Genomic DNA, 227,300 nt, shown 5'->3' with positions numbered 1-227,300 from the left:
GCCCGCACACGCTGACCGAGCCGCACGACTCCGCGCGGAGGCCTCCGTGCTGCTCCGCTTCCTCGACGATCCCGGCCCCGCATAGGAAACGGCGTCACATCGCGCCCGAAGGGACGCGGGAGAGGCTGAAAAGCCAGGGGCTGCCGAAGATCCAGGTCGGTCTCAGCCCCGCCCAGCCCGCAGCCCGCCGATCCCTCGGCTCGCCGCAGCCCCGATCAGGCCTGGCCTGCCAGGAAGCCGCTCAGCCCGCAGCCCGACCGGCCCCTCGGCTCGCCGCAGCCCGACCAGTCTTCAGCCGGCTGCAGCCCCGATCAGGCCTGGCCTGGCCGGAACGGGACCAGTCCTCACCCCGCAAGCCCAGGGTCTCAGTCCGCCGAGTCCCGATCAGGCCCGGCCTGCCCAGAGCAGGACTAGCCTCAGCTTGCCGCAGTCCGACCAGACTCCAGCCCGCACGGCACGCCCCATCAGCCCGCCCCGCCTGGACTCTGCCCCAGCCCCCCAGCCCCCACCGCGCCGCAGCCCCGGCCAGCCCGCCCCGCAGCCCCCTCAAGCCCCCCACCCCGCCTGCTGTCCCCCGACCCGTTCCTTGGTGATCCTCTCGGCCCAGCCGGAGCGGCGGTAGGCGACTACCGGGTCGGGGTCCAGGCCCAGTTCCTCGCGGACCTCGGCCAGCAGCGGCCGTACGTCCGTGTTGTACGCGTCCATCAGCACCGCGTTCGCGCCGAGCACGTCGCCCTCGTGCTGGGCGGCTGCCAGCGCCTCGCGGTCGACGAGGAGTGCCTTGGCCGTGGCCTCCTGGACGTTCATGACCGAGCGGATGATCGCCGGGATCTTCGCCTCGATGTTGTGGCACTGGTCGAGCATGAAGGCGACCTCGGAGGTGAGCCCGCCGCCCCGGACGACCTCGTACATGATGCGGAAGAGCTGGAAGGGGTCGGCGGCGCCGACCATGAGGTCGTCGTCGGCGTAGAAGCGGGAGTTGAAGTCGAACCCGCCGAGCTTTCCCTCCCGCAGCAGGGTGGCGACGATGAACTCGATGTTGGTGCCGGGCGCGTGGTGCCCGGTGTCCACGACCACCTGGGCCTTGTCGCCCAGCTTGAGACAGTGCGCGTAGGCCGTACCCCAGTCCGGGACGTCGGTGGCGTAGAAGGCGGGCTCGAAGAACTTGTACTCCAGCAGCATCCGCTGCCCGTCCCCGAGCCGCTCGTACACCTCCGCCAGCGCCTCGGCGAGCCGGTCCTGCCGCTCCCGGATGTCGTCCTGGCCCGGATAGTTCGTGCCGTCGGCGAACCACAGCTTCAGATCCCTGGAGCCCGTGGCGTCCATGATGTCGACGCACTCCAGCAGATGGTCGACGGCCTTGCGCCGGACCGCCGGATCCGCGTGGCAGACGCTGCCGAGCCGGTAGTCGTCGTCCTGGAAGGTGTTGGAGTTGATCGCGCCCAGCCTGAGCCCGTGCTCCTCGGCGTACTCGGCCAGGGCGGCGTAGTCGTCGACCTTGTCCCACGGGATGTGCAGGGCGACGGTCGGGGCCACGCCGGTGAACTCGTGGACCTTCGCCGCGTCCTGCAGTTTCTCCCACGGATCGCGCGGTACGCCGGGCTGGGCGAACACCTTGAACCGGGTGCCCGAGTTCCCGTACGCCCACGACGGCGTCTCGACGGCCTGGGTCTTGAGCGCGGCCTTCACCGCGACGAGGTCGGTCACTGCGGGGCTCCTGGTGAGGTCGGTCGGACGGGTACGGCCGCATGAAACGATTCAGAACCGCAAGCTATGAGTCCCCCGGTGGGGTGTCAAGCGCTCCGAACGACCCTGCTGCCCGTGACTCCGTAGCGACCTTGGGCTGCTACCGAAAGTCTTTCGATTCGGACCCATTGACGTGACATGGCTGGGGTGCCTACGGTCCCGGGCAATCCAGTTGAAACCTTTCACGACCGTAGCGGAGGCCCCAGCGCCCCTTTCGCGGTGTCGTCGAGGAGCCTGACATGACCCACCCGCCTGACCCGGGGCCGGCGCCGGTGCTGGCGCTGAAGGGCGTCTCCAAGTCCTTCGGCGCCGTGCGCGCCCTCAGGGACGTCTCCCTGGAACTGCTGCCCGGCGAGGTGCACGCCCTTGCCGGCGAGAACGGCGCGGGCAAGTCGACCCTCATCAAGACCCTCGCCGGGGTGCACCGGCCGGACGCCGGCCAGGTGCTGCTCGACGGCGAGCCCGTCGTCTTCCACGGACCCGGCGACGCCCGCGTCAACACCCTGACCCGCAGCAGGTGAACGCGATGGCCGTCTCCGCTCAGGACCCCGGCGCCCTGTGCACCGCGCTGAAGCAGGCGATGAGCAACGGCGCCAAGGTCGTCACCTACGACTCCGACACCAACCCCGACTGCCGCAACGCCTTCGTCTCGCAGGCGTCCGCCGAGGACCTCGGCCGTACCGAGGTGCAGCTGCCGGCCAAGCAGATCGGCTACAAGGGCGAGATCGCCGTCCTGTCGGCGGCGCAGACCGCCACGAACCAGAACACCTGGATCGGGCACATGAAGGACGAGCTGAAGGACCCCCAGTACAAGAACGTCAAGCTGGTCAAGATCGCGTACGGCGACGACGACGCCCAGCAGTCCTTCCAGCAGACCCAGGGCCTGCTCCAGCAGTACCCGGACCTGAAGGGGATCATCTCCCCGACCGCCGTCGGCATCAAGGCCGCCGCCCAGTACCTGTCGGGCTCCAAGTACAAGGGCAAGGTCAGCCTGACCGGCCTCGGCACCCCCAACGACATGCGCAGGTACGTCAAGAACGGCACGGTCGAGGCCTTCGAGCTGTGGGACCCGGCGAAGCTCGGCGACCTCGCCGCCCGCACCGCGGTCGCGCTGGCGTCCGGGCAGATCAGCGGCAAGGAGGGCGAGACCTTCAAGGCCGGCGGGACGACGTACACCATCGGCAGGGACGGCGTGATCAACCTGGGCAAGCCGACCGTGTTCGACGCGAAGAACATCGACCAGTTCGACTTCTAGGCGGACAGGGGTACCGATGCGGCGCGTGTCTTCCTGCTGAAGGTCAGGGCCGTCCCCCCTCTACGTGGCCGGCTTCGCGCTGCTGTCATGACGGTAATGTGAAGGTCGTCCCGCCGCCCCTCGTCCCCTGGAGGTCTTCGCCCGATGGCCCAGTCGGTGGGTATCAAGGATGTCGCCCGTGCCGCCGGAGTGTCGGTGGGCACGGTGTCGAACGTCATCAACCGCCCGGACACCGTCGCCAGCGAGACCCGGGCGCGGGTGCTGTCGGCGATCGACCGGCTGGGCTACGTCCGCAGCGAGTCCGCACGGCAGTTGCGCGCGGGCCGCAGCCGGATCATGGGCCTGCTCGTGCTCGACATGGGCAACCCGTTCTTCGTGGACGTGGCGCGCGGTGCGGAGCGGACGGCCCGCGACGCGGGGCTCGGCGTGATGGTGTGCAACAGCGCCCAGAACGCGGGCGAGGAGGCCGAGTACCTGTCCCTGTTCGCCGAGCAGCGGGTGCGCGGGGTGCTGCTGACCCCGGCCGACGCCACCGGCCGGAACATCAGGGCGTTCCGCCGGCACGGCATCCCGTTCGTGCTGGTCGACCGGGTCGCCGAGGGCGCGACCGAGTGCTCGGTGTCCGTGGACGACGTGGCCGGCGGCGCACTCGCGGTCCGTCATCTGGTGGACGCCGGGCACCGGTCCATCGCGTACGTCAGCGGACCGCCCGGCCTCAACCAGGTCCGCGATCGGCGCACCGGCGCGCTGAACGCCCTCGCCGAGGCCGGGCTCGGCCCCGAGGCGCTGCGCGAGCTGCCCACCGAACGCCTCGACGTGGCCGCCGGCCGCGACGCGGGCGCCCGGCTGCTCGGCCTCGCCGACCGCCCCACCGCCGTGTTCTGCGCCAACGACCTCCTCGCCCTCGGCGTCCTGCAGGCCATGTACGCGGCGGGCGTCGCCGTCCCCGACGACCTCGCGATCGTCGGCTACGACGACATCGAGTTCGCGGCGGCGGCCGCCGTACCGCTGACCTCGGTGCGGCAGCCCGCCGTCACCATGGGCGCCCTCGCCGCCGAGCTGCTGCTGGAGGAGACCGAACAGGGCGAGGGCGCGGGCCCGCACGAGCACCGCCGGGTGGTGCTCCAGCCGGAGCTGGTGGTGCGCCGCTCCAGCCTCGCCGCCCGCTGACCCCGGCGTGCCGCCGGAAACCGGAGGTCCGGGTCTCCGCCCGCGCCCGGTGATGTGCTGAACTGGCTCCCGTCCGTTCCGTGCCGTCCGTTTCGGGAGCCCCGTTGAGCCTCAGCTACCGCCAGCCCGGCGTCGTTCTCACCGACCGCCGTTTCACCGTGCCGCTGGACCACGCCCGGCCGGACGGCGAGACGATCGAGCTGTACGCCCGGGAAGTGGTCGCCGGCGACAAGGCCGGACAGGAACTGCCCTGGCTGCTCTACCTGCAGGGCGGGCCGGGCTTCGGGGCGAATCGTTTCGTCGGACGTCAGTCCTGGCTCGACCGGGCCCTGAAGGACTACCGGGTGCTGCTGCTCGACCAGCGCGGCACCGGCAGTTCCACGCCCGCCACCCGGCAGACGCTGCCGCTGCGCGGCGGCCCCGCCGAGCAGGCCGACTACCTCACCCGCTTCCGCGCCGACTCCATCGTCCGGGACTGCGAGGCCATCCGCCGCCAGGTCACCGGAGGCGCCCCCTGGACCGTGCTAGGCCAGAGCTTCGGCGGTTTCTGCGCGGTGTCGTACCTCTCCCTGGCCCCCGAGGGCCTGGACACCGTCGTCATCACCGGAGGTCTGCCCTCCCTGCACGCCCACGCCGACGACGTCTACCGCGCGGCCTATCCGCGCATCGAGCGCAAGGTCACCGCGCACTACGCCCGCTACCCCCAGGACGTGGAGCGGGCCCGCCGGATCGCCGACCACCTCCTCACCCACGAGGTGACCCTCCCGAACGGCTACCGGTTCACCGTCGAGGCGTTCCAGTCCCTCGGCCTGATGCTCGGTATGGGCGACGGCAGCCACCGGCTGCACCACCTGCTCGAGGACGCCTTCGTGCGCACACCGGCCGGCCCGGAGCTGTCCGACGCCTTCCAGGAGCAGGCCCAGTCCCTGCTGTCGTACGCCGCCCACCCCCTGTACGCCCTGGTCCACGAGGCGACCTACGGCCAGGACGCCCGCCCCACCGCCTGGTCCGCGGAGCGGGTCCGCGCCGAGTTCCCGCAGTTCGACGCGGCCAAGGCGCTCGCCGGCGACGCACCGGTGCTGTTCACCGGCGAGACCGTCCACCCCTGGATGTTCGACGCCGATCCGGCCCTGCGGCCGCTGCGCGAGACCGCCGACCTGCTCGCCGCCCGCACCGACTGGGCTCCCCTGTACGACCCGGCCCGCCTCGCCGCCAACGAGGTCCCGGCCGTGGCCGCCGTCTACCACGACGACATGTACGTCGACACCGCCCACTCTCTGGAGACCGCCCGCGCCATCCGCGGCCTGCGCACCTGGGTCACGAACGAGTACGAACACGACGGCCTGCGCACCGGCGCACCTCGGGTACTGGACCGCCTGCTGGCGATGGCCCGCGACGAGGTGTGAGACAGGTTCGGGGTGCTCGGCCGCAGAGTCAGTCCTACCGGCCCGGCTTGCACACCTCGGTGACGGCCTGCCTCTCGCCCTGCGGTGTGTACGTGATGCTCTTGCCGTCCGTGTTGAAGCGCAGCCGCACCGAGCCGTCGTCGTAGGCCCCGCCGGGCGCCAGGATCTGCTGCACGAAATGACCGGTGCCCGAGACGACGACGGCGCGTCCCTCGGAGATCAGCACGTAGGTGTTGTCGACGCCGGTGGAGCAGGACGGGAGGCTGCCACTTGACGGCGGCACGGCTTCGCCGACCTGGAAGGACGGCGACGGCGACGGGCTCGCGGCGGCCGTGGACGGGACGGCGCCGGCCAGGATCTGGACGGCGAGCGCGGCACCGCTCAGCACGGCGGCAAGGGCGAGCTGGGGCGTGCTGGGCATGAGCGACTCCTTTGCCGGTCGGTTCGAGCATCGCTCCTCACACACGAGGGAAGGCCTTCCGGCACCGGTCGGCGAACGCGCGTGGGCCGGACGGGTGAACCCGGGCACGTCCGGCGGCCCTGGACCGTGCACCGGTGGCGGTCACGCGGCCGGTGGCCGACCATGTGCCGCGCACCGGCCCCCGCAGCGGCAGGAGCGGCCCGGACCGTACGGCCCAGTAGGCTGCCCGCATGCCAGATCCGATAGCCGGCCTTCCGGAGCTGCGCGGTGACTGCGCGCGCTGCTTCGGGCTGTGCTGTGTCGCCCTGCCCTTCGCCGCCTCCGCGGACTTCGCGCTGAACAAGCCCGCCGGGAAGCCCTGTCCCAGTCTCCGGGACGACCACCGCTGCGGCATCCACGCCGACCTGCGGACGAAGGGGTTCACCGGCTGCACGGTCTACGACTGCTTCGGCGCCGGGCAGAAGGTCTCGCAGGTCACCTTCGGCGGCCAGGACTGGCGTACGGGCGGCAAGGAGCACGCCCGGCGGATGTTCGACGCGTTCCCGGTCGTACGGCAGCTGCACGAACTGCTGTGGTACCTCACCGAGGCGCTCGCCCTGCCCGCCGCCCGCCCGGTCCACCCCGAGCTGCGGCGGGCGCTGGAGGAGACCGAGCGGCTGACCCGGCAGACCCCCGAGGCGCTTGCGGCGATGGACGTGGCCGCGCACCGGCAGCGGGTCAACGTGCTGCTGCTGCGGACCAGCGAGCTGGCCCGGGCCGGCGCCGGCGGCGGAAAGGGCGGCAGGAAGGACAAGGCCAAGGGGAAGGACCGCCGGGGCGCCGATCTCGTCGGGGCCCGGCTGCGCGGCGCCGATCTGCGCGGGGCGAGCCTGCGCGGCGCCTACCTGATCGCCGCCGACCTCACCGGCGCCGACCTGCGCGACGCGGACATGATCGGCGCGGACCTGCGGGACGCCGACCTGAGCGACGCGGACCTGACCGGCGCGTTCTTCCTCACCCAGCCGCAGGTCAACGCGGCACGCGGGAACGCCGGAACCCGGCTGCCCGCGTCAGTCGCCCGGCCGGTGCACTGGGCAGCCGCCGGCTGACGCCGACTGCTCGGCCGCGACGGCCACCGCGGACGAGGGACACGAGAGGGCGTCGTCCGCGGGCTCTCCCGCACCCGCACCCGCGTCCCCGGCCCCGTCTCGCGCCGCCTCCGGGCGCTTGCGCCGCTCCAGTGCCAGCCGCAGCCCCTCCGGCATCACCGTCAGCCGCTCGGTGACGCGCAGCCGGTACCCGGGGTCGGCGATCAGGTCGTAGCGGCGCAGCAGCAGGCCGAGGACCAGGGTCGCCTCGTGCAGGGCGAACTGGCGGCCGATGCAGGCGCGCGCGCCGGTGCCGAACGGCTTGAAGGTGTGCGGGGGCCTGGCCCGTACCGCCTTCGCGTCGAAGCGGTCCGGGTCGAAGCGCTCGGCGTCCTCGCCCCAGACCTCCGGGTCGCGGTGCAGCATGGGCGTCAGCACCAGGGCCCACGCGCCCCGCCGCATCGGATGATCGCCGGCCAGTACGGTGTCCCGCACGGCCTCGCGGGCGAAGGCCGGGGCGGTCGGCCACAGGCGCAGCGACTCGTCCAGCACCCGGCGGACGTACCGCAGCTTGGCCACCTGCTCGTAGCCGGGCTGCGCCGCATCGCCCCAGACGCGGTCCACCTCGGCCCGGGCCCGGGCGGCGATCTCGGGGTGCCGGGCGAGGTAGTACAGGGCGAAGGACAGGGCGCCCGAGGTGGTCTCGTGGCCCGCGACCAGGAACGTGATCACCTGCTTGCGGACGTTCTCCGCCGACAGCTTCTCGCCGGTGTCCGGGTGGGCCGTCTCCAGCATGCGGTCCAGCAGGTCGCCGTCCCCGCGGCCGGTGCGCCGCCGCTCCGCGACCAGTTCGTCGACCGTCCTGTTCAAGTGGGCCATGTCGGCCGCGTTGCGGCGGGCGGCGGTGCGCAGCAGCAGCGGGGCCAGCGGCGCGGGCACGCTGTTCAGGCGCTGGGCGTAGGTGAGGGTGCCGACCATCGCGGTGACGAAGGGGTGCGGCCGGTCCCGCTCGAAGGAGCCGAAGTCGTGCCCGAACCCGGTCCGCGCAATCGTCTCCAGGGTCAGCTTGGTCATGTCCCCGGGCACGTCCACCGTGCGCCCGGCCGCCGCCTCGCGGTCCCAGTGGCCGGTCAGCCGGCCGGCGACCGCGAGCATCATGCCGTGGTAGCCCTCCATGGCCTCTCTGCTGAAACCCGGCGCCAGGACGTCGTGGGCCAGCTGCCAGTTGGGCTCGTGGTTGTAGGCGGTGAACAGTCCGTCCCCGGCGACCGGCCGCAGGTTGGCCACGCCCAGACCGACGTGCTTGGCGAACCGGGACTCGTCGGCCAGGTCGGCGACCAGCCGCGCGCCCCACACGAACACGAACTCCTTGCCGAAGGCCCGCCGCCGGAAGATCGGCCCGAGCTCGCGCGCGAACCGCATGGAGTCCTGCAGCGGCGTGCGCCGGTCGACGCCGAGGACGTCGCCGAGCAGCGGCAGCCGGCGCGGCGGGTGCGGGATGCGGTGCAGCTCGGGCCAGCCCTGCTCGGCGCTCCGGAAGCCCTTCGGCAGTCCGGTGTCCGTCGTCTCCGCCATGACGCCGATCTCCCTTGATCCAACCGTGGTCCAACGGACGTGTTGTACGTGGGTTCAATAGCCGGTCCCAGTGTCGTCCGCTTGTTGAACCCGCGTCAAGTAAAGTGGCGCCATGCCCGCGAACCAGGGGGAACGCGTCCGGCGCCGACTCAGCACCGAGGAGCGCCGTGAGCAGCTGCTGTCGGTCGGCGCGAGGCTGTTCTCGGAGAGTCCGTACGACGACGTCTGGATCGAGCAGGTCGCGGAGATCGCCGGGGTCTCCCGCGGGCTGCTGTACCACTACTTCCCGACCAAGCGGGACTTCTTCGCGGCGGTCGTCGAGCGCGAGAGCGAGCGGATGCTGCGCATGACGGCGGCGGTGCCCGGCGTGCCGGTGCGCGAGCAGCTCACCGCCGGCCTGGACACCTACCTCGGCTACGTCCAGGCGCACGCCCACGGCTTCCGCGCCTTCCACCGCGCCGACGCGGCCGGCGACCAGGCCGTGCGCCGGGTCTACCAGCGGGCGCTGGCCGCCCAGGAGCAGCAGATACTCGCCGCGCTGGCCGCCGACCCCGAGTTCGGGCCCGCGTTCGAGAACGCTCCCCACGTCCGCCTGGCCGTGCGCGGCTGGCTCGCCTTCACCACCGCCGTGTGCCTGGAGTGGCTGCGCGACGGCGAGCTGACCCGCGAGCAGGTGCGCGACCTGTGCGCGCGGGCGCTGCTGGGCGTCATCGCCTGACCGCCTGTCCGGCCCCCTGCCCGGGGGCGTGGTTGGCGCGCGCCCCGGTCTCCGATAGGTTAGGCAAGCCTTACCTAAGGAGGTCTCGGATGGGTGACACCCAGGACTGGACCGCCGCACCCGGCGCGGCGGAACGGGCACGGTCGGTGCTGGCCACCGCCTGGTCGTGCGCGGTGACCGCGGACGGCGCCCGGGAGGAGTACGTCGGCGCCCACACCGTGGCCGACGACGGCGCCGTACGGCTGGCGGTGCCCGACGACGGCGCCCTGACGGCCGCCGCCCTGTGCGCCCCGCGCCAGGAACCCCCCGCCGTGCTGGAGTTCGCCGACGTGGCGCCCGTACCGGTGCGGGAGCGGATCCGCGCCCGGCTGTATCTGTCCGGCCGGATCACCCCGGACCGCGGCGGCTTCCTGTTCCGGCCCGCGCGGGTGGTGCTCAGGCGGTCCGGCGGGGCCGTGGTCGTCGGCCTCGACGAGTACGCCGCCGCCCGGCCCGACCCTCTCGCCGGGGCCGAGGCCCGGCTCCTCACCCACCTCGCCGACGCCCACCCGGACGCCGTGGAACGGCTGACCCGCCTGATCCGCCCGGAGAGCCTGCACGCCGTGACCCGCGTGCGGCCCCTCGCCGTCGACCGGCACGGACTCACCCTGCGCATCGAACGCACCCGCGCCCACGGCGACGTACGGCTGCCCTTCCACACGCCCGCCGACGACGTCGCCCAGCTCACCGAGCGCGTGCACGCCCTGCTCGCCCAGGCGAGCGCCGCCGCCTGCCCCCGCGCGCTACAGCGGCAGCGCGCAGACGGCGACGGGTGACGCGAACGGCTCGCCGGCCGGGCGGAGTTCACCGCTCGCCCGGTCCACGTGGAAGACGGTGACCGTGCCCGAGCGCTGGTTCGCCGCGAACAGCAGCCCGCCGTCCGGCGAAAGAGCGATCTGCCGCGGGAAGTCCCCGCCCGCCGGCACCGTGCCGAGCAGCCGCAGCCGGGCGCCGCCGGCCTCGACGGCGTACCGCGCCAGGCTGTTGTCCCCGCGGTTCGCCAGGAACGCGTACCCGCCGTCGGCCGTCACCACGAACTGCGCCGGGTAGTTGGCGCCGCCACCGGAGCCGGTGGGCTGCGGCTCGCCGATCGTCAGCCGCCCGCTGCCCGGCTCGTAGGCGCACACGGCCACCGTGTCGTCCACCTCGTTGGCCAGGTAGGCGTACCGGCCGCCCGGATGGAAGGTGAGATGGCGCGGTCCCGCGCCGGGCCGGGTGTGCGCCCGCGCCACCTCCGTCAGCGTGCCCCGCGCCGGGTCCAGGCGGTAGCTGTAGACCGTGTCGGTGCCGAGGTCGACCGCGAGGACATGGCCGCCGTCCGGGCTGGTGACGAACTGGTGCGCGTGCGGTCCCTGCTGCCCCGGACCGGGCGGTGGGCTGCTGTGCGTGACGAGGTCGGTGCGGTCCCCGGGGGCGCCCGAGGCGTCGAGGGGATGCACGGCGACACTGCCCGAGCCGTAGTGGGCGCTCAGCAGCCAGCGCCCGGAGGGATGCACCGACAGATGGCAGGGGCCGGCGCCGCCCGTGCTCCGGGTGCCGAGGATCCGCCGGTCGGCCAGGCGTACGGCCGTCACCGCGCCGTCCGCACGCTCGTCCACCGCGTACAGCGTGCGGCCGTCCGGATGCACGGCCAGGTACGACGGGTCGGGGACGCCGGTGAGCGTGCCGGAGCCGGTGATCCGGCCGGTCGCCGGGTCGTAGGAGGCCAGCCCGATGCCGGCGCCGCCGCCGGCGGCCGAGGTGTAGGTGCCCACGTACAGCGGACGCGGACCCGGCGGCCCGCCGCGCGGCCGAGCGGGCCCGGGCTCGTCCGCCGCGGCCGGGGCGCCGGACGGCGCCGCCGCAGGGGAGGGCACCGCCACGACAGCCGCCGCGCCCGCCAGGACCCCGGCGAACCGGCGCCGGCTCCAGCGCCCCCGCGCCGGCTCGTCGTCCGTCTCCATGCAGCACCTCAGGTCGTCGGTCGCCCCCCGCGTGACAGCCACCTTGACCGCTGCGAGCCCCCGCGGGCAAGTACGGCAGCCGGCGCCGCCCTCCCTACCACTCGCCGTCCTGCACCGGCTTGCCCGGCGCGTCCTTCAGCGGGGTCACCTGGCCGGGGGACGGCGCCTGCCACGGGTCCAGGTCGTCGCCGAGCCACTCGCCGACCGGCTTGACCGCCCCCAGGGTGTCCGCGGGGGCCAGATCCTCCCCGTCGGCGTCGTAGTAGTCGTACCAGGGCAGTCCCGCCCGGGTGTACGCCGCCCGGTCCACCGGCGACGGCGGCGGCGCCTCGCCGGTGATGCGCCGCCACTGCGGCGGCGTGACCAGATGCACGAACACGCGCCCGGCGGGCTCCTCGGACCAGTCCGTCAGCGGCCGGTCGTCCCGGTACACCTCCTGGCGCATCGCACCGCCGACGCCCAGCCCCATGGCGGCAGCGGCCCGGGGCGCCCCGCCCGGGGCCGGGGGAGGCGGCATCGCTCCGGGCGCGGCCGCCGCCATCGGCACCGGCGCGCCGTACCCGCCCGCCGGACCCGACGCCAGGGCCCGGCGCCGCGCCTCCTCCCGCTCCCGCTCGCGGCGCCGCCACTCGGTCAGCAGCGGCTCCCGCAGCGGGAACGCCTGGAGCTGCACCCCGCCCCACACCTCCTCGCCGGTGACCTGCCCCTCGACCGTCGCGCCGAGGCCCAGCGGGACGGCGACGAACTGGCGGACCGTGCCCTTGCCCGAGTTGATGCCGTCCAGCCACGGCTGGCGGGGGAGCACCAGGTAGTTCTGCGGATCCCGGGCCAGACGGCCGCTCCAGGGCCGGCCGGACACCGCGCACACCTTGCCCACGCCGACCTGGAGCGCCGCCGGCTCGCGTGTGCCGGAGAAGCTCAGCCACATCGCCTCGCGCAGATACACCGGCAGCATCACCCCGCCGCGCGCCCGCCACTCGGCCGGCACCGTGTCGGCATAATCCTGGACCCGGCGGACGGGGAACTCGCCCAGCCCGGGCGGCAGCGGATGCGTGCCCGTCTCCGGCAGCCGCAGCGTGCGGACGAACCGCACCGCCACCCCGCCCGGCAACCGCAGCGTGTTCCCGTCGATCCGCACCCCGGAACCGGTCATCCGGCCCTCCCCCTCGTGTTCGCGCCGGGCCCGCCCGGCGTCCTTGCCGCCCACTGTCACCATGAACGCTCGCCGAACCCGACGCGGTTCCGCCACAACTCGTCCTGCACGCCGATCCGCTCGCGCAGCCGGGTCATCCGCGGCAGCTTCGCCCGGTGCTCCCGCGAGACCCGGTCCAGCTCCTCCAGCAGCCGGCGGGTGCGGTGCTCGGTGTTCAGCTCGTCGATGATCCGGGTCGTCTCGGTCAGCACGGCCCCGTACAGCTGCCAGTGCGCCGGATCCTTGCCGATCTCCTCCCGGAGCAGCTCGGCCAGCCGGTCCCGGGTGCCGGCCGCCGTGTGCAGCTCGGCGGACAGCCGGGCCTCCGCCGACTCGGCGTTCTCGCTCAGATGGGTCGTGACCAGCACCGCGAAGCTGACCACCGCGTCGGCGATCTCCGACAGCAGCTGCTCCACGGTGGCCCCCACCCGGGGCGGGAACAGCTCGTCGGCGCCGCGGGCCTTCGCGAGGTCCGTGAAGGTGCGGGCCAGCACCCGCAGGACCACCGTGCAGATCTCCAGCGTGTCCAGGCCGGTGCGCAGCACCACCCGGTGCAGCAGCCCCTCCTTGACCCGTGGATTGAGCCGCAGACTGTCCTCGGCCTGCCGCAGCGACGCGTCCACCTGGGTGATGTGGTGGTCCAGCCGGCGTGCCTCGTGCAACCGCTCGGCCGCCCGCTCCCAGGAGATCCGGCCGGCCGCTTCCTCACCCATCCGCAGCATCAGCTGCCGCACCCGGCGCGCCTGGTCCTCGATCGACTCGCCGGCCTTGTCCACCCACACCGGGGGCGGCAGCAGCAGGTTGCAGGCCGTCCCCACGACCGCACCGATCAGCGTCTCCACGATGCGCGCCCAGGCGGTGAACCCGACGGTGGTGACTCCGAGCACCAGCATGGCGCTGATCGCCACCTCGGCGACGTACTCGTCGACCCGGACCAGGTGCCCCACGGCCAGCGCGGCCACGATCAGCAGCGCGAGGCTCCACCAGGTCAGCCCCACCAGCACGCTGAAGGCGATCGCGACCAGCACGCCCGCCACCACCGAGTTCACCCGGCGGATGCCGTTGGTGAGCGTGGCGTAGAAGGTCACCTGGACCACCAGCAGCGCGGTCAGCGGCGCGGTGAGCGGAGCCGGCTCGGGACTGAGCCGCAGCGCGACGACATAGGCGATCGTCGCCGCCGTCGCCGAGCGCAGCGTCTGGACGACCACCGGCTCCCGGCGGCGCTGCAGCAGGCCCAGCAGCTCCGTGGTCCACTTCCGTACGTCGTGCATCCCTTGGCCTGTTCCCCTTCCTCGTACGAGTCGAACGTGCGCCTATTTCGGACAGGAACTGTCCGCAAGCCTTCCTGCAGTGATCTCGGTGAGGGGCGGACCGCCACGTCACAACGCCGCGGAGGAACCGGTATGGGGAACATCGACGGTGTCGAGGTGCTCCTGAAGGCGCACGCCCATCTGCCCGGCCGACGCCCTGTACGGCGACCCGGTGACTAGGCTCGGCTGCCCGGCCACGCCGAGTCCGTGCCGGCGCCCCGCGGCCCGCTGCCCCTGCCGCTCGCCGCCGGCACGGCCGCGCCGGACGCCGCCGCGCACGGCCGGGACATCGCCGTCGCCACCGTTCGGATTCGGCCACCCGCACCGGCCACCGACCACTTGGTGCCCGCGCCTGGGCGCGTACGGCGTGTTCGCCCCCGCCCGCACGCCCGCCGACCCCCGGGACGAGAGGCCGCCCTGCTCGCCCTGGGCCCCGCCGGTGTCATGAGTGTGCACTCGCCGGTGGGCGCAGGAGGTCAGGCGTACAGCTTGTCGATGAACGCGGACAGGTTGCCCGTCGTGCGGGCGATCTGCTCCGCCGTCGTCAGGCTCTCCTCGAACCGGGTGCCGGACTCCGGCACCTTCTTGCCCCGCACGTACAGCGAGCAGGCCAGATCGGTGCACATGTACACGCCGACCGAGTTGCCCTCACGGCCCGCCGGCCCCGCCTTCCGCGCGGTCATCAGCGTCACGCCGCCACCGGGATGCGTGGTCAGGCACAGCGAGCACATGCTGCGGTGCAGAAATCCGCGCTGCGAGGTCTGGAAACGCAGGGCGACGCCGACGAGCCGGCCGTCCCGTTCGGTGACCAGATAGCTGCGGTCGGGCGCCCCGGGATCCCGCCAGCCGAGGAAGTCCAGGTCGTCCCACGGGCGTTCGCCGAGGTCCCGGGGCACGGTCAGCCGCTTGGCCTCCCCCTTGGAGCAGTTGACAAAGCAGTTGCGGATGTCCTGCTCGGTGAGCGATCTCATGTGGGGAGTCCTTTCGGATTCGACGCCGCGAACCTTGGCCCATGGGATCCATGGTCCCAAACCTAATAATCCTAGGTTGGCGGCTAGCGTAGGCAGCAAAGGGGAGGGTCGGCCAATGGATTTCCGGCAGGGACTGCCGCGGCGTGCCCGGCGCGCGCTGAACCACGTCGCCGCGGGGCTGTGCGGCCCGCCACTCGACCCCGCCCTGCGCATCACCCTGAACTTCCACCCCGACCGGGTGTCCGGCGGACTGCCCGTCATCGAGGCGCTGGCCCGGGACGGCGCGTACCACTCGCAGTACGTCACCGGCACCAGCAACGGCGGCCTCACCGCGCACCCCGGCGGCGACCGGACCCGCTGGGAGAGCCGGATCTTCGGCGGCGTCTACGACGACGCGCCGCCGGCCGAGCGCCCGCTGTACGGCGCGCTGGACTTCCGCCGCCAGGTCGTCGGCGCGGCCCCGCGCTTCGGCTCCTCGCACCTCAGACTCACCGGAGCGGTCATGGACCGGGTCACGTTCTGTTACCCGGACAGCGCGGCCGAGCCCGCCGACTTCGGCGTGGCCTCCGCGATGCCGCTGATCGCGCTCGCGGAGGCCGACCAGCAGGACCCGCTCAACGACTACATCGAGAGCCATGTGCACGGCGGCGTCCTGCTCGCCCGGGACGCGGAGGCGCTGGTCCTCGACGCGAGCTACCGGGGCACCCCGGTGGAGGCGGCGGCCCGGCAACTGCCCGTCCCGCTGGAGTGGCACCCCGGATACCGGCTCACCGTCACGGCACTGCGCCGCCACGCCGACTACCGGGGCCCCGAGTACACCGACCTCGGCGCGCTGATCGCCGACCGAGGCCTGCTGACCCCGCGCGTCATCGGCGACGCCGCCCGCACCGGCCGCCACGACCTCCAGGACCTGAAGATGGTCTGGCACATCCTGGCCCGCTTCGGCGCCCCCGAGGGCGCGGGGACGGCACACCGGGCCACGGAGGGCACGGGCGAGGAGTTCCGGGCGGCCGGGGAGGGGGGCGGGTGCGGCGTGAGGGGTGGCCGGGGAGGCCAACGGCGAGGTTCCGGGTGGCCGGGGAGGGGCGGCTGCGGTGTTAACGGGAGGGCGGCGGGCGTGAGCTCTCTCAGCCCTGCTCCGCCGTCCTCGCCTCCGGGGGCCACACCCCCGGGCTCAGGACGCCCAACGCGTAGGCACGGGCGATCAGTTCGGTGCGGGTGGCGGTGTTCCAGCGGGCGGACAGGCGCCGCAGGTGGTAGGTGACGCCGTCCTTGCTCAGGCCCAGTTCGCGGGCTGCGCCGGCCGTGGTGGCGCCGCCCGCCAGGAGGGCCAGCACCCGGCCCTCGACCGGCGTGACCCGGGCCGGCTCCGGGGCGGGCGGCGCGCACTCGCCGTGGGTCCGCAGCATCACCAGCAGGGCCGGTGTCGCGTCCACGTTGTCGCTGACCGGGTCCGCCGTCAGCTCGCCGTACCGCTCGGCGCCGCCGGACACCTGCCAGCGCACCGACACCTGGTAGCGCGAGCGGTGCCGCAGGCGCAGCGCCTCGGCGATCCGCTCCACCTGCCCGGCCTCCTGCGGGCGGAACAGCTCCAGGACGTCCTGGCCGCGTAGCCGCCCCGGTGTCGTACCGCACTCCGCCGCCATCGCGGGATTGGCCAGCAGCACCCGGCCGTGCACATCGCACACCGCCACCGGCACCGACACCCGGTCGAAGAGCATCAGGGCTCGGTTGCGCCACACGACCCCGTCGGTCCGCCCCAGGTCCATGACCACCTCCCGAAGGGCCGCACCACTCCCTCATCCAAGACGAACCTCCAGGTCAGCGGCAAATCGGCCGGGCCCCGGCGCGTTCGCCCGAGTCCGTTCGCCGCGCTCCGCGCAAGTCCCGCGGCCGAGTTTCGACTGCGCGATCGTGTAGTGCCGCGGCGTGGGCGACCGCCGTCGGCCGCGCACCCTGGAACGCAGTAATCCGTTACCGCGAAAGGCAGTTGTCGCGTCATGCCCCCCACCGCGCTGCACCCCGGTCCGGCCGGCACCCTGCCCGGCGTCCCCGTCGTCGACATCAGCGCCACCGGCCCCGGGCGCACGCCGATCCAGCAGGCCATGGAGCTGATGCGCGCCCACGGCCCGGTGCTCGTGCGCCGACTGCACGGCCGGGACGTGCTGTTCGTCGCCGACGCCGGCCTGGTCGCGGACCTCGCCGACGAGCGGCGGTTCGCCAAGCACATCGGGCCCGCGCTGGAGAACGTGCGCTCCTTCGCCGCCGACGGCCTGTTCACCGCCTACAACGACGAGCCCAACTGGGCCAAGGCGCACGACATCCTGATGCCCGCCTTCGCGCTCGGCTCGATGCGCACCTACCACCCGGTGATGCTCGGGGTGGCCCGCCGGCTCATCGAGTCCTGGGACCGCGCGGCCCGGGACGGACGGCCCGTGAACGTGCCGGACGACATGACCCGGATGACCCTCGACACCATCGGCCTGGCCGGGTTCGGCTACGACTTCGGCTCGTTCGAGCGCGACGAGCCGCACCCCTTCGTCGAGTCGATGGTGCGCTGCCTGGAGTGGAGCATGACCCGGCTCGCCCGCACCCCGGGCGAAGACCACTCCGCCGCCGACGCGGCCTTCCGGGCCGACGCCGACCACCTCGCCGCGGTCGTGGACGAGGTCATCGCCTCCCGTGCGGGCACCGACCAGAGCGGCGCCGAGGACCTGCTCGGTCTGATGCTCAGCGCCCCGCACCCCGCGGACGGCACCACCCTGGACGCCGCCAACATCCGCAACCAGGTCATCACCTTCCTGATCGCCGGCCACGAGACGACCTCCGGCGCGATGTCCTTCGCCCTGTACTACCTCGCCAAGCACCCGGCCGTGCTGCGGCTGGTGCAGCGCGAGGCCGACGCGCTGTGGGGCGGGACCGCCGACCCGGAGCCGTCGTACGACGACATCGGCCGGCTCACCTACACCCGCCAGGTCCTCAACGAGGCGCTCAGGCTGTGGCCGACGGCCGCCGCCTTCAGCCGGCACGCCCGCGAGGACACCCTGCTCGGCGGCCGGATCCCGCTCGCGGCCGGCCAGGCCGTCACCGTGCTCACCCCGATGCTGCACCGGCAGCCCGTCTGGGGCGACAACCCGGAGCTGTTCGACCCCGAGCGGTTCACCGCCGCAGCCGAGGCGGCCCGTCCGGTGCACGCCTTCAAGCCCTTCGGCACCGGCGAACGCGCCTGCATCGGACGGCAGTTCGCACTGCACGAGGCGACCATGCTGCTCGCCATGCTGGTGCACCGCTACCGGCTGCACGACCACGCCGGCTACCGGCTCACCGTGAAGGAGACCCTCACCCTCAAGCCCGAGGGCTTCACCCTCACGCTCACCCCGCGCACCCCCGCCGACCGCGTGCACGCCCCGCTGCCCGGCGGCATCCCCGCACAGGCCGGCCAGGGCACGGACCCCGACCCCCTCCCCGCCCGGGTCCGCCCCGGCACCGGCGTCCTCGTCCTGCACGGCAGCAACTACGGCACCTGCCGGGCCTTCGCCGCCCAGCTCGCCGACGAGGCCGCCGCCGTCGGCTGCGCCACCGAGGTCGCCGCCCTGGACGCGTACGCGGACGCACTGCCCACCGACCGGGCCGTCGTCATCACCGCCGCCTCCTACAACGGCCGGCCCACCGACGACGCCCGCGCCTTCACCGCCTGGCTCGACGGCACCCCCGACCTGACCGGCGTGACCTACGCCGTCCTCGGCGTCGGCGACCGCAACTGGGCCGCCACCTACCAGCACGTCCCCACCCGCATCGACGCCCGCCTCGCCGAACTGGGCGCCACCCGCCTGACCGACCGGGCCGCCGCCGACGCCTCCGGCGATCTCAGCGGTACCGTAAGGGAGTTCACGGTCCGGCTGCGCACCGCCCTGCTGAGGGAGTACGGCGACCCCGACGCCACCGCCCCCGCCGAGGAGCCCACGACCGCGTACGAGGTGCGCACCCTGACCGGCGGCCCGCTGGACGCCCTGGCCGCCCGTCACGATCTGGTCCCGATGACCGTGACCGAGGCCTACGACCTCACCGCGCCCGGACACCCGCGCACCAAGCGGTTCCTGCGCATCGCCCTGCCCGAGGGCGTCACCTACCGCACCGCCGACCACCTGACCGTGCTGCCCGCCAACGCCCCGGACCTGGTGGACCGCGCCGTCGCCGCGTTCGGCCTCGACCCGGACACGGTCCTCGACATCCGGGCCCCCCGCCCGCGCCGATGGGGGTCCCCCCGCGCGAGCGGAGCCGCACGTGGGGGAGGGCTCGCCGTCGACCGCCCGCTGACCGTACGGCAGCTCCTCACCCATCACGTCGAGTTGCAGGAACGGCCGAACGCCCGGCAGCGCGCCCTGCTCGCCGAGGCCGACCCCTGCCCGCCCGAACGCGCCGCTCTTGCCGCCCTGACCGGCGACGACCCGCGCACCCTGGTCGAACTCGCCGAGGACCACCCCGCCCTGCGCGGCGCCCTCGACTGGCCGCTCCTGCTGGAACTGCTGACCCCGATCAGGCCCCGCCACTACTCGGTGTCGTCCTCGCCGGCCGTCGACGCGGGACACGTCGACCTCATGGTCTCCGTCCTCGACGCCCCCGCGCGCTCCGGAAGGGGCCGCTACCGAGGCACGGGCTCCGGCCACCTCGCGAGCCTCACGCCCGGCGACACCGTGTACGCCCGCGTCCAGCCCTGCCGCGAGGCCTTCCGGATCGACGGCTCGGCACCGGCCGTGATGATCGCCGCCGGCACGGGACTCGCCCCCTTCCGCGGCGCCGTCGCCGACCGCGTGATGGCCCGCGCCGCGGGCGCCGAACTCCCGCCCGCGCTGCTGTACTTCGGCTGTGACGCCCCCGACGCCGACTTCCTGCACGCCGGCGAACTGCGGGCCGCCGAGGCGGCCGGCGCGGTCTCGCTGCGCCCGGCCTTCAGCGCCGCGCCCGAGCACGGCGCGATCTTCGTCCAGCACCGCATCGCCGCCGAGGCCGACGAGGTCTGGGAGCTGCTGGGCGCCGGGGCGCGGGTGTACGTCTGCGGCGACGGTGCGAGGATGGCACCCGGCGTGCGGGAGGCGTTCCGCGCGCTGTACCGGGAGCGGACGCCGTGCGCCGACGCGGCGGCGGCCGAACGGTGGCTGGGCACGCTGGTGGCCGACGGGCGCTATGTGGAGGACGTGTACGCGGCAGGATGAGCGGCCCGCGGACCCCGCCGCGCCCCAGCCTTGCGGCATCCCCCCGCCCCCTCCTTAGCTCATATCGTGAACTAAGGGTTGGGAGAAACTCGCCTTTCGCTCGGCCGAAGGAGTATGTTGCAGGTCGGGAAGGGTTCGTGAAGGGAGCCGTATGGCGGGGCGTAACGGTCGTACAGTGCGCGACCTCAGGCGGGGCAACCGTACGGCCGTGCTGCAGAAGCTGTACTTCGACGGCCCCCTCAGCCGCTTCGAGCTGGGCCCGGCCACCGGCCTGAGCTCCGGCTCGGTCAGCAACGTCGTCGCCGACCTCGTCGCGGACGGCCTGGTCGAGGAGGCCGGCAGCGTCGACTCCGACGGCGGCCGGCCCCGCACCCTGCTGCGCGTGGCGCCCGACAGCGGACAGCTGATCGGCGTCGACGTCGGCGAGACCCGCGTCCGCGTCGAGCTGTTCGACCTGGCCCTGACCGAACTCGCCCGTACCGAACACCCGTTGACCCCGCAGGGGTACGACGTCGAGGTGATCGCCGGGCACATCCGCGACGGTATCGCCGAGGTGCTCGGCGCCGAACAGGCCGTACCGGACCGGCTGCTCGGCGTCGGGGTCGGCGTGCCCGGCATCGTCGAGCACACCCCGGACCGGGGCGCCGTCGTCCACGGGCAGACCATCGGCTGGGACGCGGTCCCGCTGGAGCGGCTGCTCCGCTCGGCCTCCCGGCTCCCCGACGAGATCCCGTACTTCATCGACAACGGCGCCAAGACCCTGGGCCAGGCGGAGATGTGGTTCGGCGCGGGGCGCGGCGCCCGCAACGCCGTCGTCGTGCTCTTCGGCTCCGGCGTCGGCGCGTGCGTGGTCACTCCCGAGGTGGAGCACGGACGGGCCGTCGAGTGGGGGCATCTGACGGTGCGGGTGCGCGGCCGCCGCTGCCGGTGCGGCGCCTCCGGCTGCCTGGAGGCCTACGCGGGCGCCGAGTCGCTGCTCGCCCGCTGGCGCGAGGAGGGCGGACGGCCGCCCGAGGACACCGACGAGGAGACCGCGCTCACCGCGATGCTCGCCGCCGCGTATCCGGCCGACGGCGCCGCGGCCGACCCCGTCGCGCTGGCCGTCCTGGAGGAGACGGCCGAGTACCTCGGCGCCGGGCTCTCCGACCTGATCAACCTCTTCCAGCCCGAGCGGATCCTCATCGGCGGCTGGGCGGGGCTCCAACTGGGCGCCCGGTTCCTGCCCGCCGTACGCCGGCACGCCACGGCGTACGCGCTGCGGCACCCGGCGGACAAGGTGACCATCGACCTCGGCCGGCTGGGCCCGGACGCGGTCACCGTCGGCGCCGCGATCCTGCCGCTGGCCGACTTCTTCGCCAGCGGCGGCCGCCGCCCGGAACCGGTGACGGAGGACCGCCTGCCGGCATGGCGTGCGGCCCTGCGGCAGCGGACGCCGCGCTGACCGGACCGGTGCCGTCTCCCCGGGAGGGGTGTCCCCGCCGTGTACGGGTGCGGGCCCGACCGCCCACGCGTCGAGCGTCCTCCCGGGCGACAGCCAGTCTTCCGCGGCCCGGCGCACCCCCGCCCCCGGGGCCGGTGGCCCCTGCGGGAACGAGCGCCGGGACCGCACCGTCCCCGAGCGCGGCGCGGCCTTCGCTCCGGCCGGCGGCTCGTCCGGTGGTGTGGCGTCCGCTCGGTCGGCGGTTCGTCCGGTGACGGGTGGCGGCACGGGGCGTGCCCGAGCTCGGCGCCGCCCTCCGCTCACGCCGTGATTCGTCCGGTGAAGGGTGCTGGCACGGGTCGTCCCCGAGGGCGGCGCCGCTCCCCGCTCACGCCGGTGATTCGTCCGGTGACGGGTGCTCCGGGTGGACCGTCCCCGAGTGCGGTGAGCCGCGTCGCCCCGTGCCGGCCTCGTCCGTGTCGGGGACGTCGGTGTCCGGCAGGGAGGCGTCCTCGTCGGAGTCCTCCGCGCCCGGGGCGTCCTCGTCGCGTCGGCCCGGGCGGACCTCCCACGGATCCTCGCCCGCGCCCGCCTGCTGGTCGGGCATGTCCCTCGGGACCGGCCCCGTGCCGCGCTCCGGCTCGCCCTCGCGTTCTGCGGTCATGACGTAACTCCCCTCGCCCGCTCAGCCGACCTTCCGCCCGCGCATCGGCTCGGTGTCCATTCCCGCGCCCTTCTGCAGGCCGTCCAGGAACTCCTGCAGCACTTCGGTCGCCGTGTGCCGCGGCTGCCAGCCCAGCTCGGTGTGCGCCCGGCCGCAGTCCATCAGCGGCAGGCGCAGCACGGCGTCGAACAGATGCGGCGAGGCCGGCAGCAGATGCAGTCTCCAGGCCGCGGCGATCGCCGAGCGGGCCGCCGTGCGCGGCAGCCGTACGGGGCGGCTGCCCAGCATCTCGGCCAGCACGGCCGCGTCGAGCGGCGGATCCGCGGCGAGGTTGAACGCGCCGCGCGCGCCGTCCGTGTGCACCGCCAGCCGGTAGGCCTCGGCGGCGTCGTCCGTGTGCAGCGCCTGCACCCGGAGCCCCGGGATGTCCGGCAGGAAGGGCAGCAGTTCGGGGCGGGCCAGCGGACCCGGCAGGAACCGCCCGCCGAAGATGCGGCGCTGCTCGCTCGCGGACTGCCACTTGAACAGGAACGCCGGGCGCATCCGTACCACCCGCACCTCGGGGTGGTCCCGCTCGAACACGTCCAGCGCGCGCTCCAGATACGCCTTCTCCCGGCAGTACGCGGCGTCCGGCCAGCCGTGCGTCGGCCAGGACTCGTCCACCGCGCGGTCCTTCGGGCCCGGCGAGTACGCGCCCACGGAGGAGGCGTGCACCAGCACCGGCACGCGCGCGGCGGCGACGGTCTCGAACACCCGGATGCTGCCGAGGACATTGGTCCGCCAGGTGGTCGCCGGATCGTGCGTCGGCTGGAACGCCCAGGCCAGATGGACCACCGCGTCCGCACCCTCGAAGCGCTCGGCGAGGTTGTCCTCGTCGGTGGCGAGGTCGACGGCGGACCACTCGGTCTTCGGCGGCGACCACCCGGGCGTACGCCGGGCCAGTCCGCGCACCGACTTGACCTGTGGGTCCTCAGAGAGCAGCCGCACCACGCTCGTGCCGACATTGCCGGTGGCGCCGGTGACGACGACCCTGCTGCCCGCTGCGCTGCTCACCTTCGGCTCCTCTCGGCCAGGGTTTCGCGGACGGCCGGGTACCCGGGTCCGGACGCGGACACACCCGGCCATGACGTGGGGGGTAATCGACCGGCGTGCCCGGTTTGGGGAGTATCGGGACCGTCAGCGCGCCGAGAGGCGCCGCACCAGGTCCCACCGCCGAGGAGGCACTCATGCCGTACTTCGACAGCCCCGTCGACGGCACCCGTCTGCACTACGTCGACCACGGCCCCGCCACCGGCGCCGTCGTCGTCTTCGCCGCCAGCGCCTACCTGGGGCACGAGATGTGGGAGTACCAGACGCTGCCGCTCGCGGAGGCCGGACTCCGCTGCGTGGCCCTGGACCGGCGCGGCCACGGCCGCTCCGACGACACCTGGAACGGCTACGACCTCGACACCCTCGCCGACGATCTGCACGGCCTGCTCGACCACCTCGACCTGCGCGGGGTCACCCTCGTGGGGCACTCCGTGGGCACCGCCGAGGTGATCCGCTGCGTGACCCGGCACGGCACCGCACGCGTGGACCGGGTCGCTCTGGTGGCCGGGGTCAGCCCCGGGATCGTCCGCTGCGCGAACCTCCCGGAGGGCATCGGCCCCGCGGACGTCCGCGCCGACGAGGAGCTGTTCCGGCGCGACCGGGCCGCCTACTTCACGCTGCTCGCGCACGACTTCTTCGCCGTCCGGCTCGGCAACGACGTCTCCCCGGCCTACGTCCGCCATCTGATCGACCGCTGCATGGTCGCCGGGCCCCGCGCCGCCACCGGCGTCCGCGCCGTCGTCGCCGGGCTGGACCTCACCGACGAGCTGCCCGCGCTGGACCTGCCGGTGCTGGTGGTGCACGGCACCCACGACGCCTCCGCGCCGCTTGCCCTCACCGGTGAGCGCGCGGCCGGGCTGGTGCCGGACGGCACCCTGAAGGTGTACGAGAACGCCGGGCACGGCCTGTTCGCCACGCACGCGGCACGGCTCACGGCCGACCTGCGGGAGTTCGTCGGGGCGGGCGTCCACGCGAGCGGGCCGGTCGGCGCCGGAGCGGCCGGCCGGTGACCGGGGAAGCCGGCCGGTGACCGGAGCGGCCGGCCGGTGACCGGGGTGGAAGCGGCAGCCGGTCCCGGGCACGGAAGGCGGCGTCCTGCCCGGGCGGGGAAGGCGGCGTCCTGCCCCGGGCAGGGAAAGGCGGCAGCCGTCCTCGCGCAGGGAAGGCGGCGTCCTGCCCCGGGTATGAGAAAGCCCCGGCCGTGACGGGGGATTCACGGCCGGGGCGGTCAGGCGGCGGGCACGGATGGCGGTCGCCTCTCGGCGAAAGGCTCCACAGGGCTTCAGCCGAACGATCGTCCCTGTGGGCAATGGGTGAGGCCCGGGGACACTGTCCCATCCGTACCCACGAGTGGTTCAACGGGCAACCACCCCTGGGTGTTCCGGTCGCCCCTGTGACCTGCGTCACCCTCGGTGAGGCTCAGGCCAGCGGGCTCCCGTCGAGCCGTTCCAGCAGGTCGGCGGGATCGGCGTACACGGCCTCCGCACCGGCCTCCTCCAGGTCGGCCCGGGGGATCCCGCCGCACAGCACCCCCACGCAGCGCACCCCGGCCTTGCTGCCCGCCTGCATGTCCCACACGGTGTCCCCGACGAGCACCGCCCGCGAGGCCGGCACCCCGGCCAGCTCCAGCGCGTGCTCCACGGGCTCCGGGGCCGGCTTGCCCTCCCGCACGTCCTCAGAACTCGCGGTGTCCGTGATCGCGTCGTCGGCGTCGATCGCCCGGCGCAGCGCGCCCAGTTCGGCGCCGCTCGCCGAGGTGGCGAGGACGACCGTCCAGCCGTCCCGGTGCAGCCGGCGCAGCAGCTCCCCGGCCTTCGGCAGGGCGGGGAGCCGGTCGAAGTACTGGCCGTACAGCGTCTTGTGCGCGGCGCTGAGCCGGGCGTCCTGATCCTTGTCGCGGCCGTCGCCGAGCAGGTGGGCGATCAGGTCCGCGGAGCCGAGGCCCACGGCCCGGTGCACGGCGTGCATGGGCACGTCGTGCCCGGCCTGGCGGAAGGCCTCCCACCAGGTGACGACGTGCAGGTGATTGGTGTCGACGAGGGTCCCGTCGACATCGAAGACGGCGGCGCGCTCCATCAGGGTTCCTCTCCTGGCTCCGGGTGCGGGCCGGGTACCACGCCGGGCAGGTCAGGAACCCGCGGCGCGGGCCGGAACCCGGCCGTCCCGGGTCCAGGCCAGCAGCTCGTCGGCGGACCAGGTGGTCACCACCCGCTCGGCGGGCACCCCGCACTCCTCGGCACGGGCGCAGCCCAGGATCTGCCAGTCCAGCTGGCCCGGCGCGTGCGCGTCGGTGTCGACGGAGAACAGCACTCCCGCGTCCACGGCCCGCCGCAGCAGCCGGCGGGGCGGGTCCAGCCGCTCGGGGCGGCTGTTGATCTCCACGGCCGTACCGGACTCGGCGCAGGCGGCGAACACCGCGTCCGCGTCGAACTCCGACTCCGGCCGGCCCCGGCCCGTCACCAGCCGGCCCGTGCAGTGCCCGAGCACGTCGGCGTGCGGATTGCGGACGGCGGCCACCATCCGGCGGGTCATCGAGCGGGCGTCCATCCGCAGTTTGGAGTGCACCGACACCACGACCACGTCGAGCCGCTGCAGCAGCTCCGGTTCCTGGTCCAGCGAGCCGTCCTCGAGGATGTCGCACTCGATGCCGGTGAGCAGCCGGAACGGCGCCCACCGCTCGTTCAGGCCCGCCACCGCATCCAGCTGCTCGCGCAGCCGCTCCGGCGACAGTCCGCGGGCCACGGTGAGCCGGGGGGAGTGGTCGGTGAGCGCCGTCCACTCGTGGCCCAGCTCGGCCGCCGCCCGCCCCATCTCCTCGATCGGGCTGCCCCCGTCGGACCAGTCCGAATGCGTGTGGCAGTCGCCCCGGATCAGCGCCCGCAACTCCGCCCCGGCGCCCTCCGCGCCGACAGACGCCCCGGCCTCCTCCTCCAGCTTGCGCAGATACCCGGGCACCTCTCCGGCCAGCGCCTCCCGCACCACCTGCGCGGTCTTCGGCCCGACCCCCTTGAGCGCCTCCAGCGTCCCGGCCGCGGCCCGCTCCGCCACCTCCTCGGCGGGCAGCGCGGCCAGCGTCCGCGAGGCGGTACGGAAGGCCTTGACCCGGTAGGTGGGCGCCAGCGCCCGCTCCAGCAGGAACGCGATCCGGTCGAGGGCAGCCACGGGCTCCATGCACCCCAGGGTGCCCGAGACGCCCCGACGGGGCGCGGGGAACAGCGCGGGCGCCCCCCGTCGCTCCCGCGCCCGCGATGGCGCCCGGCGGGGCGGAGGCGGCCGTTTGCCGCCTCCGCCCCCGGGTACTGCGGACACGCCCGAACCACCACCATGAGGAGGCTCGCCATGTCCACACCGGCCGCACGGCGCACGGCGTTGGTCACGGGCGCGGACTCCGGCATCGGCCGCGCCACCGCCGTACGCCTGGCCGAGGCCGGACTGGACGTCGGCATCACCTGGCACACCGACGAGAAGGGCGCCGAACAGACTGCCGAGGAGGTCCGCGGCACGGGCCGCCGCGCCGCCGTCGCCCGGCTGGACCTCACCCGGCTGCCCGAGGCCGCCGACACCGTGGACGAACTCTGCGCCGAACTGGGCCGTCTCGACGTCCTGGTCAACAACGCCGGCACGGGCACCATGACGCCCTTCCTCGACCTGACCCTGCCGGACGTGCGGCGCGTCCTGGACGTCGACCTCGTCGGCCCCTTCCTGTGCGGGCAGCGCGCGGCCCGGCACATGATCCGGCAGGGCGACGGCGGCCGGATCGTCAACGTCACCTCCGTCCACGAGCACCAGCCCCGGGTCGGCGCGGCCCCGTACTGCGCGGCCAAGGGCGGGCTCGGGCTGCTCACCCAGGTCATGGCGCTGGAACTCGCGGAGTACGGCATCACGGTGAACGCGGTGGCGCCGGGCGAGATCGCCACGCCGATGACCGGCCAGGAGGACACCGACGTGCACACCGAGCGCCGGCCGGGTGTGCCCCTCGGGCGGCCCGGTGACGCCCGCGAGGTCGCCGCGGTCATCGCGTTCCTGGCCGGCCCGGACGCCTCGTACGTCACCGGCGCCTCCTGGAGCGTCGACGGCGGCATGCTCCGGATGGGCCCGCAGGCCGGTTCCCATCTGACGAGCGACGACTGGCGGCGTCCCTGAGCGGGCGGCCCGGTGACGCTCCGGGAGCCGCCGGTCCGCCGGCCGGCTTTCCCGAGGACTCGTCGGCACGCGATGCGTTCTAGGCTCTATTGCATGACCGAACAAGCAGCTCCCCACATCTCCCGTCCGCGGATCATGGTGCTCGGAGTGTGCCCGGGCAGGCCCGGCGAACCGCCCTTCCGGATCATGGAGATCGACGGTCAGGTGGTCGGTCAGGCCAGGAACGTCACGGACGTCCTCGAGGCGGCCGCCTCGTACGGCATCACCATCCACGACCTGGACGACCCCGACGTGGTGCGCTGGGTCGGCGGCGACAAGTTCACCTGGACGGTGCACTGAGCGGTGCGCGGCCCGGCCGCCCACTGCCGGGCCGCGGCGCCGGCCGGTGCGGTGTGCGGGCGTGTCCGCACCGCCAACGGGTTGTCGTTGACGCTCAGTCAGCCGGCTCCGGCGTGCGCACGCGCCGGTGCACCGCCCGTCCGAGCCGCCGCCCCAGCAGCAGCCAGCCGAGCAGCGCCCCGGACGTGTTCAGCAGGACGTCGTCGATGTCGAAGGCCCGCCCGGTGATCAGCGCGCCCTGGACCAGCTCCACCATCAGCATCACCAGCGCCGTGAGCGCCACCACCTGGAGCACGCCGCGCGCCCGCGGGGCCAGCACCGGCACCAGCACCCCGAACGGAACGCCGAGGAGCAGGTTCCCGCCGATCTGCCGCACCGCGTCCACCGTCCGCGCCCGCTCCAGGTAGGCGCGCAGGGAGTGCCCGGGATGCACGTTGCTGTGCGTCATATGCACCGAGGCGGGCGACGGCTCCAGGGTGATCCGGGCCAGCACGACGGCGAACGCCACCATGAACGCGAACGCGGCCAGCATCGCCGCCAGTCGCACGGGCAGCGGGAGCGCGTGCCGTGCGGCCGGCCGGCGGGCCTTCGTGGCCGGCGCCCGCCTCCAGGGGGCGCTCAGCACGTCGGGCAGCCGCGGGACGGCACGGGTCATGGCACACCTCCGACGGTCAACTTCCGTGTCCGTCAAGCCGGTTACCCGGCAACCGGCCCGCAATGCCGGCCGCCGGGCGGTTCCGTGCGCACCGCGGCGTTTCCGTTCACGCTCCCGGGGCACTCCGGATGCGGACCCGCGTGCCGCCGCCCCTCCATGGGACCGGCGGTGCTTGGATGCCCCGAGCGGCACACCGGACACTGAGCCGCGTATGCGTACAGAGCGGACCGAGGAGGTGGCGGATGACCCGGCGTACGGCGCCGCGCACGCTCCTCCTCGCCGTCGGTGAACTCCTGGCCTGGTGGGCGGCGCTGACGCTGCTGTGGCTGGTGCTCATCACCCCGGTCTACCCCCTGGAGTGGGCCGTCGGCGGAGGTTCCGCGGCCGTCGGGGCGCTGCTGGCACGGGCCGGCCGGCAGGCGGTGACCTGGCGGTGAACGGCTGGGTCCTCGCGGCGGCCGTCGAGATCGGCGGGGCGGGGTCGGCCGCCCTGTGGGGTGTGACCACCGGGGCGCCGGGCCGCCGGGTCGTCGCCCAGAACATGACCACCTCGGCCCTGTGCCCGGCCCTGCTGCTGCTCTCCCAGGGCTACGGCCGCCCGGCGTACGTGGACCTGGCCCTCCTGCTGGCCCTGCTCGGGCCGATCGGCACGCTCGTCTTCGCCCGGCTGCTCTCCGACGAACTGGAACGCGAGCGGCCGAGCGCCTGGGGACTGACCTGGACCGCCGCAGCCCTGAGCGCGGTGGTCGTGGCCGCCGTCTGCGTGCCCGTCGGGCCCGGCCGCGCCATGGTGAAGCTGCTGGTCATCGGCGCCCTCCTGATCAGCGGGAACGTCATCGCCTCCCGCGCCCTGTCGGGCGGCTTCCGGGGGGTGCGCGGTGGCTGACGTGCGCGGTGTCCGGTGTGCCGGCGGATCGGCGGGGGCGGAGCGCCGGCGGCATCCCGAGGTGCGCGGTGGCGAGCGGCGGCCCGTACGGGGCCTGACGGCCCGTCGGAGGAGGGGGAGCGGGGCGTGAGTGATGCCGTGATCGTCGTCGCGCTGCTGCTGATGGCCGCCTCGGCCACCGCGGCCGTCGTCCAGCGCGACCCCGCCCGGCAGGCGCTGGTGCTGTCCGTGCTCGGCACCGTGCTGGCCGTGCTGTTCACCGTGCTCCAGGCGCCGGACGTGGGCCTGTCCCAGCTGGCCGTCGGCTCCGCGCTCACCCCCCTGCTCATCATGCTGAGCGTGCGCAAGGTCAGACGGCGCCGCCGGCCGCAGGACGGTGCCGAGTGAACCGGCTGCGGCTCGCCCTGCTGGCCGTCGGCGGCGCCGGCCTGGCCGCCCTGCTCGTCGCCGCCTGCCTCGATCTGCCGGGCTTCGGCGGGCGGAGCCACCCCTACGGCACCCGCGCCGTGCACGCTTCCCTCACCCGGCACACCGCCAACACCATCGCCTCCGTCAACTTCGACCAGCGCGCCTACGACACCCTCGGCGAGATGAGCATCATGTTCGCCGCCGTCCTCGGCTGCGTGGTGCTGCTGCGCCAGGCCCGCGACGAGCACCGGGAACAGCCGCAGCCCGCCGAGGTGGCCCGCCCGGTCCGCCGGTACGCGCTGATCGTGCTGCCCGTCGCCCTGGTCACCGGCCTCTACGTCATCGCCCACGGCCAGCTGAGCCCCGGCGGCGGCTTCCAGGGCGGCGTCGTCGCCGCGACCGCCCTGCACCTGCTGTACCTCGGCGCCGACTACCGGGCGCTGGAACGCGTCCGGCCGCTCACCGTCTTCGAGACCTCCGACGCGCTCGCGGTCTCCGCGTACCTCATGCTGGGCCTCGCCGGAGTCCTGGGCGGCACCGCGTTCCTGGCCAACACGCTGCTGCCGTACGGCACCTTCAACACCCTGTCCTCCGGCGGCGCCGTCCCCCTGCTGAACGCGGCCATCGGCATCGAGGTGGCGAGCGCGGTCGTCGTGCTGCTCGCGAACTTCCTCGACCAGGCCGTCGAGATCGAGGAGGAGCACGGGAGTTGAGATCCGTGATGCACGTCCTTCCCTATCTGGTCGCCGCCTACGTCTTCCTGACCGGCTGCTACGGCCTGGCCACCAGCCGCAACCTGATCCACGCCGTCGGCTGTCTCGCGGTCTGCCAGTCCTCCACCTATGTGCTGCTGCTCGCGGTCGGCTACCGCGACGGCGGCACCGCGCCGGTCTTCTCCGACATCAAGCCCGGCTCCCGGCCCGTGGTCGACCCCGTCGTCCAGGCCCTGACCCTCACCGACATCGTCGTCGGCGCCACGGTCACCGCCCTGCTGCTCGCCCTCGTCCTGCAGATCGCCAAGCGGCACGGCACGGTCGACCCCGACGAACTGCGGGAGCTGCGCGGCTGATGCACCATCTGCTCCCGCTGCTCGTGGCGGTCCCCCTGCTCGGCGCCGCTCTGCTGGTGGCCACCGGCCGCCATCTGCCCCGGATCGCCGCCGAGATCACCGGCTTCGCGGTCTCCGGCGGTACGGCCGCCCTCGCGCTGGTGCTGCTGCTGAACTCCTCGCCCCCGATGGTCGAGTGGGTCGGCGCCTGGCTGCCCGTCGGCGGCGAGAGCGTCGGCATCGTCGTCTACGGCGACGGACCCGCGCTCGGCATGGCCGCGCTGGTGTCCCTGCTGACGCTGGCCGCCCTCGCCTACTCCTGGCGCTACTTCGACGAACCCCCGCGCAGTCACAGAGGCGCCTTCACCGCGCTGATGCTGGTCTTCCAGGGCGCCATGTGCGGGTTCGCCATCGCTGGCGACCTGTTCAACGCGTTCGTGTTCTTCGAGCTGATGAGCGTCACCGCCTACGCGCTCACCGGCTACCGCATCGACGAGGCGAAGGCCGTCCAGGGCGCGCTGACCTTCGGCGTCGTCAACTCCCTCGGCGCCTACGGCATGCTGATGGGCATCGGGCTGCTGTACGCCCGTACCGGCGAACTCGCCATGGCGAAGATCGGCCGCGGGCTCGACAGCGCGGCGGGGCACGGGGGAGGGGACGCGCTGGTGCTCGCCGCATTCGTCCTCGTGGTGACCGGGCTGCTGGTGAAGGCCGCCGCCGTACCGTTCCACTTCTGGCTCCCGGACGCGCACGCCGTCGCCCCCACCCCGGTGTGCATGCTGCTGTCGGGGGTGATGGTCGAACTCGGCGCCTACGGCGTCTGGCGGGTGTACGGCACCGTCTTCTCCGGACCCGGCGGCATCCCCGCCGCCGACCTGACCCGGGCCCTGGTCACCCTGGGCGCGCTCACCGCCGCGACCGGCGCCGTCATGTGCTGGTACCAGCGGCACATCAAAAGGCTCCTGGCCTACTCGACCGTCTCCCACACCGGCCTGTTCCTGATGGCCCTCGGCGTCCTCACCCCCGAGGGCGACGACGGCGCCGCCCTGTACGTCCTCGGGCACGCCGGCGTGAAGGCCGCGCTGTTCGCCTGCGCGGGCGTGCTGCTGGACCGGTACGGCTGCCTCGACGAGCACACCCTGCACGGCCGGGCACGCGAACTGCGCGCGACCGGGGTGATGTTCGCCGTCGGCGCGGTCGGTCTCGCGGGCCTGCCCCCGTTCGGCACGGGCCTCGGCAAGGCGGTCAGCGAGGAGGCGGTCGGCGGTCCGCTCACCGTCGTGTACGTCGCCGCCTCCGCCGTCACCGCCGGCGCCGTGCTGCGGGTCGCCGCGCGCGTGTTCCTCGGTCTCGGACCGCAGCCGGAGGAGGCCGGCTCCGAGCTGGAGACCAGCGGATCCGAGGAGGAACCCGAGACGCGCGGTCGGCTCAGCCGGATCCCCGACACCATGAGGACGGTCCCGGCCGTGCTCCTCGCCGCCGCTCTCGCCGTCGGCGCCGTCCCCGGTTTCGGCGACCTGGTCGCCCGTGCCGTCAACGAGGCCGGCTCCGGCGGTGCCCACGCCTCCGCCGGGTGGACGGCGCACGGCGTCCTGCTGGGCCTGGCCTCCACCGCGCTCGCCGTCGCCCTCGCCGGCCTCGCCGTCACCCGCCCGGACTGGACTGCCGCCCCCGACTGGGCCGCCCCCCTGCGCCGGCTGCAGTCCGGCCACGTCGGCGACTACGTGGCCTGGCTCCTGATGGGCGCCGCCGTGCTGGGCGCGCTGGCCCTGCCCGGGGTGCTCGGCGGCTGACCGGACGCCTGGGGGCCGTACCCACCCGGCAGAGGGGAAGGCGTTCAGGAGCCGTAGGTGATGTGCACCTCCCGGAAGCCGAGGGAACGCAGCAGGCCCTGGAGCATGCCGGTGGTGTTGGTCTCGGCGCGTGCGGTCAGGCCGCTGTCCTTCGCCGCGTCGGCGATGTGCCGCACGGCTAGCTTCTGCACGGCCTGCTCGCTGTCCGGGTTGTCCGAGAACAGATCGCCGAGCCGGTCCAGCAGGCCGCGTTGCTTGGACACGGCGTAGGAGTGGTCCGGGTCGAGGGCCGGCCTGCCGAGCCGGGCGTGCGGCAGCCGGAGCGTGGCGGACGTGCGGTCGCCGTCGACCCGTACGTCCTTCTGACCGACCTGGCCGAGGTCGACGTACGCGTCCACGGTGCCCGCGCCGACGTACAGGGTGCGGGTGCCGCGGATCGCCGAGGGCAGGTACTTCGCGTTCTTCTCCAGATCGACGACCACCTGGAAGTCGCCCGAGGCGGCGTCGTAGCGGCTCATGTCCTGGATCGATTTCAGCAGTGCGGGACCGGAACGGTCGTGCGTCTCGGTGCCGAACAGGTCCTTGATGCCCGGCAGCACGGCCAGCCGGACGCCGGCGAGCAGCACGGCCGCCACGAGGACCAGCACGGCGACGGCCTTGGCCCAGCCGGGCAGGCGCCTGACGGAAGTCGTCATGGTGACGTTCCTCCTTCCCCCACTGCGGTTGCCCCGTCAGCTGCCCGGTCAGACCGGCTCGTCGAGGCACGCCGTCGGCGGCGGTCCCCGAGACGGCGGCTGCGCGCGTGCTGTCGGAATTCTGTGTACGGCGGAATCCAGCAGCAGGTAAGGAACACGCGTTTTCCCGTGCATATTTGATGTCACGTCATTAAAGAAACTTCCTGGACGCGGTGAGAATTTCCTTGAAGGGTGCCGCTGCGGCGCCCGGCGGGCGCCCGGTGGCCAAGACTGCTGACCATGGCCACGAACGTCCTCGACGCAACCGCGCCCACCGGCGCCGGCCGCCGGCCCCGGCGGTCGCCCTGGCGGTCACCGGTGGGCGAGCCCGCGTACGCACGACCTGCGCTGCTGCTGCTCACCGCGCTCGCCGCCGTCCTCTACGGCTGGGGCATCGACCACAGCCAGTACCACACGTTCTACGCGAGCGCCGTCCGCAGCATGACGGAGAGCTGGAAGGCCTTCTTCTACGGCTCTTTCGACCCGGGGAATTCCATCACGCTCGACAAACTGCCGGGATTCCTGTGGCCGCAGGCGCTCTCCGCACGGCTTTTCGGATTCCATCCGTGGAGCCTGGTCCTGCCCCAGGTCCTGGAAGGAATGGCCTGTCTGCTGGTCCTGCACCGCCTGGTGCGCCGCTGGGCGGGTGTGAACGCGGCGCTCATCGCCTGTACGGCCTTCCTGGTGACCCCCGTGGCGGTCGGGTTGTTCCGCACCGCCGTCGAGGACCCCGCGTTCACGCTCTGCCTGCTGCTCGCGGCCGAGGCCACCCAGCGTGCCGCCCGTGGCGGCCGGCTGCGCCCGCTGCTGCTGGCCGGTGTGTGGGTCGGCGTCGGCTTCCAGGCCAAGATGCTGGAAGCGTGGGCCGTCCTGCCCGCACTCGCCCTGGTCTACCTGCTGTCGGCGCCGCTCACGCTGCGCCGGCGTCTGCTGCACCTCGGCGTCTCCGCCCTGGTGATGACCGCCGTGTCGGCGTCGTGGATGCTGGCCGTCGCTCTCACCCCGGCCAAGGACCGGCCCTATGTGGACGGCACCACCAACAACTCCGCGTTCAGCATGGTGGTCGGCTACAACTTCCTCAGCCGCTTCTCCTCGCTCGGCGTCAGCGCGGCCTCGACCGGCAGTGTGAGCGCGACCCAGGGCGGCGGAGGCGGCCACGGCGGCGCCGGACGGGTGGTCCCCGGCACCGGGGACGCCGGCCGACGCGGTACCGGCGCGTTCGGCGCGGGCGGGGCACGCGCTGCCCGGGACTTCGGCTTGCTCCGGAACGCCCGTGGCGCGGCGGCCGGCGGCGCCTTCGGCCGGGACCAGAACGGCTGGTCGAAGATGTTCGGGACGTCGCTCGCCTCCCAGACCGGCTGGCTCTACCCGATCGCCGCCGTGGCCGCTGTCTGCGGACTGCTGTGGTGCCGGGGACGCCCGCGCACCGACCGGCTGCGCGCCGGATACGTCCTGTGGTCCGGCTGGCTCGCCCTGTACTTCCTGGTCTTCAGCGCGGGCAGCGTCGCCGGCCACACCTACTACATGGGCGTGATCGCGGTGCCGCTCGCCGCGCTCACCGGAGGCGGGACCGTGCTGATGTGGCGCGCCCACCGGGCCGGCGGACCGCGCGCCTGGGCGCTTCCCGCAGCGGTCGCGGCGACCGCCGCCTGGGGTGCGTACCTCGCCGGGCAGTTCCCGGCGTTCCTGCCCTGGCTCGCGCCCGCGGTGGCCGTGCTCGGCGTCGCCGCCGCCGGGCTGCTGATCCTCGCCCGCCCGGGCCGGCCGCGTGCCACGGGCCGCCTCGCCCTGGCCGGCCTGGCCGCTTCCCTGGCCGCCCTGCTGCTCGCGCCGAGCGCCTGGGCCGTCCAGGTCTTCAACCCCGCCTACCGTTCGTCCATGATGGGCGCGGTGGGCCCCACCGGCACCGGCCGCGGCGGCGGGACGGTGCGCAACGGGCCCGGCAGGTTCGGCCGGGCGGCCTGGACCGGCGGCGCCCTGTCCGGGCAGACGGCGCGCGACGCCGCGCGCGAGGCGGGCCGCGGCGGCTTCGGCGGCGCCCAGGGCGACGGCTCACTGACCGCGGACCAGCGCCGCCTGCTCGACTACGCCCGTGCCCACCGGGGTTCGGCCGCCTACACGTTCGCCACCGGCAGCTGGAGCACCGCGGCCCCCTACATCCTGGCGGCCGGCGCCCACGTCCTGCCGCTCGGCGGGTTCAGCGGCCGGGTGCCGTTCCCCACCGAGACGCGGTTCCGGCAGCTGGTCGACGCGGGCAAGGTGCGGTTCGTGCTGCTGGGCGGCGGCCGCGGCGGTGGTTTTGCGGCCACCGGCCCGAAGTACCCCGCCGGCACGGCGAGTCCGGCCGCCGCCACGGGGCTGACGGACGCCGCGCGGATCACCCGCTGGGTGCAGTCCGCGTGCGCCGTGGTGCCCGCCTCCGAGTACGGCGGCACGGCCGTGCCGGGAGGCGGACCGATGGCCACCGCCCAGACTCTCTACGAGTGCGGCCCCGGCCGGTAGCGCGTCCCCGTGACCGGGCACGTCACAGCGAGCCGGACGCGGCCTCGGACCGGGCCACGGCCGCGTCCAGCGTCGGGTGCGGGGGCAGCAGCCGGGACAGACCGGTGACCCGGAAGACCCGCAGGGTCAGCGGATGCGTGCACACCAGGTGCAGCTGCCCGCCCGCGCCCAGCACCCGGGCGCGGGCCCGGTACAGCAGCCGCAGCCCCGAGCAGTCGAAGAACTCCACCGACCGCAGGTCGATGACGACCCGCGCACCGGACCGGCCGGTGACCCGGTCCAGATACGGGCCGATCTCCGTCGCCGAGACCAGGTCGATCTCGCCGCGCAGCTCCAGCACCGTGTGCGCCCGGTGTTCGTACACGCGGAGGTGACGGGTGAGTGGCGCAGGCTCGTCTCGCACGACGGCATCACCTCCCACCCGTGCCCGGACGTCGGTCTCCCGATCGTCAAGTTACCCTCGATGGAAGGAATTTGAGCATGTTCGGTTGACATATGTCTTCGGGTTTGAAGCGTGTCGCCCGGTAACTGCGCTCCACTGACCGGAGTTGACGGTCAGTCGACCAGAAGGACCAGCTTCCCGGCCGTCCGTCCGGTGTCGCCCACTTCGTGCGCCTTCGCCGCGTCGGACAGCGGGAACGTCCCGGCGATCGTCGCCTTCAGCTTCCCGGCCTCCACCAGCTCCGCGATCTTCTCCATCCCGGCCCGGTCGGCGTCCACCAGCATGCGCACGGCCCGGACGCCGCGCCGCTCGGCCTCGTCGTAGAACTCCCGCGATCCGACCGGCAGGATCGACACCGCGACACCGCCCGGCCGCAGCACCTTCAGCGACTCCACGGAGGTGTCCCCGCCGATCGTGTCCAGCACCACGTCGACGTCCCGGACCGCCTCGGTGACGTCGGTCGTCCGGTAGTCGACCGGCTCGTCCACGCCGATCTCCCGCAGGAAGTCGTGCTTGCCCGCGCTGGCCGTGCCGATCACGTGGGCGCCGCGCGCCTTGGCGATCTGCACCGCCACGTGCCCGACGCCGCCCGCCGCCGCGTGGATCAGCACCCGCTGCCCGGGCCGTACGTCCGCGTGTTCGGTCAGCGCCTGCCAGGCGGTCAGGGACACCAGCGGCAGCGCGCCCGCCTGGGTGTGGTCGATCGAGGCCGGCTTGCGGGTCAGGGCGCGGACCGGGGCGATCACGTACTCGGCGTGCGAGCCGTGGCCGAAGGGGTAGGGCAGCATGCCGAAGACCTCGTCGCCGGGCTCGAAGGCGGCCACGCCGATCCCGGTCTCCACCACCTCGCCGGAGACGTCCCAGCCCAGGACGAACGGCGGCTCGCCGAGGAAGCCGCCGGTGGCGCGGTGCTTCCAGTCGGTGGGGTTGACTCCGGCGGCCCGTACCCGGACCAGCACCTCGTTGGGGCGCGGCTTCGGCCGTTCCAGCCGTACTTCCTTCAGCACCTCGGGACCGCCGAGGACGTCCTGGCTGATGGCTCGCATCGTGTTCACATCGCTCATGGTCACCCAGCCTGCCGGGCGCCGCCCGCCGGGGAAATGGCATGATTGCCAAGCTCCGATAGGATCGTGCCATGACCGATCTGCAGTTCCGCACCCGGCGCCCCGAGCGGGTCGTCGTCCTCGCCCTGGACGGCGTCTACCCCTTCGAGCTGGGCATCCCCAGCCGCATCCTCGGCGCCGCCGACGGCCACTACGAGGTGCTGACCTGCACGGTCGACGGCCGCCCGGTGCGCACCAGCGCCGACTTCACCATCGGCGTCGCCCACGGCCCGGAGATCCTCCGTACGGCGGACACCGTGGTGGTCACCTCCATGCCGCCGGCGTACATCCCCGCGGAACTGCCCGACGAGGTCGCCGCGGCTCTCGCGCTGATCCGCCCGGACGCACGCATCGTCTCCATCTGCACGGCCGCCTTCGTGCTCGCCGAGGCCGGCCTGCTGGACGGCCGCCGGGCCACCACGCACTGGCAGGTGGCCGATCTGTTCCGCCGCCGGTACCCCAAGGTCGACCTGGACCCTGACGTCCTCTTCGTCGACGACGGCCGCATCCTCACCTCCGCGGGGGCCGCCTCGGGCGTCGACGTGTGCCTGCACATCGTCCGCACCGACCACGGCAGCGCGCTGGCCAACTCCGTCGCCCGCCGCTGTGTCGTCCCGCCGTTCCGGGACGGCGGCCAGGCCCAGTACATCGAGCAGCCGGTCCCCGTCAGCGGCGCGGCGAGCACGGCCGCGACCCGCGCCTGGGCCCTGGAGCGCCTGGGCGAGCCGCTCACCCTGTCCGACCTGGCCGGACACGCGCGGATGAGCCTGCGCACCTTCGCCCGCCGCTTCCACGACGAGGTCGGCCTCAGCCCCGGCCGCTGGCTGATCCAGCAGCGCGTGGCCCGCGCCCGGCACCTGCTGGAGTCCAGCGACCTTCCGGTGGACCGGATCGCCGCGGAGGTCGGCTTCGCCACCGGCGCCTCGCTGCGCCAGCACCTGCACGCCGCGATCGGGGTGTCCCCGCAGGCGTACCGGCGGACCTTCCAGCAGACCCGCTGAACGTTCCGGCCCGCCCGCGCGTCGCAGGACCGTACACGGCACACGGGAAACAGGGGTGGGACATGCGCGGAGGGCTGCCGGCGGTGGCGGTGCTGACGGTCGTGACGGTGGCGGGGTGCGGCGGCACGCCCCGGCCGGACCTGGTGGTGAAGGGCACTGCGCCGGCCTCCCCGTACGGCGGACCGCTGTACGTGCCCACCCGGCAGACCGACGCGAGCGGGCCGCGGGCCCTGCGCCTGGCCTCCGGGGCGGCGGGCCGGGCGCTGGAGTGCGACGGGGAGATCTTCGAGGGCTCGGGCCCCGACGGCTGGACCGAGCGGGAGGGCGGCAGGACCCCGCAGGACGGCCTGCGGCTCTTCTTCGACACGGTCCAGCCGGACCTGCCCGACCACGGCTGGCGCGCGGAACGCCGGGCGGGGGACCGGGTGTTGTACTCCTACGACGTCGGCGGCCGGACCAAGGCCGCCGTCGTGGTGGCCAAGGACCAGAAGGACAGGCCGGGTTGGGGGCCGGAGACGAACGCCTCCTGCGACCCGGCCGAGTTCCCCGCCGCGTTCGCGGCCTCCCAGGGCTGGGAGGTCTGGACGGACCGGCACGGCAGGCGGGTGCCGGTGAGCCGGCTGACCAGCTCCGCCGGCCCGGAGCACTGCGGCTGGCAGTCCGCCCACTTCCTCGACCTGGAGGGCACGACCTACGCCCGCGACCCCGACGGCGTGCTCGGCGACGAGCTGCTCACCGCGCCGTACCGCGGCCGCGTCCGGATGCCCGCCGACGCCCGCGACACCGGATACCGCCACCGCGACCGGAACCTCTGGCTCACCCCCGACCACGCCACGGCCTACGTACGCACCTCCGGCGGCGTGGAGGCCTGGCCCCGGCTGAAGCAGGGCGTCGGCTGCAAGTGAGCCTGGCGCCTCAGCCGGCCCGGTACACCGGCCGCCCGCCGACGCAGGTGAGCGCCACGCGGGTCCCCGCAAGGGCCTCCGGCGGCCCGGCGAACGGATCGCGGTCCAGCACCACGAGGTCGGCGAGCGCTCCGACGGCCACCCGGCCGGTGCCGTCCGGATGGTTCACGTACGCCGATCCGGCCGTGTACGCCGTGAGCGCGTCCTCGGCGCCCTGGACTCCGCCGGCACCGCCCTGCCGAGGGCCGCCCGCGAGGCCGAGGCGCAGGTCCGGCGCAGCACGTACGGGCGGCTGCCCGCCGACACGCACCCGCCCATCGCGGCGACCGCACCCCTCCTCGTCGCCGCCATGCGCTCCAGCTCCTACCCGGCCGCCCTGGACCTGCTCCTGACGGCGGCCCGGACACGCCTTGACCACATCCGTGCGGGCGGCGCCGGCTGACGGCCACACTGGACGTCCCCGGACCACAGGAGGCCGTACGCCATGACCCCACCGCCCGCCCGCACCCGCGCAGAGCGCAAGAAGGACACCCTGCACCGGCTGGAGAACGACGTCGACGTCTGGGTCGCCACCGCCGGACCCGACGGCGCCGCCCCCTACCTCGTGCCGCTGTCCTTCGTGTGGGACGGCGCCACCCTGCTGATCGCCACCCCGGCCGACAGCCCCACCGGCCGCAACCTCCTGGCCACCGGCCGGGCCCGGCTGGGCCTCGGCCCGACGCGCGACGTCGTGATGATCGAGGGCGCCGTCCAGTCGGTGACCCCGGAGGACCTCCCCGAGGAGGACGCCGAGGTCTTCGCCGGCAAGACCGGCTTCGACCCCCGCCGGCTCTCCGCCCGCTACCTGTACTTCAGGATCCTTCCGCAGCGCGTCCAGGCCTGGCGCGAGGAGAACGAGCTCGAGGGGCGGGAGTTGATGCGCGACGGACGGTGGCTGCCGGCCGAGTGAACCCGGCCGCCCGGGATATCCGCAGAAGGAGGACATTCCCGGGAGGACACATGACACTGGTGAACCGCGGCGTGGTCGTGCTGGACTGCGCCGAGCCGGAGAAACTCGCCGAGTTCTACCGGCAGTTGCTGGAGGGCGAGCAGTCGCACGCCTCCGCGAACCTGGTGGAGGTCCGGGGCGCCGACGGCATCCGGCTGGCCTTCCGCCGCGATGTGAACGCCACCCCGCCGAGCTGGCCCCGCCCGGAGAACTCCCTCCAGGTCCATCTCGACTTCCTGGTCGAGGACTTGGACGAGGCCGAGCGGCGGGTGGTGGAGCTGGGAGGCCGGCCGCTGGAGACGAAGTCCGCGCCGGGGCCGTACGAGGAACGCGGCTACGCCGACCCGGCGGGCCACTCGTTCACCCTGCGCCTGCTGCCGGCCATGGCGCCGAAGCAGGGCTGAGCGTCCCCCGCAAGGCGGCCCGCCGGAACCCGGCTGCGCCGCCAGGGGGTTCGCGGGTTCAGGCGACGCCGAGAGCGCGCGGACGCGGCCCGACGAGACGCCCCCGCCGCCAGGACGCCGCGCCGTCAGCAGGCCTGCGCCACGGGGACGCCGCCGCGCCGTCAGTACGCCCTCCGCCGCCAGCAGGGCTCGCCACCGGGACGCCGCCGCGCTGTCAGCACGCCCCCGCCGCCAGAACGCTCGCCGTCAGGAGGCACCGACCGCCCGCCGCAGGCCAGGCACGACGCACCCGCAGCCGGGCGCGATCCGTCACCACGCGCCAGCAGCCGGTGCGATCCCTCACCACGCACCAGCAGCCGGCGCGGCCCATCAGGCGCAGCCGCAGCCCGGCGCGGCCCGCGCCCTGGCGCCGCGCCGGCCCGTCTCCGGCCCGCTCGGCTCAGTCGCGGTCGTCCTTGCCGGCCACTGGCCACTGCCCGGTGGAGCGGGCGATCGCCTTCGCGCCCGTGCGGTTCACCGCGCTCTGCACCACGGCGAAGATCGCCCCCTGTACCGCCGCCGCCAGCAGGATCTCCCCCCACCCCCGGTCCGGGTCCAGCGCGTCCGGCGCCTCCTCCTCGTGCCGGAGCGTCATCCACGCCTTCCGGAAGGCCATACCGGCCAGCGCGCCGCTCGCCCAGCTGAGCACGAAACCGATCGGCTGGTAGACGAACGGAAGCTTCTTCTTCTTTGCCTTGCCCATATGTGACTCCTTCCTCGCCGGACGGCCCTCATGCGGCCCGTCCCTCGGGGGCCACCCGTTCGCCCGGGGGCACCGGTCCCGGCGGCGTACCGTCCCCGAACGGCCGTCCGCCCAGCTCCTCGCGGTGGTGCGGGCTCAGCCAGCCGGCCAGGTCGGGGCCCAGCGGCACGATGCCGGTGGGGTTGATGCCGCTGTGCACCTGGTAGTAGTGCCGCTTGATGTGGTCGAAGTCGACCGTGTCGCCGAACCCCGGGGTCTGGAACAGATCCCGGGCGTACGCCCACAGCACCGGGTGCTCCGCCAGCTTCCAGCGGTTGCACTTGAAGTGGCCGTGGTAAACGGCGTCGAACCGGACCAGCGTCGTGAACAGCCGGATGTCCGCTTCCGTGAGGGTGTCGCCGACCAGATACCGCTGTCCGGCCAGCCGGTCGCCGAGCAGTTCCAGCCGCCGGAAGACACCCGCGCACGCCTCCTCGTACTCCTTCTGGTGCGTGGCGAACCCGGCCCGGTACACCCCGTTGTTGACGTCCTCGTACACCTCGGCCATCACCTGGTCGATCTCGTCGCGCCGGTGGGCCGGATACAGGTCGGGCGCGCCGGGGCGGTGCAGGGCCGTCCACTCCGTGGCCAGGTCGAGCGTCAGCTGCTGGTAGTCGTTGGTGACCAGCCGTCCGCTGGGCACGTCCACCACCGCGGGCACGCTGACCCCGCCCGGGTAACCGGTCTCCCGCCGGTCGTACGCCTCGCTCAGGAACCGGATGCCGAGCACCGGGTCCCGGCCGTCCGGGTCCAGGGTGAACCGCCAGCTGCGGTCGTCCTGGATCGGGTCCGCGACGGCCATCGACAGCGCGTCCTCCAGGCCCAGCAGCCGGCGGGAGATCACCGCCCTGCTCGCCCACGGACAGGCGCGCGAGACCACCAGCCGGTAACGGCCCGCCTCCACCGGCCAGCCGTCCCGCCCGTCGGCGGTGATCCGGTCCGTGAAGTGACTCCTGGACCGGCTGAACGTCTTGTGCCCGTAGGACCGGTTTCCGTCGCCGCCCATGTCTCCTCCTCGCCGCCCGGCGCCCCTTCTGGCCAACACGTTCCCCGTTTTCCGCCGCCCGCACGGTGTGATCCGCCCGTCGGCGGGCAGTCGGCCTGGGGTGAGCGGGACATCCTCTGAACGGGAGCAGGCCACACCTACGGCCGCGGAAGCAGACCCGGCCGGAGCGCCCCACGCGGCGCAGCGCGGCGGACACGGCCGCGACAGGCCCGGTACGGGCTCCGGGGGCGACCGGCACACCCGGGTCACCGTCCTGGTGGCGCTCGCCGCCAACCTGGTGATCGCCGTGGCCAAGGCGGCCGGCGGCGTCCTCGCGGGCTCGCCGGCCCTGCTGTCGGAGGCCGCGCACTCCGTCGCCGACAGCCTCAACGAGGTGTTCCTGCTGGCCGCGCTGCGCCGCAGCCGCCGCCCCGCGGACCGGCGGCACCCCTTCGGCTACGGCAAGGAGCGCTTCTTCTGGTCCCTGCTCGCCGCCGTCGGCATCTTCGTCATGGGCGGCTGCTTCTCCTTCTTCCAGGGCGTCCAGGCGCTGAGCGAGGGCACGGAGGAGAAGTTCTCCGGCTATGTGGCGGGCCTGATCGTGCTGGGCGTGGCCCTCGTCGCCGAGAGCGTCTCGCTGCTGCGGGCCCTGCACCAGGTGCGCCGGCAGGGCGGCGGCCTCGGCGCGCTGAGCGACCCGGCGCTGCGCACGGTGGTCGCCGAGGACGGCACGGCGGTGCTGGGCGTCACGCTCGCGCTCGCCGGGATGGGGCTGCACATGGCGACGGGGCAGGTCGTCTGGGAGGCGTCCGCCTCCCTGGCGATCGGTGTCCTGCTGGTGTACGTCGCCTACCGGCTGGGCCGTGACGCCCGCGACCAGCTCATCGGGGAGGCGGTCGATCCGGAGCTGAGCGACCGCATCCGGGCGCGGCTCGAGGCGCAGCCGGAGATCGACAGCGTCGAGGCGCTGTTCACGATGAAGCTGGGCCTCGACTCCACCCTGGTGGCCGCCCGCGTCGACCTGGTGCCGGGGCTGGAGAGCGAGCGGCTGGAGCGGGTCGCCGTACGCATCAAGCGGTCCCTGGCCCGGACGTTCCCCGAGGCCGACCAGATCTTCCTGGACGTGACCGACCGGCCGGCCGGCGAGGCGCGCGAAAGCCCCGCCGCGACGGGGGAACGCGGCGGGGCCTGACGCTCGGGTGCCCGCCCCGGGGACGGTTCACACCTGTCCGGCGCGGATGTTTCCGAGTCCGGCCGGTTCCGGCGGGCGTCAGCTCTCGTCGAGGGGCTCCAGCACGAAGACCGGGATCTCCCGCGAGGTCTTCTTCTGGTAGTCGGCGTACGGCGGGTACGCGGCGACCGCCCGCTCCCACCACGCGGCCTTCTCCTCGCCGGTGACCTCACGGGCCCTCATGTCCCGCTTGACCGGCCCGTCCTGCAGTTCGACATGCGGATCGGACGTGATGTTGTAGTACCACACGGGGTGTTTGGGCGCGCCGCCCAGCGAGGCGACCACGGCGTACCTGCCCTCGTGCTCCACCCGCATCAGCGGCGTCTTGCGGATCTTCCCGCTCTTCGCGCCCCGGGACGTCAGCACGACGACCGGCAGCCCGGTGTCCATGAGCGTCGTGCCCTTCGTCCCGCCGGAGCTCTCGTACAGCTCGACCTGCTCGCGCACCCACTGGGTCGGGCTGGGCTCGTACTCGCCCTCAAGAGGCATGGATCCGTACCCTTCGTCGGTCCAACGGCTGTCTGCCATCCGCATTCAACATCGGCGGCCCGTCGGATCATCCGCGCCGCCCGGCCCCGCATCGCCCGTTTCGCCCTGCATGTCACTATCTGTGGGGGTATGGTCGTACGGCGGAGGGCGCAGGTCGCTCTGCCCGGGCGGGCGTGCGGCGCGCCCCGGCCGGAATCCGATCCTCTGGACGCTCGTCTTCGGCCAGATCGCCGGGGTCACCGAACTGGCCGAACTTGACGTCGACCCATAGGTGCCCGAGGCATCTAATGAAGATCGGCACGACTCCTTCGTCTGCGAGGTCTTCCATGACGGAACTGACGGACCCCACCGGCCCGGCGACCCCGGCCGCCGCCGTCGCCTTCCCGCAGGACCGCACCTGCCCCTACCACCCGCCCACCGGATACCGACTGCTGCGCGACGGGCGCCCGCTGTCCCGCGTCACCCTGTACGACGGCCGCGAGGTCTGGGCGGTCACCTCCTACGACACCGCCCGCGCCCTGCTCGCCGATCCCCGGCTGTCCGCCGACCGCCGCCACCCCGACTTCCCCATCCCCGCCGAGCGGTTCGCCGGCATCCGCGACCGCCGGGTGGCGCTGCTGGGGATGGACGACCCCGAGCACCACCGGCAGCGGCGGATGCTGGTCCCGTCGTTCACCGTCAAGCGCGCGGCCCGGCTGCGGCCGTGGATCCAGCGGACCGTGGACGAGCTGCTCGACGCGATGATCGCGCAGGGACCGCCCGCCGAGCTGGTCTCCGCCTTCGCGCTGCCCGTGCCGTCGACGGTGATCTGCGGCCTGCTCGGAGTGCCGTACGCCGACCACGAGTTCTTCGAGGAGCAGTCCCGCAGGCTGCTGCGCGGCCCCCGCGCGGCCGACTCCATGGCCGCCCGCGCCCGTCTGGAGGAGTACCTCGGCGGGCTGATCGACGACAAGGCGAAGCAGCCGGGACCCGGCGACGGCATCCTCGACGACCTCGTCCACCAGCAGCTCCGCGACGGCGAGCTGGACCGCGCCGAAGTCGTGTCGCTGGCCCTCATCCTGCTGGTCGCCGGCCACGAGACGACCGCCAACATGATCTCCCTCGGCACCTTCACCCTGCTCCGGCACCCCGACCGGCTGGCCGAGCTGCGCGCCGACCCGGACCTGCTGCCGGCCGCCGTCGAGGAGCTGATGCGGATGCTGTCCATCGCCGACGGGATGCAGCGGGTGGCGCTGGAGGACATCGAGATCGCCGGCACCACCATCCGGGCCGGCGAGGGCGTGCTCTTCTCCACCTCGGTGATCAACCGGGATCCGACGAGGTACGACGACCCCGACACCCTGGACTTCCACCGGCCCTCCCGCCAGCACGTGGCCTTCGGCTTCGGGATCCACCAGTGCCTGGGCCAGAACCTGGCCCGCGTGGAGCTGGAGATCGCGCTCGGCAGCCTGCTGACCCGGCTGCCGGGGCTGCGCCTGGCCGTCCCGGCCGAGGACATCCCCTTCAAACGCGGCGACACGATCCAGGGGATGCTGGAACTCCCCGTGACCTGGTAAGAGGCTGACGGTCATGCACATCGACATCGACAAGGACGTCTGCATCGGCGCGGGTCAGTGCGCCCTCGCGGCGCCGGGCGTCTTCACCCAGGACGACGACGGCTACAGCACCCTGCTGCCCGGACGGGAGGACGGCGCGGGCGACCCGATGGTCCGGGAGGCGGCCCGCGCCTGCCCGGTCGGCGCGATCAAGCTGTCGGAGACCGCCGGCTGACCTCCCGGCCGGCGGCCGCCACCAGCGTCCGTGCCGCCTCGCGAGCCTCGGCCGCAGGCCGGGTGCTCCCGGTGACGCCCGCGCTCACCATGGCTCCCTCGGCGAGCAGGAAGAGGGGGCCGGTCAGCGCCGCCGGCAGCCCGGCCTCCGCCACCAGCGCGGCGAGACTGTCCCGGAACGCCTCCTTGTGGGCCCGCACCCGGGCGGCGACCAGCGGCGAGACGGCGCCCAGCTCGCCGTACGCGTTGATCCAGGCGCAGCCGCGGAAGCCCTCCTCGCCGAACCACTCCTCCAGCCAGTCGAAGACGGCCGGGATCCGCTCCCGCGGGTCCCGCCGCCGGGCCACGTACGCGGCCAGACGCCCGCGCCAGCGTTCGTCCCGCCGCCCCAGCCAGGCCGCGACCAGCTGCTCCTTGGCCGGGAAGAGCTGGTAGAGGCGCTTGAGCGAGACGCCCGCCGCCGCGCGCAGCTCGTCCATGCCGACGCACTGCACGCCCCGGGCGTAGAACAGCTGCTCGGCGGCGTCGAGCACCCGGTCCCGGGCGGCCGCGCTGTCCATCGGCGACACCATCACTCCTCGCTCGGCTCATGGACGCGTCTCCTTGACCGAGAACGCACGTTCTCCTACGGTAGCGACCCTTCGGAGAACGCTCGTTCTCCGGTGCTGTCCGAGCCCGGGAGGGGATCATGGCCGACCGTCCGCCGCTGCCGCCGTTCACCCGCGAGACCGCCGCGCAGAAGGTCCAGGCCGCCGAGGACGCCTGGAACACCCGCGACCCGCACAAGGTGGCGCTCGCCTACTCCGAGGACTCCGTCTGGCGCAACCGCGGCACCTTCCTCACCGGCCGCGCCGAGATCGTCGCGTTCCTCACCGCCAAGTGGCAGCGCGAGCTGGACTACGCGCTGCGCAAGGACCTGTGGGCCTACGACGGCAACCGCATCGCCGTCCGCTTCCAGTACGAGTCCCGCGACGCCGACGGCCAGTGGTGGCGCTCCTACGGCAACGAACTGTGGGAGTTCGACGAGCACGGCCTGATGACCCGGCGGGAGGCCAGCATCAACGACGTACGCATCCAGGAGAGCGAACGCCGTATCCGCGGTCCGCGCCCCGAGACCGAACGCGGGCTGTCCTTCCCGCTTCAGTAGGGTTCCCGGATGACCGAACAGGCCCGCAAACCCTTCCTCTACGTCGTCGTCTGCGCCGCCGGGACCGCCGCGGGCGTCAGCAAGCTGATCACCGCCGCCCAGGAACGGGACTGGGAGGTCGGCGTCATCGCCACCCCTGTCGCCATGGGCGGCTTCTTCGACGGCGAGGCGGTGGCGGCGCAGACGGGCCGCCCGGTCCGCTCGGCCTGGCGCACCCCGGCCGACCCGCGCCCCTTCCCGCCGCCGGACGCGGTCGTGGTGGCGCCCGCCACCTTCAACACCGTCAACAAGTGGGCGGCCGGCATCGCCGACACCCTCGCGCTCGGCACCCTGTGCGAGGCCGTGGGCCTCGGCATACCGGTCGCGGTGCTGCCCTGCGTCGCCGACGCGCTGGCCGCCCATCCCGCCTACCGGGACAGCGTGGCGCGGCTGCGCGGGATGGGCGTCCGCTTCGGCGACCGGTACACCGGTGAGGCCGGCCCGGACGGGGTGCGGCCGGACCTCTGCTGGGAACGGGCGCTGGATCTGCTCTAGCGGCAGGTCAGCGTCGGCCCCGCCAGCATGTTGCCGGTGAACATGTCCTGGCCCTTGGGCACCCAGTAGCCGAGCTTCGAGACCACCGTGGAGCACGTGGACCCGACGGTGAAGCTGACCTTCAGCTTCTCCGGATGGCCGGGCTGCAACTCGGTCACCGTGCAGTCCAGGGAGTGGGCCAGCCGGGTCTTCGACGGGTACCGGCCCACCAGCGGGTTGACGCAGCGTTTGTCGGCGGTGCTGATCCGCAGGCCCGTGCCCTCCTGGCCGATCATCCCGAGCCGGGCGTTGCCGTCGCCGTCGTCGCTGTCCCGGTGGATCGTGTAGGTCACGGTGGTCGTGGCGTTGCGGCGCAGCACGCTCCTGTCCACGGTGACGGAGTGCGTCGGCTTCGCCTTGGGCGCGGTCAGCGACACGGTGCCGTGCACGGTGCCCTTCAGGTCCACACCCGCCGGGGCCGACCGTACGCGCACGGCGGCGCTGATCTCGTAGGTGCCCGGCCCCGGGTAGAGGCCCGAGCCGGGCAGCGTGCCGGCGCCCATGGCCCTGCCGGACCGGGTGGCCTTCCAGGTGCCCTCGGTGCGACAGGCGTAGCGCACCCGGACGCCGGCGAGCCGGCAGGTGGCCGGAGCCGTGATGCCGAATCGCGGAGCACCCGTGTCCGCACACAGGCTGACCTCCGCCTGCTCCCCATGGGTTCCGCGCAGTGTGCCGGCGGCCGAGCACACGGTCGCCGGGGCCTCGGGCGCCGCCGCGGCGGTCCGGGCGGTTCCGCCGGCGGACTGTGCGCAGGCGGGCGTGACGAGGGCCAGCGGCAGCAGCGCCGCTCCGGCCAGGGTTCTGACAGTGGTGGGACGCATCGGCACCGTGCTACCTCCGGGGCGGCCGGGACCGGCCGGATGCCGGTCGCCTGCCGCCGAGGATGAGCCGACAGTACGACGATCGCCCGGCTCCCACGCCGGACGGTCACCTGGGGGCAGCAACGGGTCCGCCGGAGCGCGTCCTCAGCCGGCCTCCCGCACGTATCCCCTGCTCCCCGGAGTGGACACCGCCCTGTCCCGCCGTACGACGCTCAGCCGGCCACCCCAGTGGGCGACCGCCGAGCGCAGACCGGACGCGGTGTACTCGACGTCCAGGACCCGGTCGTCGAACGCCTTCGCGTACACCTCGCACTCGTCGTACTGCCCGCACTCCTCCGTCACCGCGAAGTCCGGCCCGGCCCGGCGACGGGCACCGGCCAGCCCGGCGGTGTTCTTCTGCGCCACCGCCAGACGCCGGCCGTGCGCATGGCGGGACAGCAGGGTCATGAAGGCGGTGGCGTCGGCGGCGCTGAGCAGGTGGCGGGAGCGGGTGTAGCTGTCGTAGTTGTCCGGCTCGACGGCGTCGAAGCCCTTCTCGGCGCAGCCGTCGATCCACCGGTTCACCCGCTGGGCCGCGCGTTCCCGCTTGGCCGGGGTGCGCAGGTCGAGCAGGGCCTCGTTCCAGTCCCCGTCGATCACGACCCGGCCGCGTGCGTCGCGCAGGAGCAGGTCGGCCGGCCAGGAGGCGCGCTCTTCGGGCTGGGCCTGGAAGGCGTTGACGTAGCAGATGTTGTACAGGCCCGGCGCGGGGGAGTCGGAGCGGTCGCGGCTGACGATCCGCACGCCCGCGGGCGGGGGATAGGCGCCGCCGATCTGGTAGTCGAACCCCGCGTGCCGCGGAGGCAGCCGCACCGCGGCGGGCCGTGCGGACCGCGCCTCGGCGGCGGAACCGCCACCGGCTCCGGAGCCGCATCCGACGGCCGCCGGCACGGTGACGGTCAGGGCCATAGCCAGGGCGCCCGCGGACCACCGGGAGCCCGCGGCGCGCAGCACACCCGTGCGAAGCACGTCCGCTCCATCCTGCGCACGCCGGGCGGCGCGGCGCGTGGCAGGATCACATCGCCCGCGCGCCGGGATCGTCAAGTCGGCGCCAGGCCACGCCGTAGGCTCGGGAGTGACCACCCTCCCGAACGCAGGAGCGGCAACGATGCAGTACGTGAAGCTCGGTTCGACGGGCCTGGACGTCTCGCGGATCTGTCTGGGCTGCATGACCTACGGCCTGCCCGACCGCGGCGTCCACGAGTGGACGCTCGACGAGGACGCGTCCCGCCCGCTCATCCGGCAGGCGCTGGAGGCGGGCATCAACTTCTTCGACACCGCGAACGTCTACTCCGACGGCACCAGCGAGGAGATCGTCGGCAAGGCGCTGCGCGACTTCGCCGACCGCGACGAGATCGTGCTGGCCACCAAGGTGAACGGCCGGATGCGGCCGGGCCCCAACGGGGCCGGGCTGTCCCGCAAGGCGATCATGACCGAGATCGACCACAGCCTGCGCCGCCTCGGCACCGACTACGTCGACCTCTACCAGATCCACCGCTTCGACCACGCGACCCCCGTCGAGGAGACGATGGAGGCCCTGCACGACCTGGTCAAGGCCGGCAAGGTCCGCTACATCGGGGCGAGTTCCATGTACGCCTGGCAGTTCGCCAAGCTGCAGCACACCGCCGAGCGGCACGGCTGGACGAAGTTCGTGTCCATGCAGAACCACTACAACCTGCTCTACCGCGAGGAGGAGCGGGAGATGCTGCCGCTCTGCGCCGACCAGGGCGTCGGGGTGCTCCCGTGGAGCCCGCTCGCCTGGGGCCGGCTCACCCGCGACTGGGGCACGGTCACCGAACGCAGCGCCAACGACAACTTCGGCAGCCGCCTCTACCTGGACAGCGACCGCTCCATCGTCGAGGCCGTCACCCGGATCGCGAACGACCGGGGCGTGCCCCGCGCCCAGGTGGCCCTCGCCTGGCTGCTGCACCAGGACACGGTGGTGGCCCCGATCGTCGGCGCCGCCAAGCCCCACCACATCGAAGACGCGGTGGCGGCCGTGGAACTGGAGCTGACCGAGAAGGAGATCGAGGAGCTGCAGCAGCCCTACACCCCGCGCGCGATCAGCGGGCACTGAGGCGCCGCGGCGGCTCAGTGCGGCCCGTCGGGGCGGAACTCCGTGCCGCACGGACCCGCCCCCTCGCTCTCCGGCAGCGCCACCCGCTCCCCGGACATGGTCAGCGTCCGGTAGTACGCCCCGATCCGCTCGGCCGACCGGCCGACGTAGTGCCCGATGAAGGACCGCCGGAACCGGTCCGCCGTGCGGTTGGGCCCGGAGCCATGCACCAGGCTGCCGTTGAAGAACAGCACGTCACCCGGCGCCAGATCGACCGGCACCGGCGTCAGCCCGGCCGGGGGCGGCACGCACTCGCGGGCGAACGACAGCTGCTCGTCGGCGAGTTCGGGACAGAACAGGTCCATCCGGTGAGTGCCCGGCACCACCTCGAGGCCGCCGTTGTCCCGGTCGATCGGCTCGCACGCCAGCCACGCCGCCACACACGTCCCCGGCTCGACCCGCAGATAGAAGTTGTCCTGGTGCAGCGCCTGTCCCCGCGCGCCCGGCGGCTTGAAGTAGAACATGCTCTGCGCCGCCAGCACCTCCTCCCCGAACAGCGTCTCCAGCACCGCCCGCAGCCGGGCGTCCAGCAGGAACTCCCGGGCAACCGGGCTGAATTCGTGCGGCTGCATCACCCGCGGGTAGCGGCGCAGCGGATCGGGGTCCGCCGGGCGCGGCTCGAAGCGGCCCGGCACCGGGCCGGCCGCGTGCAGCGCGGCGAACGCGGCGCACAGCCGCTCGGTCTCGGGCCGGCCGAACAGCCCGCGTACGACGGTGAACCCGTCCTCCTCGAACTGCCGGCGGAGCGTCTCGGGCAGGATGGCGCCGAAGTCCGTGGCCGTCATGGATCCGCCTCCCCGGGGTCAGGTGGTCACTCGTCCGCCACGCTAGGCCCGCACGCCCGACGGGAGGATGCCCGTGCATGCTGACGACGTGCCCCAGGCTGCCGCGGCCGACCCGTCCCCGCCGCCGGGACTCGTGGTCACCGGGCGCTACGACCAGCGGCCCGGCTACGGCGTGAACCGGCCCCGCGGCTCGGCCAGTTGGCTGTTCACCTTCACCCTGGGCGGCGGCGGCCTGCTCCGGCAGGGCGCGGCCCGGACCCGTGCCGGCGCCGGGGACCTCGTGGTGCTCGCCCCGGGTACCGGCCACCGCTACGCCGTCGCGCCCGGCGCCGAGAGCTGGCGGTTCTGGTGGACGCACTGCCAGGCCCGCCCGGCCTGGACGCACTGGCTCGCCCCGTACGCCGTGTCCGACGGCCTGTACGCCGTCACCTCCGTGCCCGGCGCCCTGCACGGCCGGATCGAGGCGGCGTTCGCACGGATGCTCGCCGACGCCCGCGGGCCGGCCGAGGACCCCCCGCCCGAGCCGGACCCGGTGGCCGTGGCGCACGGCAGCCTGGCCCGGGAACTGGCCCTGTGCGCACTGGAGGAGGTCGTCCTGCTCGCCGCCGCCGGCGCCCGGACGCCGGCGCCCGCACCGGACGCCGACGCCCGGGTGCGCCGTGCCGAGGAGCTGATCGCCGCCGACCCGGGCGCGCCGCACACCGTCCGCTCGCTCGCCGAGGGCGTCGCGCTGTCCCCGTCCCGCTTCGCCCACCTGTTCACGCTGCGCACCGGGCGGTCCCCGATGCGGGCGCTGCGGGAGGCCCGGCTGCGGCACGCCGCGCGGCTGCTGGAGGTCACCGACCTGACGGTGGAACGCGTCGCGGCGGCCTGCGGATTCAGCAGTCCTTTCCACTTCAGCCGGGTTTTCCGGGAACGGTACGGAGTGCCGCCCGGCGCCTATCGGGCGGGCGCACGGCGGTAAAGGGGAGAAAAGGATTCTCCTGAATTCGCGTCAATAAGGAAGTCCGCCGGGCGCGAGGGGCCACAATCGAGAGATCTCTTGTTCCGGCCTGTGCGCCTGTGCAAAAGTGTGGGCCGCTCCCGTACACCCCCCACGCTTCACGAGAGCCGCCTCAGGTGGACGTTCGGGCAGCCCCACCGCCTTCTCGTACCGCTTGGTATGGACTAATTCCGTATCAGGTCTGGAGGAATGCAGCCGTGAATGAGGCAGGCCCGTCCGACGAACAACTGAGCGCCGAGCTGAAGAAGTTGACCAGAGGTGCGCCCGCGCTCCAGCCGATCGGTGAACTGCTCGACCGGCACTGGGAAGCGGCCTTCGCCTACGCGCGGTTGTGCACGGACGGGACGCGCGCCGCCGGCATGCTCACCACCGCCGCCTTCACCCGGCTCTTCGGCGCCTCGCTGCGGCAGTCCGGGCCCACGGCCGCCTGGCGGCCCCAGATCCTGGTGGCCGTGCGCCGGATCGCCGCCGAGTGGGAGTCCGACGGCCGTCAGGAACTCCTGCACCCGGCGCTGCGGTCCGGCGCCGGCGGTGGGCGCGCCGCCGCCATGCTGCTGCCGCCGCCCGGCCGCCGGCTGCTGTCCCGCGCGTTCCAGCGGGTGCCCCAGGCCTCGCGCACCGTGCTCTGGCACACCGAGGTCGAGGGCGAGCCGATCGCCGTGCCCGCGGCCCTGCTCGGCCTGGACCCCGAGGACGCCGGGATCGAGCTGCGCCGGGCCCGGGAACGGCTGCGCGAGGAGTGCCTCCAGGCCCACCGCGAACTCGCCCCCGACGACGAGTGCCGGCGCTATCAGCGCATGCTCGACGTGACGTTCCGGCGTGGCGGCGCCCACATCGACCCGGACCTGCGCGAGCACCTGGGCCGCTGCGGCCACTGCGGCCGGACCGCCGACCAACTCGCCGTGTTCACCTCGGGACTGGGCCTCGCCCTCGCCGAGGCGGTCCTCGGCTGGGGCGCCCAGGCCTACGTCGACGCCCGCACCCACCGCACCGGGGAACCGGCGCACACGGCCCCGGGCGCCGGCACCGTCGCACCTCCACCGGGCGAGGCCTTCACGGAGCCGCCGTACCCGGGCGGTTCCGCCGGGGCCAGGCACCGAGGCGCCGCCCCGACGGCCGGGGACGCCGAACGCGCACGCGGGCGTCGCGACGCAGGCCCGACGCGCCGGCGGCGCTCCGCTGAGCCGGCCCCCGTCACCGGTTCCGGGTCGCCGCGTGCGGGCGATTCCCCCGTCCCGACGGCAGAGGGCGCTCCCGCCGCGCCGGGGCGCCGGGGTGGGTCCGCCGGGCCCGCGCGTCTCGCCGGTTCCGGCGAGTTCGGGCGCCAGGGGGATGCCGAGGAGCTGTCGGGCGGGGGTGTTTCCGGTGGGCCCGGGCGATGGGGTGCGGCCGCCGGATTCATGCGCCGGGGCGACTCCACCGGTACCCCGCGCCGGGGTTCGTCCGCCGCGCCCACGCGGCGTGCCGCCGCTGCCGCAGTGCCGGGCCGTACCGGCACCGCCGAGGCCGCCGGCCGCCGCGGGGGCGGTGGGGCCGCGGCCGGGGATGCGGTGCCCTCCGGGCGGTCGGCGTTGCGGGCCGCGCGGGCACGGCGTGCTCGGCGGCGGAACGTGGCTCTGGCCGTCGTCACCGTGAGCGGGCTGGTCGCGCTGCCGTTGGTGCTGTGGTCGGTGCTCGGATCCGGTGACGGGGCGGGCCCGGCCGGCGGCGGGGCGGCCTCCCCGGCGCCGGGGAAGGGCGCCGGGAGTCCCTCCTGGGCCGGGTCGAAGCCGGCGGGACAGGGCGTTCTGCACGGCAGGCTGCGCAACCTCGGCTCCGGCCTGTGCGTCGGCATCGTCGGGAAGAAGGCCGTCAAGGGCGCCGAGACCGAACTCGCCGCGTGCTCCGCGGCCCCGGGCCAGCAGTGGACGTACGACACCGACGGGCTGCTGCGCAGCTCCGCCGCCCCGGAGCTCTGCCTCGACTCGCGCCTCGGCTACTCGGTCCGCCTCGCCCCCTGTTCGGCCACGGGCGACGCCGCAAGGAACATCCGGTACGACTTCACCCTCCAGGGCGCCCTCATACCCCGCTGGAACCAGAACCTCGCCCTCACCCCGGCCGCCACCGACGGCTCCGGCGCCCTAGTGGTCAAGGACCGCGCCCCCGGCGCCGCCCAGCGCTGGTCCGTCGACACCGCCAAGACCGACCTGCAGATGCAGAACGTCGACTGGGCCGGCGACAGCAGCCCGTCGCCGGCCGGCACCTCCCACCGGGCGACTCCCGCCCCCAGGGCTTCCCGCACCACTGCACCGCCGGACCCGAAGCCCTCGGCGACCGGGTCCGGCCCGTCCGCAACGCCGACGGCCACGTCCGACCCATGCTCCGCGTACCCGTACTTCTGCGGCGGGAGCGGCGGCGGATACGGAGACGGCGGAGGATACGGAGGCTACGGAGACGGCGGGGGCTACGGCGGCGGGCGCCACCGGCGCTGACTCAGGGGCGGTGCGGCGGTGGCGGCGGGATGGTGCCCAGCGCCGGAGCCGGCTCCGGCCACACCAGCAGCACCGGGCATGGCGCGTGGTCGACGGCGAACCGGGCCGCCGGGCCGAGGCTCTTCGGCCCGAGTCGGGACCGGTCGCCGTCCCGGGCCAGCACCAGCAGATCGGCCCCCTCCGCGGCGGCCACCACCTCCCGTTCGACCCGGCCGGAGCGCTCCTCGCGGGCACAGGGCCGGCCCAGCCGCCGGGCCGCCGCGTCCAGCAGTTCGGCCGCCGAGGCCCCGCCGAGCGCCTCGAGCAGGCCGCCCGGATCGCGCTCCGGATGGCCCCGGCCGAGCAGCCCGGCGTACGCGCCGTGCGCCACCCCCGGCACCTCGGGCGCGCTGACGTGCAGCAGCACCACCTCGGCGGTGTCCGGCGCATGGCGGCGCACCGCGTCCACACAGGCGGGCCACGTGCCCTCGACGAGCCAGGCGATCACACGCATTCCGGTCGGCCTCCCCAGACGTCGGACACCCGGTCAGAAAACCTGGAGCGACCCCCACAGTGCCACCACCGCGACGGCCAGACAGGACGGCACGGCGAGCAGACCGAGCCGGGTGAACTCCCCGAGGTCCACGTCGTGCTCGTGCTGGTGCACGATCCGCCGCCACAGCAGCGTGGCCAGCGACCCGGCGTAGGTCAGATTGGGGCCGATGTTCACGCCGAGCAGCACGGCCAGCACCGCGCCCGGCCCGGCCGGCGCGGCCGGCGGCAGCAGCACCAGCACCGCGGGCAGGTTGTTGATCAGGTTCGCCAGGACGGCGGCCAGCGCGGCGAGGCCCAGCAGGGCGGGCAGTCCCGTGCCGCCGGGCACCACATGCCCGAGCACGCCGGCGAGCCCGTTGTCGACGACCGCCCGCACCACCACGCCCAGCGCGAGCACGAACGCGAGGAACGACGGGGCGGCGGCCCGTACCACGGTCAGCGGGGTCGCCCTGCGCCGCACCAGCGCACGCCCCGCGAGCACCAGCGCGCCCGCCGCCGCGACCCAGGCCGGCTCCACGCCGAACGCGGACGCCACCACGAACCCCGCCAGCGTGCAGCCGACCGTCACCAGCGCGAACAGCGGCAGCCGCGGCGCGGCACCGGGCTCCCCGCCGGGCGGTGCCGCCGCCGCGAGGTCACGGGCGAAGAACCGCCGGAACACCGCGTACTCGGCGCCGATCGCCACCAGCCACGGCAGCGCCATCAGGACCGCGAACCGGGTGAAGCTCAGCCCGCTCGCCGCGAACGCCAGCAGGTTCGTCAGATTGGACACCGGCAGCAGCAGGGACGCCGTGTTCGACAGGTGCGTGCAGGCGTAGACATGCGGTTTGGGCCGTACGCCGGTCCGCGCGGCGGTGGCGAACACCACTGGGGTCAGCAGCACGATCGTGGCGTCCAGGCTGAGCACGGCGGTGATGGCGGAGGCCAGCGCGAACACAGCCGTCAGCAGCCGCACCGGACGGCCCCGCGCCCACCGCGCCATCCACGCCCCGCACGCCTGGAACAGCCCCTCCACGTCGCAGAAGTGGGCGAGCACCAGCACGGCCGCCAGAAACCCGACAACCGGACCCAGCCGTTCCGCCTCGGCCCTGGCGTGGTCGAGCGAGATCGCCCCGGTGGCCACCGCGACACCGGCGGCGGGCACGGCCATGGCCGCCTCCGGCCACCCGAAGGGCCGTACGACGGCCCAGGCGAGGACGGCGACGAGCAGGACGGCGGACAGGGCCTCGGCGAGCGGGGTGTTCAGAGCGGGTCCTTCCGGAACGGATCAACCGGTGCCCGCCCATGAAAACAGACCCCGCCCGTCACAGCAGACGACGCCGCACGGCGCTACGACGCCTTGCTGCCCGCCGTGCCCAGGAACTCCGCCCAGCCGCCCGCCGGGGCCTGCCCCGGCACCAGCGTGCGCAGCTTGCGCAGCACCGCCGGGTCCTGAGCCTCCAGCCAGTGCACGAGCTGCTTGAACGACACGAACCGCACGTCGTCGCCGTACGCGGCCATCTTCCCGATGGCCTCCTCGACGGCGTCCATGTAGATGCCGCCGTTCCAGCGCTCGAAGTGGTTGCCGATGAAGAAGGGGGCGCGGTTGGTCGTGTACGCCCGCTCGAAACCGGCGACATAGGCGTCGCGGGCCTGGGTGCGCCAGGCGTCGTACTGGGCGCGGTCGCCGTTCGGGTTGCCGCCCGACTGGTTGAACATCATGTTGTAGTCCATCGACAGCACCTGGAAGCTGTGCCCGGGGAACGGGATGGACTGCAGCGGGAAGTCCCAGATCTTCCCGCCCTGCACCTTGCCCGGCCAGATCTGCAGGCCGCCGGGGGAGCTGGCGTCGTACTTCCAGCCGAGCGCGGCGGCGGTGGGCAGCAGGCCGGCCTGGCCCTCCAGGCAGGGGGTGCGGCCGCCCGTCAGCTCCTTGCGGTAGTCGAAGGGGAGCGGCTCCAGGTCGGTGAAACCGGTGTTGGTCTTCCAGTGGGTGACGAAGTCGACGGCCTGGTCGATCTCGCTGCGCCACTCGGCCGGGGACCAGTTGCGCACGCCGGTCGCGCCGCAGAAGTGGCCGTTGAAGTGGGTGCCGATCTCGTGGCCCTCCAGCCAGGCCGCGCGGACCTGCTGGAGGGTGGCGTGGATGTGCCGGTCGGCGAGATAGCCGATGGCGGACGCGCCGACCGGGTGCTGCGGCGGGCGGTACAGGTGCTTCTTGGACTCGGGCAGCGTGTAGATGCCGCTGAGGAAGAACGTCATCTTCGCGCCGTGGTCGGCGGCGACCTTGCGGAACCGGGAGAACAGCTTGTTGCTCAGTTCGCCCGCGCCGTCCCAGGAGAACACGACGAACTGCGGGGGCTTCTGCCCCGGCTTCAGCCGGTCGGGCGTCGGCTGGTGCGGCTGGGGGCCGGTGTCGGCCGTGGAGCCGTCGCCGATCGGCTTCACCGGCCGCGCCTGGGCGGTGCCCTTGCCGTCCGCCGGGCCGCCCACCGAGAGGCCGGTGCCGGAGGAGCACGCGGCCAGCGTGCCCAGGGCGCCCGCCGCCGCACCCGCCGTCAGCACCCGCCTGCGCGATATCCCGCTCATCTTCTCCCCGAATTCCTTCATCACGGCCCCGCGGGGCCGCCTCGCCGGTGTGGTCGACGGGTTCGATGACGGGCGCCGGGGGAAAGATCGCGAGCTATGGCCCCTGTTGCGGTCCTGTGACAGTTGTGGCGCGAGCATGACGAACCCCGCTGCCCGGGGAGTGCGGCAGCGGGGTTCCCGGTGTGTGCGGGGAACGGGTCAGGGAGCAGTGCCGGGGCTGAACACCGACAGGAAGACCGACGAGGAGTTCCCGGAGACGGGCACCGCTCCGCCCGTCCACGCGACCTTCAGCGAGTCGCGCTCGTCCGGCGGGGTGACCAGCAGCGCGGCCGGGGTGGCCGTCCTGGCGCCGCTGACGCCGGGGTTGGAGAAGGTCAGCCCGGCCCAGGCGCTCTGCCCCGGCCTGAGCGTGATCGTCGCCGGAGAGCCCGGCTCACGCTTGGGGTCCGCGCCGAGCTGCGTGCCTGAGGCGCTGACGAACGCTGCGCCCGGGTAGCCGCGCACGGTGCAGGTCCGGCCGGACTTGTTGGTGAGGACGACCGGGAAGTTCTCCTGGCCTGCGCCCGGGTCGTTGCGGCCCACCGAGGCGCGCAGTTCGGAGGTGTGGCAGCGGGCGCTCGTCACCGCCGCGGTCGTACCGCCGCCGCCCGCCGAGGGGGTCGTCCTCTTCTGCGCGGAGGGCGAGACGGCGCCGCTGGGCGCGGCGGACGGGGCGGACGGGGTGGTCCCCGGGGTCTTCGTGGTGCCCGTCGCCGGCGCCGCCGTACCGGAGGCCGTGATCGGCGGGCTGGTGTGGACGTCCTTGCCGTTGCCGCAGGCGGTCAGGAGGCCCAGCACGGCGACCGTGCCCACGAGCAGGGCCCCGTGCCGCGCGGACCGGGGTGTGTTCACCATGTCGCTCAACACTCCTGGATGGTCACGGCACGCGACGGACCGCGTGCCTCATGGCGCCGAGTGCGCCGTCCACACACCTCCGATGCGCGCGACGCGGGAAAAGTTCGGCACACACAGGGATTCCCTTCCCCGCCGCGGCCCTCCGCAGCCGCCCGTCAGGACACGCTCAACGAACGGAGTATGCCCTCGGTCGCGTCGCCGTCGCCCCGCTGGCGCACCTGCACGTACACCTGCGGCCGCGCGGCGCCGTCCGCCGGGCCCAGCGCGGACTCGGTGACCGAGCCGCCGTCCGGGCAGCCGCTCCAGGCCCGCACCATGCCGTGCCATGCGGCGTCGGAGAAGGTACGGCTGCCGGAGTAGCGGCAGCCGGTGTGGGTGAGGGCCTTCACCCGCGCGGTGACGTCGCCGTGCTCACTCAGGCCGACGAACACGCCGTCCACCGCCGCGCCCAGATCGGGCCACCGGCTCAGGTCGTCGGCGACCACCAGGCCCGGTTCGTGGCCCTTGGCGAGCCCCAGCGCCCCCGGGTCCCAGCCCGAGTCGCGCACCTCGCGGCCGAAACCCGCCGGCACCTCGACCGCCACCCGCCCGGTCGAGTCCGTCACCCGCACCCGGACCGGGGCGCCGCCGGGGCGGATCAGGACGGTCACCACCGCCGCGGCCACCACCGCGGCGGTGACCGCGGCCAGCGACAGCGTCAGCGCGTTCAGCCGGCCGCGCACACCGTCCAGCCGCCGGGAGGGCCGGAGCGCCGGCGCCCCCGCGGCCAGCCGGTCCAGCTCGTCCGCGAACGCCTGCGCGCCCGGCCAGCGGCGCGCCCGGTCCGGCTCCAGCGCCCGCAGCAGCGCCCGCTCCACGGCCTCACCGAGGTCCGGCCGCAGCCGCCGCGGCGGTACGACCCTGCCGGGCGGTCCCGGCACGCTCCCGGTGACCAGCTCGTAGCCCACCGCGCCCAGGCTGTAGACGTCGGCCCGCTCGTCGATGCCCTCGCCCGGCTCGGCCTGCTCCGGCGGCTGATAGCCCGCCGAGCCCGCGGCCAGGGTGAGCACCGAGGCCTGCGCGAGGCTCTTGGCGAGCCCCAGGTCGGCGAGCAGCACGCGCCGGGTGCCGTCCGGGGCGGTGTGCAGCAGCACGTTGGTCGGCTTGATGTCCCGGTGCACGATCCCCGCCTCGTGCAGCGCGGCGGCGGCCCGCGCGGCCTCCGCCGTCAGCGCCAGCGCGTGCCCCACCGGCAGCGGGCCGCCGGCCAGCAGGTCGGCGAGGGTGCCGCCGGCCGCGTACTCCATCACGAAGTACGGCCTGCCGTCGGGAAGTTCACCGATGTCGTAGACCTGTACCACGCGGCTGGAGCCGGCCCGGCGCAGCAGCCGGGCCTCGGACAGGAAGCGGTCCCGGATGTCGAGCCGGTGCGCCCAGTTGTCGGCGAGGACCTTCACCGCGACCGGCGCCTGGAGCTCGTCGTCGTGGGCGAGCCACACCGTGGCGAAGGCGCCGGTGCCCAGCGGCCGTTCGAGGCGGTAGCGGCCGATCCGCCCTGGGGAGTGCATGGGACTATCATGCCTGGCCTGAGATCGACTCGAAGGGGGACCCGGGTGCTGGACCAGGCGCCGACGGAAGACCTCGCCCGGCGGGCCGCCGCCGGCGACAGCGCGGCCCTGGACCGGCTGCTCACCGACATCCGGCCCGAGGTGGTGCGCCGCTGCGGGCGCTTCCTGCCGTGCCGCGAGGACGCCGAGGAGGCCGCGCAGGACGTGCTGCTCCAGGTGGCCCGGCACATCGCCCGCTTCGAGGGACGCAGCCGCTTCAGCACCTGGCTGTACACGGTGGTCGCCAACTGCTGCCGGCAGAAGTACCGCGAGCTGAAGCGGCGGGCCGCCGAGCAGCCGGCCGCCATCGAGCCCTCGTACGCCGTCGACCCGCGCACCACCAGCGTCATCGCGGGCTCCCGGGTGGACCTGCTGGAGGCGCTGGACCGGCTGGAGCGCACCCATCCGCACCTGGTCGCGCCGCTGGTCTACCGGGACATCTGCCAGCTGGACTACGCCGAGGTCGCCGAACGCGTCGGCATCCCCCTCGGCACCCTGAAGTCCCGCCTGCACGAGGCCCGCAAGCAGGTACGCCCCTGGCTGACGGGCGGCTGAGCGGTCCGGGACCGCCGGGCCCGGCCCTCCTGGAGCCGCGCCGCCGCCCCTACCGTTCCGCCTCGAACAGCGGCAGCTCGGCCCAGATCGTCTTGCCCTCGGTGGTGTGCCGGCTGCCCCAGCGCTGGGTGAGCTGGGCGACCAGGAGCAGCCCGCGGCCGCCCTCGTCGAAGACCTTGGCGCGGCGCAGATGCGGGGCGGTGTGACTGGTGTCGGACACCTCGCAGATCAGCGTGGCCGCGTCGTGGATCAGCCGCAGCCGGATGGGGTGCGAGCCGTACCGGATGGCGTTGGTGACCAGTTCGCTGACCACCAGCTCCGCCGTGAACGCGGCCTCGCTCAGCCCCCAGCCGTCCAGCTGCTGCACGACCTGCTTGCGGATCGGCGCGACCAGCGCCGGGTCGGCCGGGATGTCCCAGGTGGCCACCTGCGCGGCGGGCACCCCCTGGGTGCGGGCGAGCAGCAGTGCCACGTCGTCCACGGAGCCGCCCGCCGGCAGCAGGGCGCCCAGGACGCGGTCGCAGGTCTGGTCCAGGGAGTCCGCCGCGGTGCCGAGCGCGTCGTACAGCATCTCCCGGCCGGTCTCCGGGTCCCGGTCCCGGGCCCACACCAGCCCGTCCGTGTACAGCGCGAGGACGGTGCCCTCGGGCAGCTCCACCTCGGTGGACTCGAAGGGCAGTCCGCCGAGGCCCAGCGGGGGACCGGCGGGCACGTCGAGCGCCTGGGGCGCGCCGCCCGGCCGCAGCACCACGGGCGGCGGATGCCCGGCGCGGGCCACGGTGCAGCGCCGTGACACCGGGTCGTAGACGGCGTACAGGCAGGTCGCGCCGACCTCGCCGGGGCCCGCGTCCATGCCCGACTCCTCCGAGAGGCGGACCACCAGGTCGTCCAGGTGCGTGAGCAGTTCGTCCGGGGCGAGGTCGATGTCGGCGAGGGTGCGGACGGCCGTCCGCAGCCGGCCCATCGTGGCCGACGCCTCGACGCCGTGCCCGACGACGTCCCCGACGACCATCGCGACCCGCATCCCGGACAGCGGGATCACGTCGAACCAGTCGCCGCCCACCCCGGCCCGCGCGGCCGGAAGATAGCGGGAGGAGGCCTCCAGGGCGACCGTGCGGGGGAGTGTGCGGGGCAGCAGGCTGCGCTGGAGGGCGAGCGCGGTCTCCCGTTCCCGGGAGTAGCGGCGGGCGTTGTCGATGCACACGGCGGCCCGGGTGGTGATCTCCTCGGCGAGCATCCGGTCGTCCACGGTGAAGGAGTCGGGACGGCGGTGGCGGGTGAGCACCGCGACTCCGAGGGTGAGCCCGCGGGCCAGGATGGGAACCGACATCGAGGAGTGGATGCCGAACCGGCGCACCTGCTCGGCCCGTACGTCGTTCCAGGTGAGCCAGGGCTCCATGTCGCCCGCGGCCACCGAGGCGAGGATCGGGTGCCCTGCGGTCAGCGCGTCGGCCTGGGGCGAGCCGGCCGGGTACTCCTCGGTCTGCCCGGGCTTCACCACCGCCTCCGGCACCCCGTCCAGGACCGAGTGGTGGGCGGCCCGGCGCAGGGTGACCGGCGCCCTGAGGCGGGCCGGGGGCTCGCCGCCGTGGTCCTGCGGGTCCAGCAGGTCGATGGTGACGAAGTCGGCGAGGGCGGGCACGCACACCTCCGCCAGCTCCTGCGCCGTACGGGTCACGTCCAGCGTGCTGCCGACGCGCACGCTCGCCTCGTTCACCAGCTGCAGCCGCTGCCGGGCCCGGAGGCTGTCGGTGACGTCGTGCGCGGCCACGGCCACCCCGCGCACCCGCCCCTGGGCGTCCCGGACCGGGGTCATCCGGGCGAGCCAGGCATGCGCGCGGTTGTCGCCGGCGGTGTGCATGCGGGTCTGGATGTCCAGCGGGCTGCCGGTGGCCAGCACCTGGAGCATGCCCTGCTCCAGTTCGTCGCTCTGCGGCTCGCCGCCGATCTCCGCGAGCCGCAGCCCGCGCAGGCGCTCCTCGGGCAGGCCGACCACCTCGGCCATCGCGTCGTTCATCCGGCGCAGCCGCAGCTCGGCGTCGTACACGGCGACCGCGCACGGCGACTGGATCAGGCCCGCCTCGGCGAGCGGATCGTCGTCCGCGGGCGGCCGCGCGCCGGTGAGCGGGGTGACCACGAGCCAGTTGCCGCCCTGTCCGTCGGGCGCCGGCCGGCGGTGGGCGAGCAGCCAGACCGGGACCGTACGGCCGTCGCGGTGGCGCAGTCCGACCGTGCCCTGCCAGCGCCGGCCGGTGGGCGGGGCCGGGGTGTCCTCACCGGCCAGGAGCCGGGCGGCGGGGCGGCCCAGCACGGTGTCCGCCGGGTGGCCGAGCAGGCGTGTGGCGCCTTCGTTCCACTCGACCAGCGTTCCGTCCTCGTCGATGACAGCCCGGGCCGTCGCCGCGTCGTCGAACGGATAGCCCCGGCTCATCGTCGCCGCTCCCAAGCGCACACTCACAGTGAACAGGTGGCACCTCTCGTGTTCCAGCGTAGTGCTTCGGGGACTGCTGCGAACCTCGTCCTGCGCCCGCCCGGCCCGCTTCCGGCGCTCCCGGGCGCCTCGGCCGGCGTGCGCCTGACCGGCCGGTCGAACACGGTCAAGGGGGAGATCCGGACGATGTGCCCGCCGGAGCGGTCACGGCGTTCCGGACCCTTGACGACCGCGTGTGGCAGCCCGTCAGAATCTGTTGGTTCACGATCAGTTACGAGCACTTCTGGGCCCTGGCGAGAGAGAGCCGCCATGACGGTCACGCGCCGATCGGTCTCGCCGCCGCCACCGCGCCCCCTGCGGCCGGAGCGCTGCCGAACATCACCGCCGCCCCGGCCGCCGACGCCGCCGAGGCGTCCGCGGACTCCGGCGCTGGAAGGCGCCCTTCGAGCCCGGGGAGCTGAAGGCGGTGGCCCGGCGGGACGGGAAGCCGTCGCCGCCGACGTCCTGCGTACGGCCGGCCCCGCGCACGCCGTACGCCTCACCGCCGACCGTACATCCCTCCCCGCCGACGGCCGTTCGCTCGTCTTCGTCACCGCCGAGATCGTCGACGCGCACGGCACCGTGGTGCCCGACGCCGAGCGTCCACCGGTGCGCGACGCCGCCCGCACCCCGGCCCGTGTTCCGGCCCGAGCATCCGGGGCCCGTGGACCACCCGCACGCGGACGCGCGGTACTCCGGACGCCCGGACACCCTGCCCGCCGCCATGCTCGTCGCCGGTCCCTGCCGTACCGCCGAGTCTCCTGCGTCGCGCGCCCGGCGACCGGCGGGAATCGGACCTGGCTCTCGGCGCCCGCAGGTACCGGTTGAAAGGGCATCTGACCTGGCGGTATTTACGGGTGAGTACCCGCGCGGTACCGTGAGGGGCATGCCAGCTCTCAACGTGGAGTTCAGCGACCGGGAACTCGAGGACCTGCGGCAGATCGCCAAGGAGCGCGGTACGTCGATGAAGGCCCTCGTGCGCGAGGCCGCGGCCGCGGACATAGCCCGGCACCGGGCCCTGCAGGAGGGCGCCGCGGCCTTCCGCCAGTTCTTCGCCGCCCACGCCGAGGAGTTCGCCGCGGCCTTCCCCGACGACGAGCCCCCCGCGAAGGACGAGGCCGCCTGACGCATGCCCTCCGTCATCCACATCGACGTCCCCTGGCTGCTCCAGCGCCACGAGGAGGTCCTGCCCGACCAGCCCGCGGTCGACGACTTCTCCGCGCTGGTCGCCGCCGTCGCCCGGCACCGCGTGGATCCACCGCGGCTGGGCGTGGACTCCGACCCCGCCTGGCGGGCCGCCGCCCTGCTGCACACCCTCGCCGTGCTCAAGCCGCTGCCCGCCGCCAACGCCCGCTTCGCCTGCGCGACCGCCGTGGCCTACATGTTCGTCAGCGGCGTCGGCATCGACCCGCCGTACGGCGCTCTGGTCGACCTCACCCGCGATCTGATGTCCGGCAAGACCGACGTGTACGGCGCCGCCGACCGGCTGCGCTCCTGGCAGATCTGAGCCGGCGCGCGCGGCGCCCGTCCCGCTCCGGCCGGCGGGGGAAGCCGCCGGAGCCGCCGGCCGGAGCAGGGCGGGGCGGGCCGCCGGCCGAGGGCGGGAGGAACAGGGCCGGCAGCCGCGTGCGCGCGGAGAGCCTGCCCCGGCTCTCGTTCCTCGCTCGAGCCGGGGACCTCCACCGCGCGCGGGGCCTTTCCGAGGAGGCCGGGCCCCAGTCCACTACCGGGCCGCACCACCCGGAAGCGTGCGTGTGCCCGCCGCCGCGGGCGCGCGCTTCACACGGGGCGCATGACAACGCCGAAAGCCCCTGCACAGCGGCGGGCGGCGGCCCGCTTTCTGACGTTCCTTCAAAACCGGCGAGGCCGACGTGCGCCTTGTTGCTCGTGTGGAAGTTGTGCAAGGGTTGAAAGGACCGTGCGGGGGGTAAAGTCCGGGATTCTTCCGGCAGTTGCGGAACGTCACCGGCAGGGGCGCCGGCCCATTTTCCTCCCCGCGCGTCGCAGAGATACGCATCAACGCACGTCGCACCAAAGGAATCCGCTCAGTGCCCACCCCCCACCCCCCTCGTCCTCCCTATCCGCCGCCCGGCGGCGACCCCGGGGAGTCCGACGAGTCCCTCGCCGGTCCGCTGCGGGCCGGTTCCGACGCGGAGGCCTCCCGGTCCACCGCCCTGCTGATGGCCCGGCACTGGCAGCCCGCGCACGACTACGCGGTCGTCTGCCTCGCCCTGACCGGGCCGCTCGCGCACATGGTCACCGCCACCGCCTTCCACCAGGTCCTCGGGCGGCTCGCGCTCGGCGAGGGAGCCGACGCGCTGCGGCCCCGGCTGCTCGTCGCGGTCCGGGACACGGTCGTCAACTGGTCCGGCACCGACCGGATCACCGCCGTACTGCCCGGACTCGGGAAACCCGCCGGGGGCCGCGGCATGCGCGCGGCGAAGACCCTGATACCGGAAAACCGCGTGCTCTCCGACCACTCGTTCCACGCCCTTCCCCGTCTGGAACAGGCGCTGCTGTGGCACATCGAGGTCGAGGCCGAGCCGATAACCGTTCCCGCCGCGCTCCTCGGCCTGGACGTCGAGAGCGCGGCGGCCGCCCTGGAACAGGCGCGGGAGAAATTCCGGGAGGGCCTGGTACGCGCTCACCGGGAACTCGCGCCGGGCAAGGAATGCCGCTACTTCAACCGCCTGCTGGACGTCCCGATCCGCCGCGGCGGCGCCCTGCTGCCCGACGTCCAGGAGCATCTCTCCGGCTGCGCCTACTGCCGGCACGCCGCCGAGCAACTCGGCCACGCCGACGCCGCGCCCGGTGTGCTGCTCGCCGAGGCCGTCCTCGGCTGGGGCGCCCGCCGCTACCTCGACTCACGCCCCGGCCGCCGGCCCGGCGCCGCCCGCAGCCGCGGCGGCTCCCGGCGGTCCGGCGGACGCCGGCGCGGTGGCGGCAAGCCCGGCCTGCTCGCCCGCGCCGCCGCCCTGCCCGGCACCCGCCGGCGCGCCGAACCCGGCCCGAGGGGCCCGTTGTCCCGCGGCCGGCGACACGGCGGCGACCCCGGACCGCCCGGTGCCGGCTGGTCGTCGAGGACGCTGCTCACCGGTGCCGGCTGGTCGTCCAGGACGCTGCTCACCGGCGTCGGCGTGGCCTCGGCCGGACTGCTGGCCACCGTCCTGGTGATCAGCGTGTGGCCGGACGGCGGCGACGGCACCGGTCCGGTCGCCTCCACCAGCGCCGCTCCCGGCACCGCGGCCGGGCAGTCCCCGCCCGCGACCGCCACCGCGCCCGGCACCGCGGCGCTGCCCGCCGCCGGCCGCCCCACCCGGCTGCGCAACGCCGGCGCCGACCTGTGCCTGGACATCAAGGGCACCCCGAAGGCCGGGGCGGAGGCGGTCCTCGCCGTCTGCTCGACCGCGTCCACCCAGCAGTGGACGTACGAGCCCGACGGGCGCCTGCGCAGCGCGGCGGACTCGGGGCTCTGCCTGGACTCGCACGCCGACGCCGGCGTGGTGATCGTCGGCACCTGCGCCGGCGCCGGCTCTCGGCGGGCCGGCGACGTGCGCTACGACCCCACGGCCCAGGGCGAGTTGCTGCCCCGCTGGGACAAGACCCTCGCGCTGGCCACGTCCGCCGACACCGCGGGCGCCGACCTCGTCGTCAAGGTGCGCGACGGCTCCGCCGACCAGCGCTGGCTGCCCGACGCACCGTCGGCGACCCCGGGCTCCCTGTCGATCGCCGGCACACAGGCGCCCCGCAAGAGCGCGAGGCCGTATCAGGCGTGGGCCCACCGCGGCGTGACAGCGACCGGCCACGAGGCCGCAGGAGACGCCTGACGGCCGCCGCGGCCCCCTGCGGAGCGGGCGGCACCCGGCGGAGCGCTCACCAGGCACTCGGCTGGAGCGCCCGCCCGCACCGCGCGGAGCCCTCGGCGGCAGTCGGTGGAGAGCCTCTCGGAGCGTCCGGGCGTGTCCGGTCGAGGGGCCGCGCACGACCGGTAGAGGGCCGGCCGTACTCGTGGGCTCGTCCGCCCGCGTCCTGCGGAGGGCTGTGGAGCGCCCGCCGGCACCGCGTGGAGCCTCCAGCGGCGCTCCGTGGGTGCCTGCCGAAGCGTCCGCCCGTCTTGCGCGGAGCTCTCGGCGGCAGTCGGTGGAAAGCCTCTCGGAGCGTCCGGGCGCGTCCGGTGGAGGGCCAGCCGTACTCGTGGGCCTATCCGCTCGCGTCCTGCGGAGGGCTGTGGAGCGCCCGCCGGCACCGCGTGGAGCCTCCAGCGGCGCTCCGTGGGCGCCTGCCGAAGCGTCCGCCCGTCTTGCGCGGAGCCCCCGGCCACACCCGGTGGGGAGCCTGCCGGAGCGCTCGGCCGCGCCCGGAGGAGCACTCGGTTGCCCTCGTGGGGCGGCCCGTCCGTGCCCCGTCGAGGGCCGTGGAGTGCTCACCGGCACCCCGCGCACCGGCCCCCACCGGGCCGAGCGCTCACCGGCACCCGGCGGAGCGGTCACCGGCCCCCGCGCACCCGCCCCCACCGGGCCGAGCGCTCACCGGCACCGCGTAGAGCGCTCACCCGCACCCAGTGGAGCGCTCACCGGCACCCTCGGAGCGCTCACCGGCACCCGCGGAGCGGTCAGCGGCACTCGGTCGGCCCATCGGCGGACCACCCGGCACTCGGCCAAGAGCCCGCCGGAACCGGTCAGTTCGGGTCCTCCGTCAAGTCCGCCCGGGACACTGTTCCCGGGCCCGTGTGGCCGGACAGAGCCAGTGTCAGGTCCAGCTCCGCCAGCACGCAGCGGACGACGTGCTCCACGCCGGCCTGGCCGTCCAGCCCGAGCCCGTAGACGTACGGGCGGCCGAGGAGCACCGCCTGTGCGCCGAGGGCCAGTGCCTTGAACGCGTCGTCGCCGGTGCGTACCCCGCTGTCGAACAGCACCGTCAGCCGGTCGCCGACCGCGTCGGCGACCCGGGGCAGCGCGTCGGCTGCGGCGATCGAGCCCGCCACCTGCCGGCCGCCGTGGTTGGAGACGACCACGCCGTCCACCCCGGCGTCGGCGGCGAGCCGGGCGTCGTCCGGGTGCAGGACGCCCTTGAGCACGATCGGGCCGTCCCAGTGCTCGCGCAGGAACGCCAGGTCCGGCCAGGTGTGTCCGGGGTCGCCGAAGAGGCCGAGGAAGTGCAGCACCGCCGCGTTCGGGTCCTCGTGCACGGGCTTGGCGAGCCCGGCCCGGAACGCCGGGTCGGTGAAGTAGTTGGCGGTGCCCACCCCGTGCAGGAACGGCAGATACGCCTGGTCCAGGTCGCGCGGCCGCCACGCCAGCAGCGGGGTGTCCAGGGTGACCACGAGCACCGAGAACCCGGCGGCCTTCGCCCGGCCCAGGAAACTCCGCGTCACCTCGCGGTCCTTGCCCCAGTACAGCTGGAACCACCGCTCGGCGTCGCCCATCGCCTCCGCCACCTGCTCCATCGGCGTGCTCGACGCCGACGACAGGATGAACGGCACGCCCTGCGCCGCGGCGGCCCGGGCGGCGGCGGACTCGGCGTCCGGATGCATGATCGACAGCACGCCGACAGGCGCCAGGGCCAGCGGCGCCGGCAGCGCCCTGCCGAGCACCTCGACCGACAGATCGCGCTCGGACACGTCACGCAGCATGCGCGGCACGATCCGGCGGCGGGCGAGCGCCGCCCGGTTGGCACGGGCGGTGCTGCCGTCGCCCGCGCTTCCCGCCACATAGCCCACCGGGCCCGGACCGAGCCGGTGTTCGGCCAGTTCCTCCAGCCGGGACGGATCGGTGGGCAGCCGCGGCACGGCACCCGTCATCCCGTTCAGATAGATCTCGTACTGGAAATCGGCCCAGTGCTTCGCCATCCGTACGTCCCGCCTCTCCTCGTCGGGCCTGCGCCGCGCCGACGATACCCGCCGGTAGGCGCGGCTCCGCCCCGCGCCTCGTGCCGCATCCCCGCGGAGCCGCCCCGGTCCCCCATGGAGTCCGGGTGGCGTCTTTGTGGACGTTCATGAACGCCAGGAGTCGTGGAGGCATCGTGAAAGGTTTCAGCGGAAGTGAACCCGGAATGTTTCAGGCCGATTAACGGGCCGGTGATTTTCGGCCATGTGACCGCTTTCCGCGATCAAGTCCCGCTCAGTTCCGGGGTCGACGCGCTCGATTTCCGTGACTTCACGCCACTGATTCAACACGCAATGTTACTGAAACCCATGGGTTCGATGTGAGTTTCGGCGGCGGACTCGGCAGAGTGGCGCTCGCCGCTCCGGCGCCCACCGGTTCGGAGCCGGCACTCATCGATCCGAGCGGAAGGATGCACACAATGCGGAACACCGCGCGCTGGGCAGCGGCCCTCGGCCTCACGGCCGCCGCCGTTTGCGGACCCCTGACCGGGGCCGCCGTCGCTGCACCGGGCGCCGCCCCGTCGTCGCTCTACGCCCCCTCGGCGCTGGTCCTCACCACCGGCCACGGCAGCGACGCGGCCACGGCCACCCCGGAGCGCGCCGTCACCCTGAGCTGCGCCCCCACGCCCTCCGGCACCCACCTGGCCGCGGCCCAGGCCTGCGCCGAACTGAACGGCGCCGGCGGCGACCTGAACGCCCTGAAGCCGGCCGGCGACGTGTGGTGCACCAAGCTGTACGACCCGGTCGTCGTCACCGTCCAGGGCGTCTGGCAGGGCAAACGCGTCTCGTACGAGCGCACCTTCGGCAACGCCTGCGTGCGCGACTCCGTGGGCGGCGGCGTCTTCAACTTCTAGGGAGTCGTCCAGGACCGGGATCGCACGGACCCCGCACACGCCGGAACAGGTCCGCAACCGGGGAGTGCGGCCCCTGGAGCGGGGAACCTGCGATCTCGCACCGGAGCCGACGGGCGGAGTGGGGCCGCCCGCCGGCCTCCGGGCACACAGCCGCTCCCCGGGCGGGCCCGTGGGGGGCCTTGTCCCGGGGAGCGGCGTGAAACAACCGGCTCGTGAAACGGGCTGGTGAACAACCGATTTCAAGCGCCGTTCCTGGTTCTGCGCCGGTGACTGGTGTCGCACCACGGATAGCGGCGACTGCGCCCACAGGTGCACAGCGCGACCCGGAAACGGTCCGAGGACACCGTGGTGCCGTCTTCCAGCTCGACCTCCACCGGCCCCTCGACCAGGAGCGGGCCCTGCCGCCGGAGACTGATCCGGCTGGCATGTTCAGTACGTTCGTTCGGCACGGACGACCACCAACTCCTCCGTTCGCGCGGCAGGTTCCAGCAGGCCGCGCCGGCGCAGCCAGTCCTCCCGCGAGCGCAGCACGGGACCGAAGGGGATCCACCGGCGCCGTTCCACCGCGGCCTTCAGGCCCGCGTCACGCAGCAGCTGCAGGGTGCGGTCGGGGTCGCTGAGCGCGGAGTGCACGATCAGCAGCACGCCTCCCGGGCGCAGCAGCGCGGGCGCGTCCCGGCAGATCCGGTCCAGCAGCAGCCGCCCGTCCCGGCCCGCGTCCCAGGCCCGGGACCGGCCGCGCGGCCCGTGCCGGGCGTCGGGTGCGGGCACGTACGGCGGGTTGGCGAGGATGAGGTCGAACGTGCGGCCCCGGACCGGCCCGAAGAGGTTTCCGCGCCGGATGCGCACCGGCAGCCGGGACAGCCAGGCGTTCGCCCGCACCGTCCACACCGCGCGCCGGGACACGTCCACCGCGGTCACCTCGGCGCCGTGCCGTGCGGCCTCCAGCGCCAGCGCGCCGCTGCCGGCGCCGACGTCCAGGACCTGGCTGCCGGGCGCCGGGGCCTCCGCGCGGAGGGCCTCGGTCAGCAGCTCGGTGTCCTCCTGGGGGGCGTACACGCCCGGAAGGATCAAAGCGATCACGCGGCGCGAGTACCCCGGCATTCAGGATGTATGGGAGGTTTCCCGCGTGAGCGGGGGGAGCGGGGTGCGCAGGGACGAGCGCCCGGCGCGCCAGTCGGCGAGCAGCCGCCGCGCCAGCCGGCCCTCCAGGAACTCGGTCGCGTCGATCCCGAACGCCACGTCCGCCGCCAGTTCCGGCTCCTCGGCGAGCAGCCCGCCGATCACCTCGTGGCGTACGACCTGCTCGTGGACCGCGTCCGCCTCGACATGCTCGTCGTAGAAGAACTCCGCGGCCGGCCCGGCGCCGGTGCGGCGCATCGCCTCGGCGAGCCGGCGGGAACCTGGCGAGGAGGTGATCTCCACCTCGGCGAAATGGCCCACCAGGGCGCCGCGCAGCTCGCGGTGCAGGCCGAGCAGGGACATGAGGTTGACGACGGCCAGCATCTCGGCGGGCGCCGCGTCCAGGTAGCGGCCGTAGGCGGTGTCCAGGCCCAGGTCCGCCATCAGCGCCGCGAACAGGCGCGCGTGCACGCGCTCGGCCCGGCCGCCGCCGAACTCGTCGTACTCCACCGCCGCCATCGCCGCCTTCGCCCGGCCCCACAGCCGGGGCAGCACCCAGGCGTGCGGGTCGGCCTCCTTCAGGTGGTACAGGGAGCGCTGCGCCGCGTACTCGCGCAGCTGCCACAGCTCGCCCTCGGCGGACAGGAAATGGGTGACCCCGCTGCCGTCGACCGGTTCGACCAGCAGCGCGCCGAGCGCGTCGTCGAGGCTGTCGTGCCCGGGTGTGTCGCTCCGCAGCGCGGACAGGAATCGGCGCTCCAGGGCGGCCCGGACCCGCAGCAGCTCAGGATCCCACTCCAGCGCCGGGTCGACCCCGGCGAAGCCGCGGTAGTGCAGCTCGTAGCAGAGGTACAGGGCGAGCTGAGGATCGTCGCCGTAGGGGTCCGCCGCCTCGGCCTCGGCGGGGCGGGGGAGGGGGCCGGTCCCGCGCAGATACGCGGTGACGGCGGCGGACAGGGGGCCTCGGGGCGTGGGCAGCCGGGGGCCGCGTGCGTGGCTGTTCATGGGGTCCGGGTACCCGCGCGGCCCCGTCGGGGCACAGGTGGGCGTCAGGGGCCTCGGGGGCGGCTCGGGGAGGGCTCGGCCGTCCCTGCGTGCGGCAGGCGCGGCTGACTCCCCGGCCGGACCCTCAGTCCTCGCTCGCCTGCTCCTGGGCGTCGGTGTTGGGTGTGATGGCGTCCCCGGCCTTGCCGCCGGTGTCGTCCTCGTCTCGCTGCTCGGCCTCCTCGACCTCCCGGAGGACTTCCTCCAGGGCCGTGTCGAACTGTTCCTTGCGGGCCTTCTCGTCGTTTTCCTCACCGGGCATGGCCTGTCCTCCCGCCGCCGGTCATCTGATCATCTGAGTTACCCGCCGGCCGGCGTCTCAACCGCCCTGCCAGGGAGTGCGCCGCGGCCGCCGGCCCGGCACCGTCCGCCGGCGGCGCCCGTAGGCCGCACCGTGCCGCCGCACCAGCCCCGCCTCCCCGGACCAGCGAACGAACGCCCAGGTCGGAGCCGTAGGCTCCGACGGCGTGGACGAACGGCAGCGGCCGGGCGGCAGCCGCCGGAGGCGGGGGCGCCGAGCGCTGCCGCCGTCCTGCGCACACCCCCACCATGACAGGCCGAGGGGCCGCCGTCTCCCCTGCCGACGGCGGCCCCCCGGGCCCGGTGGTGTCCGGTGGTCACCCGGCGCCCGTCACATGTGGACGACGGGTGCGGCTCCCGCGTCCTGCCGGGACACCCCGCGCCGGTAGAGCAGGAAGGCGAGCACCGCGCCGGCGGCGAAGAAGCCGGCCGACCACCAGAAGGCGGTCGTGTAGCTCTCGATGGTCGCCTGGGCCTGCACCAGCCTGCTGGTGGCGTCCCGGCCGGACAGGTAGTCCGTGGCGGCGCTCGCCGCGAGCGTGTTCAGCAGGGCCGTGCCGATCGAACCGCCCACCTGCTGCATGGCGTTGACGGTGGCCGAGGCCACGCCTGCGTCCTCGGCGGCCACTCCGCCGGTGGCCAGCTGCATGGCCGGCGGCATGACCAGGCCGAGGCCGACGCCGGTCACGATCAGCTGGGGCAGCACGGCGCTCGCGTAGTGCGAGCCCACGCCGATGCCGGTCAGCCAGGCCATGCCGGCCATCGCGACGGCGAAGCCGAGCGGGATGACCGTCTTCGGGCCGAGGCGCGGCAGCAGGACCGTGGTCCCGACCTGGGCGGTCACCATCAGCGCGCCCACCATCGGCAGGAAGGCCACACCGGTCTTCGTGGGGCTGAAGCCCAGGTTGAGCTGGAGGTAGTAGGTCAGGAAGAGGAACACGCCGAACATGCCGGCGCCGGTGATCAGCACCGCGAGGAAGGAGGCGGCGCGGTCGCGGTCGAGCAGGATGCGCAGCGGCAGCAGCGGGTGCGCGGCCCGGGTCTGCCACCAGGAGAAGGCCGCCAGCAGCACCCCGCCCGCGATCAGGAAGCCCCAGGTCAGCGGCGAGTCCCAGTCGTGCGTCTCGGCGTTGGAGAAGCCGTAGACCAGCGAGAACAGGCCGGCGGCGACGAGCACCGTGCCCGGCACGTCCAGCCTGGCGTGCTCCGCGTCCCGGTGGTTGCCCAGCAGGACCCAGCCGCCCGCGAAGGCGACGACCGCGATGGCCACGTTGACGTACAGCGTCCAGCGCCAGTCGAGCGCGTCGGTCAGCACACCGCCGAGGAGCAGCCCCACGGCGCCGCCGGCACCGGCGATCGCGCCGTACACGCTGAAGGCGCGGGCCCGCTCCCGGGCGTCGGTGAACGTGGTGTTCAGCAGCGACAGCGCGGCGGGCGCGAGCAGCGCTCCGAAGGCGCCCTGGAGGGCGCGGGCGACGACCAGCATGGCGAAGCCGTTCGCGGCGCCGCCGAGCGCGGAGGCCGCGGCGAAGCCGACGACGCCGGCGAGGAAGGCGGGCTTGCGCCCGAACAGGTCGGCGATCCGGCCGCCGAGCAGCAGCAGGGACGCGAAGGCGAGGGCGTACGCGGTCACGACCCACTGCCGGTTGCCGTCGGAGAACCCGAGGTCGTGCTGCGCGGACGGCAGCGCGATGTTCACGATCGTGGCGTCGAGGACGACCATCAGCTGGGCGACCGCGATGACCGCGAGGATCCACCACCGCTTCGGCGAGGCCGCCGCGGCTGCGTGATCTACGGCCGCGGCCCCCGCTCGGGAGCTGTCGGACAGGGTCTTCTGGGGCATGCGGAACCACTCCGGTGAAGTCGTTCGGGATGACGGGGCGAACAGCTCGTAAACGAAACTGTTTCGTACAGTTCGAGCCTACGCGAGCATCAGCGAAACGGCAACGTTTCTTTATTCCGGCGGTTGCGGTCCTCGACGCGTGAAGGTCCTCCGCGAGGCGGCTCGCGGTCCCCTTCGGGCACTTCGGCACGCGTTCGGCGGGGTTCCGCCGTGCGGGGTGTTTCAGTGTGTGGCGCCCTGGATACACCGCGAGGGTTCGGCCCCGGAGCTCGCGAGCCCGTGCAGACACGTCGCAGTGAGGTCGTCACCATGTCTCATGCCCCGCTTCCCACAGGACCGTCGAACCGCACCGGGCCGATCGCGACGTCCGTCCCCCGGACGGAATCCGCGCCCGGATCCGCGAGGACCCCGACGGGCCGGAGCGGCACCGCCCTGGTGACGGGCGCCTCCTCGGGCATCGGCGCCGTGATCGCCCGACGGCTGGCCGCCGAGGGAGGCTGGCGGCTGGTGCTGAACGGACGCGACGTCACCCGTCTGGAGCAGGTGGCCGCCCAGATCGACGCCCTCGCCGTGCCGGCGGACCTGACCCGGCCGGGCGCCGAGCGGCTGCTGACCGACGCGGTCCTCGACCACGCCGAACGCCTCGACCTGCTGGTGGCGAGCGCAGGTGTGGGCTGGGCCGGTGACTTCGCCGGCATGCCGCACGCCCGCATCGACGAGATCGTCGGCGTCGACCTGCTGGCCACCATCCACCTGGTGCGCGCCCTGCTGCCGCACATGGTCGCGGCCGGCACGGGCCGCATCGTGCTCATCGGATCCGTCGCCGGCAGCGTCGCCGTGCGCGGCGAGGCCGTGTACTCGGCCGCCAAGGCCGCCCTGGCCGCCTTCGCCGACGCCCTCAGGTACGAGGTGCGGCCCACCGGGGTGGGTGTCAGCCTCGTCATCCCCGGCGCGGTCGACACGCCCTTCTTCGCGCGCCGCGGCGCCCCCTACACCAGGAACTGGCCGCGGCCGGTGCCGCCCGAGCGGGTGGCGGACGCGGTCTGCGCCGCCGTCCGGCAGGGCAAGGACGAGGTGTACGTCCCCGGCTGGCTGCGCTACCCCGCCCTGGTGCGCGGGGCCGCGCCCGGGCTGTACCGGCGGCTCGCCGCCCGCTTCGGGTGAGCGGCCATGACCGGCGTCACGGTGCTGCTCGCGCTGCTCGCGGCCCTGTCCAACGCCGCCGCATCGGTGCTCCAGCGCCGGGCCGCCGTGCAGGAGGCCGAGGAGTGCGGCAGGGCGCGGGCCGCGCTGCGCCGGCTCGCCCGTCTGCTGCGGCGCCCGAACTGGCTGGCCGGCAGCGGGCTGCTGGCGCTCTCCAGCCTGCTGCAGGCGGCGGCACTGGCCACGGGCAGCCTGTCCCTCGTCCAGCCCCTGCTCGCCGCCGAGCTGCTGTTCACGCTGATCGTGGGCAGCGTCGCCTTCCGGCGCACGCCGGACCGGCGGACCTGGCTGGCGTTCGCCGCCCTCGCCGTCGGACTGGCCCTCTTCCTCCTGTCGGCGTCACCGTCCGCAGGCCGGCCCACGGCGACGCCCCAGGCCTGGCTGGCCGGCGGCACCGCGGCGATCGGCGCCGTGGTCCTGCTGGTGGCGGTGGCCCGTCCGGCCAGGCCCGCCGCCGCGCGGGCCGCGCTGCTCGGCCTCGCCTCGGCCGTGTCCTTCGCGACCACCGCCGCCCTGCTCAAGGAGGCCGTGGGGCGGCTCGGCCAGGGGCCGGAGGCGATGTTCGGCCACTGGTCGCTGTACGCCACCGGCGCCGTCGGGGCCGTCGCCTTCCTGCTGCTGCAGAGCGCGCTCGGCGCCGGCTCCTTGACGGCGTCCCAGCCGGCCCTCACCCTGGGCGACGCGATCACCAGCGTCATCCTCGGCTGGGTGCTGTTCGACGAGGTGATCCAGCTCGGGGCGCGGGTGGTCCCGGAGGTGATCGGCATCACACTGATCGGGACGGGCAGCCTGGGGCTCGCCCACGCCTCCGCCGAGGGCGGGGAGTGGGACGCACACGTGCGGGACCGCCCGCCACGCGACCCGCACCGGGTACATCGTTAGGGCACCACCGTGCGCAGACGCGACATCCCCGACCAGGAAGGCGGTTCAGCGATGGTTCCGAGGCCCGGCCGCATCTGGCGGAAGGCGGCCCTGCTGCTCCCGGCCGGTATCGCCGCCGCGCACATCGCACCGGCGGCGACCTGGCTGCCGGGCGTGCGGCTGCTGCTGTGCCCACGGCTCTCCGGCGCCGGCCGGAGCCGGCACATCGCGCTCACCTTCGACGACGGCCCCGACCCCGCGTCGACGCCCCGCTTCCTCGACGCGCTGGACACACTCGGCGTGCGGGCCACCTTCTTCGTGCTCGGCGAACACGTCGTACGCCATCCCGGCCTGGTCCGCGAGACCGTGCGGCGCGGACACGAACTCGCCGTCCACGGCTGGACCCACGACCGCCCCTGGCGGCCCGCCCCGGCCCGCGACGCCGAGGAGGTCGCCCGGACCGTCCGCGCGGTGCACGACATCTCCGGCCACCGGCCGCAGTGGTACCGCCCGCCGTACGGCATCCTCACCTCCGGACGCTGGCTCGCGGCCCGGCGGTCCGGGCTGCGGCCGGTGCTGTGGTCGGCGTGGGGCAAGGACTGGACGGCCGAGGCCACCCCGGCGTCCGTGCGGGCCCTGGTCGCCGCCGACCTGCGCGACGGCGGCACCGTGCTGCTGCACGACTCGGACCGCGTCGCGGCCCCGGGCTGCTGGCGCTCGACCCTCGGCGCCCTGCCGGCGCTGGTGGAGGGCTGCCGCGAGGCCGGCCTGACGGTGGGGCCACTGCGCGACCACGACCCGGCCGGGTCCGCCGCGGCGTCTGCTGCCGCGGGGGGCCGGTGAGGAGAGACGGGCGCGCGTGACGGGAGGCCCGGGCACCGGCCGGCCGGGCTCGCCGCGGCATCGGGCAGCGGTTGCCGGCCCCCGGAGACCGGCCGTCTGGGCGACCGGCCGGACCACGTCCGCCTGGCCGACGGCCGGGGCACGCCGCGCCGCCACGTCCGCACGGAGATCGCCCGCACGGTCGGCGGTCCAGCAGCTTCGGGCGGCGGGACGCCTCGCCTCACCCGGGCCCCTCGGACGGGCGCCGTGGGACGGTGTCACCGCCGTACCGCGCGGCGGCGCACGGAGCCCGAACCGGCGGCTGCGGAGCCTGCACGGGCGGGCCGCCGCGTCACGGACCCGTCGCGTACACCAGCGGGTCGGCCCGGAACAGGGCCCGCCCGCGGGCCACCCGCCGCGCCCGTTCCGGTCCGCCCTCCGTGAGCCGCGCGAGCGCGGCCAGCAGGGCGGCGCCGTCCGGGGCGAGTTCCGAGACACCGAGGCCGGACATCCGCCGGACCCCGTCGACACCGTGGCCGGGCAGCGGCCGGTACCCGACCACGGGCAGCCCGGCGGCCAGGGCCTGTACGGCGGTCTGGCCGGCCGCGTTGTCCACCAGCGCGTACGCGGCGGCCAGCAGCCCCGGCATGTCGTCCACCCAGTCCAGCGCGAGCACCCCGGGCGCCCGGGACACCCGCGCCCGCAGCCGCGCGTTGCGCCCGCAGAGCACCACCGGCAGATAACCGGCCTCCCACAGCAGCCTGGCCGTGCCCTCCGCACGGTGCGCCGCACCCCAGGCCCCCGCGGACAGCAGGACCGCCGGCCGGCCGGGCGCCCGCTCCTCGAAGCGCTCCCGCCACGCCGCCGCGCCGGGCGCCGGTGCGTGGAAGGCGGGCGCGACCGCCGGGCCGGTCGTCACCGCCGGCGTCCCCAGGGCCCGGCGCACCTCGGCCGCCGCCTCGTCCGTGAGGCACAGGTACCGGTCGTTGCCGGGATGCAGCCACTGCCGGTGCACCGCGAAGTCGACGAGGAACACGGTGCTCGGCACCCGCAGCCGGCCCCGGGCCCGCAGATGACCGGTGAGCTGCGCGGCCAGATGGAAGACCGGCACCACCGCATCGGCGTCCAGCCGCTCCACCAGGTCCGTCAGCGCGTCGGCGGCCAGCCGGGCCAGCGGCACCCCGCTGGGGCGCGGCCCCCGGCCGCCGCGCAGGAAGGCGCCGTAGACACCGGCGTACGCCCACGGGAAGTGCCGCACCGAGGCCTGGTAGGACCGGCGCAGCCCGCCGCCCAGGCCGTACGGCAGCAGGTGCAGGATGTCGGCCACGTGCGGCTTCAGTCCGCAGGCCGTGGCCCGGCGGGCCAGTTCGGCGGCCACGGTGTCATGGCCGGCGCCCATGCTCGCGCTGAGGATCAGCGGCCGCCGCCGGCTCGGCTTGGACGCGTCCGTGGCGGGCACCTCGGCAGGAGTACGCACGGGGTCCGATTGTCCGGTGGGCGGCGCCCGCAAACCGGTCACCCGGCCGCCGTGTCGCCCCGGCCCGATCACCGGACACGCCGGGTACGCGAGTTGCCCGGAGCGGGCCGGGGTGGATGAATCGGCACAGGAGAGCGTGTGGGCGGCGAGCACGGGAGGAGCCGTGAGGTGGTGGCGGCGCGGCCTGCACCGCGCTTGGGAGTGGCTCAGGGCGGGGGCCCTGTTCGAGCACGGCCGCGAGCTGGAGCTGATGCACCGCGCCATGGGGTTCGCGACCCTGGCCCTGGTGACGCTGGCGCCCATGCTCATCGTGGTCGCCGCCGCCGATCCCCTGGTGCGGGGCGGTTTCGCCTCCTGGCTCACCGACGGCATGGGCCTGTCCGGGCGGTCCGCCGACGTGGTCACCGGCGTCATCAGCCCGCCGCGCAAGGTCATCGGCACCACCAGCGTCTGGGGCGGTGTGCTGCTGGCCGTGTTCGGCGTGTCCTTCGGCGGCAGCGTGCAGAACGCCTACGAACGCATCTGGGGTCTGGCCTCCGGCCCCTGGCACCGGGTGTGGCGGCAGGCGACCTGGCTCATCGTGCTCACCGCCTACCTCTACCAGGAGGTCGCGAGCAAGAACACGCTGCGCGGGGGCCAGCGGATCGGGCTGTCCGCGGTGACCGGCGTGCTGTTCTTCTGGTGGGGGCAGCGCTTCCTGCTCGGCGGGCAGATCCGCTGGCGCTCCCTGCTGCCGGGCGCGCTCGCCACCGTCATCGGGCTGGCCGGTCTGCGGGTCTTCTCCTACCTGGTGTTCACCCCGCTCATCGTCACCAACGCGCTCAGCTACGGCGCCGTCGGCACCGTCCTCGTCGTGGAGTCCTGGCTCATCGGCGTCGGGTTCGTCATCTACGGCGGCGCCCTGTTCGGCCGCTGGTTCTGCGAGCACCACTGGCGGCCGGCCCACCACGAGCACCCCCGCGGCGAGAACGAGTGCGGCTAGGCCATCTGGCGGCGCACCAGCTCGTGCAGCCGGCCCGTGGTGTCGGCGAGCAGCTCGGCCGGGGGACCCTGCTGGACGACCTTGCCGTCCTCCATCACGATCACCCGGTCGGCGTCCAGGACCGTCGACAGGCGGTGCGCGATGACGATGCGGGTGGCGTTCAGCTTGCGGGTGCTGTCGATGACGATGCGCTGGGTGTCGTTGTCCAGGGCGCTGGTGGCCTCGTCGAAGAACAGGATCCGCGGACGCCGGATCAGCGCCTGGGCGATCATCAGGCGCTGCCGCTGCCCGCCGGAGATCGCGCCGTTGCCGGCCACGATCGTGTGCAGCCCCATCGGCATCCGCTTGATGTCCTCCGCGAGCCCCGCCATCTCGGCCGCCGCCATCGCCTCCTCCGGCGTGTACGGCTCGGTGCCGCAGATGACGTCCAGGATCGAGCCGGTGAAGGGCTGCGCGTGCTGCAGGACCACGCCGCACTGGCGGCGCACCGCCGACTGGTCCAGCGCCGCCAGGTCCTGGCCGTCGTACAGGACGCTGCCGGAGACCGGCTTGTCGAAGCCGATCAGCAGCCGCAGCAGGGTGGACTTGCCGCAGCCGCTCGGGCCGACGATCGCCACGAACTCGCCCGGCCGGACGGCGAAGGACACGTCGTCCAGGACGAGCGGGCCGTCGTCGGCGTACCGGAAGGACAGCCGGCGGGCCTCGATCGCGCCGGACAGCGGGCCCGGCCGGGTGCTGGACGTGCGCACCTCGGGCGTCGCCTCGAAGACCGGCTTGATCTCCTCGAACAGCGGCAGCGCGGCCACCGCCGACACGAAGGAGCCGGTCAGCTGGGTGACCGAGGTCAGCACCATCGTCACCGACGTGTTGAAGGTCAGGAAGCCGGACGCCGACATCGCGCCCTTCGCCGGGCCCGCCAGCAGCATGAACATCAGCAGCGTGCACACCGGCAGATAGATCCCGCCGAGGACGGTGGTGAGGTTCTTGATCCGGCCGACCTTCTGCTGCAGCTCCCGGCTGCGGGCGAACTGGCGCGCCCAGGCGGCGTAGGCGTAGTTCTCGGCTGCCGCGACCCGCAGCTTGGGCAGGCCCCGAAGGGTCTGGAAGGCCTGGTTGTTCAGCTTGTTGCCGAGCACCGTCAGCTTGCGCTGCCAGCGCACCTGCCACAGCCCGAGCCCCAGGAACACGGCCGCGATCACGACGAGCATGCCGAGCGCCGCCAGGGCCATCGACGGGCTGTACCAGAACAGCAGGCCCAGGTTCATCGCGCCGACCGTCACCGACTGCGCGACCACCGGGCCGACGCCCGCCAGCAGCCGGCGGATCGCGCTGATGCCCATCGCCGCACTGGCCAGCTCGCCGGTGGAGCGCTGGGTGAAGAACCGGGTCGGCAGCCGCAGCAGCCTGTCCCACACGGCGGGCTGGAGCGCGGCCTCGATCCGGCCCTCCAGCCGCAGGATGGACAGGTTCTCCAGCAGCGTGAACGCCGCCGCGACCACCCCGCTCACCATCACCGCGAGGCACACCTGCACGATGGGGCCGGTCTGCGCCCTCGGCACGAACTCGCCGAGCACCTTGCCCGTCGCGACCGGCACCAGCGCGCCGATCGCCACCGTCACCAGGCCCGCCAGCAGCAGGGCGAGCAGATCGCCGCGGGTGCCGCGCAGGCTGAACCGCAGCAGGCCGAGCGGGGTGAGCGCCCTGTCGGGCAGGGGCCGGTAGAACATCACCGCGCGCGGCTCGAACTCCTCCGCGTTCGCCTTCTCGATCGGGGTCTCGCGGCCCGTGCCGGGATGGACGGCGACATAGCCGCCGCGCCGCCACAGCAGCGCGACCGGCGCCCCGGACAGCGCCCGGTGCCCGACGAGCGGGCCCACGTTCTCCCGCCACCAGCGCCCCTGGAGCCGTACGGCGCGGGTGCGTACCCGGGAGGCGAGCGCCACCCGCTCGATCGGGTCGAGGCGTTCGCTCTCGGTACCGCTCTGCGCGGGCTCGGCGAGCGTGATCCCGGCCGCCTCGGCGACCAGCTTGCAGGCGGCGTACCCGGCGTCGGCGTCCGCGGCCGTGGTCCGGCGGGCCGAGCGTTTGCCGATGGACGCCAGCAGCGTCTGGTCGGCCTGGGCGCGCACCGCCTCACCGGCCTTGATGCCGGCGGCCGTACGGGTCTCGTGGCTGCGCTCCAGCTGCTCGATCCACCGGTCCAGCGCGGTCAGCAGCCGGTACTGCTGGTCCACCATGGACTGCCACAGCGCCGGGTCCATCAGCAGATCCGCGGCGGCCTCCGCCCCGTACAGCGAGCCGTACTGGACGCTGCCCGGCGGCACCTGCATCCAGAACACGTCGTCGTCGGTGGGTGTGGTGGCCCGTTCCTCCGCCATCGGCGCCTGGAACAGCACGGACAGGCCGCGGCCGACGCCGAGTGCCACCGCGTACTCCAGCGGGCTGGTGGCGGGCGGCACGTACTGCGGGTTGCCGTACTCGTCGTACGACCAGGTCTGGGTGTTCGCCGGCTGGTACAGCTCGCGCAGGTTGATCCGGTGCACCACGCAGTCCCGGACCGGGCGGGCCACCAGGGTGTGCTGGGGCCCGGCGACCGGCCCGAGCAGCAGCGTGCCCGCCTCCAGCCGGCCCAGGTGGTGCCAGTGGCCCTGCTGGACGGCGTCCACCGCGAACAGGTCCAGGGCGCCGGCCGCGACCAGCCACAGCACCTGGGGGCCTTCGAGATCGAGGCGGTTGAGGCCGGCGCAGTCGATGCGCGTGCCCAGCGAGCCGAGCGCGCCCAGGACCAGATCGCCTTCCTGTACGGACGTCATCTCATCGCTCCCTGACCAGCGCGGCGTACGCGCCGCCGCGCGCCACCAGCTCCTCGTGCCGCCCGCGCTCCACGACCGTGCCGTGCTGCAGTACGACGATCTCGTCGCTGTCGCGGACCGTGCTCAGCCGGTGCGCGATCACCACGCAGGCGCAGCCGCGCCGGCGCAGGTTGTCCATCACGACCAGCTCGGTCTCCGCGTCCAGCGCGCTGGTCACCTCGTCCAGGACGAGGATGCTCGGCCTGCGGACCAGGGCCCGGGCGATCTCGAGCCGCTGCCGCTGTCCGCCGGAGAAGTTGTGGCCGTCCTGCTCCACCTTGCTGTGGATGCCGCCGGGCCGGCGCATCACCACGTCGTACAGGGCCGCGTCCTTCAGCGCCTCCACCACGGCCTCGTCCGGGATCGACGGGTCCCACAGGGCCACGTTGTCGCGGACCGAGCCCTCGAAGAGGAACACGTCCTGGTCGACGAAGGAGACGGAGGCGGCGAGCGCGCCGCGCGGGATGTCCTCCAGCCGGCGGCCGTCGATGCGGATCACCCCGTCCCACGGCGTGTACAGGCCCGAGATCAGCCGGGACACCGTGGACTTTCCGCTGCCGGAGCCGCCGACCAGCGCCACCTGCTGCCCCGGTCCCACGGTCAGGTCGAAGCCGCTCAGCAGCGGCTTGTCCAGCGGGCTGTAGCCGAAGGTGATGTTCTCCAGCTCGACGTGTCCGTGCAGCCGCCGGGTGGAGTCGGCGCCGCCGGGGCGGGCGTAGAGCGGGTCGGCCTGGAAGTTCTCCACGTCCTTCAGCCGGGCCACGTCGGCCGCGAAGTCCTGGATGCGGCCCGCCACGCCGTTGAGCCTCGTCAAAGGTGCCGTGAAGCGGGTGACCAGCGCCTGGAAGGCGACCAGCAGGCCCACCGAGATGTGCCCCTCGACCGCGCGCAGGCCGCCGATCCACAGGATCAGCGCGCTGTTGAAGGTGGCGAGGGTGGGGGCGACCACGCCCAGCCAGGCGCTCGGCACCCCGAGCCGCTGCTGCTCCTCCAGCGTGGTGGCGTGCTGCCCGGCCCACTTGCGGAAGTAGCCGTCCTCGCCGCCGGTCGCCTTCATCGTCTCGATCAGCTGCAGACCGGTGTACGAGGTGTTCGTCAGCCGTGCCGTGTCCGCGCGCAGTTTCGCCGTGCGGGTCGCGCGCAGCCGGACCACCAGCCGCATGGCGACCACGTTGAGCAGGGCCACGCCGATGCCGACGAACGTCAGCTGCGGGTCGTAGGTGTACAGGAGGACGGCGTACAGGACGACGACGACGGCGTCGACGCCGGCCGCCGCGAGGTCGCGGGCCAGGGTCTCGGCGACCTGGTCGTTGGACTGCAGGCGCTGCACCAGGTCGGCGGGCGAGCGCTGGGCGAAGAAGGTGACCGGCAGCCGCAGCAGATGGCGCAGGAAGCGGGCGCTGGAGAGGGTGGAGGAGATGATCCGGCCGTGCAGCAGGTTGGCCTGCTGCAGCCAGGTCAGCACCAGGGTGAGCAGCACGCAGGTGGCCATGGAGGCGAACAGCACGCCGAGCAGGGAGGTCTGGCCGCCGATGAGGAACGTGTCGATGTAGGTGCGGCTGAGCGCGGGCACGGCGGCGCCGACCGCGACCAGCAGCAGGCTGGCCAGGACGGCGGCGGGCAGGGTGCCTGCGGTGCCGCGCAGCCGGGCCGGCATCGCGCCGAGCACGCCCGCCCTGCGGCCGCCCTTGGTGAAGCCGTCGCCCGGCTCCATCACCAGCACCACACCGGTGAAGCTGCCGTCGAACTCCTCCATGGGCACGAACCGGCGGCCCTTGGCGGGGTCGTTGATGTACACGCCGCGGCGGCCGAAGCGGCGGCCCATGCCGTCGTAGACGACGTAGTGGTTGAACTCCCAGAACAGTATGGCCGGCGCCGCGACCTCGGCGAGCGCGGCCAGGTCCATCTGCATGCCCTTGGCGGTCAGGCCGTAACTGCGCGCCGCCTTCAGCAGGTTGGAGGCGCGCGAGCCGTCGCGGGAGACACCGCAGGCGATGCGCAGCTCCTCCAGCGGGACGTGCCGGCCGTAGTGCGCGAGGACCATCGCGAGGGAGGCGGCGCCGCACTCGACGGCCTCCATCTGGAGCACGGTGGGGGTGCGGACCGTTCCGCCGCGGGGTCTGGGGACCGGCCGCTTGGCGGGGGCGGCGCGTCTGCGGCCGCGTTCCTGGGTGGCGGTCACGGGAGCAGCCAATCGACGGGGTGCTGGTCGGCCAGCTTGATGGAACCGGAGGCGAGCGTCATGGAGTCCAGCCGGAACGGCGGTCCGTCCGTGGTGGACCAGCGGTAACCGCTCTTCGTGGTGGCCGACCTGTCGAGGGCGACCAGGACGGCCACCGGGCGGCCCTTGCGGGTGAACTGCTCGCCGAGCTGGCTGTCGCCGAGGAAGGCGGAGATCGACTGGGCGGACTGCGCGGTGCGGTCCACCGACTTCACCTCGCCGCGCAGCACGCCGTACGTCTGCGCCGGCACCGAGGACACCGTGAGGTCGACGGAGGCGTGCGCCGGGATGCCGGCGGCGCTCTCGGCGGGGACGTACACGGTCGCGTACAGCGGGTCGGAGGCGTGGGCGACCTTCTCGACGGCGGCCACGTTCGTGCCGGTCTGGATGATCTGCCCGATGGTGGCGGCGAGCGTGGTGACACGGCCCGCGGCGACCGTGCGGACCACCGCATCGCCCTGCTGGGTACGGACCTTGAGGACCGGGGCGTTCGCGGGCAGCCGCTCGCCCTGCCGGGCCAGGACGGCCGTCACCTGTCCGGACACCGGGCTCTGCAGCACATAGCTGCCCTGCCCGTGGGTGAGGACGGCCGGGGCGCTCACCGTGGAGGCGACCGAACCGGTCACCGCCCACACGGAGGCCGCCGCCATCACGACGACGGTGACGCCGAGGGCCAGCCAGCCCTGGGGGCGGGCGAGCCGCACCGGGAGGTCCAGCTCTTCCGGTGACTGGAGCTTGGCGAGGGCCTGTTGGCGGAACTGCACGGAACTTCCCTCACCTGTGGGAGAGACGCGGGTGTTTCAGGGCATCCGAGAGCCCCGGAGCCGGCGAACGGCTCCGGGACTCCGGTGCGACGAGGTGCGATCAGAGACCGGCGACCAGGTCGGTGACCGGCTGCACGTTCAGACCGGTGACACCCTCGACGGTGCCGACGGCCGTGTTCACGGCGCCGGAGACCGGGGCGACGCCGTTCACGGCACCCGTGACGGTGTTCAGGGTGTTCACGGACAGACCGCCGGAGACGTTGTCCAGCTCGGCGTCCGAGATCTCGACGGTCTCGACCTGGGGGGTGGAGTTCATGATGGAACTTCCCTTCCTGATGGATACTTCACAAGGGGGAGCGGCCCCTCTGGGGACAGACGGACGGCCGCGACCGCGGGCGCCGGGCCCCCGTCTCCGGGAGCCCGCCGTGAACCCCCGCGGTGCGATGGATCAAAGCACGCACGCGGGGCGCGCTTCCAATCAACCAGGGCTCTCACCAGGGCACTTGACCGATGACGGGGTTCATCCGTGCAGGTCTGCGCACGACATGTCGGCGACTCCTTCACATGCCGCACGGCATCGTCGCGCCGGTGCCCTTGCCCGTCCGCCGGTGAATCCGGCACTCCGCGCCAAAGGCATGCGCGGGGGCGCGCGGATGTGCAGATCCGCCGTCGGCGGTGAGCCGCTCGGGTATTCGATGTGCAGATTCCCTGAAGGGAAGATTCCGGTACGCGCCAGGAACGGAACGTTACTGGTCGCTGACGGTCCGTGTCAGCCAAGGATCGCGTACACCGTGCTCGCCCGGGCGGCGAGCGCCCCCGAGCCGGCGTCGCTCAGGGCGATGTCCGCGAACGCCATCCGGCGGCCCAGTTTCGTCAGCACCGCTTCGATCCGGACATCCGCGCCGGACACCGCCCGCTGGAACGACGTCGACTGCTGAACGGTCGTCATCGGCACGAATCCGCCCCGCGCGGCCGACACCGCGATCACAGTCGCCGTGTCGGCCGCCGCCATCAGCGCCTGCCCCGACAGACCGCCGCCCTCCCGGGCCAGACGCTCCGACCAGGGCAGACGCAGCACGGCCCGGTCCTCGCCCACCGCCTCGACCGTCAGTCCGAGATCGAGCACCCAGGGAGCGAAGTTCGCGGCGAGGATCTTGTCGGCTTCGGCCGGACTCATCGTCATACGCGGGAGTGTTCCCGGCCGCACGCCGCCCCACGCGGGGCATGGCCGATTCACCCGCCCGGCACGGCCGCCGGGAAACGGAATTGAACGCACCGCACGGCCGGTGCGTACGTACGGCCATCCAGGCGCCCCGAGACGAACTGCCCGCGAGCGGCAGCCCCCGTACCCAGGAGGTCGAGAAGTTTGAGTCACAAGCGAATGCCCAAGCGCAAGGCCGCGATAGCGGTGGGCGGTGTCGCGGCGCTCGGAGCGGCGGCCCTCCTGCTCCCGCACGCCAACGCCTCGCAGGACAAGAGCGAGGCGGCGGGCGGCGCCGCGAAGACCCTGAAGGCCACTCAGGCCTCCGGCCTCGCCGCCCAGTTGCAGAAGGCACTCGGTGACGCCTTCGCCGGGTCGTACTACGACGGCGGCAGGCAGCAGCTCGTCGTCAACGTGGTCAGCGGCGACAACAACGTGATCCAGCAGGCGAAGAAGGCGGGCGCGGTGGTCCGCCAGGTGAAGAACAGCACCAGCGACCTCAAGGCCGCCGCCACGACGCTGAAGACCAAGGCGACCATCCCGGGCACCTCCTGGGCCGTGGACCCGCGCACCGACAAGATCCTCGTCACCGCCGACTCCACCGTCACCGGCGCCAAGTGGGACAGACTGCAGTCCACCGTGCAGAGTCTCGGCTCCGGCATGGCGACCCTGAAGAAGTCCGCCGGGACCTTCAAGACCTTCGTTTCCGGCGGCGACGCCATCTTCGCCCAGACCCAGCAGGGCGGCGTGCGCTGCTCCCTCGGCTTCAACGTCACCGCCTCCGACGGCAGCCCCGCCTTCCTGACGGCCGGTCACTGCGGGGTCGCCGCCAAGGACTGGTCCGACTCCCAGAACGGGCAGCCCGTCGCCACTGTCGACCAGGCCAAGTTCCCCGGCAACGACTTCTCGCTCGTCAAGTACAACGACGCGAGCACCCAGGCGCCCAGCGAGGTCAACGTCGGCAACGGCCAGACCGTGCAGATCAACCAGGCCGCCGACGCCACGGTCGGCGAGACCGTGTTCCGGATGGGCTCCACCACCGGACTGCACGACGGCCAGGTCACCGGCCTCGACGCCACGGTCAACTTCCAGAGCGAGACGAACCCCGGCGGCGTCGACACGGTCAACGGCCTCATCCAGACCAACGTCTGCGCCGAGCCCGGCGACAGCGGCGGCTCGCTGTTCACGCAGGACGGCAGCGCGGTCGGCCTCACCTCCGGCGGCAGCGGCGACTGCACCAGCGGCGGCGAGACCTTCTTCCAGCCGGTCACCGCCGCCCTGCAAGCCACCGGCGCCACCCTCGGCAACGGCGCCGGCGACCAGTCCGGGGCCGGCGACCAGTCCGGCTCCGCGGATCCGTCGGCCTCGGCGGGCGACCAGTCCGGTGGCGGCGACCAGTCGGGCGCGGGGGACCAGTCGGGCGCGGGCGACCAGTCCGGCTCCGCGGATCCGTCGGCGTCGGCGGGCGACCAGTCCGGCAGCGGCAGCGACCAGTCCGGCGCAGGGGCCGGGGACGACGGGTCGTCGCTGACCAGTACGCGCTAGCGTCCGGCATCCGAGAGGCGGCGCTACGGGCCGCCTCTCGGCCGCAGCGCCTTGTGCTCGGCGGGCCGTTCCCGCGCCTCTTCCGGTGCGCCGCCGGGCACCCCCGTCTCCCCGCCGGCCTCACCCGCGGTTCCCGTCGGCGGGGAACGGTCCGGCCCTCCGGCGGGAGGGCCGGACCGCCGTGCCCACCGGGCGGCCGCACTCCGTCAGGCGTCCTGGGACGCCCGCAGCAGCAGCACCGCCACGTCGTCCACCCGCTCCCGGGCCGCCGCGCTGTGCCGGACCACCTCGTCCGCCAGCAGCTCCAGCGGCTGGTCGCCGGCCTCCGACAGCAGGCCGCCGAGCCCCACCAGCGCGTCCTCGATGTCGGTTCCGGGCGTCTCGACCAGACCGTCGGTGTACAGGACGAGCACCGAGCCGGGAGCGAGCGACACCTCGGTCGTCGGGTACACCGCGGCCGGGTCGATCCCCAGCAGCGGGCCGCCGGCCAGGTCCAGCACCCGCACTCGCCCGTCCGGCCGCCTCAGCAGCGGCGGCGGATGTCCCGCCCGCGCCATCACGGCCGTCCCGCGCGCCGGGTCCAGCCGCAGATACAGACAGCTGGCGAACAGCTCGGCGCCGAGGTCGAACACCAGCCGGTTCGTGCTGCGCATCACCTCGTGCGGCGCCTGGCCCACCGTGGTGTACGCCCGCACCCCGGTGCGGATCTGCCCCATCAGGGCCGCCGCGGTCACGTTGTGCCCCTGCACGTCCCCGATCACCGCCGCCGTCAGCGGCAGCGAGGGCACCAGGTCGTAGAAGTCGCCGCCGATCTCCATGCCGTGGGCGGCCGGCAGATAGCGGGCGGCCGCCTCGATGCCGGGCGGCGGCGCCAGCGAGCGCGGCAGCAGGGCCTGCTGCAGCCCCTGCGCGAGCCGGTGCTTGGCGTCGTACAGCCGGGCCCGCTCCAGCGCCTGCGCGATCAGCCCGCCCAGGGACGTCAGCACGGCCCGCTCGTCCGCCGGGAACACATGCGGCTCGCCGTAGGCCAGCACACAGGTGCCCACCGGCCGCCCGGACGCGATCAGCGGCAGATACGCCCAGGCGGCGTAGCCGTCCGGGGGCGTCTGCCGGTCCGGATACAGCCGCTCCAGCTGGTCCCGGGACTCGAAGAACGCCGGCACCCCGCTGGTCAGCACATGGGTGCCCGGGGTGCGCCGGGCCAGCGACAGCCCGTGGAACCGCTCGACGGAGTGCGGGTCCCGGTACCCGCGATGCCCCAGTACGTGCAGCCGCCCGCCCTGCGAGCCGAGGATCACCAGCGCCTGGCTGCCGACCGCCGGCGCCACCTCGTCCCAGACCAGCTGCACCACGTCCTGCACGCCGACCGCCTCGGTCAGCGCGCCCGCGAAACTCAGCACCTGGGAGATCGACACCAGCCGCGACGGCGCGCTGTCCGCCCGCGGCGCCTCGGGCGCCATGTCCGCCACCGCCCTGGCCCGGCTGATCCGCACGCTCAGCCCCGTCCTGCTCGGATACATGCGGAACGACAGCCACTCGCCCGGCGGGCGCAGCGCCACGAACGACGTCGTCCGCTGGCTGAGCAGCGCACCCCGGTAACGGTCCTCGTACACCGGATCGTTCAGCCACGGCACCGAAACCCACGGCAGGGTGCCCAGCAGCTCGCCCGCCGGCCTGCCGAGCAGCTCGGCGGCGGCCGCGTTGACGAACCCGATCCGGCCGTCCAGGTCCAGGGACACGAGCCCGTACGGCAGCCGGGACACCATCCGCGCCGCCTCCACCGCGCCCAGCGTCTCGGCCGGGGCCCACGCCGGCTCGGCCAGCACATCGGTCTCCCCGGCGAACGTCCGGCCCTCCCCGGCGGCGCGCTCCAGGCGCAGCGCCAGCCGCTCGCAGGCCGCCCGCAGGTGGTCCCGCTCCGCGTCGGACAGGTCCGGCGGATGCGTGCCGGGCCAGGTCACGAACACCGCGCCGTACACCTGCCGCTCGGTCGCCACGGGCAGTGCGGCGAGCGCGAACGGGTACGGCAGCACCACCGCGATGCGCGGATAGCAGCGGGCCATCTCCTCCTCGCCGCCCACCCACACCAGCCGCCGCTCGCGCGCCGCGTCCGCGACCGGGATCGGCGCGGACAGCCCGACCCGCTCCCACGGCGCCGCGAACGCCCGCGGCATGCCCGCGTGCACCGCCATCCTCAGGACCTGCTCACCGGGCCCGAGCAGGTAGACCGCGCCGGAGTGCGCGTGCACCTCGTGCATCATCGACACCAGCGCGAGCGACAGCACGGGGTGGGCGCCCGGTGTCGTGTCGGCCGCCGGTGCCGGTTCCGGCCCGTCGGACACGCCGACCACCTCCTCGTACGGCCGCGCCGCCCATCCTGGGGACAACATTCCCCCGCGCGTGCGCACGGCGCACGGCGAGCCGCCCGGCCGCAGGCCCGTCGTCCCGTCCAGGGGATGCCATCGCATACCCCGTTCGCGTGCTCCCATGCCCGGACAGCGGAAGCGCGGGCGGCGTACGGGCGCCACGCATGCGCCCCCGCGCATCCTGATGGCCGGATCTCCGCGCCCGCGAACGGTAGCGGCACCGAAGAATGGGCACGCGCTGTGCGTGCGGGACCACGGCGCGCAGCGTGACGGCCGCGACGGCGTGGACGGCGACGCGGAACGCAGGCGACGGGCGCAGGACGACCGAACGAGGGGACGGGCAGTGATCCGGGTGCTTCTGGTGCAGGACGCGTGTCTGGTGCGATCGGTGCTGGCCGAGTGGCTGCGGCGGGAACCCGGTCTCGCCGTGCACGACACGCCGTGGCGGGAGGCCGTCGGACGGGTGCGTTCCTTACGGCCCGACGTGTGCGCGGCGGACCTCGACCGGGCCGACGGCCCCGGCATGCCGCCGCTGGCCGACCTGTGCCCGCCCGGCCCCGGAGGCACGCCGCCCGCCCTGGTGGTGCTGGCCCAGGCGAACCGGCCCGGCCTGCTGAAACGGGCCGCCGAGGCGGGCGCGCTCGGGTACGTCGACAAGGCGGGCGCACCGGAGCGGCTGGTGCGCGCCATCCGGTCCGCCGCAGCGAGGGAACGTTTCATCGATCCCTCGCTGGGCTTCGGTTTCCTCAAGGCGTCCCAGATGCCGCTGACCAGACGCGAACTGAGCGTGCTGTCCCTGGCCGCGGGAGGCGCCTCCGTCGCCGAGATCGCCGGGCGGCTCCACCTCTCGCACGGCACGGTCCGCAACTACATGGCGTCGATCACCCGCAAGACGGGAGCGCGGAACCGGATCGACGCCATTCGCATATCGCGCGGAGAGGGATGGGTGTGATCAGCGGGGCAGCGGGGCAGGGCTCGTCCAGCGGCCCGCCAGGTCCCGGTACAGGGCCGATGTGCGCAGCAGCTCCTCGTGAGTGCCGCAGGCGGTGCGCGCGCCGTCCATGACCAGGACGCGGCCGGCGCGGCGGGCGGAGCTGATCCGGTGCGCGACGACGATCAGGGTGCCGCCCGGGCGCGCCGCGAAGGCCCGCTCGGCCCGCGCCTCGGCCTCCGGGTCGAGATGGCAGGTCGCCTCGTCCAGCAGGGCCAGCGGGGCGGGGGAGAGGTAGGCGCGGGTCAGCGCGACGAGCTGGCGCTCGCCCGCGGACAGCCGCGCGGGGTCGACGGGGGCGCCGGGTCCGCCGAGGCGCCGCAGCAGGGGCGTCAGGCCGACCGCGTCGGCGGCGGCGAGGAGCTCCGGCTCCGGTACCTGGCCCTGGCGGTGCAGGGCCAGGTTCTCGGCCAGGGTGCCGGTGTGGACGTAGGCCTCCTGCGGGATGAGCACGGCGGGGCACGCCTGGACGGTGCCGTGCTGGGGGACGAGCAGGCCGGAGATCAGCGCGGTGAGCGTCGACTTGCCGATCCCGCTGGGGCCCACGACCGCCAGGTGCGCGCCGGAGGGAAGCGTGAGGTCGAGGTCCTTCAGCACGGGTTCGCTCGCGGGGCCGTAGGCGAAGGTCACCGAGGTGAGCGAGAGGGCGGTGTCCGGCGCGTTCGGCGAGGCGACGCCGCCGACGACCGCGGTCCCGGGCCCCTCGGAGCGCGGGGGCAGGAGGCGGCGCAGCACCACCGTCAGGCGTGCGCCGCTGGCGCCCAGGCCGTGGACCAGGTGGGCGAGGGCGGGGAGCAGGGACTGGGTGACGTAGGTCAGCGCCCCCACCAGGGCTCCCGGGGTCACGCCGCGGCCGAGCAGCCACGGGGCCGTCACCAGCAGCAGCACCGCGGGGAGTTCGCCGCCCAGCGCGAGGGCGGCCACCCGGGTCGCGCTCCACCGGGCCAGGGCGCGGGCGGAGCGCAGTTCCGCGCCGGTGCGCCGGGCGAGGGCGGCGGCGACGCGTTCCTCGGCGCCGGCCGCGGTGACGTCACGCAGCGCCGGGACCACGGCGCCCAGTTCCTGGGCCAGCTCCTCGTCGGCGGTGAGGAAGGCCTCCTGACGGCGGGCCAGCGGGCGCAGCGTCGCGGCGAACAGGGCCGTCCCGGCGAGCAGCGGGGGCAGCACGACCGCCAGCAGCAGCGGGGCCAGCGAGAACAGGCCGATCAGGGCGCCGGCGGCGGTGAACAGGAACGAACGCGACACCAGCACCACACCGGCGAACGTGTCCCGGGCGATCTCCACCTGCTGGGTGAGCCCGGACAGCGCGCCGGAGTCCGCCTCCCGCACCCCGCGCTCGGCCACCGCCGTGACCAGGTGGTCCCGGGCCGGCTCCACCAGCGCGGCGACCACGCCGTACACCCGCCCCGTCCCGAACGCCCCGGCGCCCACGGCGAGCCCCGCCGCCCCCAGCCACAGCAGCCCGGTCCGCGCGTCCCCGGCCAGGAACCCCGCGTCCAGCGCCCGCGCGAGGGCGTACCCGAGCACGAAGGTCTGCCCCGCCTCCAGCACGGACCACGCCCCCAGCCGGACCAGCACCCGCCACCGCTCCCGCAGGAACCGGTGTGCGTGGCCGCGGACCGGCGCCCGGCGTGCGGCGGCCGGAGGCGCGGCCTTGCGTCCGGCTGGGCGTCCGGCGTCGGCCATGTGAGTCAACTCCCCCCTCGGGACAGGTCGGTGCGTGGCCTGCCGGGTACGCACGGCGGCTCGCGACCGCGCGTGTCAGCCGCCGCCCGCCTCGCCGAACACCGCCCGGTACCCCGCGTCCTGCCACAGCTCCCGGTGGCTGCCGAGCGCCCTGACGCGGCCCGCGTCCAGCCAGGCGACGCGGTCCGCGTGGGCCGCCGTCGAGGCGCGGTGGGCGATCAGGAGCCGGGTGCGTCCGGGATCCGGGGACAACAGGGTCCGGGTGATGTGGTGTTCGGTGACGGTGTCGAGGCTGGACAGGGCGTCGTCGAGGACGAGCAGACGGCCGCTGTGGGCGAACGCGCGGGCCAGGCCGAGGCGTTGCGTCTCGCCGCCGGAGCGGGGCGCGTCGGCGACGCGGGTGCGGTAGCCGTCGGGGAGGCGCCGTACGAAGTCGTCGGCCCGGGCACGCCGCGCGGCGGAGCGGACGGCGGCCGGGCCGGCGGGCGTGCGGCCGAAGGCGATCGTGTCCTCGACGGTGCCGCCCAGCAGGGCGGGCCGCTCGAAGGCGTAGGCGACGGCGTCGCGCAGCTCGGCGTGGCGCAGGTCGCGCAGTGGTACGCCGTCGAGGAGGACCTCTCCCGCGTCGGGGTCGGCGAGCCGCCCGGCGAGCGCCGCGAGCAGCGACTTCCCGGCGCCGGAGCGGCCGACCACCGCGAGGCTGGTGCCGCCCGGGACGACCAGGTCGACGCCGTCCAGGACGGTTCGCCCGCCCCGGCGTGCGGTCACCGCGCGCAGCTCCAGCCGCCCGTTGCCCGGCGGCAGGCGGCGGGTGCCGTGTGCGGGCGCGGGCACGGCGCGCACCTCGGCGAGCCGGCCGGTCGCCGCACGGGCCCGCGCCAGCGCCGCCAGCTGCCCGACCAGCGTGCCCACGCCCGTGGCGAGCACCGCGTACCGGGAGGCGGCCAGCACCTCGCCCACCGACAGGCGGTGCCGGGCCAGCAGGAGTCCGGCCACCGCCAGCACGCCCAGGTTCAGCAGCGGCGCCACGACGACCGCCTGGGCGGCGGCCCGCCCCTGCACCCGCCACATGCGGTGCCCGGCGCGCGACAGTTCGGGCAGTGGCGCCAGCACGCGGGCGGTCTCGCGCCGTTCGGCGCCCGCGGCCCGGATCGTACGGAAGCCTTCGACCGCCTCCGCCAGCGCCCCGGCGATCCGGCCCTGCGCCCGCTGGTAGTCGGCCACGCACGCCGACGTGTCCCGGGCGAACGCACGCAGCAGCAGGGCCAGGACCGGCGCCCCGGCGAGGAACACGGCCGCCAGCCACGGGTCGATGAGACCGAGCGCCACCACGCCCCCGACGGGCCCGGCGAGCGCGGCGAGCGACGCGGCCAGCGCACCCGGCGCCGTCCCGGCCTGCGCGGCGTTGCCGACCAGCCGTGCCACCAGATCACCGGCCCCGAACCGGGCCAGGGCGCGCGGGCCCAGCGCCAGGACGTGCCCGGTGAGATCGCGGCGCAGCCATGCGGTGGCGTGCGCGTCGGCGGTGCCGGTGAGCACCCCGGCGCAGCCGTCCAGCACGGTGAGCAGCAGGACGACGCCGGCACAGCAGCCGACCCAGCGCGCGGCCGGGGCGCGCGCCAGCAGTAGGTCCAGGGTGTGTCCGAGCAGGGCGGGCAGCAGCAGACCGGCGGCGGTGGCCGCCGTGCTCACGGCGCACAGCGCGGCACAGCGGACGCCGCCCTGCCGCAGCACCGCCCGCGACAGTTCACGGCCGGCTGCGGAAGTGGCCCTTATGGAGGAGGAGTTCATCGGCTGCGGCCTCGCTGGGGTCGGACGGAACCGGCACGGCTGTCATGGGCGGCCGCTGCCGCCGGGCCCAGCCGGACAGGCTCCGGACGGCGCCCCCACGCAGGGAGGCGTCGCCCGGAGCCGTCAGTGCCGACGTGGGGTCAGAGGCAGAGCAGAACGCTCGCCGCGGACACACAGGAGAGCAGGCTCGCGGTGCTCGCGCCGGTGTGGTGGTGCTCCTCGGACTCGAGGGTCTGCAGGTCGAGCAGTGCCATGGCGTTGTCCTTTCCTCGTTGGGGACGGAGGTGGTGTCACGGCTCCGTCGGTGCGGAGCCGCGTGTGTGGGCCGCCGGTGGCGGCGGCAGGAAGGGCAGGTGCGCGGTGCGGGCGTCGTCGCGGGCCGCGGCGAGCGCGAGCAGGCAGCCTGCCGTGCCGGTGGCGAGGTCCATGGAGAGCCGCATCATCTGGTGCCCGGGGAACGCCAGTTGGCCCTGGTAGTCCATGGCGAACCAGCCGAGCCCCGCGATCTGCTGCTCCAGCCGCGCGGGTCCGGCGCCCGGCGCGGTGCTGCGGGCGAGGTGCAGGATCATCCCGGCGCGGCCCTGGAAGAGGCCGGGCTGGGCGTAGAAGCGGGAGGTGGCGGCGGTGAGGATGCCGGCCCGGGCGCGTTCGAACTCCTCGGTGCCGCCTGCCGCGTGCGCCAGGTAGTCGTCCAGGACGAGTCCGATGCCCACGCTGCCGTCGCCGAGGTAGGGCAGCGTCCGCCAGCCCTCGTCCACCTCCAGACCGCCGCCCGCCTCCTGGGTCACGCAGCGGTCCAGGTCCCGGCGGAGCGCCTCGCCCGCCGCGGTCAGCCAGCGCTCCTCGCCGGTCTGCTCGTACCACCGGATCAGGAACAGCGCGGGACCGCTCGCGCCGCGCAGCAGCCCGGCGCGCCGGCGCGGGCCGTCCTGCGCCGGTTCCGCCAGCCGCCGCAGCAGGATGCCGGCGGCGTCGGCGGCGTGTTCCCGCAGGGCCGGCTCGCCGGTGGTCTCCGCGAGCCGGCCGAGGACCAGGCCGAGCCCGGCGAGACCGCCGTGCAGGTCGGAGGCGAGGCTGCGCCAGTTCTCCCGCAGAATGCCGTCGATCAGGTCCAGCGCCCGCTGCCGGTGCCCGAGCCGGTCCAGCACCAGGGCGACGCCCGCGAGGCCGTCGTACAGGCCGAGCGGGGTGCCGGGCGGCGGCGGGGCGGTACGGTCCAGCAGCCAGCGTTCGCCCTCGTCGTACCGGCCGCACCCGGAGGCCTGGAGGGCGTAGAGGACACCGGCCGCGCCATGGGCGAGGCCGAGGCCGCCGCCGTCGGCGAACTGGGCGATGTCCCCGGGGAAGAGCCGGTCGTCGCGTTCCGGGGTGGCGGAGGCGAGGATCGCCTTCGCCATCGAGTCCCGGCTGTACGGCCAGTCGCCGGGCACCACCGGCGGCCGGGCCGCGGTGCGGGGCGTGTCCCGGGTGATCTCCGCGACCGCCTCGTCCAGGAAGGCCCGCGGCACGTCCGGGAACTGCTGGGCGATCACCTCCGCCAGGTGCGCCGCCTTGCCCCGGTCCACCACGAACAGCGTGGTCACCGGCAGGAACAGGGCGAGCCGCAGACAGGCCAGCGCATAGCGGTCGACGTCCGTGCCGCGCCGGTCCGGCGGGGCGAAGAAGCCGGGGTGGGCGACGGTCTGCCGGGCGTTGTCCGCGGCCGGGGCGGCGGCCTCGAAGTCGATGAGGTACACGGACCGTTCGTCCTCGGCCACCATGATGTTGAAGACGTGCAGGTCGTTGAAGACCAGCCCGCGCTGGTGCACCGCCGCCACCGCCCGCTCCACCGCCGCGTGGATCCGCAGCGCCCAGGCCGTGTAGGCGGCGACCGCGGCCGGGTCCGGGTCGGGGGTGAGCAGCGGATGCCGCTCGGCGAAGAAGGAGTTGAGCGGGCGGCCCGCCACGTGGTCCATGACCAGGAACCGGTGCTCGCCGAGGGTGAACCAGTCCCGCACCTCGGGCACCACACCGGTCCCGGCGACCCGCTCCAGCGCCGCCTTCTCCCGCTCCAGCCGTGTCACCGCGTCCGCGCCGTCGGCGGCGAGCCCCGCGTGCGGCCGGGCCTCCTTCAGCACCACCCGGTGCCCGTCCCGCGTGTCGGTCCCGGCGTAGACGCCGCCGCCGTTGGAGAAGTGCAGCGCCTTCTCGATGCGGTACGGCAGGTCGCCGACCGTCGTGGTGTTGCGGGCCTCGAGATGCGGACGCAGGAACTCCGGCAGCGTCACCCACTCGGGCACCTGGAACGACGGGTCCCGCCGGTCCGGCACCAGCCGGCCCGCGCCGTCGGCCACCGCCGGGACCAGCGAGCCGCGCTCGTCGACGACGTACCGGCGGGCGAAGGCGCCGTAGCGGACGTAGAGCGGGCCGTCGCACCAGCGCAGATCGGTGAGGATGTACGGCCCCTCGAAGCCCTCCAGCAGCGCGCCCAGCTCCCGCAGGGTCCGGTGCAGCTGCTCCTCGTCGGCGGGGTAGACGGTGACGAACTTGCCGCTGGTGTCGCGGCCCGCGTACTTGGCGTTGCGCAGGTGCAGCAGATGCGGCCCCGGCACGAACTTGAACGGAATCCGGCGCGGCACGCAGTAGTCCCACACCACGGCCGCGACCCGGTCGGCGTTGGCGGCCGTCGCCGAGGAGTGGATCTTCCAGCCCTGCGCCGGCGACGGCAGCGGCGCGCCGTCCGCGCCCAGCGGGGTCAGCGTCAGCCAGTCGCCCGAGCGCGCCGCGCGCCAGCCCTCCGGGACGGCGCGACACGCCGTCGCGAACTGCGGCGCCGGGGCGCCGTCCGCTCCCGGGAGCCGGTCGGGCGTGTCGTAGAAGTGCCCGTCGGCGAGCGCGTACACCTCGTACCGCTTGTCCATGCCCCTCCCGCCCCTTCGTGGTGTGGCCGCAGACGACACTCGCAGGAGCCGGCCGGTCGCGGACAGTCATGTCTGTCACGAGGTCGGTGTGCGGAACTCACGGGTCAAGATGTGTTCGGCGGCTTTCGAGCGGAGGGCACGCCACACACCCGCGCCCTTCACAGGGGCTGCGCACGAGCCGCATACGCGCTGTAATGGCGAACGTGGTGAGGAGCGAGGGCGCTGCGATCAGCCGGACGACGACGGAGCGAGCCCGAGCCGCCCTGGAAGCGCTCACCGCGGCGCCCGACACGCCGGACCGGCTGCACCGCATCCTCGAACAGGCCCTGGTGTTCGCCAGAGCGGCCTTCGCCGGTGTCTACACACCCGGCGACGACCCGGCCCAGCTGTGTCTCATGGAGTCCGCGGGACTGCCCCGCACCCTGTACGGCCTGCGCGACTGCTATCCGGCCACCGGCGGTTCCCCGGTCGCCGAGGCCCACCGCACCGGGCGGCCGCGCTGGCTCGGCCCCGAGCAGGTCGCCGAATGCCCCGAGGCCCGGCGCACCCCGTCCCCGGACTTCTCCGTGGCCGTCCTGCCGCTCGGACCGGCGGGCGGCGGCTGCCTGCTGGCCGTCAGCGAACACGGCGGCGGCTTCGGCGCCGACGAGCGCGCCTGCCTGGAGCTGATCTGCGGCGCGATCGCCGTACCCCTGCCGGCCGCCCTCGCCGGCGAGGGCGGCGAGCTGCCGCCGGACGCCTTCAGCCTCGCCATGGACAGCGGCCGGATCGAGGTCGGCGACGGCATCCTCCGGCTGTGCGGGCTCACCCGGGACGACTTCGACGGCCGGGTGGAGACCCTGCTCTCGCTCACCGTCCCCGAGGACCTGCCCGCGCTGATGAGCGTGGTCGAGGCCGACCACATGTCGATCGGCGAGCGCGAGCTGGAGTTCCGCATCCTGCAGCCCTCCGGCGCGCCCCGCTGGCTGCGGCTGCGCGGCCGGCTGGTGCCCGGCGGCGAGGGCCGCCCCGCCCGGCTCGTCGGCACTGTCGCCGACGCCTCCACCCTGCGCTCCGACGTCACCGACGTGGCCCGGGTGCAGCGCCTGGCCGCCGCCCTGGCCACCGCCACCACCGTCAAGGACGTCGGCAAGGCCGTCGTCGCCGCCCTGCGCGGACCGCTGCAGGCCGACCGGCTGGCGCTCGCCGAACTGGAGAACGACCGGCTCGTCGTCACCGTCCTCGACCCGCCCGAGCCCGAACAGTGGCCCGAGGTGTGGCGCACCGAGTGGCGCACCGAGTGGCCCGACGCGCCGGTGCGCGCCATGCCCACGCTGGCCGCCGCGCTGCGCGAGGGCCGCGCCCGGATCTGGCCGGCCGGCACCCCGCTGGAACCCGCCCTCGCCGACGTCGGCCCCGGCGGCCTCGCGGTGCTGCCGCTGCCCGCCGGCGGCCGCATGGCCGGCGCCTGCCTGATCGGCTGGGACCGCCCGCACCCCTTCAGCCCCGACGAACGCGCCCTGCTCACCGCCTGCGCCGGGCTCGCCGGGCAGGCCCTGCTGCGCGCCCACGCCTTCGACGCCGAGCACGAACTCGTCGGCATGCTCCAGCGCACCCTGCTGCCGCGCCGCCTGCCCCGGCTGCCCGGCGCGGTCGCCGTCGCCCGCTATCTGCCCGCCACCGAGGGACTGCAGGTCGGCGGCGACTGGTACGACGTGATCCCGCTCGCCGACCACCACGTCGCCCTCGTCATCGGCGACGTCCAGGGCCACAACGCGGGCGCCGCCACCCTGATGGGCCAGATGCGCACCGCGCTGCGCGCCTACGCCGCCGAGGGCCACGCGCCGGACGTGGTCGTCGCGCTCGCCAACCGGCTGCTGCTGGACATGGAGACCGATCTCTTCGCCACCTGCGCCTACGTCGACGTCGACATGGAGCAGGGCACCGCCTGGTGCGTACGGGCCGGCCATCTGCAGCCCGTGCTGCGCCACCCGGACGGCACCACCGAGATCATGGCGGCCGAGGGCGGGCCCCCGCTCGGCGTGCTCGGCCAGGCCGACTTCCCGATGACCCCGCTGCGGCTGCTGCCCGGCACGGTGATCGCGCTCACCACCGACGGCCTGGTGGAGTCCCCGGACGCCGACATCGACGTCGGCATGGACCGGCTCGCGCGCGAACTGTCCACCGCCGACCCGGCCCACCTCGGCCTGGTCGCCGACGCGCTGCTCACCGGCGCCCACCGGGACGACGACGTGGCCCTGCTCCTGATGCGCTACGACGGCATGGCCGTACGGCCGCTGCGGGAGAGCTGGACGGTGTGGCGGGTGCCGGAGGCGGTCCGGCACGCCCGCCGCTTCACCCGGCGCACCCTGCGCGCCTGGGGCGTTCCGCAGGACACCATGGACGCGGCGCTGCTGGTGGTCTCCGAACTGGTCACCAACGCCCTCGTGCACACCGGCGGCCAGGTCCGCCTCGACCTCAGCCTGGTCAACCACCGCCTCCGCCTCGCCGTCGCCGACACCTCCCCGCGCAGCCCCGTCAAGCCCACCAGCATCGGCTGGGAGGCCACCGGCGGCCGCGGCATCCTCCTGGTCGAGGCGGTGTCGGCGGCCTGGGGCACGGTCCCGGTCAGCGGCGGCAAACAGGTCTGGGCGGACCTGGTACCGGGCGGCTGACCGCCACACGGGTGCGATTCGGCAGGTTGGGAGGCGCATCCCGGATGTCCTGCCTAGGGTCGATTGGTGTGGCACACACCTTCGAGGAACTCGTGCAGAAGCAGCGCGCGGCCGAGGCGGCCCACGCCACGGTCGAGGAGCTGCGGCACACCTACGGGCCGCCGGCCGAGCGGCGGATGACCGGCGCCCAGTCCGGCACGTACGAGACCGCGCTGCGCGCCTGGCGGGACCTGGCCCGGGACGTGCAGACCGCGGTCAGCGAGTACGCGAAGGAGTCGGGCCGGCCCCGCCCCGAGGTGGAGGCCGAGGTGGCCCGGGCGGCGGCGGAGCCCGAGGACGCATGAGCGGGGACGCCCGCCGCGGTGAGCGGCTCGCGCGCGCCGTGGACCGGAGGCTGCCCGTGTCGCAGGCGGGCTCGCTGCTGCGCAAGGCGTTCCCCGAGCACTGGTCCTTCCTGCTCGGCGAGATCGCCCTGTACAGCCTGCTGGTGCTCCTGCTGACCGGGGTGTGGCTGACGTTCTTCTTCCAGCCGGACATGCGCGAGGTCGTCTACGCGGGCCCGTACACGCCGCTGCGCGGGGTGCGGATGTCCCAGGCCTACGACTCCACCCTGCACATCAGCTTCGACGTGCGCGGCGGCCTGCTGATGCGGCAGACCCACCACTGGGCCGCCCTGGTCTTCCTGGCCGCGATCGGCACGCACATGCTGCGGATCTTCTTCACCGGCGCCTTCCGCAGGCCCCGCGAGGGGAACTGGGTCATCGGGCTGACCCTGTTCGTCCTCTCCCTCGCCGAGGGCTTCGCCGGCTACTCCCTCCCCGACGACCTGCTCTCCGGGACCGGGCTGCGCATCGCCCAGGGAATCCTGCAGTCGATCCCGGTGGTCGGCACCTACCTCGTGTTCTTCGTGTTCGGCGGCCAGTTCCCCGGCCACGAGATCATCACCCGGCTCTACCCGCTGCACATCCTGCTGCTTCCGGGCCTCCTGTTCGCTCTGGTCGCGGTGCATCTGATCCTGGTCTTCCGGCTCAAGCACACCCAGTGGCGCGGCCCCGGCCACACCAACGGCAACTCCGTGGGCAAGCCCCTGGTCCCGCAGTTCACGGCCACCTCCACCGGCCTGTCCCTCACCGTCTTCGGCGTGCTGGTGCTGCTCGCGGGCGTCGCGCAGGTCAACCCGATCTGGAACTACGGCCCCTACCGCCCCGACCAGGTCTCCACCGCCTCCCAGCCCGACTGGTACGTCGGCTTCCTGGAGGGCTCGCTGCGGCTGGTGCCGCCCTGGGAGACGAACGTCGCCGGCCACACCCTCATGTGGAACGTGCTGCTCCCGGCGGTCGTCCTGCCCGCCCTGCTCTTCGGCGTCCTGTACGTCTACCCGTTCGCGGAGCAGCGCCTGACGGGGGAGTGGTGGTCCGAGCGGCATCTGTGCGACCGGCCCCGCGAGCGGCCGGTGCGCACCGGGCTCGGCGTGGCGGGCACCGTCTTCTACGGCGTGCTGCTGGTGGCCGGCGGCAACGACGTCATCGCCCAGACCTTCCACGTCTCCGTCAACGCCATCACCTTGGTGTGCCGTGTCGCCCTGATCGTGGCCCCGGTCCTGGCCTTCGTGGCGACCCGGTGGCTGTGCCGGGCCCTGACGGCGGCCGAGCACGAGCGGCTGGCGGAGGGCGTGCCGACCGGCGAGATCCGGCAGAGCGTCACCGGCGGCTACGAGACCGACCACGCACCCGTGGAGGCGTTCCGGCCCGGCGCCCCGCGCAGGCCCCTCACCGGTGCGCGTACTGGAACACCAGCCCGTACACCCCGCGCGCCAGAACGCCCAGGCCGATGAGGAACAGCCACAGCCCGAAGACGATGCCGGTCGCGGTGAGCGCGAAGCCGAGCGCGGTGACGATCGGGAACGGGCTCTCGTCGGGGAAGAACGCCACCGGCCCGGCCGCGTCCGCGACTTCCGCGTCCGTGCGGTCCTGAGCCCGCGTCCCGCGGCGCCGGTACTGGATCAGGCAGAAGAACGACACCAGCCCGGCCATGCCGCACGCGACGACCAGGGCGGCCGTGCCCGCCTCCTCGCCCGACCACAGCCCGTACAGCGCGGCGGAGCCGCCGAAGAACAGCGCGACCCCGCCGAACAGCAGCGCCTCCGCCTTCATCGCACCCGCTCCTCTCCGGCCGGGTTCTCGATCTCCGGATGGTGCAGGTCGAACGCGGGGGACTCGGAGCGGATCCGGGGCAGCGCCACGAAGTTGTGCCGGGGCGGGGGACAGGAGGTGGCCCACTCCAGGCCGCGGCCCCAGCCCCAGGGGTCGTCCACGGTGACCTTCTCGCCCCTGGCGGCGGTGCGCCAGACGTTGTACAGGAACGGCAGGGTGGAGACGCCCAGCAGGAACGCGCCGGCCGAGGACAGGGTGTTGAGCAGGGTGAAGCCGTCCGCGGTGAGGTAGTCCGCGTACCGGCGGGGCATGCCCTCCTCGCCGAGCCAGTGCTGCACCAGGAACGTCAGCTGGAACGCCGGGAACAGCAGCCAGAAGTGGAGCTTGCCGAGCCGTTCGTCCAGCATCTTGCCGGTGAACTTCGGCCACCAGAAGTAGAACCCGGCGAACATCGCGAACACCACCGTGCCGAACAGCACGTAGTGCAGATGCGCCACGATGAAGTAGGTGTCGGTCAGATGGAAGTCCAGCGGCGGTGAGGCGATCAGCACCCCGCTCAGCCCGCCCAGCAGGAACGACACCAGGAAGCCCATCGCCCACAGCATCGGTGTCTCGAACGACACCGAGCCGCTCACCATCGTGCCGATCCACGCGAAGAACTTGATGCCCGTGGGCACCGCGATCAGGAACGACATGATCGAGAAGAACGGCAGCAACACCGCGCCGGTCGCGAACATGTGATGCGCCCACACCACCGCCGACAGCATGGTGATCGCGATCGTCGCCCCGATCATCGGCACATAGCCGAACAGCGGCTTGCGGGAGAACACCGGGATGATCTCCGAGACGATCCCGAAGAACGGCAGCGCGACGATGTAGACCTCCGGATGCCCGAAGAACCAGAACAGGTGCTGCCACAGCAGCGCGCCGCCGTTCGCCGCGTCGAAGACGTGCGCCCCGAACTTCCGGCCCGCCTCCAGCGCCAGCAGCGCCGCCGTGAGCACCGGGAACGCGGGCAGGATCAGGATCGAGGTGAACAGCACGTTCCAGGTGAAGATCGGCATCCGGAACATGGTCAGGCCCGGCGCGCGCAGGCACACGATCGTGGCGATGAAGTTCACCGCGGTCAGCGTCGTCGACACACCGGAGACCACCAGTCCCATCGCCCACAGATCGCCCCCCGCGCCGGGCGAGAAGTAGGCGCTGTTCAGCGGCGCGTAGGCGAACCAGCCGAACGCCGCGGACCCGCCGGGCACCAGGAACCCGGACACCACCATCAGCCCGCCGAACAGGAACATCCAGTACGACAGCGCGTTCAGCCGGGGGAAGGCGAGGTCCGGCGCGCCGATCTGCAGCGGCATCACGGCGTTGGCGAACCCGGCGAACATCGGGGTCGCGAACAGCAGCATCATGATCGTGCCGTGGATCGTGAAGAACTCGTCGTAGCCCTGTTCGCTCAGGAACTGCAGACCCGGCCGGGCGAGTTCCGCGCGCATCCCGAGGGCGAGCAGCCCGGCGAACAGGAAGAAGCAGAACGCCGTGACCATGTACAGCCGGCCGATCACCTTGTGGTCGGCGGTGGAGACCCAGCGCAGCACGGCCCGGCCCGGACGCGGGGCGGGCGCCGTGTAGCGCGCGACGATCTCGTGCGTATCCGACATCTCCGGTAGTTCCGTCATCGTGCGTGACGCTACTCCCCGTGACCTGCGGCCCCGTGTGCGCCACGCCTCGCACCGGGGGTCGTATCCGCCGCACGGCCGGGTACCCGACGCCCATGGACTTCGCGACGAACACAGCAGCATCCGGTGCCCAGGTCTTCGGGTACGTCCTCATCCTGCTCGCCGGGATCGCCTGCACCGCGGGACTGATCCTCGCCTTCCGGCTCGGCATCAAGGTGCGCCGGAGCGAGTCCCCGCCGCCGCGCCCCGAGGAGCAGCCCACGGTGCCGCCGTCCGGACCGGTGGGCGAGACCAGCGAGATGCGGGAGCCCGACGAGGTGCCCCGCGCCGCGGACGGCGGCGAACGCCTCACCCCCTACCAGGTGGGCACCGTGCGCAGCCGGCGCGCCGCCGACCAGCGCCGGCCGCGCTGGTCGCCCGGCTCCAGCGGATCCTTCGGCGGCGGGGGCGGCGGCCGCACCTGAGCCGCCCCGCGTTTGCGGCCCCGGCCCCGCGGGGACCCGGTACGACACCCATCACACGGGCCACCCGCGCGGCCGCGACCCACACGCGCCCCGCGGGCCGGCGGACGACGCAGAAGGAAGATGGACGACGTGACCGCGCAGCCCACCGAGAAACCCTCCCTGCCCTATGCCGAGACCGGCTGGGCGAAGGCCCGCCGGCGGCGGAACCGGGGCGTGCGGACCTGCCTCCCGGCCGTCGTGGACCGCGACTCCGCGCAGCGGCGGAGGACCGCCCTCGAGGACAACATCGTGCGGGGCGAGGACTGAACGGCGCCGGCGGCGGAACGTCCTCCAGGTAAAGCCCTGTCGACACCAGAGCCATGCCGTCGTAACGAACAAGTCGGCCGGGCAAAGCTCCGATCCGGACGATCGCCGTTAAGGTGTGGCGAATGAAGGCTCTGGTGCTCTCCGGCGGCTCCGGCACCCGGCTGCGTCCGATCCCGCACACCTCGGCGAAACAGCTGGTGCCGGTGGCCGGCGAGCCCGTGCTGTCCCACGGCCCGGAGTCCCTCGCCGACGCCGGGATCACCGACGCCGGCATCGTCGTCGGGGACACCGCGGCGGAGACCCGGGAAGTCGTCGGCGACGGCTCCAAGTTCGGGCTGGAGATCATCCACGCCCTCCAGTACCTCATCGACACGCGCGCCGACGTGCGCTCCACCGCCATCGGCGCCGGAACGGTCGTCGCCGACTCCTCCATAGGCCCCTGCACCTCCGTCGCGGAGAACTGCCGGATCACCGACAGCGGACCGGAGTTCTCCATCGTGCTGCGGGACTCCTCCATCGCCGGGGTGGGCAGGGTCGAGTCCTCGCTGATCGGCCGCCACGTCGAGGTGACCCCCGCAGGCGTCCCCAGTGCCCACCGACTCGTCCTCGGAGACCACAGCAAGGTGCAGATCCGTTCATGAACCTCCTCGTCACCGGCGCCGCCGGATTCATCGGCTCCGCGTACGTCCGCATGCTCCTCGCCGACGACTCGCCCGGCGCCCCGCGCGTCACCGTCCTGGACCGGCTCACCTACGCCGGCACGCTCACCAACCTGCCCCTCGGCCACCCCCGGCTGGACTTCGTGCAGGGCGACATCTGCGACGCCGATCTGGTCGGCAAGCTGATGGCCGACGCCGACCAGGTCGTGCACTTCGCCGCCGAGTCGCACGTCGACCGGTCGATCGAGGGCGCCGCGGAGTTCGTGCGCACCAACGTCCTCGGCACCCAGACCCTGCTCGACGCGGCGCTCCGGCACGGCGTGGGCCCGTTCGTGCACATCTCCACCGACGAGGTGTACGGCTCCATCGACACCGGCTCCTGGCCGGAGGAGCACCCGCTGGCCCCCAACTCGCCGTACTCCGCCTCCAAGGCCTCCTCCGACCTCCTCGCCCTCGCCTACCACCGCACCCACGGCCTGGACGTGCGGGTCACCCGCTGCTCCAACAACTACGGCCCGCACCAGTTCCCGGAGAAGGTGATCCCGCTCTTCGTCACCAACCTCCTCGACGGCCTGACGGTCCCGCTGTACGGCGACGGGCGCAACGTCCGCGACTGGCTGCACGTCGACGACCACTGCCACGGCATCGACCTGGTGCGCACCAAGGGCCGCCCCGGCGAGGTCTACAACATCGGCGGCGGCACCGAGCTGAGCAACAAGGAGCTGACCGGCCTGCTCCTGGAGGCGTGCGGCGCCGGCTGGGACCGGGTCGAGTACGTCGCCGACCGCAAGGGCCACGACCTGCGCTACTCGGTCGACTGGAGCAAGGCCCGCGACGAGCTCGGGTACCGTCCGCGCCGCGACTTCACCGCCGGGCTCGCCGAGACCGTCGCCTGGTACCGCGAGCACCGCGACTGGTGGGAGCCGCTGAAGGGGCGGAGCGCCCGATGAGGTGGCTGGTCACCGGCGCGGGCGGCATGCTCGGCCAGGACACCGTGGACGTGCTGCGCGGGCGCGGCGAGGACGTCACCGGACTCGGCCGCGCCGCCCTCGACATCACCGAACCGGCCGCAGTCGACGGCGCGTTGGCCGAGCACCGGCCGGACATCGTGGTCAACTGCGCCGCCTACACCGCCGTGGACGCCGCCGAGACCGACGAGGAGCGCGCCCTGCTCGTCAACGGCGAGGGCCCCCGGCTGCTGGCCCGCGCCTGCGCCGCCACGGGCGCCCGCCTCATCCACGTCTCCACCGACTACGTCTTCTCCGGCGAGGACCGCGACGTCCCCTACGGCGAGGACGAGGAACCGGCCCCGCGCACCGCCTACGGCCGCACCAAGCTCGCCGGGGAACGGGCCGTGCTCGCCGCGCTCCCCGGCGCATCAGCCGTGGTGCGCACCGCCTGGCTGTACGGCGTGCACGGCCCGAACTTCGTGCGCACCATGCTGCGGCTGGAGCGCACCCGGGACACCGTCGACGTCGTGGACGACCAGCGCGGCCAGCCCACCTGGAGCGCCGACGTGGCCGCCCGGATCGCCGGCCTGGGCGTCAGCGGCGCGTGCGGGGTCTTCCACGCCACCAACGCGGGCGAGGCCAGCTGGTACCAGCTGGCGCGCGAGGTGTTCCGGCTGGCCGGCGCCGACCCGGACCGGGTCCGCCGCACCGACAGCCGGGCCTTCGTCCGGCCGGCGCCCCGGCCCTCCTACAGCGTCCTCGGTCACGAACGGTGGCGGGCGGCCGGTCTGGCACCGCTCAGGGACTGGCGGACCGCCCTGCACGAAGCACTGCCCCACATCCGCAAGGAGACGACTTAAGTGAAACGGCACGAGTTCCTGCGGGAACTCCACAAGGTCAGCGCGAACCGCAACTACCTGGAGATCGGCGTCAACGACGGCCGCAGCCTGACGCTGTCCCGGGTGCCCAGCATCGCGGTCGACCCCGCGTTCAAGGTGGTCACGGAGATACGCTGCGACGTGCACCTGGTGAAGGCGACGAGCGACGACTTCTTCGCCCGCGACAACCCCCTCGCGCACCTGCGCGGCGGCCGGCATCCGCTGCGCAACCTCGCCCGCAACCGCAGCCCGTTCGGCTACTTCAAGCGCACCACGCTCGACCTGTCGTTCATCGACGGCATGCACCTGTTCGAGTACGCGCTGCGCGACTTCATCAACATCGAGAAGCACTCCGACTGGGCGAGCGTGATCGTCTTCGACGACATGCTCCCGCGCAACGTCGACGAGGCGGCCCGCGACCGGCACACCAACGCCTGGACCGGCGACGTGTACAAGCTGATCGAGATCCTCGGCCGGTACCGCCCCGACCTGGTGACGGTCCTGGTCGACACCGCGCCCACCGGGCAGCTGCTGGTCTTCGGCGCCGACCCGGACAACACCGTCCTGAAGGACGCGTACGACGAGATCATCGCGGAGTTCGAGGTGCCCGACCCGCAGAAGGTCCCGGAGTCCGTGCTGGAGCGCACCACGGCCGTCAAGCCGGAGGAGTTCCTCGCGGCAGGCTTCTGGAAGCCGCTGGTCACGGCCCGCAACCGGGGCACGAAGCGCTCCCGCGGCTGGGAGCCGCTGCGCCGCGCGCTGGCCCCCTACGCCGCCGGCCGCTGAGCCGCCCGTACGGGGCCTCGGCCGCCGGCCGCCCGTACGGCCTCAGCCGCTGAACTCCCCGGAGCGCAGCCGCTGGTAGTGGGCGGAGCAGTCCGCGTACGTGGGCAGCAGCCCCGACCGCTCCGCCTCGGCCAGCGTGGGCGCCTCCGCGTCCTTGGCCGACAGCAGCGGCTCGATGCCCTCCGGCCAGGCGATGTCCAGCGCCGGGTCGAGCGGGTGCAGCCCGTGCTCGCGCCGGGGCGCGTACCCGGTGGAGCACAGGTACACCACCGTGGCGTCGTCGGTGAGCGCCATGAAGGCGTGCCCGAGCCCCTCGGCGAGGAACACCGCGCGCCGGCTCTCCTCGTCCAGCCGTACGGCCTCCCACTGCGCGTAGGTCGGGGAGCCGACGCGGATGTCCACGGTCACGTCGAGGACGGCCCCGCGCACACAGGTGACGTACTTGGCCTGGCCGGGCGGCACGTCGGCGAAGTGGATGCCGCGCAGCACGCCCCGCCGGGACACCGAGCAGTTGGCCTGGGCGAGGCCGAGGTCGTACCCGGTGGCCTCGCGGAACTGCGTGCCCCGGTACCACTCGTGGAAGCTGCCCCGGTCGTCCGGGAACACCTGGGGCTCCAGCACCCAGGCGCCGCCGATCCCCAGTTGCCGCACGCCGTCATGCCCTCCGTGTCGTCGCGCTCGTCCGCGCTCGCCGTACGCCGCCGAGCAAACGCCGTGCCCTGCGCAGCAGTCGGCGCAGCATACCGGGCGGGGCCGCGCGGACCACCTCGACGGCGCCGGGTCCGCGTCCCACGCGCAGCAGCAGGGGCAGTTTCACGGCCCGGCCGCCGGACAGCCGCAGCTCCGTGCGCCACAGGGCGCCGCGCAGCTCGCCGAGCGGAAGGCCGGCCTCCAGCAGCGCGTGGACGCCGTCGGCGGGCGTCAGCACGGCAGGCCGGTCGACCGCGCGGCCGGAGGCGCCGGCCAGCCGGACGCCGACCGTCGTGCTGTCGGGCACGTACAGGGGCAGCGCGACGGTCAGCGTGTCGGCGGAGACCGTCGCGTCCGCCGGGGTGAGCCGGTGCAGCCCGAGGGACTTCACGGCACGGTCCACGTCCAGCGACAGGTTGCGGTACTGCTGCGTCCAGTACGGCAGCACGACGCGGTCCGCGACGATGCCGGCCGGCGGCAGCGCGAGCCCCTGCGCCGGGGCGGGGCCCAGCCGGCACTCCTTGGTCCAGCCGCCCAGGCCGACCCGCACGTACAGGTCCCACAGGCCGCCGCCCAGCGGGTCGCCGCCGGCCGCCGTGGCGGGGTCGACGGCGGCCGTGGCGCGCAGCAGCAGCCGGGTGCCGCCGGCCCCCGCCGGGACGCGTTCGCGGGTGACCTCGACCGGCTGGAAGAAGGAGGCCCCGCTCTCCCGGTCGCGCACGATCACGTCGACGGCGGCCGTCCCGAAGCCGTCCTCGGCGGCCGCCGCCAGCCAGGCCGCCGCCTCGGCGATGTCGCGGGGCGCGCCGTCCGCCGGCGGCCTCGGGGCGTTCGCCGGGACCGTCAGTGGGCCGTCGGCGGTGGTGTACTCGACGCCGAGGTCGATGTGCAGGACACCGTCCCGCCAGGCGGCCCCGGCCGGTACGGCCCGCGGACGGACCCCGGCCTCCCACTCGGCGTGGGCGACCAGGTCGTCGTAGCGGTTCTCGCGGATCAGCGCGGCGACGATCCGCTGGCCGGGGCGCAGGCCGGGGGCGACGCCGGGGCCGAAGCGCTCGACGACGACGGCGTGCATCTCCTTGAACAGCGCGCGCCGGTAGTCGTCCGGCATGGCCAGCAGCCGGCGGCCGCTCATCCGGTCGACGATCTCCACCCGCAGCCAGCGGCGCAGCAGCCGGTCGCGCAGCGGGCCCGGCTCGGTGTACCGCTCCACCACGTCGAGGGCCTCGCGGAGGTTGGTGAAGTAGCCGACCGGGTCGAAGCGCTGGAAGCCGGCGTTGGAGGCGTCGTCGCGTTTGATGTGGTAGTAGCAGACGTAGTCGCTGAGCACCGAGACGTTGTCGGCGCGCAGATAGGCCTCGGTGAAGAAGACGTGGTCCTCCAGGCGCCGCCGGCCCTCGAGGAAGCGCAGTCCGGTGCGCTCCAGGAAGGAGCGCCGGACCATCTTGTGCGGGGTGAGGCTGTCGATCAGGGGGGCGTTGGCGACCGTGGCGTGCGGGTGGTTGCGGCGGAACAGCTCCACCGGGACCGGGCGGCCCTTTCCGGCCATCTTGCCGACGATCACGTCGGCCTTGTTGGCGACCCCGTAGTCGTACATCCGCTCCAGGGCCTCGTCGCCGAGCCGGTCGTCGTTGTCGACGAACATCACGAACTCGCCGCGGGAGGCCTCGATGCCGACGTTGCGGGGCTTGCCCGACCAGCCGGAGTTCTCCTGGTGGATGACGTGTATGTGCGGATACTCGGCGGCGAGGGCGTCGAGCCGGGCCGGAGTGGCGTCGGTGGAGCCGTCGTCCACGAAGATCACTTCGTACTCGTCGGGAGGCAGCGACTGGCGCAGCAGCGAGGCGATGCAGTCCTCGATGTACGGCCCCGGGTTGTACACGGGGACGATGACGCTGACCTTGACCGGCATCCGGTTCCAAGCCCCCTCTGTTCGCTTCCCGTTGCCTGGGTGGCACGGGTGGGCGTGGCCGAATGCTAACCCGGACCCGCGCGGCGGTGTGCGGGCACCCCCGCTCCGCCGCACGGGTCACAGGGCCGCACGGTCAGGCGTGGGTCTTGGCGAGCAGCTCCAGGATCTCGGCGGTGGTGCCGCTCTCGCCGAGCCGCGGGAAGATCCGCTCGACGCTGTTGGCGTGCGCCTCGGCGTCGGCGTCGGCCATCGCGTCGGTCGCGAGGGTGACGTGGTAGCCGTGGGCGTAGGCGTCACGGGCGGTGGACTCCACGCCGATGCTGGTGGCGATGCCGGTGAGCACGATCTGGGTGACGCCGCGGCGGCGCAGCTGCACGTCCAGGTCGGTGCCGTGGAAGGCGCTCCAGTTGTGCTTGGTGACGCGGATGTCGCCGGGGTGGCCGTTCAGCTCGTCGGTGATGACGTCCCAGCCGTCGGGGAAGGCGAGGCCCCGTGCCTGGCGCTCGGTGCGGCCGGGGACGGCGTCGGCCCAGTCGGGCGCGAAGGAGACCCGGACCAGGACCACGGGCAGCCCCTTGGCGCGGAAGGCGTCGGCGAGTTCGGCGGTGCGGGAGACGACGTCGGAGGCCGCGTGCGGCTGCACGGGCATGCCGACGATGCCGTTCTGCAGGTCGATCGCGACGAGGGCGGTACGGGGGTCGAGCGTGGTGAGCGACATGAGTCGGTCAGGCCTTTCGACTGGGTCGGGAGTTTCCGGGGCCGGGAGCTTCCGGGATCGGGAGCTTCCGGTGGGTTGGACGTTCTGGGGGTCCTGGGGTTTCCGGTTTCCGATGGCTTTCGGAGTTTGCGGTGGTTCGATGGTTTCCGCGGTGCGCCGGCCCGGGAGCGGTCCGGCGGTGATCGCCGGCAGCGGTGCCGTGCCCGCGAGGTGATCGCCGGCAGCGGTGCCGAGCCGGCGAGCGGGAAGTTGCGGCCCGGCCGTGCAGCCGGCCGGTCCCGGCGGGCGGGGCTCCGCAGGCGCCATCTGGGGCCGGGGTGCCCCCGAGCAGTCAAGGGGGTGGCGGCAGGAGCCGGCGGAGGGAAGGACGGGAGGCCGTCCCGGCGCGTGCGGCCGGCCTCCGGGTCATGGCTGCGACAGGCGTTCCATCAGCTCCAGCGCCGCGAGCACGGTCTGCCGCTCCTGCTCGGTGTAGCGGTCCTGGAAGGCGCGGGCCAGCCACTCCTCGCGCACCTGACGGTTGCCCTCGATCCGGGCCCGCCCGGCGTCGGTCAGGGTGACCAGCTGGCGGCGGCCGTCGTCCGGGTCGGGGGTGCGCCGGATCAGCCCGTGCTGCTCCAGGGCGGACAGCGTGGTCGCCATCGACTGCGGGCGTACGCCCTCGGCGCCGGCCAGCGCGCTGGCCGTGGCGGCGCCGTGCTTGCCGACCAGGGTGAGCGCCGACTCCTGGGAGGGGCTGAGGTCGGTGTCCTGCGCGACCTCGCGGATACGGCGCCGCAGCCGGCTGAACACCACGCGCAGCTCGCGCGCGGCCCGTGCGGCGGAGTCGGAGATGTCAGCCATGCCGCCACCCTAAAGCCGGCAGCCGTAACTGTCCAGCTCAAGCTGTTCAGTCTTGGCTGTCCAATTGTCGGGTACTCGCCCGTCCTCGGACAGGCAGCACGTCGGTGACCTTGCACGGTCGGTGAAGACAAGGGAGCGCAGATGACCGCTTCGGACATGTCCGGCCTCGAGGCGGCTCTCCGCGGCGAGGTGGACGGCGAGATCCGCTTCGACGCCGGCAGCCGCGGCGCCTACGCCACGGACGGTTCCAACTACCGGCAGGTCCCGCTCGGCGTCGTCGTCCCGCGCACGGTCGAGGACGGCGCCCGGGCCGTGTCGGTGTGCGCGCGGTTCGACGCCCCCGTCCTCTCCCGGGGCGGCGGCACGAGCCTCGCCGGACAGTCGGCCAACACCGCCGTGGTGATCGACTGGAGCAAGTACTGCGACAGGCTCATCTCCGTCGACCCCGAGCGGCGCACCTGCGTGGTGGAGCCCGGGATCGTCCTCGATGCACTCAACCGCCGACTCGCCACCCATGGGCTCCAGTTCGGGCCCAAACCGTCGACGCACAGTCACTGCGCGCTCGGCGGCATGATCGGCAACAACTCCTGCGGCGCCTCCGCGCAGGCCTACGGCAAGACCGTCGACAACGTCCGGCGGCTGGAGATCCTCACCTATGACGGGCAGCGCGCCTGGGTCGGCCCCACCCCGCCCGACGAGCGCGCCCGGATCGCCGCCGGCGGCGGCCGGCTCGCCGAGCTCTACGCCGGCCTCGACCGCATCGCCACCGAGTACCTCGCCGACATCCGCCGCGGCTACCCGAAGATCCCGCGCCGCGTCTCCGGCTACAACCTCGACTCCCTGCTGCCCGAGAACGGCTTCGACGTCGCCAAGGCGCTCGTCGGCAGCGAGGGCACCCTGGTCACCGTCCTGCGCGCCGAACTCGACCTCGTCCCGGTGCCGCCGTACCAGTCGCTGCTCGTCCTCGGCTACGACGACATCTGCACGGCCGCCGACGACGTGCCGCTGCTGCTCGAACGCTGCTCGCCCACCCAACTCGAGGCGCTGGACGGCCGGATGGCGCAGCTGATGCGCGAGGAGGGCGCCTACCTCGACTCCCTGAACGCCCTCCCCGAGGGCGACAGCTGGCTGATGCTGCAGTTCAGCGGCGACAGCCAGGAGGACGTCGACGAACAGGCGCACGCCCTGCTGCGCGCCGTCGGCCGCGACGAGAAGGACAGCAGGATCGCCTTCTCCGACGACCCCGAGCGCGAGCAGAAGATGCTCAAGGCCCGCGAGGCCGGACTCGGCGTCACCGCGCGTCCGCCGGACGACCGGGAGACCTGGGAGGGCTGGGAGGACTCCGCCGTGCCGCCCGACCGGCTCGGCGACTATCTGCGCGACCTCAAAGGCCTGTTCGACGAGTTCGACTACGACCACCCGTCCCTGTACGGCCACTTCGGGCAGGGCTGCGTCCACACCCGCATTCCCTTCGACCTGCGCACCGCCGACGGCGTCGCGCACTTCCGCCGCTTCGTAGAGCGCGCCGCCGACCTCGTCGCCTCCTACGGCGGCTCGCTGTCCGGCGAGCACGGCGACGGGCAGTCCCGCGGCGAACTGCTCACCCGCATGTTCGGCGAGCGGCTGGTGACCGCGTTCGGCGAGCTGAAGGCCCTCTTCGACCCCCGCGACCGGATGAACCCCGGCAAGGTCGTCCGCCCCAACCCCGTGGACGGGCAGCTCCGGCTCGGCCCGGGCTGGCGGCCGGCCACCCCCTCCACCCACTTCGACTTCCCCGATGACGAGCACTCCTTCAACCGCGCCGTGATGCGGTGCGTCGGCATCGGCAACTGCCGCAGCCACTCCGGCGGCGTCATGTGCCCCTCCTACCGGGCCACCAGGGAGGAGGAGCACTCCACCCGCGGCCGGGCCCGGCTGCTGTTCGAGATGCTCAACGGCCACGCCGACTCCGCCGTCAAGGACGGCTGGCGCTCCACCGCCGTACGCGACGCACTCGACCTGTGCCTGGCCTGCAAGGGCTGCAAGTCCGACTGCCCGACCGGCGTCGACATGGCCACCCTCAAGGCCGAGTTCATGGCCCACCACTACGAGGGCCGGATCCGCCCGGCCGCCCACTACTCCATGGGCTACCTCCCGGTGTGGGCCCGGCTCTCCCGGATCGCCCCCTCGCTGGTCAACTCCGCGCTGCACGCGCCCGGTCTGGCCCGGCTCGGCAAGCGGCTCGCGGGCGTCGACGAGGCCCGCTCGGCACCGGTGTTCGCCGAGGAGTCGTTCGTGCAGTGGTGGAAGGCACGCGACCGGCAGGAGCCGGACCCGGCCGACCCGCGCACCGTGGTGCTGTGGCCCGACACCTTCAGCACCTACTTCCACCCCGCGATCGCGAAGTCGGCCGTACGGGTGCTGGAGGACGCCGGATTCCGGGTGGCCGTACCGACCGAACCCGTGTGCTGCGGCCTGACCTGGATCTCCACCGGTCAGCTCGCCATCGCCAAGAAGGTGCTGGCCCGTACCCTCGCGGTGCTGCGCCCCTACCTGGAGGCGGGCACCCCCGTCATCGGTCTCGAACCCTCCTGTACGGCCGTCTTCCGCGCCGACGCCCCCGAGCTGATGCCCGCCGACCAGGACGTGCAGCGGCTCGCCAAGCAGGTCCGCACCTTCGCCGAACAGCTCGTCCACCACGCCCCCGACGGCTGGGAGCCGCCCCGGCTCGCCCGGCAGGCCACCGTGCAGACCCACTGCCACCAGCACGCCATCATGAAGTCCGGCGCCGACGAGGAACTGATGCGCCGCGCCCACCTCGACGCCGAGGTCCTCGACGAGGGCTGCTGCGGACTCGCTGGCAACTTCGGCTTCGAACGCGGCCACCACGAGGTCTCCATGGCCGTCGCCGAACAGGGCGTGCTGCCCGCCGTCCGGGGCGCCGCGCCCGACAGCCTGGTCCTCGCCGACGGCTTCAGCTGCCGCACCCAGATCGAGGAGGGCGGCACCGGCCGCCGCGCCCTGCACCTCGCCGAGGTGCTCGCGCTCGCCCTCGACGGCAACCTGCCCAGCGACCACCCCGAACGCCTGGCCGACCGTCCGGCCCCGCCCTCCCGCGCCGCCCGCTGGGCGACGGCCGCCGCCACGGCTGCCCTGCCCGCCGCCACCGCGCTCGCCCTGCGGCTGCGGCGGCGCCCGGGATGAGACACGGCAGCACCGGATGCAGTGAGCCCGTCGAAAGGAGATGATCATGCCCGCGACCATCGTCATCACCGGTGCCAGCGCCGGAATCGGCCGTGCCACCGCCCGGCTGTACGGCCGGCGCGGCGCGAACGTCGTGCTGGTCGCGCGCGGCGAGGGCGGCCTGCGGGCGGCGGCCGACGAGGTCGCGGCCCTCGGCGGACGCCCGCTCGTGCAGCCCGCCGACGTGGCGGACCAGGCCCAGGTCGAGGCCGTCGCCGAGGCCGCGGAGAAGGAGTTCGGCCCCATCGACATCTGGGTCAACTGCGCCTTCGCGAGCGTCTTCGCGCCGTTCGACGAGATCACCCCCGAGGAGTTCCGCCGGATCACCGAGGTCACCTACCTCGGCTTCGTCAACGGCACCCGCTCCGCCCTCAGCCGCATGCTGCCCCGCGACCGGGGCACCATCGTGCAGGTCGGCTCGGCCCTCGGGGAGCGGTCGATCCCGCTGCAGTCGGCGTACTGCGGCGCCAAGCACGCCATCAACGGCTTCACCTCCTCCCTGCGCACCGAACTGCTGCACCGCGGCAGCCACGTCCACGTCACCGTCGTCCAGATGCCCGCCGTCAACACGCCGCAGTTCGAATGGGTCCGCTCCCGGCTGTCCCGGCACCCCATGCCGGTGCCGCCGATCTACCAGCCGGAGGTCGCCGCCCGCGGTGTGCTGTACGCGGCCGACCACCCGCGCCGCAAGCAGTACTACGTCGGCGCCAGCACCGTGGCCACCATCTGGGCCAACCGGCTCGTCCCGGCCCTGCTCGACCGCTATCTCGCCCGCACCGGCTTCGACGCCCAGCAGACCGACCGCATCCCGCCCGCCGGCGAGGACAACCTCTTCACCCCCGTCGACCGGGACCTCGCCGAGGACCACGGCGCGCACGGCTCCTTCGACGACAGCGCCCACCCGCGCTCCCTGCAGCAGACCGTGGCACGGCACCCGGCCGCGACCGCCCTCGGTGCGGGCGTCGCGCTGCTCGGCGCCGCACGCGGCCTGCGCCGCCTGACCTCCCGCGCCGCCTAGGCTGTCGCCGTGCGCCTGCTGCTCATGTCCGACACCCATCTGCCCAAGCGCGCCAAACGGCTACCCGAGCCGCTGCTGGCCGAACTCCCGCACGCGGACGTCGTGTTCCACGCCGGGGACTGGGTCGACACCGCCACCCTGGACCTGCTGGAGAGCCGCAGCCGCCGGCTCGTCGCGGTGTACGGCAACAACGACGGGCCGGAGCTGCGGGCGCGGCTCCCCGAGGTCGCCCGCGCCGACCTGGGCGGCCTGCGCTTCGGCGTCGTGCACGAAACCGGCCCCGCCCAGGGCCGCGAGGCCCGCTGCGCCGCCCGCTTCCCCGACCTCGACGTGCTGGTCTTCGGCCACAGCCACATCCCCTGGGACACCACCGCCCCCAACGGCCTGCGCCTGCTCAACCCCGGCTCCCCGACCGACCGCCGCCGCCAGCCCCACTGCACCTACCTCACCGCGACCCTCACCGACGGCGCGCTCACCGACGTGACCCTGCACCGCCTGCCCCCACGCTAGGCGGCACCCCGCGTCCCACCGGGCGGCCCCCGCCGCACGACGCCGGAGGTGCACCGCACGGCGTCTGAGCGGTCCGGCGGGTGGTACCCGTCCCCCATGCCCGAGGCAGTCGTGACCCTGCTCAGGCGCGCGGTGCGCCCGGCGCGGCCCTGCTGCTGCCCGGCACGCTCGCCCTCATCGGCCGGGCCATTCCCGGCGAGGCCGAACGGCCCGCGCGATCGGGGTGTGGGCGGGCGTCGGCAGCCTCGCCCTCCCCGCCGGCCCCCTGCTCGGCGGGGTGCTCACCCAGGGGCTCGAGCGCCTGCCCTCTCCGCGCAGTGACCGGCGCCGAACAGGGCGCCCCTTGCGGCCCCCGCCGCTGTTACCGTTCCGGCCGGCCGCTGCCCGGTCGGTCTCTTCCGCGGCTCGTCAGGCGGCGGGCGGGTGGATCGCTCCGGCGGTGGTGGTCAGCGGCGCGCCGCTGCCGCCCCAGCGCAGGGCGACGATCTCGGCGGCGACGGACACGGCGACCTCCTCGGGCGTACGGGCCCCGAGGTCGAGGCCGAGCGGCGAGCGGAGCCGGGACAGCTCCGCCCGGCAGAGGCCGGCCTCCGTGAGCCGGGCGAGCCGCTCCTCATGGGTCTTCCGGCTGCCCATGGCCCCGATGTAGGCGGCCGGGCGGCGCAGGGCCTCCTGGAGGAGCGGTACGTCGAACTTCGGGTCGTGGGTGAGGACGCAGACCACCGTGCGGTCGTCGGTCTGCGTGCCGGCGAGATAGCGGTGCGGCCAGTCGACGACGACCTCGACGGCCGCCGGGAAGCGCTTGGGCGTGGCGAAGACGGGGCGGGCGTCGCACACGGTGACGCGGTAGCCGAGGAAGTCGCCGATCCGGGCCACCGCCGCCGCGTAGTCGATCGCGCCGAACACCAGCATGCGCGGCGGCGGCGCGAACGACTGGAGGAACACGGTGACGGCGTCCTCGCGGCGCTCGCCGTGCGGCCCGTAGTGCCGTTGCACCGAGGCGCCGAGCGCGAGTTCGCCGCGCGCGTCCGCGGTGACGGCGACGTCGAGGCCGTTCGTGCCGAGCGTGCCGGCCGCCCGGTCGGGCCAGACGGCGAGGGCCGCGCCGCGCCGCGCCGGTCCGTCCACCACCGTGGCCACGGTCACCGGCTCGCCCGCGGCGACCGACGCGGCGACCGCACCGAGTGCCGGGTCCGACTCGGCGGTCACCGGCCGCACCAGCAGGGTGATCTCGCCGCCGCAGGTCAGCCCCACGGCGAAGGCGTCCTCGTCGCTGTAGCCGAACGTCTCCAGCCGCGGTGCGCCACTCGCCACGACTTCCTGCGCGAGCTCGAACACCGCGCCCTCGACACAGCCTCCGGACACGCTGCCCACGACCTCGTCGTCCGGGCCCACCGCCATCGCGGCCCCCGGTCCGCGCGGCGCGCTGCGGCTGACCGCGACGACCGTGGCCAGCCCGAACGGAACCCGGGCCGCGTGCCAGCGCGCCAGCGCCGGCAGGATCTCCCGCACCATCCGCTCCTCTCACCGGGGCCACCGGGGCCACCGGGTCCGCGACCGTCCTGCGCCCGGCGTATCGGTTCCCCGAGCAGCCGGGGATCGCCGAGTTCCCCGGCAGCCCCGGAGCAGCACCACGATCCCGCCGCGCGTCATCCCCGTTTGTTGAGCGTTAATCCATTGCCGCCGGGTCCCGGTGTCTGCTGCACTGCGGGCTGTCCGTCGTCACACACAGAGAGAGGTCCGCCGATGCGCGCTGCGTGCATGTCCGCCCAGGAAGGAATCCGCCCCGTGCCGAAGGACATCACGCTCAGTGCATCTGCTCAATCTCGGAATTCTCGCGCATGTCGACGCCGGTAAGACCAGCCTGACCGAACGGCTGCTGCACTCCGCCGGGGTGATCGACGAGATCGGCAGCGTCGACGCCGGCAGCACCACCACCGACACCCTCGCGCTGGAGCGGCGGCGCGGCATCACCATCAAGTCCGCCGTCGTCTCGTTCCCGCTCGACGGCGTCACCGTCAACCTCATCGACACCCCCGGCCACCCGGACTTCATCGCCGAGGTGGAGCGGGTGCTCGGCGTGCTCGACGGCGCCGTCCTGGTCGTCTCGGCCGTCGAGGGCGTCCAGGCGCAGACCCGCGTGCTGATGCGCACACTGCGCCGGCTGCGGATCCCCACGCTGATCTTCGTGAACAAGATCGACCGGCGTGGCGCGGACGGCTCCGCCGTGCTGGAACAGATGGCCCGCAGGCTGTCCGTACCGCTCGTACCGATGGGCGAACCCGCCGCACCCGGCACGCCCGCCGCCCGTTTCGTCCCCGGGCTCGGCCCCTCCGCGCTGGAGGTGCTCGCCGACCACGACGACGACCTGCTCGCCGCCTACCTCGACGGCTCGCCGGCCGACGACCGCGTGCACACCGCCCTCGCCGCCCAGAGCCGCCGCGCGCTGGTCCACCCGGTGTACTTCGGCTCCGCCATCACGGGAGCCGGTGTGCCCGAGCTGATCAGAGGCATCGAACACCTCCTGCCCACCGCCGACGGCGACCCGGCCGGCCCCCTGTCGGCCACGGTCTTCAAGGTCGAACGCGGCCCGGCCGGCGAGAAGGTGGCCTACGCCCGCATCTTCTCCGGCGCCCTGCGCGTCCGTGACCGGGTGCCGTTCGGCAGCGGGGGAGCGGAGGATGACCCGGCCGGCGGCGGAGCACGGAACGGAGGGCGCCTCGACGGGCCGCAGGACCGTTCCGGCGGCGGTCGGGCCGCCGGCCGGGCCGTGCGGCGCCGCGCCGAGGGCCGTGTCACCGGGCTCAGCGTGTTCGAGGCCGGCACCGGCGTGCGGCGGGACCAGGCCGGCGCCGGACGGATCGTCAAGGTGTGGGGACTCGACGGCATCCGGATCGGCGACGCCCTCGGCCGCCCGGGCCCGGCGTACCGGCACCACTTCGCGCCGCCCACCCTGGAGACGGTCGTCGTGCCCGGCCCCGGCACCGGCCGGCGCTCGCTGCACCTCGCGCTCACCCAGCTCGCCGAGCAGGACCCGCTCATCGGCGTCCGGCACGACGAGCAGCGCGGGGAGACCTCCGTCTCCCTCTACGGCGAGGTGCAGAAGGAGGTCGTCCAGGCGACCCTCGCCGAGGAGTACGGCCTGGACGTCACCTTCCGCGAGACCACGACCCTGTGCATCGAACGGCTGGCCGGCACCGGGCACGCCGTGGAGTTCAACAAGAAGGACGGCAACCCGTTCCTGGCCACGGTCGGCCTGCGCGTCGAGCCCGCACCGCCCGGCGCGGGCGTGGAGTTCCGGCTGGAGGTGGAGCTGGGCTCGATGCCGTACGCCTTCTTCAAGGCCGTCGAGGACACCGTCCGCGGGACGCTCGGCCAGGGACTGTACGGCTGGCGGATCCCCGACTGCACGGTCACCATGACCCACTCCGGCTACTCGCCCCGGCAGAGCCACGCCCACCAGGGCTTCGACAAGAGCATGTCGAGCACCGGCTACGACTTCCGGGGCCTGACCCCGCTGGTCCTGACCGAGGCGCTGCGCCGCGCGGGCACCCTGGTGCACGAGCCCGTGCACCGCTTCCGGCTCGAGGCGCCGGTGGACACGCTGGGCGCGCTGCTTCCGGTGCTCGCGCGGCTGGGCGCCGTACCGGAGACCACCGACGCGCTCGGTGCGACCGGCGTCCTGCACGGAACGGTGCCCGCGGCCCGGGTGCACGAGCTGGAGCAGCGGCTGCCCGGCCTCACCCGGGGCGAGGGAGCGGTGGAGACGGCCTTCGACCACTACGCACCGGTCGTCCGCGGCACGGTCCCGCGGCGCCCGCGCACCGACCACAATCCGCTGAACAGGAAGGAGTACCTGCTCAACGTGACCCGCCGGGTGGGGGAGTGAGGCACGCCGCCGACTGTTCCGGGGCCGGCGCTCAACTTCCGCCCGGGCCCGTCCAGCCGGCCTGGACATGGCCCAGCCGGACGCGCTGCGGATGGTCGCCGACCGGCACCGACAGCACCTTCCGGCCGGTGGCGAAGTCGATGGCCGTGACCTGGTCGGCGCCCGCCTCGGAGATGACGCAGTCCTTGCCGTCGCCGCTCACGGTCGCCCAGTACGGCGTGGCGGCGGTGACGAGCGGGCCGACGTCGAAGGAGGCCCGGTCGACCACGGTGGCGTAGTTGTCCATCGTCCCGGCGACGCACAGCTTGGTGCCCTCGGGGTTCATCGAGATGCCGTGGTGGCGCGAGTCCAGCAGCCACGTGGTGCGGTCGGGGTTGGTCGCCGGGTTCTCCGGCAGCGTCTTGACGCGGGTGATCTTGTCGGAGGCGACGTCGTACTCCAGGAAGCCGTTGAAGAACGACACCTGGAAGTACAGCTTGGACCAGTCGGGCGTGAACGCGGCCGGCCGCACGGCGTCGGAGAAGTCCCTCAGCCCGGCCGCGTCCAGCCGCTGCCGCATGTCGATGGTCCTGACCCGCTTGAACGTGCTCGCGTCGACGACCGTGATGTGCCGGTCGCCCTTGGTCCAGTCCCAGCCCGGGTCGTCGAGGGAGGTGGTGACCTCGCCGATGGACATGTTCCAGATGTACCTGCCGCCGTCGGTGAAGAAGTTCTCGTGCGGCTTGTCCCCGGTGCCGAACTCGCCCAGTTCCCTGCCGGTGTCGATGTCCAGCACCTGCACCTTGTTCGCGGTCGACGCGGAGACGGCCACCCGGGTGCCGTCGGGCGAGACGGCCATGTGGTCGGCGCGGTAACCGGCCACCGGGAAGCGCCAGTTGAGCTTGCCGGTGGCGAGGTCGATGGAGACGACGTCGGCGAAACTCGGCCGGGAGACCACCACGGACCTGCCGTCGGGCGTGGAGTACATGTCGTCCACGTACTGGTCGTGGCCCTCGCCGACCTCGTTGCGGATGGACGTGTAGTAGATCCACTTGATCGGATCGGCGTTGATCTCCGCCAGCCGCTGGGCCTTGTCCGGTACGACGTCGATCCGGCCGATCTTCGCGAAGTCGCCGGAGGACTGGATGACGTCGGCGGTGCCGTCCCAGTTGTTGCCGACGAACAGCACCTCCCGCAGGCCGCCGGAGGCACCGCTCGCGGTGGAGGCGGCGGTGGCGGTGGTCGCCGCGGTGGCGGCGGTCGCCGGGCCGGCGAGGGCCAGGGCGAGGGCCGCGGCCACGGAGCACAGGTGCCTGGTTCTGGAGGCAGGCATGACTGCTCTCTTTCCTCGAGGACGTGAGGGAATCTGAACACGGGCGCATTCACAGTGGACTTACTGAAAAGTAAGGAGCGAACCTCCTTCGCGACAAGATGTGTGCACGACAAGATTGGGGTGGGCGGGGGCCGGACGGAGGGAACAAGGTGACGGGCAGGCTGAAGGCGCCGACGGGCCGCTACGGCGGCAGATCCGCCGAGGAACGGCAGGCCGAGCGGCGGCGCCGTTTCCTGGCCGCGGCCCTGGAGCTGTTCGGCGGCGCCCCCGGCTACCGGAACACGACCGTGGCCGCCCTGAGCCAGGCCGCCGGCCTGTCCACCCGCCAGTTCTACGAGGAGTTCCGCACCCTGGAGGACGTCCTCGCCGCCCTGCACCTGCAGGTCAACGGCTGGGCCGAACAGGCGGTCCTGGACGCCCTCGCCACGGCGGACGGGCTGCCGCTGGCCGAGCGCGCCGCCGTGCTCTTCCGGGCCTACGCCCGCAACGTCACCTCCGACCCGCGGCGCATCCGCATCAGCTTCATGGAGATCGTCGGCGTCAGCCCGCGCCTGGAGGAACAGCGCCTGGCCCGCCGGGCCCGTTGGATCGACCTCATCCGCGCCGAGGCGGACGCGGCCGTGGCGCGCGGCGAGGCGGCGCCCCGCGACTACCGGCTCGCCGCGACGGCCTTCATTGGCAGCGTCAACGGCCTGCTGCACGACTGGAGCGCCGGCTGGGTCGACGCCACGCTCGACGACGTGGTGGACGAACTGGTGGGCCTCCTGCTCGGCATCCTCCGCCCGGAAAGCTGGCGCCCTCCGGCCGCCTGACACGGCCCGCTCTCGCGTGTCACGGCCGGTTTCCGCCTGACACGGTCCGCTCTCGCGTGTCACGGCCGGTTTCCGCTTGGCGCGCCCCGCTTCCGCCTGGCGCGGCCCGCTCCTGCGTGACGCGGTCCGCTTCCGTTTGACGGGCCCGCTGCCGCGTGAGGCGGTCCGCTTCCGCCTGGCGCGCCCCCTGCCACCTGAAGCAGCCTGCTCCCGCGTGACGCGGCGCGCGGCCGTTTGACGGGTCTGCTCTGGCGTGAGGCGCCCCGCTTCCGCCTGGCGCGCCCCCTGCCACCTGAAGCGGCCCGCTCCCGCGTGACGCGGTCCGCTTCCGTCGGGCTCGTCCGCCTGGCATGGCCCGCCCGCCTGGTGTGGCCCGCTCCGCCTCACAGGCCCGCTCCCGCCTGCGCCGGCCATCCCGCTGCGCGGGCCCCGGCTGAGCGGCCCCCCGGCTGAGCGGCCCTCTCCCGTCTGAACGGGCCCGTCCGCCTGCACGCGCCGCTCCCGTATCACGGCCTCCGCTCTGGGCGACGGGCTTCGGTGATGGGCGGCAGGGGCCTCGGCGCTGGACGTCGTAAGACTCGGTGCGCCTTCGGCCTGCGTCGGTCCGGGACGGCCCAGGCCGGCATGGGGCGGCCCAGAGGGACCCGAGCCCGGTGGGGCCCGGCGCGCGGGATCGGGCTGGAGCTGGTCTGCTGGTGCGGGGGGCGTCCTGCCCGTGCTCCGGAGCGGCGGACGACCACGCGAGACACAGGAGAGCGTGTGATGAGTAGCTATCGCGTCGCGCAGGTGACGACCGCGGGCGGACCGTTCGGACTGGTCGAGCGGGAGGTGCCGCAGCCCGGGCCCCGCCAGGTGCGGATCGCCGTCGACGCCTGCGGGATCTGCCACAGCGACACCCTCTTCGTGAACGCCGGCCTGCCGGGCGTGACCTTCCCCGAAGTTCCCGGGCACGAGATCGCGGGCCGCGTCGAGGCGCTCGGCGAGGGGATTGAGGACTGGGGATACCAGGTCGGCGACCGGGTCGCGGTCGGCTGGTTCGGCGGCAGCTGCGGCCACTGCACGTCCTGCCGCAAGGGCGACTTCATCACGTGCGCCAACCTCAAGGTCCCCGGGTGGGCCTACGACGGGGGCTTCGGCGAGAAGGTCATCGCGCCCGTCGACGCCCTCGCCCGGATCCCCGACGCGCTCTCGGCGGCCGACGCCGGGCCGATGGCCTGCGCCGGCGTGACCACGTACAACGGGCTGCGGCGCAGCTCCGCCCACCCGGGGGACCTGGTCGCGGTGCTCGGCATCGGCGGCCTCGGCCACCTCGGGGTGCAGTACGCGGCGACGATGGGCTTCGAGACCGTGGCGATCGCCCGCGGCCCGGAGAAGGCCGACTTCGCCAAGCAGCTGGGCGCCCACCACTATGTCGACAGCACCTCCGGCACCCCGGTCGGCGAGGCCCTGCAGTCCCTGGGCGGCGCCAGCGTCGTGCTGGCCACCGCCGGGAACTCCCAGGCCATCGCGGCCACCGTGGACGGACTGGCGCCGCGCGGCGAACTCGTGGTGATCGGCGCGGATCCCGAGCCGCTGGGCATCAGCCCGGTCCAGCTGCTGATGAGCGGCCGGATCGCGCGCGGCCACCCGTCCGGCACCTCGCAGGACGTGCAGGACACCATGGAGTTCAGCGCCCTGCACAACATCCGCCCGATGACCGAGACCGTACCGCTGGACGACGCGCAGGCGGCCTACCAGAAGATGCTCTCCGGCGCCGCCCGCTTCCGCATGGTGCTCACCAACGGCTGACGCCCGCCCCACCGCGCTCCCGCCGGCGCCTCACCCGCCGAGCCGGTCCAGCGCCGCCAGCACGGGTGCGGCGCCGTCCTCGCCGCGGATGCGCGCGCCGAGCGACCGCGCCCGCTCCCGGTACGCCGGCTCACGCGTGGCCCGCACCAGCGCCGCGGCCAGCGCGTCCACGGTGAGGCGGCGCAACGGCACGACGTCCGGGGCGACGCCCAGCGCGACCAGCCGGGCGGACCAGAACCCCGCGTCGAACTGCACCGGCACCGGCACGGCAGGCACCCCCGCGCGCAGTCCCGCCGCGGTCGTCCCGGCGCCCGCGTGATGGACCACCGCGGCCATCCGCGGGAACAGCAGCGCGTGGGGTACGTCGTCGACGGTCAGCATGTCCTCCCCGGTGGCCGCGAGCCCGGCCCAGCCGCGCTGGATCACCCCGCGCAGCCCGGCCCGCCGCAGTGCCGCCACCAGCTGCGCGCCGAGCCGGGCCGCATCCGGCACGGTGGCGCTGCCCAGCCCGACGAAGACCGGCGCCGGACCGGCGTCCAGGAACTCCTCCAGGGGGTCGGGGAGCCGGCTCTCGGTGTCGTACGGCCACCAGTAGCCGCCGACCGTCAGACCGGTCCGCCAGTCCGCCGGCCGGGGCACCACCAGGGGACTGAACCCGTGGTGCACCGGCCAGTCCTGCCGTTCCCGGGCCCGCCGTGCGGCGCCGGTGCGCACCGGGGGCAGTCCCAGACGGGCTCGCACACCGGGCACTGCGGCCGCGAAGACGTGCTCCACGGCGAGGGCGACACCGTGTCCGGCGAGCCGGTTGGCCGCCCCGCCCCAGCTGCCGCCGCCGAGCACCGGCGGCGCGAACTCCCTTGTCGCCGCGAGAGGCTGCAGATAGACGCCCATGCTCGGCACCCGCAGCCCCTCGGCGATCGCGTGCCCGAGCGGGGCCAGCGAGGCGGACAGCAGCAGCACCTCGGCGTCCCGGGCCGCGGCGAGCAGGTCCTCGGTCATCCGCCCGACCAGCCGCCGCGCCAGGTCCACCACCCGCAGCAGCTTGCCGACGCCGCCGGTACTGCGGTGCAGGCCCCGTCCGCGCGGTGACTCCAGCTCCGCCCGCGGATCCACCGGCAGCGCGTGGAACCGTATGCCGGAGCCCGCCACCAGCGGCTCGAAGCGGGCGTGGGTGACCAGCGCGACCTCGTGCCCGGCCTCGGCGAGCCGGTGGCCCAGACCGGTGTAGGGGGCCGCGTCGCCCCGGGACCCTGCCGACATGATCGCAACGCGCACGACGGTCAGTATGGCCGCATTGCCGCCTCCCGGCGGCCTCGACGACGCACCCCCGGCTCTTCCCGTACCCGCACCGCGCGCTCAACTCCCGCCCGCCGACCGCGGATCCGCGGCGAATCCCCGGCGTTCGACCATCGTCGAGACCGTGCCGGGCATCCTGCCGGTCCACTTCGGCCACGCGCCCGGTGCGCCTCATGCCACCGGCTCCTGCCGGCCCCGGTCATGCAGCAGGTGTCTACTCGTCCCAGGCCTGGATGATCAACTGGTTGGCTATCTTGCCGTCGCGCAACGTGATCATCGACTCGGCCAGGACACGGGTACCGTCCCCGTACTGGCAGGACTCGCTGAACGCGGCGTGGTCGCCCTGCACGACGCACTGGTCCAGCCGGTGCGTCATGTCGCGGTTGTACACGTCGTGCAGCAACTGGGCGATCTCACTCCGGCCGCGCAGCACGGTGGGATGGCTGGGCTGGTGTTCGTGGTCGACGATACGGATCTCCGCGTCGTCGGCGTACAGCGACAGAAGGGTGTTGCCGGTGGTCCCTTCTATGCCGCGGCGCAGTGTCTCGATGTCGAAGGCGGAACCTGTTTGCGTGCCCATGGGTGAACCTCCTTCGGGCGCCGGCGGCCCGGCCGGCGCGGGCCGCGCGGACCGGACCCCCACTCTTCGAGACTCCTCCGGCCCGACGGCCCCGGCAAGCGCAGCATGGGCGGCCCGGCGAGCCCACTCCGGCGCCAGTACGGGCACAGTCCGACGGTCTCCGGCACGCCTGGACCGGCGGGCTCCGGGGCACGCCTGGACCGGTGGGCCCGGCGGGCACGGACGGCGGCCTCCGCCTCACGGGTGAGCGCGGGCCGCCGCCCGTGTCCGGACACGGTGTGCCGCCGTTGCTGAGAACATGACCTCAACACGACGTATCGTCGCCGCCCTCGGTCTCGCCGCCGGGGTCACGGGCCTTGCCGCGCCGCTGGCGCACGCGGCCGACGCCAGTGCGCCGCACACCGGGCTGATCCCGCCGCCCATGGCCACGCTCGACTCGCTCACCGTCAGTGACATCCCGGCCCGGCACAAGGCGGAGGTCCCCCGGGTCTCCGAGCAACTGCGCGCACTGAACCAGGTCGGCGAACTGAACCGGCTCAACGAGCTGCACCAGGTCACCGACCTCGCCGCGCCCGCGATGGGTCTGGTGCCGGGCATCGAGTAAGCCGTCCCACGCGAACGCGATGCGCCGCTGCGGGAGTTCGGCGACACGGATCGGACGCTTCCCGCGGACGCCGCCCCATACGCCGGCATCGCGTCCGCGTCCACCGGGCTTCACCGGGCTCCGCCGCAGGAAAGATCCACGGTCGCCGTCGTGGTCCGTCCCGGTACCGACCGGTCGCGCGTAGGGTCGGCGGGAAGGCAATCGAGGAAGGGGCCAGACCATGGCGCAGGAAGTACGCGGCGTGATCGCACCGGGAAAGGACCAGCCCGTACGGGTCGAGACGATCGTCGTGCCGGACCCCGGCCCCGGCGAGGCCGTCGTACGCGTCCAGGCCTGCGGTGTCTGTCATACCGATCTGCACTACAAGCAGGGCGGCATCTCGGACGACTTCCCCTTCCTCCTCGGCCATGAGGCCGCCGGTGTCGTCGAGGCGGTCGGCGAGGGGGTCACCGACGTGGCGCCCGGTGACTTCGTGATCCTCAACTGGCGTGCGGTGTGCGGGAGTTGCCGCGCCTGTCTGCGCGGCCGGCCCTGGTACTGCTTCAACACGCACAACGCGCAGCAGAGGATGACCCTGGCCGACGGCACCGAGCTGTCGCCCGCGCTGGGCATCGGCGCCTTCGCCGAGAAGACCCTCGTGGCGGCGGGCCAGTGCACCAAGGTTGACCCGGCGGTCTCCCCGGAGGTCGCCGGGCTGCTGGGCTGCGGGGTGATGGCCGGCATCGGCGCCGCCATCAACACCGGGAACGTCGGCCGGGGCGACTCCGTCGCCGTGATCGGCTGCGGCGGCGTCGGCTGCGCGGCCGTGGCCGGGTCCCGCCTCGCCGGCGCGGCGAAGATCATCGCGGTGGACATCGACGACCGCAAGCTGGAGGCCGCCGGGAAGCTGGGCGCCACCCACACGGTCAACTCCAGGAACACCGACCCTGTCGAGGCGATCCGCGAGCTGACCGGCGGCTTCGGCGCCGACGTCGTCATCGAGGCCGTCGGCCGCCCCGAGACGTACAAGCAGGCCTTCTACGCCCGCGACCTCGCCGGCACCGTGGTCCTGGTCGGCGTCCCCACACCCGAGATGCAGCTCGAACTGCCCCTGCTCGACGTCTTCGGCCGCGGCGGCGCCCTGAAGTCCTCCTGGTACGGCGACTGCCTGCCGACCCGCGACTTCCCCATGCTGATCGACCTGCACCTCCAGGGCCGGCTGCCGCTCGACGCGTTCGTCACCGAGACCGTCCGACTGGACGAGGTGGAGAAGGCGTTCGAGCGGATGCACCAGGGTGACGTGCTCCGCTCGGTGGTGGTGTTCTGATGACCGTGCGCATCGAACGCCTCGTCACCAGCGGGCAGTTCACCCTCGACGGCGGCACCTGGGACGTCGAGAACAACGTGTGGATCGTCGGCGACGAACGGGAGGTGATCGTCATCGACGCCGCCCACGACGCCGAGGCCATCGCCCGCGCCGTCGACGACCGGCGGCTGACCGCCATCGTGTGCACCCACGCCCACAACGACCACGTCAACGCCGCACCCGAACTCGCCGAGCGCACCGGCGCCACCATCTGGCTGCACCCGGACGACCTGCCGCTGTGGAAGATGACCCACCCGCACCGCGACCCCGACCGGCACCTGCTGGACGGCCAGGTCATCGAGGCGGCCGGCGCCGACCTGACCGTGATCCACACCCCGGGACACGCCCCCGGCGCGGTCTGCCTGTACGACCCGGCGCTGGGCACCGTCTTCACCGGGGACACCCTCTTCCAGGGCGGGCCGGGCGCCACCGGACGCACCTACTCCCACTTCCCGACGATCATCGAGTCCATCCGCGACAGGCTCCTCACCCTGCCGCCGGAGACGAAGGTCCTCACCGGCCACGGCGACCCCACCACCATCGGCGCCGAGGCACCGCACCTGGAGGAGTGGATCAGGCGCGGACACTGAGGCCTCCGCCGGCCACACGGACAGGCATCGATACCGGTGAAAGAACGCCCGCCGGGCCGTACGGTCACCGCATGACCGATCACACCCGCTTCGCGGAACACGGAGTTCTCGTCACCGGTGCGGCCCGCGGCATCGGCGCCGCCGTCGCACGCAGGATCGCCGAGGAGGGCGGCCGGGTCCTGGTCACCGACCGGGACCTGCCCGAGGCCGAGCGAACCGCCGCGGACCTGCGCCGCCAGGGGCTTGCCGCCGAGGCGCTGGCGTGCGAGGTCGCCGACCGCGCCTCGGTGGAGGCGGCCGTCGCCCACGCCGTCGCCGCGTTCGGCTCCCTCGACGTCCTGGTCAACTGCGCCGCCCACTGCACCCCGGACGTGCCGCTCTTCGAGGACGACCCCGACGAGGCCTGGGCGCTCGACCTCGACGTCACCCTCACCGGCGCCTACCGCTGCTGCCGCGCCGCCCTGCCCCACCTCGCCGCCTCCGGACGCGGCGCGATCGTCGGCATCGGTTCCGTCAACGGGCTGCAGGACTTCGGCAACCACGCCTACAGCGCCGCCAAGGCCGGCCTCGGCTCGCTCACCCGCACCCTCGCCGGGCACGCCGCGGCCCGGGGCGTGCGGGTGAACCTCGTGGTGCCGGGCACCGTCCGCACCTCGGCGTGGGAGGGCCGCGACGCCGAGCTCGAAGCCCTCCGTGACCTCTATCCGCTCGGCCGGGTCGGCGAGCCGGAGGACATCGCCGCCGCGGTCGCCTTCCTCGCCTCCCGCGACGCCGCCTGGATCACCGGCACCACGCTGGTCGTCGACGGCGGGCTCACCGCGGTCAACACCGGCTTCCACACGGCCCTGCGACGCCCCTGAGCCGTCAGCCCGGCGGAACCGGAGAACCCCGGCGCCCACCGCTCGCCGAACCATCCGAGCGCCGCCTCCGCGCCCACGCCCTCCTCCGGCAGCGCAGCCCGCCCGGGCGCCGTCCCGCCGACGGCAGCCGGCCGCTCGTCCAGGCCCACCGCCTCCCGGGCGGCGAAGTCGCGGGCCGACTGGAGGAGTTCGGGGAACCGGGAGAGGTCGCCGGCGAGGGTGGGGTGCATGTACGGCAGCGTAGAGCGGCCAAAGAGCCTGGGCCCGGTCCCATACGGGGGAACGGGACTGGATGCCGTGGGCCGCAGTCGCCGGGGCGCGGCACGGACGAGACCGTCGGCACCGGCCCCCCTGGGTTCACCGTTTCGTCACAGTCTGGCCGGAACCACAACTCCTGGGTGCCCGCGCAGGTCTAGTAGTGCGAGAACGCGGGAATCGGGCAGGGGAGCGCCCGGGGGAGGCCCTGGGCGGGATGGGGAGAAGGGGTTCACGTGGGGGACATACGCAGACGGGGTGTCGTCGTGCTGGGGGTCACGGGGCTGGTGGCGCCGCTCACGCTCGCCTTCACCGCCGCACCGGCCCAGGCCGCGAGCTGCACCACGCAGACGGGGCCGTACCAGAAGCAGGTGGAGAAGTTCCTCGGCCGGCCGGTCGACGGCAAGCAGTCCGCAGCCGACTGCAAGGCCATCAAGGCCTTCCAGGACAAACACGGCATCACGCCCGACATCGGCTACGCCGGCCCCGTCACCTGGGGCGTGATGGATCTCATGAACAAGCAGAAGGCCGTGGGGAGCAACCCCAACAAGGACGGCGCGTGCCCGGTGAACAAGGGCCGGATCGCCTGTGTGAACCTCACGCTCCAGCTGAGCTGGGTCCAGGACGGCAAGAAGCTCGTCTACGGACCGGTGCCCGTGCGCACCGGCCGCAAGGGGTACACGACCCGCACCGGCCTGAAGAAGATCTACTGGCGGGACATCGACCACGTCTCCAGCGTCTACAACGTGCCGATGCCCTACAGCCAGTTCTTCGACGGCGGCCAGGCCTTCCACTCGGTCAACCTCAGCATGTGGAACCCGCCGGGCTCGCACGGCTGCGTCAACATGACGACCAAGGACGCCAAGGCGTACTGGTCCCTGCTGAGGAACGGCGACGACGTCTTCGTCTACGGCCGCAAGCCGGGCACCTGAGCCGCCGGATGTGACCGGGGACACGGTGCACCAGGTGTGCCGTCCTCGCGATCCCGGTACCGTGCTGGTGAGGGGCCGGTGTGAACTCCCGCACGGTGCTTGACACATCGACGTGATGAGCACCACGTCCGTAATGTCCATATGGAGTGCAGTTACTCACAGCGCCTTCACCTCGATCGGCATATGCTTCACAGCATGTCCACCACTGTTGAAGCCGCTCCCGAGCGTTCGGCCGCGGAGGTCAACGAGGAGATCAGGGCCCTGTGGCGCCGGGCGGGCGGGACACTGACCACCGAGCAGCGCGCCGAGTACCAGCGCCTCGTGATGGAGTGGGCCGCCGCGGCACCGCGATCGCAGCGGGCCGCCTGACCGGCCTCGCGCGGACCGCGCCGAACCCTCGAGGGCACCCGTGAGCACGGGTGCCCTTCGTATGTCCCCGTAGTGTCCTCGTACCTCAGCCCCAGGTCGCCGAGTAGTACCGCTGATAGGCCTTGCGGTCCTGCTCGGCGCGTATGTAGCGGGTCGCGACGAGCGCGATCAGACTGCCCGCGATGACCAGCAGCCCGGGACCGACGTTCCGGGTGTCCGTCAGCCGTGCCAGCAGCGTCCGCCCCGCGGCGCCGGTCACCGGCGCCGCGGACCCCGGCGACGCCGCGTTCGGCGCCATCGCGCCCTGGGCGGCCGAGGCGGACGGCGCGGGGGAGGCGCTCGGGGCGCCGCCGCCGGCGTTCTTCGCCGACACGATGAGCTTGACGTTCAGCGCCGACAGTGCCCGCGTCACCGGCTGGAAGAACGTCGTCCCGCCCGTGGTGCAGTCGCCGTTGCCGCCCGAGGTCACACCGAGCGCGATCCCGTTGGAGAACAGCGGCCCGCCGCTGTCGCCGGGCTCGGCGCACACCGTGGTCTGGATCAGCCCGGTGACCGTGCCCTCCGGGTAGTTGACGGTCGCGTTCAGCGCGGTCACCGTTCCGTCGTGCAGGCCGCTGGTGCTGCCGCTGCGGAACACCCGCTGCCCCACCGCCGCGTCGGCGACGCCCGTGATCCGCACGCCGTTGCCGCCGCCGATCGCGACGACGTCGGCGCCGTCACCGGCCCGGCCGGAGGCGTACTGCACGAGCGAGAAGTCGTTGCCGGGGAAGGTGCTGCTCACCGTCCGGCCGAGCTGCCGGCCGCCCTGGCCGTCCGCGAACCAGATGGATCCCGCGGGACCGCAGTGACCGGCCGTGAGGATGAAGTCGCTGCGCCCGTCGGTCACATTGAACCCGGCCGAACAGCGCCCCCCGGTCGACAGGATCGGCTGGGCGCCGTTCAGGCGCGTGGTGAACGTGCCCTTCGTCCGCTCCATCCGCACGAAGCTCCCGATCCGCGCCGCCACGTGGCTCAGCCTGGACCAGTCGCCCGCGGACACCGTGCTGTCCGCGCTGACCACGACCCGGTTGGTGCGGTAGTCCACCGCCCAGGCGGTGCCCGCCACGCGCGGAGCCGAACGCAGCGCGGCCGTCGCCGACTTGAGCTCGTCCATGCTGTGCCGCACGACCTTCGCCTCGGCTCCCGCGTGCCGTACCTCACGGGCCGCCGCCTCGTCGGTCACCGCGACGACCGGCCGGCCGTCCGCGCCGATCCAGTCGCCCGCCGTGCGTGCCGTGCCGAGCCGCGCCACCAGCGCGGCCCCCGTGCCCCCGGCGCCGGATCCGGACGCGGAGGCGAGCGGTCTGGCGGCGGCCGGCGGTGGCTCGCTCGCCATGGCCGCCTGGGTGACCATCGCGCCACCCAGGAGGAGTCCGGCGACCGCCGTCAGGCGGGTCACCCGCCGGACGATCCGTCGTCGTGCGTGCCGCATGCGGGGCTCCCGAAGCCGAACCGAACGCACGCCGCCGGTCCCGGCGGCGCGAGGCCCCGCCTCGTCCAGGGCCCGCACCTCCATACGCGGCCGACGGGCGCGGCGTTCACGACTCTTTGGCAGTGGGACGCGGTCGACGCGCGGGGGCGTCGGCCGCGCCCGAGGGGAGATCGCCGCGGGGGCGGCCCGCACGCCCGAGCCGATCTCGGCGCACCACCCGGTGGTACGGCCGTTCCACCGGCCCCGCCGCGCTCCTATCATGCTCCTCATGACCGACATCCCGCACGTCACGCCCGGTGAACCCGGCCCGCTGCAGGCGCTCGGCCTGGAGCAGCTGCGCCGCCGTACGAGCATGAAATGGCGCACCTACCCCGAGGACGTACTGCCGCTGTGGGTGGCCGAGATGGACGTCCCGCTCGCCGAACCCGTCGTCAGCGCCGTGACCGGTGCGCTCGCCCTCGGCGACACCGGATACCCGGCCGGCACCGCCTACGCCGAGGCCCTGGCCGCCTTCGCCGCCGAGCGCTGGGACTGGGACGGCATCGCCGTCGAGCGCACCGCGATCGTTCCGGACGTGATGCTCGGCGTGGTCGAGATGATCAAGCTGGTCACCGGGCCCGGCGATCCGGTGATCGTCAATCCGCCGGTGTATCCGCCGTTCTTCCAGTTCGTCGCCCACATGGACCGCCGGGTGGCCGAAGCCCCGCTCGGCGCCGGCGGGCGACTCGACCTCGCTGCCCTGGAGCAGGCGTTCCGCGAGGCGGGCGCGGGGTCCGGGCGCGCCGCATTCCTGCTGTGCAGCCCGCACAACCCCACCGGCACCGTGCACACCGCCGAGGAACTGGCCGCCGTCGCCGCCCTCGCCGAACGGTACGGCGTCCGCGTCGTCGCCGACGAGATCCACGCCCCGCTCGTCGCCCCGGGCGTCGCCTTCGTGCCGTATCTGAGCGTGCCCGGCGCCGAGCGCGGCCTGTCGCTGATGTCGGCCTCCAAGGGCTGGAACCTGGCCGGGCTCAAGGCCGCCCTCGCCCTCGCCGGCCCGAAGGCGGCACCCGACCTCGACCGGCTCCCCGAGGAGGTGAGTCACGGCCCCAGCCACGTCGGCGTCATCGCCCACACCGCCGCCCTGCGCGAGGCCACCGACTGGCTGGACGCCCTGCTCGCCGGGCTGCAGGCCAACCGGCGCCTGCTCACCGCCCTCCTCGCCGAGCACCTGCCCGCGGTCCGCCCGTACCCGGCCGAGGCCACCTATCTGGCCTGGCTCGACTGCCGCGCCCTCGGCCTCGGCGACGACCCGGCCCAGGTCTTCCTCGACCGCGGCCGGGTCGCGCTCAGTTCGGGCCTGCCCTTCGGCACCGGCGGCGCCGGGCACGTACGGCTGAACCTGGCGACCTCGCCCGAGATCCTCACCGAAGGGGTACGGCGCATGGCGGCGGCCCTGAAGTGACCGGGCGGATCCGGTGAACACCGCGACCGGGCATGCCCGCCGAGCGGCGCGGCCTCCTACACTGCCCGGCATGGACGACACGCGGCTGGACCGGCTCGGCTCCGGCAAGTACCTGCTGGTGACCAGCTACCGCAAGAACGGCGCCCCGGTCGCCACCCCCGTGTGGGTGGTCCGCGACGGGGACGGCCTCGGCGTCTGGACCGCCGCCGACAGCTTCAAGGTCAAGCGGATCCGCCGCCGCGCGGACGTCCTGGTCGGCCCCTGCGACCTGCGCGGCAACCCCACCGGCGACCAGGTCCCGGCCACCGCGGAGATCACCGACGCCGCCACCACCGCCCGCTACCGGAACCTGATCGCCCGCAAGTACGGCATCCTCGGCCGCCTCACCCTGCTGGGCAGCCGGCTGCGCCGCGGGCTGGACGGCACGGTGGGCATCCGCGTGACGCTCGCGGACTGACCGGGACCCGGCCGGGCCGCCGGGGAGGACGGCCGGCCGCGCCGGCCGTCTGGCGTGCCGTCAGGTCCAGGCGCCCCGGTACGGCTCGTCCAGCAGCTGGAAGACGGGCTCGCCGCGCACCGGATCCTGGGCGGTGGACAGCCGGACGCGGTCGCCGCTGTGGATGCCGATCGGCGGGCCCATGACCCGGCCCCGTACGACGAACCCCTCGGCCATCTCGATCAGCGACACGTTGCGTGCCGCGGGGGTGTTGCGGTGCACCACGGTGGAGTGCCGGACCGTGCCGACGCCCTCGCTGCGCTCCGTGCGCAGCTCGCTGCCCTGGCACACCGGACACAGCAGCCGGTGGTACATCGCGGTGCCGCACCAGGTGCAGCGCTGGAAGACGAGGGCGTCCCTGGTGTCCGCGGAGACGGGGTCGAGGACACCCGCCGCGGAGCCGGCCGCCGGATGCGATGCGTTTGCTGAGTACTGGTACACGCTGGTCAACTCCCTGCGCTCGGCCGGAATCCCGCGTGTCCGGCGCGCACCGGGCACACGCGTGCGCGGCGGCCGTGCCACCGTGCACGGCGACAGAGTATGGCACTGAGTGTCACACGTAAAGGCACTGCGTACCCCCAATCTGTGGCGGCGGGGTACCGGGCGGGCGTCAGGCGCGCCCGAGGACCGCTTTCAGCTCCTGCACCACGCGCCACAGCGGAGCGTCCCGGCGGGAGACGAGCACCACCACGTCGTCGGGACGGTCGCCTTCCCCGCCCGGCAGCGGATGGACGCCGACCGGCGGCGCGGCGGGCCCGGCGGTGTGCCCGAACTCCCGCTGCACATACCCGAGAGCGCGGTCCACGGCGGCGCCCGCGTCCCCCACGCCGTCCGAACGCAGCCAGGAGCGCAGGGCGTTGTTGTGCGCGGCCACGACCGCCGCCGCGATGACGTCCGCCTGCAGCGTCCCGTCGGGCCGGCCCGCGAACCGGCCGCGCAGATACTCGGCGAGCGCGCGCTCGTAGCGCCACACCACCGACAGCTCGTAGGCCCGCAGGCCCGGCACCTTCTTGGTGAGGCGGTAGCGCTGCACGGAGAACGTCGGGTTCTCCGCGTACATCCGCAGCACCAGCCGGGCCGCGTCGCACACCCGCCGCACCGGCTCGTGCTCCTCGTCGCTCGCGGCGAGGAAGGCGGTCATGTCGGCCAGGCAGCGCTCGTGGTCGGGGAAGACCACGTCCTCCTTGGAGGGGAAGTAGCGGAAGAACGAACGCCGGCCGACCCCGGCCAGGGCCACGATGTCGTCCACCGTGGTCTGCTCGTATCCGCGTTCCAGGAAGAGCCGGAAGGCCGCCGAGACGAGGGCCTCCCGCATCGAGGGCTTCTCGGCCGGCGCCGCGCTGCTGGAGCTCATGAAGGGGAACGTAGCACCCGGAGCGGGGAAGCGTGGCACTCAGTGCAGCGTGGGCGGGTGAGCGGGGGAACCGAGTGCTGGCGCACCGGCTTCTCAGGGCGCGGCCGGGCTCCGGCGGAGGGCTCCCGACCGAGCGGATCGTCCAGGCGCCGAGGCGGCGCGGAGACGGTGCTCCGGGGCGAGGGCGGCACGGCCAGGACCCCGGCGTAACCTTTCCGCACCGTTGTCGGCGCGCCGCGCCGGCCTTTCCGCACCCACTGCCGGCGCCGCGCCGGCAGCCCGGCCGCACCCCTCCAGGAGATCCCGTATGCCCGCCGCCCGCCCCCGCCTGCTCTACGTCACCGACCTGGCGTACGAGGCCCGCGGGCGCCGCCGCTACTGCGACGAGGACATCTTCCTCACCTCCCGGCTCCGCGCCCGCTTCGACCTCGCGCTGTGCCACCCGCTCGACGCCGAGGCGCTGATGGACGGCTTCGACGCCGTCGTCGTCCGCAACAGCGGACCCGTCCTCGGCTACCAGCGCGCCTACGAGGCCTTCCGCGCGCGGGCGCTCGCCACCGGGGCCCGTGTCTACAACCCGCTCACCGGCAAGGCGGACATGGCGGGCAAGCAGTACCTGCTCGACCTGAGCGCCGCCGGCTTCCCCGTCATACCGACCGTCGGCCGCGCCGAGGACCTGGGTCTGCTGCCCGCCGCCGGACGCTACGTCGTCAAGCCCCTGCTCGGCGCCGACTCCCTCGGCCTGCGGATCGTCCCCGCCGGCCAGGTCGCCGCGCACGCCACCGGCGACGTCCTGATACAGCCCCGTGTCGACTTCGCCTACGAGGTGTCCTTCTACTTCGTCGACGAGGACTTCCAGTACGCCCTGTACGCCCCCGACCCGCAGCGCCGCTGGGAGCTGAGACCGTACGCGGCCACCGCCGCCGACCTGGAGTTCGCCCGGCGCTTCGTCGACTGGAACGACCTCGGCCACGGCATCCAGCGCGTCGACGCCTGCCGCACCCGCGACGGCGGGCTGCTGCTGGTCGAACTGGAGGACCTCAACCCCTACCTGTCCCTCCATGCCCTGCCGGAAGAGGCCAGGGACGCCTTCGTGACCGCGTTCACGGCGTCCCTGAGCCGGTTCGTGCAGGGACCGGGAGGAGCGGAGGGAGCGTGGGGGGAGCAGGGAGCGCGGGGAACGCTCAGCCCAGCCTGACGGTGACCCGCTGGGTGGCCCCGGCCGTGCCCGTGAGATCGCCGAAGCCGAGCCGGAGCGCGGAGCCGGTGGCCGCCGAGGCGAGCGTGGCGGGAGCGGACGCCACCGCGGCGACCGCCCGCCGCCAGGTCAGGGTGAGACGCCTGCGCATCCGCATCGGATCGCTCACCGCGATCACCGCGGTGCCGTCCTCGCTCTCACTGATCATCACGCAGCACGGATCGCTCGCGGTGAGCGTGCCGACCGTTCCGCCGGACCAGAAGTTCACCCCGGTGAAGCCGAGTGAGCGCACCGACACGCCCTGCGCGCCGGCGGTGTTGGCCGGCACGGTGAGCCAGTCCGGGTCCGCCGCCCGCGCCCGCGTACGGGCGGCGGTGGCGCCGGGCAGCAGCTGGTAGGCGTACGACGCGTTCACCGGGTCGGTGCCGTGATCGACGTACAGCGTCAGGTACGTGCGGTTCAGTACGGCGGTCGAGCCGCCCTTGTTGATCGTGCTCCAGCTGCCGTCGCGCGCGTCGCGCAGCGCCCGCACCGTCGCCCCGCCCGGGAACACATAGCCGCCGTGCCCGCCGATGTGCGCCCACCGCGCCCCGGTGAGCGTCGCCGACCAGGGGTGCGTGGCGGGCTGCACCGTGCCGTCGACGGTGAAGGAAGCACCTCCGGTGGGGCCGAGGTTGCGGTTGTCCACGGTCGTCTCCACCGCCGTACCGTCGCCGCAGGTGATGCCCGCGCCGAGACAGACCACGGTGTCGTCCAGGAAGAACCACGACTTCTTCGCCACCAGCGTCGACTGCAGGCCCTTCAGATGCTGCCCCACGGCCGCGCGCCGGCCGTCCGTCGCGCCGCCCACCCAGTCCACGTCCGGCTTCGCAGCGCCCCAGTCGCCGCCGGCCCCGTCCGGCAGCACCTTGCGCGAGACGGTCGTGCCGGGCAGCCGGCAGGGGTCGACGGTGGGCCAGAAGGCGTCGCTGTACTGGCCGTCCGTGGAGGCGCCGCCCCACCAGCAGAGCATCCCGGCGCCGGTGTGCCAGCCGCGCAGGTTCTCGCCGTTGCCCGTCTCGTAGTACGTGATCCGCTTGTCCGCCATGCTCAGAGCGGCCGCCCAGCCACGTCCGCGGTGGACGGCCCGTGCCATGGAGGGGAACATCCGGTGCCCGGCCGGCTCGGGGACCGGCGTCACCGACGCGTCGTCGGCGACCTGCTTCAGCCGGGCCAGGTGCGGCAGGCTCAGCACCGGATCGGCGAGCGGCGGGCTGTAGCCGTCGCGCTCCATCCAGCCCTTCACCAGGGCACGCCAGCGGGCGTTCTCGGCCGCGCTCGCGCCCTGGCCGAGCAGCACGATCGACGCCAGGAGCGGATGGCCGCGCAGATGGTCGTCCTGCTGGACCCGCTGCGGGTCCGCCGCCGCGACCCCGCGGCTGATCGCCCGGCCCGCGACGCAGTCCATCACCAGGCCGTTGTGGAGGAACGGCGCCCAGGCGTGCTCCACCGCGTCGAACACGGTCTGCCGGCCCGGGTCCGTCACCTCCCAGGCGGACCCCGCCAGCAGCGCGAACAGCAGGCCCAGCCCGCCGAGCAGGACCGCGCCGTAGGAGCCGGTGTACGGCACCGCGGTGTGCTGGATGAACGAACCGTCGGCGTACAGGCCGTCGCCGGAGGTGACGTACGGGAACACGGGGGAGAGGGCGTCGCGGGCCAGCGCCACCTTGGCCGCGTCCGCCCCGACGATCCCGCGCACCGCCAGCACCCGGCACAGGTCCACCCGGTTGGCGCCCGTACTGGTCCCGCTGTAGTCCGCCACCGCCGAGTCCGGCACGAAGTGGTCCACGGCGGCGAGGTAGTCGGCGATCTGCGGGGCCGAGAGGGCGTCGTACATCAGCACGCACGCGTCCAGCAGCGCCTGCGGCGCGCCGATCTGCCAGCTGTACCAGTTGCCGTAGCGGACCCGGCCCGCGTTGTAGACGTCGTCGTGCAGGTGGTCCAGGCCCGTGACGATGGCGTCCCGCAGAGCCGGGTCGCCGGTCAGGCCGGTGCCGGGCCGGCAGCAGGCCTGCGCCATCGTGCTCAGCCGGGTGTAACTGGTGTTCATGTTGCCCGAGTAGCCGTACGACTCCTGGTCGGTGTCCGGATCCGGGCCGGCGTAGACGAGGTCGGGCCACAGGGAGCCGGCGGCGGGGGTCATCGTCGTCCGGTACCGGCTCGCCGTCGCGCCCAGGTCGGCCAGCCTGCTCCTGAACGGCTCGGCGGCGGGATCGAATCCCTCGCCGAGGATCAGGGTCCGCCACCTCGCCCGGAGCGTCGCGAACTCGTCCGGCGCCGCGAACGCCCGGGCGCCGAGACCGAGGGCGGCAGCGGATCCCGAACAGGCGGTCATAAAGCCACGGCGTGACCAAGGAGTCGTCATGAAGGCGCTTTCTAGCATCCGCTTTCTCAAACCCTCAACGGTTTGTGCGGAGTTGAGCGTTTCGGTCGTTCGAAGGGAGGTTGCTGCGCTGAACGGTGGCACGTCCGGCGTCGTATCTGACGGCGGGGACGACGGCCACGACGGGGACGACGGAAGGAGAACCCGGTGCCGACACCGCCCGATCCCGAACGGCCGCACGGCGGCCCGGTCCTGGAGCCCGTCCGGGTGCTGCGGCCCCGCCGTCTCGACGGGCTCGCCGAGCTGATGCGCGAGATGGAGAGCGCCCCGGTGCGGCCGGCGCCCGCCGACGAGGCGGAGACCCGGGAACTGCCGCCCGTACGGCCGCCCCGCAGCGCTCCCGGCCTACGCCGTGCGGCCGTCGCCGTCGCCGTGGCCGCCGCCGCGCTCCTCGGCTTCGCAGGCGCCCTGCTCCTTCCCGGCCGCCAGGACTCCGCCGCGGCCTCGCCCCCGCCGAGCGCGGCGACGACCGCCCCGCCCGCCGCCGCACCGGCGCCCACGCCCTCCCTTGCGCCCACCGCCGCCGACCCCGACGGCCCCGGCACCCTCCGCCAGGGCGACACCGGCCCCGAGGTCACCGAACTGCAGGAACGCCTGCTGCGCATCCCGGACGTCTACCGCGACGGCTCCACCAGCGGCACCTACGACGCCGGTCTCACCGCGGCCGTGGCCAGATTCCAGCTCTGGTACGGCATCACGGGTGACGAGACCGGCGTCTACGGCGACGACACGCGCCGCGCGCTGGAGTCCCGCACCGTCCTGCCCGACGATTCATGACAGGCGCGCGGGGAACCCCTGGAGGGCGGCGCGGGCCCCACCGCGGGCTCGGGCCGGACCGGAGACCCGGCCGGCGGCGGACGGGAGCACGGTGCCATGACGGGCGTGGACGGCAGGACGGACAGGGCAGAGATGAGGGACCCGGGCGGTACGGCGGAGCCGGCAGGCGGGGCGGGGCCGGTGGACGCCGGTCGTTCGGCGGACTCGGAGGGCGGGGCCGGCGCGGTGGGTTCCGTGGCACGGGATCGCGGGGTGAGCGGGGCGGAGCGCGGTATGGAGCGGTTCTTCCAGCGGCTCGACCCGGACATGTGCGTGGTCACGGCCGTGGCCGGTGGTGAGCGGGGCGGGTGTCTGGTGGGGTTCGCCTCGCAGTGCTCCATCCGGCCGCCCCGGTTCGCCGTCTGGCTGTCCAAGGCCAACCACACCTACCGCGTCGCCCGGGCCGCCCAGCATCTCGCCGTCCACCTGATCACCCGCGACCAAACGGACCTCGCGGAGCTCTTCGGCGGCCGGACCGGCGACGAGGTCGACAAGTTCGCCGGCCTGGACTGCGCGGAGGGCCACGGCGGCGCGGTGATCGTGCGGGACGCGGCGGCCTGGTTCGTCGGCGCCGTCCTGCACCGCACCGACGGCGGCGACCACGTCGGCTTCGTCCTGGAACCGGTGCAGTGGGGCGAGGGGCGCGCCGCCGGGCCGCTGCTGCGGCTGTCCGACGCGATCGGCATCGAGGCCGGCCACCCCGTCGAGTGAGGGATTCGAACAGCGGGCGACACCTGCGAAAGCCCTTGCCGGGGCAGTGCCCAGGCCCCATCATGGGCAGCTCGCGCCCCGCGCCCACACCCGCTGCGCGGCTCCGCGCCGCCACCGTACGACGACCGAAAGCCAGCCCCGATGACCGGCTCCCGTATCCCGGGCCTGCTCCTGCCCGCCGTCTTCCTGCTGGCACTCGTCGCCGGTCTGTACTGGTACTGGCGGCACCGCGACGACGACTGACCCGGCGCCGCCGTCCCCGCCCCCGCCTTCTTGCCCCGCCGATGCACCGCCACCGGCGGCCCGCTCTCACATGTCCGCGTCCGCCACGTCGTCCACGGGCATCCGGATGTCCAGCACGCACACGTCGTCGCGCCGCTCGTCCGCGATCATCGTGGTGAGCAGCGCGTCCAGGGAGCCGGACTCGGCCGGGCTCTGGGCGCGCACCGCCTCGGTCAGCCGGTTCAGGCCCGCTTCCAGGCTCTCGCCGGGGCGTTCGACGAGGCCGTCGGTGTACAGCAACAGCCGGTCGCCGGGCTCCAGGCGGAGTTCCGCCGACTCGTAGACCGGGGTCGCGCTCGCGCCGAGCAGGATGCCGCCGGGCCGGTCGAGGTAGCGCGCCTCGCCGTCGCGCACGAGCAGCGGCGGCAGATGCCCGGCCTGCGCCCAGGCGAGGACGTGCCGGTCCGGGTCGTAGCGGGCGAGCACCATGGTCGCGGTGATCTGGCCGTCGCGGGAGTGCAGCAGCAGGTAGTTGAGCCGTTCCAGCGCCCCCGTCAGCGACGAGCCGGTGCTGACCATGCCCTTCGCGGTGAACCTGAGCTGGGCCATCGTGGCCACGGCGTCGACGCCGTGGCCCGCCACGTCGCCGACCACGAACAGCGCGTCGTCGTCCGGCAGTTCGATGGCGCTGAACCAGTCGCCGCCCACGTGGATGCCGGACTGCGAGGGCAGATACGCGACCTCGACCCGCAGCCCCGCCCGCCGCACCGGCTTGCTCGGCAGCGGCAGCAGCGCATGCTGCAGCCGGGCGGCGAGGGCACGCTCGGCCTGCAGGATTCCGCGCTGCAACAGCATCGTGCGCTCGCTCTCCACCAGCGCCAGCTCCGCGCTGCGCTGCCGGGTGAGGTCCTGGACGAAGCCGTGCACCTCGACGGGAGTGCCGTCGGGCGCCGTCGAGGCCTCCGCCACCAGCCGCAGGTGCCGTACCTCCTCGGCTGTTTCGATGCGGAACGGCACGTCGCACGGCCGGGCGTGGCGGACCAGTTCGGCGATGGCGTGGGCGAGCGGGCCGGTGTCCTCCGGCAGGGCCAGGTCCGGCAGCCGCAGCAGACCGAGCGGCGGCTGCGCGGACCCCCGGCCGAGCACGGCGTACGTCTGCTCGGACCAGGAGATCTCGCCGGTGACCAGGTTCCAGGTGGCCCAGCCGAGCTTGCCGAGCCGCTGCACGTCGGCCAGGCGCTGCTCCTGCCGCTCCACGTGGTCGTGCCGCACCCACGTGACCAGCAGGCCCTCGCCCAGCGGGGCGGCCCGCACCGAGTAGGTGCCGGTCACGAGCGACTCGCCGACCGGGTCCTGGTGGACGAACGGCGCGCTCTCGAACGGCACCCCCGTCTCCAGGGCCTCCAGACAGCCGTGCCACAGCGGCTCGCCCGCGATGAACGGATAGCTCTCCAGGAGCCGCTTGCCGACCAGCTCCCGGCCCTTGCGCCCGAAGCCGTCGACCGCCTCCGGTGCGACGGCGTCGATGCGGTAGTCCTCCACCTCGCCCGAGGCGGTGCGCAGGGGAGTCAGCACGAGCGCGGCGCCCGGCAGCGCGTCGAGCACCGCCTGCGCGGCCTGGGCGACGCCCTCATCGGCGGGTTCCCGGTCGGTGTCGAAGGCGCGCAGCCGGCCCGCGGCCAGCCGGGCCACGGCCACCAGGAGCTCCCGCTCGCGCGGCGCGAACACCCCGCCCCGGCGCAGCACGCCGAGGGCCGCACCCGCGCCGCCCCCGTCGGGCAGGGGCAGCCAGGCCCTGCTGGTCCAGCGCCCCGGCGACTCCCCGAGCAGCAGGAACCGGTCGGTGTGCACGGGGATGTCCTCGAGCCACTGCGGCCGGCCGGACCGCAGGGCGTCGAGCGCGGCCACCCCGGTCACGGGGGGCACGTACCGCCACTGGGCGGCGAGGGTCCGGTCGATGCCGGCGTGCCCGGTCAGTTCGAGTCCGCCCTCGGGCAGCCGCTCGTACAGCAGTACGGCGTCCGCGTCCGTCTCGGGCGCGAGGCGGTCCAGCAGGCACTGGGCCAGCTCCTGCGGCGTGCCGACGCGGACCAGGTCGCGGCCTATGGAGCCCAGTGTCTGCGCGAGGTCGGCGGTGCCGGTGGGCGCGGCCCGGCGCGGGCCGGTGGCCGGTGCTTCGGCGGGAGTCGGTGCGGCGGACGGCCGCTCCTTCGGCGGCAGCAGGGCGCCGAGGGTGAGCCAGCACTGCTCGAGGAGGGTGCGGTTGCCGTCCCGGGCGCACTGCGCCAGCTCCTCGTGGGCCGCTTCGGGGGTGCAGCCGGTGACGGCCATGAGCACGCCCTTGGCCCGCTCCACGACCGCCGAGGTCGCGGACAGGTCCCGAAGCCGTTCCAGCTCCGCGCGCTGTCGGGCCACGACTCGCGCCAGAGCCGCCAGATCGGCGCCGGTGGGATCCACCGGGTGCACGGGCTCGCTCGTCACGCGATGAGCATGGCACATCAGGGGCCCATTGATCACCTGTCTGCGGGACCCGGATTCATATGAGCTGCACACATACTTCGTACGACCGCCCGCAGACCTCCGTGGGTCCTCCGCAGGGAATCCGCGAGCAAGGGGCGCGGATCGCCCGCGACACGGGGCGGACCGGGGCACGCGCCGGCCGGCGGAGCCGGGGGCCGGCCGGGTCAGCGGCCCGTGCCGCGGGCGGCCAGGGCCTCGCTGACCGCGCGGACGCTGCGGGCGATGTGCTGCAGCTGCAGGACCTCGGCGGCGTACAGCTTGATCGTGTGCTCGATGACCGACTCGGGCAGCCCGAGCATCGGCAGCTCGGCCCGGGCGGTCTGCAGCGCGGTCCGCGCCACCCGGATCTCCTGCTGGACCTGCAGCTGGGCGTGCCGGGCGAGCAGCACGGGGTGCCGGATGAGGGCCGGGTAGCTGGCGTAGCGTGCGGGGATCAGGTCGCGCAGCCACTTGGCGGCCGAGCGCTCCCAGTCGTACGAGCCCGGCTCCTTGACCTGGCAGGGCCAGTCGGGGCTGATACGGGTGCTGGTCAGAGGCATGGTGATCGCTTCCGGTGTGCGGCGTCGTGAGGGTGGTCGACGGGTGCGGGGCGGCCCCGGCCTAGGGGATGGCCGGAGCCGCCACGGGCGCGTCGCGCAGACGGCGCGCCCCGGTACACCCCGGCGCCGACGTGGGTAGGGGACGGCGGCTGGGGGTGTCCGTGCGGGGCCCCCGGGCGCCTGGGGACCGCGCGGCGCGGGAGGTGCTGGCGCATGGGCGGTCCGTCGGCTTTCTCGGGGCGGTGGTGCTGGCGGTGAGTCCGCAGGTGCGGAACGTGCCCGAGTGGTGATCCGGGCGCGGTCCGTGAGCAGTATTTATATATGCCGTCTGCTTTGCAAGACGTATGAAAACATTCATGCGTGATTTGTCGTGGATGATCCCCGTCCGTGGCAGAGGTGACCGCAGGATCTTCACCGCGCCCGGCGCACGGGTGCGCAAACCCGTGTGCTTCAGTCCTTCAGGAAGAACTGGTGCTGGTCGGAGAGCTGCTCGTACTTCTCCAGGCGGGCCTGGGTGCGCTCCGGGTCGGCGTCCGTCATGGCCTGCAGCAGCGCGGCGGCCAGCACGCCCGGCGCGGCATAGGAGTCGAACACCAGCCGGGAGCCGGTGCCGGTGGCGAAGGTGACGTCGGCCTCGTCGGCCACCGGGCCGAGCGCCAGGTCGGTCACCAGGGCGACCTTCAGGCCGGCACCGCGCGCGACCCGGACCGCCTGCAGGGTCTCCTGGGAGTGCCGGGGCATGGCGAAGGCCAGCACCCAGGTGCCGCCGGCCTCACGGCACTGCAGCAGCGCGTCGTAGGCCACGCTGCCGCCCCGGGTGACCAGCCGTACGTCGGGGTGGATCCGGCGGGCGGCGTAGCCGAAGTACTCGGCCAGCGACTCCGAGATCCGCAGCCCCAGCACCGTCAGCGGCGTGGAACGGGACAGCTCGCGGCCGACCTGGATGATCTTCTCCGGGTCGGCGAAGTCACGCCGCAGGTTCTCCAGGTTCTCGATCTCGGCGTCGACGGCCGCCTGGAGCTCGTTGGCCCGGTCCTCCTCGCCCGGCCCGCCGGCCAGGCTGCTCAGCGCGATCGACTGGAGCTTCTCGCGCAGCGCCGGATAGCCGCTGAAGCCGACGGCGCCGGCGAAGCGGGTGACGGACGGCTGGCTGACCCCGACCCGGTCGGCCAGCTCGGTGATGGACAGGAACGCGGCCTCGGTGATGTGCTCGATCAGATACTGGGCGATGCGCCGCTGCCCCGGCGACAGACGGGGGCCGTCGAAGAGTTCCCTCAGCCGCGAGGTCGGCGACGCTTCCGCCTCGGGTGCGGTCTTGCCGGACGTGATCGCAGATGCCTGTGCGCGAGCCTGCTGCGGCGAGGGCACCGGTCCGCCTCCTTTGTCTGCCACAAGCACTCAACATAGCTCACCCACCGTCAGGAACCGGGGTGTGAGCAGGCGGGATCAGCGGCGGAAGAGGCTGATCGAATGCCCCACGTCACCGGCCGGACGGCTGCCGGCGACCAGCTCCGCGAGCCGCCCGCGCGCCTTGGCGAGCGCCGAGTCGGACACCACCAGCAGCCCGTGCACCCGCTCCGGCGGCACCCCGCGCGGATCGGCCGCGCGGATGCCGTAGTACGACGGAACACCGCTGCCCTTGTACACCAGCCACACCCGTTCGCCCGGATACCGCTGCCGGAGCCGGTCGGCGAGCCGGCCCAGGTCCTGCCCCCAGTCCACGTTGGAGTCGTGCAGCAGCCGGTGGGTGCGGGCGGGGCCGCCGAAGGCCTCGTTGGAGTACGGCAGGTAGTACGGGAACGTCCGCAGCGAACTCACGGCGGCGAACAGCACCAGCGCCGCCGTCGCCACGGCCGTCCACCGCCGGCCGGGCCGCGGCGCACAGGCGGCCGCCACCGCCAGGAACATCGGCACGAACAGCGCGTACCTCGTCCCGAAGTCCCGCGACCCGGTCATCGCCGCCGCCAGCAGCACCCCGGGCGGCAGCAGCAGATACGGCGCCGCGGGCCGCAGCCGGCGGGCCGCCACGACCGCCACGGCACCGGCCGCGCCCGGCACCAGCAGCCCGAGCGGCGTCTTCACCAGCAGCGCGGCCGGCAGGTAGTACCAGAGCGAGCCGGTGTACAGACGCCCGAACAGATACCCCTGCCACGGGTACGCCTCCAGCGCGAACTGCACCCGCATCCCCGCCCGGTACGCCCCCGGCAGCGGCAGCAGGCCCACCAGCCGCCCGCGCAGCCCGTGCAGCGCCGGGACCGGCTCGGCGGGGGAGAACCGCAGGAGGGGATCGACGGCGAGATACGCGGCCCAGACGACGGCGACGGCCACCACCGCCACCACCACTGCGCCGGCGAGTGCCCGCAGCGCCGTCCGGCGGCGGGCCTCCCGAGGCCCCGCGAGTGCGGACAGGGCGGCGCGCAGCGCGGCATACGCGGAAAGGGCCGCGCGCGGGGCGGGGTGCGGGGACAGGGCCTTGTGCGGGGCGGGGTGCGGGGACGGGGGCTTGGACGCCAGGACGGACACCGCTGCCAGCGCCATCAGCACCGGAACCGCCGGCAGGGCGCTCATCTTCGTCGCCAGGGCCGCACCCAGGGCCGCACCGGCGAGCGGCAGGTACAGGGCGGGCCTACGACGGGCACGCCACACCAGCCAGGCCGACGTCAGCACGAACCCGGCCATCGGCACGTCCAGCGTGGCGAGCGAGCCGTGGGCGATCAGGTCGGGGGAGAAGGCGTACAGCGCGAGCGCCACCAGACCGCCCGCCACGCCGGTCAGTTCCCTGGCGAACGCGAACGCGACCAGCCCGGACAGCAGCGTCAGCACGATCACCGGCAGCCGCGCCCACAGCATCACCCGCCAGGGATCGTTGCCCGACTCGTACAGCAGATGCCGGCCCACGTCCCCCTGGGTACCGGTGTACGACGGGTCGTAGTGCGGTCCGGCCACCGCCACCCCGGCCGCGATCAGCAGCTTGCCGAGCGGCGGATGCTCCGGGTTGTAGCGGATCCGGTGCTCGTGCAGATAGTCGGCCGCCGTCGCCACGTACACCGGCTCGTCGATGGTCGGGGTCTGCTGCACGGCCGTCGTCACCATCACCGCGGCCATCTGGGCGAGCAGCAGCGCCGCCAGCAGCGGCACCAGCCACCGACGGCGGCGGCGCAGCCAGGCGTACACACGGCGGCCGGGAGCCGGCCGTGGCTCCGCGGCGGAGGGCTCACGGGTGAGGACCAGGTGCTGTTCGCGCGCCATCATCCGCCCCGCGGTGGCACCGGCCTGGGGGCGGCGGGAACGGTGGTGGGCCCGGACATGGCCCTACTGTCGCACCGCACCCGCCGCCGCGGGCGTCACCGCTGCACGAGTCGTACCGGCAGACCTTCTGCCGTGTCCACGGATACGGCCCGCAGCCGGCCGGAGTTCACCCCGGCCCGGACGAACCGGCCGGCCGGCACTCCGTCGCACGGGACGGCGGCCGCAGCGCGGTGGCCGGCACCACCAGGTCCGCCTGCCCGCGGGTCGCCGCCACCAGGGCGGCGTTGCGCTGGTCCGTGCCGAGGACCCAGGCCACGGCCGTCTCGTGGTCCTTGCCGAACTCCTCGTGCCGGGCGATCAGCCGGCGGATCCGCTCGGGCTCGTCCGCCTCGCAGTACCACACCTCGTCCAGGCACGGCCGTACCCGAGCCCAGGAACCCTCCGCCAGCAGCAGGTAGTTGCCCTCGGTGACCACCAGCCGGGCGGCCGGCGGCACCGGTATCGCGCCCGCGAGCGGCTGCTCCAGCACCCGCTCGAAGCCGGGCGCGTACACCACCTCGTCGGTGTCCTCGCGCAGCCGCCGCAGCAGCGCCGCGTACCCGGCCGCGTCGAAGGTGTCCGGGGCGCCCTTGCGGTCCCGGCGGCCGAGCCGGTCCAGCTCGGCGTCGGCCAGGTGGAAGCCGTCCATGGGGACGTGCGCCGCCCAGGGCGGGCCGTCGGCGTTCAGGGCGCGCACCAGATGCTCGGCGAGCGTCGTCTTGCCCGCCCCCGGGCTGCCCGCGATGCCCAGCAGGGCACGCCGGCCGCCCCGGACCAGGCCGCGGGCACGGTCGAGGAGGTCGTCGAAGGTCAGCGGCACACAGCAGAGTGTGTCACCAGGAGTTTGCGGAAACCTGTGGCGTGTACCACTCACTGGAAGGCGGCTCATGGGGAACAGTGCCGGTATGACTCAGCTCGGTCTGCCCGACGAAATCCAGGCCTGTCTGTTCGACCTCGACGGGGTCGTCACCAAGACGGCCGTCGTGCACGCGGCGGCCTGGAAGGAGACGTTCGACGCGTTCCTGCGGGGCTACGCGGGGGAGCAGGGCCGGCCGTTCGACGCGGTCGCCGACTACGACGAGTACGTCGACGGCCGCCCACGCGCCGACGGCGTCCGCGCCTTCCTCGACTCGCGCGGCATCCACCTGCCCGAGGGCACCCCCGACGACCCGCCGGACGCCCGTACGGTGCACGGCCTCGGCAACCGCAAGAACGTCCTGCTGCTGGAGAAGATCCGCACCGGCGGGGTGGAGGCCTACGAGGGCACCCTGCGGTATCTGGAGGCGGTCCGCGCAGCGGGCCTGCGCACGGCGATCGTCTCCTCCAGCGCCAACTGCCGGGACGTGCTGCGCGCCGTGGGGGCCGAGCACCTCTTCGACGTGCGCGTCGACGGCGTGGTCGCCGCGGCGCGGCACCTGCCGGGCAAGCCGCACCCCGACACGTTCCTCGCCGCCGCCCACGACCTGGGGGTCGAGCCGTCCCGGGCGGCCGTCTTCGAGGACGCGCTGGCCGGCATGGACGCGGGCCGCTCGGGCGGCTTCGGCTACGTCGTCGGCGTGGACCGCGTGGGCCAGACCGACGCGCTGTACGCGCACGGCGCGAGCATCGTGGTGAAGGACCTCGCCGAGCTGGGAGGCAAGCAGTGATCACCGACCGGTCGTACACCGTCGAGCCGTGGGCGGTCCGGGAGACCGCCCTCGACCTCGGCGTCCTCGCCCAGAGCGAGTCGGTGTTCGCGCTGTCCAACGGGCACGTCGGCTGGCGCGGCAACCTCGACGAGGGCGAACCGCACGGCCTGCCCGGCAGCTACCTCAACGGCGTGCACGAGGTGCACCCGCTGCCGTACGCCGAAGCCGGCTACGGCTACCCCGAGTCCGGCCAGACGGTCATCAACGTCACCAACGGCAAGATCATCAGGCTGCTCGTCGACGACGAGCCCTTCGACCTGCGCTACGGCCGGCTCGTCAGCCACGAACGGGTCCTCGACCTGCGCCGCGGGGTGCTGGAGCGGACCTGCGAGTGGACCTCGCCGGCCGGGTCCACGGTCCGGGTGCGCTCGACCCGGCTGGTGTCGCTGACCCAGCGCGCGGTGGCCGCCATCGCGTACGAGGTGGAGGCCGTCGGCGACCGCAGCCGGGTGGTGATCCAGTCCGAGCTGGTCGCCAACGAGACCCTGCCCGAGTCCGACGGCGACCCGCGCGCGGCCATCGCGCTGCAGTCGCCGCTGGAGCAGGAGGACCACTTCGCCTCCGGCAGCCGGCTGCGGCTGGTGCACCGCACCCGGCGCAGCGGCCTGAGGGTGGCCGTGGCCGCCGATCACGTCGTCAGCGGCCCGGAGCGCACCACCACCCGCAGCGAGAGCGGCACCGACGTGGCCCGCCTGACGGTCACCTCCGTGCTCGAGCCCGGGCAGACGCTGCGGGTGGAGAAGCTGGTCGCCCACGGCTGGTCCGGCGCCCGCTCGCTGCCCGCGATGGCCGACCAGGTCGACGCCGCGCTCGCCGCCGCCGCGCACGACGGCTGGCAGGGCCTGCTCGCCGACCAGCGGGCCTGCCTGGACGACTTCTGGGCCCGCGCCGACGTCGAGGTGGAGGGCGACGAGCAGATCCAGCAGGCGGTCCGCTTCGCCCTGTTCCACGTCCTGCAGGCCGGCGCCCGCGCCGAGCAGCGGGCCATCCCGGCCAAGGGCCTGACCGGCTCCGGCTACGACGGGCACGCCTTCTGGGACACCGAGATGTTCGTGCTGCCGGTGCTCGTCCACACCGCCCCCGCCGCCGTCGCCGAGGCCCTGCGCTGGCGGTACAACACCCTGGACGAGGCCCGGGAGCGCGCGGCGCAGCTCGGGCTCGCGGGCGCCGCGTTCCCGTGGCGGACCATCGCCGGGCCGGAGGGCTCGGCGTACTGGCCGGCCGGCACCGCCGCCTTCCATGTGAACGCCGGCATAGCCGACGCGGTCGTCCGGTACGTCGAGGCCACCGGCGACACCGTGTTCGAGCGCGAGACCGGCGTGGAACTGCTGGTGGAGACCGCGCGGCTGTGGCGCTCCCTGGGCCACCACGACGCCCACGGCGTCTTCCACATCGACGGGGTCACCGGCCCCGACGAGTACAGCGCGATCGCCGACGACAACACGTACACCAACCTCATGGCCCGGCAGAACCTGCTCGCCGCCGCCGACGCCGCCGAACGCCACCCGCGCGAGGCGGCCCGGCTGGGCGTGGACGAGGAGGAGACCGCCTCCTGGCGGGACGCCGCCGACGCGATGCACGTCCCCTACAACCACGAGCTGCGCGTGCACGAGCAGCACGCCGGGTTCACCCGCTACCAGCGCTGGGACTTCGCCGGCACCCGCCCCGACCAGTACCCGCTGCTGCTGCACTTCCCCTACTTCGACCTGTACCGCAAGCAGGTCGTCAAGCAGGCCGACCTGGTGCTGGCCATGTACACCTGCGGCGACTTCTTCGCCGACCGGTACGACGAGGAGCAGGTCGCCCGGAACTTCGCCTACTACGAGCCGCTGACCGTCCGGGACTCCTCCCTGTCGGCGTGCTGCCAGGCCGTCATCGCCGCCGAGACCGGCCATCTCGACCTCGCCTGGGACTACACCACCGAGGCCGCCCTGATGGACCTGCGGGACCTGGAGCACAACACCCGCGACGGGCTGCACATCGCCTCGCTGGCCGGCAGCTGGATGGCGCTGGTGGCGGGCTTCGGCGGGATGCGCCGCGACGGCGAGCGCCTGCGGTTCGCGCCGCGCCTGCCCGAGCGCCTGAGCCGGCTCGCCTTCAACGTCGAGTTCCGGGGCCGGCGGCTGCGCGTGGAGATCGGCGCCGACAAGGCGACGTACGCCCTGCTGGACGGGCCGCCGCTGACCCTCCGGCACCACGGCGAGCCGCTCACCGTGAGCACCGACGGACCCGCCGTACGAGCGATGCCACCGGCGGTACGCCGCCCGGCACCGGACCAGCCACCACACCGCACGCCGAACGGGGGCTGACACGCCCCCCGGCTGCGACAGCCGGGCGGTGCCGCCGGGTGTCCCGGGGGGCGGGAGGTGTCTTCGGGCATCTGCGGGATGGGGAGTCATGTCGGGTGTCCTCGGGCCGGGAAGCGCCCGTCTGCGTCCGCGGTCGGAGGTGCCGTCGGGAGTCCGGGGCCGGAGGTGCCGTCGGGTGTCGGCTCGGCCGGGAGGCGTGTCGGCCGTCCGCGCGGTGCGGAGCCATGTCGGCGTTGGCGCGGCCGGAAGGCGCGTCGGTGTCCGTGGTGCCGGAGTGGGTGGTCGGCGTTGCACGGCGGTGCGGCTCGCCGGGTGAGCCGGGCGCCCCTTCCGGGGGCCTTCAGCTCAGCGCGCCGGACAACTGCCGGAGAAGGTCGCCCGTCGCGTCGGCGGCGAGGAGGGTGGCCAGGGCGCCAAGGAGGAGGACGCCTGCCGCGGCCGGCCACAACCGCGGCGGCGGGCTCGTCTGCAGGGCCGCGATCCGGCGGGTGACCGAGCGGTCGGCGAAGCCGAGGGCGCACGCCCGGGCCCGGCCGGCGGTGAGGGCGGCCCGGGCCAGGGCCCGGGCGGCCGTACGTCGGTCCCTGACCGTCGACGCCGCCTGCTCGTCCGCCCACCGCTCCACCAGGAACGCGATGGCGGAACGCACCGGACGCAGCAGCGGGTCGGCGGCGACGGCGAGCGTCGCCGCCGTGACCAGCGACCCGTGCCGGTGGCTGAGATGGGCCCGCTCGTGGGCGAGCAGCACCCGGCGTTCGGCGGGCCCGAGGGCGCTCAGCATCGCCGAGGTGACCAGGATGCGTCCCGGCCTGCCCGGGATCGCGAAGGCCTGCGGCACCTCGGAGGCGGCGACGATCAGCTCGGTGTCCGCCGGATGCCCCGCGCACAGCCGGCGCAGAACCCGCCGGGTGCGCCGCTCGGCGCGCACGGCCCGGTACACCCGCACGCCGACCGCCAGCAGAGCCAGACAGGCGGCCGCACCGATCGCCCCGGGCACGGGGTCCGTCACCGGGTGCCCGTCCTCCCGGGCCTCGCGGATCACCGGCGGCGCCGCGCCGAGCAGCGTCGCGGCCAGCAGGACCAGCGACCAGGTGGTGGCGCCTGCGGTCAGCACCGCCGCCGAGGTGAGCACACGCGCGGCGAGGGCCGGTGCGGCCCGCCGGGCGATCAGCGGCCCCGCCGCGGACAGCAGCAGCGACAGCACCAGCGGGGTGTAGACGTCGTACGTCATGCGCCGTCCCCCGCGAGCAGGTCGCGCAGCGCACGCTCCTCCTCCGGGCTCAGCCCGGTCACGAACTGCTGGAGCGCGGCGATCGGGTCGGGCCCGCGGTCCAGGGCCTCGTGCATCGCCTCGGCCGTCAGCTCGGCCGCGTTCTTCGCGGGCCGGTACGCGCCGCGCCGGCCGTCGGCGTCCCGCAGCACCAGCCCCTTGTCGTACAGGCGTTTGAGGATGGTGTGCACCGTGTTGTAGGCGAGCGCCCCGTCGACCTCGGCCTGGATCTCGGCCGGCGTCAGCGGCCGGTCCGTGGCCCACAGCGTGGCCAGCACCTCGCTCTCCAGCGCACCGGCGCTGCGCCGCTCCGCCCTGCCGCGGGCCCCTGTGCCAGCCATGGCCCAACCTTACAGCGCGTAGTGCCATCGGCCGGATGGCCCTGTCCGCCCGGTGGCAGGCCGGATTTCGGGGTAGTTTGGCGGTGTTTCCCCCCGACTTGACGGTGTTTTCGTCTTACTTTGCGGTGTTCTCACCTTGCCTGGCGTGTTTTCCCGACTCCCGTCCTCGACCCTACAGACTGTAGGGTGACAGTCGCCCCGCGCATCGTGGGGCATGAGGGGTGATGATGGCCGGCAGCGCGCACGCCACACTCGCCGGGCTGCGGCGCGAGCGTGCCCGACGCGCCTTCGCCGGCGGCCCGCGGCCGCGGCCCACCGCCCCGCTCGCCGCCGTCGCGGCCGCCTTCACCCTGGCCCAACTCCTCCTCGTCCGGCCCGGCATGGGCCTCGGCTGGGACGAGACGGTGTACGTCAGCCAGGTCAGCCCGCAGGCGCCCGCCGCCTTCTTCAGCGCCCCGCGCGCCCGGGGCGTCTCCCTGCTCGTCGCGCCCGTCGCCTCCTGGTCCACCTCCACCGCGCTGCTGCGGGTCTACCTCGCGCTCCTGTCCGGCCTCGCCCTGTACCTGGCCCTGTCCGTCTGGCGCGGCCTGTTCCCGGTGCGCGTCCTCGCCCTCGCCGGCGCCCTGTTCGCCTCGCTGTGGGTCACCCTCTTCTACGGCCCGCAGGCCATGCCCAACTACTGGGTCGCCGTCGGCGCCCTCGCCGCGGCCGGCTGCTTCCTGCGCGTAGGCGCTCGCGATTCCGGCCGGGGAGCGCTGTGGGGCCTGGCGGCCGGCGCCGCGCTCATGGCCTGGATGCGGCCCATGGACGCCGTCTGGGCGGTGCTGCCGCTGCTCGCCCTCGGCCTCGCCCGCCGCCCCCGCCGACGGCTGTGGGTGCTGCTCGCCGGGCTCGCGGCCGGCGGCGCCGAGTGGGTGATCGAGGCGTACGCGCGCTACGGCGGCCCGGTGCACCGGCTGTCCGAGGGCTCCGCGATCCAGGGCGGCCTCGGCTGGCACCCCGCGGTCGTCGACCAGATGCGCAGCCTCGGCGGCCGGGCACTGTGCCGGCCCTGCACCGGCGCCCTGCCCGACCCGGTGGTCACCGTGTGGTGGTTCCTGCTGCCCCTGCTCGCGGTGCTCGGGCTGGTCGTCGCCGTCCGCGCCCGGCGTACGGCGGCCACGCTGCTGCCGGTCGCCTGCGCGGTGACCTCCGCCTTCCCGTACCTGTTCATGATCGACTACGCCGCCCCGCGCTTTCTGCTGCCGGCCTACGCCCTGCTCGCACTCCCGGTCGCGGACGCGCTGGTGCACCTGGTCACCGGGGCGCGCCGGCCCTGGCGCCCGGTCGCCGTGACCCTGCTCTGCCTCGGACTCGCCGCCCATCTCGCGGTGCAGCTCGCCGTGCTGGAGAACACGGTCGACAACACCACCCGGGACCACCGCGCCTGGTCCCGCACCGCCGCCGCCCTGCACCGCCTCGGCGTCCGCCCGCCCTGCCTGCTCACCGGCGGCGACGCCATCCCCGTCGCCTTCTACACCGGCTGCTCCTCCGCGGCGACCTCCGGGCACAACGCCAACAGCACCGAGGCCGCCATCACCGCCACCGCCCGCCGGATCCCGGTCGCGGCCCTGGTCCCCGACGCCACCCGCCCGCCCGGTTACGCCCGCACCTGGCCGTTCACCCCGCTCGACGGCCTGCGGCTGTACTACTCCCTACCCCGGAGCGGCCGATGACACGGCGGATCGGAGAAGCGGCCGCCATGCCGTGCCGGGTCCGGGAAGCGGCCGGTCGCGCCGCCGCTCCGCGTCCGCGGCGGTCCGGACGCGTCCTGGCCGCGCGCTTCCGGAGGGCCGCCTGCGCCGCGGCTCGGTGCCGCGGGGTGACCGGACGCGGCTCGGCCTCCCGCCCTGGGACGGCACGCCACTTGCCGGCGGCGCCGGGTCCGGCCGGTCGCTTCACGGCGGGCCGCCGTCCGACCGACGCCCTTCCGGCAGGCCCGTCTCCGGCCCCCGGCATTCCGGCGGCTCCGGGCCTGGCTGATGCCGTTCCGGTGGGCCTGTGTCCGGTTCTTGGCATTCCGCCGGCCCCGGGCCTGGTTGGTGGTGTTCCGGTGAGCCTGTCTTGGGCCGTTGGCATTGTGGCGGGCCCCGGTCTGGTTGGTGTTGTTCCGGTGGGCCCGTCTTCAGCCGCCGGCATTGCGCCGGGTCCGGGCCTGGTTGGTGGTGTTCCGGTGGGCCCGTCTCCGGCCACCGCCATTCCGGCGGCCCCGGGCCTGGCTGGTGACGTTGCGGCAGGTCGGTCTCCAGCCGCCCGCACCCCGGCGCGCCCCCGACCGCCGTATGACTTCTTCTTCGCCCACGCAGCACCGGCCGATCATGCCCCCGTACCCAGGAGAGGCCGATGACGTCCCCGATCGTCACTCAGGAACGGCCGGTCGCGTCCTCGCCGGAAGCCGGTACGGGGCTCGGACGGCGGCGCGTGTGCTGGCATGCCGGTGTTCTCCTCGCCGTGCTGGTGGGCGGGCTGTACCTGGCTCACCGGCACTGGGCGGTCCTCGAGAGCGGGGCCGGGCGGCTGGCGGGGGCCGACCAGGGCTGGCTGCTGGTCGGTGCGACGGCGGCCCTCGGCACCTGGGCGGCCTCCGCGCTCGCCCAGCAGGGCGCGGTGGTGCTGCGGCTCCCCGGTTCCCGGCTGGTCGCCGCCCAGTTCGCCGCCTCCGCCGCCAACCACCTGCTGCCCGCCGGGCTCGGCGCGGGCGCGGTGAACCTCAGGTTCCTGATGCGCTGCGGACTGCCCGCCGGCCGCTCGGCCAGCGCCCTCGCCGTCAAGGCCGGCGCGGGCGGCGCGGTCCGGCTGGTGCTGATCGCGCTGCTCGCCCCGGCCTGCCCGGGCCTGCTCCGCCTGCCGCACCTCACCCCGACGGCCCTCGCCGTCGCCCTGGGCTGCCTGGTGCTGCTCGCCGCCCTCCCGGCGACGCCCTGGTGGGTGCGCTGCCGCCGGGCCCTGTCGGCGGTCCTGGCCGATCTCCGCGCCCTGCACACCAGCCCCGCCCGGGCCGCTGACCTGTGGGGCGGCTCCCTCGCCTTCGCCACGCTGCACTCCCTCGTGCTCATCTCCGTCACGCGGGCGGTGGGACTGCCGCTGCCCCCGCTCCAGGTGGCCCTGCTGTACCTCGCCGCGAGCAGCACCGCGGCCCTGCTGCCCACCCCGGGCGGCCTCGGCTCCCTGGACGCGGCGCTCGTGTTCGCCCTCACTCTCGCCGGCGCCCCCGGCGCGGCCGCGGCCTCCGCCGTGCTCGGCTACCGGCTGCTGACGGTGTGGCTGCCCCTGCTGCCGGGCCTGCTGGTGCTCGCGGTGCTGGTGCGGCGCAAGGCCCTGTGAGGGCGGGGAGTTTCCCGCGCGCCCGCCGCAGGTAGGACTCGGGTGTCGGTGCCGTACAGGAGGGGGAGAGCCATGCCGGGAAACGACGCAGCGGGGCTGCCGAGCGAGGCGTTCTTCACGCCGGGGACGTCGTCCTTCACCGAGTTCCTGGCCGCGCACCGGCCCGGCCTGCTGCCCACCACGCCCGCGCTGCCCGGCGGGATACGGATGGCGCCCGGCGCCTTCCCGCACGGCACCACGGTGCTCGCCCTCACCTACCGCGACGGCGTGCTGATCGCCGGCGACCGGCGGGCCACCATGGGCCATCTCATCGCCCAGCGCGACCTGGAGAAGGTGCACCCCGCCGACGACTTCACGGCCGTCGCCTTCGCCGGGACCGTCGGCCTCGCCCTCGACATGGTGCGGCTCTACCAGGTGGAGCTCACGCACTTCGAGAAGATCGAGGGCACGCCCATGACCCTGGCCGGCAAGGCGACCCGGCTCGCGGCCATGATCCGGCAGAACCTCGCCCAGGCCATGCAGGGCCTCGCCGTCGTCCCCCTGCTCGCCGGGTACGACGGCACCGCGCCCGGCGGCGGCCGCGGCCGGATCTTCGGCTTCGACGCCGCGGGAGGCCTGTACGAGAAACGGGACTTCTACGCCGAGGGCTCCGGCTCCCCGTACGCACGGGGTGCCCTGAAGAAGCTCTACCGGCCGGGCCTCACCCGGCGCGAGGCGGCCCTCGCCGCCCTCCAGGCGCTGTACGACGCCGCGGACGACGACTCGGCCACGGGCGGGCCCGACCTGAACCGCCGTATCTTCCCCGTCGTGTGCGTCATCACCGAGGACGGCTTCGAGCGGCTGCCGGAGGCGGAGACCGGGGACCTGAGCCGGGAGATGGTCGAACGGCGCGCCGCCCGTCCGGACGGGCCCCACGCCACGCCCTGACCTGCCCGCTCTCACGCAGGGGGTGACGACCCCCGGCGGCGCGGATCACGGGGCGCATCCGACTGCGCCGGCCCGCCGGCCGCGTCGTCCGGGTGGGACGGTCCCGGCTCGGGGGCACGGGGGACGTGTCGCGCGGGCAGCCACCGGGCCGCCGCGAGGACGAGGACACCGAGCCATCCGGCGGCGAAGAGCCAGCCGCCGAGCACATCGGTGAACCAGTGCACGCCCAGGAAGACCCGGGTCAGCCCGACCCCCGCTGCCCAGCAGGCGACCAGCGGGCACAGCACCGCCCGGCCGCGCGGCGCACGCAGGCACAGGGCGGTGATCAGCAGGCCGGCGGTCAGCGCGGACGTGGTGGTGTGACCCGAGGGGAACGACCAGCCGGAGGCCTCGGTCTGCCAGTCGTACTGCGGCGGCCGGGCCCTGGCGATCAGTTCCATCACGCCGTACCGCAGCATCTGGCCCGCGACCAGGCAGAGCACGCCGAGCAGCACGGCCACCAGCCGCTGCCGCGCGGTGCGCCCCGCGACCAGCCCGGCCAGGACCACCAGGAGGTACGGCACCACGCCCGTGCCCGTGTCCGTCAGCCCGCGGGCCACCGCCACCGCAACCGGCGGGCGGTGCGCCACGGACCAGGACAGCAGGCTCCGGTCCGGGCGCAGCGGGCCGTGGACGTGCGCCACCACCGCGGCCAGCACCCCGAACGCCGCCCAGGCGCACAGGGCCGCCGCACCGGCCGGCCCGGCGAGGCTCCTGGACCTCACGGGGCTCCCGAGACCAGCAGGGGGCGCAGCCGGGTCCCCGCCAGCCGTCCCGCCAGGGCGGCCGGCGACCTCCGCAGCGCGATCATGGCCAGGCAGCCGGCCAGCGCGCCGAGGACCGCCCCCGCGACGACGTCGTGCGGATAGTGCACCCCGACCCACACCCGGGAGGCGGCCATCGCGACCGCGCACACCGAGGCGACGGCGCCCAGCCGCCTCGAGACGAAGAACAGGGCCACCGCTGCGGCGCAGGCGACCGCCGTGTGATTGCTGGGGAACGCCCAGTCGCCGCGCGCCGGACACGCCTCCAGCGTGCGGAAGGCCAGCCGGCGGCACGGCCGGTCCTCGGCGACCAGCGGCTTGACGAGGCTGTTCACGCCGAACGCCGCCACCACCGCCACCGGCACGGCCAGCGCCGTCATGGCCGCGTCCGCCCCGTCGCGGCGGGCCCGCCACCAGCCCACGAGCATGAGCAGCGCGAACACCGCCAGACCGTACGCCGACCACACGGCGATCGTGTCGTCCAGCCAGCCGGGGGAGCGGTGGGCGAGGTCCACCACGTCGAGGTAGAGCGGCCCGTCGACCGACGAGCCGGACAGAGCGAGCGGCGTCATCGGGTCTCCCGGGCCGCCCGGCGGGAGCGCAGCACCTCGGCGGCGAGCGGCAGCAGGGACACGACGACGATCAGCGCGACCATCGGCAGCAGGTACTTGTCGACGTTCGGGATCGACGAGCCCAGCGCGTACCCGGCGAGGGTGAGACCGAGGCTCCACACCAGGCCGCTCGTCACCTGCCAGAAGGTGAAGGTGCGGGCCGGCACCTCGAGCGCCCCCGCCAGCGGGTTCAGCACCGTGCGCACCACCGGGATGAAGCGGGCCAGCACGATCGCCTTCGCGTAGCCGTAGCGCTCCAGCAGTTCCTCGGCGCGCTGTGCGCCCTCGCGCAGCCTGGCCGAGCGGCTGCGGGCGAGCAGCGCGCCACCCGCCTTCCGGCCGATCAGGAACCCGCACTGCGAGCCGGCCAGCGCGCCGACGGCCGCCGTCACCAGCAGCGGCCCGAGCGACAGGTGCACCCCGCCGGCGGACGTGCCCGTGCACAGCAGCCCCGCGGTGAACAGCAGGGAGTCGCCGGGCAGGAAGAACCCGATCAGCAGCCCGGTCTCCGCGAAGAGCACGACGCCGACGCCGAGCACGCCGAAGGCGGCGAGCAGCGAGTGGGCGTCGAGCAGGTTGACCGCGAGCTGCGCCGCCAGGTGTGGGGAGGTGGCCATCGCCGTACGCCCTTTCCTTCGACTTGCCTCGACAAGATCTGACTACACATTTGTAGACGGTCTACCTGCCTGTAGACGAACGCACGGTGGCGAACGCCTCCGGACTTTGCCTTCCCATTGCCCCTTTGTGACCGGCCGACTACATGGCCCTGGTCATGATGGTCCGCGGAGGTAAGGTATGCCTTCACTAACCAACAGGGAGGGCAGCAGGGCATGTGGGACGACGCGTTTCCGAGTTTCCTGATCGGACTCAGGGAGGGACTGGAAGCCGGACTCATCGTCTCCATCCTCGTCGCCACCCTGGTGCGGGCCGAGGCGCGCTCCCGGTTGCCCCAGGTGTGGACCGGTGTCCTCGCCGCCGTCGCCGTGGCGATGAGCTTCGGCGCGGTGCTCACCTTCACCGCCGCCTCCATGCCGCAGACCGCCCAGGAGGCCTTCGGCGGCACCCTCAGCGTGATCGCCGTCGCGTTCGTCACCGCCATGGTGTTCTGGATGCGCCGCTCGGCCCGCAGCCTCTCCGGCGAGCTGAAGGAGAAGGTGACCGGCGCCCTCGCCATGGGGTCCGGTGTGCTGATCCTCACCTCCTTCCTCGCGGTGGGCCGTGAGGGCCTGGAGACGGCCCTGTTCCTGTGGACCACCGCGCGGGCGGCCGGCGAGTCGGCCGGGCCGCTGACCGGCGCCGCCATCGGCCTCGTCCTCGCGGCGGGCCTGTGCTGGGGACTGTACCGGCGCGTGCTGAAGATCAACCTGACCAAGTTCTTCACCGCCACCGGCGCCGTCCTGATCGTCATCGCCGCCGGCGTGCTCGGCTACGGCCTGCGCGACCTGCAGGAGGGCGGCGTGCTGCCCGGCAGGACCGCCTACGCGGTGGACCTCGCGAGCAGCGTCGACGCCGGCTCCTGGTACAGCACCCTGATCCAGGGCGTCTTCAACCTCACCCCGACCATGACCTGGCTGCAGGTGGCGGCCTACGCCGGCTATCTGGCCGTCGTGATGACGCTGTTCGTGCGCGGCGTGCGGGCCACCGCACCGAAGCCGGCCGGGGAGCGTCCCGCCCGGGAGCCGAAGGCCGGCCGGCCCGAGCGGCGCCGCCCGGTCTGGGTGGTCCCGGCGGCCGTGGTCGCCGTACCCGCCGTGGTCGCCGGACTCGTCGTCGCCCTCTCCCGGCCCAAGCCCGCCGGCGACCAGACGGTCGCCGTCTCCGAGACCGAGTGCGGCAAGGGCTTCACCGCGCCCAAGCCCGGCCGGCAGACGTTCCAGATGCAGAACACCGGCGACAAGACCTCCGAGGTGTATCTCATAGATCCGGCGACCAGCGCGGTCTACGGCGAGATCGAGGGCCTGGCCCCCGGCACCACCCGCGACCTGGTCGCCACCGTCGCCGGCGGCAGCTACGCCTGGCGCTGCGTCCCCACCGGCGGCAAGGCCGTCACCTCCAAGGCGGTCACCGTCGACGGCGGCGGCGCGGCCGCACCGGTCGTCCCCGTCTCCGAGCAGGACCTCGCCGCGCCCCTGAAGGCGTACAAGGCGTACGTCGAGCAGGGGCTGGACACCCTGGTCGCCCAGACCCGCACCCTCGCCGGCGACATCGAGCACGACCACCTCGGCAAGGCCCGCACCGACTGGCTCACCGCCCACCGCACCTACGCCTCCCTCGGCGCCGCCTACGGCACCTTCGAGGACTACGACAAGAAGATCGACGGCCGCGCCGACGGGCTGCCGGACGGCGAGCGGGACAAGGACTTCACCGGCTTCCTCCGCCTCGAGTACGGCCTGTGGCACGGCCAGTCCGCCAAGGAGCTGACCGGCCCCGCCCGGCAGCTCGCCACGGACGCGGCGGGGCTGCGGAGGGCCTTCCCGACCCAGAACTTCGACCCCGGCGACCTGCCGCTGCGCGCGCACGAGATCCTGGAGAACACCCTCCAGTTCGAGCTGACCGGCGACACCGACGAGGGCAGCGGCACCAACCTCGCCACCGCCGACGCCAACCTCACCGGCACCCGCGAACTGCTCACCGTCCTCAAGCCGCTGCTCACCCGGCGCGCGCCCAAACTGCTGCCGGCCGTGGACGCGGACATCGCCCGCGTGCAGAAGCTCCTGGACGCCGCCCACCACGGCGCCGACTGGACGCCCGTCGACAAGCTCGACGCCGCCGCCAAGCAGCGGCTGGACGGCGCCACCGGCCAGCTGCTGGAAGACCTCGCCCCCATCCCGGACCTGCTCGAGATCCGGAAGTCCGCCTGATGGCCCACCAGCACCCGACCTGCGAACACCCCGAAGGGAACCCCGCCATGTCCCCTGCCGAACCGTCGGCCTGCCCCGTCGGCCCCGCCCGCCGCTCCTTCGTGCGGACCGCGCTGGGCGCCGGCGCCGCCGGAGCGGTCCTGGCCGGCGGCGGCTTCGCCCTCGGCGAGGCCGGAGGCACGGCCCAGGCCCAGAGCAGCGGCCCGGACGGCTCGGCCAGGGTCCCCTTCCACGGCGCCCACCAGGCCGGCATCATCACCCCGGCCCCGGCCGCCGCCACCTTCGTCTCGCTGAACGTCATCGCCGACGACCGCAAGGGCCTGATCGACCTGCTGAAGACCATCACCGAGCGGGCCCGCTTCCTCACCTCCGGCGGCACCCCCACCGACCTGGGCGTCGGCGCGCCGCCCTCCGACAACGGCATCCTCGGCCCCGAGGTCCCCGCCGACGGCCTGACGGTCACCGTCGGCGTCGGCGCCTCCCTTTTCGACGACCGCTACGGACTCGCCAAGGCCCGGCCGGCCCGGCTCACCCCGATGCGGACCTTCCCCAACGACAACCTGAACCCGGCCGAGTGCCACGGTGATCTGTCGCTGCAGATCTGCGCGCAGAGCCAGGACACCGTGCTGCACGCGCTGCGTGACATCGCCCGCCACACCCGCGGCGGCATGCAGATCAAGTGGCGCATCGACGGCTTCCAGAACGCCCCGCGCCCCACCGGCGCCCAGCGCAACCTGCTCGGCTTCAAGGACGGCATCGCCAACCCCGACGTCACCTCCGCGCGCGAGACGAACAAGCTGATCTGGGTCGGCGACGGCCAGGGCGAGCCCGCCTGGACCAAGGGCGGCAGCTACCAGGTCATCCGGATCATCCGGATGCTGGTCGAGTTCTGGGACCGGGTCTCGCTCACCGAGCAGGAGAAGATGTTCGGCCGCCGCAAGGACACCGGCGCCCCGCTCGACGGGGCCAAGGAGACCGACGTCCCCAACTACGCCAAGGACCCGCACGGCACCGCCATCCCCCTCGACGCCCACATCCGCCTCGCCAACCCGCGCACGCCCGAGACCGACAGCTCCCGCATCCTGCGCCGCGGCTACAACTACGACCGCGGCGTGGACAACGTCGGCAACCTCGACATGGGCCTGGTCTTCTGCTGCTACCAGCAGGACGTCAAGCGCCAGTTCGAGGCGGTGCAGACCCGGCTGATCGACGAGCCCCTGGTGGACTACATCTCCCCGACGGGCGGCGGTTACTTCTTCGCCCTTCCCGGCGTCCGGGACCACGGGGACTGGCTGGGCCGGGGCATGTTCGCCGCCTGAGCCCCCGCCGCGTTATTGCGCATAGGTTGCAAGTACGGTTGGATGGCACAAGGCTGTGCTGCGCAGCCGTACCCGCACCCGCGAAGGAAGATCCACCCGATGACGGCCGCCCCCGGTTCCGCTCCGTCCCTGCCCGCCCAGGCCGACGCCACGCGCTCGGCCTGGCATCGCGTCCGCGCCTCCATGACGCGGCAGGAGTGGACGAGGGTCGGCGGGATGGCGGCCTTCGTACTCGCCCTGCACATCATCGGCTGGGGCACCCTGGTCGGCATCATCGCGCCCCAGCACTTCAGCGTCGGCACCCAGACCTTCGGCATAGGCATCGGCGTCACCGCCTACACCCTCGGCATGCGGCACGCCTTCGACGCCGACCACATCGCGGCGATCGACAACACCACCCGGAAGCTGATGGGCGAGGGGCAGCGGCCGCTGTCGGTCGGCTTCTGGTTCTCCCTCGGCCACTCCAGCATCGTCTTCGGCCTCTCCCTGCTGCTCTCGCTCGGCCTGAAGACCCTCGCCGGACCGGTCGAGAACGACAACTCGCACCTGCACGAGGTCACCGGCCTGATCGGCACGACCGTCTCCGGCACCTTCCTCTACCTCATCGCCGGCATCAACCTCGTGATCCTCGCCGGTATCTGGAAGGTCTTCCGGCAGATGCGCTCCGGCGCCTACGACGAGGCCGCCCTGGAGCAGCAGCTGAACAACCGCGGCTTCATGAACCGCCTGCTCGGCCGGGTCACCGGCTCGATCCGCAAGCCGTGGCAGATGTACCCGCTGGGCCTGCTGTTCGGCCTGGGCTTCGACACCGCCACCGAGATCGCCCTGCTGGTCCTCGCCGGCTCCGGCGCCGCCTCCGGCCTGCCCTGGTACGCCATCCTGTGCCTGCCGGTGCTCTTCGCCGCGGGCATGTCCCTGCTGGACACCATCGACGGCTCGTTCATGAACTTCGCCTACGAATGGGCGTTCTCCAAGCCGGTCCGCAAGGTCTACTACAACCTCACCATCACCGGCCTGTCCATCGCCGTCGCCCTGATCATCGGCACCGTCGAACTCCTCGGCCTGCTCGCCGACAAGCTCGGTCTGCACGGCGCGTTCTGGGACTGGATCTCCGGCCTCGACCTCAACGTGGTCGGCTTCGTCATCGTCGGCCTGTTCTTCGCCACCTGGGCGATCGCCCTGCTCGTGTGGAAGGCGGGCCGCATCGAGGAGAAGTGGTCGGCGGGCCTGGCCGAACAGTCCGCCGACTGAGCCGATCGCCGCCCGGCGGGGTTAGCCGCCCGGCTGCGGGAAACCCCGGACGGGGACAGGCCCGCGAGCCACGAGGGAGGCGACCATGAGCGACCAGCAGCCCGAGCAGACCCCGATGGCGGACGACGCCTACCAGCCCACCGGCACCAACGAGGAACAGGAGGACGCCGGCCCCCTGGACCTGCAGGACGCGGTGGACGAGCGCACCTACGACGACGTCCTCGACGAGGGCTACTCCCCGCCGGAGCGCCCCCTGGGCGTCACCAAGCAGGGCACCACCGCCGCCGAGCAGCACGCGGGGGAGACCCTGGACGAACGCCTCGCCCAGGAAGTCCCCGACGCGCAGCCGCCGGCCGGCGACGACATCGGCGACCTCCCCGGCGGCGAGGGCGAGCCGGTCGACCCCGAGGCGGGCGGGGCACGGGCGGGCCGCCTGGTCGCTCCCGACGAGGGCGCGCACACCGACACCACGAAGGAAGAGGTCGCCCGGGACGTCGGCATCGACGGCGGAGCGGCGGGCGCGGAAGAGGCCGCGGTGCACGTGGTGGACGAAGAGACGTGACCCCCAGCCCCTCCGACCGGCGGTGCCGGCCCCGCCAAGGGGCGCGGCGCCGTCTTCGATGTGTGGCCGCCCGCGGGGCGCGACCGGCCCAGCCGAAGCCGCTGAGGGGTGAGGCGGGGGCCTGAAGAACGGCCGGTGCGGAAGGCGCAAGGCGCCGCGGCTCCCTCGGCTCAAGACGGTGGGGTGTGGAAGCATTCCGGGCGACCGGTGCGTCTTCGTGGGGAGGTGGCGCCCGGTGACATTCCGGCCTTCGGCGAGGGGGCAGTGGCCGGGTCCGGGTGCTGCGGCTCGGTGGGCGACGGGTCTGGCGGCGGGAACAGTTCCTGGGCTCCGAGAAGGGTCAGCAGCCTGTCGACGATCGGGCTGCGGGCGCCGAGCGCGACGGTCTTGCCCTGGCTGAGGGCACGCCGGCGCAGCTCCAGCAGGACGCCCAGGCCGGCGCAGTCACAGAAGTCCAGCTCGCTCAGGTCCAGGTCGAGGCCGCGGTCGGACATGGCGAGCGCTTTGTGCAGGTCGTGGCGGAGGCAGTTCCCGGAGTCGAGGTCCAGCTCGCCCACGATCCGGACGAGGACCCGGTCCCGGCGCGGCGTGTACGAGGCGGCAGCCGAGCCGGTCGCGGGCGGCCGGCCCGGGATCCCTCTGCTGCGCGCGCAGGAGAAGGCGGACCCGCTGACGAGCCGGGCCCGGTGGGTGAAGCAGGCATCGGCCTGACCGTGGCCTCCCTGATGTCGCTGCTCGTCCGGGACGAGGAGGCCCGATCCGGCCGGTCTCCCTCGGCCCGCGTGACCGTGTGACGGTCGCGGCCGGGCGCAGGGCGAGTCACGGAGTCCGCTCGGGCCCGGCCCGGCTGCCTCAGGCTGCCTGGCACGCGCGGCGCGTACGGGCTGGGCGCCGGCCCCGTAGCGTTGCGTGAAGCTGTGGCAGTGGGCAGGAGTCGACCTGGTCCGAGGAGCCAGGCCGACGCGGAAGCCGTGCGGAGCGGGTCGTCGGCGCCCGGGCGGCGGTCGACGTCCGAGTCAGGAACGCCCGTGCCGGGTGGGGCGACCGCACCCGGTCACCGTCAGTACCGTCGCGTTCACAGCCTCCCGGGGCGTTTCGGCACGCGCGAGTCCGGGCGGGCGCCCCTCCGGACGGCCCGCCCTGCCCCGGGCATGAGCCCCCCGTTTGTTCCTGTCCCCGGACCGCCCTACGGCATCAGCCTCTCGATGGCTGTCGGGCCCTCCTTCTCCATCTTGCGGCGGGCCCACTCGAGGTTCTTCGGGGTGACGTCCCTGCCCGCCGCCATCACCAGGTCCTCCGGGGTGACGTCCCTGGAGGGAGCGGAGTGGAGCAGGGCGTCCGGGGTGCAGTGGTCGTCGGACGACCGGGATTCCTCGGGCTTGATGGTCGACATGATGCCTCCTCCTCGGTCCGGATGACCGCATCCGCGCCGGTGCCGCCGAATGGGGCACACTCTCACCATTCCCCGCAGCGCCTTCCCACGCCACCGGAGACCACTCGCTCCTAAGCTGGAAAACATCTCGCACCGCTCACCGGGAGGCCGCACATGGCCGAGAGCCCGTTTCCCGCGGAGGCCCGCCTCCGGTCCCGCTATCTGCCGATCGCCGAGCACGGACTCATCGGCGACCTGCGCACCGTGGCCCTGGTCGGCTCGAACGGCACGATCGACTGGTACTGCTGTCCGTCCTTCGACGCGCCCAGCGTCTTCGCGGCCATCCTCGACGCCGACCGCGGCGGCCGTTTCGAGCTGTCCGCCACCGTGCCGGCGCGGACCAAGCAGTTCTACTTCCCCGACACCAACGTGCTGATCACCCGGTTCTTCACCGAGGACGGCGTGGGCGAGGTGCAGGACTTCATGCCGGTGACCTCCGACGGCGCGGGCGAGGCGGGCCGGCACCGGCTGATCCGGCGCGTGGTCTGCGTGCGCGGCACCGTCCCGTTCCGGGTGCTGGTCGCCCCGCGGTTCGGCTACGGCGCGGAGCCGCACACCCTGCGCACCCTCGCCGGCACCACCGTCTTCGAGTCCGCCCACGAGGCGCTCGCGCTGACCTCCACCGTCGACGTGGAGTGCGACGGCCCCGACGTGCGCGCCGACTTCAAACTCGGCGAGGGCGAGACGGCCGTGTTCGCCGTCGACCGGGTCGGCGGCGAGATCGCTCCCCGCGGCTGCGCCCTGATCGAGGCCGAGCACGCGTTCAACGCCACGGTCGCCTACTGGCGGCGCTGGCTGCACCAGTCCCGCTACCGGGGCCGCTGGCGCGAGATGGTGCACCGCTCCGCCCTGACCCTGAAACTGCTCACCTACGCGCCCACCGGCGCCATCGTCGCCGCCCCCACCGCCAGCCTGCCCGAGCAGCTCGGCGGGGAACGCAACTGGGACTACCGCTATGTGTGGGTGCGGGACGCCGCCTTCGCCGTCTACGCGCTGCTCAGGCTCGGCTTCACCGGTGAGGCCGAGGCCTTCATGCGCTTCCTGACCACGCACGTCAGCCCCTGCGACACCACGGGCGGCGCCGCGCCGCTGCAGATCATGTACGGCATCGACGGCCGCGCCGACCTGCCCGAGCGGGTGCTGCCGCACCTGGAGGGCCATCTCGGCTCCGCGCCGGTCCGCGTCGGCAACGCCGCCGCCGGCCAGCTCCAGCTGGACATCTACGGCGCCCTCATCGACTCGATCTACCTCTACGACAAGTGGGCCGAGCCGATCTCCAGCGGCCAGTGGGACGACGTGTGCCGCCTGGTGGACTGGGTGTGCGAGCACTGGGACCAGCCCGACGAGGGCGTGTGGGAGACCCGCGGCGGACGCAGGAACTTCACGTACTCGCGGCTGATGTGCTGGGTCGCGATCGAGCGGGCCATGCGCCTGGCCCGCCGCCGCGGGCTGCCCGCCGACCTGCTCCGCTGGGGACAGGTCCGCGACACGATCTACCGGCGGATCATGGACCGCGGCTGGTCCGGACGGCGCGGCGCCTTCGTCCAGTACGAGGGCGGCGACGTGCTGGACGCCTCCCTGCTGATGATGCCGCTCGCCAAGTTCATCGCACCGACCGACCCCAAGTGGCTGTCCACCCTGGACGCCCTCACCGAGGACCTGGTCTCCGACTCCCTCGTCTACCGCTACGACCCGCAGACCAGCCCCGACGGGCTGCGCGGCGACGAGGGCACCTTCTCCATCTGCTCCTTCTGGTACGTCGAGGCCCTGGTCCGGGCCGGCCGGCTCGACGAGGCCCGGCTGGCCTTCGAGAAGATGCTCACCTACGCCAACCACCTCGGCCTGTACGCCGAGGAGATCGGCCGAACCGGCGAGCAACAGGGCAACTTCCCGCAGGCGTTCACCCATCTGTCCCTGATCAGCGCCGCCTTCAACCTCGACCGCGCCCTCGGCTGAGCCGCCGGGCGGTGTGCCGCCCGGGGGCACGGGTACCCGGGAGTCTCCGCAAGGAGAACGACGCAGGGTCGACAGAAGGAGGAGACCCCGGATGACCAGCACCAGCGAGACCGGCGGGGTCACGGGTACCCGCGACAAGAACTACGACCTGATCTGGTACGTCGAGTCGTGCCTGGACAACGCCCTTCGCCTGGAGACGTACATCCAGGACGCCGAGCGCGACCACGACGACGAGGTCATGGAGCTGTTCCGCAAGGCCCAGGCCGACAGCCGCAAGGGCGCCGAAATGGGCAAGGAGCTGCTGCGCTCGCGGCTGAGCTGACCGCCGTACGCCGCTCGGGCGAAGCGGCGATCCGGGACGGGGCCCGGCGGACCGCACACGCGCCCGGTCACCGCGCGGCAGGCATCCCCTGACGGCCTGCGAGCGCGGCGACCGGCGCAGGCTGCCGTCCGCCGGGCCCTCGTCGTGCGGGCCTACGGCAAGGGCTGCTCCGCCCAGATGACCTTGCCTTCGGGGGTGTAGCGGGTGCCCCAGCGCTCGGCGAGCTGCGCCACCAGGAACAGACCCCGGCCGCCCTCGTCGGTCGTCGCCGCGTACCGCAGATGCGGCGAGGTGGTGCTGCGGTCGGAGACCTCGCAGATCAGCGTGCGGTCGCGCAGCAGCCGTACCCCGATCGGGCCGCGCCCGTGGCGGATGGCGTTGGTGACCAGCTCGCTCAGGACCAGCTCGGTCGTGAAGACCAGATCCTCCAGCTCCCAGTCGGTGAGCTGCCGGGTCACCGCGGACCTGATCCGGGAGACCGCCGCCGGATCCGACGGCACCTGCCACTGGGCGACCCGGTCGTCGCCCAGCCCCCGGGTCTGGGCGACGATCAGCGCGACGTCGTCGCTCGGCCGGGCCGGCAGCCGGTCCAGCACCGCACGGCAGGTGTCCTCCGCCGAGGCCCCCGCGGTGCCGCGCAACGCTTCGCTCAGCAACTCCAGCCCCACGTCGATGTCCCGTTCGCGGTCCTCCACCAGCCCGTCGGTGTACAGCACCAGCCGGCTGCCCTCCGCCAGCTCCAGCTCGGCCGTCTCGAAGGGCAGCCCGCCCAGCCCCAGCGGCGGCCCCGCCGGGACGTCCGGGAACTCCACCCGGCCGTCGGGATGCACCAGCGCGGGCGGCGGATGGCCGGCCCGGGCGAGACTGCAGCACCGGGAGACCGGGTCGTACACCGCGTACAGGCAGGTCGCTCCGGTGATCGCCGCCGAGCCGTCGGCGGCGGTCTCGTCCTGGTCGATCCGGCCCACCAACTCGTCCAGCAGGCCGAGGAGTTCGTCGGGCGGCAGGTCCAGCGCGGAGAAGTTGTGCACCGCCGTGCGCAGCCGGCCCATGGTGGCCGCCGCGTGCAGTCCGTGCCCCACCACGTCCCCCACCACCAGGGCCACCCGTGCGCCGGACAGCGGCAGGACGTCGAACCAGTCGCCGCCCACCCCGGCCTGCGCCGGCAGATAGCGGTAGGCGATGTCCAGCGCCCGCTGCTCGGGCAGGGAGCGCGGCAGCAGGCTGCGCTGCAACGTGACCGCCATGCTGTGCTCACGGGTGTACCGGCGGGCGTTGTCGATGGACACCGCCGCCCGCGCGACCAGCTCCTCGGCGAGCGCCAGGTCCTCGGCGTCGAACGGCTGCGGCTTCTCCGCACGCCAGAAGTTCGCCAGGCCCAGCACGAGGTTGCCCGCCCGCAGCGGCACCGTGATCAGCGAGTGGATGCCGTACTCCAGGACCCTGGCGGTACGCTCCGGGTGCTGTGCCCGCCAGCCGGGCGCGTCGCGCAGCACCGGCTCGAGGACCGACTGCCCGGTGGTCAGACCGCGGGCCTGCGGCGAGGCGGGCACGAACCGGATCCGCTCCCCGACCGGGTACAGCGGGGAGTCCTTGCGGATGCCGGCGCAGGCGGTGCGGCGCAGCGCGGTGCCCGGTTTGGGCTCCTCGCCCTGCAGGACCGCGTCGAACAGGTCCACGGTCACGAAGTCGGCGAACCGCGGCACGGCCAGCTCGGCCAGTTCCTCGGCGGTGCGGGTCACGTCCAGGCTGGTGCCGATGCCCACCCCGGCGTCGTACAGCATGTTCAGCCGCTCCCGGGCCACCTCCGCGCGGCCGGACAGGGCCCGCAGCTCGGTGGAGTCGCGCAGCGTGGTGACACTGCCGGCCGGGCCGCCGCGCAGATCGGTGGGGCGCTGGTTGATCGCCAGCAGGCGGTCCTTGACCAGGTGCACCTCGTCGGTGGCCACCCGGCCCGAGGCCAGCAGCGCCGCCGTCTCCTCGTCGAGACCCAGCTCCAGCACGCTGCGCCGCTCGGCGTCCTCCGGCAGGTCCAGCAGGCGGCGCGCCTCGTCGTTGGCGAGCAGCAGCCTGCCGTCGGCGCCGACGATCAGCACGCCCTCGCGGACCGCGTGCAGCACCGCGTCGTGGTGCTCGTACATCCGGGTCATCTCGTACGGCCCGAGACCGTGCGTCTGGCGCAGCAGCCGCCTGCTGACCAGGGCCGTGCCCGCGGTGGCCAGCGCCAGCGCCACCGCCGCCGCCGTGAGCAGCAGGGGCAGTATCTGCTCGGCGGCCCCGCCCACGTGCTCCGTGGTGATCCCGGCCGACACCAGGCCCACCACCTTGCCCGAGGCGTCCTTCACCGGCACCACGACCTGCACCAGCGGACCGATCGTCCCGGTGACGTGCTCGACGACCGTGCCCCCGGCCACCGCGGGGCCGATGGTGCCGACGAACTTCTTGCCGATCCGGTCCGGTTTCGGGTGCGTGTAGCGGATGCCCTTGGTGTTCATCACGACGATGAAGTCCACGCCGGTCGCCTTGCGGGCCGCCTCCGCGCGCGGCTGCAGCACGGCGGTGGGATCCGCGGAGCGCAGCGCGGCCACCGTGCCGGGCGCGTTCGCGAACGTCTGGGCGACCGCGAGCGAACGGTTCTGTGCCTCCAGGTCGCTGTCGTGCCGGACCTGGAGCACCTGCGACACCACCGCCGCGACGATCAGCAGCAGCACGATCACCACTTGGAGGAGGAACACCTGTCCGGCGACGCTGCGCCCGGTCAGCACCGACCGCAGTACACCACGCCTGCCGCCGCTGCCGTCCGAGTCCCGCGGCGGCCGGCTCTGCGATGCGCGCGGCGGCCCGGAGGAACGGGGCGGCCGTGTCTCATTCCGGCCAGGCAGTCGCACCATGTGCCCATGTCTACACTGCCCGGCGCGCTCGGGCGAGACCGTCGCCCGAGGTGACTGCGCCGATCGGCGCGGCGCAGCGCGGCGCGGTCAGCGGCGGCGTGCCGGGGCCGAGCGCCGGGCGGCGAGCAGCAGCGCCACGTCGTCGGGGCGGTCCGTGGCGCGCCGGGCCTCGGCCGTGAGCCGGTCGGCGACCCCGGCCAGCGACCGCCCGCCCCGCCGCCCGCGCGCGGCGCCGGCCGTGGCGAGCGCCTGCCGCAGCGCGGCGATGCCCTCGTCGATGTCCGTGCCCGGCCGCTCCACCAGGCCGTCCGTGTAGAGGGCGAGGATCTCGTCGGGCTCCAGCAGCAGCTCGGCCACCGGGTACCGGGCGTACGGGTCCACGCCGAGGACGACACCGCCGGGGACGTCCAGCAGCCGGGTCTGCCCGTCGCGGCACCGCAGCAGCGGCGGCGGATGCCCGGCACGGGCGATGCGGGCGCGGCCGGTCGCAGGGTCGAGGCGCAGATAGCAGCAGCTGGCGAACTGACCGGGATCGAGGTCGGTCAGCAGGCGGTTGGTGCCCGCCATCACCTCGTCCGGCGGCCGGTCGCCCAGCGCGAACGCCCGTACGGCGCTGCGCAGCTGCCCCATGGTCGCCGCCGCCTGCACCCCGTGCCCCTGCACGTCGCCGATCACCAGGGCGAGTCCGTCGCCCGCCTCCACGACGTCGTACCAGTCACCGCCCACGTCCATGCCCTGGGTGCCGGGCAGATACCGGCCCGCGGTCTCCACCAGCGGATGCGTGGACAGCCGGTGCGGCAGCAGCGCCTGCTGCAGGCCGCGGGCGACGGCCGCCTCGCTGTCGTAGCGCTGCGCCCGCTCCATGGCGTGCGCGATCAGCCCGGCGAGCGCGGTGAGCACCGTGCGCTCCTCGGCGCTGAAGCGGCGCGAGCGGTCGAAGCCGAGGATGCACGAGCCGACCGGCCGTCCGGAGGCGATCAGCGGCAGGAAGGCGCGGGCGCCCTCCTCCGCGTCCAGCGGAATGCCCGGATAGGCGGCCGCGATCTGCTGCATCGACTCGAAGAACAGCGGCCGGCCCGTGGTCAGGCACTCCACACCGGGCACGTGCGCGTCGAGGCCGACCCCTTCGAACTGGGTGAGGAACCCCTGCGGGAAGCCGCTCTCCCAGGCGAGATGGAAATGCCGTTCCTGCAGCAGGTAGATGGCGAGGCGCCCGCCGCCGAACGCGGGCAGCAGCTCCTGCACCACCACTGCCGACACCTGCTGGGCGGTCACCGCGTCCGTGAGCGCGACGGCCAGGGAGATCGGCCGGTACAGCGGTGTCAGCGCGCGCCCGGCCGCCACCGGGTCCGAGGGGACGTGCTCCTCCACGGCCGGCTCCAGCTGCCCGTCCATCCGGCCCGCCGGGACGAGCGTGCAGGTCAGCAGGTCCTCGCCGGGGTGCAGCGACACGGCGAGCCAGTCACCCGCACCACTCGCGCCGCCCTCGCCGGCGGGCCGGTGCACACGGAAGTTCACCGGCTCCGGGGACAGCAGGGCCCCGCGCAGGTGGTCGTCGCACGGCGGACCGGCCAGCCACGGCAGCGCTTCCCACAGCGGACGCCCGAGCAGCGACTCCCGGCCCCGGCCGGCGAGCCGGGCGGCGGCCTCGTTGGCGTACACGACCAGCCCGAGCCGGTCCAGGCACAGCACGCCCTGCGGCAGCGGATCGGCCGCGCCGTCCGCGAAGGCGCCGGAACCGGGGGCGACCACCACTCCGGCGACCGGAGCCGGGGCCCCGCCCTCGTCGGCCGGCCACAGATCCAGCAGCCGCGGTGTGCCGTCCGGTGCCCGCAGGCTCAGCGGCGCGAGGGGCGGCTTGCCGGACGCGGTGTCCAGCAGGGCGCTCAGGACCAGGTGGGCTTCGTCCGGGGCCAGCGCCTCCGCGAACGCCGTGTCCGTCCCGTCGAAGCCGCCGGGGCGCAGCCCCAGCAGGTTGTGCAGCCGATCGTCGGCGCGCACCGTGCGGGTGCCGGGATCCCAGCCGAAGCGCGCGACGACGGCCTGCGCGGGCCGGGCCGCGCGCGGCCGCACACACAGCGGCTCGCCGTCCCAGACGACCGCGCCAGGATCGCCGTCGGCGAGTCCGAGCAACTCGGCGCCCAGCCCTTCGGCCAGCCGGGCCGGCAGCTCCCGGTCCATCGGCTCGTCCGCGGTCTCGGCCACCGTCGGGCGCAGCACGGTCAGCACCCCGAGCGGCTCGCTGCCGCCTGGCACCGGCATGTGCACCGACCCGAACGGGAAGGGCAGCACCGCCGCGAACTGCGGATACCGGCGCACCGTCTCGGTGGCGTCCGCCAGCACCACCGGCACGCCGAGGCGGTAGGCGTCGGTGACAGGGAAGGGACGGGCGACGTGCAGCCGCCACCAGGGCCGGAACAACGGCCCCGGCAGTCCGGACAGCACCGCCAGGCGCAGCAGCCCCGGGGAGCGCGACCGCAGATACACGCCCGCCACCCGGCCGCCGGCCACGTCGATCGCCCCGGTCGCGGTACCAGCCAGCAGCTTGGCCAGCCGGGCCCGCGTACGGCTCGTCCGCTCGCCACCGCTGCCGGTCATCGTCCCTGCCTTGTCCCGTGCGCCCGTCGGGTGGGATGACACAGCAAGAATGCGCCAGGGAACCGCGCGACGCACCCGCGGGGACGGAGGAAACGGGGAGAGACGGCCGTGCGGGCGTACGACGGCCGGGCGGGCGCAGGCCGACGGGGCGGGCGCTACGCCGGCCGGGCCGCGCGCACAGGGCGGGGCGGGGCGGCGGCGCGCGCAAGGCGGACGGCGACGGCGGAGACGGCGGCCGGTTTAGGACGGGCGACGGGGGAGTCGGCGGCGGGGTCAGGACGGCGACCGTCGAGACGGCGGCCGGTTTAGGACGGTGACCGGGGGGGGCGGCGGCGGGGTCAGGACGGGCGACGGGGGAGTCGGCGGCGGGGTCAGGACGGCGACCGCCGAGACGGCGGCCGTCTAGGACGGTGACCGGGGAGTCGGCGGCGGGGTCAGGACGGCGACCGCCGAGACGGCGGCCAGTCCAGGACGGCGATCGCCGAGGCGGCGGCCGGTTCAGCAGGAGGCCGGCCGTCGGCTCGGGCGGCCGACTCGTGCGGCGCGGGCCGGCCGGCGCTGCGCCGGAACGCCCAGGAGGCCAGGTGACGCGCGGACGGCGTCGAGGACCCAAGGCCAGGGCGGCGTCGGGGGCGCAGGGATGTCGGGGATGCAGGTGAAGTCCATGCGCATGACTCCCTGGCGACGCCTGCGCCGGGGCGGTCAGGACTCGGTGGGGCCCGGCGGCAGTGGGCGGGCGGTGCGCAGGCTGCGCAGCGCGAGCAGCAGGACCGCGATGTCGTCCAGGTATATGGGGTCGGGCAGCAGGTCGGTGGGAAGCAGCAGATAGGCGACCGCGCCCCAGAACACCCAGCGCGGACCCGTCGGCAGCCCGGCGCGCCGCAGCGTGCGCCGGGTGCGCACCAGCCGGACCAGCACGGCCAGGGCGACGGCGAGCAGGACCGCCGCCACGACGGCGCCGGCCACCAGCAGGGTGGTCGTGGTGTCCACGGCGGCTACGACGCCCGGTCCATGCCGTCGCCGCCCGCTGTCCGCGTCCCGCCGCTCGCCGCCACGGACCGGCCCGGTTCCGGTTCCGGTTCCGGCATGCCCGGTGTGCCGTACGCCTCGCCCACGGCCGCGCCCTGCGGGGCGGGCGCCTGCTGCCGCCGGCCCTTGGCCGTGAACTTCAGCCGCTCGAAGGTCCGGGTCAGCTGCTGCAGCGCACCCCCCGGGGTCCGGGCCTCGGGCCGCTGCTGCGGAAGGGCCGGCGAGGGGACGTCGCGGTAGGCGGCGAGGGCCTCCAGCGCCTGCTCGGCGGCCTCCTTGTACAGGTCACGGGATTTCGTCATGGCCTCCAGCGCCTCGGCGTACCGGGCGACCAGCTGCCGTTCCCGCTCCAGCTCTTCCTGGAGGGTCATCAGGGTCCAGTTCTCGCGGAGGTCGGTCAGCGCCTTGTCGACCTCACGGGGCAGCGGCCGGGGCAGCGCGACGTAGTGCCGCAGGGCCGTGAGCAGCTCGGCGGGCTCGGAGCCGTCCAGGAAGACGTTCCGGACGGTGTGCTCGCGGCTGTCGTAGCCCTCCGGCGCCGGGTCCGGAGGCAGCAGCACCGCACCGCCGCGCGGGACCTCGACGCCGAGGTCCTTCAGCGCCCAGTTGACGGCGCGGAACTGGTGCGGCGCGGCCCGGTGCTCCACCACGCGGTGCCTCAGCCCGGGCGGCAGCAGCCGGGCCAGCGGCAGCTTGCCCCGCTCGTCCGGGGTCATCGCCTCGTGCACGACGACGTTGACGCACCACGCCTCGCGGGCCGTGTCCCGCAGTCTGCGCCGCATCTCCTTGTCGTCCGCGGGAAGCGCGTTGACCTGCCGGAACCGCAGCCCGGCGACCGTGGCGTGATGGTCCCAGGAGCCGTCCTCGCCCACCGCGCCCTCGGGCCAGAACAGCGTCGCCGGCGAGGGCCAGGCCTCGTCCCACGGGCGCTCCGCCTCCGCGACGAGCCGCCACTCGTGCCCCTGCGGCCGGCCCTCCCGGGCCACGAGGGTGAGCCGTGCCCGCACGGTGACCGTGCCGGCGACCCGCCAGCGGGCCTCGAAGATCCGCCGCTGCCCCTCTTCGGACACGGGCGGCTCGGCGAAGTCGTCGATGTCACCGCTGTCCTTGTGCCGGCGCAGGGTGCGGCGGACGACTTCCTCGGGTGCGGGACCGGTGTGACGGCCGCGGGCCGCCCAGAGGGTCTGCGGGACGGTGGCGCGGTCGGTGCTGGAGTTCGACATGGGCCAATCTGCTGATGGGGGCGGGTGCGCCTTCCAGTATCACCGCTCGGCGGACGGCCGGTCGCCCGGCCCCGACGGCGGCGCGTCGCCCTGGTCGCATGCCCGGACACAGGCGGCTTACTCCGCCCCCGTCCGCGCGTCCTGGCGCACATGCGGCGTGGAGCCACCTCCGCGTGCCCCGGAGCGCAGGCCGCGTTCCGTCCCTTCGCCGCCCCGCGCACCGGCGGCACGCCGCCCCCCGCGCGCTCTTGTGTACCGGCCGCACGCCCCCCGCGCCCTCGTGCACCGGCGGCAACGCCGCCGCCTCCCGCGCCCCCGCGCACCGCCGGCCTGCTGCCCCCCGGCCGCCCGCGTTCTCGCGTCCTCGCGTCCTCGCGCACAGGGCGCGCGCCGTGCACCCGGGGTGCGTGCGGCGCGCGTCGGGCGGCCGTCGTTCACACGTGGTCGCGTCCCCGGACGGCCCGCAGAATGGTCCGGCGAACGGGGCCCGCCCGTCCATCCGCTTAGGGGCGGACCCCGTTCACCCGCCGGCCGCGCTCCGGCGTCCGCAACTCGGCCCGGAATGAAGGGGAGCTGCGTCCGTGGGCGGTGGCGCGGGACGGCGGCGTCACACCCCGACGGCGCCGTCGATCCGTTCGCGGATCAGGTCCGCGTGGCCGTTGTGGCGGGCGTACTCCTCGATCATGTGGACGAGCACCCAGCGCAGGGACACCGTGCCCCGCCAGGCGTCGTGGCCCTCGACGCCGAGGTCCGCGGCCTCGGCGACGAACGCCTCCGCGAAGGCGACTTCGGCGTGCCAGGCCTCCCAGGACGCCGCGACGACGCCGGGATCGGGGGCCGCGCCGTCGAAGTCGCCCTCCGGGTCCTGCGGGGAGGAGAAGCGCAGCTCCACGTCCTGCCCGGCGAGCACCGCCCGGAACCAGCGGCGTTCCACGTCGGCCAGGTGCCGGACGAGGCCGAGCAGGGACAGCGAGGACGGGGACACCGACCGCCGGGCCAACTCCGGCCCCAGGCCCGAGCACTTCAGCTTCAGGGTGGCGCGCTGGGCGTCCAGCATCGCCACCAGCATGCTCCGCTCGTCGCCGGTCGCGGGGCCGCTGAACCGGTGCTCGCTGCCGGCGCCGGTGAACAGTTCGATCCGTCGGTCGGGAATCTTCATGCCCACATCATGCTCCGGGAGTCTCTGCCCGATCAGCCCGTGCCGGACCTAGTGCGGGAACGCCCGGGGCGGGCGCTGACGGGGCAGCTCCTCGCGGAAGCCGGCGATGGCCGAGCTGATCTGGCGCATCAGGACGGTGTCCGACAGCCGGTCCAGGTAGAGGTTGGCGTCGGCCAGAGCGGGCAGGTCCACGCAGAAGTACAGGCTCATCAGCGGGTTGACGAACAGCTCGCTGTCCCGGGTGCGTTCGGTGAACCGCACGTCACCGAAGTCGCCGCGCACCGCGGCGGCGACGGATCCGTGCACGATGCTCGGGTGACCGGCGTGGCAGCGCTGGGCGTGGGCCACCGCGTCGAGGTAGGCGGCGCCCTCGGCGCTGTCCCGGGGAAGCGAGAACGCGCCCAGATAGCCGCCCGCGCGGTCCAGGGCGGCCAGGTTCTCCAGCGCCAGCGAGTGGTTGACGCCGTGATAGGCGTCCACCCCGAAACCCAGGCAGGCCACCAGCCGGTGCGGGACCTCCGCGAGACCCGCGACGGCGGCCAGGCTCGCCATGTCCTCCTCGGGCGTGCCGAGCCCGTGCTCGTCGCCCCGCATCAGGATGTCGGTCCCGCCGTCGACCAGCACCACCGCGTCCAGCCCGCCCAGGTGCCCGGCCAGTTCCCGGTAGGCGGCGCGCAGCGGCTCGACACCGGTGAGGGGAAAGGCGTACACGGTGTCCGGCAGCCCCTGCGCCCGGAGCCACTGCGCGAGCGAGCGCTCGGGGAAGTAGTCGCCGCGCTGCGGGGTGTCCGGGCGGACGGCGGCGACGTCCGGCGCCACCCAGTGGTCGGCGCCCAGGCCGTACAGGTCGGAGAAGGACAGGTTGGCCAGGTGCACCTCGCTTCCGGCGGACCGCAGGGCGAGCGCCAGGGGAAGCCCGGCGTAGACGTCGAAGCCGCCGCCCGCCCCGGCGACGAGGACGCGCCGGGCCCCGCGCAGACGGGTGAAGAACAGGGGCTCACGGAGGGAGGACACCGCTGGACCCTAACAGGGCCGGTTTCCGGGGCTCATCAGGGTTTCTTCCGGCGCCGCGCCGCCCTGCGCTCGGGGGCCGGCGCACCGGCGCCGGCCCCCTCATCGTCCCTGACGTGCGGGACTCACGCCCCGCTCTCGCGCAGCATGTCCTCACGCTCGACGATCTTCACGCGTTCGCGGCCCTGCGGCTCGCCGAGGGCGCGTTCGGCGGCGTCCAGCTTGTACCAGCCCTCCCAGGTGGTGAAGCGGACCTCGCGCTCGGCGAGGAAGGCGTCCACGGCCTCCGGCTCGGGCGCGGCCGGGGTGTGCAGCCGGCCGTTCGCGTAGTCGTCCAGCAGGTTGGCGACGGTCTCGTTGGCGTCGCCCTTGGTGTGGCCGATCAGGCCGACCGGGCCGCGCCGGATCCAGCCGGTGACATAGGTGGACTGCAGATGGGCGCCGCCCTCCTCGATGACCCGGCCGCCCTCGTCCGGGACGGTGCCCGACTCGATGTCCCAGGGGAGCTTGGGCAGCTTCTCGGAGAGGTAGCCGACCGCGCGGTAGACCGCCGTGACGTCCCAGTCCTTGAACTCGCCGGTGCCCTTGACGTTGCCGGTGCCGTCCAGGGCGGTGCGCTCGGTGCGCAGTCCGACGACCTTGCCGTCCTCGCCGAGGATCTCCACGGGGGACTCGAAGAAGTGCAGGAACAGCTTGTGCGGACGGTCGCCGGCATCGCGGATCGCCCAGTTCTCCAGCGTCTTGGCGACCATGTCGGCCTGCTTGTTGCCGCGCCGGGTCTCGATCGAGCCCTCGTCGTAGTCGATGTCCTCGGGGTCGACGATGACCTCGATGTTCGGCGAGTGGTCCAGCTCGCGCAGCTCCATCGGGCTGAACTTCGCCTGGGCGGGGCCACGCCGGCCGAAGACGTGGATCTCCACCGCCTTGTTGGCCTTCAGGCCGTCGTAGACGTTCGGCGGGATCTCGGTCGGCAGCAGTTCGTCCGCGGTCTTGGCGAGGATCCGGGCCACGTCGAGCGCGACGTTGCCGACGCCGAGCACCGCGACCTTCTCGGCCTGCAGCGGCCAGGTGCGGGACACGTCCGGGTGGCCGTCGTACCACGAGACGAACTCGGCGGCGCCGTGGGAGCCGTCCAGGTCGATGCCGGGAATCGGCAGCTCGCGGTCGGCCGTCGCGCCGGTGGAGAAGATCACCGCGTCGTAGAAGGCGCGCAGGTCGTCCAGACTGATGTCGGTCGGGTAGTCGACGTTGCCGAACAGCCGGATCTGCGGCTTGTCGAGGACCTGGTGCAGGGCGGTGACGATGCCCTTGATGCGCGGGTGGTCGGGCGCGACGCCGTACCGGATCAGGCCGAACGGGGCGGGCATCCGCTCGAAGAGGTCGATGGACACGCCGGGGTCGGCGGCCACCTCGGACTTGAGCAGGGCGTCGGCGGCGTAGATCCCGGCGGGGCCGGCTCCGACGATGGCTACCCGCAGGGGGCGCGGCATGATCAGGTTCCCTTCGCGTCTGATGGGCGGCTCTGATCGGGAAGCCTAAACTAAGGGTGACCTAACTCGGTATGCGGGTCGGGTCTATGACCTCATAAGTGGATCTTATGGCTGGGCCAGGCCTGCCTCATCCCCTGTCCTCGGTGTTCCGCCGCAGCGGCGCGATGCGCGACCCTGTCCTCCTGGCGTGAGAGGGGGCGGGCGTGGGCGCGGACACGAGGACGGCCGTGGCGGTGACCGGCGGCAGCGGATTCGTCGGCAGTCATCTGGTACGACGCCTGCTGGAGCGGGGTTATCCGGTACACGCCACCGTGCGCGACAGGGCCGACGCGCCGAAGGTCCGGCCGCTGTGGGAACTGCAGGAGGCGTTTCCCGGCCGACTGGAGCTGTTCGAGGCGGACTTGCTGAAGTCCGGCGTCTTCGACGCCGCGTTCCGCGGCTGCTCGGTCGTCTTCCATGTGGCCTCGCCGTTCCTGATGCCGGAGCAGATCAGGGACGGCCGGCGGGACGTCGTGGACCCGGCGCTGCTGGGCACCCGCAACGTCCTGGGGGCGATCGAGCGGACCCCCGAGGTGCGGACGCTCGTCCTCACCTCCACCGTGGGCGCCGTCTTCGGCACGTACGCCGACGTGCTCGCGATGGACGGTCAGGTTCTCTCCGAGCGGTACTTCAACACCACCAGCACCGTCGAGGACAACCCCTACCACTACGCCAAGACGCTGGCCGAACGCGCCGCCTGGCGGGCCGAGTCGGCGCAGGACCGCTGGCGCATGGTGTCGGTCAACCCCGGGCTGATCCTGGGACCTTCCTTCACGCCGGCCTCCGGTTCCGGCAGCCTGTTCCTGCTGGACGAGCTGTTCCAGGGGTACTTCTGGTACGGCGCCCCGGACTTCAGCTTCACCACGGCGGACGTCCGGGACGTCGCCGACGCGCACATCGCCGCCGCCGAGAACCCGGCGGCGCACGGGCGGTACATCGTGGCCGCCGAGACCATGACGTCGTTCCACGAGATGGCCCGCGTCATCCTCGCCCACCACCCCCGCGATCCACGCCTGCCGCGCACCAGGCTGCCGCACTGGCCGGTCCGCGTCCTGGGCCCCGCCTTCGGCCTCACCCAGGACTACATCCGCAAGCACCTGGGCATCCGCTTCCGCGTCGACAACAGCCGCAGTGTCCGCGAACTCGGCCTGACCTACCGTCCGTTGGAGGAGACCCTGCTCGACCACTACGAGAGCCGGCGCGCCCGCCGGCGGCGCGGCTGACCCGTCCCGGGCCTCACGCGGGCCGCACGATCCGGTGGATCGCCGACTCGCCGGCGCCGTAGATCGACTCCTCGCGTATCGACGCCCCCGGGCCCGGCGCGTGCACCATCATCCCGCCGCCGGTGTAAAGGCCCACATGCCGGTCGTCGTCGAAGAAGAGCACCAGGTCACCGGGCTCGATCCCGGCGAGGGTGACAGGGGCGCCGGCGAGCGCCTGCCGGTACGCGGCCCGTGGCAACTCGACCCCGGCGGCCCGCCAGGCTGCCTGGGTGAGGCTGGAGCAGTCGTACGAGTCCGGCCCGGTCGCACCCCACACACACGGCTTCCCGATCTGCGCCCGGGCGAACGCGATGGCCTTGGCGGCCCGCGCGGCCCGGGGCGAACCGGCGACGGGGTGCAGGGAGCCGGTGCCGGTCATGGAAGCCATGGCGTCCGGCGCGGTGGTCCAGGGCTCCGGCGCGGGAGACTCCGCCCACTGCGACCCGGGCCACTGCCCGGCCGCGGGGGCGGCGGGTACGGCGGCTGGGGGTGGCGTGCCGGTCGCGGAGGCCGGCGGTACCGCTGTGAACGGAGGGGGCGGTGGGGCCATGACCGATGCCGGGGGCGCTGCCGCGACCGGTGCCGCTGCCGGTGCGGATGCCGGTGGTGCGGGCGCGGGGGCCGGTTCTGCGACCGTGAACGGAGGGGGCGGCGGGGCCATGGCGGGGGAGCCGCCCGTGTCCGGCGCGGGTGGTGCGGCCGTGGCGGTAACCGGGCCGGGCGTTGCCGCCGTGAAGCTCGGTGAGGACGTAACCGACGCGGGCGGTACGTCCGTCCCCGGTGCCGGTGCCGGTGCCGGGGACGCGGTCATGGACCGGGGCGGCTCGGCGGCCGTGACGGACGCGGCGTGGGCGGCCGCCGTGGAGGTGGTCAGTCGGGCGGTGTACCGCGAGAGCACGTCGCTCGCGGCGGCGAGCTTGCGCTGGTTGGCCGCCTTCGAAGCGCCGGGGGAGGTGCGGCCCGACCGGGCGACACCGGGGAACGGACTCGGCCCCTGGGCCGGGGTTCCCTGGGCGTCGGAGAGGGCGGTCACCGGGAGCACGGCGGTCTCGGCAGGACCGAGACCGGCCACTCGCGCCCCACCCAGGGCTCCGGACACCGCCGCACCCGGGTCGACCGTCAACCCTGTGCCCAAGCCCGCCGGTTGAGCGGTATCGAGGCCGGCCGGCAGTCCGGTGTCCAGGCCCCCCGGACCCGAGCTGCCCAGGCCGGACGGAAGTCCCGTACTCAGGCCGGTTGGGTCCGCCGTACCGAGGCCGGCGGGCAGTACGGTGTCCAAGCCCCCCGGTTCCGACGTACCCAGGCCGGACGGCAGTCCCGCACCCGGACCGGCGGCATTCACCGTTCCCGGACCCCCCGACTGCAGCGGCCCGAGTCCCGCCGGCTCCACCGGCCCGAGCCCCGCCGGTACGCCCCCGGCGAGCGGAGCCGTAAGGGCTGCCGAGCCGGTCGGAGCCATCAAGCCTGCCGAACCGGTCGGGGCCATCAAGCCTGCCGAACCGGCCGCAGCCGTCAGGGCCCCTGGACCGGCCGGGGCCGTCAGGGCTCCTGGACCGGCCGGGGTCGCCTGGCCGGCCGGGGCCGTCAGGGCTGCCGGCCCCGGCGGCTGGACGCCCCCGGTGCCCCAGGTACCTCCGTCGCCCCCGCCACCTCGGACCTCGCCGATCGGCCCGGAGAAGTCACCTGCCCCGCCCGGGAGTTCGGGGCGCCGTGGACCGGGAAGTGCCGCTCGGGCGCTTTCGCGGGCGGCGAGGGCCAGGCTCTCCGGGTCCGTGGGCCGGCCGGCCGTCAGCTCGGCCACCGTACGCTCGGCGGCCCGCTCCAGGGCCTCGGTGCGGCGCGCTGCCAGGCCCGGGGCGTCCGGTGTGCCGCCCCACCGGTCCCGGCCGCGCCGCTCGGCCGGCGGGGCGTCGGGGAGCCGGTCCGCGGGGAGCACGGCGGGTACGGTCGGGCCGAGCTTGGCACGGGCCGCCTCGAACCACTGCCGGGCGACCTCGTCGAGAGCGGGATCCGGCCGCCGCCGCTTGGCGAGCGGAACTCCCCGCGAGCGCTTCACCGAGGCCATGGCCCGGGTCGCGTTGTAGTTCCCGGTCGCGTTCTCGGCCTGGTCGTAAAGGGAGTCGATCCGTTGCCGTACCTCGTCCCGTCCCGGTACTCCGTCGCGGCTCTCCGGCGCCATGGAAGACACGCTCCTTCCTTGCCCCGCAGGGCAGTTGGGCCGTTGCGTCCGGTCCCTCACCTGCCGGGCGGCCTCGCGTCAACCTAGCCAAGGTGTGTGGCTCATGTGAAGGTTGAGAGGCGAAATGTCCGATACCTTTTTGTGATGTTCGCGACGGCGGTCGAAGGGGAAGGGGCGGGACCCGCGGTTTCCTGTGAGGTGCCGGTGAATTCGCGAGGGCGTTGAACACATCGGCCCGGCCGTCCGTATGAGCCCGGGGAGTTCCACGCCCGACCGACGCACCGGCGCACACACCACACAGGGGACGACCTTGGCACGCAACAAGCGCAGACGCCCGACCCGCGCACGACGCGCGACCTTCGCAGCGGTCGCCCTGATGCTGGGCGGAGGCGGGCTCGTCGCGGCGAACGTCTACGCCTCCGCGACCGAGTCCTGGGGCGACGGATCCGGCACGAACGGAACCGGCCACGTCCTGTCCACCGGCATGCCCACGATCGACTGCCCGGATGTCGGCACCCGGCTGACCGCCGTACCCGAGGCGGCCCGATCCGACGTGGACCGTGAACTCGCCCTGCTGGACCGGCAGACGGCCGACGCCTACCGGCAGCTCCAGCAGTCGGGCTGGACGGCCGGCCAGGACTCCGGCTCGGTCGACGACACCATCATGAAGCCGCTCGAGGAGAAGCGGGCCGGGTCGATCGCGCGGATCGCGGACGCCGTCGACCGGGCGGGGGAGCGCCCGCAGGGCCTGGACGCCCTCGCCGGCTGCACCCTGCGCCCCGGAGACGACGCAGGCGCCCAGGCGACGGCCGCCCCGTCCGGCGGCTCCCCGGCCACCGCCTCTCCGTCCGGATCCGCCCCGCCGAACGGCGCCGGGCAGGGCGGCAACGGGCCCGTCGCCTCCGACTACGCGGACATCACCTCGGTGCAGCCCGATGTGCCGAGCCCGCCGCAGCAGGCCGACGCCTCGCGCGGCAGCTTCACCTCCGAGTGCGGAGTCAACGCGAACGGACTGCGCAACTCCGACAACGTCATCGTCGCCCCCGGCGTCTCCAACGGCGCCCACCACTTCCACGACTACGTCGGCAACCAGGGCAACAGCGCCTTCGCTAGCGACGACGACCTGGCGAAGGCCGGGACGAGCTGCGTCGACCAGGGCGACAGGTCCACGTACTACTGGCCGGTGCTGCGCCTGCAGGACGGCACGCAGGAGCGGGACGCCGGATCCCCCGGCGGCGGCACGGAGGGCAACGCGGGCCGGATCGTCACCCCCAAGCAGGTCACCCTGACCTTCGTCGGCAACCCGCGCGGCAAGGTCACCGCCATGCCCCGCTTCCTGCGCATCATCACCGGCGACGCCAAGGCCTTCGTCAACGGGCCCGCCAACGCCAACGCGTCCTGGAGCTGCACTGGTTACGAGGACCGGCAGCTGAAGGACAAGTACCCGCTGTGCCCGCAGGGCAGCGACGTGGTGCGCACCTTCCGCTTCCAGAGCTGCTGGGACGGCCGCAACACCGACAGCGCCAACCACCGCACGCATGTGGCCTTCACCGCCCCCGACGGCTCCTGCCCGGCCGGCTTCCAGCCGATTCCGCAGCTGGTGCAGCGCCTCGTCTACGACGTCCGGGCGCCGAGCCTGCAGGACGGCGGCCGGACGGTCCCGCTGTTCGCCGTCGACTCCTTCCCCGAGCAGCTGCACAAGCCCGTCACCGACCACGGCGACTTCATCAACGTCTTCGACGAGGACCTGATGCGCCACATGGTCGACTGCATCAACTCCGGCCGTGTGTGCGGCCCCGACGGTGACGGCTCGGGTGCGACCGCGTCGCCCACGCCGGGCTCCGGCTCCGGTACGACGGCCGACCCGGGCTCCGGCTCCGGTACCACGGCCGCCCCGGGCGGCGGTGCGACCGAGCAGCCCACCTCCTCCGCCACCTCCGGCTCGGCCCCGACGGCTTCCCAGCTCCCGCGGACCGACGCGACCACCACACCCCACCGCACGGCCGCACCGACCCGCACGGCCGCACCGACCCGCACGTCCGCACCGACCCGCACGACCGGGCAGCACCACCGCACCACCCAGCCGGACCAGGGCAACGGACAAGACCACGGCACCGAGCAGGGCCACGGCACCCTGAGCGACCGCACCGCCCAGCCCGAGCGGTCCACCGGCCCCGCCCGCCCGGTGTCCACGTCCTCGCCCGCTCCGCCCCGGCAGTCGCCGCAGGCCGAGCCCAGCCGGTCCGCGTCCGGCCAGGCCGGCGCCGTCGGGAACGTCCCGCCCGCACAGCCCCAGGCGCAGGGGACACAGGGCGCGCTCGCGGAGACCGGGTCGCATCTGTGGCCCGCGGCGCTCGGCACCCTGCTCGCGCTGTCCGGCCTGGTCATGCTGCTCCGGGCCAGGCGCCTGCGGTACTGACCGTCTCCGCCGCGGCGGCCCGCTCCACCAGCGGGCCGCCGCTTGCCCGGCAGGGAACGAGCGACGGCCGGACGGCTTGTGGGAGCGCTCCCAAGGGGTTCAGGATGAGCCCATGCCTTCTCCGTCTCCCACCCCGGCCATCCGCCCGTACCGTCCCGCCGACCGCGACGCGGTGGCCGACGTCTGCGTCCGCACCGCGCACAACGGCGGCGACTCCCGGGCCCTGTACCCCGACCAGCGCCTGATGCCCGCGCTCTTCGCCGAGCCGTACTGCCGCTTCGACCCGGACCTCGCCTTCGTGCTGGACGACGGCACGGGACGGGCCGTGGGCTACATCGTCGGCACCGCGGACACCGAACGCTTCGTCAAGGACTTCCGGCACAGCTGGATCCCCCTGCTCGCCGACCGCTGTCCGGAGCCCGTGGAGCCGCCCCGCACGCCCACCGAGGAGATGATCCGCCTTCTGCACCACCCGGAGCGCATGCTCGTGCCCGAACTCGCCGGCCACCCCGCCCATCTGCACATCGACCTGCTGCCGCCGTGGCAGGGGCAGGGCCACGGCCGGCGGCTGATGCACACCTTCCTGAACGCCCTGCGCGACCAGGGAGTTCAGGCCGTCCACCTCGGCATGGTCACCGTCAACACCGCCGCCCGCGTCTTCTACGACCGGCTCGGCTTCGAGGAGATACCGGTCGCGGACGCCGGTCCCCTCACCTATCTGGGCCGGTCCACGACCGTGGACTGAGGCGCCGCGGGCGGCCGTTCGCGGTCCTCAGCCCAACCGGAGGGTGCGCTTGGCCAGTTCGTACGCCGGCCGCATCGCCTCGTGCTCCTCGGTGTCCATGCCGCCGAGGTGCAGGACGACCGGGCCGTCGGGTGTGCCGACGGCCAGCGCCGTCTCCTTCTTCGTCTCGCCCAGGAGCTTGCTGGTGCAGAGGTACTCCACCTCCACGCCCTTCAGGCCGCCGCCGGTCCTGACGGAGCGGTACGCCGCCTTGCCGGCGCCGTCCTCGGCGGCGACGAACTGCCGCAGCACCGTGCCCGGACCGGGGGTGCCCGCCTTGCCGGTCCACACGCGCAGGAACCCGATGTGCCCCGCCGGCTTGGCGTCGATCTCGCAGGCCGCGGTGACCGGGCCCTGGTGCAGCAGGGAGTCGGCGACGGCGGCGCTCGGGTCGTCGCCGGAGCCCTTCGACGCCTTCGACTGCTCCGCCCCGGCGTCGATCGCCCTGGCCTTCCAGTGCGCCGCCACGTCGAAACGGACGGGCAGCGCGCAGTCCGAGCCGGCCGCGCCGACCGAACCGCCCCTCACCGCCGCCGACTCGGCTTCGCTCGTGTCGGACGGGGTCGCGCCGGCCGCGCCCTTCCCGTCGTCGGCCGCCGACCCCGCGCACCCGCCGAGCAGCGTGGCGAGCGCCACCGCCACAGCCGCTCCCCGCCCCGCGAACCCCACTCCGACCCGCACGTCCTGCCCCCTCCTGTTCAGGGGCGCAACTGTAACCGAGGGCACGGACGACGCCGCGGGGACATCCGCACGGTCCGGTCAGCCGGTGGTGAGGGCCTTGCCGTAGACCGTGGAACTGCGCCGGACCGTCATGCCCAGGCGCTCGTACAGCGGGAGGGCGCCGGTGCCGGAGTGGGTCCACAGGGTGCAGACAGGCCTGCCGAGGCGGTGGAAGGTGCGGAACGCCTCATGCAGCAGCAGGCGGGCGATGCCCCGGTCGCGCTGGTCGCGCCGTACCGCGACCCGTTCGACGTAGCCCTCGTCACGGCCGGGGGCGTCCAGCGACAGCACCGCCCCCACCAGCTGGTCGCCGGCGAAGGCCAGCGGTGACGCCGCCGGCAGGAACGCGGCGCGCTCGACGGTGTGCCGCGCCCATTCCGGGTAGCTCTTGCGCCGCCGCTGCCACTCGTCGAACGCGTCCTCGGTGAGCCGGTACGCGGCCTGCTCGTCGCCGGGCCGGAACGGCCGTACGGCGATGCCCTCCGGGGGATCGGGCACCTCGGGTTCGCCGGGCAGCGCGATCTCCAGCAGCCACTCGGTGACCATCCGGGAGTATCCGCCGGCCCGCAGCAGCGCGGTCGCGGCGTGATCGGCGTCGGCGACGGTCTGCGCGAGCCGGTCGCCGCCCGCCTGCCGGGCCCGCGCCTCGGTCCAGGCGAGCAGGGCGCCGCCGAGGCCGCGGCCCCGGTGCCCGGGGTGCACGACGACCCGGGCACGCCGCCCCTTCACCCAGCCGTAGCCGGCCACGGCTCCGCCGTCGGCGTGCACGAGCAGCGTGTCGTGCTCCGGCCGTACGCCGGGCAGGGTCAGCTCGGCGGCGATGCGGTCGGCGCCGGTCGTGACGCGGCCGTGCAGCGCGCGCTCGTACGCGGCGACCAGGCCGTGGATGGCGTCCACGTCGGCACCGGTCGCGGGCCGGCACCGGTAGCCGGCCGGCGGCGGAGGGCGGAGGCCGGACTCGCGTGCACCCGCCCCTGTCACGGCATCCCCTCCCGTTCTCGCGTGCACACTCCCTACCCGGCGGCACCGCCCGCCACGCCCGCCGTTTGCGGGGTACGGCGGCGGCACGGCAGGGTGCGGGTGTGGCTACCTTGCTGATCGTCCATCACACCCCGTCGCCCAACTGCCAGGCCCTGTTCGAGGCCGCCGTCGCCGGCGCCACCGCGCCGGAGATCGAGGGCGTCGGCGTCGTCCGCCGCGCGGCCCTGTCCGCGACCGCCTCCGACGTCCTGGAGGCCGACGGCTATCTGCTCGGCACACCGGCGAACCTGGGGTACATGTCCGGCGCGCTGAAGCACTTCTTCGACCAGGTCTACTACCCCTGCCTGGACGAGACCCGGGGCCGCCCGTTCGGCTACTACGTGCACGGCGGCAACGACGTCACCGGCGCCGTCCGCGCCATCGAGGCCGTCACCACCGGCCTCGGCTGGCGCCGTGCGGCGAACCCGGTCACCGTCACCGGCGAGCCCGGCAAAGCCGACACGGAGGCGTGCTGGGAACTCGGGGCCACCATCGCGGCGGGGCTGATGCCCGGCGCGTGAGCGCGAGCACGGGGGAGGCGGCGCCCGGCCGGCCGAGGTCTTCCGCCTTCAGCGCCGACGGCCTCGGTCGGCACACGGCAGCCGCGGACCGGGCGGCCGGTCCCCGCCGACGCACTGCTGCGGCCGCACGCCGAGCCGCCGGTTCCGGCCGACGCGGCCCGCGCCCTCACGGCTTGCGGGCCACCCCGACGTACACCGGCTGCTCGTGACCGACCCGCATCCCCGGCTCGGGGCGCCACCGCGTCGCCGGTACGACACCCGGCTCGCACAGCTCCAGGCCGGCGAAGAACCGGCGCACCTCGGCGTGCGAGCGCGCCCGGACCCGGGTGCCGCCGGAGCGGTACACGGCGGCGATGCGCTCCCACACCTCCGGGTCGAACTCGGCGCCGACATGCGAGAGCATCAGCCAACTGCCGGACGCCAGCGGCTCCGTGAGGGCCCGTACGACGCCGTACGGATCCTCCTCGTCGGCGACGAACGGCAGCAGCGCGATCAGTGACAGGCCCACCGGCCGGGTGAGGTCCAGATGCTCGCGCGCGTACGCGACGATCCGCTCCGGCTCGCGGACATCGGCGTGCAGATAGGAGGTACGACCCTCGGGCGTGCCCTGCAGCAGGGCTTCGGCGTGCCGCAGCACGATCGGGTCGTTGTCGGCGTACACCACCCGGGCGCTCGGTGTGACCTCCTGCGCGATCTGGTGCAGGTTCGGCTCGGTGGGGATCCCGGTGCCCACGTCCAGGAACTGGTCGACCCCCTCGCGGGCGACGAAACGGACGGCCCGGTTCATGAACTCGCGGTTCGCCCAGGCCGTGTCCTTGACGTCCGGGAACAGCTCCAGCACCTTGTTCGCGGCCTCGGCGTCGACGGGGTAGTGGTCCTTGCCGTCCAGGAACCAGTCGTACATCCGCGCGGGATGCGGCTTGCCGGTGTCGATCCGCTCCGGGCTGAATCCGGTGTCTGTCACGTCGGCTCTCCAACAAGGGCTCGGACGGGTGGGGGGTCAGCGGCAGCGGGAGGCGGCCGGGCTGTCGTGCCGGTGCCAGACGGTCTCGACCACGCGGCCGTCGGGCAGGGTGTGCCGGGGCGGCCCCTCGGCCCGCACGAAACCGGCCCGGGCCAGGGCCCGCCGGCTCGCGGTGTTCCCGGGCTCGGCGCCGGCCCGTACCGTGGCCAGCCCGGCATGGGCGTGCGCGAGGGCCGCGCCCGCGCGGAACAGCTCCGCGCCCAGGCCCTGGCCGCGGCAGGCCGGTGCCAGCCAGCCGCCCATCTCGCCCGTGCGCGGCTCCAGTTCGAGGGCGCCCGCATAGCAGAGGTCCGACCTGCGGACACAGACGAGCAGCAGGGGGTCGTCCGGGCCGGGCACATACGGCCGGGCCAGCTTCCGGGGCACCCGGCGCCCGTCCTCACCGGCCGGCCGCCAGGCCAGCAGGGCCCTGCGGACGCCGGGGTCGGGCAGGACCTCGTCCGCCTGGGTGCCGAGCCAGCGCTGCGCCTCGGCGTCGGCGCAGGCGGCGAGCGCCGCCGCCACGTCCAGTCGGATGCGGGGCGTGAACAGCAGCAGGCGTTCGGTGGCCAGGACATGCCGGCCGGCCTCGGGCCCGCACCGCCCGGGCACGGGCAGCACGGCCGGCGCGGCCCGCCTCCGGCGGATCACCGACCAGCCCATGCACACCCCCGACGCAGCCGACGCCCGGCGGCCACGGACTCCGTGCCCCGGCCGGATGCGGACCACCCGCACCGCCGGCGAATCTACCCGGGTCCGGGAGCCGGCCGGGGTGTGGTGAGGGGCGTTTTCGGCCGGAGAGGGGGGAGGGGAGAGGAGTGGTGCGGGGTGGGGCGGGGTGGGGCCGGGATCGGCGCCCGGATGCCGGTCGGTCGTGGGTGAGTCCGGTCCGTTGCGGGGTTCCGGCGGGCAGGGGGCTTGGCGGCCGGTGCCGGGGGAGCGCGCCTGTCAGCCGTCCTGTTCCTCGGAGCCGGGCTTGGGGTGGGTGCGGGTCCAGGAGGGGTCGGCGGCCGGTGCGGGGGTGGGGGTGATGTGGTGCATGGGGATCCTTCGGACTAGTTCGGACTGGTGGGGACGGTCCGGCAGTCGGTGGGGGGCCGTGTCAGCCGGGGCCGGTGGGGAGCTCCGCCCAGACGATTCCGCCGGGCCGGCCGCCGACCGGGCTCACGCCCCAGTCGCGGCTGAGCGTGTCGACCAGGAACAGCCCCCGCCCGTGCTGGTCCTCCGGGCCGGGGTGGCGCACCGCCGGCAGCACCGGGCCGCCTGCCTGGTCCTCGACCTCGATGCGTAGCCGGTCCGCCGTACGGCGCAGTCGGCAGGCGATCCGCGTACCGGCCGCGTGCACGAGGGCGTTCGTGACCAGCTCGGAGGTCACCAGAACCGCGTCGTCCCGGGCGCCTTCCGGCACGTCCCAGGCGGTCAGCAGGTCGCGGACGACCCGTCGGGCGGTGCCGACGGCCGCCGGGCGGGCCGGCAGGTCGAACGCGGCGGAGCGGCGCGGCGCGGGCCCGGAGGCGGGTCGGCCGGCGCCGACGGGCCCAGCGAGCCGACCGAGGTGCTCGCCTCCGGGCGGTATCAGGACACCGGCCGGGACCGACGGCCCGCACGGCTGCCACACGGCGTCCGCACCGGAGCGCGGCATGTCCTCGCCGCCGGCCCCAGTCCGGCCCGCCGCGTCCGCCGCTCCCGTGCGCGGGTGTGGTCCTTGAGCGGTGTCTGCGCACTGGTCGGGCGTGTACCCGTCTCTCGTGCACTGGTGTGGTCCTTGAGCGGTGTCTGCGCACTGGTCGGGCGTGTACCCGTCTCTCGTGCACTGGTGTGGTTCTTGAGCGGTGTCTGCGCACCGGTCGGGCGCGTCCCGGTCTCCTGCGTACCGGTGTGGTCCCTGAGCGGTGTCCCCGCACCGGTCGGGCGTGTCCGCCGCTCCTGCGTACCGGTGAGGTCGGTCCTCGGGGCCCGCCGGCCGTACTCCTGGGCCTGACTCGTCCGCGGCCTCGTGCTCCGGGCCCGTGCCGCCCGGAGCGGCGCCCGGCCGGACCACGGGAGCCGCAGCCCGGACCGGCCGGGCAGCGGGCGGATGCGGAGGGTCCGCGGTGTCTGCGCCGCCGGGACGGGCCCCGGGCCGGGGTGGTGCGGAATCCGGGGGAGCGGGCGGGCCGTCCGCGGGGACCGGTAGCCGGTGCGGGCGTGGGAACGCCGGCAGGGGTAACGGGGCCGGCGGCGGTTCGGCGGAGCCGGGGGGCTCGGCCGGGTGGGGCAGGGGTCGAGGGAGGGAGGGCGGAGCCATCGCCGTGCGCCTTTCGTCCGGCCTCGTGCGGGGGGTGTCCGGTGTCGGGCCGGCCGCTCGCGCAGCAGACGACGCACCGCCTCCCGACGAGGCCTGGTGCGGCCGAGGTCTCCCCCAACCCGGCCGGGCCGCCTGCTCCTTGGGCCGACCGGAGCAGTTCGTCCACTGTGGCACCCGCCAAGAACCCTCCGCAACCTGCAAGTTGAAATTTGCAGGCAGCGAAGTGCATGCTGCTTCGGGCCGGAACGTGATCGAAGGGGCCGGGGAAGCGATCGTGTGCGACCGTGTCCTGTGACCTGTCGAGGGGGGTGGGGGCGTGACCGCGGAGACCGACTGGGGCGGCGCCCCCTCCGTGCTGCGCATGATCCTCGGCCGGCAGCTGGAGGAACTGCGCACCCGGGCCGGCCTCAGCTACGCCGAGGCGGGCGCCGCCATCGGGGTCAGCCACTCCACGATCCGCCGCATGGAGGCCGCCAAGGTGGCCCGGCTCAGACTCGCGGACGCCGAGAAGCTGCTCCAGGTGTACGGCGTCACCGACCAGGACGAGATCGACACCTTCCTGAAGTCCGTGCGCGAGGCCAACAAACGCGGCTGGTGGCACACCTACCGCGATGTGATGCCCGACTGGTTCGCCGCGTATCTCAGCCTGGAACAGGCCGCGTTGCAGATCCGCGCGTACGAGAACCAGTTCGTGCACGGCCTGCTGCAGACCGAGGACTACGCCCGCGCCCTGCTCGGCGCGGACAGCCCGCACGCCTCCGCCGAGGCCACCGAACGCCGGGTCGCGCTGCGCATGCGCCGCCAGGAGCTGCTGACCCGTCCGGCGCCGCCGCGGGTGTGGGTGGTGATGGACGAGACCGTGCTGCGCTGGCCGGTCGGCGGCGCCGCGGTGATGCGGGCGCAGATCGACCATCTGATCGAGGTCAGCCGGCTGGCCCATGTCACCGTGCAGATCATGCCGTTCGCCAACGGCCCGCACCCGGCGCTGCGGGCGGGCGCCTGCCACCTCTTCCGGTTCCGGGCCCGCGAACTGCCCGACATCGTGTACCTCAGCGGCCTGGTCGGGGCCGTCTACCTCGACAAGGCCGACGACGTCGTGGTCTACCGGGAGGCGCTGGACCGGCTCGGCGCCCAGGCCGCGCCCGCCCGGAGGACCGAGGCCCTGCTCGGCGCGATCCGCAAGGAGCTGTGACCCACCAGTTCGTACGCAAGCCCCCACCCCCGACCCGAATGGGAGACACGGCGTTGCCCGACAACGGATGGCCGGCCGACCGCATCGACACCGAGAACGCCCACTCGGCGCGCATCTACGACTACATCCTCGGCGGCAAGGACTACTACCCCGCCGACAAGGAGGCCGGCGACGCCATGGCCCGCGAATGGCCCGCGCTCCCGGTCCACATGCGCGCCAACCGCGACTGGATGAACCGCGCCGTGCGCTGGCTCGCCGAGGAGGCGGGTATGCGCCAGTTCCTGGACATCGGCACGGGCATCCCGACCTCCCCCAACCTGCACGAGATCGCGCAGGCCGTGGCCCCCGAGTCGCGGGTCGTCTACGTCGACAACGACCCGATCGTGCTCACCCTCTCCCAGGGCCTGCTGGCCAGCGCGCCCGAGGGCCGGACGGCGTACCTGGAGGCCGACTTCCGTGACCCGGCGGCCATCCTCGGCGCCCCCGAGCTGCGCGAGACCCTCGACCTGAGCCGGCCCGTCGCCCTGACCGTCATCGCGATCGTCCACTTCATGCTGGACGAGGACGACGCGGTCGGCGTCGTACGGCGGCTGCTGGAGCCGCTGGCCTCCGGCAGCTATCTCGCGATGTCCATCGGCACCGCCGATTTCGCGCCCGAGGAGGTCGGCCGGGTCGCCCGCGAGTACGCGGCCCGGAACATGCCGATGCGGCTGCGCACCCTTGAGGAGGCCCACGAGTTCTTCGAGGGGCTCGAACTGGTCGAGCCGGGCATCGTCCAGGTGCACAAGTGGCACCCCGACGGCACCGGCGAGGCCGGCATCCGGGACGAGGACATCGCGATGTACGGCGCGGTCGCCCGCAAACCCTGACGGGCCGGCCCCCCCGCGCGGCCGCCCGACGGCCCCGCCGGACCCGGGGCCGGGGTCCGACCCACCTCCCGGACCCCGGCCCCGACCCCTTCGCACGGCGGGACGGACCGCTCGCCGCCCGCTAGCGTGAGCCCATGTACGCCACCCGAGTCTCCCGGCGGATCCAGGCGCCTCCGCACGCCGTGTACCAGGTCCTGACCGACGCCGACGCGATCGCCGCCTGGCGCGTCCCGGCCGGCATGACCGCCCGCGTGCACACCTTCGACCTCCGGGAGGGCGGCGCCTTCCGGGTCTCCCTCACCTACGACGACGCATCCGCCACCGGCAAGTCGGGCGGGGCCACGGACACCTACCGCGGTCACTTCGCCCGGCTTGTGCCCGGCGCGCTGGTGGTGGAGGTGCTGGAGTTCGAGACCGGCGACGACGCCGTGCGCGGCACCATGACCATGACGACCCGGCTCACCGCGGCCGGCGACGGCGGCACGGACGTGGAGATCCTGCACGAGGGCGTCCCCGACGCCGTCCCCCGCGAGGACAACGAACGCGGCGCCCGGATGGCCCTCGACAACCTCGCCCGGCTCGTCGAGGAGACGGCGGGCCGCCGGGCGTCCGGCGCCGAATGACCGAAAGAGCGCGGAAACCCGACCGGAATCCGGCGCAACCGTCCGGCTGTCTCGTGTTCGGCGAACGGAAGGGGAAAAAGGCAGGGGAAAGCGGAACCACGGCAAGGGAATTGAGGTCTTAAGGTCCGCCGACGGCCGGGATCAGCCCGGTCGTACAGAAAACGGGGGAATGAGACGTATGTCCGTCCGCAACCGCACCACCCTGATCACCGCCGTGGCCCTCACCGGCGGCCTGACCCTGGCCGCCGTGACGCCCGCCCTCGCGGGCGCCGGGGCGGACCGGACCACCCGCGCCGCCGCCGTGTCCTCCGCCCAGGGCGACCCGCGCAACGTCTCCCAGCACGTGGCCGACTTCTACGGCGCCTACATCGACGCCGTCTGGTCCGTCGACGACAAGTCCGCCGGCGACGCCGCCAAGGCGCTGCGCGCCTTCTACCTCTCCGCCGCCGCGCAGAAGAGGGTCGCCGCCTTCGAGAAGAAGGAGCACGCCGACGGCATCCTGTTCGCGCAGAACGTGCCCGTGAAGTGGAAGGTCGCCTACACCGGCTCCGGCGCGGGGCACGCCACCAGCCGGGTCACCCTTACCTGGAGCGACGGCGCGCATGCCGAGGTCAGCCGGATCGACGTGCAGTCCGACCTGAAGACCCTGAAGATCACCGACCTCAAGCAGGTCCGCTGACCGGGGGCGTGCGGTCCCGCCCCGCCCCACTCGGGGCGGGGCTCACGCCCGCCGTGCCGGTCAGGGGCGCCCGTGCGGGGCGTAGGACCGGGGCAGCGGCATCCCGCGGCCGGCCATGATCTGCCGTACGCGGTCCGGGTAGTCGGTGATGACGCCGTCGACGCCCATGTCCATCAGCGCCTCCACGGTCGCCGGGTCGTCACAGGTCCACGGGACCACCTTCAGCCCGCGGGCGTGCGCCTCGGCGACCATCGCCGCGTCCGAGTAGAAGCGGAAGCCCGGGTCGCCGACCTTGCCGGTCTGGGGGAAGCCGTAGTTGGGGGAGAGGGTGGTCACGCCCGGAACGGTGGCGGCGGCCTTCACGAAGTCACCGCCGTAGTCGTCGGCGTCGATCCCGCCGAGCCACGGGGAGGCGCCGGGCCGGCCGACCTCGAGGAAGTCGTAGTTGGTCAGCGCGACCAGCGGCCACCTCGGCGCGAGACGGTGCATCACCTTCAGCGCGCCCCAGTCGAACGACTCGATGGTGACCTGCCGTTCGATGCCCGAGCGGTGGATCTCCTCGTACACCCGCCGCACGAACACCTCCCGCGGCGCGGTCTGCTCCGGCGCCCCCGCCTCGACCTTGGTCTCGATGTTCAGCTTCACGCCCCAGGCGTGGTAGCGCTTGACCAGGTCCAGCACGTCCTTCAGCTCCGCCATCCGGAAGCCCTTGACGACCTCCTGCTCGGGAAATCCGGGAAGCTGCTGGTAGCCGCAGTCCAGTGTCTTGATCTGGGCCAGCGTCAGGTCCTTGATGTATTTGCCGACATAGGGATACAGCGGGTCGCCGGGCGTCACCGGACCGGTGTCCTCGCACTTGACGCCGCTGATCTGCCGGTCGTGGTTGACGACGACCTTCAGGTCCTTCGTGATCTGGGTGTCCAGCTCCAGTGTGGACACCCCGAGCCGCATCGCCTTGCCGAAGCCCTCCAGCGACTCCTCGGTCGTCATGCCGAGACCGCCGCGGTGCGCCTGGAGGTCGAAGCGGGCCGGGTGCCCGCCGCCGGGCGCGGCCTGGGCGGCGGCCGGGAAGATCAGCGCCGGCACCAGGGCCAGGCCGGCGAGCAGGTGTCGTACGGACATGGGAACCTCCCTGTCGGGGCCCGGAGATTCTCACAACGGCCGTGCCCGAGGGCCACCCGGGCAACTGAACATTGGCGCAAAGGCAGTTGAACACGGCGGCCGTGACCGCACCGCGGGCGGCACCTGCCCGTGCTCCGCGGCCCGGCGAAAGATCCGCACCAGGGGAGTGCGCACCGGGTGTGGTCTGCATGTCCACGACCGTCATCAGCACGCTGTCCACGAGCGTGACCAGGACGATGTCCACGACCGTGACCAGCACGATGGGCATGCCTGTGGTCAGCACGGTGGGCACGGCCGCGAGCAGCAGCTGCGCGTGTGCCGACCGCCACCGGCCCGGCCGCGGGGGGCGCACCGGGCATGCGAGTGACGCTCCCCGTGCGCGGTGTCGGTGCGGTCGCGCCGGGTACCCGTACGACTCCCCGGATCAGAACCGGCCGATCCGGGAGCCGGGCCGCGAAACGGAGACACCATGACGCACAACGGGGAGGGTGCCGCCCCTGCCGGGCGGCCGGAGGTCACCGAGCTCCGCCTCGCCGCGGAGCCGGACCCCCCTGCCGTGTCCGGGAGCCAGCCGGAGCTGCCGCAGGACCGCAGCCAGGCGATCCTGGAGGCCGCCAAGGAGATCGGCGCCCTGCTCAAACGCGCGGGCCATCGCTTCGCGCTCGCCGGCAGCGTGGCCGTGTACGCCCACGGCGGGAGCCGTTACCTCCAGCACGACGCCGATTTCTGCGTGCTGCCCGAGGACGCCGAGGCGGTCGCCGCCACCCTGCGCGAGGCCGGCCTGCCCATCCGGACCCCGCCCGAGGACTGGCTGCTGAAGACCACCTGCCGCGGACAGAACGTCGACATCATCTTCGCCCTCGCGCACCAGCCCGTCACCGAGGACATGCTCGAGCGCGCGCATGTGCTGCCGGTCGACTCGGTGCTGATGCCCGTGCTCGCCCCGACCGATCTGATCCACAGCCTGATCAGCGCCTTTTCCGAGCACTACTGCGACTTCGGGGCCGTGCTGCCCGTCGCCCGTGCCGTCCGCGAGAAGGTCGACTGGAACGCGGTGCGCGCGGCCTGCGGCGACCAGCCCATGCCGGCCGCCTTCCTCTTCCTGCTCGAACGGCTGAACGTGATCGAACCCCAGGAGGGGCAGCCATGACCGACACGAGCCCGCCGCCCCCGTCGGCGGGCGGCACCCTTGACTACCGCGTCGCCCACCTCGCCGAGCACCTGGCCGCCGGGGACCTCGGCGAACTCGGCATACGGGTGGAGCTGCGCGGCGAGGCCGTCCTGCTGACCGGCACCGTGCCGTCCGGCCAGTGCCGGGACGAGATCTGCCACATGGCCCGCGAGGAACTGGCGGGGCACCCCGTCCACTGCGACATCCTCGTCGCCGGAACCTCCTCGCCCGACCACGGAGAGGACCTGACATGATCCGCGTCGCGGCCGTCGGGGACATCCACATGAGCCCCGCGAGCCAGGGCACCCTGCGCCCCTCGTTCGAGACGCTGCCCGGGTGCGCCGACGTCCTGCTGCTCGCCGGGGACCTCACCCGGCACGGCACACCGGAGGAGACCGCGGTCGTCGCACGGGAGATCAAGGACCTCGGGGTGCCCGTCGTCGCCGTACTCGGCAACCACGACCACCACGACGAACGCCCGGAGGAGGTCACCGCGATCCTGCGGGACGCCGGAGCGCACGTCCTGGAGGGCGAGGCCGCCGTCGTCACCGCCGGCGAGGCACGGATCGGAGTGGCCGGAACCAAGGGCTTCGGCGGCGGATTCGTCGGACGCTGCGCCGGGGAGTTCGGCGAACCCCTCATGAAGGAGTTCGTCCGCTACACCCGCCGGTGCGCCGACTCCCTGCACGCCGCGCTCAAGGAGCTGGCCGACCAGGACTGCGACGTCCGCATCGCCCTGACCCACTTCTCGCCGGTGCCGGACACCCTGGCGGGCGAGCCGCCGGAGATCTATCCCTTCCTCGGCAGCTATCTGCTCGCCGAGGCCATCGACACCGCCGGTGCGGACCTCGCCGTGCACGGCCACGCCCACGCCGGCAGCGAACACGGCATGACCAGCGGCGGAATCCGGGTCCGCAACGTCGCCCAGCCCGTCATCGGGCAGGCCTTCCACGTCTACCACCTGCCGGGACGCGAGCAGCACACGGAGGCGTGAGCCCACGCCCACACCGGCCGGCCGGGTCGAGGATCCTCCTGCCCGCCGCGGCTGACGCGGGGCGCCGTGCCGCGGGTCAGGGCCGACCGCCGGCGCCCTGCCGTCTGCGCCGCGACGTTCCAGGCCCCTACCGGCCGGCGGCCGCACTGCGGACGGCTTGCCACCCCCCGCGCCCACGCTCCGTCCCCCACCGGCTGGGCGGCCGAGTCCGGGGAGGGCTGATCGGCCACGCGCCGCCGCCCCGAGCCCGCCAAGGCCTGCCGGCCGGGCGACAGCCTTTGGGGGCTTCGCACCGGCCAGGCGGCCGTGCCCGGGGTGGACGGTCGGCCGGGCGGAGGTCCCGGCGGCTTCGCACTGGCCGGGTGGCTGTGCTGGGGAGGGCCTGCCGGTCGGGCGGGAGCCCTTGCTGGCTCCGCTCCTGCCAGGTGACCGTGCTCGTGCTCGGGAAGGCCTGTCGGTCGGGCGGCAGCCCCTGTGGCTTCGCACTGGCCAGGTGGCCGTGCTCGGGCTCGGGAGGCGCTGGCGGTCAGGCCGCCGTGCTCAGTGCCTCCCGGCCGGTGACGTCGCCGTCCCGGGCGGTCACGACCGGCGGCAGGAGGCCGTCGCGCCGGCGGAGCAGCAGGCCTGCGCCGATCGACCCGGCGATGAGCAGCCCGCCGGTGACCAGGGCGCCGCGGGCGCCGGCCCACTCCATCAGCAGGCCCAGCAGGGGCGGTCCGCCCAGGCCCCACACCGTGCCGATGGTGCTCCACACGCCGAGCACCCGGCCGCGCAGGTGCGCCGGCGGATCGGTCTGCAGGACGGCCGTGCCGGCGGTGTCGGAGACGGACTCCACCACGGCCATGGGCAGCACCAGCACCATCAGGACGGCCAGCGAGGGCGACAGGCCCGCGACGACCTGGAGGAGCGCGCCGCCCGCCGCGAGCAGTCCCACGGTCCGCACCGAAGGACTGCGCAGCCGGGCGCCGAGGACCGCGCCGATGATGCCGCCGACGGCCAGCACCGTGGAGACGGTGCCGAACGAGCCGGCGCCCCCCGCGAGCGGCCCGGTGACGAGGACCGCGAGGGTGAGGCCGTAGTTGCGGCCGAAGACGGAGCTGATCCCGGTGATCCCGGCGAGGGCCACCAGCCGGGGCCGGCGCACGAAGAACCGCAGCCCCTCCCGGATGCTCATCTCCGCGGCCGCCGGGACCATCCGCGCCGTGGTGGCCGGCCCGGCCCCGGCGCCGTGCACGGGCCGCAGGAACGGCACGACCGACGCCACGAACAGGAACGACAGCCCGTTGGCGGCGTACGCGGCGGCCGTGCCGAGGAGGCCCACGGCCACACCGGCGAGCGCGGTGCCGGCCAGCCGCCCCGCGCTGTGCACGAGGGCGCCCACGCCGATCGCCGACGGCACGTCCTCCCGGGGTACGAGGTCGTTGCCGAGCAGCGCACAGGCGGGGCCGTCGACGGTGGCGATGACGCCGGTGACGGCGGCCAGCGCCAGCAGCGCCGTCATGTCGATCCGGTCGAACGCCACCAGCAGCGCCGTGGTGAAGGCGACCGCGCCGAGCAGCGTCTGGCTCACCGCGACCGTCAGCTTCCGCGGCCAGCGGTCCACGGCCGTGCCGCCCAGCAGGCTCACGAACAGCGCGGGCGCCGCCTGAACGGAGATCGACAGGCCGGTCGCCGCGGCGGAGTGCGTGATGTGCAGCACGAGCAGGTTCTGCACGGTGAGCTGCATCCACGTGCCGGCGTTCGAGACGAGGTTCGCCACCGACCACCAGCGCATGCCGCGGTGGCGCAGCGACCGCCACGGGGAGCGCGAGGCGGCCGCGGGGGCGGGCACGGGCACGGGCACGGGTGTGGGCAGGGCAGGGGGAGCAGACACAGGGGGGTACTCGGCAACCAGGGGTGGTGAGAGTGACCGGCGGAACCCGTCGGGCCGGCTTCGCTGCGCGGCCGGGCCGCCCGGTCAGGGCGCCGACCATGGTGGCAGACGGGAGGGCACAGTCGTCGCCAGGGCATTCGCCGGCCGGCTGCCGGGAAAGCCAACGTGCCGTGCGCGTACGTCATTTGGCCGACGGGTGTGGTTCCTCACAGACCCAGGTTTGCCGCACACGAGTCCGGCTACGCGGTGGGCGGCGGAGCATGACGCCCCGCGGCGGAAGGAGGCCTCCATGCGTGACGAACGCCACGGACGCACGGCGGTGCCCGAGTCCCGGTCACGCCCGGGTGCGTTCGGTCACCGCTTCCCGCGCACCGGCACCGAACCGGCCACCGCGCGCAGCGCACTGCGGCTGCGCCGGCTGCTGTCCGCCGTGTTCCTGCCCGTGTTCGCCGCGGCGACCGCCGGCTTCGCCCTCTGGGCGTCCCGCTCCGGCCCCGGCGACAGCCCGGGCAGCGGCCCGCTCACCGTCCTCGCGGCGGTGTGCGGCGTCCTCGCGCTGGGCGCGGCGCTGGACCTCGTGATCGTGAGCAGGCGCAGAAGGCGGGAGCGGCAGGAACGAGGGTGACGGGCCACGCGGCGGGTCCGGGGCGGCACCCGCACTGGGGCGGGCGCCGCCCCGGACAGCTCTCGTACGGCGGTCACGGCCGCGCGCGCCCAGTCGCCGTCCGCGGGCGGCGGCACCCGCATCACCCGCGCCGCAGGCCCCGGTCGGTGACGACGACGGCGCGGCGGTGACCGGTGTCCGCGATCAGGCCGGGGAGCAGATCGATCCGGCCGGGGCCGAACTCGACACGGCAGACGGTGTCCAGGCTCAGCGGGGCGAGTGCCGCGCTCGCGCTGGTCGCGGTGTGGCCGACGTCCACGCCGGTCGTCGTCGGCGGCTTCCTCTTCTTCGTCTTCCTCAACGCCGCCTCCAGCGTGCTGACCGCCGTCTACCCGCTGGAGGTGTTCCCGACCTCGCTGCGCGCCACCGGCGTCGGCTTCGCCACCGCCATGAGCCGGGTCGGCGCCGCCATCGGCACCTTCCTGCTGCCGATGGGCCTCGACCACTACGGCGCCCGTTTCGTGCTCCTGGTGGGCGCCGGAGTCCTGGCGGTGGGCGGCCTGGTCTCCCACTTCCTGGCGCCGGAGACGACCGGCCTCGACCTGGCGGACGCGGCACGCGCCCCGGCGCCGTGAAGACCGCCGGACGTTCCGGCCCCCCAGGGCACTCAGCGGTTGACGGCCCGCATCCCGGCCTCGTCGTACCGCTCACCCGCCGCTGCGGGCAGCTCGGCGTCGATGCGGGCCAGGTCCTCCTTGGTCAGCTCGATGCCGACCGCGGCGGCGTTCTGCTCCAGGTAGGTCCGCCGCTTCGTGCCCGGGATCGGCACCAGGTCCTCGCCCTGGGCCAGCACCCACGCGATGGCCAGCTGGGCCGGCGTCACGTCCTTCTCCGCCGCGATCTCCTTCACCTTGGCCGCGAGGCGCAGGTTCGCCTCCAGATTGGCGTCGGTGAAGCGCGGGTTGTGGCGCCGGAAGTCGTTCTCGTCCAGCTCCTCCGGCGAGGTGAAGCGGCCCGCGAGGAAGCCGCGGCCGAGCGGGGAGTACGGCACGAAACCGATGCCCAGTTCCCGGCACGCGGGCAGCACCTCGGCCTCCACGTCCCGCGTCCACAGCGAGTACTCGCTCTGCACGGCGGTGATCGGGTGCACGGCGTGCGCCCGCCGGATGGTCTCCGCGCTCGCCTCGCTCAGCCCGATGTGCCGCACCTTGCCCTCGGCGACCAGCTCGCCCAGCGCGCCGACCGTCTCCTCGATCGGCACGTTCGGATCGACACGGTGCTGGTAGTACAGGTCGATGTGGTCGGTGCCCAGCCGCTGCAGCGAGCCGTGGATGGACGCGCGGACGTGCTCGGCCGAACCGTCCTGCCGGCCGATCGTGCTCATGTCGCCCGGTACGGCGTCGTCCATCCGGTAGTTGAACTTGGTGGCGATCACGTACTCGTCGCGGTGCCCCCGGATCGCCTCGCCGACCAGCGACTCGTTGGTCAGCGGGCCGTACACCTGCGCGGTGTCCAGGAAGTTCACGCCCAGTTCGAGGGCCCGCCGGATGGTCGCGATGCCCTCCTCCCGGTCGGCGGAGCCGTAGAAGGCGGACATGCCCATGCATCCGAGGCCGATGGCCGATACCTCAAGGTCCCGCAGACTGCGCTTCTGCATGTGATGTCCCAGCCTTTCCGCGTACACGAACGTCGTCCCGTACGGCGCGGATCCGCACCCGTCGCCGTACGTCTGCGACGCTACGAGTTGGAGCGCTCTCCAAGTCAAGCAACGCTCCGCACGCGGCCGGGAAACCAGCCGCACCGGCCGTCGGGACAGGGCGTTGCGGGTGACGGCCGCCGCTTCGGGGAACCCGGCGGCTGTGCGAGGGGCCTGTACGGGAGGACGGATCCAAGGGGGCGGAGGTTGCCTCGCGGAGCCGGATTCCACCGCTGTGGAGCTGTGGGTCTTCCCACACCCCCGCGCCACCGCAATGGATCTTGACGCCCGCCGTCCGGCTCGCTGAACTGTCACCGATCGGGCCTCACCGACACAGAGGCGCACAGCGGGGGAGAGACCGGGCACATTACGGCCGGGGACGGCGGAACGACGCCCCGGCGACCGGGATGCCGGGACGTGAAGGGGGCGAGGGACATGACGGGGGAGCCGGAGGCGATGGGCTGCCGTGTCTCATGACGACTGAAGGGCGCATCGACTGGTGCCGCGCCCTGCTCGCACGGCTGACCCGGCTCACCGGGCGGACCCTGCGGGGCGAGTGGCACGCGATCGTCGTCGAACCGGTGCGGCGGCTCACCCGGCGCGGGCTGTCCGGACTGCTGCTGGCGTTCGTCGCCGCGTTCGGTGTCGTCTTCTTCCACGCCGTCGCCCAGCACCCGCTCGGCGCGCTGTGGGTGACCCGGCTCGGCGGCGTCAGGGCCGAGCTGCCGCTGTGGCTGTCGCTGCTGCGCACACCCGTGTCGCTGTACGTGCCGGCGCTCGACCTGCCCGTGTGGGCGGGCATCACCCAGCTGTTCCTCGCCTTCGCCTGGGCCGAGCTGGCCCTCGGCCGGGCCCGCACCCTGGCGATCGCCTACGCCACCACCGTGGCCGGCACGCTCACCGCCCGCGTGATGATCGCGCTGGGTCCCGGCTGGTGGGGCTTAGGGCTGCCGCACGCGGACGCGCAGGTGCTCGACACCGGACCGTCCGCGGCCGTCGTCGGCCTGTTCACCTATCTCTCGGTCGTGAAACGCGCGCCGGTGGTGTTCACCCTGACCGGCGGCTCGATGGTCTGGGAGTCCATCGCCGTGCCCAACCTGGCCGGCCGCGAGCATCTGATCGCCGTGGCCGCGGCCATCGTCCTAGGCCTGCTGCACGGCCGCCGCCCGCGCCCGCGGGCGTGCCTGCGCGCCCTCCTGGCCGTCCGGGACGGCGGCGCCGCGCCCGACATGCGGGCCGCGATCCCCGCCCCGACCGCGTCCGTGCCCGCGCGGACGGGCGCCGAACGGCCGAAGGACACGGCGATGACCTCCCTGGAACGCTGACCCCGACGCGCGGAACTGTGGCGCCGCACACCCCCTCGATGTGATGGTTTTCGCACAGGGACCCGCGCGGCCAGCCCCTAAGGTGGCCCGCGAGGTACGGCAGGGCGTGGCAGACACCATGGTGTTCCTCGCCGGCAGGGCAGCTGAAGGGAATCCACGATGTTCCGCAAGGTGCTGGTCGCCAACCGTGGCGAGATCGCGATCCGTGCGTTCCGGGCGGGCTACGAGCTGGGCGCGCGCACCGTCGCGGTGTTCCCGCACGAGGACCGCAACTCGCTGCACCGGCTGAAGGCCGACGAGGCGTACGAGATCGGCGAGCCGGGGCACCCCGTGCGGGCCTACCTCTCCGTCGAGGAGATCGTGGGCGCCGCCCGCCGGGCCGGCGCCGACGCCGTGTACCCGGGCTACGGCTTTCTGTCCGAGAACCCCGAACTCGCCCGCGCCTGCGAGGAGGCGGGCATCACCTTCGTCGGCCCGAGCGCGGCCACCCTGGAGCTGACCGGCAACAAGGCCCGCGCGGTCGCCGCCGCGCGCGCGGCCGGCGTGCCCGTGCTCGGCTCCTCCCAGCCCTCCACCGACGTGGACGAACTGGTGCGCGCCGCCGAGGAGATCGGCTTCCCGGTGTTCGTCAAGGCCGTCGCGGGCGGCGGCGGGCGCGGCATGCGCCGCGTGGAGGACCCCGCCCTGCTGCGCGAGTCCATTGAGGCCGCCTCCCGCGAGGCCGACGCCGCCTTCGGCGACCCGACCGTGTTCCTGGAGAAGGCCGTCGTCGACCCGCGCCACATCGAGGTGCAGATCCTCGCCGACGCCGAGGGCAACGTCATCCACCTCTACGAGCGCGACTGCTCCCTCCAGCGCCGCCACCAGAAGGTCATCGAGCTGGCCCCCGCCCCCAACCTCGACCCCGAGGTACGGCAGCGGATCTGCGACGACGCGGTGCGCTTCGCCCGCGAGATCGGCTACCGCAACGCGGGCACCGTCGAGTTCCTCCTCGACCCGGCCGGCAACCACGTCTTCATCGAGATGAACCCGCGCATCCAGGTCGAGCACACCGTGACCGAGGAGGTCACCGACGTCGACCTGGTCCAGGCCCAGCTCAGGATCGCCTCCGGCGAGACCCTCGCCGACCTCGGCCTCGCCCAGGACACCATCACCCTGCGCGGCGCCGCCCTGCAGTGCCGCATCACCACCGAGGACCCCGCCAACGGCTTCCGCCCGGACACCGGCCGGATCAGCGCCTACCGCTCCCCGGGCGGCTCCGGCATCCGGCTCGACGGCGGCACCACCCACGCCGGCACGGAGATCAGCGCGCACTTCGACTCCATGCTGGTCAAACTCACCTGCAGGGGCCGGGACTTCAAGGCCGCCGTGGGCCGGGCCCGGCGCGCCGTGGCCGAGTTCCGCATCCGCGGCGTGGCCACCAACATCCCGTTCCTCCAGGCCGTCCTGGACGACCCCGACTTCCAGGCGGGCCGGGTCACCACCTCCTTCATCGAGCAGCGCCCGCACCTGCTGACCGCCCGCTCCTCGGCGGACCGCGGCACCAAGCTGCTGACGTACCTCGCGGACGTCACGGTCAACAAGCCGCACGGCGAGCGCCCCGACCTGCTCGACCCCGTCACCAAGCTGCCGCCGCTGCCCACCGGCGAGCCCCCGGCCGGCACCCGCCAGCGGCTGGTCGAACTCGGCCCCGAGGGCTTCGCGCGGCACCTGCGCGAGTCACCGACCATCGGCGTCACCGACACCACCTTCCGCGACGCCCACCAGTCCCTGCTCGCCACCCGGGTGCGCACCAAGGACCTCCTCGCGGTCGCCCCGGTCGTCGCCCGCACCCTGCCGCAGCTGCTGTCCCTGGAATGCTGGGGCGGCGCCACCTACGACGTGGCGCTGCGCTTCCTCGCCGAGGACCCCTGGGAGCGGCTGGCCGCCCTGCGCGAGGCGGTGCCCAACATCTGCCTGCAGATGCTGCTGCGCGGCCGCAACACCGTCGGCTACACGCCGTACCCGACCGAGGTCACCGACGCCTTCGTGCAGGAGGCCGCCGCCACCGGCATCGACATCTTCCGCATCTTCGACGCCCTCAACGACGTCGGCCAGATGCGCCCCGCCATCGACGCCGTACGCGAGACGGGCACCGCGATCGCCGAGGTCGCCCTCTGCTACACCGCCGACCTGAACGACCCCGCCGAGCGGCTCTACACCCTCGACTACTACCTGCGCCTGGCCGAGCAGATCGTCGAGGCCGGCGCCCACGTCCTCGCGATCAAGGACATGGCGGGCCTGCTGCGCGCCCCGGCCGCCGCCAAGCTGGTGTCCGCGCTGCGCCGCGAATTCGACCTGCCCGTGCATCTGCACACGCACGACACCGCGGGCGGCCAGCTCGCCACCTACCTCGCCGCCATCCAGGCGGGCGCCGACGCGGTGGACGGCGCGGTCGCCTCCATGGCCGGCACGACCTCCCAGCCGTCGCTGTCGGCGCTGGTGGCCGCCACCGACCACTCCGACCGCCCCACCGGCCTCGACCTGCAGGCCGTCGGCGACCTGGAGCCCTACTGGGAGGGCGTGCGGAAGATCTACGCCCCGTTCGAGGCGGGCCTGGCCTCCCCGACCGGCCGCGTCTACCACCACGAGATCCCCGGCGGCCAGCTGTCCAACCTGCGCACGCAGGCCGTCGCCCTCGGCCTCGGCGACCGCTTCGAGGACATCGAGGCGATGTACGCCGCCGCCGACCGGATCCTCGGCCGCCTGGTCAAGGTCACGCCGTCCTCCAAGGTGGTCGGCGACCTCGCCCTGCACCTGGTCGGCGCCGGGGTCTCCCCGAAGGACTTCGAGGAGACCCCCGACCGGTTCGACATCCCGGACTCGGTGATCGGCTTCCTGCGCGGCGAGCTGGGCACCCCGCCCGGCGGCTGGCCCGAGCCGTTCCGCACCAAGGCGCTGCAGGGCCGGGGTGCGCCCAAGCCCGCGCCCGAGCTGTCCGCCGAGGACCGCGAGGGTCTCGCCAAGGACCGCCGCGCCACCCTCAACCGGCTGCTGTTCCCCGGCCCGACGCGGGAGTTCGAGACGCACCGGCAGAGCTTCGGCGACACCAGCATCCTGGACAGCAAGGCGTTCTTCTACGGTCTGCGGCCCGCCAAGGAGTACGCCGTCGACCTGGAGCCCGGCGTCCGGCTGCTGATCGAGCTGCAGGCCATCGGCGAGGCCGACGAGCGCGGCATGCGCACGGTGATGGCCACGCTCAACGGTCAGCTGCGGCCCATCCAGGTCCGCGACCGCAACGCGGCCACGGACGTGCCGGTGACGGAGAAGGCCGACCGGTCCAATCCCGGACACGTGGCGGCGCCGTTCGCCGGTGTCGTGACGCTCGCGGTGGCCGAGGGCGACGAGGTCGCCGCCGGCGCCACCGTGGCCACCATCGAGGCCATGAAGATGGAGGCCACCATCACCGCCCCGAAGGCGGGCCGGGTCTCCCGGCTGGCCATCAACCGCATCCAGCAGGTGGAGGGCGGCGACCTCCTGGCCGAACTCGCCTGACGAAGGCCTCGGCGCCTACCCGCTCCGCGGCGCTCAGTCCCAGAGCGGGTAGGTCATGACCTGCCGGAAGCCGTCGGGCCGGCCCTGCGCGTAGGTGAGGGTCATCAGCGTGTAGTGCCGCACGCCCGGCTGCTTCTTCCAGGGCTTGGGGTCCTGCAGCCGCACGGTCACCGGGTAGCCGTGGAAGTGGCCGGCCGCGCAGTACGGCTTGCAGTCGTTGACCATGTTCACGCCGGTGGCCGTCGCCGCGTCCGGGCTCCACTGCTTCCAGTGGAGCCCCATGAGCCGGCTGTTGCCGTCGCCGCAGGCCAGGATGAAGTCGGTGGGCCGCACGTTCGTGTGCCACGTGCAGTCGACCAGGACGGGGCGCGGGGCGTCGGTCCGGGCGGCCGCGGTCGGCGGACTCGCCGAGGCCGTGGTCATGGCGGCCGTCAGAAGGGCGCCTGCCGCGAGCGTGATCGCCGTCCCCATCACTGATCCGCGCATGGTCGCTCCCGCCGTCGTGCTCTGTCCTGGCGCGTGCACCCGACGCTACGACCGTCCGGCCCTTTCCACCAGTCGCGCAGGTCGGGGCGTGTGTCAGCCGTGCTTGACGGTCAGGCCGTAGAACGCGACGCGGGCGCCGTTCGTCGTGCTGTCCGAGGAGGACTGGTTGTAGGAGCCGGCCTTGAAGTACTGCTTGTACTGCTGGAACGACGACGGGATGCCGTAATGGGTGGTGGTGCCGTCGACGGTCAGGTCGATCGTGTTCCCGCCGGAGACGGCGATGGTGTAGCTCCAGGTCTTGCCGATCGACACGTGCCCCACGGTGTGCGTGGTCTGTCCGCCGGACGGGGAGTTCTCGGTGCCGAGGACGATGTCGCCGTTCGCGTGGTAGTACAGCTCCAGCAGCGGCTTGGTGGAGGAGCCGCCGCTGCCGAGGTGGATCTGCCCGACGCACACGTTCTTGGTCACGGACACCACGCGCAGGGTCGCGCTCATCCGGTGCGAGCCGGACAGCGCCCAGTCGGCGGGGCTGCCGTCGCGGTTCATCTCGCGCAGCTCGGAGCGGGCGTAGTTCGAGTTCGGGGTCGTCACGCCCTTCTCGGGCGCCCAGAAGGTCATGGCGCCGTCACGGGTGTCGGTGTAGAAGTACGCGTCCTGGTAGCCGTTCGCGCTCTGGAGCCGGGACGACGGGATGGTGGTCGGACTGCCGGGGGAGCCGACGGGCTCCTGCAGCTCCCAGACGGACAGGTCGAAGTTGCCGCCGGGCGCGACGCGGGGGTCGGCGGCGAGCGCGCTGGGGCCGCCGAACAGCGCGAGGGCGAGGGCGAGGCCCGCGGCGGCCGGCGCCGCGAGCAGTCGTGATCGGGTCATGTGGGGGGTCCCTTCTCCGGACCGATGCCGAACCGGTCTTCTGACCGAAGGATGCGTTCAGCATGATGAACAATGAACGCATCCTTGGTCGTCGGTGACCCGAGAAGCTAGAGGTCTGAACCAGACACGTCAAGAGGTTCAGCAGGAGCCCTCGTCCTGCCAGGGACCCCATTCCGAGGCGCCGGGCACCTCGTTCTGGGTCCACCACTTGGCCTTCCAGTTGTGCTTGTCGTACGAGACCTCGTTCCCCTGCGTGTACACGGCTGTGGAGCTCCATGCGGGCTTGCAGGAGGCCGGCGTCGGCGTGGGGGTCGGCGTCGGCGTCGTGGTGGGCGGGGTGGCGCCGGCGAACTTCACCGCGTATTTGGCGAAGTCCCAGTCGCCCTGCGCCACGCTGGAGCACGTGCCGGACGTACGGCCCCCGTTGTCGGGCGGGCTGCACTGCCGGTCGCGGTTCAGGGACCAGAACGTGAAGCGGTCCATGTTGTGGTTCGTCGCGTAGTCCAGCACCGTCTGGAAGTCGGACTGGGTGAAGATCTCGCCCGTGTCGCTGCGGCCGTTCATGCCGGAGAAGCCCTCGTGGGCGTACGCGGTCGCCTGGTCCCAGCCGAAGGTCGACTGCAGGATCGCGTTGAAGTTGGTCAGCGCGCTGGTCTGGCTCGCCGCGCCGTTGAAGCCGCCGTCGAACGGCATGATGGAGAAGTTGTTCGGCGTGAAGCCCTGGGACTTGGCCTCCAGCAGCATCTGCTTGCCGAACCAGCCGGTGCCGTCCGCCGTGCCGGCCGTCGTGACCGAGACGTACAGGCCCGGGTTGTTCTGCTGGAGGATCTTGGCCGCGCCGATCTCGTTCTTGATGGCCGCGGTGTTCTCGTACTCCGGCTCCTCCAGGTCGAAGTCGATGGCGTGCAGCCCGTACTTGGTGATGACCTGCTGGTACGCCGCCGCGGTGGACGCCGCGTCCGCGCAGGCCTGCCCGAGCTTCGTGCCGCCGTAACCGCCGATGGAGACCGATACGTCGCCGCCCTTGGCGCGGATGGTGTTGATCATCGACTGCACGGCGGTGTCCGAGGAGACGGACGCGGTGCCGCCCCAGGTGGGCGAGCAGCCGCCGCCGTTCGGGGCCAGGACGAAGGCCAGTTGGAAGGCCTTCAGGCCGGTGGCGTCCATGATGGCGGCCGGGTCCGGCGGGTCGTTGTCCAGCGGCATCAGATAGGGGGCGGCGGCGTACCAGCGATTGCTCAGCGCCGTCGTCGCCCCCGAGGCGTTGCTCGCGACGAGCGCGGTCGTGCCCGCGGCGGCGAGCGTGACGGCCGCCGCCGCGCCCAGACATGCCCGGAGAGGTCTCACTGCGTACCTCCAGAGGGTGGGGGTGGGGAGGTCCCCAGGTGGGGGGAGCCCCACCCTCCGGGAGCTGTTGGGGTCACGTCAATAAGTTGGACTAGACCAACGCGAGCTTTGGACTAGACCATACGATTCCTTTACTGCTGCTCGACCAGTCGCAGGGTGAAACCCCGGTCCAGCGGACGGCCGGGCACGGCACACGGCGCGAGCGCCGGGCCCGGTCCGCGGCACGGCGAAGGCCGGCCCCCGCAGCACGGGGACCGGCCTTCGTCTGCGGCCGCTCAGCCGCCGGTCTTGCGCAGCACCATCTGGGTCTGGGTGGTCTGGCCGACCAGCCGGTCCCGGTCGTCGCGCAGGTCCGTCTGCATCACGATGAGCGTGCCGCCGAGATGCAGCGGCCGGGCGGTGGCCACGACATGCCCGGCGGTGACCGCCCGCAGGAAGTTCGTCTTGGACTCCACCGTCGACGTACCGGCCGCGCCCTCGGGCAGGTTCAGATACGCGCACACCGCGCCGACGCTGTCCGCGAGGGCCATCAGCGCCCCACCGTGCAGGACGCCGCCCGCGGTGCACGCCTCGGGCGACCAGGGCAGCGCGCCGACGACCCGTTCTGCCGTGGCCTCGCGCAGTTCGACGCCCAGCCCGGCCGCGAACGGCATCGCGGCCAGCAGCTCGGCGGGCTCGGGGACGGCGCGCGGGGAGGTGGTCGACATCAGGTACCGCCTTTCGTGAGAGCCGCGATCACCGGGCAGTGTGCCAGTCAGTCCCCGGCAGGCTCCTGGAGCATGGCGAGTTTCAGGACACCCCCGCCGATGCCCCAGCCGCCGTCCGGGACCTCCTCCACCAGGACCATGGTCCCGGCGCGGGACCGCTCGCCGTAGATCTCGACGTACAACTCGGTCGTACGGGTGACGATCAGCTCCTTCTGCTCCTCGTCCAGACTTCCGGCGGGCACCTTGAAATTCGCGAACGGCATGGGGTCTTTCCTTGGTCGAGTGGGTGTCAGGTCGAGTGGGTGCAGGGGGAACGGGGCGGCGCCGACCGCCGGGTGATCGTCTCCTGAGCGGCATGAGGGGTCTCCTGCCGGACGAGGCGGTGCGGTGCGTTCCCCCTCAGCCTGGGCCCGCGCGCACCGGCCGGCCACGGCTGCGCTCACCCTGGGGCCGGCAACCCCTGGCTGCGCCCGCGCGAAGACGCGACCATGGACGGCGTGAACCATGCCGAACTGGCCGCCTTCCTGAGATCCCGGCGCGACCGGGTCCGCCCCGCCGACGTCGGCCTGCCCGCGGGCCCCCGCCGCCGGGTGCCGGGCCTGCGCCGCGAGGAGGTGGCCCGGCTGGCCGGTCTGTCGGCCGACTACTACACCGAGCTGGAGCGGGGCCGCGGCGCCCAGCCCTCCACTCAGGTCCTGGCCGCCCTCGCCCGCGCCCTGCGGCTCGGCGGCGACGAACGCGATCACCTGTTCCATCTCGCCGACCGCCCCCTGCCCGCCCTCGCGTCCGGGCCCACCGCGCTCGTCCAGCCCGCCCTGCTCGGCCTGCTGGACCGGCTCACCACCACACCGGCCCAGATCATCACCGACCTGCACGAGACGCTCGTGCAGAACCCCCTCGCCGTGGCGCTCCTCGGTGAGATGCCGACCGGACACGGGCCCCACCGGAGCTTCGTGTACCGCTGGTTCACCGACCCCGCCGCCCGGGGCATCTACCCGGCCGAGGACCATCCGCACCACTCCCGGGTGTTCACCGCCGACCTCCAGGCGGTCGCCGCCCGGCGCGCCAAGGACTCCGACGTCACCCGGCTCGTGGCCGCGCTGCGCCGGCGCAGCGCGGAGTTCGCCGAACTGTGGGAGCAGCGGGAGGTGGCGCTGCGCCGCACCGACCACAAGCGCATCGTGCACCCCTCGCTCGGCGTCATCGAACTGGACTGCCACAGCCTGTTCAGCGAGGACGGCCGCCAGCGGCTGCTGTGGTTCAGCGCCCCGCCCGGCACCGAGGGCGCCGCCCAGCTTGAGCTGCTCTCGGTGATCGGCAGCCAGGACCTGAGTACCATGCCGGACCGGCCGGAACGCCGCCCCCACTGAGGCCCGCCGGCCCCGGGCGGGAACCGGAGTTGTCACGATGTCGGCAGACCCGTGGCGGATCATCCGGCGCCTGAGGCACCCTTGACAGTGTGCGTACTGTTTCGCGACGTTTGAGCGGTCGCGCGCGGAGGGGAACTTTTGCGCACATCGGAACCAGTGGCAGGACGCGCCCGGCGCGTCATGGGGGGAGCGGTCGCCCATGCGATCCATGAGCCATGATCCACACGCCTCACCGGCCTGTGCCGCCGTCGGCACACCGCTCGCGGAGCCTGGGGAAGGGCGGTCGAACTGAGGTGGAGATCACCATCCACAGACCCGGTGAGCTGACGCCCGAGCTGCGCGCGGCCTGGCATCGCGCGATGGACGCGTCGCCCGAGTACTCCAACCCCTTCCTCGCACCGGAGTTCGCGGCGGGCGTCGGCCGGTACCGGCGCGGGGCCCGGGTCGCGGTGCTGCGCGAGGGCGCAGAGCCCGCCGGGTTCTTCCCGTACGAGCGGGGGCCGTTCGGCACCGGACGGGCCATCGCGCTCGGACTGTCCGACTGCCAGGCCCTCGTGCACCGGCCCGGGTTCACCTGGGACGCCGGGGAACTGCTGCGGGCCTGCGGGCTCAGCATCTTCGAGTTCGACCATCTCGTGCAGGAGCAGCGGCCGTTCGCCCCGCACGTCACCGGCACCTTCGCCTCACCGGTGATCGACGTGAAGCCCGGCGACGGCGGCTATCCCGAATGGCTGCGCGGCACCTACCCCGGACTGGCCAAGACCACCCTCAAGAAGGAACGGCGGCTCGGCCGGGACGTCGGCGAGGTGCGCTTCGAGTTCGACGAACGCGACCCGGAGATGCTGCGCACCCTCATGCGGTGGAAGTCCGCGCAGTACCGCAGGACCGGCCGCATGGACCGGTTCTCCCGGCCGTGGATCGTCGGCCTCGTCGACCATCTCTTCCGCGTCCGCGAGGAGCACTTCACCGGGGTGCTGTCCGTGCTGTACGCGGGCGACCGGCCGGTCGCGGCCCACTTCGGCCCCCGCTCCAGCACGGTGCTCGCGGCCTGGTTCACCGCCTACGACCCCGAACTCCACTACTACTCACCGGGGTTGATGATGCATCTGCGGACCGCCGAGGCGGCGGCCCGGCACGGGGTGACCCTCGTCGACCTCGGGCGCGGCGACAAGGAGTACAAGGACTGGCTGAAGACCCGCGAGCTGCGGGTCGCCGAGGGCTTCGCGGCCCGCCCGCACCCGGTGGCGCTGGCCCACCGGCTGTGGCGCAGACCGGTCCGCGGGCTGCGCAACACGGTCAACGCCCATCCCCGGCTGCGTGATCCGGCCGACCAGCTGCTGAAGACGGTGGGCAGATGGCGCACCCAGACGGTCGCCGCCGCCTCGCCCGGCCGGAGGAAGCACCTCCCGGACCGGTAGGTACTGGCAGGTTCTCGTCAAGATTTCGCCAAGCGGCGGACGTGTGCGCGCCCACATGATCGGGTCTCCCGTGTCAGCTGTCGCTGCACTCCGGGAGGCCCCTGGTGTCCGTACCAACCCACAGAAGACGGTGGTTCACCGTCTGCGCGCTCGCCGCGTCCGCCGCACTCGTCGCGATACCCCCGTCCGCCGCCACCGGGCGCTCCACGAGCCCCTTCGGTGTCCGTGTCCTCGGCCAGCTCGCCAAGGAGCGCGCGCAGTCGGCCGGCGCCATGACGCCGCATGTCGCGGCGGACGACGACGACGGCAACGAGGCGGACGAGATCGCCGAGGGCGCGGACCAGTACGCCGAGGCCCGCACCTCGCCGGGCGTCGTGGCGCCGGGCGCGTACGGCGCCGCCTGGCGCGACCTCAACGGCCTGAGGTCCACGGGCGGGCACTGGCGGAACATCACGGATCTGCCGTACAACTCCGACGACCCGCGCTACCGCGACATCGACTCCAACTCGAGCGGCGGCAGCGGCAACGTCACCGGCCGGATGGCGGCGCTGGCCGCCGACGACGACGGCTATGTCTACGCGGGCAGCGCCGGCGGCGGCGTGTGGCGCTCGCGCACCGGAGGCGGCCACTGGCAGCCCATCAGCGACCGGCTGCCCACCCAGTCCACCGGCGCCCTCGCCCTCGACGGCAAGGGCCGGCTGTGGCTCGGCACCGGCGAGGCCACCACCAACGCCGACGCCTACCTCGGCAGCGGCGTCTACGTCCTCACCCACCCGCACCACGGCGCCTTCACCACCCGCAGCCGGGTCGGCGGCGACGAGCTGGAGAGCACCACCATCCACGAGCTGCGCTTCGGCGGCGACACGGTGTGGGCGGCCACCAGCGAGGGCGTCTGGAGCCACTCCACGAAGAAGCTGAGCGGCCCCTGGAAGCTTCAGTACGCGCCCAACCCCGACTATCTGCCGGGCGGTTCGAAGGCCGACGACCCGAGCGCGCCGTACAAGAACATCGCCAACGACATCGCGATCGACCCCAAGGACCCCTCCAAGGTGGTCCTCGCCGTCGGCTGGCGCAGCGGCGACGACTACAACGGCTTCTTCACCAGGGTGAACGGCGCCTGGACCCGGATCACCAGCGGCCTCGGCGACCTCCCGGCCGACCCGGACGACGTCGGCAACGTCACCTTCGCCCGCTCCGCCGACGGCTCCCGCTACTACGCCATCGACCAGTCCCCGGAGCAGCTGAGCAGCAACCCGGACAGCGGCCTTGAGGGCATCTACGTCTCCAAGTCCGGCTCGCCGACCGGCCCCTGGACGAAGATCGCCGACTACAAGGGCCTGGCCGCCGACAACTCGGCGCTGACCACGGCCGGTTACATGCCCGGCGTGCAGGCCTGGTACAACCAGTTCCTCGCCGTCGACCCGAGCGACCCGCAGCACGTGTACGCCGGCCTGGAGGAGGTCTACGAGACCAAGGACGGCGGCGCCGACTGGTCGACGGTCGGCCCGTACTGGAACTTCACCTTCTCCTGCTGGAACATCGACCCGGCCAAGCAGACCGGCGACTGCAACCCCACCACCCACTCCGACCAGCACGGCGTCGCCATCGGCCGCTACCACGGCAAGAGCTTCGTGTACGTCGGCAACGACGGCGGCGTCTACAAGCGCCCGGTGAACGGCTCGCAGGACGCCTCCGGCCACGCCACCGACTGGACCTCCCTCAACGACGGCACTATCGACACCCTCCAGTACTACTCCGTCGGCATCGGCAGGGACCGTGACCACGGCGGTCTCTCCGTCACCGGCGGCCTGCAGGACAACGGCCAGTCCATCCTGCGCAGCAACGACACGGTGATGGGCTCCAACTTCGGCGGCGACGGCGGCGACACCCTCGCCGACCCCGCCAACGGATGCAACATCGCCGAGGAGTACGTCTACCTCGCGGTCCAGGTCACCCAGAACTGCGCGGTGAACGACGGCAGCTGGACCACCGACCCGAGCAAGGCCACCTCGTACTCCGTCGCCCCGCCCGACAACGCCACCAGCGAGGCCCGCTTCATCGCCCCGCTCGCGGCCGACATGAAGGACGGCAACACCTGGGTGGCCGGCGGCCGGCACATCTGGGTCCAGAGCCACGGCTACGCCATCCGCAGCGGCAAGGAGTGGACCAGCGTCCACGACTTCGGCGCCGGCCGGGTCGCGACCGCCGTCGCCGCCTCCGGCGGGAAGATCTACGCCGCCTGGTGCGGCCCCTGCAACAACCAGGGCTTCGCCCGTGGCATCGCCGTCGGCAACGCGGACGGCACCGGCTGGCACGACATCAGCCTGCCGGCCGACGGTACGGTGCCCAACCGCTACCTGAGCGGCTTCGCCGTCGACCCGAAGAACGCCGACCACGTCTTCCTCGCCGTCAACGGCTTCTCCCGGCACTGGACCGAGGGCCCCGGCGCGGGCGTCGGCCACGTCTTCGAGTCCACCGACGGCGGCACCACCTGGAAGGACATCTCGGCGAACCTGCCCGACGTGCCCGCCGACTCGGCGCTGGTGACGGCGGACGGCGGCCTGGCCGTCGCCACCGACCTCGGCGTCGTCTACCGGGCGCCGGGCCGCACCGCCTGGCAGCGCGTCGGCAGCCTGCCGGCCGTCGCCGTCCTCCAGCTCAAGACGAGCCCGGACGGCGGCACGCTGTACGCCGCCACGCACGGCCGCGGCATCTACACCGTCAAGGTGTGCGACCTGCGCTGACCGGCCCCGCCGCAACAGGAGGGGTGGCTCCCGGGCCTTCGGGGGTCACCCCTCCCGCGCGTACGGCACCACGTCCAGGTCCAGCGTGAAGACCGGGCGCGCGGCCCCCGCCAGATCCGGCGCCTTGGCCGCCGCCGTGACCTGTGCCGTACCACCCCGGGTGCCCGCACAGCGCAGGCTGGCGTGCGCGGTGCCGTCCGCGTCCACCCGCCAGCCGGACGCCACCACGAGCGCGGGCGCCGAACTGAGCACGCCGGTCCACCGCTTGTCGTCCAGACGCGGCCGCAGGGTGAGGGTCACCTCCGTCCCGGGACGCACACACAGCCGGCGCCGGACCGGGTCACCCGGGGCCACGGCCACCGCCGCGTGTCCGGCCGCACAGGACCCGGCCGGCCCGGACGAGGGGGTCGCCGACCGCTCGGCGGACGCCGAACCGCTCGGCGAGGGCGACGGCGAGGGCGACGGCGAGGCGCTCGGCGACGGGGAGCCGCCCCGCGGCGCCGACGCGCGGGCCGAGGGCGCCGGCCGCGCCGGCCGGTCCCCGGACGCTCCGGCGCCGGCACCCGCACCCCGGCCCGCCGACGCCCCGCACCCCGCGAGTACGACGATCGCGGCGATCGCACATCCACCGGCCCACCACCGCATGCCAGCCACCTCCCGGCCCGTTGGTACGCCTTCCAGCATGCCTCAGCCGCGGCCGCGGACCGCCCGTCCCACCTCCGTGCGCAGCTTCACGAACCCGGGCAGGCTCCGGGTGGTCAACTGGTCGCGTTCGGCGGGCAGGTCGACCGGCAGGTCGAGGACGATGCGGGAGCCGGGGCCGGGGGAGAGGACGACGACGCGGTCCCCGACGTACACGCTCTCGTCGATGTCATGGGTGACGAACACGATGGTCGTGCCCTCGGCCCGGTGCACCTGGAGGAGCAGGTCCTCCAGGTCCTCGCGGGTGCCGGCGTCCAGCGAGCCGAACGGCTCGTCCATGAGCATCAGGGAGGGCCGGCACACCAGCGCGCGGGCGATGGCCACCCGCTGCTGCATGCCGCCCGACAGCTCGCGGGGACGGCGCCGGGCCACGTCGCGCAGGCCGACCCGGCCGAGGATCGTCTCGGCCTCCGCCCGGCGGGCCGCGCGGGACAGGCCCCGGCGGCGCAGCGGCAGGGCCACGTTGTCGCGCACGGTGAGCCAGGGCAGCAGCGAGCGGCCGTACTCCTGGAAGACGACCGCGAGCCGGTCCGGGACGCCGGTCACCGGCGTCCCGTCGATCGTGACCGTTCCCTCCTGCGCGGGCAGCAGCCCGGCGACCGTGCGCAGCAGCGTGGACTTGCCGCATCCGGAGGGCCCGACCACGCTGAGCAGCTGTCCGTCGGGCACGGTCAGGCTGATGCCGTCCAGGACGCGGGTGTCGCCGAAGCGCCGGCTGACGGAGTCGAGGCGCAGCATCTCTCACCCGGCCCAGGGTTCGTACAGCGTGCCCGCGCTCCCGGCGACCCGCACATGCAGCAGGAAGGGGCCCGTGTCGTCGCCCCGGCCCAGGGCGTGGTCCAGGGCGGCCGGCAGCTCCTCGGGGTGCTCGGCGCGCGCCGCCGGGCAGCCGAAGGACCGAGCGAGCGCCGCGAAGTCGATGCCGGTGATGTCCGTGCCCGGGACCGGCGCGACGCCGATCCGCCGGCCCAGCGCGCGGACGGCCGCGTATCCGCCGTTGTCCAGCAGGACGTAGGTGACCGGGGCCGTGTGCCGGGCCGCGCTCCACAGGGCCTGCACCGAGTACAGAGCCGAGCCGTCGCCGGCCACGCACACCACCCGGCGCCGGCCGGCCAGCGCCCGGCCCACCGCGAGGGGCAGGCCCCAGCCGAGGGCCCCGCTGCCCGTGGTGAGGAAGCCGCCGCCCGCCTCGACGGGCACGCGCGCGTGGAGCGTGTCGCGGTGGCTGGGCGCCTCCTCGACCAGCACCCGGTCGCGCGGCAGCCGGGCGCTGAGCAGGTCGAAGAACCGCTCCGGGGTGATGTGCCCCTCGGCGCGGGCCGGGACGGGGGCAGGGCGGGGCGGCGGCGGGTCGCGGTCGGGCTCCTTCAGCAGCCCGGTGAGCCGTTCCAGGGCGGGCCGCAGGGTGGTGACGATGCTGGTGCCGGTGGGCAGCCAGGCGGCCTGGCCGGGGTCGCAGTCCAGGTGGAAGAGTTCGGTGCCGGGTGCGAGCGGCGGGCCGTCGTCCGCGACGTGGTAGGTGAACACCGGCGTGCCGAGGGCCACCACCACGTCGTACGGGGCGAGCCGCGCGGCCAGGGGGCGGGCGATCGGCGGCAGGAACCCCTGGAACAGCGGGTGCGACTCCGGGAACCCGGAGCGGCCGGAGAGCGGGCTGATCCACACCCCGGCCCGGATCCGCTCGGCCAGCGCCCGGACGAGCTCCAGCGCGTCCTCGTCGTCCACGCCGGGGCCCACCACGAGCGCCGGGCGTGCGCAGGCGTCCAGCCGGGCGGCGAGCGCGTCGAGGGCGCCGGGGCCGGCCGTGAAGCCCGAGTGCACCGTGCGGGGCGCGACGGGCTCGGCGGGCCGGTCCCAGTCGTCCTCGGGCACGGAGACGAACACCGGGCCGCGCGGATGGGTCATGGCGATCCGGTACGCCTCCGCGAGCACCGCCGGCACGTCCTCGGCCCGCTCCGGCTGATGGGCGTACTTCACGTACGGGCGCGGGAACAGGGCCGGTTCGTCGGCGCCGAGGAAGGGCCGCAGCCGGATCAGCGAGCGCGCCTGCTGTCCCGCCACGACCACCAGCGGCACCCGGTCGCGGAAGGCGTTGAACACCGCGCCGAGCGCGTGCCCGACCCCGCCGGCCGAGTGCAGGCTGACGAGGGCGGCCCGCCGGGTGCCGAGCGCGTGCCCGGCCGCCATGCCGACGGCGACGGACTCCTGCAGGCCGAGCACATAGGTGAAGTCGTCGGGCCAGTCGCGGAACATCCGCAGTTCCGTGGAGCCCGGATTGCCGAACACCGTGGTCATGCCGGTGTCCCGTAAGAACCGTACGACCGCCTCGCGGACCGTGGCCGTGGTCATGCCGTCCTCCCCGCGGACGTCCGGGTGCCGACGAGCCGCTTCTCGACCGCCAGCAGCGTGGTGTTGAGGAGATACCCGAGCGCACCGAGCAGCAGCAGCGCGGCCCACACGGTGAGCAGGTCGGAGCGCGTCTGGGCGTCGGTGAGCGTGAAGCCGATGCCGTTGTCGCTGCCCGGCAGCAGCTCGGAGAAGACCATCAGGACGAGGCACAGCGACAGGCTGAGCCGGAGCCCCGCGAAGATCCGGGGCAGCGCGGAGGGCAGGATCAGGAACCACAGCCGTTCGGGCGCCGTCAGCCGCAGCACCGCCGCCGCCTCCAGCCGCAGCGGGTCGGTGGCCCGGGCGCCCTCGGCCGAGTTGATCAGCACCGGCCATACGGCGCTGAACACGATCGACGCCACCTGCATGGGGGTGCCGAAGTCGAAGACGACCACGAACACCGGCACCAGCGCGGGCGGCGGCACGGCACGCGCGAACTGGAGCACCGGGTTGCACAGCGCGTACGCCCGCCGCGAGCGGCCCACCGCGGTCCCGAGGGCGGTCCCGGCGACGGCGGCGAGCGCGAACCCCGCCGTCATCCGGCCGAGGCTCGGCAGGATGGTGTCGACGGCGGCCGGCGTGAGGAACAGATGACCTGCGGGCCCGGAGAACCACAGGGCGCGGGCGTGCCGGGCGATCCTGAGCGGCGGCGGGAAGTAGACGCTGCCTTGCGCACGGGCGGCCAGCTCCCAGCAGGCGACGGCGACGAGGAGGACCGTCCAGCGCAGCAGGAAGGGGACGGCGGTGGCGCGGGGTGGCCTGGACGCGTCCCCGTGTGTCCGTGTCATGGCCGGCTCCGCTCGGGGCGGGGTTCCTGGGCCCAGGCGAACAACCGCCGTTCGGCGCCGACCAGGACGCCGTTGATCACCAGTCCGAGGGCACCCGCCCACACCACTCCGGCCAGCACGTCCCGGGTGCCGTCCGTCTCCGTCTGGGCCTGGGCGATGAAGATGCCGAGGCCCTGGCCGAAACCGGAGAGGATCTCCGTCGCCACGGCCAGGATCAGGGCCACCGCGGCCGAGATCCGCACGCCGGCGGCGATGAACGGGGCCGTCGCCGGCAACTCCACCCGCAGCAGCACCGCGAGCCGCCCGAACCCGAACGCGCGCAGCGTGTCCTTGGCCAGCGGGTCCGTCTCACCGAGGCCGTAGAGGGTGTTGAACAGCACGGGCCACAGCGAGGCGTACGCGATGAGCGTCACCTCGGTCCGGGCGCCGGAGCCGAGCAGCAGCGACACCAGCGGGATCAGCGCGACGGACGGCAGCGGGCGCAGGAACTCGATCACCGCGCGTACGGCGGCCTCCACGACCGGCACCGAGCCCAGCAGCAGCCCCAGCGGCACGGCGATCGCGCAGGCGAGCCCGAGGCCCAGCGCCCACGCGCGCAGGGTCACCCCCACCCCGTCGAGGAAATCCGCATCACCGGCCAACCGGGCGGCCCGGGCGACGACCTCGGAGGCGGGCGGCAGATAACTGCGCCGTACGATCCCGGCCCGGGCGACCGCCTCGCAGAGCCCGAACGCGCCCGCCGCGCCGAGCAGGCCGAGGAACACTTCCTGACGTCGTGTCATTTCACCAGCAGCGGAGCCGGATCGATGTCCTTCTTCAGCATGCCCTGAGCGCGCATCAGCCGGATGAGCCGGTGCAGTGCGGACGGGTCGGCGGTCGGCGGGTAGCCCGGCAGATGGATCGACCCGGACTGGTCCGCGGTCACACGGGCGTACTTGGGCAGCTCGGCGCGGACCGCCGCCGGATCGCCGGCGGCGAGCCTGGAGGCCGCCTCGACGGCGCGCCGGAAGCCCGCGGCGGCCTTCGGGTTCTTCTTCACGAAGCCGGCCGTGGTGACGTATCCGCTGGCGGGAAGGCCGCGCGCGGGCCCCGACCCGCCGTCCAGCAGCACCCGGGCACCGAGCTCGCCCTGGACGGCGGTGTCGAAGGGCTCGACCACGTGGGCCGCGTCCACCTGGCCCTTCTGCAGGGCGGGGCCCATCTGCGGGAAGAGGATCTGCCGGTAGACGGGCCGTCCGGCGTGCCGGGCGTCGAGGATCGCGTTCAGGGTCAGCGACTGGATGTTGTTGAGGACGGCGACGGCGACCTTCTTGCCCGCCAGGTCCGCGGGGGACTTCAGCGGGGAGTCCTTGGGCACGAGGATGTCCATCATGTGCGGGACGATCCGGACGCCTTCGGCGAGGATGCGCAGGTCCAGGGTGCCCTTCTCGTACGCCTGGAAGTAGGTGACGTAGTTGGCGCTCGCGATCACGTTCACCTGGCCCCTGAGCAGCGCGGGCAGCGCCTGGATGCTCTGCTGCACGGGCTGGATCCGCACGTCCAGGCCCTCCTTGGCGAACAGCCCGCGGTCGCGGGCCAGATAGAGGGCGGCGGAGTCGGCGAGGGGCAGCGCCGCTACGGTCAGCCGCGTCCGTCCGTCACTGGAGTGCGCGGTGCCGCCGCTGTCGCAGCCCGCGAGGAGCAGCGCCGCGGCGGCGACGAGCGCGGCGAGCCGTGTGGTTCCCGATCGTGGTCGACGTAAAGGCATAGGGGCATGCCTACCCGGCATTTGTCATGATCGCTACAGATGGAGGCGTGTCGTTCCGGGGGCTGTTGTTCCGGGAGCTTCGCCCGGCGGCTTCTGCGGACGGGTGATCCGCCCGGCGGGGGCCGCCGCGAAGACGTCGGCGGCCCCCGCCGGGCTGCTGCTGATGGTCCGTCAGGCCGGTGGGATCGCTATGCGGAGGGGCGCCGGTGCGGGCGGTGCCGTCGGGTCGGTGGCCTCGGTGATGTCCGTCCACCAGTCGGCGCCGTCCTCGATGTACCGCAGCAGCACGCCTTCGCGGATCGCCCAGGGGCAGACCACGGCCCCGCGCAGCCCCATGAGCTTCAGCGCCGTGTGCCCGACGACCGCTCCGGCCAGGCTCTGCTCGGCGCGCGGCGCGGAGATCCCCGGCAGCTGGGCCCGCTCGGCGGCGGGCAGCGCGGCGAGCTGGCGGACCGCCTCGCGCAGGTCCCGGCAGCGCATCTCCCGCCGCACGAACGGGCCGTACCGCCCCGGCGCCGCCCCGCACAGCCGGCCGAGCTGCTGGAACGTACGGGAGGTGACCGCGGCGGTGCGCGGCCGCTCCCAGCGGATCCGCGAGGCCACGTCCCGCAGCTCGTGGCGGATGCGGCGGCGCAGCTCCTTCAACTCCTCCCGCTGCGGCGGGTCCTGGGCGCCGAAGTACTCCTGGGTGAGCCGCCGCGCGCCGAGCGGCAGGGACGCGGCGAAGTCGGGCAGCCGGCCCCGGCCGAAGGCCACCTCCAGCGAACCGCCGCCGATGTCGAGCACCGCGAGCGGGCCGGCGTGCCAGCCGAGCCAGCGCCGGGCGGCCAGGAACGTCAGCTCCGCCTCGGTCTCACCCGGCAGGGTGCACATGCGGACCCCGGTTCCGGCCGCCACCCGGCGCAGCAGCTCCTGCCGGTTCGGGGCCGCGCGCACCACGGCGGTGGCGAAGGCCATGGGCCCCGAGGCATGCCAGCGCCGGGCGGTCGCCCCCGCCGCGGCCACCGCCTTCACCAGCGCCTCGACCGCCTCGTCGGCGATGGTGCCGTCCGGACCGACGTGTTCGGACAGGCGCAGCTTCCACTTGACGGTGTGCACCGGCAACGGAACGCCCCCCTCCACGTCCGCGATCACCAGTCTCACCGTGTTCGATCCGGCATCCAGCACACTCACCCGCATGGCCGGGAAGTACCCAATCCACCGGCGATCACCCGTCGCACGGGGGGCGCGCCTGCGCACCGCACCCCTGTGCCATGCGCCCGAGGGGCGGAACGCGGCGGTCCGGCGGCGAGCCGCGCAGGGGCCGGGACGCTTTCCCGGCCCTGCCGGACTCCCCCGCGACACCGCGAACGTCGGTTCTCCACCCGGCGCCCTCGGTGCCTGCCCGTACCCTGTCCGGATCTCGGCCCCCACCCCGCCGCCGGGCCCGCCGCTGCCCTTAGATGGGCAACGACCGGATGGACAGGGCCGGACGGGGACGGCCGTGGTCGGCGCGAGGAGCGGCAGTTGAGCGGGACGGGCGCGACGAGGGTACTGGTGATCGGCGGCGGCATCGCGGGGACCGCGGCCGCGCTCGGGCTGCACAAGGCCGGATACGACGTCACGGTGTACGAGGCGCACCCCGACTCCGCCGAGGACATCGGGGCGTTCCTGACCCTGGCGAGCAACGGCATGCGCGCCCTCGCCCAGCTCGACGCCGCGGACGCCGTCACCGCCGTCGGTTTTCCGCTGACTTCGCTGCGGCTGCTCGACGGCGACGGCACCGAGCTGACGCACGCACCGCTCGGCGAGGTCGCCGACCCCGCACTGCGCTACCGCTGTCTGCGCCGCGGCGAGCTGAACGCGGCCCTGCAGGGCGAGGCGGCCCGGCGAGGCATCCGGGTGCGCCACGGTGCCCGGCTGACCGGCGTCACGGACGGCCCGCACGGCGTCACCGCCCGGTTCGCCGACGGCGGCACCGCCCACGCCGACCTCCTGCTCGGCGCCGACGGCCTGAACTCCACGGTGCGGCGCATCCTCGCGCCCGGCGCGCGGCCCGCGTACGCGGGCCAGCGGATCTTCTACGGCTACTCGGGCGGCACCGTCGCCGACGGCACCGGCGTGATCACCTTCGTCCGGGGCGCCGAGACCACCTTCGGGTACGCGGCGTCGCCCGCCGGGCAGACGTACTGGTTCGCCCGCGTGAGCACCGAGGCGCTGCCCGCCGGCGGCTCCCCGCACCATGCCGCCTGGCGCGAGGAGCTGCTGCCGCTGCTGCACAAGGACTGCGCGCCCGCCGCGGACGTCGTCGCCGCCTCCGAGGGTGCCGTCATGGTCACCAACGCCACCGAGATGCCGCTCGGCGCGCTGTGGCACAGGGGGCGCACCCTGCTCATCGGCGACGCCGCCCACGCGGCCTCCCCGGCGACCGGCCAGGGCGCCTCGATGGCCCTGGAGGACGCCGTCGTCCTCGCCAAGGCGCTGCGCGACCTGCCCGACGCCGCGTCCGCGTTCGCCGCGTACGAACGGCACCGACGCCCCCGGGTGGAGCACAACATCACCGTCAGCGGCGGCCTGTCCCGCGGCACGCGCAGCCCGTCCCGCCCGGCTCCCGCCGTGTCCCGCCCCATGGAGCCGGACGAGGCGCTGATCCGCCAACTGGCCTGGGACAGCCCGCTGCCCGCGGCCCCGCCCGAGCGGCCCTGACACCGGGCGCCGAGCCGGACGCGGGCGTGAAAGTGCAAGAGGCGGGGCACGGGAGTCCATTGCCGGGGCGGCCGCCGGGGCCGGATCGTTCCGTGCGACCGGCCCTTCGGAACCCCGGCACCAAGCGACTCCCCAGCAGAGCGGGCGGCGACCGACGGCGACCTGCGCGACAGCGTGCACTTCGCGGCCGGGACCGCCCTGTGCCGGGCGGCCGGCTGCACGGTGACCGGCCTGCACGGCGAACCCGTGCTCGGCGGTGCGAACGGCCTCGTCGCGGCGGCCCACGCCGGGACCCGCGCAGCCCTGCTGGACCTCGTCAAGTGCCAGACGCACCAGGCCGGTTGACGGCGTCCTCGACGCCCGCCGGGCCGTCTGGTGTGATGCCCGCATGACCCTGGCCCACGAGCTCACCGCCCGCTTCGGCCCCGCCCTGGACACCCGCCCGGAGATCCTGGGCGCGTGCGCGCAGGACTTCGGGCACATCGTGCGGGAGACGCCGCTCGGCGTCCTGCGCCCGCGCTCCGCCGCCGAGATCGGGCGGCTGCTGCGCTTCGCCGGACCCCGCGGCATCCCGGTGGGCGTGCGCGGAGGCGGCCACTCGCTGTACGGCCAGGGGCAGGCGGGCGGCGGAATCGTGCTGGACCTGCGGGCGCTGAACCGGATCGGCGCCGTGACGGACGACCAGGTCACCGTGGAGGCGGGCGCCCTGTGGCGGGAGGTGCTGGCCGCCACCCTGCCGTACGGCCGCACCCCGCCGGTGCTGACCGACTACCTCGGCGCGGCCGTCGGCGGTGTGCTGTCGGCGGGCGGACTCGGCGGCGCCGGCCACCGGCACGGCCTGGTCGCCGACCAGGTGCTGGAACTGGAGGTGGTGACCGGGTCGGGCGAGCACCGGGTCTGCTCTCCCGGCCGGGACCCCGGCCTGTTCCACGCCGTGCTCGCCGGGCTCGGCCAGTGCGCCGTCATCGTGTCCGCACGTCTGCGCCTGGTCCCCGCCCCCGCCCGCGTCCGCCGCTACTGCCTGTACTACGCCGGCCTCACCCGCTGCCTCGCCGACCAGCGGCGGCTGGCCGAGGAGCAGC

202 protein-coding genes and 5 pseudogenes (2 of these 207 cut by a window edge) are annotated in these 227,300 nt (G+C 74.0%); 104 read left to right on the top strand and 103 right to left on the bottom strand.

Annotation, left to right across the window (positions count from 1 at the left end; all coding sequences use genetic code 11):
- A protein-coding gene (locus OG956_RS03435; RefSeq protein WP_330342725.1) for a hypothetical protein crosses the window boundary here: on the top strand, positions 1–85 show its 3' portion. Its footprint begins 236 nt before the window's first position; only the last 85 of its 321 coding nucleotides appear in the window; the start codon falls outside the window, past its left edge; the stop codon is at positions 83–85.
- A 461-nt stretch (positions 86–546) separates the two neighbouring features.
- On the opposite strand, the gene rhaI is transcribed toward OG956_RS03435, so the two are convergent.
- Entirely contained in the window at positions 547–1,707 is a 1,161-nt protein-coding gene (gene rhaI / locus OG956_RS03430) for an L-rhamnose isomerase (protein ID WP_330336427.1), read from the bottom strand.
- Between the two features lie 278 nt (positions 1,708–1,985).
- Between rhaI and OG956_RS03425 the strand changes: the two are divergent.
- The 4 genes and pseudogenes from OG956_RS03425 to OG956_RS03410 form a co-directional block, all read left to right on the top strand.
- A pseudogene (locus OG956_RS03425) lies at positions 1,986–2,240 on the top strand (ATP-binding cassette domain-containing protein); the annotation flags it as partial.
- Positions 2,241–3,001, top strand: a pseudogene (rhaS, locus tag OG956_RS03420) (rhamnose ABC transporter substrate-binding protein); the annotation flags it as partial.
- Between the two features lie 144 nt (positions 3,002–3,145).
- Positions 3,146–4,171 carry a LacI family DNA-binding transcriptional regulator gene (locus OG956_RS03415; protein WP_330336426.1) on the top strand — a complete coding sequence of 342 codons (1,026 nt, stop codon included), beginning with the start codon at positions 3,146–3,148 and terminating at the stop codon, positions 4,169–4,171.
- Between the two features lie 104 nt (positions 4,172–4,275).
- A complete protein-coding gene (locus OG956_RS03410) occupies positions 4,276–5,577 on the top strand; it encodes an alpha/beta fold hydrolase (RefSeq protein WP_330336425.1) in 1,302 nt (433 codons plus the stop codon).
- A 34-nt stretch (positions 5,578–5,611) separates the two neighbouring features.
- Here the strand turns inward: OG956_RS03410 and OG956_RS03405 are convergent, their stop codons facing one another.
- Positions 5,612–5,998, bottom strand: a complete 387-nt coding sequence (locus tag OG956_RS03405) for a hypothetical protein (protein WP_330336424.1) — start codon at positions 5,996–5,998, stop codon at positions 5,612–5,614.
- A gap of 230 nt (positions 5,999–6,228) precedes the next feature.
- Between OG956_RS03405 and OG956_RS03400 the strand changes: the two genes are divergently transcribed.
- Positions 6,229–7,086 (top strand): pentapeptide repeat-containing protein, encoded by an 858-nt coding sequence (locus OG956_RS03400; protein ID WP_330336423.1) that lies wholly within the window; start codon positions 6,229–6,231, stop codon positions 7,084–7,086.
- Here the strand turns inward: OG956_RS03400 and OG956_RS03395 are convergent.
- Positions 7,048–8,640: a cytochrome P450 gene (locus tag OG956_RS03395; protein ID WP_330336422.1), complete on the bottom strand. Its 1,593-nt coding sequence runs from the start codon at positions 8,638–8,640 to the stop codon at positions 7,048–7,050. The two genes, OG956_RS03400 and OG956_RS03395, sit on opposite strands and share 39 nt — an antisense overlap.
- A gap of 112 nt (positions 8,641–8,752) precedes the next feature.
- On the opposite strand from OG956_RS03395, the gene OG956_RS03390 reads away from it, so the two are divergent.
- Both OG956_RS03390 and OG956_RS03385 read left to right on the top strand, forming a co-directional pair.
- On the top strand, positions 8,753–9,358 hold the full coding sequence (locus OG956_RS03390) for a TetR/AcrR family transcriptional regulator (protein WP_330336421.1): 606 nt from the start codon (positions 8,753–8,755) through the stop codon (positions 9,356–9,358).
- A gap of 89 nt (positions 9,359–9,447) precedes the next feature.
- Positions 9,448–10,173 (top strand): DUF2470 domain-containing protein, encoded by a 726-nt coding sequence (locus tag OG956_RS03385; protein WP_330336420.1) that lies wholly within the window; start codon positions 9,448–9,450, stop codon positions 10,171–10,173.
- Here the strand turns inward: OG956_RS03385 and OG956_RS03380 are convergent.
- The 4 genes from OG956_RS03380 to OG956_RS03365 all read right to left on the bottom strand — a co-directional run bounded on the left by OG956_RS03380 (position 10,141) and on the right by OG956_RS03365 (position 14,813).
- Entirely contained in the window at positions 10,141–11,340 is a 1,200-nt protein-coding gene (locus OG956_RS03380) for a lactonase family protein (protein WP_330336419.1), read from the bottom strand. The two genes, OG956_RS03385 and OG956_RS03380, sit on opposite strands and share 33 nt — an antisense overlap.
- Before the next feature lie 94 nt (positions 11,341–11,434).
- Positions 11,435–12,493 (bottom strand): hypothetical protein, encoded by a 1,059-nt coding sequence (locus OG956_RS03375; protein WP_330342724.1) that lies wholly within the window; start codon positions 12,491–12,493, stop codon positions 11,435–11,437.
- Between the two features lie 56 nt (positions 12,494–12,549).
- Positions 12,550–13,803, bottom strand: a complete 1,254-nt coding sequence (locus OG956_RS03370; protein WP_330336418.1) for an FUSC family protein — start codon at positions 13,801–13,803, stop codon at positions 12,550–12,552.
- A gap of 515 nt (positions 13,804–14,318) precedes the next feature.
- Complete coding sequence (locus OG956_RS03365; protein WP_330336417.1) at positions 14,319–14,813, bottom strand: FBP domain-containing protein; 495 nt, start codon at positions 14,811–14,813, stop codon at positions 14,319–14,321.
- Between the two features lie 115 nt (positions 14,814–14,928).
- Here OG956_RS03365 and OG956_RS03360 point away from each other — a divergent pair.
- A pseudogene (locus OG956_RS03360) lies at positions 14,929–15,801 on the top strand (DUF3626 domain-containing protein); the annotation flags it as partial.
- A gap of 139 nt (positions 15,802–15,940) precedes the next feature.
- Here the strand turns inward: OG956_RS03360 and OG956_RS03355 are convergent.
- A complete protein-coding gene (locus OG956_RS03355; protein ID WP_330336416.1) occupies positions 15,941–16,582 on the bottom strand; it encodes a PAS domain-containing protein in 642 nt (213 codons plus the stop codon).
- Between the two features lie 231 nt (positions 16,583–16,813).
- Here OG956_RS03355 and OG956_RS03350 point away from each other — a divergent pair, with 231 nt between their 5' ends.
- Together OG956_RS03350 and OG956_RS03345 are read left to right on the top strand one after the other, a co-directional pair.
- Positions 16,814–20,026, top strand: a complete 3,213-nt coding sequence (locus tag OG956_RS03350; protein WP_330336415.1) for a bifunctional cytochrome P450/NADPH--P450 reductase — start codon at positions 16,814–16,816, stop codon at positions 20,024–20,026.
- 151 nt (positions 20,027–20,177) lie between these two features.
- Entirely contained in the window at positions 20,178–21,467 is a 1,290-nt protein-coding gene (locus tag OG956_RS03345) for an ROK family transcriptional regulator (protein WP_330336414.1), read from the top strand.
- A gap of 367 nt (positions 21,468–21,834) precedes the next feature.
- Here OG956_RS03345 and OG956_RS03340 read toward each other — a convergent pair whose 3' ends face one another.
- Together OG956_RS03340 and OG956_RS03335 are read right to left on the bottom strand one after the other, a co-directional pair.
- Positions 21,835–22,110 (bottom strand): hypothetical protein, encoded by a 276-nt coding sequence (locus OG956_RS03340; RefSeq protein WP_330336413.1) that lies wholly within the window; start codon positions 22,108–22,110, stop codon positions 21,835–21,837.
- Between the two features lie 21 nt (positions 22,111–22,131).
- The gene (locus OG956_RS03335; protein WP_330336412.1) at positions 22,132–23,163 is read right to left on the bottom strand and encodes an SDR family oxidoreductase; all 1,032 of its coding nucleotides are present in this window, start codon (positions 23,161–23,163) and stop codon (positions 22,132–22,134) included.
- A gap of 173 nt (positions 23,164–23,336) precedes the next feature.
- Between OG956_RS03335 and OG956_RS03330 the strand changes: the two genes are divergently transcribed.
- A complete protein-coding gene (locus tag OG956_RS03330; protein WP_330336411.1) occupies positions 23,337–24,209 on the top strand; it encodes an alpha/beta fold hydrolase in 873 nt (290 codons plus the stop codon).
- A 409-nt stretch (positions 24,210–24,618) separates the two neighbouring features.
- On the opposite strand, the gene OG956_RS03325 is transcribed toward OG956_RS03330, so the two are convergent.
- Both OG956_RS03325 and OG956_RS03320 read right to left on the bottom strand, forming a co-directional pair.
- Positions 24,619–25,275 (bottom strand): HAD family hydrolase, encoded by a 657-nt coding sequence (locus OG956_RS03325; RefSeq protein WP_330336410.1) that lies wholly within the window; start codon positions 25,273–25,275, stop codon positions 24,619–24,621.
- Between the two features lie 51 nt (positions 25,276–25,326).
- A complete protein-coding gene (locus OG956_RS03320; protein ID WP_330336409.1) occupies positions 25,327–26,370 on the bottom strand; it encodes a PHP domain-containing protein in 1,044 nt (347 codons plus the stop codon).
- Between the two features lie 168 nt (positions 26,371–26,538).
- On the opposite strand from OG956_RS03320, the gene OG956_RS03315 reads away from it, so the two are divergent.
- Positions 26,539–27,342 carry an SDR family oxidoreductase gene (locus tag OG956_RS03315; protein WP_330336408.1) on the top strand — a complete coding sequence of 268 codons (804 nt, stop codon included), beginning with the start codon at positions 26,539–26,541 and terminating at the stop codon, positions 27,340–27,342.
- A gap of 93 nt (positions 27,343–27,435) precedes the next feature.
- Complete coding sequence (locus OG956_RS03310) at positions 27,436–27,681, top strand: hypothetical protein (protein ID WP_330336407.1); 246 nt, start codon at positions 27,436–27,438, stop codon at positions 27,679–27,681.
- A gap of 94 nt (positions 27,682–27,775) precedes the next feature.
- Here the strand turns inward: OG956_RS03310 and OG956_RS03305 are convergent, their stop codons facing one another.
- Positions 27,776–28,336: a VanZ family protein gene (locus OG956_RS03305; RefSeq protein WP_330336406.1), complete on the bottom strand. Its 561-nt coding sequence runs from the start codon at positions 28,334–28,336 to the stop codon at positions 27,776–27,778.
- 242 nt (positions 28,337–28,578) lie between these two features.
- Between OG956_RS03305 and OG956_RS03300 the strand changes: the two genes are divergently transcribed.
- The 6 genes from OG956_RS03300 (at position 28,579) to OG956_RS03275 (ending at position 32,471) form a co-directional block, all read left to right on the top strand.
- On the top strand, positions 28,579–28,773 hold the full coding sequence (locus OG956_RS03300) for a hypothetical protein (RefSeq protein WP_330336405.1): 195 nt from the start codon (positions 28,579–28,581) through the stop codon (positions 28,771–28,773).
- A complete protein-coding gene (locus OG956_RS03295) occupies positions 28,770–29,222 on the top strand; it encodes an MrpF/PhaF family protein (protein ID WP_330336404.1) in 453 nt (150 codons plus the stop codon). Before OG956_RS03300 ends, OG956_RS03295 begins: the two co-directional genes overlap by 4 nt.
- Positions 29,223–29,348: 126 nt before the next feature.
- Complete coding sequence (locus OG956_RS03290) at positions 29,349–29,609, top strand: Na(+)/H(+) antiporter subunit B (protein WP_330336403.1); 261 nt, start codon at positions 29,349–29,351, stop codon at positions 29,607–29,609.
- Entirely contained in the window at positions 29,606–30,343 is a 738-nt protein-coding gene (locus OG956_RS03285; protein ID WP_330336402.1) for an MnhB domain-containing protein, read from the top strand. Before OG956_RS03290 ends, OG956_RS03285 begins: the two co-directional genes overlap by 4 nt.
- Before the next feature lie 8 nt (positions 30,344–30,351).
- Entirely contained in the window at positions 30,352–30,699 is a 348-nt protein-coding gene (locus tag OG956_RS03280) for a sodium:proton antiporter (protein ID WP_330342723.1), read from the top strand.
- Positions 30,699–32,471, top strand: coding sequence for a complex I subunit 5 family protein (locus OG956_RS03275; protein WP_330336401.1), 1,773 nt, complete (start codon positions 30,699–30,701; stop codon positions 32,469–32,471). Before OG956_RS03280 ends, OG956_RS03275 begins: the two co-directional genes overlap by 1 nt.
- A 44-nt stretch (positions 32,472–32,515) precedes the next feature.
- Here the strand turns inward: OG956_RS03275 and OG956_RS03270 are convergent, their stop codons facing one another.
- Entirely contained in the window at positions 32,516–33,166 is a 651-nt protein-coding gene (locus tag OG956_RS03270) for a DUF4230 domain-containing protein (RefSeq protein WP_330336400.1), read from the bottom strand.
- A 279-nt stretch (positions 33,167–33,445) separates the two neighbouring features.
- Between OG956_RS03270 and OG956_RS03265 the strand changes: the two genes are divergently transcribed.
- A complete protein-coding gene (locus OG956_RS03265; protein ID WP_330336399.1) occupies positions 33,446–35,707 on the top strand; it encodes an ArnT family glycosyltransferase in 2,262 nt (753 codons plus the stop codon).
- Positions 35,708–35,729: 22 nt separating this feature from the next.
- On the opposite strand, the gene OG956_RS03260 is transcribed toward OG956_RS03265, so the two are convergent.
- On the bottom strand, positions 35,730–36,110 hold the full coding sequence (locus OG956_RS03260; RefSeq protein WP_330336398.1) for an anti-sigma factor antagonist: 381 nt from the start codon (positions 36,108–36,110) through the stop codon (positions 35,730–35,732).
- 152 nt (positions 36,111–36,262) lie between these two features.
- Positions 36,263–37,213 (bottom strand): NADP-dependent oxidoreductase, encoded by a 951-nt coding sequence (locus tag OG956_RS03255; RefSeq protein ID WP_330336397.1) that lies wholly within the window; start codon positions 37,211–37,213, stop codon positions 36,263–36,265.
- Between the two features lie 71 nt (positions 37,214–37,284).
- Between OG956_RS03255 and OG956_RS03250 the strand changes: the two genes are divergently transcribed.
- On the top strand, positions 37,285–38,253 hold the full coding sequence (locus OG956_RS03250) for a GlxA family transcriptional regulator (protein ID WP_330336396.1): 969 nt from the start codon (positions 37,285–37,287) through the stop codon (positions 38,251–38,253).
- A 62-nt stretch (positions 38,254–38,315) separates the two neighbouring features.
- Positions 38,316–39,158 (top strand): hypothetical protein, encoded by an 843-nt coding sequence (locus OG956_RS03245; RefSeq protein ID WP_330336395.1) that lies wholly within the window; start codon positions 38,316–38,318, stop codon positions 39,156–39,158.
- 10 nt (positions 39,159–39,168) lie between these two features.
- Here the strand turns inward: OG956_RS03245 and OG956_RS03240 are convergent, their stop codons facing one another.
- Positions 39,169–39,327: an amidohydrolase family protein gene (locus OG956_RS03240; RefSeq protein WP_443065525.1), complete on the bottom strand. Its 159-nt coding sequence runs from the start codon at positions 39,325–39,327 to the stop codon at positions 39,169–39,171.
- On the opposite strand from OG956_RS03240, the gene OG956_RS03235 reads away from it, so the two are divergent.
- From OG956_RS03235 to OG956_RS03225, 3 genes are read left to right on the top strand one after another with little or no spacing between them, the layout of a single operon-like run.
- Positions 39,319–39,600, top strand: a complete 282-nt coding sequence (locus OG956_RS03235) for a hypothetical protein (RefSeq protein ID WP_443065524.1) — start codon at positions 39,319–39,321, stop codon at positions 39,598–39,600. The two genes, OG956_RS03240 and OG956_RS03235, sit on opposite strands and share 9 nt — an antisense overlap.
- Positions 39,601–39,642: 42 nt before the next feature.
- Positions 39,643–40,107: a pyridoxamine 5'-phosphate oxidase family protein gene (locus tag OG956_RS03230; RefSeq protein WP_330336394.1), complete on the top strand. Its 465-nt coding sequence runs from the start codon at positions 39,643–39,645 to the stop codon at positions 40,105–40,107.
- Between the two features lie 50 nt (positions 40,108–40,157).
- Positions 40,158–40,550, top strand: coding sequence for a VOC family protein (locus tag OG956_RS03225; RefSeq protein WP_330336393.1), 393 nt, complete (start codon positions 40,158–40,160; stop codon positions 40,548–40,550).
- A gap of 439 nt (positions 40,551–40,989) precedes the next feature.
- Here the strand turns inward: OG956_RS03225 and OG956_RS03220 are convergent, their stop codons facing one another.
- Together OG956_RS03220 and OG956_RS03215 are read right to left on the bottom strand one after the other, a co-directional pair.
- Positions 40,990–41,292, bottom strand: a complete 303-nt coding sequence (locus OG956_RS03220; RefSeq protein WP_330336392.1) for a DUF4235 domain-containing protein — start codon at positions 41,290–41,292, stop codon at positions 40,990–40,992.
- Between the two features lie 28 nt (positions 41,293–41,320).
- Positions 41,321–42,337 carry a glutathione S-transferase family protein gene (locus OG956_RS03215; protein ID WP_330336391.1) on the bottom strand — a complete coding sequence of 339 codons (1,017 nt, stop codon included), beginning with the start codon at positions 42,335–42,337 and terminating at the stop codon, positions 41,321–41,323.
- 100 nt (positions 42,338–42,437) lie between these two features.
- Here OG956_RS03215 and OG956_RS03210 point away from each other — a divergent pair, with 100 nt between their 5' ends.
- Entirely contained in the window at positions 42,438–43,508 is a 1,071-nt protein-coding gene (locus OG956_RS03210; RefSeq protein WP_330336390.1) for a cation diffusion facilitator family transporter, read from the top strand.
- 78 nt (positions 43,509–43,586) lie between these two features.
- Here OG956_RS03210 and OG956_RS03205 read toward each other — a convergent pair whose 3' ends face one another.
- Entirely contained in the window at positions 43,587–44,036 is a 450-nt protein-coding gene (locus OG956_RS03205; protein WP_330336389.1) for a nitroreductase family deazaflavin-dependent oxidoreductase, read from the bottom strand.
- A gap of 326 nt (positions 44,037–44,362) precedes the next feature.
- On the opposite strand from OG956_RS03205, the gene OG956_RS03200 reads away from it, so the two are divergent.
- A complete protein-coding gene (locus OG956_RS03200) occupies positions 44,363–45,592 on the top strand; it encodes a cytochrome P450 (RefSeq protein WP_330336388.1) in 1,230 nt (409 codons plus the stop codon).
- Positions 45,593–45,605: 13 nt separating this feature from the next.
- Positions 45,606–45,806, top strand: coding sequence for a ferredoxin (locus tag OG956_RS03195; RefSeq protein WP_330336387.1), 201 nt, complete (start codon positions 45,606–45,608; stop codon positions 45,804–45,806).
- Here OG956_RS03195 and OG956_RS03190 read toward each other — a convergent pair.
- Positions 45,781–46,365: a TetR/AcrR family transcriptional regulator gene (locus OG956_RS03190; protein ID WP_330336386.1), complete on the bottom strand. Its 585-nt coding sequence runs from the start codon at positions 46,363–46,365 to the stop codon at positions 45,781–45,783. The genes OG956_RS03195 and OG956_RS03190 overlap by 26 nt on opposite strands.
- A gap of 128 nt (positions 46,366–46,493) precedes the next feature.
- Between OG956_RS03190 and OG956_RS03185 the strand changes: the two genes are divergently transcribed.
- Complete coding sequence (locus OG956_RS03185) at positions 46,494–46,952, top strand: nuclear transport factor 2 family protein (RefSeq protein WP_330336385.1); 459 nt, start codon at positions 46,494–46,496, stop codon at positions 46,950–46,952.
- Positions 46,953–46,961: 9 nt separating this feature from the next.
- Positions 46,962–47,486, top strand: a complete 525-nt coding sequence (locus OG956_RS03180) for a flavoprotein (RefSeq protein ID WP_330336384.1) — start codon at positions 46,962–46,964, stop codon at positions 47,484–47,486.
- Here the strand turns inward: OG956_RS03180 and OG956_RS03175 are convergent.
- Positions 47,483–48,346 (bottom strand): hypothetical protein, encoded by an 864-nt coding sequence (locus tag OG956_RS03175; protein WP_330336383.1) that lies wholly within the window; start codon positions 48,344–48,346, stop codon positions 47,483–47,485. The two genes, OG956_RS03180 and OG956_RS03175, sit on opposite strands and share 4 nt — an antisense overlap.
- Before the next feature lie 144 nt (positions 48,347–48,490).
- The gene (locus OG956_RS03170; protein ID WP_443065663.1) at positions 48,491–49,294 is read right to left on the bottom strand and encodes an endo alpha-1,4 polygalactosaminidase; all 804 of its coding nucleotides are present in this window, start codon (positions 49,292–49,294) and stop codon (positions 48,491–48,493) included.
- A gap of 199 nt (positions 49,295–49,493) precedes the next feature.
- Here OG956_RS03170 and OG956_RS03165 point away from each other — a divergent pair, with 199 nt between their 5' ends.
- A complete protein-coding gene (locus OG956_RS03165) occupies positions 49,494–50,462 on the top strand; it encodes an aldo/keto reductase (RefSeq protein ID WP_330336381.1) in 969 nt (322 codons plus the stop codon).
- A gap of 14 nt (positions 50,463–50,476) precedes the next feature.
- Here the strand turns inward: OG956_RS03165 and OG956_RS03160 are convergent, their stop codons facing one another.
- Positions 50,477–51,286 (bottom strand): phytanoyl-CoA dioxygenase family protein, encoded by an 810-nt coding sequence (locus tag OG956_RS03160; RefSeq protein ID WP_330336380.1) that lies wholly within the window; start codon positions 51,284–51,286, stop codon positions 50,477–50,479.
- A gap of 67 nt (positions 51,287–51,353) precedes the next feature.
- On the opposite strand from OG956_RS03160, the gene OG956_RS03155 reads away from it, so the two are divergent.
- Complete coding sequence (locus OG956_RS03155) at positions 51,354–52,250, top strand: helix-turn-helix domain-containing protein (RefSeq protein WP_330336379.1); 897 nt, start codon at positions 51,354–51,356, stop codon at positions 52,248–52,250.
- Between the two features lie 236 nt (positions 52,251–52,486).
- Positions 52,487–54,760 (top strand): RICIN domain-containing protein, encoded by a 2,274-nt coding sequence (locus tag OG956_RS03150; protein WP_330336378.1) that lies wholly within the window; start codon positions 52,487–52,489, stop codon positions 54,758–54,760.
- A 1-nt stretch (position 54,761) separates the two neighbouring features.
- Here the strand turns inward: OG956_RS03150 and OG956_RS03145 are convergent, their stop codons facing one another.
- The 5 genes from OG956_RS03145 to OG956_RS03125 form a co-directional block, all read right to left on the bottom strand.
- The gene (locus OG956_RS03145) at positions 54,762–55,253 is read right to left on the bottom strand and encodes a universal stress protein (RefSeq protein ID WP_330336377.1); all 492 of its coding nucleotides are present in this window, start codon (positions 55,251–55,253) and stop codon (positions 54,762–54,764) included.
- Positions 55,254–55,286: 33 nt separating this feature from the next.
- Complete coding sequence (locus OG956_RS03140; RefSeq protein ID WP_443065523.1) at positions 55,287–56,444, bottom strand: SLC13 family permease; 1,158 nt, start codon at positions 56,442–56,444, stop codon at positions 55,287–55,289.
- A 179-nt stretch (positions 56,445–56,623) separates the two neighbouring features.
- Positions 56,624–57,862, bottom strand: coding sequence for a hypothetical protein (locus tag OG956_RS03135; protein ID WP_330336376.1), 1,239 nt, complete (start codon positions 57,860–57,862; stop codon positions 56,624–56,626).
- A gap of 198 nt (positions 57,863–58,060) precedes the next feature.
- A complete protein-coding gene (locus OG956_RS03130; protein WP_330336375.1) occupies positions 58,061–58,756 on the bottom strand; it encodes a DUF4232 domain-containing protein in 696 nt (231 codons plus the stop codon).
- Between the two features lie 155 nt (positions 58,757–58,911).
- A complete protein-coding gene (locus OG956_RS03125; RefSeq protein WP_330336374.1) occupies positions 58,912–60,303 on the bottom strand; it encodes a serine/threonine-protein kinase in 1,392 nt (463 codons plus the stop codon).
- 45 nt (positions 60,304–60,348) lie between these two features.
- On the opposite strand from OG956_RS03125, the gene OG956_RS03120 reads away from it, so the two are divergent.
- A complete protein-coding gene (locus tag OG956_RS03120; protein ID WP_330336373.1) occupies positions 60,349–60,897 on the top strand; it encodes an RNA polymerase sigma factor in 549 nt (182 codons plus the stop codon).
- Between the two features lie 49 nt (positions 60,898–60,946).
- Here OG956_RS03120 and OG956_RS03115 read toward each other — a convergent pair whose 3' ends face one another.
- A complete protein-coding gene (locus tag OG956_RS03115; protein ID WP_330336372.1) occupies positions 60,947–63,328 on the bottom strand; it encodes a SpoIIE family protein phosphatase in 2,382 nt (793 codons plus the stop codon).
- Between the two features lie 430 nt (positions 63,329–63,758).
- Here OG956_RS03115 and OG956_RS03110 point away from each other — a divergent pair.
- The 4 genes and pseudogenes from OG956_RS03110 to OG956_RS03095 form a co-directional block, all read left to right on the top strand.
- A pseudogene (locus OG956_RS03110) lies at positions 63,759–64,109 on the top strand (DUF4982 domain-containing protein); the annotation flags it as partial.
- Positions 64,110–64,253: 144 nt separating this feature from the next.
- The gene (locus OG956_RS03105) at positions 64,254–64,493 is read left to right on the top strand and encodes a hypothetical protein (RefSeq protein ID WP_330336371.1); all 240 of its coding nucleotides are present in this window, start codon (positions 64,254–64,256) and stop codon (positions 64,491–64,493) included.
- Positions 64,494–64,496: 3 nt separating this feature from the next.
- A complete protein-coding gene (locus OG956_RS03100; RefSeq protein WP_330336370.1) occupies positions 64,497–64,874 on the top strand; it encodes a toxin Doc in 378 nt (125 codons plus the stop codon).
- 541 nt (positions 64,875–65,415) lie between these two features.
- Positions 65,416–67,194 carry an RICIN domain-containing protein gene (locus tag OG956_RS03095; protein WP_330336369.1) on the top strand — a complete coding sequence of 593 codons (1,779 nt, stop codon included), beginning with the start codon at positions 65,416–65,418 and terminating at the stop codon, positions 67,192–67,194.
- Positions 67,195–68,045: 851 nt separating this feature from the next.
- Here OG956_RS03095 and OG956_RS03090 read toward each other — a convergent pair.
- Positions 68,046–69,215, bottom strand: coding sequence for a lactate 2-monooxygenase (locus OG956_RS03090; RefSeq protein ID WP_330336368.1), 1,170 nt, complete (start codon positions 69,213–69,215; stop codon positions 68,046–68,048).
- A 455-nt stretch (positions 69,216–69,670) separates the two neighbouring features.
- Between OG956_RS03090 and OG956_RS03085 the strand changes: the two genes are divergently transcribed.
- Complete coding sequence (locus tag OG956_RS03085) at positions 69,671–70,105, top strand: subtilase-type protease inhibitor (protein ID WP_330336367.1); 435 nt, start codon at positions 69,671–69,673, stop codon at positions 70,103–70,105.
- Positions 70,106–70,344: 239 nt separating this feature from the next.
- On the opposite strand, the gene OG956_RS03080 is transcribed toward OG956_RS03085, so the two are convergent.
- The 5 genes from OG956_RS03080 to OG956_RS03060 all read right to left on the bottom strand — a co-directional run bounded on the left by OG956_RS03080 (position 70,345) and on the right by OG956_RS03060 (position 74,414).
- On the bottom strand, positions 70,345–70,554 hold the full coding sequence (locus tag OG956_RS03080; protein WP_330336366.1) for a CDGSH iron-sulfur domain-containing protein: 210 nt from the start codon (positions 70,552–70,554) through the stop codon (positions 70,345–70,347).
- A complete protein-coding gene (locus tag OG956_RS03075; RefSeq protein WP_330336365.1) occupies positions 70,535–71,209 on the bottom strand; it encodes a HemK2/MTQ2 family protein methyltransferase in 675 nt (224 codons plus the stop codon). The genes OG956_RS03080 and OG956_RS03075 overlap by 20 nt, the downstream gene beginning before the upstream one ends.
- The gene (locus OG956_RS03070) at positions 71,210–72,232 is read right to left on the bottom strand and encodes an iron-containing redox enzyme family protein (protein ID WP_330336364.1); all 1,023 of its coding nucleotides are present in this window, start codon (positions 72,230–72,232) and stop codon (positions 71,210–71,212) included.
- Between the two features lie 124 nt (positions 72,233–72,356).
- Positions 72,357–72,533 (bottom strand): hypothetical protein, encoded by a 177-nt coding sequence (locus OG956_RS03065; RefSeq protein WP_330336363.1) that lies wholly within the window; start codon positions 72,531–72,533, stop codon positions 72,357–72,359.
- Between the two features lie 369 nt (positions 72,534–72,902).
- A complete protein-coding gene (locus tag OG956_RS03060) occupies positions 72,903–74,414 on the bottom strand; it encodes an MFS transporter (protein WP_330336362.1) in 1,512 nt (503 codons plus the stop codon).
- 309 nt (positions 74,415–74,723) lie between these two features.
- Here OG956_RS03060 and OG956_RS03055 point away from each other — a divergent pair, with 309 nt between their 5' ends.
- From OG956_RS03055 to OG956_RS03045, 3 genes are read left to right on the top strand one after another with little or no spacing between them, the layout of a single operon-like run.
- A complete protein-coding gene (locus tag OG956_RS03055; protein WP_330336361.1) occupies positions 74,724–75,578 on the top strand; it encodes an SDR family NAD(P)-dependent oxidoreductase in 855 nt (284 codons plus the stop codon).
- Positions 75,579–75,584: 6 nt separating this feature from the next.
- Positions 75,585–76,499: a DMT family transporter gene (locus OG956_RS03050; RefSeq protein ID WP_330336360.1), complete on the top strand. Its 915-nt coding sequence runs from the start codon at positions 75,585–75,587 to the stop codon at positions 76,497–76,499.
- Between the two features lie 51 nt (positions 76,500–76,550).
- Entirely contained in the window at positions 76,551–77,321 is a 771-nt protein-coding gene (locus OG956_RS03045; RefSeq protein WP_330336359.1) for a polysaccharide deacetylase family protein, read from the top strand.
- Between the two features lie 331 nt (positions 77,322–77,652).
- Here the strand turns inward: OG956_RS03045 and OG956_RS03040 are convergent, their stop codons facing one another.
- Positions 77,653–78,699: an MGDG synthase family glycosyltransferase gene (locus OG956_RS03040; RefSeq protein WP_330342721.1), complete on the bottom strand. Its 1,047-nt coding sequence runs from the start codon at positions 78,697–78,699 to the stop codon at positions 77,653–77,655.
- Between the two features lie 241 nt (positions 78,700–78,940).
- Here OG956_RS03040 and OG956_RS03035 point away from each other — a divergent pair, with 241 nt between their 5' ends.
- The gene (locus tag OG956_RS03035; RefSeq protein ID WP_330336358.1) at positions 78,941–79,759 is read left to right on the top strand and encodes a ribonuclease BN; all 819 of its coding nucleotides are present in this window, start codon (positions 78,941–78,943) and stop codon (positions 79,757–79,759) included.
- Here the strand turns inward: OG956_RS03035 and OG956_RS03030 are convergent.
- The 5 genes from OG956_RS03030 to OG956_RS03010 form a co-directional block, all read right to left on the bottom strand.
- Positions 79,756–82,572: an NHLP bacteriocin export ABC transporter permease/ATPase subunit gene (locus tag OG956_RS03030; protein WP_330336357.1), complete on the bottom strand. Its 2,817-nt coding sequence runs from the start codon at positions 82,570–82,572 to the stop codon at positions 79,756–79,758. The two genes, OG956_RS03035 and OG956_RS03030, sit on opposite strands and share 4 nt — an antisense overlap.
- 1 nt (position 82,573) lies before the next feature.
- The gene (locus OG956_RS03025) at positions 82,574–84,793 is read right to left on the bottom strand and encodes an NHLP family bacteriocin export ABC transporter peptidase/permease/ATPase subunit (RefSeq protein WP_330336356.1); all 2,220 of its coding nucleotides are present in this window, start codon (positions 84,791–84,793) and stop codon (positions 82,574–82,576) included.
- Complete coding sequence (locus tag OG956_RS03020; protein WP_330336355.1) at positions 84,790–85,596, bottom strand: HlyD family efflux transporter periplasmic adaptor subunit; 807 nt, start codon at positions 85,594–85,596, stop codon at positions 84,790–84,792. The genes OG956_RS03025 and OG956_RS03020 overlap by 4 nt, the downstream gene beginning before the upstream one ends.
- A gap of 100 nt (positions 85,597–85,696) precedes the next feature.
- Positions 85,697–85,912 carry a type A2 lantipeptide gene (locus tag OG956_RS03015; protein WP_330336354.1) on the bottom strand — a complete coding sequence of 72 codons (216 nt, stop codon included), beginning with the start codon at positions 85,910–85,912 and terminating at the stop codon, positions 85,697–85,699.
- Positions 85,913–86,365: 453 nt separating this feature from the next.
- Positions 86,366–86,779, bottom strand: coding sequence for a PaaI family thioesterase (locus OG956_RS03010; protein WP_330336353.1), 414 nt, complete (start codon positions 86,777–86,779; stop codon positions 86,366–86,368).
- A gap of 183 nt (positions 86,780–86,962) precedes the next feature.
- Here OG956_RS03010 and OG956_RS03005 point away from each other — a divergent pair, with 183 nt between their 5' ends.
- Complete coding sequence (locus OG956_RS03005) at positions 86,963–88,342, top strand: alpha-lytic protease prodomain-containing protein (RefSeq protein ID WP_443065522.1); 1,380 nt, start codon at positions 86,963–86,965, stop codon at positions 88,340–88,342.
- Between the two features lie 206 nt (positions 88,343–88,548).
- Here OG956_RS03005 and OG956_RS03000 read toward each other — a convergent pair whose 3' ends face one another.
- On the bottom strand, positions 88,549–90,732 hold the full coding sequence (locus OG956_RS03000; RefSeq protein ID WP_443065521.1) for a SpoIIE family protein phosphatase: 2,184 nt from the start codon (positions 90,730–90,732) through the stop codon (positions 88,549–88,551).
- A gap of 319 nt (positions 90,733–91,051) precedes the next feature.
- On the opposite strand from OG956_RS03000, the gene OG956_RS02995 reads away from it, so the two are divergent.
- Positions 91,052–91,660, top strand: a complete 609-nt coding sequence (locus OG956_RS02995; RefSeq protein ID WP_330336352.1) for a response regulator transcription factor — start codon at positions 91,052–91,054, stop codon at positions 91,658–91,660.
- Here the strand turns inward: OG956_RS02995 and OG956_RS02990 are convergent, their stop codons facing one another.
- The 4 genes from OG956_RS02990 to lanKC form a co-directional block, all read right to left on the bottom strand.
- Positions 91,661–93,385: an ABC transporter ATP-binding protein gene (locus tag OG956_RS02990; protein WP_330336351.1), complete on the bottom strand. Its 1,725-nt coding sequence runs from the start codon at positions 93,383–93,385 to the stop codon at positions 91,661–91,663.
- Between the two features lie 75 nt (positions 93,386–93,460).
- Positions 93,461–95,176 carry an ABC transporter ATP-binding protein gene (locus tag OG956_RS02985; RefSeq protein WP_330336350.1) on the bottom strand — a complete coding sequence of 572 codons (1,716 nt, stop codon included), beginning with the start codon at positions 95,174–95,176 and terminating at the stop codon, positions 93,461–93,463.
- A gap of 140 nt (positions 95,177–95,316) precedes the next feature.
- Positions 95,317–95,430, bottom strand: a complete 114-nt coding sequence (locus tag OG956_RS02980) for a SapB/AmfS family lanthipeptide (protein ID WP_330336349.1) — start codon at positions 95,428–95,430, stop codon at positions 95,317–95,319.
- Positions 95,431–95,466: 36 nt separating this feature from the next.
- The gene (lanKC, locus tag OG956_RS02975) at positions 95,467–98,076 is read right to left on the bottom strand and encodes a class III lanthionine synthetase LanKC (RefSeq protein ID WP_330336348.1); all 2,610 of its coding nucleotides are present in this window, start codon (positions 98,074–98,076) and stop codon (positions 95,467–95,469) included.
- Positions 98,077–98,270: 194 nt separating this feature from the next.
- Here lanKC and OG956_RS02970 point away from each other — a divergent pair, with 194 nt between their 5' ends.
- The 3 genes from OG956_RS02970 to qcrB all read left to right on the top strand — a co-directional run bounded on the left by OG956_RS02970 (position 98,271) and on the right by qcrB (position 102,564).
- Positions 98,271–100,730, top strand: coding sequence for a SpoIIE family protein phosphatase (locus OG956_RS02970; RefSeq protein ID WP_330336347.1), 2,460 nt, complete (start codon positions 98,271–98,273; stop codon positions 100,728–100,730).
- Positions 100,731–100,798: 68 nt separating this feature from the next.
- Positions 100,799–101,074: a hypothetical protein gene (locus OG956_RS02965; protein WP_330336346.1), complete on the top strand. Its 276-nt coding sequence runs from the start codon at positions 100,799–100,801 to the stop codon at positions 101,072–101,074.
- Positions 101,071–102,564, top strand: coding sequence for a cytochrome bc1 complex cytochrome b subunit (gene qcrB, locus OG956_RS02960; RefSeq protein ID WP_330336345.1), 1,494 nt, complete (start codon positions 101,071–101,073; stop codon positions 102,562–102,564). The genes OG956_RS02965 and qcrB overlap by 4 nt, the downstream gene beginning before the upstream one ends.
- Here the strand turns inward: qcrB and ctaF are convergent.
- Both ctaF and ctaD read right to left on the bottom strand, forming a co-directional pair.
- A complete protein-coding gene (gene ctaF, locus OG956_RS02955) occupies positions 102,500–102,883 on the bottom strand; it encodes an aa3-type cytochrome oxidase subunit IV (RefSeq protein WP_330336344.1) in 384 nt (127 codons plus the stop codon). The two genes, qcrB and ctaF, sit on opposite strands and share 65 nt — an antisense overlap.
- A complete protein-coding gene (gene ctaD / locus OG956_RS02950) occupies positions 102,880–104,562 on the bottom strand; it encodes an aa3-type cytochrome oxidase subunit I (protein ID WP_443065520.1) in 1,683 nt (560 codons plus the stop codon). The genes ctaF and ctaD overlap by 4 nt, the downstream gene beginning before the upstream one ends.
- A 95-nt stretch (positions 104,563–104,657) precedes the next feature.
- Here ctaD and OG956_RS02945 point away from each other — a divergent pair, with 95 nt between their 5' ends.
- From OG956_RS02945 to OG956_RS02920, 6 genes are all read left to right on the top strand, one after another.
- Positions 104,658–105,026 (top strand): DUF6479 family protein, encoded by a 369-nt coding sequence (locus OG956_RS02945; protein ID WP_330336343.1) that lies wholly within the window; start codon positions 104,658–104,660, stop codon positions 105,024–105,026.
- Positions 105,027–105,146: 120 nt separating this feature from the next.
- Positions 105,147–105,332, top strand: coding sequence for a hypothetical protein (locus tag OG956_RS02940; RefSeq protein ID WP_330336342.1), 186 nt, complete (start codon positions 105,147–105,149; stop codon positions 105,330–105,332).
- A gap of 122 nt (positions 105,333–105,454) precedes the next feature.
- Positions 105,455–105,973, top strand: coding sequence for a sugar phosphate nucleotidyltransferase (locus OG956_RS02935; protein WP_330336341.1), 519 nt, complete (start codon positions 105,455–105,457; stop codon positions 105,971–105,973).
- Positions 105,970–106,941, top strand: coding sequence for a dTDP-glucose 4,6-dehydratase (gene rfbB, locus OG956_RS02930; protein WP_330336340.1), 972 nt, complete (start codon positions 105,970–105,972; stop codon positions 106,939–106,941). Before OG956_RS02935 ends, rfbB begins: the two co-directional genes overlap by 4 nt.
- Positions 106,938–107,801, top strand: coding sequence for a dTDP-4-dehydrorhamnose reductase (gene rfbD / locus OG956_RS02925; protein ID WP_330336339.1), 864 nt, complete (start codon positions 106,938–106,940; stop codon positions 107,799–107,801). Before rfbB ends, rfbD begins: the two co-directional genes overlap by 4 nt.
- Positions 107,802–108,605 (top strand): class I SAM-dependent methyltransferase, encoded by an 804-nt coding sequence (locus tag OG956_RS02920; RefSeq protein ID WP_330336338.1) that lies wholly within the window; start codon positions 107,802–107,804, stop codon positions 108,603–108,605.
- Positions 108,606–108,647: 42 nt separating this feature from the next.
- Here OG956_RS02920 and rfbC read toward each other — a convergent pair whose 3' ends face one another.
- The 4 genes from rfbC to OG956_RS02900 all read right to left on the bottom strand — a co-directional run bounded on the left by rfbC (position 108,648) and on the right by OG956_RS02900 (position 112,768).
- Positions 108,648–109,256 carry a dTDP-4-dehydrorhamnose 3,5-epimerase gene (gene rfbC / locus OG956_RS02915; RefSeq protein WP_330336337.1) on the bottom strand — a complete coding sequence of 203 codons (609 nt, stop codon included), beginning with the start codon at positions 109,254–109,256 and terminating at the stop codon, positions 108,648–108,650.
- Between the two features lie 4 nt (positions 109,257–109,260).
- A complete protein-coding gene (locus OG956_RS02910; protein WP_330336336.1) occupies positions 109,261–111,207 on the bottom strand; it encodes a glycosyltransferase family 2 protein in 1,947 nt (648 codons plus the stop codon).
- A 133-nt stretch (positions 111,208–111,340) separates the two neighbouring features.
- On the bottom strand, positions 111,341–111,925 hold the full coding sequence (locus OG956_RS02905; RefSeq protein WP_330336335.1) for a hydrolase: 585 nt from the start codon (positions 111,923–111,925) through the stop codon (positions 111,341–111,343).
- Between the two features lie 405 nt (positions 111,926–112,330).
- Complete coding sequence (locus OG956_RS02900) at positions 112,331–112,768, bottom strand: MarR family winged helix-turn-helix transcriptional regulator (RefSeq protein ID WP_330336334.1); 438 nt, start codon at positions 112,766–112,768, stop codon at positions 112,331–112,333.
- A gap of 141 nt (positions 112,769–112,909) precedes the next feature.
- On the opposite strand from OG956_RS02900, the gene OG956_RS02895 reads away from it, so the two are divergent.
- From OG956_RS02895 to OG956_RS02885, 3 genes are read left to right on the top strand one after another with little or no spacing between them, the layout of a single operon-like run.
- Complete coding sequence (locus OG956_RS02895; protein ID WP_330336333.1) at positions 112,910–115,951, top strand: FAD-linked oxidase C-terminal domain-containing protein; 3,042 nt, start codon at positions 112,910–112,912, stop codon at positions 115,949–115,951.
- A gap of 46 nt (positions 115,952–115,997) precedes the next feature.
- Entirely contained in the window at positions 115,998–117,008 is a 1,011-nt protein-coding gene (locus OG956_RS02890) for an SDR family oxidoreductase (RefSeq protein ID WP_330336332.1), read from the top strand.
- Positions 117,009–117,017: 9 nt separating this feature from the next.
- Positions 117,018–117,518: a metallophosphoesterase family protein gene (locus OG956_RS02885; protein ID WP_330336331.1), complete on the top strand. Its 501-nt coding sequence runs from the start codon at positions 117,018–117,020 to the stop codon at positions 117,516–117,518.
- Positions 117,519–117,926: 408 nt separating this feature from the next.
- Here OG956_RS02885 and OG956_RS02880 read toward each other — a convergent pair whose 3' ends face one another.
- Positions 117,927–119,030 carry an XdhC/CoxI family protein gene (locus tag OG956_RS02880; RefSeq protein ID WP_330342717.1) on the bottom strand — a complete coding sequence of 368 codons (1,104 nt, stop codon included), beginning with the start codon at positions 119,028–119,030 and terminating at the stop codon, positions 117,927–117,929.
- 298 nt (positions 119,031–119,328) lie between these two features.
- Here OG956_RS02880 and OG956_RS02875 point away from each other — a divergent pair, with 298 nt between their 5' ends.
- Positions 119,329–121,407, top strand: a complete 2,079-nt coding sequence (locus OG956_RS02875) for a translation factor GTPase family protein (protein WP_330336330.1) — start codon at positions 119,329–119,331, stop codon at positions 121,405–121,407.
- Positions 121,408–121,438: 31 nt separating this feature from the next.
- On the opposite strand, the gene OG956_RS02870 is transcribed toward OG956_RS02875, so the two are convergent.
- Positions 121,439–122,719 carry a YncE family protein gene (locus OG956_RS02870; protein ID WP_330336329.1) on the bottom strand — a complete coding sequence of 427 codons (1,281 nt, stop codon included), beginning with the start codon at positions 122,717–122,719 and terminating at the stop codon, positions 121,439–121,441.
- Positions 122,720–122,868: 149 nt separating this feature from the next.
- On the opposite strand from OG956_RS02870, the gene OG956_RS02865 reads away from it, so the two are divergent.
- Together OG956_RS02865 and OG956_RS02860 are read left to right on the top strand one after the other, a co-directional pair.
- The gene (locus OG956_RS02865) at positions 122,869–123,531 is read left to right on the top strand and encodes a TetR/AcrR family transcriptional regulator (RefSeq protein ID WP_330336328.1); all 663 of its coding nucleotides are present in this window, start codon (positions 122,869–122,871) and stop codon (positions 123,529–123,531) included.
- Positions 123,532–124,293: 762 nt separating this feature from the next.
- The gene (locus OG956_RS02860) at positions 124,294–125,319 is read left to right on the top strand and encodes an alcohol dehydrogenase (RefSeq protein WP_330336327.1); all 1,026 of its coding nucleotides are present in this window, start codon (positions 124,294–124,296) and stop codon (positions 125,317–125,319) included.
- Between the two features lie 30 nt (positions 125,320–125,349).
- On the opposite strand, the gene OG956_RS02855 is transcribed toward OG956_RS02860, so the two are convergent.
- Both OG956_RS02855 and OG956_RS02850 read right to left on the bottom strand, forming a co-directional pair.
- Positions 125,350–126,579: a glycosyltransferase gene (locus tag OG956_RS02855; RefSeq protein ID WP_330342716.1), complete on the bottom strand. Its 1,230-nt coding sequence runs from the start codon at positions 126,577–126,579 to the stop codon at positions 125,350–125,352.
- 250 nt (positions 126,580–126,829) lie between these two features.
- A complete protein-coding gene (locus OG956_RS02850; protein ID WP_330336326.1) occupies positions 126,830–127,195 on the bottom strand; it encodes a nuclear transport factor 2 family protein in 366 nt (121 codons plus the stop codon).
- Between the two features lie 298 nt (positions 127,196–127,493).
- Between OG956_RS02850 and OG956_RS02845 the strand changes: the two genes are divergently transcribed.
- From OG956_RS02845 to OG956_RS02820, 6 genes are all read left to right on the top strand, one after another.
- The gene (locus tag OG956_RS02845; RefSeq protein WP_330336325.1) at positions 127,494–127,799 is read left to right on the top strand and encodes a hypothetical protein; all 306 of its coding nucleotides are present in this window, start codon (positions 127,494–127,496) and stop codon (positions 127,797–127,799) included.
- A gap of 220 nt (positions 127,800–128,019) precedes the next feature.
- Positions 128,020–129,105: an S-(hydroxymethyl)mycothiol dehydrogenase gene (locus OG956_RS02840; RefSeq protein ID WP_330336324.1), complete on the top strand. Its 1,086-nt coding sequence runs from the start codon at positions 128,020–128,022 to the stop codon at positions 129,103–129,105.
- Positions 129,105–129,734, top strand: a complete 630-nt coding sequence (locus OG956_RS02835) for an MBL fold metallo-hydrolase (protein WP_330336323.1) — start codon at positions 129,105–129,107, stop codon at positions 129,732–129,734. Before OG956_RS02840 ends, OG956_RS02835 begins: the two co-directional genes overlap by 1 nt.
- Before the next feature lie 71 nt (positions 129,735–129,805).
- Entirely contained in the window at positions 129,806–130,594 is a 789-nt protein-coding gene (locus tag OG956_RS02830) for an SDR family NAD(P)-dependent oxidoreductase (protein ID WP_330336322.1), read from the top strand.
- Between the two features lie 491 nt (positions 130,595–131,085).
- On the top strand, positions 131,086–131,781 hold the full coding sequence (locus OG956_RS02825; protein WP_330336321.1) for a L,D-transpeptidase family protein: 696 nt from the start codon (positions 131,086–131,088) through the stop codon (positions 131,779–131,781).
- A gap of 183 nt (positions 131,782–131,964) precedes the next feature.
- Positions 131,965–132,150: a hypothetical protein gene (locus OG956_RS02820; RefSeq protein ID WP_330336320.1), complete on the top strand. Its 186-nt coding sequence runs from the start codon at positions 131,965–131,967 to the stop codon at positions 132,148–132,150.
- Between the two features lie 85 nt (positions 132,151–132,235).
- Here the strand turns inward: OG956_RS02820 and OG956_RS02815 are convergent, their stop codons facing one another.
- Positions 132,236–133,621, bottom strand: a complete 1,386-nt coding sequence (locus tag OG956_RS02815; RefSeq protein ID WP_330336319.1) for a S1 family peptidase — start codon at positions 133,619–133,621, stop codon at positions 132,236–132,238.
- Between the two features lie 268 nt (positions 133,622–133,889).
- Here OG956_RS02815 and OG956_RS02810 point away from each other — a divergent pair, with 268 nt between their 5' ends.
- Together OG956_RS02810 and OG956_RS02805 are read left to right on the top strand one after the other, a co-directional pair.
- The gene (locus OG956_RS02810) at positions 133,890–135,068 is read left to right on the top strand and encodes a MalY/PatB family protein (protein ID WP_330336318.1); all 1,179 of its coding nucleotides are present in this window, start codon (positions 133,890–133,892) and stop codon (positions 135,066–135,068) included.
- A gap of 70 nt (positions 135,069–135,138) precedes the next feature.
- Positions 135,139–135,525, top strand: a complete 387-nt coding sequence (locus OG956_RS02805) for a PPOX class F420-dependent oxidoreductase (RefSeq protein WP_330336317.1) — start codon at positions 135,139–135,141, stop codon at positions 135,523–135,525.
- Positions 135,526–135,585: 60 nt separating this feature from the next.
- On the opposite strand, the gene OG956_RS02800 is transcribed toward OG956_RS02805, so the two are convergent.
- A complete protein-coding gene (locus OG956_RS02800; protein WP_330336316.1) occupies positions 135,586–136,005 on the bottom strand; it encodes a Zn-ribbon domain-containing OB-fold protein in 420 nt (139 codons plus the stop codon).
- 169 nt (positions 136,006–136,174) lie between these two features.
- Complete coding sequence (locus OG956_RS02795) at positions 136,175–136,918, bottom strand: TetR family transcriptional regulator (protein WP_330336315.1); 744 nt, start codon at positions 136,916–136,918, stop codon at positions 136,175–136,177.
- A gap of 307 nt (positions 136,919–137,225) precedes the next feature.
- Between OG956_RS02795 and OG956_RS02790 the strand changes: the two genes are divergently transcribed.
- Positions 137,226–138,116, top strand: a complete 891-nt coding sequence (locus tag OG956_RS02790) for a hypothetical protein (protein WP_330336314.1) — start codon at positions 137,226–137,228, stop codon at positions 138,114–138,116.
- On the opposite strand, the gene OG956_RS02785 is transcribed toward OG956_RS02790, so the two are convergent.
- On the bottom strand, positions 138,103–140,520 hold the full coding sequence (locus OG956_RS02785; protein WP_330336313.1) for a polysaccharide lyase 8 family protein: 2,418 nt from the start codon (positions 140,518–140,520) through the stop codon (positions 138,103–138,105). The genes OG956_RS02790 and OG956_RS02785 overlap by 14 nt on opposite strands.
- A gap of 165 nt (positions 140,521–140,685) precedes the next feature.
- Here OG956_RS02785 and OG956_RS02780 point away from each other — a divergent pair, with 165 nt between their 5' ends.
- Positions 140,686–141,315: a peptidoglycan-binding domain-containing protein gene (locus OG956_RS02780; RefSeq protein ID WP_330336312.1), complete on the top strand. Its 630-nt coding sequence runs from the start codon at positions 140,686–140,688 to the stop codon at positions 141,313–141,315.
- Between the two features lie 273 nt (positions 141,316–141,588).
- Positions 141,589–142,065 carry a flavin reductase family protein gene (locus OG956_RS02775; RefSeq protein ID WP_330342715.1) on the top strand — a complete coding sequence of 159 codons (477 nt, stop codon included), beginning with the start codon at positions 141,589–141,591 and terminating at the stop codon, positions 142,063–142,065.
- A gap of 309 nt (positions 142,066–142,374) precedes the next feature.
- Here the strand turns inward: OG956_RS02775 and OG956_RS02770 are convergent, their stop codons facing one another.
- From OG956_RS02770 to OG956_RS02750, 5 genes are all read right to left on the bottom strand, one after another.
- Positions 142,375–144,786, bottom strand: a complete 2,412-nt coding sequence (locus OG956_RS02770; RefSeq protein WP_330336311.1) for a SpoIIE family protein phosphatase — start codon at positions 144,784–144,786, stop codon at positions 142,375–142,377.
- Between the two features lie 185 nt (positions 144,787–144,971).
- Entirely contained in the window at positions 144,972–145,346 is a 375-nt protein-coding gene (locus OG956_RS02765; protein ID WP_330336310.1) for a hypothetical protein, read from the bottom strand.
- Positions 145,347–145,796: 450 nt separating this feature from the next.
- The gene (locus OG956_RS02760; protein ID WP_330336309.1) at positions 145,797–146,714 is read right to left on the bottom strand and encodes a MurR/RpiR family transcriptional regulator; all 918 of its coding nucleotides are present in this window, start codon (positions 146,712–146,714) and stop codon (positions 145,797–145,799) included.
- Between the two features lie 78 nt (positions 146,715–146,792).
- Positions 146,793–148,598, bottom strand: coding sequence for a phospholipid carrier-dependent glycosyltransferase (locus OG956_RS02755; RefSeq protein WP_330336308.1), 1,806 nt, complete (start codon positions 148,596–148,598; stop codon positions 146,793–146,795).
- A 163-nt stretch (positions 148,599–148,761) separates the two neighbouring features.
- A complete protein-coding gene (locus tag OG956_RS02750) occupies positions 148,762–149,454 on the bottom strand; it encodes a nucleoside/nucleotide kinase family protein (protein ID WP_330336307.1) in 693 nt (230 codons plus the stop codon).
- Between the two features lie 85 nt (positions 149,455–149,539).
- Between OG956_RS02750 and OG956_RS02745 the strand changes: the two genes are divergently transcribed.
- Both OG956_RS02745 and OG956_RS02740 read left to right on the top strand, forming a co-directional pair.
- A complete protein-coding gene (locus tag OG956_RS02745; RefSeq protein ID WP_330336306.1) occupies positions 149,540–150,280 on the top strand; it encodes an HAD family hydrolase in 741 nt (246 codons plus the stop codon).
- Positions 150,277–152,631, top strand: a complete 2,355-nt coding sequence (locus OG956_RS02740; RefSeq protein ID WP_330336305.1) for a glycoside hydrolase family 65 protein — start codon at positions 150,277–150,279, stop codon at positions 152,629–152,631. Before OG956_RS02745 ends, OG956_RS02740 begins: the two co-directional genes overlap by 4 nt.
- A 340-nt stretch (positions 152,632–152,971) precedes the next feature.
- Here the strand turns inward: OG956_RS02740 and OG956_RS02735 are convergent, their stop codons facing one another.
- A complete protein-coding gene (locus tag OG956_RS02735) occupies positions 152,972–153,862 on the bottom strand; it encodes a M56 family metallopeptidase (protein WP_330336304.1) in 891 nt (296 codons plus the stop codon).
- A complete protein-coding gene (locus tag OG956_RS02730; RefSeq protein WP_330336303.1) occupies positions 153,859–154,242 on the bottom strand; it encodes a BlaI/MecI/CopY family transcriptional regulator in 384 nt (127 codons plus the stop codon). Before OG956_RS02730 ends, OG956_RS02735 begins: the two co-directional genes overlap by 4 nt.
- A 227-nt stretch (positions 154,243–154,469) precedes the next feature.
- On the opposite strand from OG956_RS02730, the gene OG956_RS02725 reads away from it, so the two are divergent.
- From OG956_RS02725 to prcB, 3 genes are all read left to right on the top strand, one after another.
- Positions 154,470–155,957 carry a hypothetical protein gene (locus OG956_RS02725; RefSeq protein ID WP_330342714.1) on the top strand — a complete coding sequence of 496 codons (1,488 nt, stop codon included), beginning with the start codon at positions 154,470–154,472 and terminating at the stop codon, positions 155,955–155,957.
- Between the two features lie 667 nt (positions 155,958–156,624).
- Entirely contained in the window at positions 156,625–157,605 is a 981-nt protein-coding gene (locus OG956_RS02720) for a lysylphosphatidylglycerol synthase transmembrane domain-containing protein (RefSeq protein WP_330336302.1), read from the top strand.
- A 72-nt stretch (positions 157,606–157,677) separates the two neighbouring features.
- Positions 157,678–158,532: a proteasome subunit beta gene (gene prcB, locus OG956_RS02715; RefSeq protein WP_330336301.1), complete on the top strand. Its 855-nt coding sequence runs from the start codon at positions 157,678–157,680 to the stop codon at positions 158,530–158,532.
- An 11-nt stretch (positions 158,533–158,543) separates the two neighbouring features.
- On the opposite strand, the gene OG956_RS02710 is transcribed toward prcB, so the two are convergent.
- Genes OG956_RS02710 through OG956_RS02700 form a run of 3 tightly spaced genes read right to left on the bottom strand, consistent with a single transcriptional unit; the run spans position 158,544 to position 160,563 of the window.
- Complete coding sequence (locus OG956_RS02710; protein ID WP_330336300.1) at positions 158,544–159,296, bottom strand: phosphatase PAP2 family protein; 753 nt, start codon at positions 159,294–159,296, stop codon at positions 158,544–158,546.
- Positions 159,293–159,907 (bottom strand): phosphatase PAP2 family protein, encoded by a 615-nt coding sequence (locus OG956_RS02705; protein ID WP_330336299.1) that lies wholly within the window; start codon positions 159,905–159,907, stop codon positions 159,293–159,295. Before OG956_RS02705 ends, OG956_RS02710 begins: the two co-directional genes overlap by 4 nt.
- On the bottom strand, positions 159,904–160,563 hold the full coding sequence (locus tag OG956_RS02700; protein ID WP_330336298.1) for a DedA family protein: 660 nt from the start codon (positions 160,561–160,563) through the stop codon (positions 159,904–159,906). The genes OG956_RS02705 and OG956_RS02700 overlap by 4 nt, the downstream gene beginning before the upstream one ends.
- 213 nt (positions 160,564–160,776) lie before the next feature.
- Here OG956_RS02700 and efeU point away from each other — a divergent pair, with 213 nt between their 5' ends.
- The 4 genes from efeU (at position 160,777) to OG956_RS02680 (ending at position 165,939) form a co-directional block, all read left to right on the top strand.
- On the top strand, positions 160,777–162,807 hold the full coding sequence (gene efeU / locus OG956_RS02695; RefSeq protein WP_330336297.1) for an iron uptake transporter permease EfeU: 2,031 nt from the start codon (positions 160,777–160,779) through the stop codon (positions 162,805–162,807).
- A gap of 47 nt (positions 162,808–162,854) precedes the next feature.
- Positions 162,855–164,126 (top strand): iron uptake transporter deferrochelatase/peroxidase subunit, encoded by a 1,272-nt coding sequence (efeB, locus tag OG956_RS02690; protein ID WP_330336296.1) that lies wholly within the window; start codon positions 162,855–162,857, stop codon positions 164,124–164,126.
- Between the two features lie 99 nt (positions 164,127–164,225).
- Positions 164,226–165,377, top strand: coding sequence for a HoxN/HupN/NixA family nickel/cobalt transporter (locus OG956_RS02685; RefSeq protein WP_330336295.1), 1,152 nt, complete (start codon positions 164,226–164,228; stop codon positions 165,375–165,377).
- An 85-nt stretch (positions 165,378–165,462) separates the two neighbouring features.
- Positions 165,463–165,939, top strand: a complete 477-nt coding sequence (locus OG956_RS02680) for a DUF5709 domain-containing protein (RefSeq protein WP_330336294.1) — start codon at positions 165,463–165,465, stop codon at positions 165,937–165,939.
- A gap of 170 nt (positions 165,940–166,109) precedes the next feature.
- Here the strand turns inward: OG956_RS02680 and OG956_RS02675 are convergent, their stop codons facing one another.
- A complete protein-coding gene (locus OG956_RS02675) occupies positions 166,110–166,574 on the bottom strand; it encodes an STAS domain-containing protein (RefSeq protein WP_330342713.1) in 465 nt (154 codons plus the stop codon).
- Between the two features lie 551 nt (positions 166,575–167,125).
- Positions 167,126–167,332 (bottom strand): hypothetical protein, encoded by a 207-nt coding sequence (locus tag OG956_RS02670; RefSeq protein ID WP_330336293.1) that lies wholly within the window; start codon positions 167,330–167,332, stop codon positions 167,126–167,128.
- Between the two features lie 153 nt (positions 167,333–167,485).
- Here OG956_RS02670 and OG956_RS02665 point away from each other — a divergent pair, with 153 nt between their 5' ends.
- Both OG956_RS02665 and OG956_RS02660 read left to right on the top strand, forming a co-directional pair.
- Positions 167,486–169,327, top strand: a complete 1,842-nt coding sequence (locus OG956_RS02665; RefSeq protein ID WP_330336292.1) for a glycoside hydrolase family 15 protein — start codon at positions 167,486–167,488, stop codon at positions 169,325–169,327.
- Positions 169,328–169,418: 91 nt separating this feature from the next.
- On the top strand, positions 169,419–169,649 hold the full coding sequence (locus tag OG956_RS02660) for a hypothetical protein (RefSeq protein WP_330336291.1): 231 nt from the start codon (positions 169,419–169,421) through the stop codon (positions 169,647–169,649).
- A gap of 152 nt (positions 169,650–169,801) precedes the next feature.
- Here the strand turns inward: OG956_RS02660 and OG956_RS02655 are convergent, their stop codons facing one another.
- The 7 genes from OG956_RS02655 to OG956_RS02625 all read right to left on the bottom strand — a co-directional run bounded on the left by OG956_RS02655 (position 169,802) and on the right by OG956_RS02625 (position 181,050).
- The gene (locus tag OG956_RS02655; protein ID WP_330336290.1) at positions 169,802–172,540 is read right to left on the bottom strand and encodes a SpoIIE family protein phosphatase; all 2,739 of its coding nucleotides are present in this window, start codon (positions 172,538–172,540) and stop codon (positions 169,802–169,804) included.
- Between the two features lie 87 nt (positions 172,541–172,627).
- Positions 172,628–175,138, bottom strand: a complete 2,511-nt coding sequence (locus OG956_RS02650) for a SpoIIE family protein phosphatase (RefSeq protein ID WP_330336289.1) — start codon at positions 175,136–175,138, stop codon at positions 172,628–172,630.
- Positions 175,139–175,840: 702 nt separating this feature from the next.
- Positions 175,841–176,128: a DUF1232 domain-containing protein gene (locus OG956_RS02645; RefSeq protein ID WP_330336288.1), complete on the bottom strand. Its 288-nt coding sequence runs from the start codon at positions 176,126–176,128 to the stop codon at positions 175,841–175,843.
- Positions 176,129–176,133: 5 nt separating this feature from the next.
- Entirely contained in the window at positions 176,134–177,390 is a 1,257-nt protein-coding gene (locus tag OG956_RS02640; protein ID WP_330336287.1) for a hypothetical protein, read from the bottom strand.
- A gap of 607 nt (positions 177,391–177,997) precedes the next feature.
- Complete coding sequence (locus OG956_RS02635) at positions 177,998–178,549, bottom strand: DinB family protein (protein WP_330336286.1); 552 nt, start codon at positions 178,547–178,549, stop codon at positions 177,998–178,000.
- A gap of 48 nt (positions 178,550–178,597) precedes the next feature.
- A complete protein-coding gene (locus OG956_RS02630; protein WP_330336285.1) occupies positions 178,598–179,563 on the bottom strand; it encodes a DUF1152 domain-containing protein in 966 nt (321 codons plus the stop codon).
- A gap of 122 nt (positions 179,564–179,685) precedes the next feature.
- Positions 179,686–181,050, bottom strand: coding sequence for an FAD-dependent oxidoreductase (locus tag OG956_RS02625; RefSeq protein ID WP_330336284.1), 1,365 nt, complete (start codon positions 181,048–181,050; stop codon positions 179,686–179,688).
- Between the two features lie 203 nt (positions 181,051–181,253).
- Between OG956_RS02625 and OG956_RS02620 the strand changes: the two genes are divergently transcribed.
- The gene (locus tag OG956_RS02620; protein WP_330336283.1) at positions 181,254–182,312 is read left to right on the top strand and encodes an NAD-dependent epimerase/dehydratase family protein; all 1,059 of its coding nucleotides are present in this window, start codon (positions 181,254–181,256) and stop codon (positions 182,310–182,312) included.
- A 13-nt stretch (positions 182,313–182,325) separates the two neighbouring features.
- On the opposite strand, the gene OG956_RS02615 is transcribed toward OG956_RS02620, so the two are convergent.
- On the bottom strand, positions 182,326–184,530 hold the full coding sequence (locus OG956_RS02615) for an NlpC/P60 family protein (RefSeq protein ID WP_330336282.1): 2,205 nt from the start codon (positions 184,528–184,530) through the stop codon (positions 182,326–182,328).
- 376 nt (positions 184,531–184,906) lie between these two features.
- Here OG956_RS02615 and OG956_RS02610 point away from each other — a divergent pair, with 376 nt between their 5' ends.
- Both OG956_RS02610 and OG956_RS02605 read left to right on the top strand, forming a co-directional pair.
- Positions 184,907–186,949: a DUF1996 domain-containing protein gene (locus OG956_RS02610; RefSeq protein WP_330342712.1), complete on the top strand. Its 2,043-nt coding sequence runs from the start codon at positions 184,907–184,909 to the stop codon at positions 186,947–186,949.
- 112 nt (positions 186,950–187,061) lie between these two features.
- Positions 187,062–187,694, top strand: a complete 633-nt coding sequence (locus OG956_RS02605) for a GNAT family N-acetyltransferase (protein WP_330336281.1) — start codon at positions 187,062–187,064, stop codon at positions 187,692–187,694.
- Positions 187,695–187,721: 27 nt separating this feature from the next.
- Here the strand turns inward: OG956_RS02605 and OG956_RS02600 are convergent, their stop codons facing one another.
- Together OG956_RS02600 and OG956_RS02595 are read right to left on the bottom strand one after the other, a co-directional pair.
- On the bottom strand, positions 187,722–188,414 hold the full coding sequence (locus OG956_RS02600) for a lipoprotein (protein ID WP_330336280.1): 693 nt from the start codon (positions 188,412–188,414) through the stop codon (positions 187,722–187,724).
- Positions 188,415–188,492: 78 nt separating this feature from the next.
- Complete coding sequence (locus OG956_RS02595) at positions 188,493–189,350, bottom strand: GNAT family N-acetyltransferase (RefSeq protein ID WP_330336279.1); 858 nt, start codon at positions 189,348–189,350, stop codon at positions 188,493–188,495.
- 149 nt (positions 189,351–189,499) lie between these two features.
- Between OG956_RS02595 and OG956_RS02590 the strand changes: the two genes are divergently transcribed.
- Positions 189,500–189,994, top strand: coding sequence for a flavodoxin family protein (locus tag OG956_RS02590; protein WP_443065519.1), 495 nt, complete (start codon positions 189,500–189,502; stop codon positions 189,992–189,994).
- A 166-nt stretch (positions 189,995–190,160) separates the two neighbouring features.
- On the opposite strand, the gene OG956_RS02585 is transcribed toward OG956_RS02590, so the two are convergent.
- From OG956_RS02585 to OG956_RS02575, 3 genes are all read right to left on the bottom strand, one after another.
- Entirely contained in the window at positions 190,161–190,958 is a 798-nt protein-coding gene (locus OG956_RS02585; protein WP_330336277.1) for an SAM-dependent methyltransferase, read from the bottom strand.
- A 36-nt stretch (positions 190,959–190,994) separates the two neighbouring features.
- Complete coding sequence (locus tag OG956_RS02580; RefSeq protein ID WP_330336276.1) at positions 190,995–191,660, bottom strand: GNAT family N-acetyltransferase; 666 nt, start codon at positions 191,658–191,660, stop codon at positions 190,995–190,997.
- A 439-nt stretch (positions 191,661–192,099) separates the two neighbouring features.
- Positions 192,100–192,639: an ATP-binding protein gene (locus tag OG956_RS02575; protein ID WP_330336275.1), complete on the bottom strand. Its 540-nt coding sequence runs from the start codon at positions 192,637–192,639 to the stop codon at positions 192,100–192,102.
- A 961-nt stretch (positions 192,640–193,600) separates the two neighbouring features.
- On the opposite strand from OG956_RS02575, the gene OG956_RS02570 reads away from it, so the two are divergent.
- The 4 genes from OG956_RS02570 to OG956_RS02555 all read left to right on the top strand — a co-directional run bounded on the left by OG956_RS02570 (position 193,601) and on the right by OG956_RS02555 (position 196,647).
- Positions 193,601–194,476, top strand: a complete 876-nt coding sequence (locus OG956_RS02570) for a helix-turn-helix domain-containing protein (protein WP_330336274.1) — start codon at positions 193,601–193,603, stop codon at positions 194,474–194,476.
- Between the two features lie 53 nt (positions 194,477–194,529).
- Entirely contained in the window at positions 194,530–195,345 is an 816-nt protein-coding gene (locus tag OG956_RS02565; RefSeq protein ID WP_330336273.1) for an SAM-dependent methyltransferase, read from the top strand.
- A gap of 134 nt (positions 195,346–195,479) precedes the next feature.
- On the top strand, positions 195,480–195,968 hold the full coding sequence (locus tag OG956_RS02560; RefSeq protein ID WP_330336272.1) for an SRPBCC domain-containing protein: 489 nt from the start codon (positions 195,480–195,482) through the stop codon (positions 195,966–195,968).
- Positions 195,969–196,146: 178 nt separating this feature from the next.
- Complete coding sequence (locus tag OG956_RS02555; protein WP_330336271.1) at positions 196,147–196,647, top strand: hypothetical protein; 501 nt, start codon at positions 196,147–196,149, stop codon at positions 196,645–196,647.
- Positions 196,648–196,707: 60 nt separating this feature from the next.
- On the opposite strand, the gene OG956_RS02550 is transcribed toward OG956_RS02555, so the two are convergent.
- On the bottom strand, positions 196,708–197,769 hold the full coding sequence (locus OG956_RS02550) for a glycerophosphodiester phosphodiesterase family protein (protein ID WP_330336270.1): 1,062 nt from the start codon (positions 197,767–197,769) through the stop codon (positions 196,708–196,710).
- 469 nt (positions 197,770–198,238) lie between these two features.
- Here OG956_RS02550 and OG956_RS02545 point away from each other — a divergent pair, with 469 nt between their 5' ends.
- Genes OG956_RS02545 through OG956_RS02535 form a run of 3 tightly spaced genes read left to right on the top strand, consistent with a single transcriptional unit; the run spans position 198,239 to position 199,934 of the window.
- Positions 198,239–198,919: a hypothetical protein gene (locus OG956_RS02545; RefSeq protein ID WP_330336269.1), complete on the top strand. Its 681-nt coding sequence runs from the start codon at positions 198,239–198,241 to the stop codon at positions 198,917–198,919.
- Positions 198,916–199,194, top strand: a complete 279-nt coding sequence (locus OG956_RS02540) for a BON domain-containing protein (protein WP_330336268.1) — start codon at positions 198,916–198,918, stop codon at positions 199,192–199,194. Before OG956_RS02545 ends, OG956_RS02540 begins: the two co-directional genes overlap by 4 nt.
- On the top strand, positions 199,191–199,934 hold the full coding sequence (locus tag OG956_RS02535) for a metallophosphoesterase family protein (RefSeq protein WP_330336267.1): 744 nt from the start codon (positions 199,191–199,193) through the stop codon (positions 199,932–199,934). The genes OG956_RS02540 and OG956_RS02535 overlap by 4 nt, the downstream gene beginning before the upstream one ends.
- Before the next feature lie 526 nt (positions 199,935–200,460).
- Here the strand turns inward: OG956_RS02535 and OG956_RS02530 are convergent.
- On the bottom strand, positions 200,461–201,708 hold the full coding sequence (locus OG956_RS02530; RefSeq protein WP_443065662.1) for an MFS transporter: 1,248 nt from the start codon (positions 201,706–201,708) through the stop codon (positions 200,461–200,463).
- Between the two features lie 388 nt (positions 201,709–202,096).
- Here OG956_RS02530 and OG956_RS02525 point away from each other — a divergent pair, with 388 nt between their 5' ends.
- Positions 202,097–202,432, top strand: a complete 336-nt coding sequence (locus OG956_RS02525) for a DUF6343 family protein (RefSeq protein ID WP_330336266.1) — start codon at positions 202,097–202,099, stop codon at positions 202,430–202,432.
- 121 nt (positions 202,433–202,553) lie between these two features.
- Here the strand turns inward: OG956_RS02525 and OG956_RS02520 are convergent, their stop codons facing one another.
- On the bottom strand, positions 202,554–202,730 hold the full coding sequence (locus OG956_RS02520) for a hypothetical protein (RefSeq protein WP_330336265.1): 177 nt from the start codon (positions 202,728–202,730) through the stop codon (positions 202,554–202,556).
- Here OG956_RS02520 and OG956_RS02515 point away from each other — a divergent pair.
- Positions 202,714–203,046: an MFS transporter gene (locus OG956_RS02515; RefSeq protein ID WP_330336264.1), complete on the top strand. Its 333-nt coding sequence runs from the start codon at positions 202,714–202,716 to the stop codon at positions 203,044–203,046. The two genes, OG956_RS02520 and OG956_RS02515, sit on opposite strands and share 17 nt — an antisense overlap.
- Before the next feature lie 32 nt (positions 203,047–203,078).
- Here the strand turns inward: OG956_RS02515 and OG956_RS02510 are convergent, their stop codons facing one another.
- Positions 203,079–204,068, bottom strand: coding sequence for an aldo/keto reductase (locus tag OG956_RS02510; RefSeq protein ID WP_330336263.1), 990 nt, complete (start codon positions 204,066–204,068; stop codon positions 203,079–203,081).
- Between the two features lie 512 nt (positions 204,069–204,580).
- Between OG956_RS02510 and OG956_RS02505 the strand changes: the two genes are divergently transcribed.
- The gene (locus OG956_RS02505; RefSeq protein ID WP_330336262.1) at positions 204,581–205,432 is read left to right on the top strand and encodes a hypothetical protein; all 852 of its coding nucleotides are present in this window, start codon (positions 204,581–204,583) and stop codon (positions 205,430–205,432) included.
- A gap of 159 nt (positions 205,433–205,591) precedes the next feature.
- Positions 205,592–208,966 carry a pyruvate carboxylase gene (locus OG956_RS02500; RefSeq protein ID WP_330336261.1) on the top strand — a complete coding sequence of 1,125 codons (3,375 nt, stop codon included), beginning with the start codon at positions 205,592–205,594 and terminating at the stop codon, positions 208,964–208,966.
- 33 nt (positions 208,967–208,999) lie between these two features.
- On the opposite strand, the gene OG956_RS02495 is transcribed toward OG956_RS02500, so the two are convergent.
- The 5 genes from OG956_RS02495 to OG956_RS02475 all read right to left on the bottom strand — a co-directional run bounded on the left by OG956_RS02495 (position 209,000) and on the right by OG956_RS02475 (position 212,639).
- Positions 209,000–209,452: a hypothetical protein gene (locus OG956_RS02495; protein WP_330336260.1), complete on the bottom strand. Its 453-nt coding sequence runs from the start codon at positions 209,450–209,452 to the stop codon at positions 209,000–209,002.
- 93 nt (positions 209,453–209,545) lie between these two features.
- Complete coding sequence (locus tag OG956_RS02490; RefSeq protein ID WP_330336259.1) at positions 209,546–210,322, bottom strand: polysaccharide lyase family 7 protein; 777 nt, start codon at positions 210,320–210,322, stop codon at positions 209,546–209,548.
- 138 nt (positions 210,323–210,460) lie between these two features.
- Entirely contained in the window at positions 210,461–211,669 is a 1,209-nt protein-coding gene (locus OG956_RS02485) for a carbohydrate-binding protein (protein WP_330336258.1), read from the bottom strand.
- 275 nt (positions 211,670–211,944) lie between these two features.
- On the bottom strand, positions 211,945–212,376 hold the full coding sequence (locus OG956_RS02480) for a PaaI family thioesterase (protein WP_330336257.1): 432 nt from the start codon (positions 212,374–212,376) through the stop codon (positions 211,945–211,947).
- 47 nt (positions 212,377–212,423) lie between these two features.
- Positions 212,424–212,639 (bottom strand): tautomerase family protein, encoded by a 216-nt coding sequence (locus OG956_RS02475; protein ID WP_330336256.1) that lies wholly within the window; start codon positions 212,637–212,639, stop codon positions 212,424–212,426.
- A 234-nt stretch (positions 212,640–212,873) separates the two neighbouring features.
- Here OG956_RS02475 and OG956_RS02470 point away from each other — a divergent pair, with 234 nt between their 5' ends.
- From OG956_RS02470 to OG956_RS02460, 3 genes are all read left to right on the top strand, one after another.
- A complete protein-coding gene (locus OG956_RS02470) occupies positions 212,874–213,746 on the top strand; it encodes a helix-turn-helix transcriptional regulator (RefSeq protein WP_330336255.1) in 873 nt (290 codons plus the stop codon).
- A gap of 293 nt (positions 213,747–214,039) precedes the next feature.
- Positions 214,040–215,164 carry a GNAT family N-acetyltransferase gene (locus OG956_RS02465; RefSeq protein WP_330336254.1) on the top strand — a complete coding sequence of 375 codons (1,125 nt, stop codon included), beginning with the start codon at positions 214,040–214,042 and terminating at the stop codon, positions 215,162–215,164.
- Between the two features lie 104 nt (positions 215,165–215,268).
- Positions 215,269–217,908 (top strand): glycosyl hydrolase, encoded by a 2,640-nt coding sequence (locus OG956_RS02460; protein WP_330336253.1) that lies wholly within the window; start codon positions 215,269–215,271, stop codon positions 217,906–217,908.
- Positions 217,909–217,953: 45 nt separating this feature from the next.
- Here OG956_RS02460 and OG956_RS02455 read toward each other — a convergent pair whose 3' ends face one another.
- The 8 genes from OG956_RS02455 to OG956_RS02420 all read right to left on the bottom strand — a co-directional run bounded on the left by OG956_RS02455 (position 217,954) and on the right by OG956_RS02420 (position 224,712).
- The gene (locus tag OG956_RS02455; protein ID WP_330336252.1) at positions 217,954–218,208 is read right to left on the bottom strand and encodes an acetyl-CoA synthetase; all 255 of its coding nucleotides are present in this window, start codon (positions 218,206–218,208) and stop codon (positions 217,954–217,956) included.
- A 40-nt stretch (positions 218,209–218,248) separates the two neighbouring features.
- Positions 218,249–218,533, bottom strand: a complete 285-nt coding sequence (locus OG956_RS02450; protein ID WP_330336251.1) for a hypothetical protein — start codon at positions 218,531–218,533, stop codon at positions 218,249–218,251.
- Positions 218,534–218,595: 62 nt separating this feature from the next.
- Positions 218,596–219,348 carry an ABC transporter ATP-binding protein gene (locus tag OG956_RS02445; protein ID WP_330336250.1) on the bottom strand — a complete coding sequence of 251 codons (753 nt, stop codon included), beginning with the start codon at positions 219,346–219,348 and terminating at the stop codon, positions 218,596–218,598.
- Positions 219,349–219,351: 3 nt separating this feature from the next.
- The gene (gene mdlC, locus OG956_RS02440) at positions 219,352–220,959 is read right to left on the bottom strand and encodes a benzoylformate decarboxylase (RefSeq protein ID WP_330336249.1); all 1,608 of its coding nucleotides are present in this window, start codon (positions 220,957–220,959) and stop codon (positions 219,352–219,354) included.
- Positions 220,956–221,786 (bottom strand): ABC transporter permease, encoded by an 831-nt coding sequence (locus tag OG956_RS02435; RefSeq protein ID WP_330336248.1) that lies wholly within the window; start codon positions 221,784–221,786, stop codon positions 220,956–220,958. The genes mdlC and OG956_RS02435 overlap by 4 nt, the downstream gene beginning before the upstream one ends.
- Positions 221,783–222,568 carry an ABC transporter permease gene (locus tag OG956_RS02430; protein ID WP_330336247.1) on the bottom strand — a complete coding sequence of 262 codons (786 nt, stop codon included), beginning with the start codon at positions 222,566–222,568 and terminating at the stop codon, positions 221,783–221,785. The genes OG956_RS02435 and OG956_RS02430 overlap by 4 nt, the downstream gene beginning before the upstream one ends.
- A complete protein-coding gene (locus tag OG956_RS02425; RefSeq protein ID WP_330336246.1) occupies positions 222,565–223,533 on the bottom strand; it encodes an ABC transporter substrate-binding protein in 969 nt (322 codons plus the stop codon). Before OG956_RS02425 ends, OG956_RS02430 begins: the two co-directional genes overlap by 4 nt.
- A 171-nt stretch (positions 223,534–223,704) precedes the next feature.
- Positions 223,705–224,712, bottom strand: coding sequence for a Ppx/GppA phosphatase family protein (locus OG956_RS02420; RefSeq protein WP_330336245.1), 1,008 nt, complete (start codon positions 224,710–224,712; stop codon positions 223,705–223,707).
- A 327-nt stretch (positions 224,713–225,039) separates the two neighbouring features.
- On the opposite strand from OG956_RS02420, the gene OG956_RS02415 reads away from it, so the two are divergent.
- The 3 genes and pseudogenes from OG956_RS02415 to OG956_RS02405 form a co-directional block, all read left to right on the top strand.
- Positions 225,040–226,218, top strand: coding sequence for an FAD-dependent oxidoreductase (locus tag OG956_RS02415; protein WP_330336244.1), 1,179 nt, complete (start codon positions 225,040–225,042; stop codon positions 226,216–226,218).
- A 156-nt stretch (positions 226,219–226,374) separates the two neighbouring features.
- Positions 226,375–226,563: pseudogene (locus tag OG956_RS02410) on the top strand (inositol monophosphatase family protein); the annotation flags it as partial.
- A 43-nt stretch (positions 226,564–226,606) separates the two neighbouring features.
- Positions 226,607–227,300: the 5' portion of an FAD-binding protein gene (locus tag OG956_RS02405; protein WP_330336243.1), read on the top strand. Its footprint extends 662 nt past the window's final position; the window shows 694 of its 1,356 coding nt (coding positions 1–694); its start codon is at positions 226,607–226,609; the stop codon falls past the right edge of the window.

It is taken from the genome of Streptomyces sp. NBC_00557 (assembly GCF_036345995.1).
Taxonomy (GTDB): domain Bacteria; phylum Actinomycetota; class Actinomycetes; order Streptomycetales; family Streptomycetaceae; genus Streptomyces.
This window is presented reverse-complemented; position numbering and strand designations above follow the sequence as displayed.

Bases quoted from the DNA above. Each gene is read 5' to 3' on its own strand.
- OG956_RS02650 (WP_330336289.1), bottom strand. From the start codon at position 175,138: ATGACCGGCAGCGGTGGCGAGCGGACGAGCCGTACGCGGGCCCGGCTG.
- OG956_RS03175 (WP_330336383.1), bottom strand. From the start codon at position 48,346: ATGCGTCCCACCACTGTCAGAACCCTGGCCGGAGCGGCGCTGCTGCCG.
- OG956_RS02970 (WP_330336347.1), top strand. From the start codon at position 98,271: ATGGCGAACGTGGTGAGGAGCGAGGGCGCTGCGATCAGCCGGACGACG.
- OG956_RS02505 (WP_330336262.1), top strand. From the start codon at position 204,581: ATGACGACTGAAGGGCGCATCGACTGGTGCCGCGCCCTGCTCGCACGG.
- OG956_RS03085 (WP_330336367.1), top strand. From the start codon at position 69,671: ATGCGGAACACCGCGCGCTGGGCAGCGGCCCTCGGCCTCACGGCCGCC.
- mdlC (WP_330336249.1), bottom strand. From the start codon at position 220,959: ATGACCACGGCCACGGTCCGCGAGGCGGTCGTACGGTTCTTACGGGAC.
- OG956_RS02475 (WP_330336256.1), bottom strand. From the start codon at position 212,639: ATGCCGTTCGCGAATTTCAAGGTGCCCGCCGGAAGTCTGGACGAGGAG.
- OG956_RS03375 (WP_330342724.1), bottom strand. From the start codon at position 12,493: ATGACCGGTTCCGGGGTGCGGATCGACGGGAACACGCTGCGGTTGCCG.
- OG956_RS02905 (WP_330336335.1), bottom strand. From the start codon at position 111,925: ATGTCGCTCACCACGCTCGACCCCCGTACCGCCCTCGTCGCGATCGAC.
- OG956_RS03350 (WP_330336415.1), top strand. From the start codon at position 16,814: ATGCCCCCCACCGCGCTGCACCCCGGTCCGGCCGGCACCCTGCCCGGC.
- OG956_RS02720 (WP_330336302.1), top strand. From the start codon at position 156,625: ATGACGTCCCCGATCGTCACTCAGGAACGGCCGGTCGCGTCCTCGCCG.
- OG956_RS03380 (WP_330336419.1), bottom strand. From the start codon at position 11,340: ATGGAGACGGACGACGAGCCGGCGCGGGGGCGCTGGAGCCGGCGCCGG.
- OG956_RS03145 (WP_330336377.1), bottom strand. From the start codon at position 55,253: ATGCGTGTGATCGCCTGGCTCGTCGAGGGCACGTGGCCCGCCTGTGTG.
- OG956_RS02990 (WP_330336351.1), bottom strand. From the start codon at position 93,385: ATGGCCGACGCCGGACGCCCAGCCGGACGCAAGGCCGCGCCTCCGGCC.
- OG956_RS03265 (WP_330336399.1), top strand. From the start codon at position 33,446: ATGGCCACGAACGTCCTCGACGCAACCGCGCCCACCGGCGCCGGCCGC.
- OG956_RS03300 (WP_330336405.1), top strand. From the start codon at position 28,579: ATGACCCGGCGTACGGCGCCGCGCACGCTCCTCCTCGCCGTCGGTGAA.
- OG956_RS02790 (WP_330336314.1), top strand. From the start codon at position 137,226: ATGCCCGCCGCCCGCCCCCGCCTGCTCTACGTCACCGACCTGGCGTAC.
- OG956_RS02705 (WP_330336299.1), bottom strand. From the start codon at position 159,907: ATGACGCCGCTCGCTCTGTCCGGCTCGTCGGTCGACGGGCCGCTCTAC.
- OG956_RS02735 (WP_330336304.1), bottom strand. From the start codon at position 153,862: ATGACGTACGACGTCTACACCCCGCTGGTGCTGTCGCTGCTGCTGTCC.
- OG956_RS02665 (WP_330336292.1), top strand. From the start codon at position 167,486: ATGGCCGAGAGCCCGTTTCCCGCGGAGGCCCGCCTCCGGTCCCGCTAT.
- OG956_RS02755 (WP_330336308.1), bottom strand. From the start codon at position 148,598: ATGATGGCGCGCGAACAGCACCTGGTCCTCACCCGTGAGCCCTCCGCC.
- OG956_RS03015 (WP_330336354.1), bottom strand. From the start codon at position 85,912: ATGAACTCCACCCCCCAGGTCGAGACCGTCGAGATCTCGGACGCCGAG.
- OG956_RS02640 (WP_330336287.1), bottom strand. From the start codon at position 177,390: ATGTCGAACTCCAGCACCGACCGCGCCACCGTCCCGCAGACCCTCTGG.
- OG956_RS03395 (WP_330336422.1), bottom strand. From the start codon at position 8,640: ATGGCGGAGACGACGGACACCGGACTGCCGAAGGGCTTCCGGAGCGCC.
- OG956_RS02615 (WP_330336282.1), bottom strand. From the start codon at position 184,530: ATGGCGCCGGAGAGCCGCGACGGAGTACCGGGACGGGACGAGGTACGG.
- OG956_RS02535 (WP_330336267.1), top strand. From the start codon at position 199,191: ATGATCCGCGTCGCGGCCGTCGGGGACATCCACATGAGCCCCGCGAGC.
- OG956_RS03255 (WP_330336397.1), bottom strand. From the start codon at position 37,213: ATGAGCGATGTGAACACGATGCGAGCCATCAGCCAGGACGTCCTCGGC.
- OG956_RS03325 (WP_330336410.1), bottom strand. From the start codon at position 25,275: ATGGAGCGCGCCGCCGTCTTCGATGTCGACGGGACCCTCGTCGACACC.
- OG956_RS03215 (WP_330336391.1), bottom strand. From the start codon at position 42,337: ATGGGCGGCGACGGAAACCGGTCCTACGGGCACAAGACGTTCAGCCGG.
- OG956_RS02860 (WP_330336327.1), top strand. From the start codon at position 124,294: ATGAGTAGCTATCGCGTCGCGCAGGTGACGACCGCGGGCGGACCGTTC.
- OG956_RS02935 (WP_330336341.1), top strand. From the start codon at position 105,455: ATGAAGGCTCTGGTGCTCTCCGGCGGCTCCGGCACCCGGCTGCGTCCG.
- OG956_RS03315 (WP_330336408.1), top strand. From the start codon at position 26,539: ATGTCCACACCGGCCGCACGGCGCACGGCGTTGGTCACGGGCGCGGAC.
- OG956_RS03055 (WP_330336361.1), top strand. From the start codon at position 74,724: ATGTCTCATGCCCCGCTTCCCACAGGACCGTCGAACCGCACCGGGCCG.
- OG956_RS02890 (WP_330336332.1), top strand. From the start codon at position 115,998: ATGCCCGCGACCATCGTCATCACCGGTGCCAGCGCCGGAATCGGCCGT.
- OG956_RS02500 (WP_330336261.1), top strand. From the start codon at position 205,592: ATGTTCCGCAAGGTGCTGGTCGCCAACCGTGGCGAGATCGCGATCCGT.
- OG956_RS03385 (WP_330336420.1), top strand. From the start codon at position 9,448: ATGGGTGACACCCAGGACTGGACCGCCGCACCCGGCGCGGCGGAACGG.
- OG956_RS02660 (WP_330336291.1), top strand. From the start codon at position 169,419: ATGACCAGCACCAGCGAGACCGGCGGGGTCACGGGTACCCGCGACAAG.
- OG956_RS03165 (WP_330336381.1), top strand. From the start codon at position 49,494: ATGCAGTACGTGAAGCTCGGTTCGACGGGCCTGGACGTCTCGCGGATC.
- OG956_RS02635 (WP_330336286.1), bottom strand. From the start codon at position 178,549: ATGAAGATTCCCGACCGACGGATCGAACTGTTCACCGGCGCCGGCAGC.
- OG956_RS03365 (WP_330336417.1), bottom strand. From the start codon at position 14,813: ATGAGATCGCTCACCGAGCAGGACATCCGCAACTGCTTTGTCAACTGC.
- OG956_RS03090 (WP_330336368.1), bottom strand. From the start codon at position 69,215: ATGGCGAAGCACTGGGCCGATTTCCAGTACGAGATCTATCTGAACGGG.
- OG956_RS03115 (WP_330336372.1), bottom strand. From the start codon at position 63,328: ATGAGCCGGGGCTATCCGTTCGACGACGCGGCGACGGCCCGGGCTGTC.
- OG956_RS02855 (WP_330342716.1), bottom strand. From the start codon at position 126,579: ATGTCGGCAGGGTCCCGGGGCGACGCGGCCCCCTACACCGGTCTGGGC.
- OG956_RS03180 (WP_330336384.1), top strand. From the start codon at position 46,962: ATGACCGAACAGGCCCGCAAACCCTTCCTCTACGTCGTCGTCTGCGCC.
- OG956_RS02420 (WP_330336245.1), bottom strand. From the start codon at position 224,712: ATGCGGGTGAGTGTGCTGGATGCCGGATCGAACACGGTGAGACTGGTG.
- OG956_RS03320 (WP_330336409.1), bottom strand. From the start codon at position 26,370: ATGGAGCCCGTGGCTGCCCTCGACCGGATCGCGTTCCTGCTGGAGCGG.
- OG956_RS02495 (WP_330336260.1), bottom strand. From the start codon at position 209,452: ATGCGCGGATCAGTGATGGGGACGGCGATCACGCTCGCGGCAGGCGCC.
- OG956_RS02605 (WP_330336281.1), top strand. From the start codon at position 187,062: ATGCCTTCTCCGTCTCCCACCCCGGCCATCCGCCCGTACCGTCCCGCC.
- OG956_RS03370 (WP_330336418.1), bottom strand. From the start codon at position 13,803: ATGCACGACGTACGGAAGTGGACCACGGAGCTGCTGGGCCTGCTGCAG.
- OG956_RS03340 (WP_330336413.1), bottom strand. From the start codon at position 22,110: ATGACCGCAGAACGCGAGGGCGAGCCGGAGCGCGGCACGGGGCCGGTC.
- ctaD (WP_443065520.1), bottom strand. From the start codon at position 104,562: ATGACGGAACTACCGGAGATGTCGGATACGCACGAGATCGTCGCGCGC.
- OG956_RS02795 (WP_330336315.1), bottom strand. From the start codon at position 136,918: ATGAGCTCCAGCAGCGCGGCGCCGGCCGAGAAGCCCTCGATGCGGGAG.
- OG956_RS03050 (WP_330336360.1), top strand. From the start codon at position 75,585: ATGACCGGCGTCACGGTGCTGCTCGCGCTGCTCGCGGCCCTGTCCAAC.
- OG956_RS02435 (WP_330336248.1), bottom strand. From the start codon at position 221,786: ATGACACGGACACACGGGGACGCGTCCAGGCCACCCCGCGCCACCGCC.
- ctaF (WP_330336344.1), bottom strand. From the start codon at position 102,883: ATGAAGGCGGAGGCGCTGCTGTTCGGCGGGGTCGCGCTGTTCTTCGGC.
- OG956_RS03155 (WP_330336379.1), top strand. From the start codon at position 51,354: ATGCCCGTGCATGCTGACGACGTGCCCCAGGCTGCCGCGGCCGACCCG.
- OG956_RS02805 (WP_330336317.1), top strand. From the start codon at position 135,139: ATGGACGACACGCGGCTGGACCGGCTCGGCTCCGGCAAGTACCTGCTG.
- OG956_RS02670 (WP_330336293.1), bottom strand. From the start codon at position 167,332: ATGTCGACCATCAAGCCCGAGGAATCCCGGTCGTCCGACGACCACTGC.
- OG956_RS03415 (WP_330336426.1), top strand. From the start codon at position 3,146: ATGGCCCAGTCGGTGGGTATCAAGGATGTCGCCCGTGCCGCCGGAGTG.
- OG956_RS02510 (WP_330336263.1), bottom strand. From the start codon at position 204,068: ATGCAGAAGCGCAGTCTGCGGGACCTTGAGGTATCGGCCATCGGCCTC.
- OG956_RS03235 (WP_443065524.1), top strand. From the start codon at position 39,319: ATGGTTCACGTACGCCGATCCGGCCGTGTACGCCGTGAGCGCGTCCTC.
- OG956_RS02835 (WP_330336323.1), top strand. From the start codon at position 129,105: ATGACCGTGCGCATCGAACGCCTCGTCACCAGCGGGCAGTTCACCCTC.
- OG956_RS03130 (WP_330336375.1), bottom strand. From the start codon at position 58,756: ATGGTGAACACACCCCGGTCCGCGCGGCACGGGGCCCTGCTCGTGGGC.
- rfbD (WP_330336339.1), top strand. From the start codon at position 106,938: ATGAGGTGGCTGGTCACCGGCGCGGGCGGCATGCTCGGCCAGGACACC.
- OG956_RS02730 (WP_330336303.1), bottom strand. From the start codon at position 154,242: ATGGCTGGCACAGGGGCCCGCGGCAGGGCGGAGCGGCGCAGCGCCGGT.
- efeU (WP_330336297.1), top strand. From the start codon at position 160,777: ATGTGGGACGACGCGTTTCCGAGTTTCCTGATCGGACTCAGGGAGGGA.
- OG956_RS03060 (WP_330336362.1), bottom strand. From the start codon at position 74,414: ATGCCCCAGAAGACCCTGTCCGACAGCTCCCGAGCGGGGGCCGCGGCC.
- OG956_RS02900 (WP_330336334.1), bottom strand. From the start codon at position 112,768: ATGGCTGACATCTCCGACTCCGCCGCACGGGCCGCGCGCGAGCTGCGC.
- OG956_RS03245 (WP_330336395.1), top strand. From the start codon at position 38,316: ATGCGCGGAGGGCTGCCGGCGGTGGCGGTGCTGACGGTCGTGACGGTG.
- OG956_RS03170 (WP_443065663.1), bottom strand. From the start codon at position 49,294: ATGGCCCTGACCGTCACCGTGCCGGCGGCCGTCGGATGCGGCTCCGGA.
- OG956_RS03185 (WP_330336385.1), top strand. From the start codon at position 46,494: ATGGCCGACCGTCCGCCGCTGCCGCCGTTCACCCGCGAGACCGCCGCG.
- OG956_RS03030 (WP_330336357.1), bottom strand. From the start codon at position 82,572: ATGACGTCCGTACAGGAAGGCGATCTGGTCCTGGGCGCGCTCGGCTCG.
- OG956_RS02625 (WP_330336284.1), bottom strand. From the start codon at position 181,050: ATGCCGCGCCCCCTGCGGGTAGCCATCGTCGGAGCCGGCCCCGCCGGG.
- OG956_RS02685 (WP_330336295.1), top strand. From the start codon at position 164,226: ATGACGGCCGCCCCCGGTTCCGCTCCGTCCCTGCCCGCCCAGGCCGAC.
- OG956_RS03225 (WP_330336393.1), top strand. From the start codon at position 40,158: ATGACACTGGTGAACCGCGGCGTGGTCGTGCTGGACTGCGCCGAGCCG.
- OG956_RS03040 (WP_330342721.1), bottom strand. From the start codon at position 78,699: ATGGGCGCCGGCCATGACACCGTGGCCGCCGAACTGGCCCGCCGGGCC.
- OG956_RS02610 (WP_330342712.1), top strand. From the start codon at position 184,907: ATGCTGGGCGGAGGCGGGCTCGTCGCGGCGAACGTCTACGCCTCCGCG.
- OG956_RS03000 (WP_443065521.1), bottom strand. From the start codon at position 90,732: ATGTTGTCCCCAGGATGGGCGGCGCGGCCGTACGAGGAGGTGGTCGGC.
- OG956_RS02870 (WP_330336329.1), bottom strand. From the start codon at position 122,719: ATGCCTGCCTCCAGAACCAGGCACCTGTGCTCCGTGGCCGCGGCCCTC.
- OG956_RS02555 (WP_330336271.1), top strand. From the start codon at position 196,147: ATGTCCGTCCGCAACCGCACCACCCTGATCACCGCCGTGGCCCTCACC.
- OG956_RS02785 (WP_330336313.1), bottom strand. From the start codon at position 140,520: ATGACGACTCCTTGGTCACGCCGTGGCTTTATGACCGCCTGTTCGGGA.
- OG956_RS02580 (WP_330336276.1), bottom strand. From the start codon at position 191,660: ATGGGCTGGTCGGTGATCCGCCGGAGGCGGGCCGCGCCGGCCGTGCTG.
- OG956_RS03065 (WP_330336363.1), bottom strand. From the start codon at position 72,533: ATGCCCGGTGAGGAAAACGACGAGAAGGCCCGCAAGGAACAGTTCGAC.
- OG956_RS03400 (WP_330336423.1), top strand. From the start codon at position 6,229: ATGCCAGATCCGATAGCCGGCCTTCCGGAGCTGCGCGGTGACTGCGCG.
- OG956_RS03390 (WP_330336421.1), top strand. From the start codon at position 8,753: ATGCCCGCGAACCAGGGGGAACGCGTCCGGCGCCGACTCAGCACCGAG.
- lanKC (WP_330336348.1), bottom strand. From the start codon at position 98,076: ATGGACAAGCGGTACGAGGTGTACGCGCTCGCCGACGGGCACTTCTAC.
- OG956_RS02545 (WP_330336269.1), top strand. From the start codon at position 198,239: ATGACGCACAACGGGGAGGGTGCCGCCCCTGCCGGGCGGCCGGAGGTC.
- OG956_RS03190 (WP_330336386.1), bottom strand. From the start codon at position 46,365: ATGGACAGCGCGGCCGCCCGGGACCGGGTGCTCGACGCCGCCGAGCAG.
- OG956_RS03405 (WP_330336424.1), bottom strand. From the start codon at position 5,998: ATGCCCAGCACGCCCCAGCTCGCCCTTGCCGCCGTGCTGAGCGGTGCC.
- OG956_RS02895 (WP_330336333.1), top strand. From the start codon at position 112,910: ATGACCGCTTCGGACATGTCCGGCCTCGAGGCGGCTCTCCGCGGCGAG.
- OG956_RS03105 (WP_330336371.1), top strand. From the start codon at position 64,254: ATGCCAGCTCTCAACGTGGAGTTCAGCGACCGGGAACTCGAGGACCTG.
- OG956_RS02810 (WP_330336318.1), top strand. From the start codon at position 133,890: ATGACCGACATCCCGCACGTCACGCCCGGTGAACCCGGCCCGCTGCAG.
- OG956_RS02550 (WP_330336270.1), bottom strand. From the start codon at position 197,769: ATGTCCGTACGACACCTGCTCGCCGGCCTGGCCCTGGTGCCGGCGCTG.
- OG956_RS02910 (WP_330336336.1), bottom strand. From the start codon at position 111,207: ATGCCGGTCAAGGTCAGCGTCATCGTCCCCGTGTACAACCCGGGGCCG.
- OG956_RS02940 (WP_330336342.1), top strand. From the start codon at position 105,147: ATGGACGACGTGACCGCGCAGCCCACCGAGAAACCCTCCCTGCCCTAT.
- OG956_RS02525 (WP_330336266.1), top strand. From the start codon at position 202,097: ATGCGTGACGAACGCCACGGACGCACGGCGGTGCCCGAGTCCCGGTCA.
- OG956_RS02655 (WP_330336290.1), bottom strand. From the start codon at position 172,540: ATGGTGCGACTGCCTGGCCGGAATGAGACACGGCCGCCCCGTTCCTCC.
- OG956_RS02560 (WP_330336272.1), top strand. From the start codon at position 195,480: ATGTACGCCACCCGAGTCTCCCGGCGGATCCAGGCGCCTCCGCACGCC.
- OG956_RS03355 (WP_330336416.1), bottom strand. From the start codon at position 16,582: ATGGACCTGGGGCGGACCGACGGGGTCGTGTGGCGCAACCGAGCCCTG.
- OG956_RS03140 (WP_443065523.1), bottom strand. From the start codon at position 56,444: ATGGCCGTGCCCGCCGCCGGTGTCGCGGTGGCCACCGGGGCGATCTCG.
- OG956_RS02540 (WP_330336268.1), top strand. From the start codon at position 198,916: ATGACCGACACGAGCCCGCCGCCCCCGTCGGCGGGCGGCACCCTTGAC.
- OG956_RS02775 (WP_330342715.1), top strand. From the start codon at position 141,589: ATGGAGCGGTTCTTCCAGCGGCTCGACCCGGACATGTGCGTGGTCACG.
- OG956_RS03305 (WP_330336406.1), bottom strand. From the start codon at position 28,336: ATGACCCGTGCCGTCCCGCGGCTGCCCGACGTGCTGAGCGCCCCCTGG.
- OG956_RS02845 (WP_330336325.1), top strand. From the start codon at position 127,494: ATGACCTCAACACGACGTATCGTCGCCGCCCTCGGTCTCGCCGCCGGG.
- OG956_RS03275 (WP_330336401.1), top strand. From the start codon at position 30,699: ATGCACCATCTGCTCCCGCTGCTCGTGGCGGTCCCCCTGCTCGGCGCC.
- OG956_RS02745 (WP_330336306.1), top strand. From the start codon at position 149,540: ATGACTCAGCTCGGTCTGCCCGACGAAATCCAGGCCTGTCTGTTCGAC.
- OG956_RS02840 (WP_330336324.1), top strand. From the start codon at position 128,020: ATGGCGCAGGAAGTACGCGGCGTGATCGCACCGGGAAAGGACCAGCCC.
- OG956_RS02765 (WP_330336310.1), bottom strand. From the start codon at position 145,346: ATGCCTCTGACCAGCACCCGTATCAGCCCCGACTGGCCCTGCCAGGTC.
- OG956_RS02530 (WP_443065662.1), bottom strand. From the start codon at position 201,708: ATGCGCTGGTGGTCGGTGGCGAACCTCGTCTCGAACGCCGGCACGTGG.
- OG956_RS03220 (WP_330336392.1), bottom strand. From the start codon at position 41,292: ATGGGCAAGGCAAAGAAGAAGAAGCTTCCGTTCGTCTACCAGCCGATC.
- OG956_RS03125 (WP_330336374.1), bottom strand. From the start codon at position 60,303: ATGCACTCCCCAGGGCGGATCGGCCGCTACCGCCTCGAACGGCCGCTG.
- OG956_RS03330 (WP_330336411.1), top strand. From the start codon at position 23,337: ATGCCGTACTTCGACAGCCCCGTCGACGGCACCCGTCTGCACTACGTC.
- OG956_RS02445 (WP_330336250.1), bottom strand. From the start codon at position 219,348: ATGCTGCGCCTCGACTCCGTCAGCCGGCGCTTCGGCGACACCCGCGTC.
- OG956_RS03280 (WP_330342723.1), top strand. From the start codon at position 30,352: ATGCACGTCCTTCCCTATCTGGTCGCCGCCTACGTCTTCCTGACCGGC.
- OG956_RS03075 (WP_330336365.1), bottom strand. From the start codon at position 71,209: ATGCCGGGGTACTCGCGCCGCGTGATCGCTTTGATCCTTCCGGGCGTG.
- OG956_RS03100 (WP_330336370.1), top strand. From the start codon at position 64,497: ATGCCCTCCGTCATCCACATCGACGTCCCCTGGCTGCTCCAGCGCCAC.
- OG956_RS02980 (WP_330336349.1), bottom strand. From the start codon at position 95,430: ATGGCACTGCTCGACCTGCAGACCCTCGAGTCCGAGGAGCACCACCAC.
- OG956_RS02700 (WP_330336298.1), bottom strand. From the start codon at position 160,563: ATGGCCACCTCCCCACACCTGGCGGCGCAGCTCGCGGTCAACCTGCTC.
- OG956_RS02490 (WP_330336259.1), bottom strand. From the start codon at position 210,322: ATGACCCGATCACGACTGCTCGCGGCGCCGGCCGCCGCGGGCCTCGCC.
- rfbB (WP_330336340.1), top strand. From the start codon at position 105,970: ATGAACCTCCTCGTCACCGGCGCCGCCGGATTCATCGGCTCCGCGTAC.
- OG956_RS02945 (WP_330336343.1), top strand. From the start codon at position 104,658: ATGGACTTCGCGACGAACACAGCAGCATCCGGTGCCCAGGTCTTCGGG.
- OG956_RS02480 (WP_330336257.1), bottom strand. From the start codon at position 212,376: ATGTCGACCACCTCCCCGCGCGCCGTCCCCGAGCCCGCCGAGCTGCTG.
- OG956_RS03070 (WP_330336364.1), bottom strand. From the start codon at position 72,232: ATGAACAGCCACGCACGCGGCCCCCGGCTGCCCACGCCCCGAGGCCCC.
- qcrB (WP_330336345.1), top strand. From the start codon at position 101,071: ATGAGCGGGGACGCCCGCCGCGGTGAGCGGCTCGCGCGCGCCGTGGAC.
- OG956_RS02850 (WP_330336326.1), bottom strand. From the start codon at position 127,195: ATGGGCACGCAAACAGGTTCCGCCTTCGACATCGAGACACTGCGCCGC.
- OG956_RS03045 (WP_330336359.1), top strand. From the start codon at position 76,551: ATGGTTCCGAGGCCCGGCCGCATCTGGCGGAAGGCGGCCCTGCTGCTC.
- OG956_RS02820 (WP_330336320.1), top strand. From the start codon at position 131,965: ATGCTTCACAGCATGTCCACCACTGTTGAAGCCGCTCCCGAGCGTTCG.
- OG956_RS02430 (WP_330336247.1), bottom strand. From the start codon at position 222,568: ATGACACGACGTCAGGAAGTGTTCCTCGGCCTGCTCGGCGCGGCGGGC.
- OG956_RS03010 (WP_330336353.1), bottom strand. From the start codon at position 86,779: ATGACGATGAGTCCGGCCGAAGCCGACAAGATCCTCGCCGCGAACTTC.
- OG956_RS02985 (WP_330336350.1), bottom strand. From the start codon at position 95,176: ATGAACTCCTCCTCCATAAGGGCCACTTCCGCAGCCGGCCGTGAACTG.
- OG956_RS02680 (WP_330336294.1), top strand. From the start codon at position 165,463: ATGAGCGACCAGCAGCCCGAGCAGACCCCGATGGCGGACGACGCCTAC.
- OG956_RS03205 (WP_330336389.1), bottom strand. From the start codon at position 44,036: ATGCCTCTTGAGGGCGAGTACGAGCCCAGCCCGACCCAGTGGGTGCGC.
- OG956_RS02450 (WP_330336251.1), bottom strand. From the start codon at position 218,533: ATGTGCGATCGCCGCGATCGTCGTACTCGCGGGGTGCGGGGCGTCGGC.
- OG956_RS03230 (WP_330336394.1), top strand. From the start codon at position 39,643: ATGACCCCACCGCCCGCCCGCACCCGCGCAGAGCGCAAGAAGGACACC.
- OG956_RS02725 (WP_330342714.1), top strand. From the start codon at position 154,470: ATGGCCGGCAGCGCGCACGCCACACTCGCCGGGCTGCGGCGCGAGCGT.
- OG956_RS02575 (WP_330336275.1), bottom strand. From the start codon at position 192,639: ATGCCGCGCTCCGGTGCGGACGCCGTGTGGCAGCCGTGCGGGCCGTCG.
- OG956_RS03200 (WP_330336388.1), top strand. From the start codon at position 44,363: ATGACGGAACTGACGGACCCCACCGGCCCGGCGACCCCGGCCGCCGCC.
- OG956_RS03160 (WP_330336380.1), bottom strand. From the start codon at position 51,286: ATGACGGCCACGGACTTCGGCGCCATCCTGCCCGAGACGCTCCGCCGG.
- OG956_RS03250 (WP_330336396.1), top strand. From the start codon at position 37,285: ATGACCGATCTGCAGTTCCGCACCCGGCGCCCCGAGCGGGTCGTCGTC.
- OG956_RS02830 (WP_330336322.1), top strand. From the start codon at position 129,806: ATGACCGATCACACCCGCTTCGCGGAACACGGAGTTCTCGTCACCGGT.
- OG956_RS02815 (WP_330336319.1), bottom strand. From the start codon at position 133,621: ATGCGGCACGCACGACGACGGATCGTCCGGCGGGTGACCCGCCTGACG.
- OG956_RS03345 (WP_330336414.1), top strand. From the start codon at position 20,178: ATGGCGGGGCGTAACGGTCGTACAGTGCGCGACCTCAGGCGGGGCAAC.
- efeB (WP_330336296.1), top strand. From the start codon at position 162,855: ATGTCCCCTGCCGAACCGTCGGCCTGCCCCGTCGGCCCCGCCCGCCGC.
- OG956_RS03135 (WP_330336376.1), bottom strand. From the start codon at position 57,862: ATGAGCGGGATATCGCGCAGGCGGGTGCTGACGGCGGGTGCGGCGGCG.
- prcB (WP_330336301.1), top strand. From the start codon at position 157,678: ATGCCGGGAAACGACGCAGCGGGGCTGCCGAGCGAGGCGTTCTTCACG.
- OG956_RS03195 (WP_330336387.1), top strand. From the start codon at position 45,606: ATGCACATCGACATCGACAAGGACGTCTGCATCGGCGCGGGTCAGTGC.
- OG956_RS02770 (WP_330336311.1), bottom strand. From the start codon at position 144,786: ATGTGCCATGCTCATCGCGTGACGAGCGAGCCCGTGCACCCGGTGGAT.
- OG956_RS03310 (WP_330336407.1), top strand. From the start codon at position 27,436: ATGACCGAACAAGCAGCTCCCCACATCTCCCGTCCGCGGATCATGGTG.
- OG956_RS03270 (WP_330336400.1), bottom strand. From the start codon at position 33,166: ATGACGACTTCCGTCAGGCGCCTGCCCGGCTGGGCCAAGGCCGTCGCC.
- OG956_RS02425 (WP_330336246.1), bottom strand. From the start codon at position 223,533: ATGCCTTTACGTCGACCACGATCGGGAACCACACGGCTCGCCGCGCTC.